This window comes from Pseudomonas sp. C9, from assembly GCF_002000165.1.
GTDB lineage: Bacteria > Pseudomonadota > Gammaproteobacteria > Pseudomonadales > Pseudomonadaceae > Aquipseudomonas.
On the sequence record NZ_MPAK01000001.1, the window covers coordinates 696,629 to 922,492 of the forward strand.

The 225,864-nt window shown below is 58.0% G+C and carries 232 protein-coding genes, 1 tRNA gene and 3 pseudogenes (1 of these 236 running past the window's edge); 87 read left to right on the top strand and 149 right to left on the bottom strand.

Going from position 1 to position 225,864, the window contains the following annotated elements; translation table 11 throughout:
* Window positions 1-380: 380 nt before the first annotated feature.
* A complete protein-coding gene (locus BMS17_RS03220; protein WP_046028005.1) occupies window positions 381-1,334 on the top strand; it encodes an alpha/beta hydrolase in 954 nt (317 codons plus the stop codon).
* Here BMS17_RS03220 and BMS17_RS03225 read toward each other — a convergent pair.
* Together BMS17_RS03225 and BMS17_RS03230 are read right to left on the bottom strand one after the other, a co-directional pair.
* Window positions 1,306-3,120: an ABC transporter ATP-binding protein gene (locus BMS17_RS03225; RefSeq protein ID WP_077430405.1), complete on the bottom strand. Its 1,815-nt coding sequence runs from the start codon at window positions 3,118-3,120 to the stop codon at window positions 1,306-1,308. The two genes, BMS17_RS03220 and BMS17_RS03225, sit on opposite strands and share 29 nt — an antisense overlap.
* A complete protein-coding gene (locus tag BMS17_RS03230; RefSeq protein ID WP_077430406.1) occupies window positions 3,117-4,136 on the bottom strand; it encodes an AraC family transcriptional regulator in 1,020 nt (339 codons plus the stop codon). The genes BMS17_RS03225 and BMS17_RS03230 overlap by 4 nt, the downstream gene beginning before the upstream one ends.
* A gap of 167 nt (window positions 4,137-4,303) precedes the next feature.
* Here BMS17_RS03230 and BMS17_RS03235 point away from each other — a divergent pair, with 167 nt between their 5' ends.
* The 4 genes from BMS17_RS03235 (at window position 4,304) to BMS17_RS03250 (ending at window position 6,885) form a co-directional block, all read left to right on the top strand.
* Window positions 4,304-5,155: a 3-hydroxybutyryl-CoA dehydrogenase gene (locus tag BMS17_RS03235; RefSeq protein WP_077430407.1), complete on the top strand. Its 852-nt coding sequence runs from the start codon at window positions 4,304-4,306 to the stop codon at window positions 5,153-5,155.
* Complete coding sequence (locus tag BMS17_RS03240; RefSeq protein WP_077430408.1) at window positions 5,142-5,744, top strand: TetR/AcrR family transcriptional regulator; 603 nt, start codon at window positions 5,142-5,144, stop codon at window positions 5,742-5,744. The genes BMS17_RS03235 and BMS17_RS03240 overlap by 14 nt, the downstream gene beginning before the upstream one ends.
* 183 nt (window positions 5,745-5,927) lie before the next feature.
* Window positions 5,928-6,341, top strand: coding sequence for a VOC family protein (locus BMS17_RS03245; RefSeq protein ID WP_046028011.1), 414 nt, complete (start codon window positions 5,928-5,930; stop codon window positions 6,339-6,341).
* Between the two features lie 115 nt (window positions 6,342-6,456).
* Window positions 6,457-6,885, top strand: a complete 429-nt coding sequence (locus BMS17_RS03250) for a hypothetical protein (RefSeq protein WP_046028012.1) — start codon at window positions 6,457-6,459, stop codon at window positions 6,883-6,885.
* Window positions 6,886-6,906: 21 nt separating this feature from the next.
* Here BMS17_RS03250 and BMS17_RS03255 read toward each other — a convergent pair whose 3' ends face one another.
* The 6 genes from BMS17_RS03255 to BMS17_RS03280 form a co-directional block, all read right to left on the bottom strand.
* Window positions 6,907-8,133, bottom strand: a complete 1,227-nt coding sequence (locus BMS17_RS03255) for an RtcB family protein (RefSeq protein WP_077432164.1) — start codon at window positions 8,131-8,133, stop codon at window positions 6,907-6,909.
* 16 nt (window positions 8,134-8,149) lie between these two features.
* Window positions 8,150-9,169 (bottom strand): ABC transporter substrate-binding protein, encoded by a 1,020-nt coding sequence (locus BMS17_RS03260; RefSeq protein ID WP_077430409.1) that lies wholly within the window; start codon window positions 9,167-9,169, stop codon window positions 8,150-8,152.
* 116 nt (window positions 9,170-9,285) lie between these two features.
* Window positions 9,286-9,501 (bottom strand): molybdopterin-binding protein, encoded by a 216-nt coding sequence (locus BMS17_RS03265; protein ID WP_046028014.1) that lies wholly within the window; start codon window positions 9,499-9,501, stop codon window positions 9,286-9,288.
* Window positions 9,502-9,636: 135 nt separating this feature from the next.
* Window positions 9,637-10,539 carry an SH3 domain-containing protein gene (locus BMS17_RS03270; protein WP_077430410.1) on the bottom strand — a complete coding sequence of 301 codons (903 nt, stop codon included), beginning with the start codon at window positions 10,537-10,539 and terminating at the stop codon, window positions 9,637-9,639.
* 50 nt (window positions 10,540-10,589) lie between these two features.
* Window positions 10,590-12,032, bottom strand: a complete 1,443-nt coding sequence (locus tag BMS17_RS03275; RefSeq protein ID WP_077430411.1) for an MBL fold metallo-hydrolase — start codon at window positions 12,030-12,032, stop codon at window positions 10,590-10,592.
* Between the two features lie 4 nt (window positions 12,033-12,036).
* Entirely contained in the window at window positions 12,037-13,989 is a 1,953-nt protein-coding gene (locus BMS17_RS03280) for a hypothetical protein (RefSeq protein ID WP_139348058.1), read from the bottom strand.
* 359 nt (window positions 13,990-14,348) lie between these two features.
* Here BMS17_RS03280 and BMS17_RS03285 point away from each other — a divergent pair, with 359 nt between their 5' ends.
* Window positions 14,349-15,452 (top strand): hypothetical protein, encoded by a 1,104-nt coding sequence (locus BMS17_RS03285; protein ID WP_077430412.1) that lies wholly within the window; start codon window positions 14,349-14,351, stop codon window positions 15,450-15,452.
* A 234-nt stretch (window positions 15,453-15,686) separates the two neighbouring features.
* On the top strand, window positions 15,687-15,893 hold the full coding sequence (locus BMS17_RS30565; protein ID WP_046028017.1) for a hypothetical protein: 207 nt from the start codon (window positions 15,687-15,689) through the stop codon (window positions 15,891-15,893).
* Window positions 15,894-15,986: 93 nt separating this feature from the next.
* Here the strand turns inward: BMS17_RS30565 and BMS17_RS03295 are convergent, their stop codons facing one another.
* From BMS17_RS03295 to BMS17_RS03310, 4 genes are all read right to left on the bottom strand, one after another.
* Entirely contained in the window at window positions 15,987-17,405 is a 1,419-nt protein-coding gene (locus BMS17_RS03295; RefSeq protein WP_046028018.1) for an efflux transporter outer membrane subunit, read from the bottom strand.
* Complete coding sequence (locus BMS17_RS03300) at window positions 17,405-20,596, bottom strand: efflux RND transporter permease subunit (RefSeq protein WP_077430413.1); 3,192 nt, start codon at window positions 20,594-20,596, stop codon at window positions 17,405-17,407. Before BMS17_RS03300 ends, BMS17_RS03295 begins: the two co-directional genes overlap by 1 nt.
* Before the next feature lie 12 nt (window positions 20,597-20,608).
* The gene (gene mexE / locus BMS17_RS03305; RefSeq protein ID WP_046028020.1) at window positions 20,609-21,868 is read right to left on the bottom strand and encodes a multidrug efflux RND transporter periplasmic adaptor subunit MexE; all 1,260 of its coding nucleotides are present in this window, start codon (window positions 21,866-21,868) and stop codon (window positions 20,609-20,611) included.
* A 142-nt stretch (window positions 21,869-22,010) separates the two neighbouring features.
* On the bottom strand, window positions 22,011-22,289 hold the full coding sequence (locus tag BMS17_RS03310) for a LysR family transcriptional regulator (protein WP_046028022.1): 279 nt from the start codon (window positions 22,287-22,289) through the stop codon (window positions 22,011-22,013).
* Window positions 22,290-22,459: 170 nt separating this feature from the next.
* Between BMS17_RS03310 and BMS17_RS03315 the strand changes: the two genes are divergently transcribed.
* Window positions 22,460-23,062: a TetR/AcrR family transcriptional regulator gene (locus tag BMS17_RS03315; RefSeq protein ID WP_046028023.1), complete on the top strand. Its 603-nt coding sequence runs from the start codon at window positions 22,460-22,462 to the stop codon at window positions 23,060-23,062.
* Window positions 23,063-23,182: 120 nt separating this feature from the next.
* Here the strand turns inward: BMS17_RS03315 and BMS17_RS03320 are convergent, their stop codons facing one another.
* The 7 genes from BMS17_RS03320 to BMS17_RS03350 form a co-directional block, all read right to left on the bottom strand.
* Entirely contained in the window at window positions 23,183-24,832 is a 1,650-nt protein-coding gene (locus BMS17_RS03320; RefSeq protein ID WP_046028024.1) for a fatty acid--CoA ligase, read from the bottom strand.
* Between the two features lie 104 nt (window positions 24,833-24,936).
* Window positions 24,937-26,715, bottom strand: coding sequence for an acyl-CoA dehydrogenase C-terminal domain-containing protein (locus tag BMS17_RS03325; RefSeq protein ID WP_046028025.1), 1,779 nt, complete (start codon window positions 26,713-26,715; stop codon window positions 24,937-24,939).
* Between the two features lie 7 nt (window positions 26,716-26,722).
* Window positions 26,723-29,257: an RND family transporter gene (locus BMS17_RS03330; RefSeq protein ID WP_046028026.1), complete on the bottom strand. Its 2,535-nt coding sequence runs from the start codon at window positions 29,255-29,257 to the stop codon at window positions 26,723-26,725.
* A gap of 31 nt (window positions 29,258-29,288) precedes the next feature.
* Window positions 29,289-30,359 carry a YCF48-related protein gene (locus BMS17_RS03335; RefSeq protein WP_077430414.1) on the bottom strand — a complete coding sequence of 357 codons (1,071 nt, stop codon included), beginning with the start codon at window positions 30,357-30,359 and terminating at the stop codon, window positions 29,289-29,291.
* A gap of 151 nt (window positions 30,360-30,510) precedes the next feature.
* A complete protein-coding gene (locus tag BMS17_RS03340; protein WP_046028028.1) occupies window positions 30,511-31,869 on the bottom strand; it encodes a DUF1329 domain-containing protein in 1,359 nt (452 codons plus the stop codon).
* A 41-nt stretch (window positions 31,870-31,910) separates the two neighbouring features.
* The gene (locus tag BMS17_RS03345) at window positions 31,911-33,914 is read right to left on the bottom strand and encodes a DUF1302 domain-containing protein (protein ID WP_077430415.1); all 2,004 of its coding nucleotides are present in this window, start codon (window positions 33,912-33,914) and stop codon (window positions 31,911-31,913) included.
* 130 nt (window positions 33,915-34,044) lie between these two features.
* Window positions 34,045-34,611, bottom strand: a complete 567-nt coding sequence (locus BMS17_RS03350; RefSeq protein ID WP_046028034.1) for an alpha/beta hydrolase — start codon at window positions 34,609-34,611, stop codon at window positions 34,045-34,047.
* Between the two features lie 355 nt (window positions 34,612-34,966).
* Here BMS17_RS03350 and BMS17_RS03355 point away from each other — a divergent pair, with 355 nt between their 5' ends.
* Both BMS17_RS03355 and BMS17_RS03360 read left to right on the top strand, forming a co-directional pair.
* On the top strand, window positions 34,967-36,001 hold the full coding sequence (locus BMS17_RS03355; protein WP_077430416.1) for an AraC family transcriptional regulator: 1,035 nt from the start codon (window positions 34,967-34,969) through the stop codon (window positions 35,999-36,001).
* A 389-nt stretch (window positions 36,002-36,390) separates the two neighbouring features.
* Entirely contained in the window at window positions 36,391-36,750 is a 360-nt protein-coding gene (locus BMS17_RS03360; RefSeq protein WP_077430417.1) for a DUF6124 family protein, read from the top strand.
* Window positions 36,751-36,955: 205 nt separating this feature from the next.
* Here BMS17_RS03360 and BMS17_RS03365 read toward each other — a convergent pair whose 3' ends face one another.
* The 8 genes from BMS17_RS03365 to BMS17_RS03400 form a co-directional block, all read right to left on the bottom strand.
* Window positions 36,956-37,966: a YeiH family protein gene (locus BMS17_RS03365; protein WP_046028040.1), complete on the bottom strand. Its 1,011-nt coding sequence runs from the start codon at window positions 37,964-37,966 to the stop codon at window positions 36,956-36,958.
* On the bottom strand, window positions 37,963-38,289 hold the full coding sequence (locus BMS17_RS03370) for a Rieske 2Fe-2S domain-containing protein (RefSeq protein WP_046028042.1): 327 nt from the start codon (window positions 38,287-38,289) through the stop codon (window positions 37,963-37,965). The genes BMS17_RS03365 and BMS17_RS03370 overlap by 4 nt, the downstream gene beginning before the upstream one ends.
* On the bottom strand, window positions 38,286-38,951 hold the full coding sequence (locus BMS17_RS03375; protein ID WP_046028044.1) for a DsbA family oxidoreductase: 666 nt from the start codon (window positions 38,949-38,951) through the stop codon (window positions 38,286-38,288). The genes BMS17_RS03370 and BMS17_RS03375 overlap by 4 nt, the downstream gene beginning before the upstream one ends.
* Window positions 38,948-40,282, bottom strand: a complete 1,335-nt coding sequence (locus BMS17_RS03380; protein WP_077430418.1) for an MFS transporter — start codon at window positions 40,280-40,282, stop codon at window positions 38,948-38,950. The genes BMS17_RS03375 and BMS17_RS03380 overlap by 4 nt, the downstream gene beginning before the upstream one ends.
* A gap of 91 nt (window positions 40,283-40,373) precedes the next feature.
* The gene (locus tag BMS17_RS03385) at window positions 40,374-41,426 is read right to left on the bottom strand and encodes a 3-keto-5-aminohexanoate cleavage protein (protein ID WP_046028046.1); all 1,053 of its coding nucleotides are present in this window, start codon (window positions 41,424-41,426) and stop codon (window positions 40,374-40,376) included.
* 81 nt (window positions 41,427-41,507) lie between these two features.
* Window positions 41,508-42,356, bottom strand: a complete 849-nt coding sequence (locus tag BMS17_RS03390; RefSeq protein WP_077430419.1) for a TauD/TfdA family dioxygenase — start codon at window positions 42,354-42,356, stop codon at window positions 41,508-41,510.
* Window positions 42,357-42,369: 13 nt separating this feature from the next.
* Complete coding sequence (locus BMS17_RS03395; protein ID WP_046028049.1) at window positions 42,370-43,350, bottom strand: quinone oxidoreductase; 981 nt, start codon at window positions 43,348-43,350, stop codon at window positions 42,370-42,372.
* Between the two features lie 141 nt (window positions 43,351-43,491).
* The gene (locus BMS17_RS03400) at window positions 43,492-43,725 is read right to left on the bottom strand and encodes a DUF3079 domain-containing protein (protein ID WP_046028050.1); all 234 of its coding nucleotides are present in this window, start codon (window positions 43,723-43,725) and stop codon (window positions 43,492-43,494) included.
* A gap of 221 nt (window positions 43,726-43,946) precedes the next feature.
* Here BMS17_RS03400 and BMS17_RS03405 point away from each other — a divergent pair, with 221 nt between their 5' ends.
* The 4 genes from BMS17_RS03405 to BMS17_RS03420 are packed head-to-tail and all read left to right on the top strand — an operon-like array spanning window position 43,947 to window position 47,099.
* Window positions 43,947-44,477, top strand: a complete 531-nt coding sequence (locus BMS17_RS03405) for an iron transporter (protein WP_046028051.1) — start codon at window positions 43,947-43,949, stop codon at window positions 44,475-44,477.
* Window positions 44,478-44,855: a cupredoxin domain-containing protein gene (locus BMS17_RS03410; protein WP_046028052.1), complete on the top strand. Its 378-nt coding sequence runs from the start codon at window positions 44,478-44,480 to the stop codon at window positions 44,853-44,855. It begins immediately after the preceding gene.
* Window positions 44,856-44,877: 22 nt separating this feature from the next.
* Entirely contained in the window at window positions 44,878-45,732 is an 855-nt protein-coding gene (locus BMS17_RS03415) for an FTR1 family protein (protein WP_077430420.1), read from the top strand.
* Window positions 45,720-47,099 carry a 4Fe-4S binding protein gene (locus BMS17_RS03420; protein ID WP_077430421.1) on the top strand — a complete coding sequence of 460 codons (1,380 nt, stop codon included), beginning with the start codon at window positions 45,720-45,722 and terminating at the stop codon, window positions 47,097-47,099. Before BMS17_RS03415 ends, BMS17_RS03420 begins: the two co-directional genes overlap by 13 nt.
* A gap of 113 nt (window positions 47,100-47,212) precedes the next feature.
* Here the strand turns inward: BMS17_RS03420 and BMS17_RS03425 are convergent, their stop codons facing one another.
* From BMS17_RS03425 to BMS17_RS03475, 11 genes are all read right to left on the bottom strand, one after another.
* On the bottom strand, window positions 47,213-47,908 hold the full coding sequence (locus BMS17_RS03425) for an anaerobic ribonucleoside-triphosphate reductase activating protein (protein WP_305879762.1): 696 nt from the start codon (window positions 47,906-47,908) through the stop codon (window positions 47,213-47,215).
* On the bottom strand, window positions 47,905-48,072 hold the full coding sequence (gene nrdD / locus BMS17_RS03430) for an anaerobic ribonucleoside-triphosphate reductase (protein WP_046028058.1): 168 nt from the start codon (window positions 48,070-48,072) through the stop codon (window positions 47,905-47,907). The genes BMS17_RS03425 and nrdD overlap by 4 nt, the downstream gene beginning before the upstream one ends.
* Window positions 48,073-48,104: 32 nt before the next feature.
* The gene (locus tag BMS17_RS03435; RefSeq protein ID WP_046028059.1) at window positions 48,105-50,117 is read right to left on the bottom strand and encodes a ribonucleoside triphosphate reductase; all 2,013 of its coding nucleotides are present in this window, start codon (window positions 50,115-50,117) and stop codon (window positions 48,105-48,107) included.
* 163 nt (window positions 50,118-50,280) lie between these two features.
* Complete coding sequence (moaA, locus tag BMS17_RS03440; protein ID WP_077430423.1) at window positions 50,281-51,273, bottom strand: GTP 3',8-cyclase MoaA; 993 nt, start codon at window positions 51,271-51,273, stop codon at window positions 50,281-50,283.
* 22 nt (window positions 51,274-51,295) lie between these two features.
* Window positions 51,296-52,258 carry a peptidylprolyl isomerase gene (locus BMS17_RS03445; RefSeq protein WP_046028061.1) on the bottom strand — a complete coding sequence of 321 codons (963 nt, stop codon included), beginning with the start codon at window positions 52,256-52,258 and terminating at the stop codon, window positions 51,296-51,298.
* Window positions 52,259-52,268: 10 nt separating this feature from the next.
* A complete protein-coding gene (gene narI / locus BMS17_RS03450; RefSeq protein ID WP_046028062.1) occupies window positions 52,269-52,949 on the bottom strand; it encodes a respiratory nitrate reductase subunit gamma in 681 nt (226 codons plus the stop codon).
* On the bottom strand, window positions 52,942-53,697 hold the full coding sequence (gene narJ, locus BMS17_RS03455) for a nitrate reductase molybdenum cofactor assembly chaperone (protein WP_046028063.1): 756 nt from the start codon (window positions 53,695-53,697) through the stop codon (window positions 52,942-52,944). Before narJ ends, narI begins: the two co-directional genes overlap by 8 nt.
* A 2-nt stretch (window positions 53,698-53,699) precedes the next feature.
* On the bottom strand, window positions 53,700-55,238 hold the full coding sequence (gene narH / locus BMS17_RS03460) for a nitrate reductase subunit beta (RefSeq protein WP_077430424.1): 1,539 nt from the start codon (window positions 55,236-55,238) through the stop codon (window positions 53,700-53,702).
* Window positions 55,239-55,247: 9 nt separating this feature from the next.
* Complete coding sequence (locus BMS17_RS03465; RefSeq protein WP_077430425.1) at window positions 55,248-59,015, bottom strand: nitrate reductase subunit alpha; 3,768 nt, start codon at window positions 59,013-59,015, stop codon at window positions 55,248-55,250.
* Between the two features lie 69 nt (window positions 59,016-59,084).
* Entirely contained in the window at window positions 59,085-60,482 is a 1,398-nt protein-coding gene (locus tag BMS17_RS03470) for a NarK family nitrate/nitrite MFS transporter (protein ID WP_046028069.1), read from the bottom strand.
* Window positions 60,460-61,764 (bottom strand): nitrate/nitrite transporter, encoded by a 1,305-nt coding sequence (locus tag BMS17_RS03475; protein WP_046028070.1) that lies wholly within the window; start codon window positions 61,762-61,764, stop codon window positions 60,460-60,462. The genes BMS17_RS03470 and BMS17_RS03475 overlap by 23 nt, the downstream gene beginning before the upstream one ends.
* A gap of 313 nt (window positions 61,765-62,077) precedes the next feature.
* Between BMS17_RS03475 and BMS17_RS03480 the strand changes: the two genes are divergently transcribed.
* From BMS17_RS03480 to BMS17_RS03495, 4 genes are all read left to right on the top strand, one after another.
* The gene (locus BMS17_RS03480) at window positions 62,078-63,880 is read left to right on the top strand and encodes a HAMP domain-containing protein (RefSeq protein WP_077430426.1); all 1,803 of its coding nucleotides are present in this window, start codon (window positions 62,078-62,080) and stop codon (window positions 63,878-63,880) included.
* Window positions 63,877-64,524, top strand: a complete 648-nt coding sequence (narL, locus tag BMS17_RS03485) for a two-component system response regulator NarL (RefSeq protein WP_046028073.1) — start codon at window positions 63,877-63,879, stop codon at window positions 64,522-64,524. The genes BMS17_RS03480 and narL overlap by 4 nt, the downstream gene beginning before the upstream one ends.
* Window positions 64,525-64,610: 86 nt before the next feature.
* Window positions 64,611-65,288, top strand: a complete 678-nt coding sequence (locus tag BMS17_RS03490; protein ID WP_046028074.1) for a Crp/Fnr family transcriptional regulator — start codon at window positions 64,611-64,613, stop codon at window positions 65,286-65,288.
* Between the two features lie 82 nt (window positions 65,289-65,370).
* Window positions 65,371-65,769, top strand: coding sequence for a putative zinc-binding protein (locus tag BMS17_RS03495; RefSeq protein ID WP_046028075.1), 399 nt, complete (start codon window positions 65,371-65,373; stop codon window positions 65,767-65,769).
* A gap of 67 nt (window positions 65,770-65,836) precedes the next feature.
* Here the strand turns inward: BMS17_RS03495 and BMS17_RS03500 are convergent, their stop codons facing one another.
* The 7 genes from BMS17_RS03500 to norR all read right to left on the bottom strand — a co-directional run bounded on the left by BMS17_RS03500 (window position 65,837) and on the right by norR (window position 72,512).
* Complete coding sequence (locus BMS17_RS03500; protein ID WP_046028076.1) at window positions 65,837-66,307, bottom strand: SCP2 domain-containing protein; 471 nt, start codon at window positions 66,305-66,307, stop codon at window positions 65,837-65,839.
* A complete protein-coding gene (locus BMS17_RS03505; RefSeq protein WP_046028078.1) occupies window positions 66,301-67,191 on the bottom strand; it encodes a U32 family peptidase in 891 nt (296 codons plus the stop codon). Before BMS17_RS03505 ends, BMS17_RS03500 begins: the two co-directional genes overlap by 7 nt.
* Before the next feature lie 10 nt (window positions 67,192-67,201).
* Window positions 67,202-68,197 carry a peptidase U32 family protein gene (locus tag BMS17_RS03510; RefSeq protein ID WP_077430427.1) on the bottom strand — a complete coding sequence of 332 codons (996 nt, stop codon included), beginning with the start codon at window positions 68,195-68,197 and terminating at the stop codon, window positions 67,202-67,204.
* A gap of 124 nt (window positions 68,198-68,321) precedes the next feature.
* Window positions 68,322-69,557, bottom strand: coding sequence for a gephyrin-like molybdotransferase Glp (gene glp, locus BMS17_RS03515; protein WP_077430428.1), 1,236 nt, complete (start codon window positions 69,555-69,557; stop codon window positions 68,322-68,324).
* Complete coding sequence (gene moaB / locus BMS17_RS03520; RefSeq protein WP_046028081.1) at window positions 69,554-70,108, bottom strand: molybdenum cofactor biosynthesis protein B; 555 nt, start codon at window positions 70,106-70,108, stop codon at window positions 69,554-69,556. Before moaB ends, glp begins: the two co-directional genes overlap by 4 nt.
* 127 nt (window positions 70,109-70,235) lie before the next feature.
* Window positions 70,236-70,883, bottom strand: coding sequence for a pyridoxamine 5'-phosphate oxidase (gene pdxH / locus BMS17_RS03525; RefSeq protein WP_077430429.1), 648 nt, complete (start codon window positions 70,881-70,883; stop codon window positions 70,236-70,238).
* A 99-nt stretch (window positions 70,884-70,982) separates the two neighbouring features.
* Entirely contained in the window at window positions 70,983-72,512 is a 1,530-nt protein-coding gene (norR, locus tag BMS17_RS03530; protein ID WP_046028272.1) for a nitric oxide reductase transcriptional regulator NorR, read from the bottom strand.
* 155 nt (window positions 72,513-72,667) lie between these two features.
* Here norR and ytfE point away from each other — a divergent pair, with 155 nt between their 5' ends.
* Window positions 72,668-73,342, top strand: coding sequence for an iron-sulfur cluster repair protein YtfE (gene ytfE, locus BMS17_RS03535; protein WP_046028084.1), 675 nt, complete (start codon window positions 72,668-72,670; stop codon window positions 73,340-73,342).
* A 77-nt stretch (window positions 73,343-73,419) separates the two neighbouring features.
* On the opposite strand, the gene BMS17_RS03540 is transcribed toward ytfE, so the two are convergent.
* Both BMS17_RS03540 and BMS17_RS03545 read right to left on the bottom strand, forming a co-directional pair.
* Window positions 73,420-73,854 carry a membrane protein gene (locus BMS17_RS03540; RefSeq protein ID WP_046028085.1) on the bottom strand — a complete coding sequence of 145 codons (435 nt, stop codon included), beginning with the start codon at window positions 73,852-73,854 and terminating at the stop codon, window positions 73,420-73,422.
* A gap of 28 nt (window positions 73,855-73,882) precedes the next feature.
* Entirely contained in the window at window positions 73,883-75,073 is a 1,191-nt protein-coding gene (locus tag BMS17_RS03545) for an NnrS family protein (RefSeq protein ID WP_046028086.1), read from the bottom strand.
* A 468-nt stretch (window positions 75,074-75,541) separates the two neighbouring features.
* Here BMS17_RS03545 and BMS17_RS03550 point away from each other — a divergent pair, with 468 nt between their 5' ends.
* Window positions 75,542-76,225 carry a Crp/Fnr family transcriptional regulator gene (locus BMS17_RS03550; RefSeq protein WP_046028087.1) on the top strand — a complete coding sequence of 228 codons (684 nt, stop codon included), beginning with the start codon at window positions 75,542-75,544 and terminating at the stop codon, window positions 76,223-76,225.
* A gap of 5 nt (window positions 76,226-76,230) precedes the next feature.
* On the top strand, window positions 76,231-76,422 hold the full coding sequence (locus BMS17_RS03555) for a protein DnrP (protein ID WP_077430430.1): 192 nt from the start codon (window positions 76,231-76,233) through the stop codon (window positions 76,420-76,422).
* 25 nt (window positions 76,423-76,447) lie between these two features.
* Here BMS17_RS03555 and BMS17_RS03560 read toward each other — a convergent pair whose 3' ends face one another.
* The 6 genes from BMS17_RS03560 to BMS17_RS03585 all read right to left on the bottom strand — a co-directional run bounded on the left by BMS17_RS03560 (window position 76,448) and on the right by BMS17_RS03585 (window position 82,139).
* Complete coding sequence (locus tag BMS17_RS03560; protein WP_046028090.1) at window positions 76,448-78,289, bottom strand: nitric oxide reductase activation protein NorD; 1,842 nt, start codon at window positions 78,287-78,289, stop codon at window positions 76,448-76,450.
* 78 nt (window positions 78,290-78,367) lie between these two features.
* Complete coding sequence (locus BMS17_RS03565) at window positions 78,368-79,795, bottom strand: cbb3-type cytochrome c oxidase subunit I (RefSeq protein WP_046028092.1); 1,428 nt, start codon at window positions 79,793-79,795, stop codon at window positions 78,368-78,370.
* Window positions 79,796-79,798: 3 nt separating this feature from the next.
* Window positions 79,799-80,239: a cytochrome c gene (locus BMS17_RS03570; RefSeq protein ID WP_046028094.1), complete on the bottom strand. Its 441-nt coding sequence runs from the start codon at window positions 80,237-80,239 to the stop codon at window positions 79,799-79,801.
* Between the two features lie 257 nt (window positions 80,240-80,496).
* Entirely contained in the window at window positions 80,497-80,754 is a 258-nt protein-coding gene (locus BMS17_RS03575; protein ID WP_046028096.1) for a cytochrome C oxidase subunit IV family protein, read from the bottom strand.
* A 10-nt stretch (window positions 80,755-80,764) separates the two neighbouring features.
* Complete coding sequence (locus tag BMS17_RS03580; protein WP_046028098.1) at window positions 80,765-81,352, bottom strand: cytochrome c oxidase subunit 3 family protein; 588 nt, start codon at window positions 81,350-81,352, stop codon at window positions 80,765-80,767.
* Window positions 81,336-82,139, bottom strand: a complete 804-nt coding sequence (locus tag BMS17_RS03585; protein WP_046028099.1) for a CbbQ/NirQ/NorQ/GpvN family protein — start codon at window positions 82,137-82,139, stop codon at window positions 81,336-81,338. Before BMS17_RS03585 ends, BMS17_RS03580 begins: the two co-directional genes overlap by 17 nt.
* A 199-nt stretch (window positions 82,140-82,338) precedes the next feature.
* On the opposite strand from BMS17_RS03585, the gene BMS17_RS03590 reads away from it, so the two are divergent.
* The 11 genes from BMS17_RS03590 to BMS17_RS03640 are packed head-to-tail and all read left to right on the top strand — an operon-like array spanning window position 82,339 to window position 91,372.
* Window positions 82,339-84,030 carry a nitrite reductase gene (locus BMS17_RS03590; RefSeq protein ID WP_077430431.1) on the top strand — a complete coding sequence of 564 codons (1,692 nt, stop codon included), beginning with the start codon at window positions 82,339-82,341 and terminating at the stop codon, window positions 84,028-84,030.
* A gap of 24 nt (window positions 84,031-84,054) precedes the next feature.
* Window positions 84,055-84,369, top strand: a complete 315-nt coding sequence (locus tag BMS17_RS03595) for a c-type cytochrome (protein ID WP_046028102.1) — start codon at window positions 84,055-84,057, stop codon at window positions 84,367-84,369.
* Window positions 84,370-84,385: 16 nt separating this feature from the next.
* Complete coding sequence (locus BMS17_RS03600) at window positions 84,386-84,712, top strand: cytochrome c (protein WP_046028104.1); 327 nt, start codon at window positions 84,386-84,388, stop codon at window positions 84,710-84,712.
* A complete protein-coding gene (locus tag BMS17_RS03605; protein ID WP_046028105.1) occupies window positions 84,709-85,887 on the top strand; it encodes a cytochrome D1 domain-containing protein in 1,179 nt (392 codons plus the stop codon). Before BMS17_RS03600 ends, BMS17_RS03605 begins: the two co-directional genes overlap by 4 nt.
* A gap of 1 nt (window position 85,888) precedes the next feature.
* Window positions 85,889-86,359 (top strand): Lrp/AsnC family transcriptional regulator, encoded by a 471-nt coding sequence (locus tag BMS17_RS03610; protein ID WP_077430432.1) that lies wholly within the window; start codon window positions 85,889-85,891, stop codon window positions 86,357-86,359.
* Window positions 86,344-86,859 (top strand): Lrp/AsnC family transcriptional regulator, encoded by a 516-nt coding sequence (locus BMS17_RS03615; RefSeq protein ID WP_046028107.1) that lies wholly within the window; start codon window positions 86,344-86,346, stop codon window positions 86,857-86,859. The genes BMS17_RS03610 and BMS17_RS03615 overlap by 16 nt, the downstream gene beginning before the upstream one ends.
* Window positions 86,852-87,295, top strand: coding sequence for an Lrp/AsnC family transcriptional regulator (locus BMS17_RS03620; protein WP_046028108.1), 444 nt, complete (start codon window positions 86,852-86,854; stop codon window positions 87,293-87,295). The genes BMS17_RS03615 and BMS17_RS03620 overlap by 8 nt, the downstream gene beginning before the upstream one ends.
* The gene (locus tag BMS17_RS03625) at window positions 87,270-87,773 is read left to right on the top strand and encodes an Lrp/AsnC family transcriptional regulator (protein ID WP_046028109.1); all 504 of its coding nucleotides are present in this window, start codon (window positions 87,270-87,272) and stop codon (window positions 87,771-87,773) included. Before BMS17_RS03620 ends, BMS17_RS03625 begins: the two co-directional genes overlap by 26 nt.
* 26 nt (window positions 87,774-87,799) lie before the next feature.
* Complete coding sequence (nirJ, locus tag BMS17_RS03630) at window positions 87,800-88,978, top strand: heme d1 biosynthesis radical SAM protein NirJ (RefSeq protein ID WP_077430433.1); 1,179 nt, start codon at window positions 87,800-87,802, stop codon at window positions 88,976-88,978.
* A 52-nt stretch (window positions 88,979-89,030) separates the two neighbouring features.
* A complete protein-coding gene (gene cobA / locus BMS17_RS03635; protein WP_046028111.1) occupies window positions 89,031-89,870 on the top strand; it encodes a uroporphyrinogen-III C-methyltransferase in 840 nt (279 codons plus the stop codon).
* A complete protein-coding gene (locus BMS17_RS03640) occupies window positions 89,867-91,372 on the top strand; it encodes a cytochrome D1 domain-containing protein (protein WP_077430434.1) in 1,506 nt (501 codons plus the stop codon). Before cobA ends, BMS17_RS03640 begins: the two co-directional genes overlap by 4 nt.
* 1,106 nt (window positions 91,373-92,478) lie before the next feature.
* On the opposite strand, the pseudogene BMS17_RS30570 reads toward BMS17_RS03640, so the two are convergent.
* From BMS17_RS30570 to BMS17_RS03730, 16 genes and pseudogenes are all read right to left on the bottom strand, one after another.
* A pseudogene (locus BMS17_RS30570) lies at window positions 92,479-92,580 on the bottom strand (short-chain dehydrogenase); the annotation flags it as partial.
* A gap of 465 nt (window positions 92,581-93,045) precedes the next feature.
* Window positions 93,046-93,141: pseudogene (locus BMS17_RS30575) on the bottom strand (short-chain dehydrogenase); the annotation flags it as partial.
* 671 nt (window positions 93,142-93,812) lie between these two features.
* A complete protein-coding gene (locus tag BMS17_RS03665) occupies window positions 93,813-94,556 on the bottom strand; it encodes an SDR family NAD(P)-dependent oxidoreductase (protein WP_046028274.1) in 744 nt (247 codons plus the stop codon).
* Window positions 94,557-94,684: 128 nt separating this feature from the next.
* Window positions 94,685-95,209, bottom strand: coding sequence for a nitrous oxide reductase accessory protein NosL (locus BMS17_RS03670; RefSeq protein ID WP_046028113.1), 525 nt, complete (start codon window positions 95,207-95,209; stop codon window positions 94,685-94,687).
* Between the two features lie 25 nt (window positions 95,210-95,234).
* Entirely contained in the window at window positions 95,235-96,065 is an 831-nt protein-coding gene (locus BMS17_RS03675) for an ABC transporter permease (RefSeq protein ID WP_046028114.1), read from the bottom strand.
* The gene (locus tag BMS17_RS03680; RefSeq protein ID WP_046028115.1) at window positions 96,062-96,985 is read right to left on the bottom strand and encodes an ABC transporter ATP-binding protein; all 924 of its coding nucleotides are present in this window, start codon (window positions 96,983-96,985) and stop codon (window positions 96,062-96,064) included. Before BMS17_RS03680 ends, BMS17_RS03675 begins: the two co-directional genes overlap by 4 nt.
* Window positions 96,982-98,289, bottom strand: a complete 1,308-nt coding sequence (locus BMS17_RS03685; protein WP_077430435.1) for a nitrous oxide reductase family maturation protein NosD — start codon at window positions 98,287-98,289, stop codon at window positions 96,982-96,984. The genes BMS17_RS03680 and BMS17_RS03685 overlap by 4 nt, the downstream gene beginning before the upstream one ends.
* A 27-nt stretch (window positions 98,290-98,316) precedes the next feature.
* Window positions 98,317-100,236: a TAT-dependent nitrous-oxide reductase gene (nosZ, locus tag BMS17_RS03690; protein WP_046028118.1), complete on the bottom strand. Its 1,920-nt coding sequence runs from the start codon at window positions 100,234-100,236 to the stop codon at window positions 98,317-98,319.
* 54 nt (window positions 100,237-100,290) lie between these two features.
* Window positions 100,291-102,471, bottom strand: a complete 2,181-nt coding sequence (gene nosR / locus BMS17_RS03695) for a transcriptional regulator NosR (protein WP_371916719.1) — start codon at window positions 102,469-102,471, stop codon at window positions 100,291-100,293.
* A gap of 110 nt (window positions 102,472-102,581) precedes the next feature.
* The gene (gene hemN, locus BMS17_RS03700; protein ID WP_077430437.1) at window positions 102,582-103,970 is read right to left on the bottom strand and encodes an oxygen-independent coproporphyrinogen III oxidase; all 1,389 of its coding nucleotides are present in this window, start codon (window positions 103,968-103,970) and stop codon (window positions 102,582-102,584) included.
* A gap of 21 nt (window positions 103,971-103,991) precedes the next feature.
* Window positions 103,992-105,332 (bottom strand): coproporphyrinogen III oxidase, encoded by a 1,341-nt coding sequence (locus tag BMS17_RS03705; RefSeq protein WP_046028122.1) that lies wholly within the window; start codon window positions 105,330-105,332, stop codon window positions 103,992-103,994.
* Window positions 105,333-105,446: 114 nt separating this feature from the next.
* Complete coding sequence (locus BMS17_RS03710; protein ID WP_077430438.1) at window positions 105,447-105,890, bottom strand: CopD family copper resistance protein; 444 nt, start codon at window positions 105,888-105,890, stop codon at window positions 105,447-105,449.
* A 33-nt stretch (window positions 105,891-105,923) separates the two neighbouring features.
* Window positions 105,924-106,385 carry a molybdopterin synthase catalytic subunit MoaE gene (moaE, locus tag BMS17_RS03715; RefSeq protein ID WP_077430439.1) on the bottom strand — a complete coding sequence of 154 codons (462 nt, stop codon included), beginning with the start codon at window positions 106,383-106,385 and terminating at the stop codon, window positions 105,924-105,926.
* A 4-nt stretch (window positions 106,386-106,389) separates the two neighbouring features.
* Window positions 106,390-106,635, bottom strand: a complete 246-nt coding sequence (locus BMS17_RS03720) for a MoaD/ThiS family protein (RefSeq protein WP_046028126.1) — start codon at window positions 106,633-106,635, stop codon at window positions 106,390-106,392.
* Entirely contained in the window at window positions 106,632-107,105 is a 474-nt protein-coding gene (gene moaC / locus BMS17_RS03725) for a cyclic pyranopterin monophosphate synthase MoaC (RefSeq protein ID WP_046028127.1), read from the bottom strand. The genes BMS17_RS03720 and moaC overlap by 4 nt, the downstream gene beginning before the upstream one ends.
* A gap of 345 nt (window positions 107,106-107,450) precedes the next feature.
* Window positions 107,451-108,098, bottom strand: coding sequence for a hypothetical protein (locus tag BMS17_RS03730; protein ID WP_077430440.1), 648 nt, complete (start codon window positions 108,096-108,098; stop codon window positions 107,451-107,453).
* A gap of 570 nt (window positions 108,099-108,668) precedes the next feature.
* Here BMS17_RS03730 and BMS17_RS03735 point away from each other — a divergent pair.
* The 11 genes from BMS17_RS03735 to BMS17_RS03790 all read left to right on the top strand — a co-directional run bounded on the left by BMS17_RS03735 (window position 108,669) and on the right by BMS17_RS03790 (window position 117,679).
* The gene (locus BMS17_RS03735; protein ID WP_046028130.1) at window positions 108,669-108,875 is read left to right on the top strand and encodes a hypothetical protein; all 207 of its coding nucleotides are present in this window, start codon (window positions 108,669-108,671) and stop codon (window positions 108,873-108,875) included.
* Window positions 108,876-109,025: 150 nt separating this feature from the next.
* Window positions 109,026-109,706: a DUF3313 domain-containing protein gene (locus tag BMS17_RS03740; protein WP_077430441.1), complete on the top strand. Its 681-nt coding sequence runs from the start codon at window positions 109,026-109,028 to the stop codon at window positions 109,704-109,706.
* 147 nt (window positions 109,707-109,853) lie between these two features.
* Window positions 109,854-110,315: a hypothetical protein gene (locus tag BMS17_RS03745; RefSeq protein WP_077430442.1), complete on the top strand. Its 462-nt coding sequence runs from the start codon at window positions 109,854-109,856 to the stop codon at window positions 110,313-110,315.
* A 17-nt stretch (window positions 110,316-110,332) separates the two neighbouring features.
* Complete coding sequence (locus tag BMS17_RS03750) at window positions 110,333-110,674, top strand: hypothetical protein (RefSeq protein WP_046028133.1); 342 nt, start codon at window positions 110,333-110,335, stop codon at window positions 110,672-110,674.
* An 874-nt stretch (window positions 110,675-111,548) separates the two neighbouring features.
* Entirely contained in the window at window positions 111,549-112,370 is an 822-nt protein-coding gene (locus BMS17_RS03760) for a winged helix-turn-helix domain-containing protein (RefSeq protein ID WP_077430443.1), read from the top strand.
* A complete protein-coding gene (locus tag BMS17_RS03765) occupies window positions 112,367-112,849 on the top strand; it encodes a hypothetical protein (RefSeq protein ID WP_077430444.1) in 483 nt (160 codons plus the stop codon). Before BMS17_RS03760 ends, BMS17_RS03765 begins: the two co-directional genes overlap by 4 nt.
* 297 nt (window positions 112,850-113,146) lie before the next feature.
* Window positions 113,147-113,395, top strand: a complete 249-nt coding sequence (locus BMS17_RS03770) for a hypothetical protein (RefSeq protein ID WP_077430445.1) — start codon at window positions 113,147-113,149, stop codon at window positions 113,393-113,395.
* Window positions 113,396-113,582: 187 nt separating this feature from the next.
* A complete protein-coding gene (locus BMS17_RS03775) occupies window positions 113,583-113,978 on the top strand; it encodes a hypothetical protein (RefSeq protein ID WP_077430446.1) in 396 nt (131 codons plus the stop codon).
* Window positions 113,979-114,177: 199 nt separating this feature from the next.
* The gene (locus BMS17_RS03780) at window positions 114,178-115,146 is read left to right on the top strand and encodes a helix-turn-helix domain-containing protein (RefSeq protein WP_046028140.1); all 969 of its coding nucleotides are present in this window, start codon (window positions 114,178-114,180) and stop codon (window positions 115,144-115,146) included.
* A gap of 355 nt (window positions 115,147-115,501) precedes the next feature.
* On the top strand, window positions 115,502-117,073 hold the full coding sequence (locus BMS17_RS03785) for an EAL domain-containing protein (protein WP_077430447.1): 1,572 nt from the start codon (window positions 115,502-115,504) through the stop codon (window positions 117,071-117,073).
* Window positions 117,074-117,178: 105 nt separating this feature from the next.
* Complete coding sequence (locus BMS17_RS03790) at window positions 117,179-117,679, top strand: outer membrane beta-barrel protein (protein WP_046028143.1); 501 nt, start codon at window positions 117,179-117,181, stop codon at window positions 117,677-117,679.
* A 53-nt stretch (window positions 117,680-117,732) separates the two neighbouring features.
* On the opposite strand, the gene BMS17_RS03795 is transcribed toward BMS17_RS03790, so the two are convergent.
* From BMS17_RS03795 to BMS17_RS03805, 3 genes are all read right to left on the bottom strand, one after another.
* Window positions 117,733-118,191: a MarR family winged helix-turn-helix transcriptional regulator gene (locus BMS17_RS03795; protein WP_046028153.1), complete on the bottom strand. Its 459-nt coding sequence runs from the start codon at window positions 118,189-118,191 to the stop codon at window positions 117,733-117,735.
* Window positions 118,192-118,336: 145 nt separating this feature from the next.
* Window positions 118,337-118,789, bottom strand: coding sequence for an Ohr family peroxiredoxin (locus BMS17_RS03800; RefSeq protein ID WP_077430448.1), 453 nt, complete (start codon window positions 118,787-118,789; stop codon window positions 118,337-118,339).
* A gap of 79 nt (window positions 118,790-118,868) precedes the next feature.
* Complete coding sequence (locus tag BMS17_RS03805; RefSeq protein ID WP_046028155.1) at window positions 118,869-119,309, bottom strand: Ohr family peroxiredoxin; 441 nt, start codon at window positions 119,307-119,309, stop codon at window positions 118,869-118,871.
* A gap of 264 nt (window positions 119,310-119,573) precedes the next feature.
* Between BMS17_RS03805 and BMS17_RS03810 the strand changes: the two genes are divergently transcribed.
* From BMS17_RS03810 to BMS17_RS03850, 9 genes are all read left to right on the top strand, one after another.
* Window positions 119,574-119,828, top strand: coding sequence for a hypothetical protein (locus tag BMS17_RS03810; protein ID WP_139348059.1), 255 nt, complete (start codon window positions 119,574-119,576; stop codon window positions 119,826-119,828).
* 72 nt (window positions 119,829-119,900) lie between these two features.
* Complete coding sequence (locus tag BMS17_RS03815) at window positions 119,901-121,184, top strand: epoxide hydrolase family protein (protein ID WP_046028157.1); 1,284 nt, start codon at window positions 119,901-119,903, stop codon at window positions 121,182-121,184.
* Between the two features lie 246 nt (window positions 121,185-121,430).
* Window positions 121,431-122,207, top strand: a complete 777-nt coding sequence (locus BMS17_RS03820) for an ABC transporter substrate-binding protein (RefSeq protein ID WP_077430450.1) — start codon at window positions 121,431-121,433, stop codon at window positions 122,205-122,207.
* A 91-nt stretch (window positions 122,208-122,298) separates the two neighbouring features.
* Window positions 122,299-122,988, top strand: a complete 690-nt coding sequence (locus BMS17_RS03825; protein WP_046028160.1) for an ABC transporter permease — start codon at window positions 122,299-122,301, stop codon at window positions 122,986-122,988.
* A 14-nt stretch (window positions 122,989-123,002) separates the two neighbouring features.
* Window positions 123,003-123,701 carry an ABC transporter permease gene (locus tag BMS17_RS03830; RefSeq protein ID WP_046028162.1) on the top strand — a complete coding sequence of 233 codons (699 nt, stop codon included), beginning with the start codon at window positions 123,003-123,005 and terminating at the stop codon, window positions 123,699-123,701.
* 8 nt (window positions 123,702-123,709) lie between these two features.
* On the top strand, window positions 123,710-124,822 hold the full coding sequence (locus BMS17_RS03835) for a succinylglutamate desuccinylase/aspartoacylase family protein (protein WP_077430451.1): 1,113 nt from the start codon (window positions 123,710-123,712) through the stop codon (window positions 124,820-124,822).
* An 18-nt stretch (window positions 124,823-124,840) separates the two neighbouring features.
* Entirely contained in the window at window positions 124,841-125,605 is a 765-nt protein-coding gene (locus tag BMS17_RS03840; RefSeq protein WP_046028165.1) for an ABC transporter ATP-binding protein, read from the top strand.
* 118 nt (window positions 125,606-125,723) lie between these two features.
* Complete coding sequence (locus BMS17_RS03845) at window positions 125,724-126,632, top strand: MurR/RpiR family transcriptional regulator (RefSeq protein WP_077430452.1); 909 nt, start codon at window positions 125,724-125,726, stop codon at window positions 126,630-126,632.
* 137 nt (window positions 126,633-126,769) lie between these two features.
* Window positions 126,770-127,477, top strand: a complete 708-nt coding sequence (locus tag BMS17_RS03850) for a CatB-related O-acetyltransferase (RefSeq protein WP_077430453.1) — start codon at window positions 126,770-126,772, stop codon at window positions 127,475-127,477.
* A gap of 749 nt (window positions 127,478-128,226) precedes the next feature.
* Here BMS17_RS03850 and BMS17_RS03860 read toward each other — a convergent pair.
* Complete coding sequence (locus tag BMS17_RS03860; protein WP_139348060.1) at window positions 128,227-128,823, bottom strand: hypothetical protein; 597 nt, start codon at window positions 128,821-128,823, stop codon at window positions 128,227-128,229.
* Between the two features lie 744 nt (window positions 128,824-129,567).
* Here BMS17_RS03860 and BMS17_RS03865 point away from each other — a divergent pair.
* From BMS17_RS03865 to BMS17_RS03910, 10 genes are all read left to right on the top strand, one after another.
* A complete protein-coding gene (locus BMS17_RS03865) occupies window positions 129,568-130,608 on the top strand; it encodes an AraC family transcriptional regulator (protein ID WP_052961869.1) in 1,041 nt (346 codons plus the stop codon).
* 276 nt (window positions 130,609-130,884) lie between these two features.
* A complete protein-coding gene (locus BMS17_RS03870; RefSeq protein WP_077430455.1) occupies window positions 130,885-132,162 on the top strand; it encodes an OmpP1/FadL family transporter in 1,278 nt (425 codons plus the stop codon).
* A 95-nt stretch (window positions 132,163-132,257) separates the two neighbouring features.
* Window positions 132,258-133,736: a DUF1254 domain-containing protein gene (locus BMS17_RS03875; protein ID WP_077432166.1), complete on the top strand. Its 1,479-nt coding sequence runs from the start codon at window positions 132,258-132,260 to the stop codon at window positions 133,734-133,736.
* A gap of 151 nt (window positions 133,737-133,887) precedes the next feature.
* Window positions 133,888-134,565, top strand: a complete 678-nt coding sequence (locus BMS17_RS03880) for a DUF3313 domain-containing protein (protein WP_046028172.1) — start codon at window positions 133,888-133,890, stop codon at window positions 134,563-134,565.
* 188 nt (window positions 134,566-134,753) lie between these two features.
* Window positions 134,754-135,212: a glycine zipper 2TM domain-containing protein gene (locus tag BMS17_RS03885; protein WP_046028173.1), complete on the top strand. Its 459-nt coding sequence runs from the start codon at window positions 134,754-134,756 to the stop codon at window positions 135,210-135,212.
* 494 nt (window positions 135,213-135,706) lie between these two features.
* Window positions 135,707-136,519: a hypothetical protein gene (locus tag BMS17_RS03890; RefSeq protein ID WP_046028175.1), complete on the top strand. Its 813-nt coding sequence runs from the start codon at window positions 135,707-135,709 to the stop codon at window positions 136,517-136,519.
* A gap of 329 nt (window positions 136,520-136,848) precedes the next feature.
* Entirely contained in the window at window positions 136,849-138,237 is a 1,389-nt protein-coding gene (locus BMS17_RS03895) for a DUF1254 domain-containing protein (protein WP_371916720.1), read from the top strand.
* A 291-nt stretch (window positions 138,238-138,528) separates the two neighbouring features.
* The gene (locus BMS17_RS03900) at window positions 138,529-139,005 is read left to right on the top strand and encodes a 2,4'-dihydroxyacetophenone dioxygenase family protein (protein ID WP_046028178.1); all 477 of its coding nucleotides are present in this window, start codon (window positions 138,529-138,531) and stop codon (window positions 139,003-139,005) included.
* Between the two features lie 79 nt (window positions 139,006-139,084).
* Window positions 139,085-141,448, top strand: coding sequence for an arylsulfatase (locus BMS17_RS03905; protein ID WP_077430457.1), 2,364 nt, complete (start codon window positions 139,085-139,087; stop codon window positions 141,446-141,448).
* A 58-nt stretch (window positions 141,449-141,506) separates the two neighbouring features.
* Window positions 141,507-142,775 (top strand): anaerobic sulfatase maturase, encoded by a 1,269-nt coding sequence (locus BMS17_RS03910; protein ID WP_046028181.1) that lies wholly within the window; start codon window positions 141,507-141,509, stop codon window positions 142,773-142,775.
* Window positions 142,776-142,780: 5 nt separating this feature from the next.
* Here BMS17_RS03910 and BMS17_RS03915 read toward each other — a convergent pair whose 3' ends face one another.
* From BMS17_RS03915 to BMS17_RS03955, 9 genes are all read right to left on the bottom strand, one after another.
* Window positions 142,781-144,415, bottom strand: a complete 1,635-nt coding sequence (locus BMS17_RS03915) for a 3-(methylthio)propionyl-CoA ligase (protein WP_046028182.1) — start codon at window positions 144,413-144,415, stop codon at window positions 142,781-142,783.
* 38 nt (window positions 144,416-144,453) lie between these two features.
* On the bottom strand, window positions 144,454-144,576 hold the full coding sequence (locus tag BMS17_RS29600; protein ID WP_256577132.1) for a hypothetical protein: 123 nt from the start codon (window positions 144,574-144,576) through the stop codon (window positions 144,454-144,456).
* A 14-nt stretch (window positions 144,577-144,590) separates the two neighbouring features.
* On the bottom strand, window positions 144,591-147,026 hold the full coding sequence (locus BMS17_RS03920; RefSeq protein WP_077430458.1) for an RND family transporter: 2,436 nt from the start codon (window positions 147,024-147,026) through the stop codon (window positions 144,591-144,593).
* Window positions 147,027-147,062: 36 nt separating this feature from the next.
* Window positions 147,063-148,127, bottom strand: a complete 1,065-nt coding sequence (locus tag BMS17_RS03925) for a YCF48-related protein (RefSeq protein ID WP_077430459.1) — start codon at window positions 148,125-148,127, stop codon at window positions 147,063-147,065.
* A gap of 76 nt (window positions 148,128-148,203) precedes the next feature.
* Complete coding sequence (locus BMS17_RS03930) at window positions 148,204-149,565, bottom strand: DUF1329 domain-containing protein (RefSeq protein WP_046028187.1); 1,362 nt, start codon at window positions 149,563-149,565, stop codon at window positions 148,204-148,206.
* Window positions 149,566-149,598: 33 nt separating this feature from the next.
* A complete protein-coding gene (locus BMS17_RS03935) occupies window positions 149,599-151,428 on the bottom strand; it encodes a DUF1302 domain-containing protein (RefSeq protein ID WP_046028189.1) in 1,830 nt (609 codons plus the stop codon).
* A 68-nt stretch (window positions 151,429-151,496) separates the two neighbouring features.
* Entirely contained in the window at window positions 151,497-152,660 is a 1,164-nt protein-coding gene (locus tag BMS17_RS03940) for an acetyl-CoA acetyltransferase (RefSeq protein WP_046028192.1), read from the bottom strand.
* Window positions 152,661-152,833: 173 nt separating this feature from the next.
* Window positions 152,834-155,434 carry a LuxR C-terminal-related transcriptional regulator gene (locus BMS17_RS03945; protein ID WP_256577133.1) on the bottom strand — a complete coding sequence of 867 codons (2,601 nt, stop codon included), beginning with the start codon at window positions 155,432-155,434 and terminating at the stop codon, window positions 152,834-152,836.
* Window positions 155,435-155,758: 324 nt separating this feature from the next.
* The gene (locus BMS17_RS03955; RefSeq protein WP_077430461.1) at window positions 155,759-156,613 is read right to left on the bottom strand and encodes an AraC family transcriptional regulator; all 855 of its coding nucleotides are present in this window, start codon (window positions 156,611-156,613) and stop codon (window positions 155,759-155,761) included.
* A gap of 161 nt (window positions 156,614-156,774) precedes the next feature.
* Between BMS17_RS03955 and BMS17_RS03960 the strand changes: the two genes are divergently transcribed.
* From BMS17_RS03960 to BMS17_RS04010, 11 genes are all read left to right on the top strand, one after another.
* Window positions 156,775-157,749 (top strand): NmrA family NAD(P)-binding protein, encoded by a 975-nt coding sequence (locus tag BMS17_RS03960; RefSeq protein ID WP_046028197.1) that lies wholly within the window; start codon window positions 156,775-156,777, stop codon window positions 157,747-157,749.
* A 44-nt stretch (window positions 157,750-157,793) separates the two neighbouring features.
* Window positions 157,794-159,074: an acyl-CoA dehydrogenase family protein gene (locus tag BMS17_RS03965; protein WP_139348062.1), complete on the top strand. Its 1,281-nt coding sequence runs from the start codon at window positions 157,794-157,796 to the stop codon at window positions 159,072-159,074.
* A gap of 40 nt (window positions 159,075-159,114) precedes the next feature.
* Window positions 159,115-160,245, top strand: a complete 1,131-nt coding sequence (locus BMS17_RS03970) for a trans-acting enoyl reductase family protein (protein WP_046028199.1) — start codon at window positions 159,115-159,117, stop codon at window positions 160,243-160,245.
* 21 nt (window positions 160,246-160,266) lie between these two features.
* Complete coding sequence (locus tag BMS17_RS03975) at window positions 160,267-161,823, top strand: class I adenylate-forming enzyme family protein (protein ID WP_046028201.1); 1,557 nt, start codon at window positions 160,267-160,269, stop codon at window positions 161,821-161,823.
* Between the two features lie 55 nt (window positions 161,824-161,878).
* On the top strand, window positions 161,879-163,117 hold the full coding sequence (locus tag BMS17_RS03980; RefSeq protein WP_046028202.1) for a thiolase family protein: 1,239 nt from the start codon (window positions 161,879-161,881) through the stop codon (window positions 163,115-163,117).
* A 57-nt stretch (window positions 163,118-163,174) separates the two neighbouring features.
* Entirely contained in the window at window positions 163,175-163,969 is a 795-nt protein-coding gene (locus BMS17_RS03985; protein WP_077430462.1) for an SDR family oxidoreductase, read from the top strand.
* A 64-nt stretch (window positions 163,970-164,033) separates the two neighbouring features.
* Window positions 164,034-164,411 (top strand): hypothetical protein, encoded by a 378-nt coding sequence (locus BMS17_RS03990; protein ID WP_046028203.1) that lies wholly within the window; start codon window positions 164,034-164,036, stop codon window positions 164,409-164,411.
* Between the two features lie 475 nt (window positions 164,412-164,886).
* A complete protein-coding gene (locus BMS17_RS03995) occupies window positions 164,887-165,264 on the top strand; it encodes a hypothetical protein (RefSeq protein ID WP_139348063.1) in 378 nt (125 codons plus the stop codon).
* A gap of 439 nt (window positions 165,265-165,703) precedes the next feature.
* Entirely contained in the window at window positions 165,704-165,913 is a 210-nt protein-coding gene (locus tag BMS17_RS04000; RefSeq protein ID WP_077430464.1) for a hypothetical protein, read from the top strand.
* A gap of 190 nt (window positions 165,914-166,103) precedes the next feature.
* On the top strand, window positions 166,104-166,910 hold the full coding sequence (locus BMS17_RS04005; protein ID WP_077430465.1) for a hypothetical protein: 807 nt from the start codon (window positions 166,104-166,106) through the stop codon (window positions 166,908-166,910).
* A 261-nt stretch (window positions 166,911-167,171) separates the two neighbouring features.
* Window positions 167,172-167,516, top strand: a complete 345-nt coding sequence (locus tag BMS17_RS04010; protein ID WP_175648948.1) for a hypothetical protein — start codon at window positions 167,172-167,174, stop codon at window positions 167,514-167,516.
* Here the strand turns inward: BMS17_RS04010 and BMS17_RS30580 are convergent.
* From BMS17_RS30580 to BMS17_RS04185, 39 genes and pseudogenes are all read right to left on the bottom strand, one after another.
* Window positions 167,485-167,702: pseudogene (locus BMS17_RS30580) on the bottom strand (lysis protein); the annotation flags it as partial. The gene BMS17_RS04010 and the pseudogene BMS17_RS30580 overlap by 32 nt on opposite strands.
* Window positions 167,703-167,716: 14 nt before the next feature.
* Window positions 167,717-168,064, bottom strand: a complete 348-nt coding sequence (locus BMS17_RS04020) for a hypothetical protein (protein WP_139348064.1) — start codon at window positions 168,062-168,064, stop codon at window positions 167,717-167,719.
* A 95-nt stretch (window positions 168,065-168,159) separates the two neighbouring features.
* Window positions 168,160-168,672, bottom strand: coding sequence for a DUF2514 family protein (locus tag BMS17_RS04025; RefSeq protein WP_077430467.1), 513 nt, complete (start codon window positions 168,670-168,672; stop codon window positions 168,160-168,162).
* Window positions 168,669-169,220 (bottom strand): glycoside hydrolase family 19 protein, encoded by a 552-nt coding sequence (locus BMS17_RS04030; protein ID WP_077430468.1) that lies wholly within the window; start codon window positions 169,218-169,220, stop codon window positions 168,669-168,671. Before BMS17_RS04030 ends, BMS17_RS04025 begins: the two co-directional genes overlap by 4 nt.
* 100 nt (window positions 169,221-169,320) lie before the next feature.
* Window positions 169,321-169,482 carry a hypothetical protein gene (locus BMS17_RS30305; RefSeq protein WP_175648949.1) on the bottom strand — a complete coding sequence of 54 codons (162 nt, stop codon included), beginning with the start codon at window positions 169,480-169,482 and terminating at the stop codon, window positions 169,321-169,323.
* Window positions 169,479-170,360, bottom strand: a complete 882-nt coding sequence (locus BMS17_RS04035) for a hypothetical protein (protein ID WP_077430469.1) — start codon at window positions 170,358-170,360, stop codon at window positions 169,479-169,481. The genes BMS17_RS30305 and BMS17_RS04035 overlap by 4 nt, the downstream gene beginning before the upstream one ends.
* Before the next feature lie 161 nt (window positions 170,361-170,521).
* A complete protein-coding gene (locus BMS17_RS04040) occupies window positions 170,522-172,639 on the bottom strand; it encodes a hypothetical protein (RefSeq protein WP_077430470.1) in 2,118 nt (705 codons plus the stop codon).
* The gene (locus BMS17_RS04045) at window positions 172,629-173,888 is read right to left on the bottom strand and encodes a hypothetical protein (RefSeq protein ID WP_077430471.1); all 1,260 of its coding nucleotides are present in this window, start codon (window positions 173,886-173,888) and stop codon (window positions 172,629-172,631) included. Before BMS17_RS04045 ends, BMS17_RS04040 begins: the two co-directional genes overlap by 11 nt.
* A gap of 1 nt (window position 173,889) precedes the next feature.
* The gene (locus tag BMS17_RS30310; protein WP_077430472.1) at window positions 173,890-174,606 is read right to left on the bottom strand and encodes a hypothetical protein; all 717 of its coding nucleotides are present in this window, start codon (window positions 174,604-174,606) and stop codon (window positions 173,890-173,892) included.
* Window positions 174,603-175,574: a hypothetical protein gene (locus BMS17_RS04055; RefSeq protein WP_077430473.1), complete on the bottom strand. Its 972-nt coding sequence runs from the start codon at window positions 175,572-175,574 to the stop codon at window positions 174,603-174,605. Before BMS17_RS04055 ends, BMS17_RS30310 begins: the two co-directional genes overlap by 4 nt.
* On the bottom strand, window positions 175,571-175,981 hold the full coding sequence (locus BMS17_RS04060) for a hypothetical protein (RefSeq protein ID WP_046026495.1): 411 nt from the start codon (window positions 175,979-175,981) through the stop codon (window positions 175,571-175,573). Before BMS17_RS04060 ends, BMS17_RS04055 begins: the two co-directional genes overlap by 4 nt.
* On the bottom strand, window positions 175,981-176,274 hold the full coding sequence (locus BMS17_RS04065; RefSeq protein ID WP_046026496.1) for a hypothetical protein: 294 nt from the start codon (window positions 176,272-176,274) through the stop codon (window positions 175,981-175,983). Before BMS17_RS04065 ends, BMS17_RS04060 begins: the two co-directional genes overlap by 1 nt.
* 1 nt (window position 176,275) lies before the next feature.
* On the bottom strand, window positions 176,276-177,721 hold the full coding sequence (locus BMS17_RS04070) for a hypothetical protein (protein WP_046026497.1): 1,446 nt from the start codon (window positions 177,719-177,721) through the stop codon (window positions 176,276-176,278).
* On the bottom strand, window positions 177,718-178,323 hold the full coding sequence (locus BMS17_RS04075; RefSeq protein ID WP_046026498.1) for a hypothetical protein: 606 nt from the start codon (window positions 178,321-178,323) through the stop codon (window positions 177,718-177,720). Before BMS17_RS04075 ends, BMS17_RS04070 begins: the two co-directional genes overlap by 4 nt.
* Window positions 178,320-178,607: a hypothetical protein gene (locus BMS17_RS04080; protein WP_046026499.1), complete on the bottom strand. Its 288-nt coding sequence runs from the start codon at window positions 178,605-178,607 to the stop codon at window positions 178,320-178,322. Before BMS17_RS04080 ends, BMS17_RS04075 begins: the two co-directional genes overlap by 4 nt.
* Window positions 178,607-178,939 carry a hypothetical protein gene (locus tag BMS17_RS04085; RefSeq protein ID WP_046026500.1) on the bottom strand — a complete coding sequence of 111 codons (333 nt, stop codon included), beginning with the start codon at window positions 178,937-178,939 and terminating at the stop codon, window positions 178,607-178,609. Before BMS17_RS04085 ends, BMS17_RS04080 begins: the two co-directional genes overlap by 1 nt.
* 41 nt (window positions 178,940-178,980) lie before the next feature.
* Window positions 178,981-179,403 carry a hypothetical protein gene (locus tag BMS17_RS04090; protein WP_046026501.1) on the bottom strand — a complete coding sequence of 141 codons (423 nt, stop codon included), beginning with the start codon at window positions 179,401-179,403 and terminating at the stop codon, window positions 178,981-178,983.
* 59 nt (window positions 179,404-179,462) lie between these two features.
* The gene (locus BMS17_RS04095) at window positions 179,463-180,386 is read right to left on the bottom strand and encodes a DUF5309 domain-containing protein (RefSeq protein ID WP_046026502.1); all 924 of its coding nucleotides are present in this window, start codon (window positions 180,384-180,386) and stop codon (window positions 179,463-179,465) included.
* A gap of 15 nt (window positions 180,387-180,401) precedes the next feature.
* Window positions 180,402-181,394 carry a hypothetical protein gene (locus BMS17_RS04100; protein WP_256577134.1) on the bottom strand — a complete coding sequence of 331 codons (993 nt, stop codon included), beginning with the start codon at window positions 181,392-181,394 and terminating at the stop codon, window positions 180,402-180,404.
* Window positions 181,391-181,705 carry a hypothetical protein gene (locus BMS17_RS29610; RefSeq protein WP_139348065.1) on the bottom strand — a complete coding sequence of 105 codons (315 nt, stop codon included), beginning with the start codon at window positions 181,703-181,705 and terminating at the stop codon, window positions 181,391-181,393. The genes BMS17_RS04100 and BMS17_RS29610 overlap by 4 nt, the downstream gene beginning before the upstream one ends.
* Window positions 181,706-181,764: 59 nt before the next feature.
* Entirely contained in the window at window positions 181,765-182,055 is a 291-nt protein-coding gene (locus BMS17_RS04105; protein WP_077430474.1) for a hypothetical protein, read from the bottom strand.
* Window positions 182,042-184,315 carry a hypothetical protein gene (locus tag BMS17_RS04110; RefSeq protein WP_077430475.1) on the bottom strand — a complete coding sequence of 758 codons (2,274 nt, stop codon included), beginning with the start codon at window positions 184,313-184,315 and terminating at the stop codon, window positions 182,042-182,044. The genes BMS17_RS04105 and BMS17_RS04110 overlap by 14 nt, the downstream gene beginning before the upstream one ends.
* A 9-nt stretch (window positions 184,316-184,324) precedes the next feature.
* Window positions 184,325-185,584 (bottom strand): PBSX family phage terminase large subunit, encoded by a 1,260-nt coding sequence (locus BMS17_RS04115; protein WP_077430476.1) that lies wholly within the window; start codon window positions 185,582-185,584, stop codon window positions 184,325-184,327.
* Window positions 185,574-186,098, bottom strand: coding sequence for a hypothetical protein (locus BMS17_RS04120; protein WP_077430477.1), 525 nt, complete (start codon window positions 186,096-186,098; stop codon window positions 185,574-185,576). The genes BMS17_RS04115 and BMS17_RS04120 overlap by 11 nt, the downstream gene beginning before the upstream one ends.
* 15 nt (window positions 186,099-186,113) lie before the next feature.
* A complete protein-coding gene (locus tag BMS17_RS30315; protein ID WP_175648950.1) occupies window positions 186,114-186,272 on the bottom strand; it encodes a hypothetical protein in 159 nt (52 codons plus the stop codon).
* Between the two features lie 56 nt (window positions 186,273-186,328).
* Window positions 186,329-186,535: a hypothetical protein gene (locus tag BMS17_RS04125; protein ID WP_077430478.1), complete on the bottom strand. Its 207-nt coding sequence runs from the start codon at window positions 186,533-186,535 to the stop codon at window positions 186,329-186,331.
* Entirely contained in the window at window positions 186,532-186,804 is a 273-nt protein-coding gene (locus tag BMS17_RS04130) for a hypothetical protein (RefSeq protein ID WP_077430479.1), read from the bottom strand. Before BMS17_RS04130 ends, BMS17_RS04125 begins: the two co-directional genes overlap by 4 nt.
* A 1-nt stretch (window position 186,805) precedes the next feature.
* Window positions 186,806-187,120 (bottom strand): peptidase M48, Ste24p, encoded by a 315-nt coding sequence (locus BMS17_RS04135; protein WP_077430480.1) that lies wholly within the window; start codon window positions 187,118-187,120, stop codon window positions 186,806-186,808.
* A gap of 119 nt (window positions 187,121-187,239) precedes the next feature.
* Window positions 187,240-187,512 (bottom strand): hypothetical protein, encoded by a 273-nt coding sequence (locus BMS17_RS04140; protein WP_077430481.1) that lies wholly within the window; start codon window positions 187,510-187,512, stop codon window positions 187,240-187,242.
* 177 nt (window positions 187,513-187,689) lie between these two features.
* Window positions 187,690-188,079 carry an antiterminator Q family protein gene (locus BMS17_RS04145; RefSeq protein ID WP_077430482.1) on the bottom strand — a complete coding sequence of 130 codons (390 nt, stop codon included), beginning with the start codon at window positions 188,077-188,079 and terminating at the stop codon, window positions 187,690-187,692.
* Entirely contained in the window at window positions 188,076-188,366 is a 291-nt protein-coding gene (locus tag BMS17_RS04150; protein ID WP_077430483.1) for a hypothetical protein, read from the bottom strand. The genes BMS17_RS04145 and BMS17_RS04150 overlap by 4 nt, the downstream gene beginning before the upstream one ends.
* A complete protein-coding gene (locus BMS17_RS04155; protein ID WP_077430484.1) occupies window positions 188,363-189,733 on the bottom strand; it encodes a DnaB-like helicase C-terminal domain-containing protein in 1,371 nt (456 codons plus the stop codon). Before BMS17_RS04155 ends, BMS17_RS04150 begins: the two co-directional genes overlap by 4 nt.
* Entirely contained in the window at window positions 189,730-190,227 is a 498-nt protein-coding gene (locus BMS17_RS04160) for an ATP-binding protein (RefSeq protein WP_256577135.1), read from the bottom strand. Before BMS17_RS04160 ends, BMS17_RS04155 begins: the two co-directional genes overlap by 4 nt.
* 289 nt (window positions 190,228-190,516) lie before the next feature.
* Window positions 190,517-191,248 (bottom strand): helix-turn-helix domain-containing protein, encoded by a 732-nt coding sequence (locus BMS17_RS04165; protein ID WP_077430486.1) that lies wholly within the window; start codon window positions 191,246-191,248, stop codon window positions 190,517-190,519.
* A 3-nt stretch (window positions 191,249-191,251) separates the two neighbouring features.
* Complete coding sequence (locus BMS17_RS04170) at window positions 191,252-191,473, bottom strand: hypothetical protein (RefSeq protein WP_077430487.1); 222 nt, start codon at window positions 191,471-191,473, stop codon at window positions 191,252-191,254.
* The gene (locus tag BMS17_RS30585; RefSeq protein WP_256577136.1) at window positions 191,470-191,601 is read right to left on the bottom strand and encodes a hypothetical protein; all 132 of its coding nucleotides are present in this window, start codon (window positions 191,599-191,601) and stop codon (window positions 191,470-191,472) included. The genes BMS17_RS04170 and BMS17_RS30585 overlap by 4 nt, the downstream gene beginning before the upstream one ends.
* On the bottom strand, window positions 191,598-192,161 hold the full coding sequence (locus tag BMS17_RS04175; protein WP_077430488.1) for a hypothetical protein: 564 nt from the start codon (window positions 192,159-192,161) through the stop codon (window positions 191,598-191,600). Before BMS17_RS04175 ends, BMS17_RS30585 begins: the two co-directional genes overlap by 4 nt.
* A 21-nt stretch (window positions 192,162-192,182) precedes the next feature.
* The gene (locus tag BMS17_RS04180) at window positions 192,183-192,605 is read right to left on the bottom strand and encodes a phage regulatory CII family protein (RefSeq protein WP_077430489.1); all 423 of its coding nucleotides are present in this window, start codon (window positions 192,603-192,605) and stop codon (window positions 192,183-192,185) included.
* A 67-nt stretch (window positions 192,606-192,672) separates the two neighbouring features.
* Window positions 192,673-192,918 (bottom strand): YdaS family helix-turn-helix protein, encoded by a 246-nt coding sequence (locus BMS17_RS04185; protein ID WP_077430490.1) that lies wholly within the window; start codon window positions 192,916-192,918, stop codon window positions 192,673-192,675.
* Window positions 192,919-193,016: 98 nt separating this feature from the next.
* Between BMS17_RS04185 and BMS17_RS04190 the strand changes: the two genes are divergently transcribed.
* Window positions 193,017-193,442 (top strand): hypothetical protein, encoded by a 426-nt coding sequence (locus tag BMS17_RS04190; RefSeq protein WP_077430491.1) that lies wholly within the window; start codon window positions 193,017-193,019, stop codon window positions 193,440-193,442.
* 46 nt (window positions 193,443-193,488) lie between these two features.
* Here the strand turns inward: BMS17_RS04190 and BMS17_RS04195 are convergent, their stop codons facing one another.
* The 3 genes from BMS17_RS04195 to BMS17_RS04205 form a co-directional block, all read right to left on the bottom strand.
* Window positions 193,489-194,292: a phage regulatory protein/antirepressor Ant gene (locus BMS17_RS04195; protein WP_077430492.1), complete on the bottom strand. Its 804-nt coding sequence runs from the start codon at window positions 194,290-194,292 to the stop codon at window positions 193,489-193,491.
* Window positions 194,289-194,600, bottom strand: a complete 312-nt coding sequence (locus BMS17_RS04200) for a DUF3077 domain-containing protein (protein ID WP_256577137.1) — start codon at window positions 194,598-194,600, stop codon at window positions 194,289-194,291. Before BMS17_RS04200 ends, BMS17_RS04195 begins: the two co-directional genes overlap by 4 nt.
* A gap of 66 nt (window positions 194,601-194,666) precedes the next feature.
* The gene (locus tag BMS17_RS04205) at window positions 194,667-194,831 is read right to left on the bottom strand and encodes an Arc family DNA-binding protein (protein WP_077430493.1); all 165 of its coding nucleotides are present in this window, start codon (window positions 194,829-194,831) and stop codon (window positions 194,667-194,669) included.
* A 143-nt stretch (window positions 194,832-194,974) separates the two neighbouring features.
* Here BMS17_RS04205 and BMS17_RS04210 point away from each other — a divergent pair, with 143 nt between their 5' ends.
* Entirely contained in the window at window positions 194,975-195,427 is a 453-nt protein-coding gene (locus BMS17_RS04210; protein ID WP_077430494.1) for a helix-turn-helix transcriptional regulator, read from the top strand.
* 311 nt (window positions 195,428-195,738) lie between these two features.
* Here the strand turns inward: BMS17_RS04210 and BMS17_RS04215 are convergent, their stop codons facing one another.
* Complete coding sequence (locus BMS17_RS04215) at window positions 195,739-196,383, bottom strand: hypothetical protein (protein WP_077430495.1); 645 nt, start codon at window positions 196,381-196,383, stop codon at window positions 195,739-195,741.
* Window positions 196,384-196,925: 542 nt separating this feature from the next.
* Here BMS17_RS04215 and BMS17_RS04220 point away from each other — a divergent pair.
* Window positions 196,926-197,915, top strand: a complete 990-nt coding sequence (locus BMS17_RS04220) for a restriction endonuclease (RefSeq protein WP_175648951.1) — start codon at window positions 196,926-196,928, stop codon at window positions 197,913-197,915.
* A gap of 185 nt (window positions 197,916-198,100) precedes the next feature.
* Here BMS17_RS04220 and BMS17_RS29615 read toward each other — a convergent pair whose 3' ends face one another.
* Entirely contained in the window at window positions 198,101-198,691 is a 591-nt protein-coding gene (locus BMS17_RS29615) for a hypothetical protein (RefSeq protein WP_139348066.1), read from the bottom strand.
* 138 nt (window positions 198,692-198,829) lie between these two features.
* On the opposite strand from BMS17_RS29615, the gene BMS17_RS04225 reads away from it, so the two are divergent.
* Window positions 198,830-199,096, top strand: a complete 267-nt coding sequence (locus tag BMS17_RS04225; RefSeq protein ID WP_077430497.1) for a hypothetical protein — start codon at window positions 198,830-198,832, stop codon at window positions 199,094-199,096.
* A gap of 381 nt (window positions 199,097-199,477) precedes the next feature.
* On the top strand, window positions 199,478-200,734 hold the full coding sequence (locus tag BMS17_RS04235; protein WP_077430499.1) for a hypothetical protein: 1,257 nt from the start codon (window positions 199,478-199,480) through the stop codon (window positions 200,732-200,734).
* 41 nt (window positions 200,735-200,775) lie between these two features.
* Here the strand turns inward: BMS17_RS04235 and BMS17_RS04240 are convergent, their stop codons facing one another.
* Together BMS17_RS04240 and BMS17_RS04245 are read right to left on the bottom strand one after the other, a co-directional pair.
* Window positions 200,776-201,297 carry a hypothetical protein gene (locus BMS17_RS04240; protein ID WP_077430500.1) on the bottom strand — a complete coding sequence of 174 codons (522 nt, stop codon included), beginning with the start codon at window positions 201,295-201,297 and terminating at the stop codon, window positions 200,776-200,778.
* 24 nt (window positions 201,298-201,321) lie between these two features.
* Window positions 201,322-201,663 (bottom strand): hypothetical protein, encoded by a 342-nt coding sequence (locus BMS17_RS04245; RefSeq protein WP_256577138.1) that lies wholly within the window; start codon window positions 201,661-201,663, stop codon window positions 201,322-201,324.
* A gap of 75 nt (window positions 201,664-201,738) precedes the next feature.
* Between BMS17_RS04245 and BMS17_RS04250 the strand changes: the two genes are divergently transcribed.
* Window positions 201,739-202,074, top strand: a complete 336-nt coding sequence (locus tag BMS17_RS04250; protein WP_077430501.1) for a hypothetical protein — start codon at window positions 201,739-201,741, stop codon at window positions 202,072-202,074.
* Window positions 202,075-202,207: 133 nt separating this feature from the next.
* Here BMS17_RS04250 and BMS17_RS04255 read toward each other — a convergent pair whose 3' ends face one another.
* Together BMS17_RS04255 and BMS17_RS04260 are read right to left on the bottom strand one after the other, a co-directional pair.
* Entirely contained in the window at window positions 202,208-202,597 is a 390-nt protein-coding gene (locus BMS17_RS04255) for a hypothetical protein (RefSeq protein WP_077430502.1), read from the bottom strand.
* Complete coding sequence (locus BMS17_RS04260) at window positions 202,594-203,220, bottom strand: type II toxin-antitoxin system MqsA family antitoxin (RefSeq protein WP_077430503.1); 627 nt, start codon at window positions 203,218-203,220, stop codon at window positions 202,594-202,596. The genes BMS17_RS04255 and BMS17_RS04260 overlap by 4 nt, the downstream gene beginning before the upstream one ends.
* A 1,363-nt stretch (window positions 203,221-204,583) precedes the next feature.
* Between BMS17_RS04260 and BMS17_RS04275 the strand changes: the two genes are divergently transcribed.
* Entirely contained in the window at window positions 204,584-204,796 is a 213-nt protein-coding gene (locus BMS17_RS04275; RefSeq protein ID WP_077430506.1) for a hypothetical protein, read from the top strand.
* Complete coding sequence (locus BMS17_RS04280) at window positions 204,796-205,908, top strand: phage integrase Arm DNA-binding domain-containing protein (RefSeq protein ID WP_077430507.1); 1,113 nt, start codon at window positions 204,796-204,798, stop codon at window positions 205,906-205,908. The genes BMS17_RS04275 and BMS17_RS04280 overlap by 1 nt, the downstream gene beginning before the upstream one ends.
* 89 nt (window positions 205,909-205,997) lie before the next feature.
* On the opposite strand, the gene BMS17_RS04285 is transcribed toward BMS17_RS04280, so the two are convergent.
* The 9 genes from BMS17_RS04285 to thrS form a co-directional block, all read right to left on the bottom strand.
* Window positions 205,998-206,074 (bottom strand) — tRNA-Pro (locus BMS17_RS04285).
* A gap of 89 nt (window positions 206,075-206,163) precedes the next feature.
* A complete protein-coding gene (locus tag BMS17_RS04290; RefSeq protein WP_003179985.1) occupies window positions 206,164-206,520 on the bottom strand; it encodes a MerR family transcriptional regulator in 357 nt (118 codons plus the stop codon).
* Entirely contained in the window at window positions 206,501-206,803 is a 303-nt protein-coding gene (gene ihfA / locus BMS17_RS04295; RefSeq protein WP_002553164.1) for an integration host factor subunit alpha, read from the bottom strand. Before ihfA ends, BMS17_RS04290 begins: the two co-directional genes overlap by 20 nt.
* Window positions 206,804-206,806: 3 nt before the next feature.
* Window positions 206,807-209,188: a phenylalanine--tRNA ligase subunit beta gene (gene pheT, locus BMS17_RS04300; protein WP_077430508.1), complete on the bottom strand. Its 2,382-nt coding sequence runs from the start codon at window positions 209,186-209,188 to the stop codon at window positions 206,807-206,809.
* A gap of 26 nt (window positions 209,189-209,214) precedes the next feature.
* A complete protein-coding gene (gene pheS / locus BMS17_RS04305) occupies window positions 209,215-210,231 on the bottom strand; it encodes a phenylalanine--tRNA ligase subunit alpha (protein WP_007905876.1) in 1,017 nt (338 codons plus the stop codon).
* Between the two features lie 109 nt (window positions 210,232-210,340).
* Window positions 210,341-210,697 carry a 50S ribosomal protein L20 gene (gene rplT, locus BMS17_RS04310; protein WP_007905879.1) on the bottom strand — a complete coding sequence of 119 codons (357 nt, stop codon included), beginning with the start codon at window positions 210,695-210,697 and terminating at the stop codon, window positions 210,341-210,343.
* A 28-nt stretch (window positions 210,698-210,725) separates the two neighbouring features.
* Window positions 210,726-210,920 carry a 50S ribosomal protein L35 gene (gene rpmI / locus BMS17_RS04315; RefSeq protein WP_002553160.1) on the bottom strand — a complete coding sequence of 65 codons (195 nt, stop codon included), beginning with the start codon at window positions 210,918-210,920 and terminating at the stop codon, window positions 210,726-210,728.
* Between the two features lie 60 nt (window positions 210,921-210,980).
* Window positions 210,981-211,532 (bottom strand): translation initiation factor IF-3, encoded by a 552-nt coding sequence (gene infC, locus BMS17_RS04320; RefSeq protein ID WP_172435341.1) that lies wholly within the window; start codon window positions 211,530-211,532, stop codon window positions 210,981-210,983.
* Entirely contained in the window at window positions 211,532-213,454 is a 1,923-nt protein-coding gene (gene thrS / locus BMS17_RS04325; protein WP_077430509.1) for a threonine--tRNA ligase, read from the bottom strand. Before thrS ends, infC begins: the two co-directional genes overlap by 1 nt.
* A 373-nt stretch (window positions 213,455-213,827) precedes the next feature.
* On the opposite strand from thrS, the gene BMS17_RS04330 reads away from it, so the two are divergent.
* Both BMS17_RS04330 and BMS17_RS04335 read left to right on the top strand, forming a co-directional pair.
* Window positions 213,828-214,130: a hypothetical protein gene (locus BMS17_RS04330; protein ID WP_046028231.1), complete on the top strand. Its 303-nt coding sequence runs from the start codon at window positions 213,828-213,830 to the stop codon at window positions 214,128-214,130.
* Between the two features lie 291 nt (window positions 214,131-214,421).
* The gene (locus tag BMS17_RS04335) at window positions 214,422-214,634 is read left to right on the top strand and encodes a cold-shock protein (RefSeq protein ID WP_007905882.1); all 213 of its coding nucleotides are present in this window, start codon (window positions 214,422-214,424) and stop codon (window positions 214,632-214,634) included.
* 72 nt (window positions 214,635-214,706) lie between these two features.
* Here the strand turns inward: BMS17_RS04335 and BMS17_RS04340 are convergent, their stop codons facing one another.
* Together BMS17_RS04340 and BMS17_RS04345 are read right to left on the bottom strand one after the other, a co-directional pair.
* On the bottom strand, window positions 214,707-215,027 hold the full coding sequence (locus BMS17_RS04340) for an I78 family peptidase inhibitor (RefSeq protein WP_077430510.1): 321 nt from the start codon (window positions 215,025-215,027) through the stop codon (window positions 214,707-214,709).
* 165 nt (window positions 215,028-215,192) lie between these two features.
* The gene (locus BMS17_RS04345; protein WP_019649602.1) at window positions 215,193-215,498 is read right to left on the bottom strand and encodes a hypothetical protein; all 306 of its coding nucleotides are present in this window, start codon (window positions 215,496-215,498) and stop codon (window positions 215,193-215,195) included.
* A gap of 133 nt (window positions 215,499-215,631) precedes the next feature.
* Here BMS17_RS04345 and BMS17_RS04350 point away from each other — a divergent pair, with 133 nt between their 5' ends.
* Window positions 215,632-215,844, top strand: a complete 213-nt coding sequence (locus BMS17_RS04350; protein ID WP_046028234.1) for a hypothetical protein — start codon at window positions 215,632-215,634, stop codon at window positions 215,842-215,844.
* Between the two features lie 33 nt (window positions 215,845-215,877).
* Here the strand turns inward: BMS17_RS04350 and BMS17_RS04355 are convergent, their stop codons facing one another.
* The 8 genes from BMS17_RS04355 to BMS17_RS04390 all read right to left on the bottom strand — a co-directional run bounded on the left by BMS17_RS04355 (window position 215,878) and on the right by BMS17_RS04390 (window position 223,520).
* Complete coding sequence (locus BMS17_RS04355) at window positions 215,878-216,906, bottom strand: nucleoside hydrolase (protein ID WP_077430511.1); 1,029 nt, start codon at window positions 216,904-216,906, stop codon at window positions 215,878-215,880.
* A gap of 41 nt (window positions 216,907-216,947) precedes the next feature.
* Complete coding sequence (rbsD, locus tag BMS17_RS04360) at window positions 216,948-217,352, bottom strand: D-ribose pyranase (RefSeq protein ID WP_077430512.1); 405 nt, start codon at window positions 217,350-217,352, stop codon at window positions 216,948-216,950.
* A complete protein-coding gene (rbsK, locus tag BMS17_RS04365) occupies window positions 217,349-218,266 on the bottom strand; it encodes a ribokinase (protein ID WP_077430513.1) in 918 nt (305 codons plus the stop codon). Before rbsK ends, rbsD begins: the two co-directional genes overlap by 4 nt.
* A gap of 52 nt (window positions 218,267-218,318) precedes the next feature.
* A complete protein-coding gene (locus BMS17_RS04370; RefSeq protein ID WP_046028241.1) occupies window positions 218,319-219,338 on the bottom strand; it encodes a LacI family DNA-binding transcriptional regulator in 1,020 nt (339 codons plus the stop codon).
* Window positions 219,339-219,341: 3 nt separating this feature from the next.
* Window positions 219,342-220,319, bottom strand: a complete 978-nt coding sequence (locus tag BMS17_RS04375; protein ID WP_046028242.1) for an ABC transporter permease — start codon at window positions 220,317-220,319, stop codon at window positions 219,342-219,344.
* Entirely contained in the window at window positions 220,316-221,869 is a 1,554-nt protein-coding gene (locus BMS17_RS04380; RefSeq protein WP_077430514.1) for a sugar ABC transporter ATP-binding protein, read from the bottom strand. The genes BMS17_RS04375 and BMS17_RS04380 overlap by 4 nt, the downstream gene beginning before the upstream one ends.
* Before the next feature lie 55 nt (window positions 221,870-221,924).
* Window positions 221,925-222,881 carry a sugar ABC transporter substrate-binding protein gene (locus BMS17_RS04385; protein ID WP_077430515.1) on the bottom strand — a complete coding sequence of 319 codons (957 nt, stop codon included), beginning with the start codon at window positions 222,879-222,881 and terminating at the stop codon, window positions 221,925-221,927.
* 189 nt (window positions 222,882-223,070) lie between these two features.
* Complete coding sequence (locus tag BMS17_RS04390; protein ID WP_046028245.1) at window positions 223,071-223,520, bottom strand: hypothetical protein; 450 nt, start codon at window positions 223,518-223,520, stop codon at window positions 223,071-223,073.
* Window positions 223,521-223,868: 348 nt separating this feature from the next.
* On the opposite strand from BMS17_RS04390, the gene BMS17_RS04395 reads away from it, so the two are divergent.
* The 3 genes from BMS17_RS04395 to BMS17_RS04405 all read left to right on the top strand — a co-directional run.
* Complete coding sequence (locus BMS17_RS04395) at window positions 223,869-224,957, top strand: asparaginase (protein ID WP_046028247.1); 1,089 nt, start codon at window positions 223,869-223,871, stop codon at window positions 224,955-224,957.
* Between the two features lie 169 nt (window positions 224,958-225,126).
* On the top strand, window positions 225,127-225,417 hold the full coding sequence (locus BMS17_RS04400) for a DUF1654 domain-containing protein (protein ID WP_046028250.1): 291 nt from the start codon (window positions 225,127-225,129) through the stop codon (window positions 225,415-225,417).
* A gap of 4 nt (window positions 225,418-225,421) precedes the next feature.
* A protein-coding gene (locus BMS17_RS04405; protein ID WP_046028251.1) for an endonuclease crosses the window boundary here: on the top strand, window positions 225,422-225,864 show its 5' portion. The gene runs 247 nt beyond the window's last position; only the first 443 of its 690 coding nucleotides appear in the window; its start codon is at window positions 225,422-225,424; its stop codon lies off the right edge, out of view.

The window sequence follows — 225,864 nt, forward strand, 5'->3', positions numbered from 1 at the left end:
CACGACGGTGCAGGGCTCCAGTTTCGCCAGATATTGGGTGAGCGCTGCCCGCGTAAACTTTTTGCGGTGAACCTCGTGGCCGCGATCATCTTGGGCATGCAGATGAAAGGAGTGTTTTCCGAGGTCGATGGCGGCAATAGCTACGTTGTTCATGGCAATGATCTCCGATGAGCCCCCTGTGAAAGCTTAGTGGGCGATCACAGGGGGCAGCGGGGGTAGCCATTTCATTAGTGGTTTTGTGAACACTGTAGGAGCCGGGCTTGCTCGCGATGGGGGCGCTATAATTCACCACCCAGTTTCCTACGACCGTCGAAATTGTTCCCACCCCCGGCATGCATCTGTTAAAAACCGTCCTTTCCTGCCCACTTTCCGGACGCCGCATGTTGTCGAGTTTGATGAATCGCTTTCGCCGACGCTGGCTGCCGCTGCTGTGCATGGCCCTAGTGATCGTTGGCCTGCCAGTGAGTTGCGGCGTGCTCAAGTACAAAGAGCGCGAGCTGTTGTTTCGCATCGAACCGGGCACGGCAGGCTGGTATCGCGGCTTGCCGAGCGATGTCCAGGAGTTCGACATCAAACCCGCCAGTTTCAAGGCCGGGCAAAACCTGCATGCGTGGTGGTGGCCGGCCGCACGCCGTGATGCACCGTCGATCCTCTACCTGCACGGAGTGCGCTGGAACCTTACGGGCCAGGCGTTTCGCATCGAGCAATTGCGCGCCATGGGCTATTCAGTGCTGGCCATCGATTACCGTGGATTTGGCCAGAGCAAAGGTGATTTGCCGTCCGAAGCCAGTGTCTACGAAGACGCCCGCGTTGCCTGGGAGCGCTTCACCCAGATGCAACCAGACGCCAATAAGCGCCTGATCTACGGCCACTCCCTGGGCGGCGCAGTGGCCATCGACCTCGCGGCAGACCTGGCCGCACAAGCAAAAAAACAACACGCCGAGGTGCCGGTGCGCGGCCTGGTGATCGAGTCCACGTTCACTTCGCTGGGCGATGCCGTGGCCCAAGTGGCCAACAGCAACCTGCCGGTGAACTGGCTGCCGGTGCGTTGGCTGGTGTCGCAGAAATTCGATTCCATCGACAAGATCGTCGACATCAACATGCCGCTGCTGGTGGTCCATGGCCTGGCCGATGCGTTCATGCCGTCGCGCTTCAGCCAGCAATTGTTCAACGCCGCCAATGAACCCAAGCGCCTGCTGCTGGTGCCCGGCGGGACGCACAACAACAGCATGAGTCTGGGCGGTACGCTGTATCGCCAGGCCATCGAGCGCTTGATGAAAACCAAACCAACGCAAGTGGCCGGGCCTAGCGGTAACCCCGGGCTTGCAGGTTGAATAGCTGCGCGTAGCGCCCACCGGCGTTCACCAGCGTGTCGTGATCGCCACGTTCGAGGATGGTCCCCTGGTCCAGCACGATGATGTGATCGGCGTTACGCACGCTGGAAAACCGGTGGGAAATCAGCAACGTCATCCGGTCTTCGGTGTGCTCGCTGAAATGCTCGAACACCGCCGCTTCCGCTGCCGGGTCGAGGGCTGATGTCGGCTCGTCGAGAATCAGGATGTCGGCGTCGCGACGCATGTAGGCGCGCGATAGCGCGATCTTTTGCCACTGCCCGCCGGACAGCTCCTGCCCACCGGCAAACCAGCGTCCCAACTGCGTGGCATACCCTCGATCCAGACGCTCGATGAACGGCGCGGCCATGCCCTGCGCCGCTGCGTCTTGCCAGCGCTGTTCATCGTTGAACGCCAGCGTGTCGCCGACGCCGATGTTTTCGCCGACCGAGAATTGGTAGCGGATGTAATCCTGAAAAATCACCCCGATGCGCTGGCGCAGCGCGTCCTCTTTCCATGCCTGCAAGTCACTGCCGTCGAGCAGGATTCGGCCCTGATCGGGCCGATACAGGCGGGTCAGCAATTTGATCAGCGTAGTCTTGCCCGACCCGTTCTCCCCCACCAGCGCCAGACTGCGCCCAGGAACCAGGTGCAGGTCGATGCCTTCCAGCGCCGCACGACTCGCCCCCGGATAACGGAAGCCGACGCTCTCGAAACGCAGACCATCGCCGGGCACGGCACCCTCGGTGAGATACCCGGAATCGGCAACCACCGGTTCGGCCAGGTATTCATAAAGGCTGGACAGGTACAGACCGTCTTCATACAGACCACTGATGGCGCTCAAACTGCTGCTGACCGCGGTTTGCCCCTGTTTGAACAACACCAGGTACATGGTCATTTGCCCCAGGCTGATGTTGCCGTGAACGGCATCGACCACCACCCACGCATAGGCCAGGTAAAACGCCGCTGTACCGAGCAGGCCGAGGACAAATCCCCAGCTATCACGACGCAACGTCAAGCGACGGTCTTCGGCGTAGAGACGGGCAAACGTGTCGCGGTAACGCTGCAACAACAGCGGCGCGAAGCCGAACAGTTTGACCTCTTTGATATAGCCCTCGTGGGAGAGCAGCGTCTCAATGTAAGTCTGCTGCCGACTCTCGGGCGCCCGACGCGTGAACAGCCGAAAAGCATCCCCGGAAAAATGCGCTTCGGCGAAGAACACCGGTAATGCACCCACCACCAACAGCACCAGCGCCCACGGTGAAAAGTGCACCAGCAACACGCCAAAGCTGATCAGCACAATCAGGTTCTGGATCAGCCCCAACGACTTCATCACCAGCGCCAGCGGCCGCGTCGAAGCCTCGCGCCGCACCCGTACCAGCTTGTCGTAAAACTCGGAGTTCTCGAACTGCACCAACGACAACGTCTGGGCTTTTTCCAGAATCATCGTGTTGACCTTCTGCCCCAACTGCACGCGTAACAGCGACTGCTGAACCGACAATGCCCGTTGAGTCGCCGACAACAACGCCAACACCCCCGCCTCCAACAACACATAACGCACCACCGGCCACAATGGCGCACTACCCTGCTGCGCATGCAACTGCATCGCGTGGACCACCGCGTCGACAATGCGCTGTCCCAGCCATGCGGCCAGCGCCGGGAGTACGCCGGCGATCAGGGTGGCGAGGACCAGGCCCAGGAATAGACCGCGAGAGGTGCCCCAGACCAGCAGCAGAGCGCGTCGGGCCTGGTCGAGTAAGGTGGTGAGGCGGTCAACAGCAAGGTTCAATCCGGACACTCCACCTGAAACCGCGCCCTATACCGCCCCGGACTCTCCCCCGTCCACTTCTTGAACGCCCGATGGAACGCGCTCGGTTCCTGGAAGCCCAGTTGTTCAGCGATGTCGCTGATGCTCGCGCGGCTCTCACGCAACTGCTCAAAGGCAACGCCGCGGCGCACTTCATCCTTGATCTCTTGATACGAGCATCCTTCGCGCTCCAGTTTGCGGCGAAAGGTGCTGGGGCTCAGGTGTTGTTCCAGGGCGAAATCCTGCAAGGTCGGCCACTCGCTGTAATCGCTGTTGCGCAAGCGCTGGTGGACTTGCGAGGCAAGGCCATGCTGGTTGCGGAAACGGATCACCAGCCATTGCGGGGCCGTGCGCAGGAAGACTTTGAGTGAAGCCAGGTCCTGCACCACCGGCAGGCGCAGGTAATGGCTGGCGAATTCGATTTCGGTGCGCTCGGCACCGAAGGTCAGGTTGGGGCCCCACAACAAACGGTCGTCGCTGAGGGAAACGCGCTCGTGACGAAAGTCCGCGCGGTCGATGGGGATGCGCCGCCCGCCCAGCCAGCACAACAGGCTGATCATCAGCACCAGGAACGTCTCTTCGCCAAAACGGCTGACGTCGTCGTTTTGCGCGTGGGTGTCGAGGCTGATGATCGCGCGCTTGCCGCGCACGGTCAGCGTGCCACGAAAGTCGCGCAGGAACAGGGCGAAATTGGCCAGGCACTGGCGCATGGCTTTGTGCAGGTCGGGTTCCTGAATCAAGGCGCGACAGATCAAGGCGAAACTGCCCGGCGGCATGCCATGGGAGTCGAGGCGGAAAAACTCGTCGTCCAACTCACGGATCTGAATCAGCCACAGCGCGGCAAACGCGCTGGCCGGCACCCGCGCCGTAGGCTGATCCATCAACGCCGGGTCGATACCGGCCTGTTCCAACGCTGCGTTCAGGCGCTGTGGATGCTGCGCCAGCGCATGGATCATTGCCTGCACGAAATAAACCGCGACCGAGTCCTTTTCCCGCATGTGAACGTTTCGCTCCCTATCACTTGAAATGGCAAAAAACACCAGCACCGTTGAACAGTTGCGGCATAGGACAACCGACCTGCCGGTTCTAGACTCGCGGCCAATAGTACGCCTTCGACCGTAGCAACGGCCAAGGTATCGCAAGGTTTGACCGTAAGGACGGGAACATGAATCTGCAAAACATTGGGGTGATCGGCGCGGGCACCATGGGCAACGGGATTGCGCAGGTCTGTGCGCTGGCCGGCTTCAACGTGACCCTGATCGATATTTCCGAGAGTGCCCTGCAAAAGGCCCTGGCGACCGTCGGCAAAAACCTTGATCGTCAGGTCGCCAAGGAAACGCTGAGCCAGGAGCAGAAACTCGCCGCCCTCGACAAGATTCGCACCAGCACCGATTACGCCAGCCTGCAGAACGCGCAACTGGTGATCGAAGCGGCCACCGAAAACCTCGACTTGAAATTGCGCGTGCTGCAACAAATTGCCGCGCAGGTCAGTGCCGAGTGCGTGATTGCCTCCAACACGTCGTCGCTGTCGATTACTCAACTGGCCGCCAGCGTCAGCCAACCTGAGCGCTTCATCGGCCTGCATTTCTTCAACCCGGTGCCGGTGATGGGCCTGATTGAAGTGATTCGCGGCCTGCAAACCAGCGATGCCACGCATGCGCTGGCCCTGGACATGGCGACCACCCTGGGCAAAACCGCGATCACCGCCGGCAACCGCCCGGGTTTCGTGGTTAACCGGATTCTGGTGCCGATGATCAACGAAGCCGTTCTGGTGCTTCAGGAAGGCCTGGCCAGTGCCGAGGATATCGACGCCGGCATGCGCCTGGGCTGCAACCAGCCAATCGGCCCGCTGGCCCTGGCGGACCTGATCGGTCTGGATACCCTGCTGGCCATCATGGAAGCCTTCTACGACGGCTTTAACGACAGCAAATACCGCCCTGCTCCGTTGCTCAAGGAAATGGTTGCCGCCGGCTATCTGGGGCGCAAGACAGGACGTGGCTTCCATGCCTATGCCTGAGCGTTGCTCGCGCTTTGCCGAATACCGGGACACCGTGCTGGAGTTGTTCGCCAGCAAGGGTTTCGGTCAGGTCGGCATGCGTGAGCTGGCGACGTGCCTGGGGCTCTCCCCGGGCTCGTTGTACCACCATTACCCGAGCAAGCAGCACTTGCTGCTCGACTTGATCGAAGAGTTCTACGAAGAGCTGCTGTCGACCCTGGACCGCCTCGATCAAAAGGGCTCGGCGAAACGCGACAAGCTGCAGCTGCTGATCCGCGCGCATTTGAATTTGCACCGGGAAATGCCCTGGCATTTTCGCCTGGCGGAACGCGACAGCGGTTGCCTCAATGACGAGCAACAGGCGCGAGTCCGGCAATTGCGCGAACAATACGAACACCGGTTGCTGCTGATGCTCGGCAGCAAAACCCGGGTCGGCGAACAGGCGCAACGTGCCACAGCGCACGCCATCGCCAACTTGCTCAACAGTGCCCCCGGTTGGCTGATGCAACATCCGCTGAATGACCATGAGCGCGATGAAATGCTGGAAAACCTGGTGAGCGGCGCCATCGAACGCTTGCTGCGGCCTTCGGCGCCACGCGCAGTGGCCTGAAAACCTGACGCAATGTCTGGTCGCGCATACCCGAAGCCATAAAACGCCGCGTTTCAATAGAAAAAACGTCTAAACGAATTTTGCCAAACCCGCCCTCTAACGCTTTGCTGTTTGTGTTCAATCACTGCGGAGCCGGCACTGAGTCCGCCACCCTCCGCCTCCTTCCGTGACCGGGAGTAAAACATGAAAATCAATCCTTACCTGATCTTCAATGGCAACTGCAAAGCAGCCTTTACTTTCTATGCGCAAAGCCTGCCCGGCGAAATCGAAGCCATGTTGACGTTCGGTGAAACACCGGCCGGCGAACACGTGCCGACAGACCTCCACGACCTGATCCTTCACACCCGCCTGGTGGTGGGCGATCAGGCGATCATGGGCTCGGACACCACCCCGGACCGGCCCACGGAGGACATGAGCGGGTGTTCCATCTCATTGAATGTAGACAGCATCGCTGAAGCGGAACGCGTCTTCGCTGCCTTGTCGGAAGACGGCAACGTGCAGATGCCGCTGGAAAAGACATTCTGGGCGGCGCGTTTCGGCATGCTGGTGGATCGCTTCGGTGTGTCGTGGATGGTCAATTGCGAGAAAGACCAGTGAGACGACAAGGCATCAGAAAGCGCGGCCGGTAGCGGTTGGGCTTTCTGGCATCTCCCGGACCGTCTGCTACCGTCAACTAGCCACGTGGCAACGGATTGTTCGGAGGAAAGCCGCTATGCCTGCCCCAGTCACCCCCTGGTCCACCCGCTGCAAAATGACGTTGCTGGCGGGCGGCCTTGTCGGCGCCCTGCTGGCGCTCAACGGTTGCGCCACGATTGATGCCCAAACCACCGCGTATGTCGGTGTGGAACATCCCGCGCCGACACTGGCCGCCGAAGTGGTGGTGCTGCGTGCTGCGCCCGCTCGCCCGTTTGTTCGATTGGGTGAAGTATTGATCGACGCCAGCATCGACCCTGCCCCGCCGATTACCCAAGTCGAAGAAAAACTGAAAGAAGAAACCGCCAAGCTCGGCGGTGATGCCGTGGTGGTGGTTTATGACCAAATCGGGACGGTCGGCGCTTATGTCAGCGGACCGCTGTGGAGCCGCGACATTGAAACGATTCAGGGACGCAAACTCAAAGGCATCGTGATCAAGTACAAGTGATCTGGCGATCAGTCGAAGTGCTCAGCCCTTGACGCAGACCACCTGACGCAAGGTGTGCAGCACTTCGACCAGTTCGCGCTGGGCATGCATCACGTCGTCGATGTTCTTGTAGGCCATCGGAATCTCATCGATGACCGCAGCATCCTTGCGGCATTCCACGTGGGCGGTGGCGCGAATCTGATCGTCGACGGTGAACCGGTTTTTCGCCTGGGTGCGGCTCATGGTGCGGCCGGCACCGTGGCTGCAGGAACAGAATGATTGCTCGTTGCCGAGGCCGCGAACGATGAAGCTTTTCGCGCCCATCGACCCGGGAATAATCCCCAGCTCGCCCTTCTTCGCCGACACCGCCCCTTTGCGGGTTACCAGGATGTCCTCGCCGAAGTGCCGCTCTTTTTGCACGTAGTTGTGGTGACAGTTCACCGCTTCCAGCGCAGCCTCGAAAGGTTTTTTGATCACTTGCCGGGTCGCCTGGATCACCGCGTGCATCATCAACGCGCGATTTTGCCTGGCGAAATCCTGTGCCCAGCCTACCGCTTCGACGTAGTCGTTGAAGTGCCGGCTGCCTTCCTTGAAGTACGCCAGGTCGCGGTCCGGCAGGTTGGCGAGGTGCTCGCGCATATCCGCCTGGGCCAGTTGAATGAACAGGTTGCCAATGGCGTTGCCGACACCTCGGGAACCACTGTGCAACATGAACCAGACGCGGTCGGTTTCATCCAGGCACACCTCGATGAAGTGATTGCCGCTGCCCAATGTGCCCAAATGCCCACGGTTGTTGGTCTGGGCGAGCTTCGGGTACTTGTCGGTGATCGCCTTGAAGCGCGAGGCCAGTGCTGACCACGCCTGATCGGCCTGTTTCGGCACGTTGTCCCAGGCGCCTTTGTCGCGAGCGCCACGGCCACCGGTGCGGCCATGGGGCACCGCTTTCTCGATGGCGCAACGCAAACCATGCAGGTTGTCGGGTAAATCCCTGGCGGTCAGCGTCGTGCACGCGGCGATCATGCCGCAACCGATGTCCACACCGACCGCGGCCGGAATGATCGCGCCTTGAGTTGGAATGACGCTGCCGATGGTCGAGCCTTTGCCCAAATGCACGTCAGGCATGACCGCCAGATGCTTGAAGATGAACGGCATCCTGGCGGTGTTGATCAATTGCTGTTTGGCGGCGTCTTCAACCGGGACGCCTTCGGTCCAGAGCTTGATCGGTTTGCCGTGGGCGACGTCCAGCCGTTGGTAGGTCTGTTCTTGCATGATGTCCGGTTTGCTCTCAACTGCCTGCACCGCCATGTGCTTCCTCGAAGAAGTAGTCTTTCCAGCTGCCAGCCTTGTTTTTCAGCACACCCAACGCCTGCAGTTTCTCGGCGTAGATATAGGTTCGCTGTGGCACCACGGTAAAGTCGATTTCCGGGTCGGCGACGATTTTCTCAACCAATGGCAAGGATAGTTTCGATTGCTCCACGCGGATATAGGTCTGCGCGGCTGCGGGCTTGTCAGCCTTGATAATCTGTTCGGCCTCGGCCAGTGCGGCGTAAAACGCCTTGTAGGTTTTCGGGTTCTCATCGTGGAATTTTTCAGTGGTGTACAGCACGTTAAACGTGGCCTGGCCACCCAATATGTCGTAGGAACTCAGCACTTTGTGCACGTTGGGGCTCTGCAATTCCTGGTACTGGAACGGCGGGCTGGAAAAATGCGCGTTGATTTCCGAACCGCCGGCGATCAGCGCCGCTGTCGCGTCCGGGTGGGCCAGGCTGATCGAAATGTCGTCAAATTTTTTGAAGTTGTCCGCGCCAAACTGTCTGGCCGTTTCAATCTGCAGGGTGCGCGACTGGAAACCGACACCCGCTGCCGGTACGGCGATGCGATCCTTTTCAGTGAAGTCTTCGAGCGTTTTAACCTGCGGATTGTTGGTCAGCAGGTAGTTGGGCATCGACCCCAGCGAAGCGATCGCCTTGACGTTTTGTTTGCCCATGGTCCGATCCCAGATCGTCAGCATCGGCGGGACACCCGCAGACACCACATCCAGCGCGCCAGCCAGCAGCGCCTCGTTCATCGCCGTGGCCCCGGAAATACTGCTCCAGTCGACCTTGATGTCGAGCCCCTGCTCCTTGCCCTGTTTCTCGATGAGTTGCTGGTCACGGACCACATCCAGAATCAGGTAACCGATACCAAATTGCTGGGCAATGCTGATGGTGCCTTCGGCCTGAACAACGGGGCTGAGTAACGCACTCACCGCCGCCACGGAAGTGGCCAATAAGGTCAACGTGGAGCGCTTGAAAAGTGTCGTCATGAAAACCTCGGGGTGACGGAAACGCCAATGCCGATAAGTTAAGGAATGACGCAATCCGTAGCAACTGGCGAAGCCTGCTGCTACGAAGTGCGTGATGGCTGAACTGGCTGACGAATTCAGAGCTTGGCGATCGAGACCTCGGTGGATTTAACGAAGGCAATCACTTCGCTGCCCACTTGCAATTCAAGATCGCGCACCGAGCGTGTCGTAATCACTGAGGTGACGATTCCGGAGGCGGTTTGCACGTCGATTTCGGACACCACTTCGCCTTGTACGATTTCCTTGATGACGCCTTTGAACTGGTTGCGGACGTTGATCGCTTTGATGGTCATGTTGAGGCTTCCTGTCTGATGTCGGGCACCTGCGTACGAAGGTGCAGGCCCTCAAAGTGCACCACCCGCACAAACAACAAAAGGAATAAATAATTATCTATTTATTCCTTTTTTGCATATAAATACTGAAAACGCTCAGGGATGAATCCAGAATGAAAAGCGCCTGAATTTGCTGGCCGTCCACCAGACCACCCCGCCATAGCTGAAATTGTTGCTGCCTGCCTGACTCTGCAAAGGGGTCACCACCACGCCGTTTTTTCTCTGCGCGCGATGATCATCCGTTTCTGGAACGACCGCACAGATATGGCCCGATTGGTTCAAGTCAACTCGCTGACCTGAAATGAAACAGACACTTCCAGCGTTTGCAGCTTCTTGAACCTCATTGATATCGAATGATCGCGTCCAGCCAAAATCACTGCCGAACTCCTCAAACCAATTGTTCAAGCTGTTTGCACTTAACTCGCTCACAGTCTTTTCGTACTGCACCGCGACAGGATTGCCTTTGGCGAGTTCGGCAATGGCTTTGCGGGTCCACCAGACACGAGGCAGATAAACCCCGGCAAGGCAGCAAAAGTCGTAAGCGTAGATATTGCAGTAAGTTTCACTTTTTGACTTCGTATAGCGCGGGTTACTGGCCACCCCCAACCACTCGATGATGCGATGCAAGTCCCGGACTTTTTCCGTTGCACTGCCCTGCGCACGAGATGGCATACCGTTTTCGTTCAAGGGGAACGCCCGCCCCTCGGCTGCTGAGCGCAGTATTGGGTGTTTGGGTGTCAGGTGAGCAGGACTGATAGATGTAGCGGCAGGGAGATTGTCGGGGGCGCCTTCGGGCGCAAGGTATTGACTGTTTACATACCCCGTAACCGACACACCATTGAGCATCGTGCTGACCTGCCACCAGTCAGTTTGGGTACTGTGCACTCCCAGCTTCTCGACCTTTTGCCCTTGGGGCAAAGTAGCCAGTCGATTTTTCGGTGCAACACTCGGTTCGCTGCGTAAGTTGAGGGTACTGGCCGTCACTGTATACGAAGACATCGCTACCTCCTGTACCTGTTGGTCATTGGTCGGGGTGAGGTGAGGTGAATTCAGTACGGGATCAATAACTCCACCCACAACTCATCGGGCGCATAACTTAACGTGACCGGGTTAGCCGGATCCGTCGGTGAGTTGGCGAAGGCCTTGATTTCGCTTGCAGGGTTTCCATCCCCGGAAACGATCCGCTGTCTGGTACGTTGCTGCAAGGCACTCAGGAGATCCGGGTAAGGCATATTCCAGTCATTGCCTTTCGCCACATCGGCGACCACCGGGATCATCGCCACCAACCTGGAATCATTCATCTTTTCCAATCCTGCGGCACGAGCAGTGGCGTTATGGCTGCAATGGTGGCCGACTTTGTAAAGCGTGGCCCGAGCGAGGATGTCGTCTCGGGTCAGCGGCAGAGGCTTCCCTGACATAGCGTCTTTGGGGTAAGTCTGGTCGCCCCAGGACAGCCAGTTGCCCACCTGGGCATCGCCTGGAAAGAGCAGGATCTGGCCGTCCGGCAACTCGAACGCCAGGACCAGACTGGTGTTGTTGGTGTCCGAATCCATTTTCAGGGCCAGGGTTTCCGCGCCGTCCAGCCATTCGTCCTCAATGCAGCGCCATTGGTCAACGCTGCCAAAATAGCGCTGCTCGACGCTGCTCGACTCTTCATCCCCCCCGCCATGGGTATCCGTTTCATCTGCGACCCTGGAGAAAGGTCGCTGATAAGGCGGCGCGAAGGGTGAGTCGACATTGTCCGGAACCTCGCCTTTGAGTCGCAGCGTGCGTTCCTCCAGCGCCATGGCCTCATCCAGGCTGGTCATGTACACCTCTTTCCCCGCCCCCTTGCTCGGCAAATCCTTGCGCAAGCGCTCTTCGGATCGCGGTGGCCCCATGACATACGCCTTGAGCGCGTCGATGGCGGCGGGTCGCACAACATCACCGGGTTCCAGGTACCGGGTCACTTTCGATCCGGCCTTGTCCTTGAGCTTCTCGATGGTCGTGCGCTTGTCTTTTTCTTTACTGGCCGGCGGGTCGATGAAGGCCGACAGACCGTGCACGGTCTGGATTCGTGCATCCTGGTGCAATGGGGTGCCACGCCCGCTAAGGCCGACGACACCCGCCAACGCCACTTTCGCCTTTTTGAATCGGGCGTGCAGTGCGACGGCCTGGGAATCATTCGAGTTCTCGGTCCAGGCCAGCCAGAGTTCACCGATGCGAAAATCATCACCAAAAAAGCGCGCTTGCTCATACAGGAAGCCGCTCGTGTGATCGTGATGCTCGTGGGTTACCACCACCAGGTCGAGCAAGCCGCCAGTGGTTTTTTGAAGGTCGTCGACAATACGCGTCATTGTCTGTTTGGCCCCCGTCACCCCTTGAAGCACACCGCAGTCGATCAAGATGTGGCGGGTGATCCCGGCGTCCAGATAGCGAAGCAGAAAGCAGTCGCCCAAAATCCCGCGGTACATGCGAATCGCCACCTTGCCCTGCAAATCTGCATTGGTCATGGCGTCAGACTCCACGGTGGGTCATGGCAAAGGGGTTATCGTCCGCGCGCGGTTCTCGATAAGTCATGGCCAGAGAGTCGTTGCCGGTTTGCAGGAAGCGCCTCTGGGCATCCAGACGTTCATCGTCATCGATGCGCTTGCGGATGACATAGCGCAGGGTGCCATCACGCAGGTCAATGATCAGTGTCGCGCCCCCTCGGAACGTGAAGTCATAGGAACGGCGATCATCCTTGCGCGGGGCTTGCTGGTCTTCCTTGAGTTGTTGCGCGCTGTCGAAGTAACCGCGACGGCGCTGGGTAATTTCCACGACCAGTTGCCGAAGGTCCTGCCCGTCCGGCCCGGCCCTGCGACACGTGCGGACCGAATGCACCTCCACGGCAGGTTGAACACCATCCCATCCTACAAACAACGCCCCTTGCTTCTTGGTTGCGTCGGGATGGGCCATGAAGAAAATCCCCAAGACCTTCTCCCATTCAGCGTCATGGTCTGACTCTTCCATCAGCCAGTTCCACACCACTTGACGATTGTGCTCGGACTGGAGAAATGCATTGCCCCGCAGGTACTGCGGCGTTAAATCAAGTGAGCCACCTGGCCAATTGGATTTGGGCGGTGCCTGAAAGGCCAGCAGGTCATCGGCGGTCAGGGAAAGCTCTTCTGTCTGATAACCCTTCAATGATTCCCAGAGCAAACTGTCCGGCGCCAGTGATAAGCATTTGTCCGGAAAAATGCCGCGCCGACGGAACGCCTGGATAACTGCCAGGCGATAGTGCATGCGGTCGTCCGGTACAAGGTCGTTATCGGCGGTGACAATGGCCCGCAGAAACTCGCCGAAGTGCACATCCACGGGTGGCAAATAGTCCAATGCACGAATGCACATCCTCAGGACATGATCGGCAGCCTTCACGGCTTCGCGGGTCAGGCGTGCGATCAATTCGGTCGACAGGTTGGCCGTCGATGCCTTGTCATGCCCTGCCAGCCGAAAAAGATCGGTCGTACGTTGCTCGTAAATGGTGATGAATGCGTCGAACACAGCGGCGACCAGTATCGCGCCGCGTTCATGGGGCTCGCTCAATTGTGCAAGCCGCGTAGGGTCAGGCAAGCCGTCCTTGCCCTTTTCGTCGATTGCATCGCGCAATGCCGAGTAGCGCCCCGACGCCTCGCCGAACTGACGGGCCAGGCCGCTCAACCAGGAACGCTCGGTCAGATCCCCACGGCGCGCGGCCAACTGACTGGACACCACTTCCGGCAACGTAAAATGCATCAACAGTGCAACGATGTCGGCGAAGGCTTCGTGAAACGCCAGGCTATCAACGCTGGTGGATTCGATGTAACGACGGTGCAAGCCATCCAGAATGGCGTGCGTGGTTTCATGCGCGACAATATCGTGGGACAACGCCGTGAATATCCAGCCACCCGGCAAGTTCACCCCGGCGTTGCTCAGTGATGCCTTGAAGTAACCGAACAACAACGCCTTTTTTGCCGGGCTGTAGTAGGCATTCGCTTCGCGTAAGGCGTGAGGATAAATACGTAACCGGCGGACATAGCCGTAGGTCAGCTTCTTTGTCCGCTTATCCTCGATAGCTCTGGGTGACCAGAACACTTTGCGCCCCAGTGCCCGCTCGAACAATTTGATGGTTTTCATCGCAACGGCGAAGACCATTTGCTGATGGAAACGCGGGTCGCCCTCCGAAGGCGCGATGCCATCCTGGGCCAACACATGCGGGTCATTCAAGTTAACCGGTTTGTAGAACTGGCCGCTGGTAGGATCGACATCAATGACCTCCAGGTACTCGTTCACCGGTCCCGGCAAGATATCGGGTTCCCAACGCTGCTCCCATGGCAATTCGATGGTGGCGTGGTTGATCCGCACCGTGTCCATTTGAGTCGAGGCTTGTGGGTCGAATGCATACACCCGCAGTTTGCGCATGGCCGGTGGTGCGTAGTCGGACTTGTCCACACTCGATCTCCTTGTCTGACTAACCGTTTAAATTCAACAACGCGAGAAACTGCCAACTGGGAACAGAGCCATAACTCGATATAAGTGGCCGGGCTTCGGATCAGCCATTGGCAATTGACTACCAGTCAAGAGCGCTTAGTGATTGATGTCAAAGAAAGGCATATGAAATTTCGCTATGCGTTCTATTACCAGCAAAATATTGAAAAGCAAGTGATAAGTTACCTTTACACCGGCGTTTATATCCCTGCGCATAATTTGCTAATTCACCACTTGCGATTATATTTTCATCAGCGTTCGCATGAACCGGGTCAGCGCTCGATGCTGCATGAGTCCCCCTCAACTAAGAAGGAGCAGTATCGATGTGGCCCACCCACTTAACAGCAGCGAACTTCAAGTATCACTGGCTGTCGGCATTCGTCTTGTCATTGCTCGCATGGCTGGCGATCGCCATGCCCGCAAAGGCTGAAGTCGCCCGCTTGTTTGTACAACCCGGCGCCACGATCATCGTGGCGCAAGGCAACGAAGAGATCAAAATTGAGGGCACAGCACCTGCAGGTGCACGGGTACTCACCACTGGCACACCCAGCAATTACTGGGTTCTGATCTATACCGCCGCGAACCCGCCTCCTTCAACAGGCGAAGTGCCCATCACTTTTAAGCAAGGCGAAACGTCAAAAACCAACCTGTTAGAAATTACCAATACTCCGACTGCGCAAGACCCCGCATTGATCGGCAAGACAACGCGGCTTCTTTTTGCAATGCTCATATTGGCAGTGATACTCGAATCGGCATTCGCCGTGGTGTTCAACTGGCGAGTCTTCCTGGAGTTCTTTGATGGACGCGGCGTTCGCACGGTCGTGATGTTTCTTGCTGCTTATCTCATCATTAAAAGTTTCAACATCGACTTCGTTGCCGACTTGATGAACATCTATATTTCGCAGGTAACATCCAGTTTTGAAACACGATTCCTGACGGCACTCGTACTTGCCGGTGGTAGTGCAAGCGTCAACTCACTGATGGTCGCCCTGAACTTGCGACAAAATCGCAAGGCTGAAAACATCGCGCCGAAGCCGCCAAAGACCAAGGCTTGGGTCGCCTTGAAAGTACACCGGAATCTTGCGGAAAGAATCGTGGAAATTACACAACAATCAACACCGGTGGTCGATGGCAGCACGCCTCAACGATTAATGGGTGTGATTCGTCCACAAAACGTCTTGCAACGTCTCGCGAAGTACTTTTGGCGTGATGTCGAGCGCGTGCCGATGACTGCCGGCATCGAGGTTGATCCGGGTTTTGAATACACATTCATCATTCGCGGCGTAAACGAGCACGATGAAGTCATTTATTGCGATGCTTCCGGGGTGTTGCTGAAGAAAAAGGAAGAGAAAGAGGAGTACACCCCCACTCCCCGCTCCTATGTATTTGCCGCAGGTGCCATCGTTGATTTTGAGGTCACTCTTTGATGGTGCGAGACAGGGTAGTAAGGCCTCGTTGGCAGCCGAGTAGGGGCAAGTTACCGAGTGTTTACAACCATTCGTCGCATAGGGAAACCTGGCGCTCAACGCGCCAGAGTTCTGGCTTGGGGTTTGCAAAGGCCGATCTGGCATCCCAGAAACGACGTAATTCTGACGCAACGGCCATCCAATTAACGCTTAAGGACCCCAGCGAAACGCTTGGTGAGTCACCGGAGATTTAACGTGTCAACCCTCAGTGAAATCGCAGCGAACCACGCGAGAATGGCAAAAGCACAGGCAGTAGAGTCGATCGCGGTGAGTGAGCGGCACGTTCAAATTGTGGGGAGCTTCGAAGTCCCCTCCCTGGAAGAACAACCTCACATTCCAATGCACTTGATTGCTGGCGCTCAGGACAATCATCTCGGACAGGCACCTGGTTACTCGCTCTGACAGTGATTGTTTGGCGAGGAGTGGCACCAACCGGTTGGTGACCACTCCGCGCGCCCTCACCTTTGCCTGCCACTGCCCAGGGAGTCGGGCCACTCAATCCAGTCGCGCGACCTTGTTTTCACCGCTGTCCCAACCACCGCCCAACGATTTGTAGATAGCGACGATCCCTCGATACTGTTCAGTCTCACCCAGCGCCTGAGCATCCTCGGCATTGAGTCGCTCGCGCTGTGCATCCAGCAAAACCAGGTAGTCCACCGTCCCTTCCTGGTACTGGATCGCCGCCAGGTCCGCCGCTGCACGGCTCGACTCGCTTTGCTTGATCAACGAGAGCAAGCGTTGTTGGCGTTTGCCATAGTCGCTGAACGCATTTTCAGATTCTTCCAGCGCCAGCAGCACTTGCTGCTCATAAGTGGCCAAGGCGCCTTCTGCGTTGGCATTGGCACCGCGAATGCGCGCTCGCACACTGCCCAGATCAAAGGCCGCCCAGGTAATGCTCGGGCCCAGTCCCCATGCCCGGGCGGCACTGGAACCTATTTGCGAACCGCGACTCGCGGTGAAACCGAGAAACCCGCTCAAGCTGACCCGAGGGAACAAATCGGCGGTGGCCACGCCGATATCCGCCGTGGCGGACGCCAGTCTGCGCTCGGCGGCAAGGACATCAGGACGCCGGCGCAGTAACTCGGCGGGATTGCCTATCGGCAGTGCTTTGGCGATCGCTGGCAAGTCGGCCGGCTCCAACGACACGCTCAATGTATCCGGGCGCTCGCCCAAGAGCGTAGCGATGCGGTTTTTCTGCCGTACCTGCTCCGCTTGCAGTTGCGGCACCGTCGCCTCGACAGCAGCCAACCGGGCATCGGCACGCACCACGTCGAGTTCATTGCCCACCCCGGCATCACGCAGGCTGACTGTCACAGTGCGCGAGTCTTGCTGATTTTTGAGGTTGGCCAAGGCTATTTTTTCCCGCAGTTGCGCGCCCCGTAACTGCCCATAGGCATCGACCAACTCGGCAATCATGGTCACGCGAAGTTGATACAGGTCGGCGGCCACGGCGTCTTCCTGAGCGTCGCTGGACTCCAGTTGACGCTGGATCCGGCCAAACAGATCGACTTCCCACGCCATGTCCAGGCCCAGGTCATAACGCTCGGTATTGACGCGGTTTTCGGTCTGCCCTGGCACTTGTGCCTTGCCCTGATGGCTGCTCACGCGGCTGGTGACGACCGGTAAGTTGTCGTTGCTGATGTCATCACGAATCGCACGGGCTGCTTTCCAGCGAGCGAAAGCGACCCGCAGATTGCGGTTGCCCTCAAGGGATTTGCTCACCAGTTGGTTGAGTGTGGGGTCGTCAAACTGCCGCCACCACACCGTCTCGAAATGAGTTTGATCATAGTTGCTGGTCTGTGCCGAGACGACATTCGCAGGTGCCGTGTCAGGTGTTTTGTAATCGGGGCCAACCGTGCAGGCGGCGAGCGCAGCGACCAGAAGACCGGGTAAAAAAAGCGTTGAAGCATTCATCAGTGTGCCTCCGAATTCGAAGCGTTTGCCGGGTGGACATGGGTGACTTGGCGCGCGTTTTTGCGCTCGATGTAGCGACGAATCAGGACAAAGAAAACCGGGGTCAACAGCAATCCGAAGAACGTCACACCGAGCATCCCGGAGAACACCGCCACCCCCATGGCCCGGCGCATTTCCGAACCGGCACCGGTGGACGTCACCAGCGGGATCACCCCCATGATGAACGCGAACGAGGTCATCAGGATCGGTCGCAGACGCATGCGGCAAGCATCCAGGACAGCCTCCAGCGGCGACATGCCTTGCTCTTGTCTGTCCTTGGCGAACTCGACTATCAGAATCGCGTTCTTGCAGGCCAGGCCTACCAGTACGATCAAGCCGATCTGGGTGAAGATGTTGTTGTCGCCCTTGGAAATGATCACCCCGGCAATCGCCGACAGCAGGGTCATCGGGACGATCAGGATCACCGCCAGCGGCAGGCTCCAGCTTTCATACAACGCAGCCAGTACCAGGAACGCCAACAGCACGCAGAGCGGGAACACCAGCAGCGCCGTATTGCCCGACAAAATCTGCTGGAAGGTCAGGTCGGTCCACTCGTAGGTCATGCCATTGGGCAGTTCTTCCTTGAGCAGCTTTTCAATCGCGGCCTGCGCCTGGCCGGAGCTGTAGCCAGGGGCTGCGCTGCCGTTGATTTCCGCGGTGACGAAACCGTTGTAGTGCGAGACCCGATCCGGCCCGGACGTCGGGCTGACGTTGACGAAAGTGGCCAACGGGATCATCTCGCCGCGGTCATTGCGCACCTTCAACTGACCGATTTGCTCGGGTTCCTGACGGAACTGTTGCTCGGCCTGAACATTGACCTGATAGGTACGACCGAAACGGTTGAAGTCATTGGCATACAGCGAGCCGAGATAGACCTGCAACGTGTCGAAAATTTCACTGATCGCGACGCCGTGGGTCTTGGCTTTTTCTCGGTCGATGGCCGCCTCGACTTGCGGCACATTGACCGTGTAGCTGGTGAACAGGTTGGCCAGCTCCGGCACGCTGCGACTCTTGGTGATGATGTTCATGGTTTCTTTGTACAGCTCGTCATAACCCAGGTTGCCCCGGTCTTCGATCTGCAGGCGGAACCCGCCAATAGTGCCCAGGCCTTGAACCGGTGGTGGCGGAAACACCGCAATGTAAGCGTCCTGGATGCTGCCGAACTTGCCGTTCAATGAAGCGGAAATCGCCCCGGCAGACAGGCTAGGATCCTTGCGTTCATCGAAGGGCCGCAAGCCGATGAACGCGATACCGGCGTTGGGGCTGTTGGTGAAACCGTTGATCGACAAACCCGGGAATGCCACGGCGCTGTCGAAACCCGGCTCGTTCATCGCGATGGTGCTCATGCGACGGATCACCGACTCGGTGCGATCAAGGCTGGCCGCATCTGGCAATTGCGCAAAGGTCACCAGGTATTTTTTATCCTGGGTCGGCACGAAACCGGTCGGGGTCGTGCTGAAGCCCAAGTACGTCATCGCGATCAGTCCGGCGTAAACCAGCAAGGCCACACTGCTGCCGCGGATGATTTTGGCCACGGCAACCACATAGCCGTGACTGGCCTTGTCGAAGAACCGGTTGAACGGTTTGAACAACCAGCCACCGAGCACACGATCCAGCACCCGGGAGAAACGGTCTTTTGGCGCGCCGTGGGCCTTGAGCAGGACCGCAGCCAATGCGGGCGACAAGGTCAGGGAGTTGAACGCCGAGATCACCGTCGAAATGGCAATGGTCAACGCGAACTGTTTATAGAACTGTCCGGTCAAGCCGGAAATAAACGCTGCCGGTACGAACACCGCGCACAACACCAAGGCCGTGGCGATGATCGGCCCCGTCACCTCGCCCATGGCTTTTTTGGTCGCCTCGATCGGTTCAAGCCCCGACTCGATGTTGCGCTCGACGTTCTCCACCACCACGATCGCATCGTCGACGACGATCCCGATGGCCAGTACCAGACCGAACAGCGACAGGGCGTTGAGCGAGAATCCGAGCAAGTGCATCACGGCGAATGTGCCGATCAACGACACCGGTACCGCGACCAGTGGAATGATCGAGGCGCGCCAGGTTTGCAGGAACAGAATCACCACCAGCACCACGAGGATCAGTGCTTCAAACAGGGTATGAACCACGGCTTCAATCGAGCTGCGCACGAAGATGGTCGGGTCGTAGACGATCTCGTAGTCCATGCCTTCCGGGAAGTTTCTCTTCAACTCGGCCATCTTCGCCCGCACCTGGTCGGAGATGTCGATGGCATTGGAGCCCGGGCGCTGGAAGATCGGCATCGCCACCGCTTCCTGGTTGTTGAGGAAGGCGCGCAACGCGTATTGGTTGGAACCAAGCTCGACCCGGGCGATGTCTTTGAGGCGGGTAATTTCACCGTTACTGCCCGCGCGGACGATGACGTTTTCGAACTCTTCTTCGGTGACCAACCGCCCCTGAGAGTTGATCGACATCTGGAAACTTGTGGCATTGGGCGCGGGCGGTGACCCCAGTTGCCCGGCCGCGACCTGACGGTTCTGCTCGCGTACCGCGTTGACCACATCGATAGCGGTGAGATTGCGCGACGAGGTTTTCTGAGGGTCAAGCCAGATTCGCAGCGAGTAGTCGCCGATACCGAACATCTTCACGTCACCAATACCGTCCAGGCGCGCCAGCTCATCCTTGACGTTGAGGATCGCGTAATTGGACAGGTAGAGCATGTCGTAGCGCTTGTCCGGCGAGACCAGATGCACCAGCAAAGTCAGCTCGGGAGAAGCTTTGTCGACCGTGATACCGATGCGCGTGACTTCCTCGGGCAGCTTGGGTTCGGTGCGGGTCACACGGTTTTGTACCTGGACCTGAGCGTTGTCCAGGTCAGTGCCCAATGCGAACGTCACGGTGAGCGTCAGTCTGCCGTCAGCGGTGGACTGCGAGGACATGTACAGCATGTTCTCGACGCCGGTGATGGCTTGTTCGAGCGGCGCCGCAACGGTTTCACCGATGACCTTGGGGTTGGCCCCCGGGTAGTTGGCATGCACGACCACCGTCGGCGGCACCACTTCGGGGTATTCGCTGATCGGTAGCTGGAACAGCGAGATCACCCCGGCGATCAGGATCAGCAGCGACAGCACCGCCGCGAAGATCGGCCGCGTGATAAAGAACTGAGAGAATTTCATGGCGGTGTTCTCTTATCCGCGAGGTGAAACGGACGCATCCGTTTTCACCAGCGCCGGTGATTTGTCTGAGATCGAGGACGGAGCGGCAGGTTGATTGCCCGCCTCGATGGCCTGACGTTGACGGTTCAGGGTCGCGACGGTTTCCGCATCGGCCATCGGCGCATCCTGCGGGGCGACCACAGCGCCAGGGCGAACCCGTTGCAGGCCGTTGATGACGATGCGGTCCTCTTTCTGCAAGCCGCTGCGCACGATGCGCAAACCTTCGAGCTTCGGCCCAAGATCGACGCTGCGGTACACGGCCTTGTTGTCCTGATCGATCACCAGCACGAACTTCTTGCCCAGGTCGGTGCCCACCGCTTCGTCCTTGATCAGCAGGCCGGCATAGGCTGCGCTGCCCACCAGCTTCAACCGGGCATACAAGCCCGGGGTGTATTGGCCGTCAGCATTGTCGAACACCGCGCGACCACGAATGGTGCCGGTCTTGGGATTGACCCGGTTGTCGACGAAGCTCATTTGTCCGAGGTGGCTGTTGCCCTCCTCGTTCGACAGGCCCATGTACACGGGGGTGGTTTGACTGCGTTGCCCTTGGCGCGAGAGCTGGCTGTATTTGAGGAACAAGCGTTCGTCTGCATCGAAATAGGCATAGACCTTGTCGGTGGAGACCACGCTGGTCAGGGGTGTGGTGTCGGCTGTCACGATGTTGCCGGCGGTGATTTCAGCACGGCTGACACGGCCGGAAATCGGGGCGGTGACGCGGGTGAAACTGAGGTTCAGGCGTGCAAGGTCCAACTGCGCCTGAATGGCATCGGCACCGGCCTTGGCTTCTTGCGCGGTGGTGGTGCGGGTGTCAGCCAGCTCGGCGGAAATGGCGTTGCTGCTCAACAGACGCTGACCACGCTGCGCTTCATTACCGGTGCGAACCAGCGTGGCGCGAGCCTGTTGCAGCTGCGCTTCGATACGATGGACTTCGTGTTCGAACGGACGCGGGTCAATCTGGAACAGCAAATCGCCTTTCTTCACCAGCACACCGTCGGTAAAGGCAACACGTTCGATCTGACCGGAAACCCGTGGGCGGACCTCAACGGTTTCCGGTGCTTCCAGACGGGCAGTCACTTCATCCCATTCAGTGATGGGTTGCTCAAGCACTTTGGCGACGGTGACGTGCGGCGCTCCCGGAGCCTGAGCGGCGTTGGGTGTTCGATCACACGCGGTGAGGACCGTCAGAGCCAACACAGCAAGGGGATAACGCAAAGGTTTCAGTGACTGTTCCATGGGGGGTGTCCGCCAGACGGTTTAGGAATTTCCGGATTCTCGACCTCGCGCGAGGTATCGACGAATTGAACGGAGTGAAGTTGGGTATCAACTTAAATGATTATCGTCATGTTTAAAGGCAAAAAAAGAGACTTACCCCGGTTCAAGCCTTGTTATTCGCCAGCGCATGACACACAGAATCCAGCGCTGGCCCCAGCGTCTGCGCCGCACACAACGCCCGCGCGGTGGGCACCATGGTGCGTCCGTGGCGCTCAAACAATGGGTCGTTGAACAGCCTTCGCAATCGCACCAGGGATCCGCTGACCGCCGGTTGTCCGAGCGACAGTTTCTTCGCGGCACGGCTGACACTGCGCTCCTGCATGAGCGCTTCGAAAACCACCAGCAGATTCAAATCGATACTGCGAAGATCATTACGTTGCATAGATCAGCCCACGTAGAGTGTTGTGGCATGAGCCAGCGGCTCGGGAGTCGCCAGACATTCGCCGACACCGACAAAGCCATTGCGGCGATCTTATATGACGAACATAATAAATAACAACATCTCAGCGACACGTGGCCTTGGCAAGGCCCGTTCGGCGACAGGAGCCGTTCATGAAAGTCACGAAAGACCAGGCAGCAGCCAACAAAGAGGCGATCCTCACTGCCGCGTCCCGCTTGTACCGGGAAAAAGGCATCGACGGGATCGGCATCGGCGAACTGTCGCGTTCAGTCGGCCTGACCCACGGCGGCTTCTACGGACAGTTTCCAGGGGGCAAGGAACAGCTGGCTTCAGAAGCCGTCAGCCGCACGTTCGAGTCCAACATCCAGGATTGGCAAAACGCTAAATCCATACCGGCGCTGATTGAGGGCTACCTGACGCAAAGCCACATGGATAACTGGACCGAAGGCTGCCCCATCCCCGCACTGGCCGCTGACGTCGCCCGAACCGGCGGCACGGTCAGCAGCTCGTTCACCAAAGGCGTCGAGCGCTTGATCGAAACGCTGATGGTGCTTGTCGAAGGCGAAAACCATGAGGAGAAGTACAAGGAGTCGCTGCGAATCCTGTCCGCAATCGCTGGCGCAATGCTCATTGCCAGGGCCCTGGACAAACCCGAGTTGTCACAGCAGGTCTTGCAGTCGGTCATCAGTGCCTGGCCTGCCAGCCCTCCTCCAAAAGAACGGGCGGTGAAACGTCGCTCAACGGATGAGGACTGAATGGGGTATCAAATTTGCCGGCAAATGGATGCGAGCAAAAAAAACGTGGCGTGAGGTTGCCCTCACGCCACGTTCATTTACTACCCCGGGAAGTCCGCGTCCAGCCAACTCCCGGTGGCCTCAACCTTCAGCCAACGCGTGTTCGCGAATGAGCTTCTTGTTGATTTTCCCCACACTGGTCTTGGGGATTTCAGCCACGAACTTGAACTGCTTGGGGATCGCCCATTTGTTGATGCGGCCACTCTCGACAAAGCCTTGAAGATGCGCTTCAAGGATTTTACGATCCAGATACTGCCCCGGTTCGCACACCACCAGCGCCATGGGCCGTTCGCCCCACTGTTCATCGACAATGCCGACGACCGCGACGGACATCACCGCCTCGTGCTCGCTGATCAGGCTCTCCAGCTCCAGGGAGCTGATCCACTCGCCCCCGGTCTTGATCACATCCTTGATTCGGTCTTTGATTTCCACCCCGCCCAACGGGTCGATGGAAGCCATGTCGCCGGTGTGCAGCCAACCGCCCTGCCACAGCTCGGCACCCTTTTCGGGCTCATGCAAATAGCCTTGGGTCAGCCAGGGCGCGCGGACCACGATTTCCCCAAGGGACTCACCGTCATGGACAACGTCATTGCCACTGGCATCGATGATTTTCAGGTCAACCATCGGCACCGGTGTCCCGGTCTTGATGCGGGTGGCCAGTTGCTCCTCGGTGGATTGCGCAAGGTCGTCTTCACGCAGGTAAGTCAGGCACAGCAGTGGGCAGGTTTCCGACATGCCGTAACCGCAGTGCACCGCAATCCCTTTGGCGCTCGCCTCGCTGGCAATCCCCAGGGTCAACGCGCTGCCGCCCAGGAGCATTTTCCAACCGTCGAAACGGGTCTGTTTGGCCGCCTCGCAGTTCAGGATCATTTGCAAAATGGTCGGTACGCAGTGGGAGAACGTGACCTTTTCTTCGCGGAAGAGTTTGACCAGGCTGTTGGGTTCGTAGCGGCCGGGATAGACCTGCTTGATGCCCATCAGTGTCGCGACATACGGCACACCCCACGCATGCACGTGAAACATCGGCGTGATGGGCATGTACACGTCATCGGAACGCAGCAGTGGCTGACCTTGATAAACGCCCAGCGTGGCGACGGCATTCAACGTGTGCAAGACCAATTGGCGATGGGTGAAATACACCCCTTTCGGGTCGCCGGTGGTACCGGTGGTGTAGAACAGCGTCGCCACCGAGTTCTCGTCGAAATCGGGGAAGTCGTACTGGTCTGAGGCCTGGGACAGCAGGTGCTCATACTCGCCCAACACCGGTAATGAGGTATCGGTCGCCGAATCGTCCGTCAATTGCACGTAGCGTTTGACGGTGGTGAGTTTGTCCTGGATCGGCTCCAGCAACGGCAGGAAATCATCATGCACCAGCACCACATCGTCTTCGGCGTGGTTCATGGTGAAGAGCACCTGGTCCGGCGAAAGACGGATGTTCACCGTGTGCAGCACCGCGCCGATCATCGGCACGGCGAAGAAGCACTCCAGGTAGCGATGGCTGTCCCAGTCGAGCAATGCCACGGTGTCGCCAGCCTTGACGCCGGCCGCCGTCAGGGCATTGGCCAGCCGGCGGATACGCTGGTTGAGCGTCTGGTAGCTGTAGCGCAGTTTGTCGGCATACACGATTTCCCGGCCCGGCTCGTAGCGCACACCGGACAGCAAGAGCTGTTTGATCAGCAAGGGATAGGCATAGGCGCCGTCGGCGGGCGGGATTATTTTTGTCGCCATCATGGTTGGGGGTTCCTGGTCCTTTTTAGCGTTGGCTCAATGCCCCGTGATGCACACGGTTGCATTCGACTTCCGGCGCTAGGCCGGAAGTCGCGGGGGCATGGCGATCAGAACTGCTCTGCATCCAGTTCGTAGAGGCATTCGCTGCCGGCCTGGGCCGACGCGCTCAACGAATGGATGCGCGGCAACAACCGGGCGAAGTAGAAACGCGCGGTGCCGAGCTTGCTCGCGTAGAAGTCGTCCTCGGAAGGCGCGCTCAGGGCGGCCTTGGCCATCAGCGCCCACATGTAGGCGTAGGCGGTGTAGCCGAACACATGCAGGTACTCGACCGAGGCTGCACCGATTTCGTTCGGGTTGTTTTTCGCCCGGTCCAGCAACCACTCGGTCAATTCGTCGAGGGTGTCCAGCGCGGCGTTCAACGGCTTGGTGAACTCGCCAAGGTCAGCACTGGCGTTGGCGGTGAAGTCGCGAATTTCCGAAGCGAACAGACGATAGAGCGCCCCGCCGCTGGCGACGATCTTGCGCCCGGCCAGGTCCAGCGACTGGATGCCGTTGGTGCCTTCGTAGATCTGCGTGATGCGTACGTCGCGCACCAGTTGCTCCTGGCCCCACTCGCGAATGTAGCCATGGCCGCCGAAGACTTGCTGACCGTGAATCGTGGTCTCCAGGCCCATGTCGGTGAGAAACGCCTTGGCCACCGGCGTCAGCAACGCCACCAATTCTTCAGCACGCTTGCGGGTCGTTTCGTCTTCGCTGTACTTGGCGGTGTCCAGTTGCATGGCCACGTACGTCGAGAATGCACGACCGCCTTCGTTCAAGGCTTTCATGGTCAGCAGCATGCGGCGCACGTCCGGGTGGACGATGATCGGGTCGGCGGATTTGTCTTTGCATTGCGCGCCGGTCGGCGCACGACTTTGCAGGCGGTCACGGGCATAGGCGACGGCGTTCTGATACGAGCGCTCACCCTGTGCCAGGCCCTGGATACCCACACCCAGGCGTTCGTAATTCATCATGGTGAACATCGCCGCCAGGCCTTTGTTCGGCGCGTCGACGATCCAGCCTTTCGCGCCGTCAAAGTTCATGACGCAGGTAGCGGAGGCCTTGATGCCCATCTTGTGCTCGATGGAGCCGCACGACAGGGCGTTTTTTTCGCCCAGTGAACCGTCGGCATTGACCAGTACTTTCGGCACCAGGAACAGGGAAATGCCTTTAGGCCCCGCCGGTGCATCCGGCAGGCGGGCCAGGACCAGATGGATGATGTTTTCCGTCAGGTCGTGGTCGCCACCGGTGATGAAAATCTTGCTGCCGCTGATCGCATAGCTGCCGTCGGCCTGAGGTTCGGCCTTGGTGCGGATCAAGCCCAGATCGGTGCCGGCATGGGCCTCGGTCAGGCACATCGAACCGGTCCAGGTGCCGGCGTACATGTTCGGCAGGTACGTCGCTTTCAGTTCTTCACTGGCGTGGGCCTTGATCGACAGGCACGCGCCGGCGGTCAACATCGGGTACAGGCCGAACGACAGGCTGGCCGCGTTGACCATCTCTTCGACCTGCGCGGAAATGGCCTTTGGCATGCCCATGCCACCGTAGTGCGGATCACCGCCGACACCGACCCAACCGCCCTCGGCGAATGCCTGGTACGCCTGCGCAAAACCGTCCGGTGCGCTGACCGAGCCGTTGTTCCAGGTACAACCTTGTTCGTCGCTGGCACGGTTCAAGGGTGCAATGACTTCGCCGCTGATTTTGCCGGCCTCTTCGAGGATCGCGGCAGCGGTTTCTTCATCGATCACTTCAGCCAGGCCAGGCAAACTGGCCCACAGCCGGGACACCTGAAAAACCTCGTTGAGTACGAAGCGCATGTCGCGCAGAGGAGCGTTGTAGTCAGACATCTTTAACTTACTCGGAAGTGGTCACGGCATGGGGCATGCCAGGACGTTGAGCGGTATCGCAGGTATCGGTTTGTGCTGGGGTTTCGTCGGTAACGTCACCCCGTTCCAGCGCCCGATTGCGCAACAGGAAGTACGACAGGGCCGGAATCAGGATCAGCGCGCCGAGCATGTTCCACAGGAACATGAAGGTCAGCAGGATGCCCATGTCAGCCTGGAACTTGATCGGCGACCAGACCCAGCACACCACGCCTGCCGCCAGGGTGATGCCGACCAGGCCGACCACCCGGCCCGTGAACGACACGGCGTTGCGGTAGGACTGGGACAGCGACAGACCCTGGCGCTGGAAATGCAACTGCACACTGAGCAGATACAACGCGTAGTCCACGCCGATCCCCACCCCCAACGCGATCACGGGCAAAGTCGCCACTTTCACGCCGATGCCCATGGCCACCATCAAGGCTTCACAAAGAATCGAAGTCAGGACCAGAGGCAACAGCGCCACCAGCGTCGCGCGCCAGCTGCGGAAGGTGATCAGGCAGAACAACGTCACCGCTGCGTAGACGTAAAGCAGCATGGTGTGGTTGGCCTCGCGCACCACGATGTTGGTCGCCGCTTCGATACCGGCGCTGCCGGCAGCCAGCAGGAACTGACGATCATCGGTGCTGTTTTCCTTGGCAAACTTGTCCGCAATGGCGACTACGGCGTCCAGGGTTTCGGCCTTGTGGTCCTTGAGGTAAGCAATCACCGGCATCAGCGAGCAATCGGTGTTGAACAACTCAGGAGAGTTGACCGAGGCTTGTTGCGCGGCGTAGTTCAGAACGTCCTGGTTACGCTGGATGTTGTTGAGCTTGGGGTTGCCCTCGTAGGTCCCGGCCGTGATTTGACGCACGGCGTTGACCAGCGACGTGGTCGCCTGCACGCCCGGATTCTGTTGCAGTTCCCAGGCCAGGCGATCGGCAAGCACCAGCGTCTTGTAGTTCAGGCAGCCTTCCGGTGCAGTCTTGATCATCACCGCAAACAGGTCGCTGGACAGTGCGTAGTGCTGGGTGATGTAAGCGTTGTCACGGTTATAACGCGAGTCGGCACGCAACTCCGGCGCACCACTTTCCAGGTCGCCGATCTTCAGGTGCTGGCTGACCATGAAACCGCCGACGCCCATCAGCAACGCGACCAGCACAGCACCTGTCGCCCACTTGGCGGTGGTGAAGCGGTCGAGCATATCCCACAAGCGACCGAAGCCTTTGTGGCGGTCGGCGCGGGTGTCGATTTTCAGGGCACGTTCGGCCGCCTTGGCGCCGACGCCGACATAGGACAGCGCAACCGGCATCAGCAGCAGCGAGGTAAAGATCAACACCGCAACACCAATACTCGCGGTAATGGCCAGGTCCTGGATCACCGGAATGTCGATCAGCATCAACACGGCAAAGCCCACGGCGTCGGCCAGCAGCGCGGTTACGCCGGCAATGAACAGACGGCGAAAGGTGTAGCGCGCGGCGATCAGCTTGTGGGTGCCGCGAGCGATGTCCTGCATGATGCCGTTCATCTTCTGCGCCGCGTGGGACACACCGATCGCAAAAATCAGGAACGGCACCAGCACCGAGTACGGGTCGATGGCGTAGCCCAGCCAGGCGACGATGCCCAGTTGCCAGACCACCGCGATCAACGAGCAGCCGACCACCAGCAGGGTGCTGCGTACGCAACGGGTGTAGGCGTAGATGATAATCAGCGAGGTCACGACAGCCAGGCCGAAGAACATCATCACCTGAATCAGGCCATCGATCAGGTCGCCCATCAACTTGGCGAAACCGATCACCCGAACCTTGTAGTGACCCTTGCCTTCAACGCCGGACTTGCGCGCTGCGCTGTCACCGGCGTATTCGATCTTGTCGCGCAACTGCTCTTCGAGCATCTGCGAGAACGCGTGATAGTTGATGCGCTGGCCGCCAGCCGCTGCCTTGTCCATCAGCGGCACAATCAGCATGCTCGATTTGAAGTCGCTGGCCACCAGGCTGCCGACGATACCGGCACGGGAAATGTTCTGGCGCAGTTGCTCGATTTCTTCAGGTTTGCCCTGGTAGGTATCGGGCATCACCGGGCCACCCTGGAAACCTTCCTCGGTGACTTCGGTCCAGCGTACCGCCGGGCTCCACAACGACTTCATCCAGGCCCGCTCGACGCCCTCGGTGAGGAACAATTGATCGTTGACCTGCTTGAGCACGTCCAGGTAACCGGGATCGAAAATATCGCCCTGGGTGTTTTCCACCACCACGCGCACCGAGTTACCCAGGCCACGCAGCGACTGGCGGTTTTCCAGGAAATTCTGGATGTACGGCTGGCTTTGCGGAATCATTTTTTCGAAGCTGGGACGCAGCTCCAGGCGTGTCGCGGCCATGTAGCCCAGCACCACGGTGGCCAGCGCCATCATCAGCATGAACAGCGGGCGGTAGTTGAACACCAGCCGTTCGAGCAGATTGCCGGATTTACGGTCGAAATCGCGCACGTCGCGGATCACCGGCATGGCGTCTTGTTTGATATTGCCCATGTCTGGGTTCTCGCTTTAAAGGTTCAAGGTCTTATTCGACGAACAGTGCCCGGGCACCACGGCTACCCGCGACCACCAGTGAGCCGTCGTTGGCCTGGGTGGCGCCGGCTATCGGCGTCGGTACGGGGCGCTGAACCAGATGCAATTGCGCGCCAGTGCCCTGGCTGACCAGCATCTGCCCGCCCAAGGTGAACAGGCGGTAATCGCCATGGAGATCGATGAGGCCGGCGGTGACGCTGATGTGCAGGCCGCTGTCCAGCGCGGTCCAACTCTGGCCGCCATCGGTGCTGCGCAACACGTTGCCGCGCAATCCGTAGACGACCACTTCCCCCGGCTTGCCAATCACGCCGAAGAAACTGCCTTGATAAGGGGTTTGTACGGCGGCGAAACGCTGGCCGACGTCATCCCATTTGAGCAACAGACCTTGCTCGCCGGCGATATACAAAGCGTCGCCAGTCGAAGCGATGGCATTGAGGTGAAAGCCTTGCGGGTTGTCGGTGCGATCCTGGAACGGGGTCCAGGTCTGGCCACCGTCTTCGGTACGCAGAATCAGGTTGAACACGCCGACCACATAGCCGACCTGTTCGTTGGCAAACCAGACGTCGAGCAAAGGTTTGTCGGCGCCCTGCTCTGCCAGTCGCTGGCCTTCGGCAGCCAGCCGCGACCATTCTTCGTTACCCGGTTCGGCGCTGGCCAATGCATCGTAATGCTTGACCAGCAACTCACCGATCTGGCGTCCATCCAGTTGTTTGGTCCAGGTCACGCCAGCATCACTGCTGTGCAACACCACGCCGTCATTTCCGACCGCCCAGCCTTCCCTGGCAGATGGAAAATTGACCGCACTGAGATCGGCACTCACTGGCACGGCTGCTTGCTGCCAGTGTTTACCGCTGTCATCGGAATAGAGAATGTGTCCACGCTGCCCGACGGCAACCAAACGGTCGCCCGCACGGGTCATGCCGGACAACGGACTGCTGACCGCCAAGGCACTGACTCTGGCAGGCAGGTCCAGCACATCGATATAGCCGGCCGCCTGGGTGGCGCCCTGTGACAAGACAAGCAGGGCGCCGAACGCCAGCTGCAGGTACTTTTTCGAACACATACCGCGTCCTCTTGGGAAAACCGCGTCAGGGCCTGCAACCATGCAGCCCGACGTTAAGAACTGGCGCCGCGCTGATCAGCGAGCACCAACCGTCGCGCGGTCACACGGCTTTGTGAGCCGTGGACCGCATGAACGTTTTGTCGCGGTTTGCTTAGCGAATGCCGGCGCCCGCCAGGGATTCCGACGACCACTGAGCCTTGGAGAGCGGTTCGATGTATTTGATGCCGCCGTAAGGGCCGACCACACCGTTGATGTTGTAGGAACCGCCCACCAGGTCATAGATCATGAACGGGGTGGAGTCTGGAACCTGCTTGTCATAGCTTTGGCTGAGGAAGGCAAACGAACCACGGTAGAGCTGACCACGGGCGTCATATTGGTCCGAGGCCAGAGCTGTCCAGCTGTCTTCGTCGAGGTAGAAGCGACGCTTCTGGTAGATGTGACGTGCGCCGGCCTTGAGGTTGCCTTCCACGACCCATACACGGTGTTTTTCCCAGCGCACAAAATCAGGTGCCAGGTGATTCGGGGTGGTCAGCGACTTCGGATCCTGGACGTAGGTCAGCTTGTAGGTGTTGTAAGGCACGATCATTTCCTGCTTGCCCACCAACTTCCAGTCGTAGCGGTCCAGCGCGCCGTTGAACACAAACACGTCGTCGTAGGTGCCTGCGCCTGCGGTGCCTGGGTTAGGCGTGTCGTAAGCCAGGTTCGGCGCGAGCTTGACCCGACGCTGGCCAGGCAAGTACTGCCAGGCGCGACGCGGTTGTTGCAACGGGTTGGCGGCGTCCTTGAGCATCACTGCTTCGCCGGCACGACGCGCCGGGCCGGTGTACTGCAGCTTCATCTGGTAGTACACGTCAGCGCTGCTGATCGGCTGCGAGAGGTTTTCATAGATCGGGTAGGAGATGTTCGCTTGCCCGGTGGTCGCCAGGCTCGCCACGCCAGCCGAGTCGACGTTCCAGGAGTCGTACTTGGAGCTGATGCTGACGCCTTGGTAGCGCAACAGGAAGTTCCACATCGCTTCGTTGCCCGACTGCGGAATCGGGAACGGAATGCCCGGCAACACGTTGTCGATGGCCAGGCCACCTTCAAGGGACTTGGCGCCAGTGGCGTTTTTCACGCCGTTGTCCAGGATGGCCTGAGGCAACGAGACGGTACGGTGAGTCGGGTACACGTCAACATGGAAGGTAGGGAAACGCTTGGCCAGTTCCGCCGTGGTTGCGGTGAGCATGCCCTTGTACTGATCGACGTTCTTGCCGTCGATGACCAGCAGCGGCTTTTCGCTGGCAAAAGGATCCGGACGCATGCTGTCACCGGATTTGAAGCTGGCCGGAGGCGTGGTCAGACCACCGTTGTAGGCGGGGATGGAACCATCGGCATTACCGGCTTTTTCAGCACCGACCAGGGTCAGGTTGCTGCCCAGTTTGGCGGCGTCCTGGGCCGATACGGCGGCGTGTGCCTGAGCAGCGATGACCATCGCCAGCGAGGCAGCCAATAGGGTTTGTACAAATTTCATATTGTTATTCTCCTGCTTGCATTGAGCAAATCAGTGGTGAATCAAAAGGTGGTTTTCATCGTCAGGTAAACAGCACCACGGTCTTCAGTCGTGGCACCGCCACCCGAGAAGGACGAATAGCCACCGGCGTAGCACGCATAGTTTTCGTTACCGCTAAAAGCGTTTGGAGTAGAGCCATCGCCCCCTGTCGGGCCGGTGCTCACGCCACTTTTATTGCACTTTTCGGTCTGGCCGAAGGAGTCCACGTATTTCAGGTCGACAAAGTATTTGTTGTACACAACGGCACCCACGCCGACGGCATAGTTGCCAGTGTCCTTGGCACCGCCACCGGACACCGGTGACACGCCGTCAAGACCCACGTTGACGGACATCGGAGCGTTGAGGTCGACGCCTGGGAACACTTGGTACCAGGTCGGGGTGAAGTTGACGGCCAGGCCCCAGTTGTCACGGGTCGGCGCGTCGATGCCGCGATAGGTGCCCTTGCCCTTGTAGAGTGCTTCGTTCTTGTCATCGAGGCTCAACAGGTTGCTGTAATACAGTTCAGCAAGCACTGTTGCCTGATCGAACACCGGTGTTTTCGGCAGGGTCATCAGACCGTTGAGCGTCCAGTGCAAGGTGTCGCCGGTGGCGCTCATGCTGTCGCCGCGGCTCGGGGTGTCATAGACCACACCCGTGGCATCCGTACGCGCCGGCAACAGGCCCAGGCCTTTGCCCAGACCCAGCGGGCTGGCGGTGCTGACAATCGCCGGGATACTGGCCAACGGCATGTTGTGACGGATGTTCAGGTCCGAACCCACGCTCACCCCGCCCACGTCCTTGGACAGGCTCAGGCCGGCGATCTTGATGTTGTCGGCATAGGCCAGTTGATAGGTGGCAGTGTTCAGCGAGTTGAGGGTGTTGACCACCGCAGGCACTTGCCCGGTCGGGCGGGTGCCGTTGGGGTTGGCCGAGGTAATACCTCTGGCATCCAGCCACGCTTGCGGCAGGATTTCCGACGTTTCGCGGTAGTAAACGCCGAGTGTGCCATCCAGCCAGGCTGGCGACCACTTGGCCATTACGCCCCAGTCGCCGCTGTCGTGCGGTGTCAGGTCATGACCGCGACGCACGTTGGTCAAGCCGTTGCACGGCGCCAGGCCGCAACCCAATGGGCTGCCAGGTACCACGGCGTTGGTGTTGCCGAGCAGGAACGACTGCGCACCGAAGCCGACCAAGTCGGAACCACCGTAATAGGTGCCCGCTTCCGGCAGACGCGCAGCATCCCAATTCAGGAAATACTGGGCGCCCACGGTCAACTCGGGATTGACGGTGAACGACATCGACAACTGGTTACGCGGCACGAACAGCTCTTTGGCTTCAGTACCCGGCGATGCGGCCAGCTTGGCCAGATCGAGGCCGGACTGGCCGTAGCTGACCGAATGCACCGGGTTGAGAATGGTCTCGCCCCAGAACACGTTGTGCTGGCCAGCCTTGGCGCTGAACATCGACTCCTCGCCCACTTCGGTGCTGTAGAACACGAAGGCATCGAGGATTTCGCCGGACGGACCGGTGTAGTAGCGCTGGGCGTAGTTGCTCAGGTGCGGGCTGCCATTACCGACGTTGTCGTTGGTGACACCGGCCAGGCGTGGATCGTTGGCGACCAGACCGGAGCGTGCATCATTGCCGTTGACGAACGGGTTGGAGTTGGAACCGGTGTTCTCATACGCCTTGTCGTACCAGCTGGCGGCGCTGACACGAAAGCCCATGGCGTTCTTGTACACCACGTCCATCTCGGTCAACAGATCGACACGGTTGGTGATGTTGGTACCCGCCTTGCGGAAATTGTAGTCACCGTCGTTGTTGTTCGGCGTCCCCAGCATGCGCTTGTCGGCGCTTTCGGTACGCACACCGTAGTTGTACTTCACGGTGTTATCCAAACGAGCGGCCCAGTCCGGATTACCTGTATCAAATTCAAACGCGTGGGCGGTCGGCATTGTCGCGGCCAGAATGGCCGAGGCCAGCAAGGTGTATCGCGAAACTGTGAACCCGTGACTCTTATTGTTGTGCATTGCGTTGTCTCCGCCATTTTTGTATTTGTTTTAAGCACACTCGCCCTCACGCACCCCCTTGTTCCAGGGAGTTGCGCTTTCCAGGAGTGAGGGCATTTGCCGGTTGGCTTAACGCCAGTCGGCTCCTGAACTAGCGATCCAGCTCGAGGACGAGTGCTTCGGCTTGTGGCCAGTGGCCAAATCCTGCGGCCGGATTAAGATGACCCACGGCACCGAGATTTCGCAGTTCGGCGCCCCAGCCCTGAGCCATATCACTAACGGCTTCCAGGCTGGCGAGGTAATCATTGGTGCTGCCGACCACCAGACTTGGGAACGGCAACGGACCTTTGGGCAGCGGATCCCAACCATGGGCCCGCAGTGATTCAGAGGAAGGATAGCCTTGCGGCCAGATTGCGTTGAGATCCGGAGGTGCAGCCAGCAGCGCACCCTTGATCGGGCGACTGTGCTTGGCGGCCCAGTGCGCGACCATCAGGACACCGGCACTGTGGGCGACCAGAATCACCGGCCCTTCGATTTGCTCCAGTTCGTGCTGGATTGCACGGACCCGTGCGGCACAGTCGAGCTTGTCGGTTTCAAGCGGAGGGACACTGCGTACTTTGCAGAGTTTGGCCTCAAGCAATGTTTGCCAATGCTCGGCTACGTGCTCACGCAGGCCAGGCACGATCAAAACGGTTGCGACAGTTTGCAGTTTGTCCACATCAGCACCTACGCTTTCTCGATGACTCGACTGACTCAGTGGTCAGAAGCTTTTTGTAGTGCTGACATTAAAGAGCGCCCACCCCCGGCGCTTTTCATTGGACGTCAGTCGCTTTTCTTTTCATGACAGATTTTGGGGGGTCGACGTGAGGTGCCCGCTGGTCGAAAACTGCAACGAGATTGCCCAAGACCACTGTAATCAATACGTGAGAAGGGTTTACCTCGATGTGATGAGGGCGATTAGAGGTGTCACCGGCTGTACATCAGCGCCAACACCACAACTTTTCATTTGATGATGTGCTGGATATAGTCGCCTCGCTCATTCCAACGCTACCGGCCCAGGGAAGACTTTTCGCATGACAAAGCTTGTTCGCGCTGCCGTCTTGACCAACTACCTGGAGGTCACTCAATACCTGGGGTTCAACCCCCGTGACGTACTGGCTGCCAATGGTTTGAGCAGGGCCCAACTGCTGGCGCCGGAGCATCGCATCCCCATCGATTCCGCCGTGGGTCTGCTGGAGGATTCGGCCGTCGCCAGTGGCTGCCAGAGCTTCGGCCTGAGCATGGCCGAGTCGCGTCAACTCTCGGACTTCGGGGTGGTCAGCTTGCTGCTCACACACCAGCGCACGCTGCGTGAAGCCTTGCAGGTCGTGGTGCATTACCGTCACTTGATGAACGACTCGCTGGCCATCTTCATTGAAGAGGCCGGCAAGTTGGTGATCATTCGCGAAGAGGTGGTCACCGACACACTCCGGCCGTCCCGGCAAGCCAACGAGCTGGCGATCGGCGTGATGTTCCGTTTGTGCTCGGCGCTGTTAGGCGCGCATTGGCACCCCTACAGTGTCAACTTCACGCACCAGCCTCCAGACAACCTGCAACTGCATCGCCGTCTGTTCGGCTGCACGCTGGAGTTCGGCAGTGAGTTCAACGGCATTGTCTGCCCCAATGCCAGCCTGGATGCGACCAACCCCCATGCCGACCCGGCCATGGCCCGTTACGCCCAGGGTTACCTCGACTCTTTGCTGAGCACTGAAGGGCAATCGTTGCTGTTCGAGGTGCGCAAGGCCATTTACCTGCTGCTGCCGATGGGGCGCGCCACCATCGAACAGATCGCCCAGACCCAGGGCATGAACGTACGCACGCTGCAACGTCGCCTCAAGGATGACGGCTGCGCCTTCAACGACCTGATCAACGACGTGCGCCGCGACCTGGTGCTGCGTTACCTGGAGAACCCGAACTATTCGCTGGGGCGCATCGCCGACATGCTCGGCTATTCCATGGCGAGTTCCTTCACACGCTGGTTCATCACCCAGTTCGGCATGCCCCCCGCCGCTTGGCGCGCACAAAAGCCAACCCCTTCAAAGCCTGTCTCGGGTCCCGACGAATCCTGAGCCAGCCGAACCTTCGATTTTTGAGGTATTAAACATCGCCCGAAAGGTCTTGTTTAAAACCCGTCCAGGTTACGTCCTGAAAGCCACAAGACCTTGCGCCGTTACCTACGGCTACGCCAGAATCCGCCGGCTTGTGCGCCTTGAGGCCGCTCGGTAACTTGATTCGTGTCACTGCCCATCAGTGATCGGGTTTAGTCGCCCGTTGATGTCAAGAACGCACAATGCCTCTATCAGCCAGGTCTCCCATGCCTGCACTCGATGGCGGCTGTGCGCAGGGCGCTTCGGCGCGCCGATTTCTTGGCTCATCGGTCGACTAACCTGTGCACAGCTGCCTCCCTTTCGTTTAGTCGCGAGCTGGTTGCAGCCTCTCTCATATGAGGTTCGAGCCAATGTTCAAAGTAACGCCAAACCCACCAGACACCGATCCGGTGTCCCCGTACGAACCCGATTCAAAAAAGCTCAACGAGGCCGCCGAACGCGCCCTCAACTTTCACTTCCCGTCGAATGCCGACATCAAAGCCACTGCGCGTAAACCCAGCAAACTGTTTGCCGTGGACCCAGAGGCCACAGCCGAAACCCTGGCAGTGTTTTTGGTCGAGACGCTGGCCTCGGTGGATGTGATGGTCCATCACTTGGTGGATCATCTGGAGGGCGAGTCGCGCCACGCCCTGCTGGGTATTTCCAACAGCATCATGGTGGCGGAGATCACGGCGAACCGGGTGCTGGATCACATTGATCCACCGGTGTAACCGCTGACTTGTCGCGAGGGGGCTTGCTCCCTCGCCACAGCATGTTCAGGCAGTGGATAAGAGGTTTTTTCCAGACAACGAAAAAAACGGCGACTGCTGTACAGTCGCCGCCAAAAGCCGATGTTTTTGACACCGACCGAGAACCGCACAGCGCTGAGGAGTCAAACGCAATGCGGCCCTGCCATAAAACGGATTCAGACCGGGCTCAGAACCCCCAGCGCAGCAACAGCAGCACCAGGACAACGAGGAACACCGTCTCCCCTATCATCAGGAGGATGGGCTTGATGCCGACGGCGGCCAGCTCCTTGAGCTGAGTCTTCATGCCCAGGGCACTGATGGACACCACCAGGCACCAGCGCGACAGTTCATTGACCGTGCCTTGCACGGCTGGGACCACCCAGCCTGTGCTGTTGATGCAAGCCAGCAGCAGAAAACCGACGGCGAACCACGGCAGCAGAGGCGGTCGCTTGCCTCCGGTTTCGACGCCCTGCATGCGCGTTACCATGGCCGCACAGACGATCACCGGCAGGAGCATCGCAACCCGCATCAGCTTGACCACCGTGGCCGTATCGCCCGTTTCGGTCGACATGCTGTAACCGGCACCAACCACCTGGGCCACATCGTGGATGGTGGCGCCGAGGAAAATACCCGCCATTTGCGGTGACAATGAAAACCAGTTGGCAATCATTGGATAAACAATCATTGCCATGGTCGACAGGGCCGACACACCAATGACGGTAAACAGTGTGGCGCGTTCCTTCTGCGGATGATTGGGCAAAGCCGCCGCCAGCGCCAACGCAGCCGAAGCGCCGCAAATCGCCGTCGCGCCACCGGTGAGCATGCCGAACAAACGCTGGAACCCCAGCAGCTTGGCCGCGATCACCGAAACGCCAATGGTCACCACCACCAGAGTCACCACCAGCGCTACAGGCTTCCAGCCCAGCCCGGCAATCTGCTCAAGGGTAATGCGCATACCCAGCAGGGCCACGCCGATGCGCAACACGGTGCGCGCGGTAAATTCGATACCCGCTTTGCACACGCCTTCACCGGCGAGGAAATTCAGCGCCATGCCTAGCAGCAAGGCAAACAGCATCACCGGTGCACCGTAGTGCTCGGACAAAAACGAAGCGGCTGCCGCCACGATCAGACTAACGATAAACCCCGGGGCCAGTTCGCGTGTTCGGCTATGGATACGGGTGAGAGCGATGGCGCTCATGGCGCGGACTCCTCAGAAACGATGACGATAAAAGCCTGGCCGTCGATGACTTCGACCGGGTAGTTGTTGACCTTGAGCGCGGTGGAATTAAGCAGGTAGCCACTGCGCAGATCGAAGCGCAGGCCATGGGCACAGCATTGGATCACCCGGCCATCCAGACGCCCGCCACACAGCGAGGCGCCCTGATGCGGGCAACTGTCATCGATGGCAAACAACTCGCCCTCGACGTTGAATAACGCCAGGCTTTTGCTATCGAATTCGAACAGCGCACGACCACCCGCCTGCGGCAGTTTTCCCGCAGGTACGGGGACACGAATGGTCATGACGGTGACCGCTCGCGCTGGCTTTCGTGCAAGGCGTCGATCATGGCGCCAAGCAGTGCTTCGGGCGGCTGCGCGCCGACCATGGTTATCCGGCGGTCGAACTGAAAGCTCGGCACACCGCTGGAGCCCCCCACTTCATTACCGACAAAGGGACCGGATTCGTCTTGCAGGTAATTCTTTACCGCGTCAGCGTCGTAACCACACGACTGGGCGATAGCGATCAAGGTCTCGCGGCAACCCAGGTCTTCGCCGTTCTGGAAGTACGCGGCGAACAGACGTTCAAGCAACAGATCGCGCTGGGCCCTGCTCCCCCGTGTGTTGGCATGCGCCAGCAGACGATGGGCATCTGCCGTGTTGGGCATCGTGGCAATGCGACCCAAATCGATCGCCACCCCTACCGAGTTCGCGGCCTGTTTCACCTGGGCCTGACGCATCGCTACGGCTTCGGCACTGCCCAGACGGTTGAGGTAGAACTGTGCGAACGGCTCACCCTGTACCGGCAGATGAGGCAGCAACTGCACCCCATGCCATACGGTGGTAATCAGCACGTCGGGGTGCTGCAAGCGCAGCAGCTCCTGTGCGCGTTCCAGTTGGCGCTTTCCGATCAAACACCATGGGCAGATGAAATCGAAAAACACATCTATACGTAAACGACCACTCACACCTTCACCTCTAACACCGCTTTGTTACTCACTGAATCGTTGACCTGTTCACCCGCCAACCGGGCAATGTCTTTTTGGTAATGGCACTTGGCAAAAAAGAACACGGCCGCTGCCGCGATGCTCACCAGCGGCACCAACTGGAACGCCCCCTGCAAGCCGATCATGTCGGACACCTTGCCGGTGATGAACGGCCCCGGCGCCAGGCCGAGCAAGTTGTTGGCCAGCGTCAGCGTGGCAAACGCCGTACCGTGGACCGAGTAATGGGTCAGGTTGGCTACCATCGCACCGGCAGGCCCGGTCGTACCGGCAGCAATCAACATGCCCAGGCAAATCAACAGCAGTTGCGCAGGCCCCGGCGGCAAGGCGAATGCCGCGGACAACAGCAGGCAACTGCCCAGGCAATAGGCGATGGCCAGCGCGACCTTGCGCTCCGCCGACTGGCGGCACATGCGATCGCTGAGCATGCCGCACAGGATCATCCCGGCGCCGCTGCACAGGACAATAATTGCCGCCATGCCGCCAGCCTTGTCGGTCGGCATGTCGTAGTAACGGTTGAGGTAGCTGGGCATCCATACGATTACGGTGCCGCCGACGAACAGCTGCAAGCCACTGCCGATGTAAGCCGCAATCACCGAAGGGCTGGAACACAACGTGCGCAGAGGACGCTTGACCACCGCGCTGACTTTTTTGCCGGCTTGTACGGCACGCTGGGGGGCGATGCGCGCTTCCTTGACGATGATCGGGTAAAGCACCGCCAGCAGCAGACCAAACAAGGCCATGCCGGCAAACGACCAGCGCCAGCCCAGCTTGGCCGCAATAGCGCCGCCCAAAGCCATGCCCAACACCGAACCGAACATACCGCCCGCCATAAAGGCACTGGCCAGCGTTGCGCGCATGTGTTTCGGAAACACCGAAATCACCACGGCAATACCGACGCTGCCATAGGCGGCCTCACCTACACCCACCATGAAGCGGGCGATAAACATTTGCTGGTAGTCCTGCGCCAACGCGCAACCCAGCGTGGCGATACTCCACAACAGCGCCATCAGCGCCAGACTTTTAACGCGTCCGAAGCGGTCAGCCATCAACGACAAAGGAAAGGTCAGCAGGCCGACCATCAAGGCAACAATGCCGCTGAGCAAACCGAGCTGGCCGTCAGTCAAGGCCCACTCGCCCTTGAGCATCGGGAATACTGCGTTCAGCACTTGGCGTGACATGTAATCGGAAATCAACAAGCCGAACGTCAGTGCGAAGACGATCCAGGCATATTTGCGCGCAACGCCGACACCACTGGTGTCGTCATCGCCATCGGCGATTGGGTGAAAGGCCATGCAGCCTCCTCGAAACTTTCTATTATTTTTGTTATCGAGCGTATTTCACTGCAGCGAGCGGGAGGCCAAGGCCCCCCGCTCCCGCTGTCGGTCAGCCGCGTTGCGGCACACCTTTTTGCCCAGCCTTGCGGTTGGGGGCCATGCCGTTGGCCAACAGGGTTTCTTCGATAGTGTCGTACTTCACGCCGATGCGATAAATCTCACGGGCTTCTTTGCCGGTAGCGATTTCGCGACCCAGCTCATGAGCGATGCGCACGGTTTGCTTGATCTGTGCGACCGAACCAAAACGCTCGCCCTTGTGATCAATGATAGTGTCTTCGTTGCCAACGCGCGGATGCATGCCCATGGCCATCGCCATGGTATTGAACGGCAGCACGTTCTTGAGCAGCGACTCGGATGTCAGGGTGCAGCCGTCCGGTACGCGGTGGATGAAGTTGAAGAAGTTGAACGGATTAGGACCGTCGAAACCGCCGCCGATGCCGATCCAGGTCAGGTTCAATGGACCTTTGTAAAGGCCCTTGCGCACCAGACGCTGCAGCGTTTCCAAAGCGTGCATGCCGGTCAGCTGGAAGTGCGGCTGGATGTCATTGTCCATCAGACGCTTAAGGTGCTCGATAACCCAGGCCGGGCCGGCCGGCACGGTCATTTCGCTGTAGGCAGCCTGATAGGCAGGGTTGGCCAGGGAAGTACCTTCCAGGTATTCCGGGTACAGCAATTCCATGATGTTCATCTGGGTGGTGTTGATCGCCACCGTGACCTGATCCGGTTTTGGCGTCAGCTCGGCCAGCATGTGACGGGTATCGTCAGACAGCCATTTGGCGGCTTCGCCATCACTTTCAGGGGCGAACGAAATCGAACCGCCGACCTGGATGATCATGTCCGGCACCGCTTCGCGTACGCCGGCAATCAATTCGTTGAACTTGGACAGACGCTTGGAGCCCTTGCCGTCCAGTTCACGCACGTGCAGGTGCAGAACCGTGGCACCGGCTTCGTAGCACTCGACCGCTTTCTGGACTTGTTCGTCCATGGTCAGCGGGATGTCTTCCGGGAAGTCTTCCGGCATCCACTCAGGGCCGTACGGGGCCACGGTGATGACCACTTTTTCCATGTTTTCCGGGTGCAGCGAATCGTCGAGAAATTGCATGAGTAACTCCAGTTTTTATGATTGTCCGCCTGCCGGTCATGCCTGGCAGGCGTATCTACAAATATGAATGTGGGTCTTCGATCAGAACGTCTTGTCACCGATAATCCCGGCGCGTTCCATCTTGCGATGGCACGGCGGGTAATCCATGACGGCGTAATGCTGGGTACTGCGGTTGTCCCAGATGGCGATGCTGTTCGGCTTCCAGCGCCAGCGCACTTGATACTCAGGGATGTACGCCTGGCTGATCAGGTAGCGCAGCAGCTCGCCGGCGCCAGGGTTGGCGTCCTGGCCAAAGCGCACCCTCTCAGGGGTGTGGTAGTTGCTGAAGTGAGTGGTGAAGGCGTTGACGAACAGCACCTTCTCCCCGGTTTCCGGGTGAGTGCGCACCACCGGGTGCTCGGCATCCGGGTACATCGCCTTGAGCGCCAGACGCTTTTCGATCGGCATGGCCGCACCAAAGCTCGCCTCGATGCTGTGCCGGGCACGCAGGTCGGCGATCTTCAGCTTCACGTCTTCCGGCAAGTTCTCATAGGCCACGACCATGTTGGCCCACATGGTGTCGCCGCCAACCGGCGGGCACTCCACGCAGCGCAGCACGCAACCCAGCGGCGGTGCCTCGCGCCAGGTGGCGTCGGTGTGCCAGGCGTTTTCGTAGCGGTCCATTGGCTGGTCCGGATTTTTGTAGATGCGCACCAGCCCCGGATGATCCGGGTCGCTGCCGGCCACCGGGTGATCTTCCAGCTCGCCGAAACGACGGGCGAAGGCCACGTGTTCGGCACGGCTGATGTCCTGATCGCGCAGGAACACCACCCGATGCTTCAGCAACTGGGCACGAATCTCGGCAAAAAGACCGTCGTCGTGCACCGCGTCAGCGAGGTTGACGCCGATCAGTTCGGCGCCGATGTTGCAGCTCAATTGTTCGACTTTCATGGCTGGCAACTCCTTAAATGACGAAAATCGAAGAGCCGGTGGTCTTGCGTGACTCCAGGTCGCGATGGGCCTGGACGGCATCTTGCAAGGCGTAGTGCTGGTTGATCTCGATCTTGATCCGACCGCTGCCAACGTGGTCGAACAATTCGCCGGCCAGCTCGGCTTTTTCCGCCGGGTCGGCGATGTAGTCGGCCAGGGCCGGGCGCGTCATGTACAGCGAGCCTTTCATCGCCAGCAGCGCTGGATTGAACGGCGGAATCGGACCGGATGCAGTCCCGACACACACCATCAGGCCACGACGTTTGAGCGAGTCGAGCGAGCCCTCGAAGGTGTTCTTGCCAACGCTGTCGAACACCACGTTGACGCCCACGCCGTCGGTCAATTCACGAACGCGTGCGGCGACGTCTTCATGGCTGTAATTGATCACATGGTCGCAACCGTGGGTCTTGGCGATTTCGCCTTTGACGTCGGTGGACACGGTGCCAATGACATTCAGGCCGAGCAGCTTGGCCCACTGCGAAACGATCAGGCCGACACCGCCAGCGGCGGCGTGCAGCAAAATGCTGTCACCGGGTTTGAAGTCGTAGATGCGGCGCATCAGGTACGACGACGTCAGGCCGCGCATGGTCATGGCGGCGGCTGTTTCGAAGCTGATGGTTTCCGGCAACTTGATCAGCGGTGCAGCCGCGATCAGGCGCTCGGTGCTGTAAGCCCCCAAGGTGTTGAGAAAACCGGTGTACGTGACACGATCCCCGACTTGAACATTGGTCACGCCTTCCCCGACGGCCTGGACCACACCGGAAGCTTCAACCCCCATGCCGTTGGGCATAGGAATCGGGTAGGTGCCATTGCGGAAGTAGGTGTCGGCATAGTTCAGGCCAACGGCTACATGACGGAGACGAACCTGGCCTGGACCAGGATCGCCGACTTCGACCTCTTCATAACGAAGGACTTCGGGACCACCGGTTTCGTAAAAGCGAACGGCTTTGGCCATGATTTCTTATTCTCCAATCTGCAATGTTGGCTTGTGCGTCGAATTGCGCTGATTGGACTGTAGGATGACGCCTGATGAACCGCTTCTCATCAGACGACAATGGCTTTTCATTTCATGACAGAGGGGTCGGTGGGGGTTCGCCTATTGCGGCTCTTCGGGCGCGATGGGCTCTGGGTCCACCGCCTTGTCGGTGACGATGGGCAGCTCAATGCCCCAATCGCCATGCAGGTACCAATCGTCACCGATCATCTCGGCCGGATGCATCGTGCGGTCAGCACCATTGCCGCAGGCCAGAGCGGTCGCCGCACAATAACGGTCGCACCCCCAGCAAATACGTTCGGGATGTTTTGGGCTGATGGGAAAGGGCTTGGCCATGGCGGTACCCGCATGATCGAAGGGTAGGTATGTAACCTACCGCGCCCGGCCTCAACCGCCCTTGATGCAGGTCAATTACGCTCGGTCACCCTGCCCTTTTTACTCGTGCGTGCGCTGGCATCGCCCGGACTATTGCTACGAAAATTGACCATAATCATTATTATTCTCACTCAGGTTTTCTAGACTCGGGCTCTCACTTCTCAGCCCTTCTGGAAACCCTCATGCGTACCTCCCTCGCGCTGTCCTTTTCCCTGCTGTTGCTCGCCCCCCAAGCCCACGCCAAGGAATACCCGATTGGCGAACCCCAGCTGTGCCCGGGGCTGGAAGTCGGCGCGGTGTACTTGCAACCGATCGAAATGGCGCCTGCCGGCATGATGCGCGCGACCGCTGATTCCGACATCCACCTGGAAGCCGATATCCGCGCCACGGCCGACAATCGCCAGGGCTTTCAGGAAGGCAGTTTCGTGCCCTACCTGAACGTGGCTTTCAGTCTGCAAAAACAGGGCAGCGAGCCACCGATCACTGGCGATTTTCACGCCATGGTCGCCAACGACGGCCCGCACTATGGTGACAATGTGAAGTTGCAAGGCCCTGGCAAATACCGGCTGACCTTTACCCTTCTGCCTCCCGGCGGACATGGCTCCCTGGGTCGTCATACCGACAAGGAAACCGGCGTCGAACCCTGGTTCGAACAGTGTGCGCTGCACTACGAATTCATCTATGCCGGGATCGGAAAAAAAGGTGGTTATTGAATGAGCCGCCACACACACCAGAAGCCTGAACCGAGGCGCCCGGGCCCGGTTCATCGACGCCTGGCCGGGTTGATTCTGGCCTGCTCGGTCATGCCGCTCATGGCTCAGGCCCAACTACCCAGCATCGAGTTGAGCCTGCGTGACGGGCACTTCATCCCCGCCCTGCTGGAAGTGCCGGCCGGACAACGTTTCAAGATCATCCTGAAGAACATCGGTGAAGGGCCGGCGGAGTTCGAAAGCACGCCACTGCGGGTCGAGAAGGTGCTGTCACCGGGAGTGACGACGTTCGTTGTCATTCACCCCCTCAAGCCCGGCAGTTACCCGTTCTTCGACGACTTCAATCCGCAGTTGCCCGAAGGCGCCATTCTCGCGAAATAGTTGGCTCAGCCACGGAGTGTCCATGAATCAATCAATGTTCATCGTCTGGCGTGAAAGTGTCGAAGCGCTACTGGTGATCGGCATCCTCCAGGCCTGGGCCAGCCAGCAAATACAAGCCCGTCGCCTGACCCGCTACGTGTGGGCGGGCGTCACCCTGGGGTTGATGCTCTCGGGCCTGCTGGCATTGCTGATTCTGTTTGCCGGTGACGCCATGAGCGGTTCTGCCAACGAGTGGTTCCAGGCTTCCCTGGCGCTGGTGGCCAGTGCGCTGATGGTGCAAATGGTCGGCTGGATGCACCGCAATGCACGCACGCTCAAGGCAGACCTGCACCATCGGGCCGACAGCCAACTGGCCCGTCAGGGAGGCGTGGGGCTGATGCTCCTGGCCATGCTCGCCGTCAGCCGCGAAGGCAGCGAAACCGTGGTTTTTCTGTACGGTGCCGGTGCCCGCCTGCAAGGTCCGGCGCTGGGTCTGTTTGCCGTCGGCGCAGGCGCCGGGCTGGCGCTGTCGGGGCTCACCATCGGGTTGCTGCACAGCACGCGTCGACTCATTTCGTGGCGACGGTTCTTTGCCGTCAGCGAAGTCGTTTTGCTGCTGCTCGGTGCAGCGTTACTGGTCAGCGGCACCGAGCGAATCGGCGGCCAGTTGCAGGCCATGGATTTGCCGGACTGGGCCTATGGGCTGATCGGCGAAGCGCTGTGGGACAGTCGCTCAGTGCTCAATGACAGCCGTGGCCTGGGCAGTTTCCTGGCCAGCCTGACCGGTTACCGCGCAGCCCCCAGCGGCCTGACGGTGCTGGTGTTGAGCGGTTATTGGCTGGCGGTCGGCAGCTGGTTGCACCAACGCACCGCGAAGGCCGTCCCATGCCCGGGCTGAGTCGGCACAATCGCTGGTTGCAGCGCCTGGGCGATGGCATGCGGCGCCACGCCAAGGTGATTCGCGCGGTGCAGTGGCTGGTTGTTCTGTTCTATGCGGTACTGCTGGTGCTGCCGGCGCTATTGCCGACACCGGACAGCCACGCCCGGATCATCAACAACCTGACCCTGCTCGCACAGTTTTTGTTCTGGGGTCTCTGGTGGCCGTTCGTGCTGCTGTCGATGGTGCTGTTCGGCCGGGTTTGGTGCGGTGTGTTGTGCCCGGAAGGTTCATTGAGCGAGTGGGCCAGCCAGTACGGCAAAGGCTTGGGCGTGCCGCGCTGGGTGCGCTGGGGCGGCTGGCCAACCCTGGCGTTCTGCCTGACCACCCTCTACGGGCAACTGATCAGCGTGTATGACTACGCCCAGGCCGCCCTGCTGATTTTGGGTGGTTCAACGGTCGCCGCCGTCGGTGTCGGCCTGCTGTTTGCCAGGGGCAAACGAGTCTGGTGTCGTTACCTGTGCCCGGTCAGCGGCGTCTTTTCCCTGCTTGCACGCCTGGCCCCGGTGCACTTTCAAGTCGATGAACAGCGCTGGAAAGACAACGCCGGCCCTCGCCTTCCCCCACCCAATTGCGCGCCCTTGCTGGACATCCGTCGCCTGCAGGGCGCCAGCGACTGTCATGCCTGCGGACGTTGCAGCGGGCAACGTGACGCAGTGCAATTGATCGCCCGTTCCAGCCATCATGAAATCCTCCACGCGACCGCACGCACCCTGTCGCCGTGGGATGCGCGTTTGTTGCTGTTCGGCGTGATCGGGCTGGCGATGGGGGCGTTTCAATGGACCGTCAGCCCCTGGTTCATCGCCCTCAAGCAGTCCCTCGCGCAATGGCTGATCGGGCACGACCTGCTCTGGCCCTTGCAGGACAACGCACCCTGGTGGCTGTTGACCCACTACCCCACACTCAATGACAGTTTCAGCTGGCTCGACGGTTTCAGCATCGTCCTGTACCTGACGGCCAGCGCCCTGGTGTTGGGGGGTGGTTTGCTGATCCTGCTGCGGGCGGCGGCTCGTCTGGCCGGTGACCCGGCGCTGTACTTGCCCTTGAGCCTGACACTCACGCCCTTGGGCGCGGCCGGACTGTTTCTCGGGTTGTCGGCAACCACCGTGAAGTTGTTGCGCTATGAAGGCTTGCTGCTGGAATGGGTACAACCGGCCAGGGCCTGTTTACTGCTGGGCGCCATCGGTTGGAGTCTGTTCCTGGGCTGGAAACGCATGGCCCGCCAGGGCATTACCCTGCCTCGACGCGGCGGCGCAGGTGTTTGCCTGCTGCTGGCAAACGCATGGGTGGGGTTTGGCTGGTGGTTGCAATTCTGGGGCTGGAACTGAGGCCCCTCCAGATCGTTCCCACGCTCTGCGTGGGAATGCCTCAAGGGACGCTCTGCGTCCAGTGACGCGGAGCGTCACGGGCTGCATTCCCACGCAGAGCGTGGGAACGATCACTAACCGCGCAACACGAACTCCGGAAACAGCTCACGCAGGGCCGCCCACAATTCAACCTGATCAAACTGCAATGAAACACTCGACAGGCGCGGATCGAGCATTCGTTCGGTCCGGACCAATTGCACGGCAAAACGCTTGACCCCGCGCTCGCTCAAACGTCGGGCGAGGGTCAACAGCCGGGTGGGAGAGAGCAAGTGCCAATGCACCGTGGTGCGACACTCATAGTCGACGCCACTGGCCAGCAGATGCTCCAGGCTTTTCCAGTTGGCCACGCCACTGCCCCGGACACCGGTGACCGCCAGGCAATCCTCGGCCAGCGCCTTGACGTCAAAACCGACCCAATCAGCACCGGCCACAGCCCTGGCAAACGCGTCCGGCTTGATCCCGGCACTGTGCAGGCCGATACGAAACCCCATCGCGCGCACGGTATCCATGGCCGCCAGCAATCCATCCTGCAACGTGGGTTCGCCACCGCTGAACACCACGGCATCGAGCAGGTCCTCACGGCGCTGCAGGAACGCCAACACCCGGCTCCACTCCACCTCTTCGCTGCCGCGAGGCGGGATCAATTGCGGGTTATGGCAGTAACGACAACGCCAGGCACAACCCTGGCAGAACAATACGCAGGCCAGCATGCCCGGATAGTCGAGCGTGGTCAGGGGCACCATGCCCCCGACCCTGAGCGTTCGACTCATTGGCGATCGGCCGAGGCCGCGCATTCGGTGAAGTGGACTCGCTCGCGGTGCTCGGACTGTTTACCCGGATTGAACGCCGAGACCGGGCGGTGATAGCCCATCACACGGGTCCAGACTTCACAACGTTGACGTTGGGCTTGGGGCAATGTGTGCAGTGCATTCATGGTGTAGCTCCTTGCGGTTGAGTGAAACGAAATCAATGGGTCGTGCTCAAGTGTTGCTTGCGCAACAAGGCTTCGTCGCATTTGGGGCAGAACTCGTGTTCGCCATCGAGGTAGCCGTGGACCGGGCAAATGGAGAACGTCGGGGTCACCGTCAGGTACGGCAGGCGGAAGCGCCCGAGCGCTTTACGCACCAATTGCTTACAGGCCTTGGCCGAGGAAATCCGCTCGGCCATGTACAAGTGCAACACCGTGCCGCCGGTGTATTTGCATTGCAGTTCATCCTGCAACTCCAGGGCTTCGAAGGGGTCGTCGGTAAAGCCCGCCGGCAGTTGCGAGGAGTTGGTGTAATACGGCGCCTCGCGGCTGCCGGCCTGGAGAATGTCGGGGTAACGCTTGAGGTCTTCCTTGGCAAACCGGTAAGTGGTGCCTTCGGCCGGGGTCGCTTCGAGGTTGTAGAGATGGCCGGTTTCTTCCTGGAAACGCACCAGGGTCGCGCGCACATGGTCCAGCAGCTGCAAGGCAAACGTGCGCCCCTGCTCGGTGTGCATGCCCTGCTCGTCACCGCTGAAGTTGCGCAGCATTTCATGCAGGCCATTAAGGCCGATGGTGGAAAAGTGATTGCGCAGGGTTCCCAGGTAGCGCTTGGTGTAAGGGTACAAACCGGCGTCCATATGGTGCTGGATCACCTTGCGCTTGACCTCCAGGCTCTCCATCGCCAGCTCCATCAACCTGTCCAGCCGCTGCAGCAAGGCGCTGGCGTTGCCTTTGAACAGGTAACCCAGGCGTGCGCAATTGATGGTCACCACGCCCAGCGATCCGGTTTGCTCGGCCGAGCCGAACAGGCCACCGCCGCGCTTGAGCAATTCGCGGACATCCAGTTGCAAACGACAACACATCGATCGTACTTGATTGGGCTGCATGTCCGAATTGAGGAAGTTCTGGAAATACGGCAGCCCGTAACGGGCGGTCATCTCGAACAGTCGGTCAGCGTTTTCGCTGTCCCAGGGAAAATCATGGGTGATGTTGTAGGTCGGGATCGGAAAGGTGAACACCCTTCCCTTGGCGTCACCCGCCTGCATCACCTCGATGTAGGCGCGGTTGAGCAAGTCCATTTCCACCTGCAGGTCACCGTAGGCAAAGGGCATTTCTTCACCGCCGATCACCGGGATCTGCTCGCGCAAATCTTCCGGGCACACCCAGTCAAACGTCAGGTTGGTAAAGGGCGTCTGGGTGCCCCAGCGCGAGGGCACGTTCAGGTTGTAGATGAACTCCTGAATCGCCTGTCTCACTTGTTGAAAGCTCAACCCGTCCTTGCGCACGTAGGGCGCCAGGTAGGTGTCGAACGAACTGAACGCCTGGGCGCCGGCCCATTCGTTTTGCAGGGTGCCCAGGAAATTCACCATCTGCCCCAAGGCACTGCTCAAGTGCTTCGGCGGACCGGCTTCGACCCGCCCGGGCACGCCATTAAGGCCTTCGTGCAACAGCGTGCGCAGCGACCAGCCCGCGCAGTAACCGGCCAACATATCGAGGTCGTGCACATGCAGATCCGCCTCGCGGTGGGCCTGGCCGATGGCCTCGTTGTACACCTCGTCCAGCCAGTAATTGGCGGTGACCTTGCCCGACACATTGAGCACCAGCCCACCCAGTGAATACCCCTGGTTGGCGTTGGCTTGCACCCGCCAATCCTCACGGTCCAGGTACTCGTTCATCGAAGTTGCCACCTCGACCATCGTCTTGCGATCACGGCGCAGACGGCCGTGCTGCTCGCGATAGACGATGTAGGCGCGCATGGCGAAGAAAAAACCGGCGTCCATCAACACCCGTTCAACCCGATCCTGGATCTGCTCGACATGCAGTCGAGCCTGTCCTTCCAGCTGGGCCAGTACCGCCTTGAGCAGCCCCTCGGCTTCGACCTCGGTGTATTCGCCCGTGGCCTTGCCCGCGGCAATCAACGCCTGGCGGATCTTGTCCGCATCGAAGGCAACCAGACTGCCATCGCGTTTGTGCAGCCGGTTGCGTCCTACACTGATCAGCGTGCTATGCATTGGAACTCCAGACACTACATATAGGTTTTAATTGGCTTGAAAACACAATATGCAGTGCAGGCTACGGACAATGGACGTTCCTGCAATTGACCGACATCAAGAATCACCGGCAAAAAAAATCGCCCGAAGGCGATTGATTAAAACCGTTGCCTGGCGGTTCGTTTCACCCTCCGCTCATGTTCATGAATCGCACCAACTGCACCGTCCCTTCGGGGTTGAAATCGTGACGCAGCGGCTTGTGGCGCAAGGCCTGTTGCACCGCGTTGATCAAGGGCTGATCGTCCAGCGGATAGCGGCGCAACAAGCCGCGCAAATCCAGCGCATCGTCCTGTCCCAGGCACAGCAGCAGCCGCCCTTCAACGGTCATTCGCACCCGGTTGCAGGTGCCACAGAAGTTGTGGCTGTTGGGCGAGATAAAACCGATCCGGGTGTCGGGATGCTGTGCCAGGCGCACATACCGCGCCGGGCCACCGCTGTTTTCCGTGCTGTCGAGCAACGGATGACGGCTGGCGATCAGCGCCCGGACCTCGTCGCTGGAACAGAACGACTCGCCCCGGGCACGGCCGACATCGCCCAACGGCATTTCCTCGATGAAACTGATATCGATGCGCTGATCAATGGCGTATTGCACCAGTGGCAGCACTTCATCGAAGTTGCGTCCTTTCATCACCACGCAGTTGAGCTTGACCCGCTCGAACCCCGCACCACAGGCCGCCTCAATGCCAGCAAGGACCTGATCGAGATCGCCGTTGCGGGTGATCGCGAGAAACTTTTGCGGGTCCAGGCTATCGAGGCTGATGTTCATCCGTTTGACGCCGGCCTCTACCAGCGGCCGGGCCAAACGTTGCAGTTGTGAACCATTGCTGGTCATCACCAGCTCGCGCAAACCCGGCAAGGCGGCAATGTGGCGGCAGAGGTCGACGATGCCGGGGCGAATCAACGGTTCGCCCCCTGTCAGGCGGATCTTGCGCACACCCAGGCCGACGAACAGCGTCGCCAGGCGCTGCAACTCCTCCAGGGTGAGCACCTGCTGGCGCGGCAGAAACGTCATGTTTTTAGCCATGCAATACACACAGCGAAAATCACAACGGTCCGTCACCGACATCCGCAAATAGTCGATCTGCCGTCCAAACCCATCCTGCATCAGCGTGCCCATCACATTCCCCTTGATCACACACTCACTGCACCAGCGGCGAGTCGGCGCCCTGTAAGTGAATACCGCGAATATCTGCCGCACCGATCAGGGTTTGCAGGTACTGCACCAGCGCCTTTTGCCAGACACCCTGTTGCAACTGGGTGCGGATCGCCGTCGAGACCACTTCATAGGGCAAGGCCTTGCCTTCGATCCGCTGATCGACGCTGACGACGTGCCAGCCAAACCGGCTTTCCAATGGCTTGCTGGCCAAACCCGGGGCCAGGGTGAACAACTGCCGCTCCAGTTCCGGCACCGTCTGGCCTTTGCTGATCTGCCCCAGCGACCCGCCCTGGGCTTTCGACGGGCAGGCCGAGTATTTCTGCGCCAGCTCGGCGAAACTGCCCGGCAAATCCGCCAGGCGTTGCAGCAGGAGTTCAGCCTGAACGTGCGCCAGGCTGCGCGCCTCGGCATCGTCCGGCGCGCATTCGAGCAGGATGTGCCGCACCGCCAGCAACGGTGCACTGTGAAAGCGGGCACGGTTGCTGTCGTAGTAACGCTGACAGGTGGCCTCGTCACACTCGGGCACCTGCACCTCGCGCTCAAGCAACAAACGCGTGGCGGCCTCCTCTTCGTTTTCGCCAGCACCCAACTCCAGTGACAAGTCGAGCTCGGCGATGCGCTGCTGCAGCAATTCGCGGATCACCAGTGCCCGGGCGGCGTGGTACACCGCCTCTTCACGGCTGGGCGCCGGATGATATTGCAGCTCCCGGGCCATGGCCTCCGGGGTAATCGACACCTCGTTGACGCTGATGATCGGCCATTCCTGCTCACTGCTGGCGATCAGTTGCGCAGGGGCTTCGTCAGCCTGCGCGGGTTCTGGGTGTGGTGGTTCAAACATCACCGCCCCACCCTCCTCGATTTCGGGCATCACCGGTTCCGCGGGGCGTGAAGAACCACAACCGCCGCTGCCACCGTTACCGCCGCCACATCCACATCCACCTGACATGATTGCCTCCTCAGATTTTCTGCCGAACGATTTGATAGCGACGTCCCAGGTACCAGACCGGCGCACTGATGATGTGTACCAGACGGGTGAACGGGAACAGCACGAACAGGGTCAGGCCGAGCAGCACGTGCAGCTTGTAGACCAGGCCAACCGGTGCCATCGCCGTCGCGGCTTCCACCGGACGCAAGAGCACGGTGTTCTGTGCCCAGTCCGCGAGCATCACCATCACCGAGCCGTCCATGTGTTCAGTGGACGCCACGATGGTCAGCAAGCCGAGCACCAACTGCGCCAGCAGCACCAGCAACACCAGGATGTCCGAGGTGCTGGACGTGGCGCGCACGCGCGGGTCGCTCAGGCGCCGTTTCACCAGCATCAGCAAACCGACCAGGCACAACAGGCCGAAAAAGCCGCCGGAGACCATCGCCAGCAATTGCTTGTGCTCGGTGCTGATCACATGGTGATAGACCGACGCCGGGGTCAGCAGGCCGACGAAGTGTCCGGCCAGCACAAACAGCACACCGATGTGGAAAAAATTGCTCGCCACGCGCATCCCGCGATTGTTCAGCATCTGGCTGGAACCAGCCTTCCAGGTGTACTGCGAGAGATCGAAGCGTGCCCAACTGCCCAGCAGACAGATCGCCAGCGCGACATAGGGATAAACCCCGAACAACAACAGGTTCCACTTAGACATTGCGTACCTCCGCGGCGGGCACGCTGGCCACGCCTTCATGCTGAAAATCGACCCAGTGCAGCGGTACCGCGCTTTCTTCCCGGGCCTTGCCCGGCGCACTTGGCTGCGAGCCACAACGGTCCTGCTGTTCGGCCTGGAGGAAGTCCACCGCCTCCTCTTCCCACACCTTGTCCAGCGCCTCCAGCGAGTCATCCCTGGATTCGGCGGCGACCTGCGCACGCAATTGCGCGACCGCCTCCTGCGGTTCGGCGCCGGCAATTTGCAGCAGTGCCCGGAAGCAACTGGCGTACGCGCTTTCGCGCTCCTCCAGACGGGCCGCCAGCAACGCTAACAGGTGTGAAACATCGGCCAACCCTTCGCGGGCTTCGAGGTCGTCACGGGTGGACAGGAACTCCAGGTACAGCGGGATGTAGTCCGGCAGCTCTTTGACGCCGATGGCAAAACCGGCGGCTTCGTACTGCGCCATCATGTCGACCATCGCCTGGCCACGGTCGCGGGACTCACCGTGGACATGCTCGAACAGCAGCAGTGACAGCGAGCGACCGCGACCGAACAAGGCACCGTAGTGCTCCTGTCCGTCCATGAGGTCGTTGCCGCAAATCAGCTCCAGCAACTCGAACAACGCCCCCCGTTGCCGAGGGCTGATTTCCCGTGACTGGTGGATGGCCTGCTCCAGTTCATCGCGACCGAAAACCAGGCTTTGGGTCGGGTAATCGAGCAGCAACGAAATAACCTTGAGAATGCGCATGCTCATTCCTCCCACAACTGCACGGTTTTCAGGATGTCGCGGCGGTTGGCCTTCTTCGCCCCGAACATGTTGGTGTCGGAACTGCCGCTGCAACCGCTGCCGAAACTGAAGCCGCAACCGGAACGCTCGGCGAACGCGTCGCTCATGGCGTCTTCCCGGTGTGCGCTAGGCACCACAAAACGGTCTTCATAGTTGGCGATCGCCAGGTAGCGGTACATCTCCTCGACCTGATTCACGCTCAGCCCGACATCCTTGAGCACTTGCAGGTCCTGAACCCCGTCCACCTGTTCGGAGCGCTTGTAGGCACGCATCGCCAGCATGCGTTTGAGCGCACGCTTGACCGGTCTGACATCACCGGCAGTCAGCATGTTGGCCAGGTAACGCAGGGGAATGCGCAGGCTGTCGACATCCGGGATGACGCCGTTCATGCCCACGGTGCCGGCGGCCGCCGCGTTCTGGATCGGCGACAGTGGCGGTACATACCAGACCATTGGCAGGGTGCGGTATTCAGGGTGCAATGGCAGCGCGAGCTTCCAGTCCACGGCCATTTTGTAGACCGGCGAACGCTGCGCCGAGTCGATCACCGACTGCGGCACACCGTCGGCCAGTGCCTGGCGAATCACGGCCGGGTCGTTAGGGTCGAGGAAGATCTCCAGCTGCTTCTCGTAGAGGTCCTGCTCATTGGCGGTGCTGGCCACTTCGCTGATGCGGTCGGCGTCATACAACAGCACACCGAGGTAACGGATGCGCCCGACACAGGTTTCCGCGCAGACCGTCGGCATCCCGGCTTCAATACGCGGGTAGCAGAAAATGCACTTCTCGGACTTGCCGCTTTTCCAGTTGAAATAGATCTTCTTGTACGGGCAGCCACTGATGCACATCCGCCAGCCGCGGCACTTCTCCTGGTCGATCAGGACAATCCCGTCTTCCTCACGCTTGTAGATCGCCCCGCTCGGGCAGGACGCCGCGCACGCCGGGTTCAGGCAGTGCTCACACAGGCGCGGCAAATACATCATGAAAGTGTTTTCGTATTCGCCGTAAATGTCCGCCTGGATCTTGTCGAAGTTCTTGTCCTTGCGCCGCTTGGCAAACTCGGTGCCGAGGATTTCCTCCCAGTTCGGGCCCCATTCGATTTTCTCCATGCGCTTGCCGGAAACCAGCGAACGCGGGCGTGCGGTGGGCTGGTGCTCACCCAGCGGCGCGGTGTGCAAGTGCTGATAATCGAAGTCGAAGGGTTCGTAATAGTCGTCGAGACTCGGCAGGTCCGGGTTGGCAAAAATATTCGCCAACACGCGGAATTTGCCGCCGATGCGCGGGTTTATCGTGCCGTTGGCATTACGAACCCAGCCGCCCTTCCACTTGTCCTGGTTTTCCCATTCTTTCGGGTAGCCGATGCCGGGTTTGCTTTCAACGTTGTTGAACCAGGCGTATTCCATGCCTTCACGGCTGGTCCAGACGTTCTTGCAGGTGATCGAGCACGTGTGGCACCCGATGCATTTGTCGAGGTTCAGCACCATGCCGATTTGTGAACGAATTTTCATGACAACTCCTCAATCCATCTCGGTCGGCAGGGGACGCGGCAGATCATCGCCGGTCGAACCATCGAGCCAGTCGACTTTGGCCATCTTGCGCACCACGACGAACTCGTCGCGGTTGCAACCGACCGTGCCGTAATAGTTGAAACCGTAGGCTTGCTGGGCATAGCCGCCGATCATGTGGGTCGGCTTGAGCACCACCCGGGTGACCGAGTTGTGATGGCCGCCACGGGTCTTGGTGGTTTCCGAACCCGGCACGTTCACGATCCGTTCCTGGGCGTGGTACATCATCACCATGCCTTCCTTGACCCGCTGACTGACCACCGCCCGGGCCGTCAGGGCACCGTTGACGTTGAAGCATTCGATCCAGTCGTTGTCCTCGATACCGGCACGTTTTGCGTCGATTTCCGAGAGCCAGACAATCGGTCCGCCACGGCTCAGCGTGAGCATCAGCAGGTTGTCGCTGTAGGTGCTGTGGATGCCCCATTTCTGGTGCGGCGTGATCCAGTTCAGGACGATTTCGGTTTCGCCATTGCTGCGCTTGCCCTTCACCCCTTCGATGGTCCGCGTGTTGACGGGTGGGCGGTAACTCATCAGTTGCTCGCCGAACGCCTGCATCCACGGGTGATCCTGGTAGAACTGCTGGCGGCCGGTGATGGTGCGCCATGGAATCGCTTCATGAACGTTGGTGTAGCCGGCGTTATAGCTGACGTGATCGTCTTCCAGGCCTGACCAGGTCGGGCTGGAAATGATCTTGCGTGGCTGCGCCTGAATATCGCGGAAGCGAATCGCCTCGTGCGCCTTGGGCAGTGCCAGGTGGCTGTGGTCGATGCCGGTGAATTCCGACAGTGCGGCCCACGCCTTGACGGCAACATGGCCATTGGTTTCAGGGGCCAGGGACAGAATCACCTCGGCCGCATCGATGGCCGTTTCAATTTTCGGCCGCCCTTGGCTGATCCCGGGCTCGCGCTCGCGGTAATTGAGTTCGCCCAGGAATTTCACTTCTTCCTCGGTGTTCCAGTTGATGCCCTTGCCGCCGTTGCCATGCTTCTCCAGCAAAGGCCCCAAGGAGGTGAACTGCTTGTAGATGTTCGGGTAGTCGCGCTCCACCACTTGCAGGTTCGGTGCGTTTTTGCCGGGTTGCGGCGCCACGCCCTCACTTTTCCAGTCCGTACCGCCGAAAGGCTGGGCCAGTTCGCCGACGCTGTCATGCATCAACGGCACGGTGACCAGGTCCTGCTCGACACCCAGGTGACCGACCGCCATTTCGGAGAACGACTTGGCGATGCCCTTGTAGATTTCCCAGTCGGAGCGCGATTCCCAGGCCGGGTCAATGGCTGCCGACAACGGGTGAATGAAGGGGTGCATGTCCGAGGTGTTCATGTCGTCTTTTTCGTACCATGTGGCCGTCGGCAACACGATGTCGGAATAGACGCAGGTCGAAGACATGCGGAAGTCCAGCGTGGTGACCAGGTCGAGCTTGCCGATGGCGCCCTCGTCTACCCACTCGGCTTCGGTCGGTTTGCAGTCGCCGACCTTGCCGATGTCCTCGTTCATCACCCCGTTCTTGGTGCCCAGCAAGTACTTGAGCATGTACTCGTGGCCCTTGCCCGACGACCCCAACAGGTTGGAGCGCCAGATGAACATGTTGCGCGGGAAGTTGACCGGGCTGTCGGGCTGTTCGCAGGAAAAACGCAGCGAACCTTCGTGTAACGACTTGACCACGTAGTCTTTGGGCGCCATGCCGGCCGCAGCAGCGTCACGGCAAATGTGCAGCGGGTTGGTGTTCAACTGTGGCGCGCTAGGCAACCAGCCAGCACGTTCGGCGCGGATGTTGTAGTCCAGCGCATGCTCGGGGAACTGGCTCTTGTCTGCCAGCGGCGAGAGCACGTCGTGCATGCTCATCTTCTCGTGGCGCCACTGGGAACTGTGGGCGTAGAAGAAGCTGGTGCCGTTCATCTGGCGTGGCGGACGGCTCCAGTCCAGGCCGAACGCCAGGGGCAGCCAGCCGCATTGCGGACGGAGTTTTTCCTGGCCCACGTAGTGTGCCCAGCCGCCACCGGTCTGGCCGACGCAACCGCAGAGCATGAGCATGTTGATCAGCCCGCGGTAGTTCATGTCCATGTGGTACCAGTGGTTCATCGCCGCACCGACGATGATCATCGAACGACCACGGGTCTTGTCGGCGTTGTCGGCAAACTCACGGGCAATCTGGATCGCCTTCTCACGGCTCACGCCAGTGATCTGCTCTTGCCAGGCCGGGGTGCCGGGCACATTGGCGTCGTTGTAGTCCTTGGCCACGTTGGCGCCGCCCAGGCCGCGATCGATGGCCAGGTTGGCGGCCGACAGGTCGAACACGGTGGCCACTTTGGCCTGGCTGCCATCCGCCAGGGTCAGGCTGCGTACCGGCACACGACGGTACTGCACGGCATCGCCGGCGACGTGCTGGAAGTATTCCTGGGATTCACCGGCGAAGTACGGGAACGCCACTTCCGTGACCTCACCACCGATCAGGCTCAGGGTCAGATCGACTTCACGGCCCTCGCCGCCTTCACGGGCCTGGATGTTCCACTTGCCCTGCTCGCCCCAGCGATAACCGATCGAGCCTAGCGGCGAGACCAGTTCGCCGCTGGCGTCGAGGGCGATGGTTTTCCATTCCGGGTTGTTTTCCTGGCCGAGGTTGTCGGTCAGGTCCGAGGCCCGCAAGAAGCGATCCGGTTGATACCCGGCACCCGGCGCAACACCGAGCATCGGTTTGAGCAGCACCAGCACCGGCAGGTCGGTGAAGCGTTTGGCGTAGTCGGTGAAATAGGCGCTCGGCTTGTCCAGGTGGAATTCTTTGAAGATCACATGGTTGAACGCTTGAGCCAGTGCCGCGTCGGTGCCCTGCTTGGGGTTGAGCCACAAGTCGGTGAGCTTGGCCACTTCCGAATAGTCGGGGGTGATGGCCACGGTCTTGGTGCCCTTGTAGCGAACTTCGGTGAAGAAATGCGCGTCGGGGGTACGGGTCTGCGGAACGTTGGAACCCCAGGCAATGATGTAGTTGGAGTTGTACCAGTCGGCCGATTCCGGCACGTCGGTCTGCTCGCCCCAGACCATCGGCGAGGCCGGTGGCAAGTCGCAGTACCAGTCGTAGAAACTCAGGCAGGCGCCGCCGATCAGCGACAGGTAACGGGCGCCTGCGGCGTAGCTGACCATCGACATGGCCGGAATCGGCGAGAAGCCCACCACACGGTCAGGACCGTATTGCTTGATGGTGTAGACGTTGGCCGCGGCAATGATCTCGTTGACTTCCTCCCAGTTGGAACGGATGAAGCCGCCCATGCCGCGTTTGCTCTTGTAGGAGTCGGCCTTGGCTTTGTTCTCGACAATGCTGGCCCAGGCTTCGACCGGCGCCAGCTTCAGACGCGCCTCGCGCCACAACTTGAGCAATGGCTTGCGAATTTTCGGGTACTTGAGCCGGTTGGCGCTGTAGATGTACCAGCTGTAACTGGCCCCGCGCGGACAGCCGCGTGGCTCATGATTCGGCAGGTCGTTGCGGGTACGCGGGTAATCGGTCTGCTGGGTTTCCCAAGTGATCAGGCCGTTCTTCACGTAAATCTTCCACGAGCACGAACCGGTGCAGTTCACCCCGTGGGTGGAGCGCACGATCTTGTCGTACTGCCAGCGCGAGCGGTAGACATTCTCCCAGTCGCGGGACTCCTTGCGGGTCTCCCCGTGCCCCTCGGAAAACTCGCTTTGCTTGCGATTAAAAAACCGCAGTTGATCCAACAAATGACTCATGGTGCTTTCCTCTCAGGCTTGCTGCGGGGTTCTATGCCCCGCCCGTGCAAGGTTTGGATTCGGTTTCTGTCAGCAGGGCGTCGCAGCACCTTTTCGGGCGTACCACCACCAGGTCACCACAATGCAACTCAGGTAAAAGCCGACGAACATGTAGAAGGCCATCTCCGGGCCGCCGGTCTGGGCCATGGATGTGCCGAAGGATTTGGGAATGAAGAACGCCCCGAAGGCGCCCATGGCCGAGCTGAAGCCCAGGACGGCGGCCGACTCTTTGCCAGCATTTTTCAGGGCCTGTTCACGGACCTCCGGCGCCTTCCCGGCAGCCGCTTTTTCATGCAGGGTGCGGAAGATCACCGGGATCATGCGGAACGTGGAGCCGTTGCCCACGCCAGTGGTGATGAACAGCAGCATGAACATGCCGAGGTAGCCGTAGAAGTTGCCGCCGGTGCCGTTCTGCGGCAGGAAGTGCAGGACGCCGAAGACCATCACAATCATCAGCACGAAGTTCCACAGGGTGACCCGCGCACCGCCGAGCTTGTCCGCCAGCCAACCGCCCAATGGCCGCACCAGCGCGCCTACCAACGGGCCGAGGAAGGCAAATTTCAGCGCAACGACTTCGGGAAACGCGGTCTTGATCAGCAACGGAAAGGCTGCGGAGAAACCAATGAACGAACCGAAAGTGGCCAGGTACAACCAGCACATCAGCCAGTTGTGCTTGCGCTTGAAAATCACTGCCTGCTCGCTGAACGAGGCCCGTGCGCTGGACAAATCGTTCATGCAGAACCAGGCCAGCAAGGTCACCGCAATGATGAAGGGCACCCAGATGAAGCCGGCGTTCTGCAGCCACAGCTGACTGCCGTCTTCGAGTGTTTGCGGCTGGCCGCCGAGGACGCCGAACACCCCGAAGGTGATCACCAGCGGCACACTGAACTGCATGACCGAAACCCCCAGGTTGCCCAAGCCGGCGTTCAGGCCCAGGGCCGTGCCCTGCTGGGATTTAGGGTAGAAAAAGCTGATGTTGGACATGCTCGACGCGAAGTTGCCGCCGCCGAAACCGCACAGCAATGCAATCCACACAAACACGCTGTAAGACGTGCTCGGGTCCTGCACGGCAAACCCCATCCACAACGCCGGCAGCACCAGCGAAGCCGTGCTCAGGGCGGTCCAGCGGCGGCCGCCGAAAATCGGCACCATGAACGAGTAGAAAATCCGCAGGGTCGCACCGGACAACCCCGGCAACGCGGCCAGCCAGAACAACTGGTCAGTGGTGAAACTGAAACCGATGGCGTTCAGGCGCACGATCACCGTGCTCCAGACCATCCACACGGCAAACGCCAGCAGCAGTGCGGGAATGGAAATCCACAGGTTGCGCGTCGCCGTCTGTTTACCGCTACGTCCCCAGAACTCGGGATCTTCCGGGCGCCAGTCATGAATGACCGGCCCCTTGTCAGGCTTTTGCAGTACGGACATGGTTGTCTCCTTGAGCAATGCTGGAAATCTGAGTCGCGTTTGCCACGAGCGGCTTGCCGAGCAGCGGGCGGCGGCGTATTTCGCTGAAGTACATCCAGGCCAGGGACACCCAGACCACGCCGTACAACAACATGAAGCAGGAGGAGCGCACGCCGGTCAGGTCCATCAGCGCGCCGAACAGAATGGGCAGGACAAAGCCGCCCAAACCACCGGCCAGGCCGACGATGCCGGACACCGCGCCCATGTTTTTCGGGTAGTCGTTGGCGATGTATTTGAAGACCGAGGCCTTGCCGAACGCGAAGGCGATGCCCATGACGAACAGCAGCACGGTGAACAGCGCGGGATTGAGGCCGATGTGGAAATCCAGCGGGCCGTTGACGGTTTGCACTTGCAGTTGGGTCTGCGGATAGGACAGCAGGAACAGGCAGATCCAGCTCACCCACAACACCCACCAGGTCACGCTTTGCGCGCCCCAGCGATCGGACATCCAGCCACCGACGGCGCGCAGCACGCCGCCCGGCAAGGAGAAGCAGGCGGCCAACAGCGCAGCGCTTTGCAGGCTGAAACCGTATTCCTGCACGTAGTAGCGCGTCATCCACAGCGCCAGGGCGACATAGCCACCGAAGACGATCGAGTAGTACTGGCAATAGCGCCACACCGCCGGGTCTTTCAGTGCGCCAAGCTGCTGGCGAAGACTCGCGCCCGAGGCACTGCGATGCTGCTTGTTGTCTGAACTGAGAAACCAGAACAGCAGCGCAGTGATAAACAGAATTGCGCTGAAGACTTTCGGCACCAGTTGCCAGCTACCGGCGGCAATCAGCGCCGGGGCGAGAAACTTGGTGACGGCGGCCCCGGCATTTCCCGCGCCGAAGATGCCCATGGCAAAGCCCTGGTTGTCCTGGTCGAACCACTTGGCGACGTAGGCAATACCGACGGAAAACGAGCCCCCGGCCAGGCCGACGAACAGGCCCAGGACCAGGAACTGCCAGTACGCCGTGGCATGGCTGATCAGGTACAGCGGCAACACGCAGGACAGCATCAGCAGGAAAAACACGATGCGCCCGCCGAAGCGGTCGGTCAAAAGGCCCAGTGGCAAGCGTGCCAGCGAGCCGGTCAGCACCGGGGTGGCGGCCAACAGGCCGAACTGGGTTTCGTTGAGCTGGAGCAACTCCTTGATGGGCACGCCGAGCACGGCAAACATCATCCACACCATGAAGCACACGGTGAAAGCCAGCGTGCTCATGCCCAGCACCAGGCCTTGTCGTACACGCGGTTGAGTCATCTCGCTCTCCAGTCAATTAGCCATGACGGCAGACTAGAGAGGCCAACCCCGCAAAAACTTGATCCGGATCAACGAAGCCCCGAGGCCCACAAGCCTATGCTTGCGCAGCCTACCTCCAAGGAGGTAGTGCGCAAAAACCTGTAAACCCTTTGTTTATCAGCATCTTGCTGTTTCGTTTCAACGGCGTTGCTGACACCGATCGGTCGACAACTCTTTAGAGGTAGTGCGCCGGGTTCGGCGGCAAAACCATCACCGGTTGTTCCCTGGAGCTCTGCATGGCCGATTTTCACGTGTTTACCCAAGGCCTGCGCGAATGATCCGCTGGTTGCGCAGCTCCCTGCCCGCGCGCGCAGGTCTCGCGGTGATCCTGATTGCCGTGCTCGCCCTCGCCAGTTCGCTGAGCGCTGGCCTGATTGCCTGGTTCAGCCAGGGCGACGCGGCGGCGATCAACACCGCAGGCTCGGTGCGCATGGAGACCTATCACCTGAGCTGGAAACTGACCGCGGGGGCCGACACCAAAGAACTCGCCCGCGTTGCACAGAGCCTGCAACAGCGCCTCACCAGCCAGTCCCTCAAGACCGTGCTGGACGACGGCGCCAATCCCGACTTGCAACGCAGCTACCAGCAGCTCCAGCAAACCTGGAACGAAGACTTGCATCCGGCGTTGATCCGCGGCGATGCGACGACATTTCAGGCCGGCGCCCAGTCCTTCGTTGAACAACTGAACCGGTTCGTCAGCCTGTTGCAGCGCCAAAGCGAGCAAAAGCAAACCTGGCAGCAGGTGATTCAGGGGGCGGCCCTGTTTACCACCATGATCGTCCTGCTGATTGGCCTGTACGAACTGCAATGCAGCGTGGTGACCCCGCTGGGCGAATTGGTCGAGGCCACCCAACGCTTTCGCCGAGGCGACTTCAAGGCCCGGGTCAATCATCAGTCTCAAGACGAGCTGGGACAGTTGGCCATGAGCTTCAATGCCATGGCCGAAACCATCGAGGAGTCTCATCGCACCCTGGAAACACAGGTCCTGCAAAAGACCCTGAACCTGCAACAGGCCAACGCCGCCCTGGAATTGCTGTATCAAAGCAGTCGCAGCCTGGCCACACGCCTGGCCAACGCCGAGGGCCTGGACGAATTGATCCGGCGCTTCCAGACGCGCCTGCCCGGGTTGCGCCTGTCGCTGTGCCTGCAAGGCCAATTGCAGGCCCCGGCCCAGCAATTGCTCGCCCTGCATGGCGCCAGCAACCGGGAGGTCTGCGCCAGCAGCAATTGCGCCACCTGCCAGAAGCATCTTCAACCCCACCCGATCACGTTGAGCATCAGCAACCAGGGCAACGAACTGGGCGAACTCAAGGCTCACTTCATCGATGGACACGCCCCACAAGCCTGGGAAACCCAACTGATCCAGGCCCTGGCCAACCTCATCGGCACCTCGCTCTCGCTCAAGCGTCAGCGCGAGCAGGACCATCGCCTGTTGTTGCTCGAAGAGCGCACCATCATTGCCCGCGAGTTGCACGATTCTCTGGCCCAGGCCCTGTCGTACATGAAGCTGCAAGTCAGCCGCATGCAGACCCTGATGCGTCGGGGTGAGCCCGTGCAGACCTTGGAAAACGTCACCGCGGAACTGCGCGAAGGGCTGAACAATGCCTACCGCCAGTTACGCGAATTGCTGACCACCTTCCGCTTGCAGATTCACGACGCCGGCCTGATTCCGGAACTCAAGGAAACCGCCGAGGAGTTTTCCCGCCGGGGCGAGTTCCAGGTACACCTGCAGGTCGACAGCCTGGCGTTCGAAATGTCCGCCAGTGAGCAGATCCACATCCTCCAGATCACACGCGAGGCACTCTCCAATTGCCTGCGCCATGCCCACGCGCAAAACGCCTGGCTGCAACTGCGCCAGGACGGCGAGATCGTGCGGCTGTCGATCGAGGACGATGGCCGGGGCTTCAGCGACAGTTGCGATCAGCGCGAGCACCACGGCCTGACCATCATGAATGAACGTGCCCGCAGCTTGCACGGGCAGTTGCAGATCGTTTCCAGGGAGCCTCAGGGCACCCTCGTCCAGATGGAATTCCGACCGGAGTTTCTCGGACAACCCACAAAAGGTAGCGTCACATGAACCCGTCCCCGCAATACCGGATCCTGTTGGTCGACGATCACCCCATGATGCGTCGCGGCATCCGCCAGATGCTCGAACTTGAAGATGATTTCCTGATTGTCGGCGAAGCCAGCCACGGCGAGGAAGCCCTGGCCATGATCGAGCCGCTGCAACCTGACCTGTTGCTGCTCGATAACAACATGCCGCAAATGAATGGCATTGAAACCCTGCGACGCTTGCGGGCCATGCACTGCACCGCCAAGGTGCTGCTGTTTACGGTCTCCGATGCCGAAGACGATATTCGCGATGCATTGCGCCTGGACGCCGATGGCTACCTGCTCAAGGACATGGAGCCCGAACTGCTGATTCAGTACATCCGCGATGCCCTGGACGGCGCGCTGGTCGTCAGCCCAGGCCTGACCCGGGTCATGGCCCAGGCGCTGCGCTCACCTCCGCGCCAGGCCGAGGTCGAGCTGACCGAACGCGAGCGTCAGGTGCTCAAGACCATCGCCAGCGGCTTGAGCAACAAAGTGATCGGCCACAAGCTGGGCATCACCGAAGGCACGGTCAAGGTTCATGTGAAGAACCTGCTGCACAAACTGGGGCTGCGCTCGCGCGTCGAGGCCGCCGTGTGGGCGATGGAGCATCTGCGCAACACAGGCTGAGCACCATTCCCCTTTGGAGGTAGTCCGGTGGAGGCATAGGCCATGGGGCCAGCACGCTTTACCATGACCGGTAGCGGAGGTACGCCATGCTGACTCACCCTTCCACCGTTTTAATGTTGCGTCGTCATCACCTGTTCAAGCAATTGCCGGACAAGGTGTTTGAAGAAGTCTGTGGCCTGGCCACGCTCAAACGCCTGAGTTGTCACAGCACGCTCCTGCACCAAGGGGATCCGGCCAAGCGCTTTTTCCTGCTGATCAGCGGCCAGATCAAGCTCTATCGGATCACCGGCGAAGGCCAGGAAAACCTGGTGGAAATCATCCAGCCCGGGCAAACCTTTGCCGAGGCCCTGCTGTTCAGCCAGATCCGTTTTTACCCGGTGAGCGCCACGGCCCTGAAGGACTGCGTGCTGGTCAGCATCGAGGGCAGCCATTATCGCAACGCCCTGGAAGATCAGCCGAAAGTCTGCCTGGCGATCCTGGCGAGCATGAGCATTCACTTGCATCAGCGCCTCAAGGACATCGACACCCTGACCCTGACCAACGCCAGCCGGCGGGTGATCAATTTTCTGTTCCAGGAGCGCGACCCGGTCAACGGCCAGATCGTGCTGCAAGTCTCCAAACGCCTGGTGGCCTCGAAGCTGGGCATCCAGCCGGAAACCTTCTCGCGCATTTTGCATCGACTGGTGGAGAGCGGCCTGATCGCCATGGAGCGCCGCAACATCCGCATCCTCGCGGAAGACGAACTGGCGACTTATCACCCGTAACTGAACCGGTGGACTTGACCCTCATCAAGGCGCAAGGCGTACAGCCTTGCACACTGACCGGGTCCACCTGCGGAGAACCTTCATGCCCTCACCCACCTTGCCTCTGGTTTACTCCTGCTCAGGCTGCTCCAACGTTGCCCAACTGGCCAACACCCTGGCGGTGCGCCTGGATCGCCAGGGGCTTGCCGAAATGTCCTGCATTGCCGGGGTCGGCGGGCATGTCAGCGCGCTGGTCAACAAGGCACGCTCGGGACGCCGGATCCTGGCACTGGACGGCTGCCCCTTGCAGTGCGTCGAAAACTGTTTGAAACAGCATGGACTGCACGCCGACGTGCACCTGATTCTCAGCCACTACGGGCTGCGCAAACGCTATGCCGAGGACTGCACCGAAGCGCAGTGTGATGAGTTGTTTGAAGGGATCAAACAGTTGATAGCCAGTGATGCCCGGCCGCTTGAAAACCGGCAAACCGAAACCCACTGAAAAGGCCTGCCGGGCAAAACAAAACCCGTGTCGGAGCGAGCAGGCTCGCTCCGTTGATGGGTGTCGGTCAGCCTGCCGCCAACCCCTTCCCCGCCCGCTCCAGATTGCGCCACAGCCAGACAGGCAATACGTCCGGGTCGAGGCTGTCGATCAGGTTCTTCAGGGTCAATCCCAATTCGGTATCCCCCTCGATGACCAGGCGTCGACGGAAAAACAGGGTGTCCGGGTCCTCCTGCCGACTGGCCAGCAACAGAAACTCACGCCAGTTGCCACTGATGGTCACATCAGCCTCGGCCCGCTCGGCAATCTGTAGCCCGTCACGCGATCGACTCAAGTACCAGCAAAGCCCGAGGTCCGGGATGCGCAAGCACAGCCAGCGACCGCGCAACAGGTCGAACTCACCGTCACGCAACGGCTCGGCGAGACAGCGGTTGAGCGCCTGCTGCAACGCCAGGCGCTGCACCACAAAGGGCACCCGACGAACCAGTGGAAGCACCCGATCGGCACCGTACAACAGCCATTTTTTTCGCTTCAGCACAGGCCAGCCTCCTCAACACGCAACATCCCGGCCTGGCCATGCCAATAGCCATTGCAGCCATCGACAAACAGCGGTGGCGCCTCGCCCTGACGCACCCGTTGCCAGGCCTCAATCACCTCGACCATGCCCTGGGCCCGAGGGCTCAAGCGCACGATGTCCGCGCCGCTGGCCACCAGCCCCGGGTAATCGGCCAGCAGATTAGTCACCTCGGCCGACATCGTCTGAATACCGTTGAGGGTGAACAGCGCCTGCCCGGCCTGACTGCTCAGCGCCAGTCCATCGGGGTAGTTGATGCAACAGAACTGGCAGTCATCCTTGGGCCGGTTTTCTGCCCGGGCGGTAAAGCAGCGAGCGGAATAGGCCAGGGGTAAATGCCCATAGGCGAAGACTTCCACTTGCGGCACTTCACGGCCCAGCTCGCGCACCTGTTCAAGCACTGCGCGAATCAGCGCTGCCGAACACTCCACCGGCGGCACCCAACGGACCATGCCGCTGTCTTGCAGTTGCGTCAGGGCATGACCGTTGTACAGATTCAGCGCCGGCCCGCCCACAAACGGCAACTTGCGTTCGGCCAGCAGTTGCACTGCGCCCATGTCATTGGCTTCCACCAGCAACTCGCCGTTGTCGCACAGGCGACGCAGGCTGGAGAGTTCTGACGCGGCTTCGATCAGGGTCAGGCTGGACAGCACCAGTTGCGCCTGGCTACACGCCTGCAACTCGCGACCCAGGCCCAGCCATTGATCCAGGGAGAATGCCCGGCGCTTCGAGCACACGGTTTCTCCCAGGTAAATCACATCCAGGGGCAGGCTCGACATCTCGGCGTAAAATTGCCCCAATTGTTCCTTGTCCCAGTAATACAGGACCGGTCCCAGGCTCAGCTTCATGTTCAGCCCCTTATTGCCATGATCGATGGTAGGCACCCAGTGTGGTCTGGCTGCCTTCGGACAAACCGGCCAGCACCTGGCGCCACTGGTCTTTGACCTTGAAGCTCTTGGGCGACGCGCGATGGGTATCGAGGGCCGCGCGCCAGACCCGGGTGACTTGCTCGACATACGCCGGGCTACGCTGGCGGCCTTCGATCTTGACCGCTTCAACCCCGATGGCCGCGAGCTCCGGAAGCAGGTCCAGGGTGTCGAGACTGGTGGGTTCCTCCAGCGCATGGAAGCGCTTGCCGTTGACCAGAAAACGTCCCTTGCACAAGGTCGGATAACCGGCGGATTCGTCAGGGGTGTAGCGGTCGATCAGCACGTCATTGAGCCGTGCGCTCAGGCCTTCGGCATCTTCGCTCCAGCGTACGGCCTTGGCCGGCGAACAGACGCCGCACAAATTGGGAGACTCACCGGTAATGTAGGAAGACAGGTGGCAGCGCCCCTCGGCCATGATGCACAAACTACCGAAGCCGAAGACTTCGATGGGCACCGGGCTGTTGGCCGCGACCTGACGCACCTGGGCCAACGACAGCACCCGTGGCAGCACCGCACGACGAATGTTGTAGCGCTGCGCATAAAACGCCAGCGCCGCGGCATGGGTCGCGGAGCCCTGAACCGACAGGTGCAAGGTCAGTTGCGGGTGGCGCTCGCAGGCATACGCCAGAACCCCGGGGTCAGCAGCGATCAGCGCATCCACGCCAAAATCGGCGGCGCGATCCACCGCGCGCTGCCAGCGCTCCCAGCCCTTGGGCTGCGGGTAAGTATTGACCGCGACATAGAGTTTGCGTTGATGCTGGCGGATGTGTTCGACCGCCGCATCGAACTGCTTGTCATCCATGTTCAATCCGGCGAAATGGCGGGCATTGGTGTCATCACGAAAACCGACATAGACGGCGTCGGCGCCTTGGCGCACCGCCGCTTTGAGCGCAGGCAGGTTGCCTGCCGGGCAGACCAGTTGCATGGGGAATCCTCATCTAGGAACACGTCCGGACCCGCGCCCTGTCTTTCGGACAGGCCCGCAGTGTCGAGTGCGCCGCCAGTCTAGCGAGACCGGCGGCGACGGCCTTGACGGCAATCAATTGCCCTCAATGCATCAGGTCGGCGAAAGACAGGAACGCCACGTTGTCGTGCTTGTGCACCCGATGCTCGCGCTCCACGACGGCCAGGCCATCGGCCCAGCAGGCCGCCGTCAACATGGCCGAGCTCTGCTGCGGATGCAGTTCCACGCGCAATTGCCCGTCGGCATCGGGAACCAGTTTGGCTCGCAGGTATTGTCGGCGTTTGTTGCTTTGCAGCCAGTCGAAACCGGCCGGCAGCGCCATCGGGCGCGGCATCACCTGACTCACGCCCTGAGCCCTGAGCAGGAACGGACGCACCACCACCAACGCGGTGATCAACGCGGCCGAAGGATTGCCCGGCATGCCAATCCACGGCTTGCCGGCCACTTCGCCGAACGCTAGCGGTTTGCCCGGTTGTATCGCCAGCCGCCAGAAATCCACGCTGCCCAATTCATCGATGGCCCGCTTGAGATGGTCCTCCTCGCCGACCGACACGCCGCCCGAGGTCAGCAGCAGATCGCACTCCGACGACGCCAGGCTCAAGGCATGCCGACTGGCCGCCAACTCATCGGCCATGACCCCGTAGTCATGCACTTCGACGCCCCAGCCGCGCAACAGGGCGGACAGGCAATACCGATTGCTGTTGTAAATCTGCCCCGGCGCCAGTGATTCACCCGGTTCGCGCAACTCGTCACCGCTGCTCAACAGGCACACGCGCAACGGCCGATACACCTCGACCCGGGCAATCCCGGCACCGGCCAGCAGCCCCAATTCCTGGGCGCGCAAGCGCTTGCCGGCCATGAGCAACAGATGCCCCTGGCGGACTTCCTCGCCTTCCTTGCGCACGTGATCGCCCACCGTTGCCGGCGGCAACCAGACCTTGTCGCCCTCGACCTGACAACTCTCCTGCGGCACCACGGTGTCAGCACCCGGCGGCAGCGGCGCCCCGGTGAAAATCCGCACCGCTGTTTTCGCCGCCAAGGGCGAGAACGCCTGTTGTCCGGCGGCGATGCGTCCAGTCAACGGTAGCCAGCCCCCCGCCGCAGGCAGGTCGGCGGCCCTGAAGGCAAAACCGTCCATGGCGCTGTTGTCCCAGGCGGGCAGGTTCAGCGCAGAGTGAATGTCCACCGCCAGCACTCGCCCCAAAGCGTGTTCCAGGGGGATCGTCTGCACCGAGGGTGGCGGTGGTGCCTGGTCGAGCAGATGACTGATGGCCTCGTCCACCGGCATCAACTGACCGCTGTCGCAGACCCGCCCCGTCATGAGCGCACCTCACAGGCCTCAAGTACCTGCTGCGCCTGAGGCTTGAGGTGAGGGGCGAAATTGCACGGGCCGGTGCGGCTGTCCAGTTGCTCCAGCAGGATCTGGTTCCAGGCGGTGCGGCAGGCGCCCGGCGAGCCGGGAACACAGCACACCAACACCCCGTTGCTCATCCCGGCCAGGGCGCGCGACTGCAGACTGGACATGCCGATTTCCGCCAGGGACACCTGACGGAACAGCTCGCCGAAACCTTCCACATGCTTGTCCAGCAGCGGCAGCACCGCTTGCGGCGTGTTGTCCCGAGCGGTGAAACCGGTGCCTCCGGTCATCAACACCACTTGCACCTCGGGGTCGGCGATCCAGTGCGAGACCTTGGCGCGGATCTGATAGATATCGTCCGGCACCAGGCCTCGGTCGATCAGCACATGACCGGCCGCTTGCAGCAAATCGGCCAGGGTCTGCCCGGAGGTGTCGGTGGCAAAAGTTCGTGTGTCGCTGATGGTCAGCACGGCAATGTTCAAGGGTTGAAACGTGCGTTGCGTCAGATGGGCCATGTTCAAGCCTTCCCGTAGATGAGGGTATGACCAAGCCTGAACCGGAATGGCCAACGAGCCTATTCCTCCAAGGAGGTACCTCGTCAGGATCAAGACGTGCGTCGCCACACGTCCAGTTCAATGCACATCAGGGCGCCAGGCGATTGCGCTGCCACAGACCGTCGACCAGGCGGTAATCCAGACGGTCGTGCAAACGATCGGCGCGCCCCTGCCAGAACTCCATGCGATCAGGGTGCAGACTGTAGCCGCCCCAATGCTCGGGCCTGGGGACGGTCTGGCCGACAAAACGTTTGATGGTGTCCGCCAGCAAGCTTTCAAGCGCTGCCCGATCGGCCAGAGGACGGCTTTGCGGCGAGGCCCAGGCCCCCAGGCGACTGCCGATGGAACGGGAATCGAAGTACGCATCCGACAGTGAGGGGTCAAGCCTGGACACCCGGCCTTCGATACGCACCTGCCGCTCCAGTCCAGGCCAGAAAAATGTCATCGCGGCAAAGGGGTTGGCCGCCAGTTGCTGCCCCTTGTCGCTGTGGTAATTGCCGAAAAAAGTGAACCCTTCATCGCTCAAGCCCTTGAGCAGCAAGACCCGGCAGTGCGGGCGCCCATCACTGTCGACCGTCGACAGCATCATGCTATTGGCTTCGACAGGAGCACACTCGGTGTCGCGGGCCTGTTGCATCCATTGCCGAAACATCACCAGCGGGTCGTCCATCGTCGCGTCGTCTTGCAGACCATGGTGGGTGTATTGCCGGCGCATTTGTGCCAGGGAAAGAGGCATGACCGTGATCTCCTTAGGGTTTTGTCCAGTGTGCGAGGCACTGCACACGCCCACCTTGACCACCATCAACACTCAGCGTCGAAGCCACGTCGCCCTTGCCTACTTGAGCCCCAGACGCCGTGCCAGTTTGTGCAGGTTGCTGGGGTCGACTTCCAGCAGTCGCGCGGCACTGGCCCAGTTTTCCCCGGACAGGCTCAGGGCCTGGCGTATTTTTTGTCGCTGGTAATCGTCGACCGCTTCGCCCAGCGGCTGAAAAGGCAGGTCCGACGTCACATCCGGGCCAGGCTCGACAGCCGCCCCGAGGGCACCGGTCGCACTGTCGAGGTCGAGGATTTCGGGCTCCAGCGTCATGATCAGTGTGCGACTGGTGCCGCGACTGAGTTGCTTCAACGCGGCTCGACTGATGACATGTTCCAGCTCTCGCACATTGCCCGGCCAGGTATAAGCCAGCAACGCCCGCTCGGCCGATGGCGACAATCGCAAGCCGCGCAAGCCAAGCCGCGCCCGATTGAGTTCAAGGAAATGCCCGGCCAGCATCAGCACGTCGTTACCGCGTTCGCGCAGGGCCGGAATCGGCACCGGGTACACCGAGAGCCGGTGGTACAGGTCCGCGCGAAACAAGCCATCGCGGATGCTGTCGGGCAGGTGCCGGTTGGTGGCGGCGATGATTCGCACATCGACGTGCAATGGCTTGTCCGCGCCCAGGCGCTGGATCTCACCGTTCTGCAGGGTGCGCAGCAGTTTCGCTTGCACGCTCAAAGGCAACTCACCGACCTCATCGAGAAACAGCGTGCCCCCGTTGGCGGCATCGAAGCGCCCGGCGCGGTCACTGGTGGCGCCGGAGAAAGCGCCTTTGACATGACCGAACAATTCGCTCTCTGCCAGCGACTCGGGCAATGCCGCGCAATTGACCTGAATCAGCGGCTTGTGGCTACGCCGTGACAGTCGATGCAAGCGCCGGGCGAACAGTTCTTTGCCAACGCCGGTCTCGCCCAGCAACAGCACCGGCAAATCGGAGTCGCCCAGGACATCCAGTTCGTTGAGCAATTGGTGCAAGGCTTCGCTCTGCCCAAGAATCTCGCCTTCCTCGACGGGCACTCGCAGGTCCTGGAGATCGCTGCGCGACAAACGCAGACTGCGGATCTCCTGCTCCAGTCGAGTCACCCGCACGGCCGCTTCGATCTGCAAGGTACAACGCTTGAGTTCCTCGTGCGCATGGCTGTCGAAGGTGCCAGCGTGCAATGCATCCAGGGTGATCGCCCCCCAGATTCGACCTTCGACATAGAGGCTCACCCCCATGCAGTCGTGCACCGGCAGTGGTTCGCCGACGTGGTTGTCGAGCAAGCCGTCGTAGGGGTCCGGCAGGCGGCTGTCAGGCTCGAACCAGACCGGCTCGCGCGACGCCATGATCGCCGCCAGTCGAGGGTGCTGAGCGATGACAAAACGACGCCCCAACGCTTCGTGAACCAGCCCCACGGTCGCCACCGGCCTGAGGCTGTCATCGTCCAGACGCAGCAACCCCACGGCACCGCTGTTGAAGTATTCACGCAAGGTCTGGACCAGTCGTTGCAACCGTACCGCATTGGGCAACTCGACGATCAAGTCGGCTGCCAGGCTTTCACGCAACATGGTAGTCATTACCCTCTATGGTTGGATTCACCCTAAGGCGTCAGGGTACTTTTCACCACTGCTAAAAATTAATCCATGGTTATCAATCAGTTAAATATGGCATGCCGGATGCAACGAGCCTGGGGAACCGTTGAAACTCAAATAAAGGAACCCTGATGAGCCAGACCCTACTGGAACAAAGCCTCGGCCAACTGGCCTGCGACATTCCCGGTGCCACCCGGATTTTTCATACCTTCAATCTGGACTTCTGCTGCGGCGGGCATAAAAGCCTGCGCGAGGCGACCCTTGGCAAGGGCCTCGATCCACTGCTGATTGCTGACGCCCTGCAGGACCTGCAAGACGCCGGCGAAACCCAGCACGATTGGCGCAACGAGCCTTCGCATGTGTTGATCGCTCACCTCCTGACCCGCTACCACGCCCGCCACCGCGAGCAACTGCCGGAACTGATCCGCCTGGCCCGCCGTGTAGAACAGGTGCACGGCGCCCGCACCAGTTGCCCCAACGGCCTGGCTGATCTGCTGGCCGACATGCAGCAGGAACTCGAAGGCCACATGCTCAAGGAAGAACAAGTACTCTTCCCGATGCTGCAACAAGGCATCGGCGCTCAAGCCGCGCCACCGATTCAGGTACTGCGCTTCGAACATGATCAACATGGCCAGGCCCTTGAGCAGATGCTCACCCTGACCCACCACATCACCCCGCCCGCCGATGCCTGCAACACCTGGCGCGCACTCTATCGCGGGCTGCTGGAATTCAAGGACGACCTGATGCAGCACATCCATCTGGAAAACAACGTGTTGTTCATTAACGCCCTGAACCCACACCACTGATCGATTGACCCGTCACACCCAACCCCGCGCCAACCCATCGGTTGACGCGGGGTTTGTCTGTGAACGACTGCGTGCAATCAACCCCAATAAAACATCGCCTTGGCCAGGATCACGATCACCACCATGTGCGCGAGAATGCTGCGACGAATCCAGCTGGCGCGGAGCGTGGTCAGCCGCGCGCTTTTGAGCCAGTACGCCAGCAACAAGTAATGACCAATGATGCTCAGGGCCAGCAGAATCTTCAGGCTCAGCAACGTGCCAAAGCGGCTGTCCAGCGGGTGGCTCAACACTTCTCGGTAACGCCACGCCAGGCTGATGCCGGCGCCATACAACAGCACCACCACGCCATGCAGGACTTTGCGCGAACGCACGGCAATGGCTTGATCCGCCGTTACTTGTGCGGTGTCCGCCAACTGCTGGCGCGCGCGGTGCCAGATGACCACTTCGAAAAACAGCGTGCCGATGAAGGCGATGGCCGCCAACAGGTGGATCACCAATAGAAAGGGATACATCACCGATTACCTCCCTGCGTTTGCCTGATTATCCCGGATGACCATCCACCCGGGCTCGCAGCAACATCGGCCCATAGCGCCAGGCGTACAGTGCGAACGCCAGCGTCCAGCACAGCCCCGCCAGCCACAACGCGGTCAGGGGCAGAAACACAATCAACACCACCCGACTCAGGCACGCCAGGTTGAGCAAAATGAACGCCAGGGTCATGCCCGACGGCGGTTCCAGTGCACGACCGGTATGCCCCAGACTCACTCGCGCAATCATCGCCAACACCAGGCCGCCCATCGCCCCTATCGTCAGGCAATGCACCGCCAGGCTCGGGCTCAACGGCGCGCCGAAATGCCACAGCGCCATTCCCAGGCACGCCACCGCCAACCAGCCATACGCCAGGTGCAACGACCACAACAAGGGCACGCGCCACAGTGCCCGGTCATGCCAGCGAACCAGGCGCACCAGATGCCCCGCCCCCAGCACCGCGAACAACAGGCCGACCCAGACATTGGGGTTGAGCGCCGGCCCTGCGGCATACAACAACGCCACGAGGGGCGAACCGATCAGCAGCAGCCAATCAAGCCACGGCCAGGCAACAACGCCTTCGACCCGACCCAACCCGCGCTGAGTGAAGAACGGAATGACGCGCCCGCCAATCAAACCCATCATCGCCGCCACCAGCCAGATCCCGGTCAGCACGCCTTGGCGCTGCCAGCCTTCATGGCCTTCGAGCAGTCCGAGCAGGGACAATCCGTCAGCCACGGCCAGCAACAACAGGACCACGACAATCGGGTAATTGCGCTTCTGCCGCACCTTCCACAGGGTGAACCCCATGAGTGCCGCCACTGCTAACGGAAACGCCATTTCCAGTACGGCCAGTAATGGCCACGGCGCATTGGCCAACCAGGCCACGCGCGCCAGCAACCACAACAACGCCAGAGCCGCCAGCGGTTTGCCGCTGATACCGGGGCGACTGGTCCAGGTCTGCACGGCGGTCAGCAAAAAGCCCGCGATAATCGCCAGCCCAAACCCGAACAGCAACTCATGGCGATGCCAGCCCAACCACCCACCGGCCGGCTGCCAATCAGCAATCGAACCGCTAAAGGCTGCCAGCCAGAGCGGTATGACCAGCACTGCCAAGCCGCAACCGGCGAGGAAAAATGGCCGAAAGGCCAGACGTAACAGCGGCGCGATTGCCATCGCTTTACGGCGGTCAAGCACTTGCATAAAGCCACTCCTCTACCTTGTTGCTGGCCCGCGAGGTCAATCCTGGGGGCCATCATCGGGTATCACTGATCAATTGCCTTTGTCGCAGATCAAGTGTGCAAGGGGCGTACCGTTCAAGGTCCGAACGCCGCTCCTGCGGGGACGGAGCAAGCGCCCTCACCACAAAAGGATCAGCAATAGGGTAAAAATAACCCTTAAATGGTTTTTATAACCCTAACGCACAGGGTCATTTATACCCCGACTCATAAAAACCCCTCTAAATCAGGGCCCGCAGAGATGGCCCGCGTCTTGCTCTAGCCCCAGCAAGTCCAAGAAACCTCGATCCCCGGGAGCCCTCATGAAAAAGATCCTCCAGCCACTGGCCTGGTTCGTGGTGTTGACCTCCGTCGTGGCCGTCGCCAGTGGCGTGTCTTTGGGTCTCGTCTGATTTTTTCGCCAACCCCTGCACAACCTTCAGGATGAATTTTTATGGTGCTTCATCGCGTCCACCACCAGATTTTGCGCAGTCATCATTTGTTCGAGCCGTTGAATGAAGAACAGCTGGATGAATTGATGAGTACCAGCCAATTGCTGAGCATCGACAAAGGCGAGCCGTTGTTTCGTCAGGGCGAGCCGGCCGACTCGTTCTATTTCGTGATTGCAGGGGCGGTGAAGATCTACCGCCTGACACCTGACGGGCAGGAAAAAGTGTTTGAGGTCCTCGGCGATCGGCAGACCTTCGCCGAGGCGATGATGCTAATGGACACGCCGAATTATGTGGCCTCGGCCGAAGCGGTTTGCCCCACCCAGCTCTACCGGTTATCCAACAGCACCTACATGCGCCTGCTTCAGAGCAACAGCCGGCTGACGTTTGCGCTGCTCGGCAAGCTCTGCGTGCGCCTGCATCAACGGGTCAATGAAATCGAAACCCTGTCACTGAAGAATGCCACCCACCGGGTCGTGCGCTATCTGCTGACACAACTGGTGCGCCAGCAAACCGTTGACAGTCAATTCGAGCTGCCGATGGCCAAGCAACTGATTGCCGGTCATCTCTCGATCCAGCCAGAAACGTTTTCGCGGATTATCCGCCGCTTGATTGATGAAAACATCATCGCTCAGGACGGCCGCCATATCGCCATTCTTGATCGCCTGCGCCTGGAACAGTTCGAGTAAACGCCATGCCCACCTGCCTGTATTGCCAACATGGCAACCCACCCCACCAGAGTGATTGCCGCCAATGCGGCATGCCTCTGCCTGCACTGGCCGAGCGTGCCGGGGAGCGGCGTCAGCGTCGATTCCTGTGGTTCTGCATCACCCTGACACTCTTTTGCGTGACGATGTTTTTCTGGCTGCCGCGCAGCATCGTTTGATGCTGCGCTGTGCCGGCCCCCCCTTTCAACCCTGAGTCAGTTGGCGATACAACTGCGGTAACCGCAGCGGCAGCTGTTCGGGCTGGCGGATCAGAGTGTAGCCATTGGCACCAAACATGTACGGCAGGTAATCCCCGGCCTCACGGTCAATCGTGATGCAGAACGGCGTCAACCCTTGGCGCCGCGCCTCCAGCACGGCCTCACGGGTGTCTTCGACACCGTACCGCCCCTCATACAGATCCAGATCATTGGGCTTGCCATCCGTCAGCAGCAGCAACAGTTTGCTGCGCCGTTTGCTGCTGCCGAGCAAGTGCGTGGCCTGGCGAATAGCCGCGCCCATGCGCGTGTAGTAACCCGGTTTGAGCCCTTGAATGCGCCCCCGGCTGGTGTCGTCATAGCGTTGTGTGAAGGACTTGAGTTCCTGCATGCGCACCTGCTGACGACGCAGCGAGGAAAACCCGTACAGGGCAAAGTCATCACCCAACGCCGACAAGGTTTCGCCGAACAACAGCAGGCTGTCGCGGATCACGTCGATGACGCGATGTTCATCGTTCAAATGAGCGTCGGTCGACATCGACACATCGGCCAGTAACAGACACGCCAGGTCGCGACGGGTTTGACGGTGCTCCATGAACAGCCCCCGTTCGGCGCACTGGCCATGGGCGCGCTCAACGTGAAAATCCAGCCAGGCCTGCATGTCCAGTTCCGAGCCCTGGGGTTGCTGGCGCAACCATTGGCGATCGTTGCGCAAATGCTCGAACTGGCGCCGCAAACGATGCGCCGAGGCCTTGAGCCGTGGCGGCAGCGGTTGAGCTTCGCAGTCGCGGGGGATCATCATTTGCAGGCTGACGAAGTCGTCCTGCAGGCGTTTTTTTCGATAGTCCCACTCCGGCAACCGGATCCCCTCGCCCAGGGGAATATCGTCGACATCGGCCGGCGGCAAATCCAGGTGCAGCTTGAGACCACCGCCCTTGCGCAGGCGTGTGCGCGACAGGGTCAATTCGTCTAGATCGTCCGCCACTCGGGCCGCATCCGGGTCTTCGCTGTCGTCCGACCAGCGATCCAGGTCAACGTGTTCGGTCCAGCTGAACAGGTTCTCCAGACGGACGATCAACAGCCCGCCATCACGGGTGTTTTCATCGATTCGTGTGGCGCGCTTGCGTCCGCTTTTCTGCTCACCGGGAGGGGTCGCCAGGAACTCTTCGGATTCATCGCCCAGCTCGGCAGTCTGTGGACTGGCGAGATGCTGTGGCGGGTACAACCACAGGGGCAGCGGCCACGCGGCCCGTTCGCTGCGAGGAAAATGCTCGACACTGCCCGGTTCGCGTAGCGCCTGGCATAACGCCCGTTCCAGCGCCGCTTCGCTGCGGTTCAAGGACGCCGGATCGGGGCGCAATTGCAGGTGCGCATCGACCAGTCGCTTATACCGGGCGCGCAACGCCGGGTAGCGCTGCAACAGCAATCGCGTCCAGCGTTGATTGTCCCGCCCCCAATGCCGCATGCGGCCGGCCTGCGCCGCCAGCAACGTGAGCCAACGATAGAGTTCCTCGTTCAGTGCGGCATCCGGGAAGACAGCGAGGCTCGACGGCAGGCGAAGGTGAGTCTCATCGCACCACGCCAACGGCACTTGCTTGCAGGTGCCGGCGATCTGTTGCAGCAAGTTGCGCCGCAGCAGCAAGTCGCGGTCGCTGGCGGCTTCGACCCCCATGCCACTGGCGCCGCCCATGGCGCGAAACAACAGCGCCAACGGGCGTTGCCGGGTGTCCAGTTCGACGCGCGCCTCAGGGAAATCCGGGCTGGCGTGCCGGGTGATGAAACGGTGCCAGACACTGCCGGCCCACTCTTCCAGTTCGACGGTAAAGGCCATGATTGCTGCCCTTCTTGAACACAAAAAAAACGGCCCGCTGTATCAGCCGGGCCGACCTTTTCTAGCGATTGCCCCGGCTCATGAAGGCACGACCGCTGCTGGAGCGCGCAAAGCGGCACGGCCCCGTTGCTTGAAGCTGAGCAAGTAGCAGAGCAACCCGGCGAAGAACCCCAGACCGGCACCCAGACGTGCCCAGAACAGCACTTGCAGATGTTCGACCGTGGCCATGAATGGCAAGGCAATCCCGTCGGCCTGCCAGCGTTGCAGGTAGACCTGTACGACACCCGCTGCGGTGAGGAACAGCGTGATCATCACCATCGACAGGGTCATCAACCAGAAACCCCAGATTTCAAGTGTCTGCGAACGCTCGTCGCCCGCTTCACCCAACCCGCGCAAGCGCGGCATGGCGTAGCTGATCAAGGTCATCACGATCATGGCGTAAGCACCGTAGAAGGCCAGGTGACCGTGAGCGGCCGTCAGTTGCGAACCGTGGGTGTAGAAGTTGACCGGTGCCAGGGTGTGCAGAAAACCCCAGACGCCCGCACCGAAGAACGCCGTGACCGTGGTGCCCTTGGCCCACAGTGTGGCCGCGCGATTCGGGTGTTGCCGGCGACGGTTCTTCACCATGCTGAAGGCGAAGACCACCATGGCCAGGAACGGCAGCGGTTCCATGGCGGAGAAGATTGAACCGACCCACAGCCAGACCTCGGGCGCACCAATCCAGAAGAAGTGGTGACCGGTGCCGATGATCCCGGTAATCAGCGCCATGGCGATGATCACATAGAGCCATTTCTCCACGACTTCGCGGTCGACCCCGGTGATCTTGATCAGGACAAACGCGAGCATCGATCCCATGATCAGTTCCCACACGCCTTCCACCCACAGATGCACCACCCACCACCAGTAGAACTTGTCGCGGGCCAGGTTACCGGGGTTGTAGAAGGAGAACAGGAAGAACACCGCGAGCCCGATCAACCCCGTCATCATGACCATGCTGACGGTGGTCTTGCGACCTTTGAGCAGGGTCATGCCGATGTTGTAGAGGAACCCCAGGCACACCACCACAATGCCCATCTTGGTGATGGTCGGTTGCTCCAGGAACTCCCGGCCCATGGTGGGCAGCAGTTCGTTGTGGGTCAGCCGGGCCAGGCCGGCATAGGGCACCAGCAGGTAGCCGAGAATCGTCAGCACACCCGCCGCCGCGAAGACCCAGAACAGAATGATCGCCAGCTTCGGACTGTGCAGCTCGCGGTCGGCCTCCTCCGGTATCAGGTAGTACGCCGCGCCCATGAAACCGAACAGCAGCCAGACGATCAGCAGGTTGGTGTGCACCATCCGCGCCACGTTGAAGGGAATGATCGGGAACAGAAAGTCCCCTACCACGTATTGCAGGCCCATGATCAAACCGAACAGCACCTGACCGAGAAACAGCATCAGGGCAAACACGAAGTACGGTTTGGCCACGGCTTGCGAGGCGAATTTCAGATGTGGATTAGCAATGCTCATCGCTTAGCCCTCCTTGTTTGGCGGCCAGCCATTGGTGTTGATTTTCGAGCTCCATTTGAGGAACTCGGCGATGTCATCCACCTCCTGCTCACTCAACTTGAACTGCGGCATCGCTCGCCGGCCCGGCACATTCAGCGGCTGCATTTTCATCCAGGCATGCAGGAAGGGTTTGAAGCCCTCCTCCCCGCCGCGTCGCTGGAACACATTGCCCAGCTCAGGCGCAAAGTAGGCGCCCTCGCCCAGCAGCGTGTGGCAGCCGATGCAGTTGTTTTGCTCCCAGACTGTCTTGCCGCGGATCACTGATTCAGTGAGTTGCGCTTCATTGCTGCGCGCTGGAAAGGTTTGTTCCGTGTGGTAGGTCAAGGCCAGGAATATCAGGAAGAAGAAAACGCTTCCCCCGAAGTAGATATTCCTGGCCATGCCTTTGGTGAAGGTCTCTGACATGGTCGCTTCCTCTTTGCTTGGCCCGTCCATTTTAGGAAGCGAGGGGTCGAAATCTGCTTGATGCCGATCAAGAAACTCCGATGGTTTTGCTCAGGTATTACACCTGGAAGTACTTGACCCTGTAGCAGCTGGCGCAGCCTGCGTTCGGCTGCGCAGCAGTCGTGAGAGGTGACACTGCAGTGATTCAGGTTAAAGGCGGGGGCAGGATTTACGACTGCTGCGCAGCCGAACGCAGGCTGCGCGAGCTGCTACATGAGTTACACGATGGCCAGCAAGGTCAATCCCACCAACAACGCCAGCACCAACGCCCAGCTCATCATCAATCGCCGCCACAATCGCGGCGCGTGGCGCATCTCCATGAAGCCATTCGTAATCAGCCACGCCTTGGCGACAGCCACCAGCAAAATCGCAAGGGACAGCCACCACGCCGCCGCGGACTGCGCCAGCAACACCGTGCACAGGCTTAACGCGGTCAGTGCGGCCCAGCAGACAAACAACCACCTGGAAGCAGACATTGGCACCTCATCAACCCAGCACGTAGACCAGCGGAAACAGCACGACCCAGATCAGGTCGACCATGTGCCAATACAACACGCCGGATTCGAATCCGCTGCGGTTGCTGGCGTCATAGCGGCCACGACGGCACCGCTCGGCCAGCCATCCAAGGATCAACATGCCGAGCAGGACATGGAGAAAATGAAAACCGGTGAGAATCCAGTAGAGGGTAAAAAACGTGTTGTGCTCAAGGCCCAGCCCCGAGGCCAGCAAGTGCCGGTACTCGGTGACTTTCAACACCACATAGACACTGGCGGCAAGCAACGCGGCCAGCAGATAGATCGCGCCACGGCGTGACCGCGAGTGCCGGACCTGCTCCTGTGCCAGGGCGGCGAACAGCCCGGCAGTGAGCAGGCTCAGGGTCATCGCCAGACCGGTTGAGGTGTTGAGCAACAGTCGGCTTTCGCCAAACATCTGCGGCTTGATGGCTTGGGTGACGGCGAACACCAGTATCAGAATGGCGAACACCGAGAGCTCGGCGAGGATAAAAAACCACATCGCCAGATCGCCCGGCAAGTGGCCAGGCGAAGCGTTTGCGGACTCAGCCGAAGTGGACATCAACCACGCCCATCAACGCGGCCACGGTCATCGGATCATCGCTCAACGGTTCGGCCAGGCACGCCATGCAGGCCTCACGCGGGCTCATCCCGGAGCGGATCATTCGCGCGGTAAAAATCAGCAGCCGCGTCGAGGCCACCTCCTCCAGATCATGCTGATCGAGCCGGCGCAGGGCCTGCCCCAATCTGACCACTTGCGCCGCCAGCGCACTGTCCACCTGCGCTTCCCGGGCGACAATGCGCTCTTCCTCAGCCACGGGCGGATAGCCGAAACGCATCGCCACAAAGCGCTGACGGGTGCTCGGCTTCATGCCTTTGAGCAGGTTCTGGTAACCGGGGTTGTACGACACCACCAACATGAATGATGGTGGCGCCTGCAACACTTCGCCGGTGCGTTCCAGAAACAACTCCCGACGATCATCGGCCAACGGGTGCAGGACCACCACCGTGTCCTGGCGCGCCTCGACCACTTCGTCGAGGTAACAGATGCCGCCTTCGCGCACTGCGCGGGTCAGCGGTCCATCCTGCCACCAGGTGCCCTGCGCACCAATCAAATGACGGCCGATCAAGTCGGCGGCACTCAGGTCGTCATGGCACGCCACGGTGTGCAGCGGCAGGTTCAATCGATGGGCCATGTGCTGAACGAAACGGGTCTTGCCACAGCCCGTGGGGCCTTTGATCAGCACCGGCATGCCGTGTCGCCAGGCTTGTTCGAACAGCGCCTCCTCATTATTGAGCGGTTGGTAGAAGGGTTCGACCTTGTTTTCGCGAGACGGGATATGGTCCATGGGGCACCTGATTCAACAGCGGATTCATGGAACACGCTAAGGGTCCCTGCGACAACCTGGCAAGCGAGATGACCGGCAAACTTGATCGCCGTCAAGCAAGCATTGGCCTGCTCGGGCATAGCCTTGCAGCGCACTTAGAACCTGCGTCCTGCGCTGCGGTTTCAGCGCATCGCAAAGGTCTTGCCTGAGGAGAAATGGAATGCTGATCAGCAATAGAAAAACGTTTGCTCTGACTGTCGCCGCACTGTATTCGGCACTGGCCGCCGCGGGGACTCTCGCGACCAGTGCCGAGGCACCCGCCGCCACGGCGGCCAATCCGTCCATGGTCAAAACGGCCGGCGCTCCCGACATGAGCCAGGCCGACTTCGACGCGTCCAAGGAAATTTACTTCCAGCGCTGCGCCGGTTGCCACGGTGTGTTGCGCAAAGGTGCCACCGGCAAACCGCTGACGCCGGACATCACCCAGTCTCGCGGGCAACCGTACCTGGAAGCGTTGATCACCTACGGCTCGCCAGCGGGGATGCCGAACTGGGGGACGTCCAATGCGTTGACCAAGGATCAGATCACGACCATGGCCAGGTTTATCCAGCACACACCGCCAACGCCGCCGGAATGGGGCATGGCCGAGACGCTGAAAACCTGGAAAGTGCTGGTCAAACCCGAGGATCGGCCGAAGAAACAGCTGAGCAAACTCAACCTGCCGAACCTGTTTTCGGTGACGTTGCGCGACGACGGCAAGATCGCCCTGATCGACGGTGACAGCAAGAAAATCGTCAAGCTGATCGAGACCGGTTATGCGGTGCACATCTCGCGTATCTCCGCCTCGGGCCGGTACTTGCTGGTGATTGGCCGAGACGCGCGGATCGACATGATCGACCTGTGGCCGGTGGAGCCCACCAAGGTTGCTGAAGTCAAAGTGGGGATCGAAGCGCGCTCGGTGGAGACCTCCAAGTTCAAGGGCTACGAAGACAAATACACCATCGCCGGCTCCTACTGGCCGCCACAGTTCACCCTCATGGATGGCGAAACCCTGGAGCCCAAACAGATCGTTTCGACCCGTGGCATGACCGTCGACAAACAGGAATATCACCCCGAGCCCCGCGTCGCGGCCATCATCGCTTCCCACGAATGGCCGGAGTTCATCGTCAACGTCAAGGAAACCGGCAAAGTCATGCTGGTCAATTACCAGGACATCAAAAACCTCTCCATCACTTATATCGATGCCGCTCCGTTCCTGCACGACGGTGGCTGGGACAGCTCCCACCGTTACTTCATGACCGCCGCCAACAACTCCAACAAAGTCGCCGTGATCGACTCCAAAGAGCGCAAATTGACCGCGCTGGTGGACGTCGGCAAAACCCCTCACCCAGGTCGCGGCGCCAACTTTGACCACCCCACCTACGGACCGGTCTGGGCCACCAGCCACCTGGGCGACGAGGGGATTTCGCTGATCGGCACCGACCCGGTCAATCACCCGCAATACGCCTGGAAACAGGTCACCTCGATCAAGGGCCAGGGCGGCGGTTCTCTGTTCATCAAAACCCACCCCAATTCCCGTCATTTGTATGTCGACACCACCCTCAACCCCGACGCGAAACTCAGTCAGTCAGTGGCGGTGTTCAACATCGACAAGCTCGACGCCGGCTACACCGTGTTGCCCATTGCCGAGTACGCGGGAATCAAGCAAGGGGCGATGCGCGTCGTGCAGCCGGAATACAACAAGGCGGGCGATGAAGTCTGGTTCTCCGTGTGGAGCGGCCAGGCAGACGAATCGGCGCTGGTGGTGATCGACGACAAAACCCTGAAGCTCAAATCGGTCATCAAGGACAAACGACTGATCACACCCACCGGAAAATTCAACGTCTACAACACCCAACACGACATTTATTGAGCGCCATCAATGCAAGGAAACACCATGAAAAATACGCTGCTTTCACTGTTTGCCCTGACCGCTGCACTGAGCGTGCAACCGGCCATGGCCCAAGACGCGCTGGAACTGTTCAAAAGCAAACCTTGCGCTGCCTGCCACTCCATCGACGCCAAGATTGTCGGCCCGGCACTCAAGGATGTGGCGGCCAAGAACGCGGGAGTGGCCGGGGCGGTGGACACCCTGGCCAGTCACATCAAAAACGGTACGCAAGGTAACTGGGGCCCGATGCCGATGCCGGCCAACCCGGTGACCGATGAAGAAGCCAAGACACTCGCGACCTGGGTCCTGAGTCTGAAATAGCCAATCGGAGGGCGTCATGATGGTGTATGGACACGCTGCAGTTCTGACGGCCCTCCTCCTCATTTGCGCAACGGCAGTTGCCACCCCTGACGCCAAGCGTCAGGCACAACTCGAACACCTGCTGGCCCAGGACTGTGGCGCCTGCCATGGGCTGCACATGACCGGCGGGCTGGGTCCCGAACTGACTCGCACCGCACTGGCCGGCAAGTCCCGGGACAGCCTGATTGCCACCGTCTCCCAAGGCCGACCCGGCACCGCGATGCCCGGCTGGGCCCCGCTGCTTGGCCCGGATGATATCCGTTGGCTAGTCGACCTTCTTCTCAAGGGATACCCCGCACCATGATCCGTTCAATCCTGCTGTCAGCGGCGACCGGGCTGTTGTTGTCCGCGTGTACTCAACCGCCGTTGCGCGGCACCGGTGATCTGGGCGTGGTCGTGGAGCGCGCCAGCGGCAGTGTGCAAATCATTGAAAGCGATACCCGCTCGGCACTGGCCCGACTCGATGGCCTGGGTGACCTGTCCCACGCCTCGGTGGTGTTCTCCCGCGACCAGCGTTATGCCTATGTATTCGGTCGCGACGGCGGCCTGAGCAAGATCGACTTGCTGACCCGGCGCATCGACCATCGACTGATACAAGGCGGCAACAGCATCGGCGGCGCCATCAGCCAGGACGGCAAATTGATCGCCGTGTCCAACTATGTGCCCGGCGGGGTCAAGGTCTTCGATGCCGCCACCCTGCAACTGGTGGCTGACATCCCTGCCACCCCATTGGCCGATGGCAGCAAGCGCTCGCGGGTGGTCGGCCTGGTCGACGCACCCGGCCAGCGCTTTGTGTTCAGCCTGTTCGATACCGGCGAGATCTGGACGGCCGACTTCAGCCAGGGAACGTCGCCGAAGATCAGCCGCTTCACCGCCATCGGCCAGCAACCCTACGACGCGCTGATTACCCCGGACGGTCGCTACTACATGGCCGGGCTGTTCGGCGAAGACGGCATGGCCCAACTCGACCTTTGGCACCCCGAACGCGGAGTGCGGCGAGTGCTCGGCGATTATGGACGCGGCCAGGCGAAACTGCCGGTCTACAAGATGCCGCACCTGGAGGGCTGGGCCGTCGCCGACAACCAGGCCTTCGTGCCTGCGGTTGGCCGGCACCAGGTGCTGGTGATGGATTCGCGCACCTGGGAGCAAACCGCCGTCATTCCCGTTGCCGGCCAACCGGTGTTCGTCACCTCGCGCCCGGACGGTCGGCAACTGTGGGTCAATTTCGCCTACCCGGACAATGACCGGGTTCAGGTCATCGACACCGAAACCCACGCCGTGGTCGCCGATTTGCGACCGGGGCCAGCGGTGCTGCACATGGAGTTCACCGCGCGCGGAGATCAGTTATGGCTGTCATTACGCGATGGCGATCAGGTTCAAGTCTGGGACCCGTACAGCCTGAAGCAACTGAGCACCCTTCCCGCTGCCGCGCCAAGCGGCATCTTCTTCAGCAGCCGCGCGCAAAAAATGGGCTATTGAAATGAACCTCGACCTGCTCAGCCGCCAGTTGATCGACCGCTTCCAGCACGGCATGCCGCTGTGCGCGGAACCCTATCAAGAGATGGCCCGGATCCTGGGTTGCACCGAGCCGCAAGTGATGGCGTGTCTGCATCGCCTGCAATTGGCCGGCGCCTTGTCGCGCGTTGGCCCGGTGTTTGAACACAGCCGCGCCGGGGCCAGCACCCTCGCCGCCCTCGCCGTGCCTCCCGAGCGCCTGCATCAGGTCGCCGAACGCGTCAGCCAATACCCCGAGGTCAATCACAACTACGCGCGCGAGCATCACTACAACCTGTGGTTTGTGTTGACCGGTCCCGATCGCCAGCACATTGAGCGAGTGCTCGAAGCGTTGGAGAACGATACGGGTCTCACACCACTGGACCTGCCGATGTTGACGGCCTACCGCATTGACCTCGGTTTTGCCCTGGGAGAAAGCCTATGCAACCCGGATTGAACGCCAAACAGGCACTGGCCCTGCGTCGACACCTGGAAGGCGGCCTGCCGCGAGTACCGCGCCCCTATCAGTCCCTCGCCGAACGGATAAACGCCGACGAAAACCAGGTGCTCGCGCAAATGCATCAGTGGCACGAACAAGGGCTGTTCCGGCGCATCGGCCTGGTGCTCAACCACCGCGCACTGGGTTTTACCGCCAACGCCATGCTGGTGCTGGATGTTCCGGACGCGTTGATCGACGAAGTCGGCCAGCGCCTGGGCCGGGCGCCCGGCATCACCCTCTGCTATCAGCGACCACGACGCTTGCCGCAATGGCACTACAACCTGTTCTGCATGATTCACGGGCGTCAACGGGATCAGGTCGAGGCGCAGATTCAGGCGCTGCTGAAGGAGCATTTGCTGGACGACCTGCCCCACGAATTGCTGTTCAGCACCCACGCCTTCAAACAATGCGGCGGGCGCTTTGCCCCACTGCCAACAGGAGCTCCCCCCCGTGGATGACCTCGACCGTCGACTGATCAATCGCTTGCAACTGGGCCTGCCGCTGGTGCGCCAACCCTGGAAAGTACTGGCCGAGGAACTGGAGAGCAGCAGCGACGAATTGCTCGATCGCCTCCACCTTTTGCTGGAAGACGGCGTGCTCACGCGCTTCGGCCCGATGTTCGACATCGAGCGCTTGGGCGGCGCGTTCACCCTCGCGGCGCTGACGGTGCCGGAAGATCGTTTCGAAGACGTCGCGGAACAACTACAGGCCCTGCCTGAAGTGGCGCACAACTATCGACGCGAACACCCCTGGAACATGTGGTTTGTGCTCGGTTGCGCCACGCAACAACGCCTGAGCGACACCCTGCATCACATCGAAACCCTGACCGGCCTGCCGCTGCTCAACCTGCCCAAAGAGGAGACGTACCATGTCGGTCTGTATTTCCCGGTCTGAAGATACCTTGGCCCACCGTTTGATCGAGCTGACCCAGGCCGGCTTGCCGCTGCTGGATGACCCTTGGGCCTGGCTCGCCGAACAGCTCGACCTCAGCATCGAGTCCACCCTGGACTTGCTCAAGCGATTACAGGCAGAGGGTGCCATCCGCCGCATCGCCGCCGTCCCCAATCACTATCGCCTGGGCTACCGCCACAACGGCATGACGGTGTGGGATGTGCGTGATGCAGACATGCCCCGCCTCGGCGCGCTGATCGGTGCGCAACCCTTCGTCAGCCATTGTTATCGACGCCCGCGCCGCACCACGTGGCGCTACAACCTGTTTGCCATGGTGCACGGTCGCAGCAGTGAGGAAATCGACAGCTACCGCGAGCACCTGCGCTACTTGCTGGGTGATGCCTGCGCCGCCGACGAGATGTTGGTGAGCAGCCGAATCCTGAAAAAAACCGGTCTGCGCCTGCCACCCGCTTCGCACTGAACACGCGCCGACTCAAGGAGAGTTGCATGTTAAGGATCAGCCAATACCTGCGCGCACTGGCCGGCCAGGCGCCCGCCCCCAAAACCGGCGCATCGGGCAGCCAACGGCCACCCGTGGTGATCTGGAACCTGCTCAGGCGTTGCAACCTGACCTGCAAACACTGTTACGCCACGTCCGCTGACAGTGTCTTTCGCGATGAACTGGATACCCCGGCCGCACTCACGGTGATCGACGACCTGCACGACGCCGGCGTGAAGGTGCTGATTCTGTCTGGCGGTGAGCCCCTGTTGCGCGACGACCTGTTTGTGCTCAGCGCCTACGCCCGCGCCAAGGGGTTCTTTGTGGCGTTGTCCACCAACGGCACGCTGATTACTGAGCACAACATCGCGCAGATCCACGCGGCGCAGTTCGACTATGTCGGTATCAGCATCGATGGCCTGCAAGCCACCCATGACGCCTTCCGCCAACTCAAGGGCAGTTTTGCCCGTTCCATGCACGCGATCCGGCTCTGTCGCGAACAGGGTATTCGTGTTGGCTTGCGCACCACGCTCACCCAGGAAAACCATGGGCAACTGCCTCAACTGCTGACGCTGATGCGTGAGTACGACGTGCAGAAGTTTTACCTGTCGCACCTCAACTACAGCGGTCGCGGCAAACGCAGTCGCACGCTCGACGCCCGGCAACAGATGAGCCGTGAGGCGATGACGTTGATCTTCGAACAGGCCTGGGACGATATCGCGCAGGGCCGCGACAGTGACTTTGTCAGCGGCAACAACGACGCCGACGCGATTCTGCTGCTGCAGTGGGTGAGCCTTCACCTGCCCGAGCACGCCTCGCGCCTGGAACGCATGCTCCGCGCCTGGGGCGGCAACGCTTCGGGCAGCGGCATCGCCAATATCGACAACACCGGCGACGTCCACCCGGACACTTATTGGTGGCAGCACTCGGTAGGCAACGTGCGGCACACGCCATTTCGCACCCTCTGGCTGGACCGCCCGGACGCCTTATTGCAGCAACTGCGCGAGCATCCGCGCGCCGTCGGTGGCCGCTGCGGCCAATGCCGCTGGCTGGACATCTGCAACGGCAACACCCGCACACGCGCCTGGGCCGAAGGCGATCTCTGGGGCCAGGACCCCGGTTGCCACCTCAGCGACGAAGAAATCGGTGTGCCGCCCTTACCGACAATCCCTTGCGTCATGCACTGAAGCATCCGCCTGGCCAGCCCCGGCCAACCTGATGAAGAACCAAGGACGTCCCATGCACCCCTCGATTGTTTTACCGGCTGCACTTGAGTCCACCTTCAGACCGGGCGAAGTGGCCCTGGTCGGCGCGGGTCCCGGCGATCCCCGCCTGCTGACCCTGCGTGCCTGGAGCCTGTTGATGCAGGCCGACGCCGTCGTTTATGACCGCCTGATCAGCCCCGAACTGCTGACGCTGATCCCTCTCGACTGCGCCCGGCATTACGTCGGCAAGGCCAGCGGTTGCCACAGCCTGCCCCAGGACCAGATCAACGAACTGCTCGCCGAGCTCGCCGATCAAGGGCTGCGCGTGGCACGGCTGAAGGGAGGTGACCCGTTCATTTTTGGTCGCGGCGCCGAGGAGCTGGAGTATCTGTTGCAACGCAACATTGATTGCCAGGTGGTGCCGGGCATTACCGCCGCGTCCGGGTGCAGCGCTTACGCCGGCATCCCACTGACCCACCGCAACCTGGTCAACTCCTGTCGGTTCATCACCGGCCACCTGCAACACGACGGCGAGTTGATACTGCCCTGGCACGACCTGGCCGATACCAGCCAGACCCTGGTGTTTTACATGGGGTTATCGAACCTCGGGATTATCGCCGAGCGCTTGATTAATGCCGGGATGGCAGCCGACACACCGGCGGCGCTGATCAGCAATGGCACGCGGCCCGACCAGCATGTCGCGCGAGGCGTGCTGAAACACTTGCCGACGCTGGCACTGGACTGCCCGCCGGGTGTTCCGACATTGACCGTCATTGGCCAGGTCGTCGACTTGTTCGCCACCCAACGACGGGACTATCCGGCGCGTTTTTACCCCGTTCAAGCGCTGAAACGCCATGCCAGGGTGACGGTATGAGGCGCGCGGTGTTCGTCCCGTTGTTGTGGGCAGGCGCCGCTTACGCAGGCGCTACGGTGGCGCCCGTCGAGGGGACACTGGAACAGGCCGCCGACCACTACCAACAGCATTGCCAAGGCTGTCATGGCGCCAACCGTTTCGGCGCGACGGGGCCGGCGTTGCTACCGGAGAGTCTGAGCCGGATCAAACCCGACGAAATCCGCAACGTGATCCGCAACGGTCGCCCCGCAAGCCAGATGGCCGGGTTTGCCAACGTGCTCAACCCGGCGCAGATCGATGCGCTGGCGAACTACCTTCAGCAACCGCCCGCCACCGCGCCCACCTGGAGCAACGACGACATTCGCGGCAGCCACACGGTACTCGCTGACATCAGCACACTGCCCGACAGGCCCCAACATCACGCCGACCCACTGAACCTGTTTGTGGTGGTGGAAGCCGGCGATCACCACATCAATATCCTCGACGGCGATCGCTTTGAAGTACTGGCGCGGTTTGCTTCACACTTTGCCGTGCACGGCGGGCCGAAATTTTCGCCGGATGGGCGTTTTGTCTACGTCGCGTCGCGTGATGGCTGGGTCAGCCTGTACGACCTGCATAACCTGAAACTGATTGCCGAGGTCCGCGTCGGGCTCAACACCCGCAACCTGGCGGTGAGCAAGGACGGTCGATGGGTGCTGGTCGGCAATTATCTGCCGGGCAACCTGGTGGTGCTCGATGCCCGCGATCTGTCGCTGGTCAAAACCCTGCCGGCCATCGGCCAGGACGGCAGCGCATCACGGGTCAGTGCGGTCTATACCGCCCCGCCACGGGACAGTTTTATCGTGGCGCTCAAGGACGTGAAGGAGGTGTGGGAGTTGTCTTGCGCCGGCACACCAGACTTCGAACCACGGCGAATCCCGGCCGAGGATGTACTGGATGACTTTTCCTTTTCGCCGGACTACAAGCAATTGCTGGCCACGTCGCGCAAGGCGGGGGGCGGTCAAGTGATCGACCTCGACACTGGCAGGATCGTCACCGACATCGCACTGCCGGGCATGCCCCACCTGGGGTCCGGGACCTACTGGAAACGCAACGGTCAGTGGGTATTTGCCACGCCGAACATCAGCAAAGGGCTGATCTCGGTCATCGACTTCAAGACCTGGAAACTGATCAAGGAAATTCCGACCCTGGGACCGGGTTTCTTCATGCGCAGTCATGTCAACTCACGCTATGCCTGGTCCGACGTGTTCTTCGGGCCCGACAACGATGCCATTCACCTGATCGACAAGCAGACCCTGGAAATTGCCCATACCTTGCGCCCGATGCCCGGCAAGACTGCCGCCCACGTCGAGTTCACCCGTGATGGCCGCTACTTGCTGCTGAGCATCTGGGCCACCGATGGCGCGCTGATCGTTTACGACAGCAATACCCTCGAGGAGATCAAACGCCTGCCGATGAACAAGCCGTCCGGCAAGTACAACGTCGGCAATAAAATCGAGTTTGCCGAGGGGACTTCGCATTAGGGTTTGGGTTTGGGTTTGGGTGTATATCCGTTTTTGCGGTAACGGCCACTAATGGTTCCGCCCTTACGGCGGGTCACTTTGGAAGAGCGCCAAAGTAACCAAAGCGCATTTGCCCCTTTCGTTCGGTGCCTCGCTTAGGCTCGGCATGCCCTCGCTCCGGTCCTGCTCCGTGGGCCCGCCGCCATCGGCCATCCATGGCCGGGGGCGGCTAACCCGGCATCCATGCCGGGTTGCCCACTGCGCAGAACCTCCACTCGGCCTCTCGAGGGGGCGGTGCGTCAACATCAAAAGCTGCAGGCGAGCTAACGCTCGGCCTGTTGAGTGGTGAAAAGCAAAGTCGTGCGCGGATACATTGTTGGGCGAACCTGCTTGCAAAGCTGTTGATTGATGATTCCCACACTCTCTGCGTAGCAGCTGTCGAGCCTTGGCGAGGCTGCGTGCTTTTGCTTTTGCTTTTGCTTTTGATCTTGATCTTGATCTGTTGCCCCTTTCCCAGAGGCCGAACGCAGGCGTTGCGTAGGGGGCACCGCGGCAAGGATGCCGCGGTAGCCGCCCCCGGCCATGGATGGCCGATGGCGGCGGGCCCCCGGAGCAATGCCGGAGTGAGGGCATGCCGAGCCTGGGCGAGGCACCGAATGGAGGGGCAAAGCCTTTTGGTTCCTTTTCGGCGTTTGGAAAAGGGACTCGCTGTAAGAGCGAAACCGCCAGCAGCCGTTACACCTCTGGATGTGCATAAAAGAAAGGCCTTGGCGCTGCTACGCGCTTTTGCTTTTGATCGTGATCTGCTGCCCCTTTCCCAGAGGCCGAACGCAGGCGTTGCGTAGGGGGCACCGCGGCAAGGATGCCGCGGTAGCCGCCCCCGGCCATGGATGGCCGATGGCGGCGGGCCCCCGGAGCAATGCCGGAGTGAGGGCATGCCGAGCCTGGGCGAGGCACCGAATGGAGGGGCAAAGCCTTTTGGTTCCTTTTCGGCGTTTGGAAAAGGGACTCGCTGTAAGAGCGAAACCGCCAGCAGCCGTTACCGCAACAACGGATATGTACACCATCAAAAAACCACTCCAGCGATCTTGAGTGACCAGCACCAAGCCCAAGTATGTGTTCACCCTTCAGCCCAAGGTGTACCCGTTGTCGACCGTCCAGTCCTGACCGTAAACACCCCGGGCACCTTGGGACAGCTGAAAGATAATCACGTTGGCCACCGCTGACGCAGAGTGGTGAAAAGCAAAGTCGTGCGCCGATACATTGTTGGGCGAACCTGCTTGCAAAGCTGTTGATTGTTCCCACCCTCCGTAGCAGCTGTCGAGCCTTGGCGAGGCTGCGTGCTTTTGCTTTTGATCGTGATCTGCTGCCCCTTTCCCAGAGGCCGAACGCAGGCGTTGCGTAGGGGGCACCGCGGCAAGGATGCCGCGGTAGCCGCCCCCGGCCATGGATGGCCGATGGCGGCGGGCCCCCGGAGCAATGCCGGAGTGAGGGCATGCCGAGCCTGGGCGAGGCGCCGAATGGAGGGGCAAAGCCTTTTGGTTCCTTTTCGGCGTTTGGAAAAGGGACTCGCTGTAAGAGCGAAACCGCCAGCAGCCGTTACCGCAACAACGGATATGTACACCATCAAAAAACCGCTCCAGCGATCTTGAGTGACCAGCACCAAGCCCAAGTATATGTTCGACGTTCTCGCCCAACGTGTACCCGTTGTCGACCGTCCAGTCCTGACCGTAAACACCCCGGGCACCTTGGGACAGCTGAAAGATAATCACGTTGGCCACCGCTGACGCAGAGTGGTGAAAAGCAAAGTCGTGCGCCGATACATTGCTGGGCGAACCTGCTTGCAAAGCTGTTGATTGTTCCCACCCTCCGTAGCAGCTGTCGAGCCTTGGCGAGGCTGCGTGCTTTTGCTTTTGATCTTGATCTGCTGCCCCTTTCCCAGAGGCCGAACGCAGGCGTTGCGTAGGGGGCACCGCGGCAAGGATGCCGCGGTAGCCGCCCCCGGCCATGGATGGCCGATGGCGGCGGGCCCCCGGAGCAATGCCGGAGTGAGGGCATGCCGAGCCTGGGCGAGGCACCGAATGGAGGGGCAAAGCCTTTTGGTTCCTTTTCGGCGTTTGGAAAAGGGACTCGCTGTAAGAGCGAAACCGCCAGCAGCCGTTAGCAGGCGTTGCGTAGGGGGCACCGCGGCAAGGATGCCGCGGTAGCCGCCCCCGGCCATGGATGGCCGATGGCGGCGGGCCCCCGGAGCAATGCCGGAGTGAGGGCATGCCGAGCCTGGGCGAGGCACCGAATGGAGGGGCAAAGCCTTTTGGTTCCTTTTCGGCGTTTGGAAAAGGGACTCGCTGTAAGAGCGAAACCGCCAGCAGCCGTTACCACAACAACGGATATGTACACCATCAAAAAACCGCTCCAGCGATCTTGAGTGACCAGCACCAAGCCCAAGTATATGTTCGACGTTCTAGCCCAACGTGTACCCGTTGTCGACCGTCCAGTCCTGACCGTAGACACCCCGGGCGCCTTGGGACAGCTGAAAGATAATCACGTTGGCCACCGCTGACGCATCGAGAAAGTGCCCGGGCAACATACGTTTGCCGAGGGTGTCCGCGACTTCGTCGAGTTCATCGTCGCTCAAGCCCAGGTTGTCCCACATCGGCGTGGCGGTCGGCCCCGGGGAGACCAGATTGATGCGCACATCAAAACGGGCAAACTCCACCGCCAGTGTGCGAGCCTGTGCCGCCAAGGCAGCCTTGCTGGCAATGCAGGCAGCCAGGCCGGGAAAGCTCGAACCGGTCAGGAAGCTGCCGACAAACACCACCGAAGCCGGGCTCGCCAGCTCCCCGCGCAACGCCGCCAGGGTGTTCAACGCCCCGGCACCGTTGACGGCCCACTGGCGCTGGAAGGCCGGCATGTCCAGGCCATCGGCCATTTCGGCGATCCCCGCGTTGGGCACCAGATAATCGATCCGGCCCAGCGTCGCAGCGTGCTCGGCCAGATTGCGCAAGTCGTCCTTGCACGTGACGTCCCCGGCGCTCCATTGCAAACGTTCGCCGTAGATCTGCTGCAAGGCCGGCAGATCACCGGCCGTACGTGACATCGCCAGCACCTTGACGCCACGCGGCAACAGCGCAGCGCACAGGGCCAGACCAATCCCGGAGCTGGCGCCGGTGATCACAGCCAAACGATCCTGAAACTCGGTTTGCATCATGTTCTCCTGGGCATCGTCGATGCCAAGCACTGGGGACATTGCGGGCCCCCATCATTGAACAAGCGCAAACAGACCGACTTGACGGCGATCAGATTTCATAAAAGATCGGACAGGTAATCGAGCGATCAGTGAGTCGCGTGCGACATGGCCGGTTGCTGAAGCACCGACTGATCGATATCGCCGAACCGCAGCACACGACCACCCTGCTCGGTGGCCAGTTTCTGTGCCGCCTGCTCACTGGAGAAAGACGCCAGTACGATGCCCATCGCCCCCTTGAGCCCGGTGCCGACCACATAGAAGGCATCCTTGGCATCGATCAGTTGGGAATCATCCGGTGCGTTCCACGGACTGCGGCCCATGTCGTGGACATACAACCGGGCATCGCCATGATGATTTTCCGGCTGCAACCACCAACCGATCATCTCCGCCGTGGAGCAGAATTTCTTGATGCCGCCAGGCTCGACCACTTCCCCCTTCGGCCCCGGGAAGCCGTTGATGATCATGCCGCAGACATGGCATTCATCACTGGGATGGAAGGCGCTGGGAAGGTCGCTGTACGCGGCTTGCGCGGGTTTGTCACACGCTGTCAGCAGCAGACAGACCATCAGGCCCGCCATAGCGCGTAACGTCGTGTAGTAACGGTTTTTCATTGTCAGGTGCTCCAAAGGTATGAATTCAGGTCGCCCGTCGACGGAACAGCAGCCAGGCCGAACCCAACGGCGCCGCTACCCACAACAACAGACACAGCCAGAGCATCGCGCCCGGCATCGGCAGATCACTGCCGAGCGTCAGTACGCCGGCCGTACTGACGCCGGTTTCAAAACCGGAAAGATTGATCAAGCGATAGACGTCGGCAGGATTGAGCAGCAGCAACCAGGGCAATACCTGCGGGTTGAAATGCCCTTCGCTGAGCACCAGCAAGGCCAGCAGCGCCAGGTCAAACACCAGCACGAAGAAAAACCATACCCCCAGCGCGAGTCCGGCCGCCGTGGATTTTTCGGCCGACACGCTGCTCAGCACATACGCCAACCCCAGAAAGCCCCAGCCCAATAGCGTCGACGACAGCATGAAGCGTGCGAACGCCCAGAACAGCAACTGCAGTTCGACATCCTCCACGCAGACAGCGATCGCCAGCATCGCGCAGCCGAAACCGATCAGCGTGGCCAGCGCCAGGATCATCCCGTGGCCAATAAACTTGCCCAGCAGGATGTGCCCGCGCCCCAGCGGGTAGGTCAGCAATAGCAGCAACGTGCCGCTTTCGTCCTCACCGACGATGGCGTCATAGGCCAGCAGCAAAGCAATCAGCGGCATCAGGAACGTCGCGAGGCTGGCCAGGCTGGCGATGGTCGCCGGCACCGAGGTAAAGCCCAACTGACCGGAAGCCGCGGCGCCCAGCCAGGCGATGCCGGTGGCCAACACTGCGAACAACAGGCTGATCGCCAACAACCAGCGGTTACGCAAACCGTCGTTGAACTCTTTGCGGGCCATGTTCCAGATCGGATTCATGCGATCTCTCCAGTGGGGCGCGTGCCGGCCCGCCCTATGTAAAAGCGGTAGATGTCTTCCAGGGAGGGTGGGTCGATTTCCACGTCCGCCGGCTCGTCGTCATTGAGCAATTGGCGCAACAGATCGAGTTTGTTGCCATTGAGCGCCGCCACTTCCAGGCCTTCCACGCCCCAGCGCTGAGTGACGTGCCCGGCATTGTTCCAGGACGCCTGCAAAGGCCCGGCGTGCTTGAGCCCGTTGGCGCGAATCAGCGTCGGCAACCCGGCTTCCTCGCGCAGGCTGCGCAGACTGCCCAGCGCCAGCAGACGCCCCTGGGTCAAAATCGCCGCACGGTTGATGTGCGCCTCGACGCCCGGCAACACGTGGGAACAGAGAATGATGCTGGTGCCCTGGTTGCGCAGGCGGTCGAGCAACCGGTACAGGTCTTGAGTGGCAATGGGATCGAGGCCGACCGTCGGCTCGTCGAGCAGCAACAAACGCGGTGCGCCGAGCAAGGCTTGCGCCAGCCCCAGGCGTTGGCGCATGCCCTTGGAGTAAGTCTTGACCCGGCGATGCGCCGCGCCCGCCAGGCCGACTTCCTCCAGCAGCACGTCCACCTGAGCAGGCGCGGCGCCTTTGAGTCGGGCGAAATGGCGCAAGGTCTCCAGGCCACTCATCTGCGGATAAAAGGTCACGTTCTCCGGCAAATACCCCAGCAGCCGTCGAACGTGCGGGTCACTGGGCAAGCGGCCAAACACCCGGACTTGCCCTTCGCTGGCGGTCAGCAGGCCCAGCACCAATTTCATGCTGGTGGTCTTGCCGGCACCGTTGTGCCCGAACAAACCCAGCACTTCACCTTCGGCCAGGCTCAGGTTCAGCTGATGCAACACCGTGGTGTGCCCATAGCGTTGGCTGACGCCTTCCATGTCGATGACATTCATGCAACGGGCTCCTTGGTCAGGGGTTCAGTGGTGGGTTTCATCAGCGGATGGCTGTCGAGTACGCCCGGCGACTTGATCACCGGAAACGCCCGTTGCACCCAGCGCAACAACTCGATCCCGGGACTGTTCATCAACAGCCGCACTTGTGGGTACAGCCACAGCAGGCGGTCGACATTGTCGTTGGGTTCGTAGGCGATATCGCCCAGGCCATCGTTGTTGCGGTCCCAGCCCAGGTAGTCGCTCCAGAAATTGCCCCGGCCATCCACCGACCATTCCTGCAAGCGGGTGGCAACGTATTTGACCTGCCGTTGGTTGCCGACAAACGCGTTGTCGGCGATGCGGTTGTCTTCGGAGCCGGCGGTGAGGTGAATGCCCACGGCGCTGTGCTCGAAATGGTTGTGTTCGATGCTGTTGAACAGCGAGTTGTAGATGAACAACGCCTTGCCCTCGGCACCGCTGATCATGCTGTCGCCGGTCGAGCCGTCGCGCACGTCGGTGACGAAATTGTCGCGCAAGGTGGAGTAAGTGATGTAGTTCATCAGGATGCCGTAGTTCTGATCCTGTTCGGAGCGGTTGCCGATCACCGTGAGCTTGCGGCTTTGCATCAAGGCATAGCCGGTGCGGGTGCGGCGGGTGATGTTGCCGATCAGCCGGTTGTCGTTGGCGAACATGTAATGCACGCCGTAACGCAGGTCCTCCAGGGTATTGCCCTGCAGCAGGTTGCCGTTGGACGTGTCGATGTAGATGCCATCGCGGGTGTCGCGCACCTGGTTGCCAATGACATTGGCACCATGCACCGCATACAGATGAATGCCATTGCCACGATCCTGCGATCGCAGCGTCGGGTCGCCCTGGATGCGGTTGTCGATCAGGCTGGCATCCTGCGTACCGTCGACCCAGATTCCAAAGCCCTGGCCTTGCATGCGATTGCCCTTGATCACCACGCCACGGGCCTTGGGCTGGATGAACACCGCTGCATTCATGGCGGTGAGATCGTGCCCCCAATCCAAAAACGTGCAGCCCTCGATCACGACATCGGGCGCACTGATGATGATCCCGTTCCCCTGCCCTTGCGCCTGAAAGACGGCACCGGGCTCGCAAACAATCTGCATCGGTTGATCGACACTGAACGTGCCACGGTACTCGCCTGCCGGCAGGTGCCAGCGTTGTTCAGCGTCAACCCGCAACGGTAGCGTGGTGACGGGTTGAACTGCCGCCAGCGCACTGCCTGACATCAACAGGAGCAACAACGCAAAGACGTTTATCCCGCAACCACGCACTGGGGTGTCCTTGATGTCGGCCATGGGTTCGCTCCTGTCGATTGGCAACGGTCAGGCCCGCTCGACTTTCATGCGGCCGACCATTTCCATGTGCAGCGCATGGCAGAACCAGCTGCAGTAGTACCAATGCAAGCCGGCCTTGTCGGCCGTAAACGTAATCGACGATGTTTGCTGCGGACTGATCTCCATGCTGGCGCCATGGTTGGTCATGACGAAGCCGTGGGACACGTCCTCGATCTGGTCGATGTTGGTGATGGTCACCGTGACTTCGTTGCCCTGTTTGACGGTGAACTCGGGCAGGCCATAGGCCGGCGCCATGGACGTCATATAGACCCGCACCTGATTGCCATCGCGGATGACCTTGTTGTCGGTCTCCAGATTGATCCCGTCTTTCTTGGCCAGTTCTACGGTGGCGGCGAAGAACGGGTCGTTACGGTCCCAGATCTTTTTGGTCTTGATCTGGTCCCGGCGCGCCAGGATGCAATCGTGAGGTTCGGCAAATGCGGGACCGTCGTGCACCAGCTTCATTTCTTCGCCGGAAATATCGATCAGTTGATCGTTTTCCGGGTGCAGCGGTCCGGTCGGCAGGAAGCGGTCCTTGGAGAATTTGCACAACACCACCAGCCACTTGCCATCGGCGTCACTGGTTTCAGTCAGCGAGGCATGGTTATGGCCAGGCTGGTACTGCACGTCGAGCTTCTGCTTGATGTAATTGACCTTCTCGCCTTTGTAGGCGCGTACCGCTTCGGCCATGTTCCACTTCACCACCTGACTGTCGATGAACAGCGTGGTGTAGGCGTTGCCGCGACCGTCGAACGTGGTGTGCAAAGGCCCCAGGCCCAGTTCCGGCTCGGCAATGATCACCTCGCGCGGGTCGCTGAACTTGTCGGCGAACAGGTCGTCCAGACGGTCAATGGCAATCATCGAGACGGTGGGCGAAAGCTTGCCGTTGGCAATGAAGTACTTGCCATCGGGAGATGTATTCAGGCCGTGCGGGTTCTTCGGAACCGGGATGTAGCGGGTGAACTCGGAGTCTTTTCCATCGGTTTTTCGACCGTCGACCACGGGCACTTTCGAGCCTTCCAGGGTGATGAACTTGCCGGCCTTGATCGCGGCTTCGATGCGCGGAATGTTGTACACCACGACCCAGTCGCGCTCATTACGCATCATGCCGCCCAAGTCGTAGGCTTTTTCCGAGTTGTAGCAGGTGGAAGCGGCGTACTTGCCGGTGAAATCGGCGTCGGTGTTGTCCAGGTTGCCGTCGACGATCACCTGGAAAGCCATCTCCATCTTCTCGGCGTCAATGGCGTTGAACATCGTGAAGCTGTTCTTGTCTTGCAGATCGAAGGTGTGGCCGTCATTAGGGTGCGGAATGACAAATTCGGCATTGGCGAACACGTACTTGGTGTAAGGCACTTTTTGCAGTCGCAGGCCATGGATGGCTTGCACATTCGGCACGGTGAGCATCTTGTCGCACTTCATGATGTCCAGGCGGATGCGCGCGACACGGGAGTTGGCCTTGTCGTTGATGAACAGGTACTTGCCGTCGTACTTTCCGTCCGTCATGGAGATGTGCGGGTGATGGCAATCGCCGTTCTGGAACTTGGCGCTGTCGCCCAGGATCCGCTTGCTTTCGTTGGTCAGGCCCCAGCCGGTGGCGGAGTCGACGTTGAACACCGGGATGCGCATCAACTCGCGCATCGACGGCACGCCCAACACGCGCACTTCGCCTTGATGACCGCCACTCCAGAAGCCGTAGTACTCGTCCAGTTCACCGGGGCCGACATGGATTTTCGCTTGCGCATCCTTCACCGCCGCCGCCCAGGACTCGCGGCTGAACACCGTGCCGCCGAGGGTCGCGGCCCCCGCCAGCACCGCGCCGGTGACCGCACTGCTGCCAAGAAAACCGCGACGGCTGAGCCCCGCCTGCTCTACTTCTTCACCAGGCTTTGTGGATTCTGAGTCAGTCATTTTGTCTACTCCTTGAAGGGAAAAACGGTCTCCGCGGACGTGCGCTCGCCAGGTTCATTCAGCAGCCGTCACTTCCACGACAGGGATCAATTGCGCCGACACGGGCGCCGATTTTTCGCGTTTCCTGCGCTTGTTGATCAGCGGCGGGCATTTGTTTTCGTTGTGATAGGTCATCTGGCAATCGAGGCAGTAATGGCACTCGTTGGCATTGATCCGGCCATCCGGGTGAATCGCCTGGATCTCACATTCCTTGGCGCACAACTGGCATGGGTTGCCGCAGTCCTTGCGGCGCTTGAGCCAGTCGAACAGACGCAATTTCGTCGGTATGGCCAACGCCGCGCCCAATGGGCAGATGTAGCGGCAATAGACTTTTCGGGTGAAGAGATTGATGACCAGCAATGCCACCGCGTACAGCACGAACCACCACTGGCGGTCGAATCGCAGGGTGATGGCGGTCTTGAAGGGCTCTACCTCGGCGAACAGTTCGGCGCTGGACATCGACTCCAGGGACAGGCCGAAGAGCAGCAGTAAAATGATGTACTTGATCGCCCACAGCCGTTCATGGACCGCGAAGGGCAATTCGTATTGAGGGATCTTCAGCTTGCGCGCGGCTTCGTTGATCAGCTCTTGCAGCGCGCCAAACGGGCACAACCAGCCGCAGAACACCCCACGGCCCCACAGCAAAATGCTCGCCGCAGTGAACACCCACAGCATGAAGATCAGCGGATCGGTGAGAAACAGCTCCCAACGGAAGTGCTCGAACAAAGCATGGACAAACGTCAGGACATTGACCACCGACAGCTGCCCCAGGGCATACCAGCCCAGAAACACCACGGTAAAAAGCAAATAACCGCGACGCAGCCAGTGCATTAAACGCGGCCGGCGAGTGAGTTTGTCCTGCAGGAACAGGATCGCTGTCAGCAGCAGCAACGCGCTGGCCAGTACGCCAATCTGAAAGTACTTCTGGTACCAGATGGTCAACCACATCGGCCGTTTGGCTTCTTCGATGGCGGCCAGTTCTTCGGCGCTGGGGGCTGGTCGCTCAAGGTAGAGTTCGGGCAATTGGTAGGCCAGTTCGAAACTGCTGAAGGTGCCGCTGACCGGACCGGTCTGACGCCGCACCAGCAACTCCAGGGACCAGGGCGATCCAGGATCGAAACCCGCCTGCTTGCGCACAATGAACACCGACATTTCAGTGAATTCGGGCATGCCCTGGGCAAACACGTCGGACAGCCGCTGATGATCCATGTCGCGAAAACTGATGACATTGCCGAACTGGCGCAATTGCACCCGATCGAAAATCCCACCGCGCACATAACCCGAGCCTTTATAGGAATACAGCCCGCGCCCGAGCACCGCGATGGCCTGCTCGCCGGGTTTGAGGTCCTGCATGAGGAAGCGATATTGATTGTCGCCCAACAGCGCGCGGCCAATGGTCGGCGGGTTCAAGTCGGCGGTGTACAGCTCGATAAAGGTGTCATCGAGGTGCTCCGGGGTGGCGTTCTCGACGCCTTCGGCATCGGTGCCCTTGAAGGCGGCATCGACTTGCCCGCGGGTCAGGCTCAATCGGCGAATGGCCCCGTTGCCGGTCAATTGCTCCCAGGTGGCGGGTTCGAAAAAATCCTGGCGCACGATGGCGGGCTTGTTCACCCGGGCGCCCTTGTCCTCAATCAACTTGAGCGAGACGGCGACTTCATGGGCGGCCCGCATGATGACTTCGTTGACCACCATGGCGGTGACGGTTGCACCGGCGATGGCATCCACGGTGACCGCACTCGGGTCGCTGGAATGGCCGACGACCACGCGCTGATTGACGCTGATCCCTGTGTACCTGGCGCTGAAGTCATGCAGTTTTACTTCGGGAATGCCGATCAGCAGAATCGGCTCGTGGTGCTCCAGCACATAGGCATCCTTGATCACGCCGGCCGTGTCGAGGATCACCTGGGTATTGATCGGCTTGCCCGAGTAAGCCGGAATATCCACCACATCCAGGCTCTGGAAAACGTAACCGATGACCTTGCCGGCCGCCGACAACGTGCGCACTTTGAAGGTGCCTTGCGGGTCGGAGACCGAATCGGTTTGAGGGAAGACCTTCTCGATGCGTTGCTGCTCGATGTCACCGTATGATTTAGCCTGCACCACCGCGAACGTCGCGACCATCAGCAACAGCATCACCGCCAGCCCGACGCTCCAGACGCGCAGGTTGCCAGGTTTCGAAGGCGGGTGGGTTGTCATGGCTTCGCTGATTTCAAGGGGCCTGACGGTCATGGTAGGGAGCGTTTCGTGCCCTGCCCTTGATTGAGATCAACTTGCCGGCATTCCTTGTGCCAGAGCGTCCCGCTGCTTCAAACGGTGCGGGAAAACTGACCTTTTTGTTCGCCTCCCAGGTAAGCGTCAAATGCCATCGCGGCACTGCGCATCATCAAATGCCCTTGCGGCAACAGCACCAATTCGTCGCTGTGAATCTGCAAGAGTCCATCACTTACAAGCTCGTCCAGTTGCGCCAGCGCCTCGGCAAAATACTCGGTGAAGCAAATACCATGGCGCGCTTCGAACTTGCCGAAATCGATCCGGCCATGGCACATCAGGTCGCTGATCACTTCGCGGCGCAACAGGTCATCGGCGCTCAAGCGGTAACCCCGATGCACCGGCAACAAGCCTTGATCGATACGGGCGTAGTACTGCGAAAGCTCTTTGACGCTCTGGCTGTAGCTGTCGCCGACCTTGCCGATCGAAGACACGCCGAGGCCGATCAAGTCGCAGTCGGCATGGGTTGAGTAGCCCTGGAAATTACGTTGCAGGGTGCCATGGGTGCGGGCCAGCGCCAGTTCATCCTCCGGCAGGGCGAAGTGATCCATGCCGATGTAAACATAACCGGCCTCGGTCAGACGGCGGATGGTCAGTTCGAGTAACTCCAGCTTGCGCTCCGGTGGCGGCATGTCCGCCGGACGAATCAACCGTTGCGCCCGCACCAGTTCAGGCAAATGGGCGTAGCTGTAGGCCGCAATCCGGTCAGGGCGCAGGGCGATGATCTTGCCCAGGGTGGTGTCGAAACTCTGCACCGTTTGCAGGGGCAAGCCGTAAATCAGATCAACGCTGATCGACTTGAATTGCGCCTCACGCGCCGCCGCGACCAGCGCATAGATCTGCGCCTCACTTTGCTGGCGATTGACCGCTGCCTGCACATCGGGATCGAAATCCTGCACGCCGAAACTCAGGCGATTGAAGCCCAGTTGACGCAATGACTGGATCTGCTCCGTGCTGATGGTGCGTGGATCGACCTCGATGGAAAACTCGTGATTATCGCTGTCGTCCATATCGAATGCCTGATGCAGGCAGTCCATCAGGTCGGCCAGTTGCTCGCTGGTCAGGTACGTCGGCGTGCCCCCGCCCAGGTGCAGCTGCGTGAGCTTGCGCGTGCCGTCGAACAAGGCCGCCTGCATGGCAATTTCGCGCTTGAGGTAGGTCAGGTATTCGACCGCACGATGGGTTTTCTGGGTGATGATTTTGTTGCAGGCGCAGTAGTAGCAAAGGCTTTTGCAGAACGGAATATGGATGTACGCCGACAGCGGTTTGGGCGACGCCGCCTGGTTGCTGTCGTGGACTGCGCGCTGGTAGTCGTCGACGGCAAATGCCTGATGAAACTGCGGCGCCGTCGGATAAGAGGTGTAGCGCGGCCCCGGACGGTCATACTTTTCGACCAGGGCTCGATTGAAATCGAATGAAGGCTTCATGATCAATCAACTCGCAAAGGGTTAATGCCTTGCACTGCCCGAATCCTTTTCAAACAGACTGCAGATGGCATCCACTTCCGGCCGGCCGGCGGGAAGAATGCTGATGAAACGGTCTGACAATTCAATCAACCCATCACGATTCAATTGCTCCAGCAACGGCCAGACCGAGGAGAAGTACTGGGGGAAACTCAATCCGTAGCGCTTCTCGATGGCACGAATATCCAGTTCCTGATCACACGACAGTCGCTCCATGACCGTGTGCCTGATCTGGTCCCCCGCCTCGAAACGCCAGCCTCGGCAGGTCGGCAATTGCTCACTGTCGAGTTGTTGCTGATACTGTTCAATTGAATCAGTGTTTTGCGTATACACCTCGTCGATCTGACTGATGGCCCCCAGACCAAACCCGACGTGGTCGCAATAACCGTGACGGGTAAACCCCTCGCAGGTACGACGTAACCGGCCTCGCTCCTGGGCAATCGCCAGGTCATCATCGGGCCGGACAAATTGCCCCATGCCAATGTAGTGATACCCCGCGCCAAGCAATCGCTCGAAGCAGATCTGCCGCATCGCGCTCTTGTCGTCCTGGCTGCACGGGGTCCTGGTCGTATCCCCCCGCCCGGACCGATAGCGCCGAGGTGGCCGGGCGTAGTCGAACACCATGAGCCGGTCCGGCTCCAGCTCGATGATCGTCGCCAGTTTCAGCGCGAAACTGTCTGGCGTTTGCCAGGCATGACCAAAACCCAGGTCAACATTGATGGAGCGAAAGCCGAAGGTGCGCGCAGCGTCGATCAATGAATGGATGGGGGCCGGGTTCTGGTAACAGTCCACCGACAGCTCACTGTCGGCACCGATATCCGGAACACCGATGCTGACATGGCTGAACCCCTGGTCGCGCAACACCCCCATGGTCGCCCAATCAGTATGGTGCAGATCAACGTCGACGCTGTAGTCGCCACTCTCTTGCCTGAGAAAATTGAACCGACCACTTAGATGGCTCATCAAGCGCACGACATGGGACGTCGCAGGTGTTCCGCCCCCCAGGTGAAACCGCTCGACCCGCTGCCCAGCCCCCAAATGGCAACCCACCAGGTCAATCTCATGCTCCAGACGCTTGAGGTACTGCTCGATACCGCGTTCACAGGTAGCATCGTGCACACAGGACGATGGCCTGAGGGTGCAAGGCAGCCAGACACTCAAGGCCAGGGGGCGCTGCTTCTGACGACTGCCGCGCAAGGCTCGCAGCAAATCCAGTGAACCGATGCCGTCATGAAATTTTTGCGTGTCGGTGGGGTAACCGGGGTCGAGAACGCCTTGGTCGCTGCGAACATTCAACTCGCCGGGGGTGTGAAATAAGTCGAGCATGCCGGTTCTCCGTGGCTGGCTGCGAACCGCTAGTGTCGGAGTTTGACGATCGACGCACCTTGATTTGCATCAAGCCCGATCGAAGCGTTCAAACCGCCCGCCGGACAACACCGGTCACCACGCCACGTAAAACATTGCCTTGGCCAGCAAGACAATGGCGACCATATGGCAGAACAGGCTGCCATGGATCAATTGCACGTATCGAGCCTTCATGCGGTCGCTGTGAAACAAGAACATGGCCACCAGAAAATGCAGCAATACACTGACGGCGAGCACTATTTTCAGCATCAGCAATGTGCCGAATGCAGAGGCCAAGGGTGCGGCCAGGACCGGCAGATAGCGCAGCCACACCATGCCCAGTCCCGCACCGAACAACACCAGCAGAACCCAGGGCATCAGGGTCCGGGCCCGGCGGCCAATACCCTGCTCGACCAGCAGCATGACCCTGGCGGGCAAGTGTTTGCGGATACTTTCTAAAAACAGGACTTCGAAGAACACCGTGCCGATAAAGATCAGCGCAGCGAATAGATGCAAGATTAAAAATGGCAGGTAGAGCATAGGATTCTCGCTCTCTTTTCAGCTGGATATGATTCAGTCAGGAATGCCGCGATCCCATCGTTGTGCCGCCTCGCGATCACTGTCACGGGCCTCGACCCACTGCGAACGATCGGCCACCTGTTCTTTTTTCCAGAACGGTGCGCGGGTTTTCAAGTAATCCATCACGAACGCACAGGCATCGAAGGCCGCCTGCCGATGAGCACTGCTGACACCGACAAAGACGATCGGCTCGCCCGGTAGCAGTTCGCCCACCCGATGAATGAGCACCAGTCCAAGCAGCGACCAACGCTGCCGGGCTTCATCGGCAATCTTGCCAAGCGCTTTTTCGGTCATGCCGGGGTAATGCTCAAGAAACATTCCATCGACTTCGTTCCCGGCATTTAAGTCCCGCACATAGCCGACAAAGCTCACCACGGCGCCCACACTCATACTCGACGCCTGCAGCGCGTTGATTTCGGCACCGGGGTCGAAGCCCGCGGTCTGAACTCGAATCACCGCCTCACCCCCCTGTCACGGTGGGGAAAAAAGCCACTTCATCACCGTCGCTCAACGGCTCGTCAAGCCCACACATGTCCTGGTTGCGAGCGCACATGAGATTGTGTTCGGCCAGTACTTGCCAGACTCCGCCACGATGAGCCAAATGTTCACGCAGCTGGTTAAACGACGCGAATGCACCTTCAATGGTTTCGCCATCGACGCCCAGCGTTTCGCGATAACGCGAAAAATACAAAATAGTCAGTTTCATTGGTCCGGCGCCTGATACCGACCGCTCTTTCCGCCCTGCTTCTCCAGCAAGCGCACAGATTCGATCGTCATGCCCCGGTCCACCGCTTTGCACATGTCATACAGTGTCAGGGCCGCCACACTGACCGCCGTCAATGCTTCCATCTCGACCCCTGTTTGCCCGGCCACTTTGCACCGCGAAACAATGCGCACACGATGTTCGCCTTGAACACTCAGTTCGACGGTGACGCTACTCAAGAACAGTGGATGGCACAGCGGGATCAACTCGCTCGTGCGCTTGGACGCTTGAATACCGGCAATGCGTGCGACCGCGAAGACATCGCCTTTAGGGTGACCACCCCGGACAATCAACTGCCGTGTTTCGGTTTGCATCCGTACCCAGGCTTCGGCCACCGCCTCTCGGCAGGTCACGCTTTTATCGGTGACATCAACCATCCTCGCGTGCCCCTGCGAGTCGAGATGGGTCAGCATTCCTTCATTCATGAGCGTTAGCCTTGTACTGGGCCCCAGAGGTGCCGGACGGATTCGGGAAGCCGTCCGGTCCCTTGGATATCGGCTTATGAGCAGAATACAGAGCAGGCGAATACACGCGGTTGACACCAATCAAGAAACCCGAGAATCGGTGATGACGCAACGGCGTGCCATTGAGGGGGGACTGCTGAACGTTTTGCCCGACCGCTGAGGTGGGTCCGGCGTTCAGGTTTTCGGGGCTCAAACGACAGAACCTCCGGGTGCAGGCCTGATTCAGACTTGCACCCGGAGGTTCAGTGGCTTTCGGACGGGGGCTCGTGCGCAAGACTTACGCGCAGAACCGACTTAGCATGCGTTTGCTACTGTCCGCAGAGGCGCAACGGCGTAGTCCTGTTGTCTTGCTCGCTGAGTCAACACCAGCATTGCCAGGAAGCCGAGTGCAATCAGTACCGGATAGGCCATCAACAGTTCGGAAAGCGAATATTTCCAGGCCAATGGGCGACCGACGCCCAACATGGCGGCATACATCCAGGACACGGCTGACAGCGAGCCGCAGAACAGCGCCATCATGCGTGCGCTGAATCCGAGATGGAGCAAGGAACCGGCCTTTTGCAGCGCTGGCAGCACCAGGCGATGCAACAAGACGCCGTTGTAAGTCAGCAATGTGACGATAATCACTTTGGCCTGCAGCTTTGGATTCATGAAGTAATTGGCACCTTTTTCCAGGTAGTCAATACCGACGATAGCGGCACCGGTTACCCACAAAAATATCAATGCGACGACGACAGACTTCTGAAGACTTTCCATGTGAGCATTATCATGCTCGCTGAATACCTTTCGTTTTAACAGGTCTTTCACCATCGCAATATCACTGGTCAACACCAAACCAATAGCGACACAACAGGCCACCAAATGGACGTAAACAACACCTAGACGCAACAGCTCCATAAATTCTTTATTTTCGAGCAGGCTCATGATTGTATTTATCGCCACGGTATTCTCTCCAACTTATTCAGCAGTAAAGATCAACTATCCGCGGGTTATCATTTATTAATAACCCTGCACAACCTTACTGATACAAGACAAGCCAAATCATAAACTTGGCAATGTTAACCTCATTGATTCGCCTGGCAAATCAACGATCGGTTTGTGTGCTGCCTCCTGATTTTCGGATAAAAAAATCCCCATCTGCATTCAATGCATATGAGGTTCAATTTCCACTTCTTTTTTGCGGCTACACGGGCAGGTCATGGCTGACGTGCTGAAGAATCAGAGGCCAAAGACGCGGCAATGTTCATTTTTTAGGCAAAAGCCCGACAAACGGTGTGGAAAACGGAAACGCAGACATCGACATTATTGGATCAACTTTCCCGTCAGCCCGTATGACAACTGGGCTGCTTGTTTACATGAACTTAAAATATTGTCTCATTGGATCCATTAGTTGCTACTTCACTCACAACACCCGCAAGAGAGAGCGACTCTCATCTAGAGCCACTCTCAACTAAACAGTCATACTTTTTACATCAAAAAAACGCACTTGATAATCGACGCGAGCAGTAATGGGTGAACACCATCAGTCCGGGCACCCTTTTCACCCATCAGGCGCGGGAGAAATTGAGCGGCCCACGTGGCGAAGACACGCGGCTCATGGGCTCCGAAGGCACATTCATTACCGGCAGCGACATTTTGATGGCGCGGGGCTTCACGGCTCGCGCAGCCCCATGGCATGAGGTCGGTCACGCTTTCTCGGTGAAACTTAATAGTTTTTAAGGGTTATTGATTCGGATTATCCAGCGGCCGCAGGCAGCATCCGCCCCGCATTGACCGACGTGCAAGCATCAGTTTTGTTTCGCTCAGGTCGGTATCGGGGGGCCAGGTTGGAACCTGAATGAAAACTTTCATCACATGAGAAAAAAATACATGACCATGTCGAACAAATGGATTGCGGGTATTGCCCTGAGTTGCGTGTTTCAGGTCGGCTGTGTCTCGAAGGTCGCAGAGCAAGAACAATTTTCGGGCTTCCTGGCCAATTATCAGGGTCTGGAAGAGCAAACGACACCGAGCGAAAAGAAAGTGCTGCGCTGGATAAAGCCTGGGTTTGATCCTCACGCCTATTCCACTGTCGTGTTCAAGAAGGTAGAGCTGTACCCGGCACCGAAACCGACCGATCGCATCAATCTGCAAACCCTGCAAGACGTACAGACTATGGCCAGCAACAGCGTCCGGAACGCCTTCGCGCCCTCGTACACGATTGTTTCGGATGCACGACAAGCACCGGCCGGTTCACGAACTTTGATCTTGCAGGCGGCGATCACCGAAGTCGGCGCCAAGAACGAGGGCATGCATTGGTATGAGGCTGTACCGATCTCGGCAATCGTCGGGGCAACACAAGCCGCCACCGGGCATCGCGACCAGACTGCCGAGCTGTTTATCGAAGCCGACCTGATCGATGCCAAAACCGGTTTGCCGGTCGCCAAGGTGGTACGCAAAGTGTTCGGCGAGACCTTGGATAATGAGAGCCAACCCATTGCCTCCAAGGACTTCAAAGCCGCGCTCAAAGACATGACGAGCGACATGCAGGCACTGCTTTCCAAGCAGTAACAACCGTGGGATACCCCATCGCACACGCTGAATCGCGGCCATTCATTGTCATGAATTGCATTGCGAGCAGACATGCATGGGGTTTTTTGCGTCTGGCCTGATCAAACCGTCAGGCCATGTAACGACGACTAACGAGAGTCCGACTTGATGAAAATACTGACCTCAACCTTATCGGCCTTTGTACTGCTCGCCAGTTCTGCTGCATCGGCGGTGACGGTGGTGCCACTCAAAAGCCAGACGTCCCAGACAATCCAGCAAGACACCAGCGCCTGCCAATCACAGGCCAATGCTCAATTCCCGATACAAAACACAGTGCCATCCGGTGGCCGGGTAAAAGGCGCTGCCACCGCCGCTGTCGCCGGAGCCACCGCAGCGCAGGTTCGGGGCAACCAACATGACAATGTCTACGACCAGATCGACGACGATACCAAGCAAGACTATCGCCAGAACCGTGCCGGAAGCGCCGCAGCTGCCGGCGTGGTGATCGGGGGATCAAGACAACGTCAGGAACGCAGACAAAACGCTGGAACCACCGACCAAAGCATCGCCGCCAACAACTCCGTGTACAGCAGTTGCCTGCAACAGCGTGGCTACAACGTTTTGCCTTGAACTTGAGGACCCTGTCGATGCGTCTTTTATTTATCCCAGTAATGACCTTTAGCGCCCTGCTATTGGGCGGTTGTACTAACGCTCCGAATGACCCGACCTCAACGTTGCTAACAGACAAGTCGCCCGAACAATATGTCGATTGCGTCGTCCCGAAGCTGGAGAACCATGAACTCGATCCTGCCGTGTCCCACAGCGAGCGCAGTTCCAGGGTCGTGGTGTCGAGTAAAGTAGCCGTAGACAAAGTGCTTGAGACTTACAAGACACAAAAGGGTGGCAAGGTTTATCTGTACGAGCGTCAACTGCTCGTCTCAACCTTCATGCCCTCCAGCTTCGAGCGCGCCGCACTGGAATGCCTGTAGTCCTGAAAGACACCTTGGTGTCCTGGGTGCACACGCAAAGTGGCAGGTTAACGCTACAGCGTCACAGATGAGTCGATGTAATTACCCGGTCATGAGCGCCCCCCACGTTTCCCCCTCCCTCTGAAATCGTTTTCTCCCTTCCCTACACCTGCCCTGCCCTCACCTGCACTCACTCAACTATCCGCCTCCAATGGCCTGGAGGCGTGTCTTCAACCTCCCGGGCCTGGGGGCGCTGGTTCAGGCTCCGTCACCCTCATGGGGCTCTATACGCGGCGCAACAAGACATAAAAAAACCCCACGTCCGCAATGAAGGGACGTGGGGCAAAGGGATATGAAACGAGAGGTGAGGATCGTTTGCGCCACGACAAACAAACCACGAAAGCAGTTTGCGTCCACGCTCCTCAAAAACCATTTAAAACTGCCGTGAACCTGATGCAAAGTTAATAAGTATCAAAAATGATTGTTAGCCATTTGAGGCGCGCCAATCCGTTGTCATTGATAATTTACAAGCGCAATCAAGCGCGTAAAGTGACAATCAAAGCCTGTCGCGCAAATGGGAATCAGTTCAGCCGAAGTGTAACATTAGGTTAAAATTGTAGGCCGTCCCGCCCCCGGCCTCGCACTTTTCGGATAGCGCGAATGACGCGTACCCAGCATCATCATTGCCCCCGATTGAAACCCCGTGGATTACCCTTGCTTGATTCCAGTGATATTTTTGATGGGCTTTTCCAGCACTGTCTAGTGGCTCACTCTGCACCTTCTGCGCTTGCCCGCTCATAGCCTTTCATCTCTCCGGCAAGACTGTAACGCGTCAAATCCAGCCTATCAAAACCGTCTCTATACTCAGCCAGAACCACCTGAACGGAGGACCCCCATGCACTACGCCTTCAAGTTGAAAAATGGTGCCATGGCTCTTTTCGACCCAGACACCGCCTTGCTTTCCATCACGACACCCTATGGAGATGTACAAAACTCCACGATAGGTAGAGCTGAATCCCGTCTACTGGACCTGCTGCTCAAGGAACCCGGTCAGACCAAAAGCCGTGAAGAGATCATCGACTACACCTGGAATGACCGCGTCGTTGCATCGGGCAGTTTGAATCAGGCTGTTTTCTCCCTTAGAAACATTCTCAACGACAGTCGGGACCATGAGATTTTGATGACGGTTCCTCGAAGAGGATATTGCTTCAACCGTCACTATGTCGTCGATGCACAGGCAGACTTGCCGACGCCCGCAGAAGAAGCCGGGCAACCTGTTGCGCCTGCCATTGAAGAGCCTGCGCCAACAAAAACCGATGAAATTCTGGTGCGCCCAGCGGAAACTAAAAAATCAACTTACATTACAAAAATCCAGTCAGTCGGCTATGTATTGACCTTGGGGGTATGCGCCTTCACCGGTTTCCACTCTGGATTCGACACACCCAAAATAGAAATCTCCAGCGTTAAACAGAACGAATTAGTCATCCATGCCGTTGGCCACAGTGTCGCGGAAGCTGAAACACTGAGGGATCTGTCAGCTAAGCAGGTACAACAGTTTTCACCTGATTTGAAAGGGCAGGTCTGGTTGAATTTGTTTAAATCAAACTATTCAGTTTCATGTGTTCGCCCGGACCTAAGCACTGCAAACTTACAATTGAACAGCAACCAAAAAGACCTCGCATTGATTATCCAGCAATGTTTGGAGGCAACCCTATGAAGCCAAAAATACCTGCAATTTCACACTGGATAGTGCTTGGCATCATCAACGCCGCCTGTATTTTTTCGTTGAACTATTCGCCGTCCTACTACATGGAAAATATCAGTTATCAAACCATTACCCGTCAATGGCTTGAAGATTCCAACCAACTCAACACTGAAGAATACCTAACCATTGGCCACGGTCGGCTGACACAAACCACTCTGGAAAGCCTGAACGGAAAAATTCGTAATGCAACTATCTCCGCGGATGTCATCCGGGAAAGCAATCATCACGTTCAGATAAGAATCAGCAGCGTCAAACTTAGCCAGGACAACGAACTGTTCGCCATTGAGAAGACGCCGGATCTTTTTTTCAGACGCCAATATGTTTTACAGGAAGGGGCCGTTTTAAATTACGAGCTTATCCCTACCACCGAAAAAAACGCCGTCTGTTTCTATGTGCATGAACTTGGTCGCTTGCGTTGCATGAACCACTAATCCATCTCCAGAAAGGCCTTCACGTTAATTTGACCTGACACAGACATTGATACACCTGAGTCCAATGAAGTTGATTCAAACAAAAAATAATAATTACTAATTTGAATCAAACGCCCTCCCCCGTCAAAGTCGCCCCTCTAAAATTCCAAGCGCCGTGCCTTCTGCCACTCAGCAGATAGCCGGCTCTGCACTTCTCCAAATAAGCCTCATGACATTCGGTCAAGTTATGTTTCGTTTAAAACACCTTTCCCTGAGATACCAGGGGAAAACATACACTTTTTGCGAGCCGTCAATTCGATGATAACCAAGATCCTGGCAGCTCTGTCTCTGGCTGCAATACCCCTGCATTCGCTGGCTCACGATGAGTACTCTACCGGCAGCACGGAAATTGAATTCTATGAAATAGAAGTCAGTCCGAACGAGAAGCTGAAACTGTCGCACTTGAAAATCCACGCCGAGAATGAATTCCATGGCGACGAGGGAGAAGCTGATAATCCACTCCCTCCTCCCACACAAAACTTTACCAATGAGCGACAAGCGTTTTAGCTCACCCCGCTTTGATAAGTGCTCGGGCCGTCATCTGCGAATAGAGCGGCTACTTGAGCATCCCAAATATGAGTTTTTGACTTTGATAAGTCGCCTGGGAGCACGACTATCCACAGGCCAAGCCGTGGCGGTGATGCGGCTGACACTCTGCTCTGCCTGAAAAATCATTAATAAGGAAAGCACGTCAATGCAGCTAAAAAACTTCGCAACCGCATCGTTCGGTGTACTGCTTTCTCTCAAGGCCATGGCCTATGACGAGGAACCTTGCAGCGCCGACCAGACACGCATCGAAAGCAATCAAAAAATGCTGAATGATGAAAAATCTCGTTACAAGATTTGCACAGACTATCGTGCTGATGATTTTTTTGCCTTTGATGCAGCTGCCCTCGGCCCAACAAGTGAAAAAACGGCCATCTTTGGTTCGAAAATAGCGCCGGGCAAACTTCAAAGCCTGCTGGATTTACCCATAAGCGATGCGTACGTATTTTCAGCTGCACTGGAGCTCATACCCGAGTCATTGACATCGATGCCTAAAACAAATGATAACGACATCGAAATCGATTCAAGTGTCGTTGCCTCATAGCCCATACCCCGAATGAGAGGATTTGGGAGTAACAAGATTGTTAAATCTCAGCGTCTGGTTTTCCGGGCGTCGCTGTCAAGGAGCGGTCAAATGGATCACTCGTCAAACTCTCTCGATCGGGTTTCTTTAGCTACTGACACCGCCGCCCCTGACAGCCATTGCCTGGCACAATCCATTTAGTTGAAGAGCGTTAAATTCCATGAGCATCCCTGATGAAGTCTTTCATATAACCTCTACTCCTGCGGACAACTCCAATAGAACGATTGGTCGCTGGGAGATGAGCCTCACCCCATCAGAGCATCAAGCAAGCATTCGGCAGCATAAGCTCATTCATAGCCCGAGACTCCAATGCAGCAGACTGGAATTTGATTCAGCGATCACGCTCATTAGCTCTGTTCCTGATGGCTTTGTAACCTTTGCCATTTCACAGGCTTCTGTAGGTCGGCCAACTGTAAACAATCATGAATTGCGCCCTAACGAAATCATCGTGCTGTATAGCGGTGAACCCGTGCATTACACCTGCGAACCGAATGAAACTCTTTTTACCCTGACCACGACGTTGGAACATTACGAGCAGTGCCTCGAAAATCACTCAACTATCGACGTTCTTGCCTATCGAAAGGAACACCGCTTTCAGGCTGCCAATTTCAAATTAATGCAATCTGCCATTCAGGCCATCAACGCCTACTGCGTGAACGTCAATGACCCGCCTTTAAAACAACGTGGCTGCTCAGAAATTTCAGCCATTGAAAGTGCGCTATTGATTTCGCTACTTCAGGCGCTGACACCTGTTGGTACCTTGGCGCTTAAAGTTCCGACGAGAAGAACGGTCGCAATAAAAGCAATAGAATACATTCACAAAAACACGAAAAAGGCGCTTAGCATGAAGGCGCTGGTAAAACAGCTTGAAACGACAACTCGCACTTTGCATCATGGCTTCGTCGAAACATTCGGTATTTCGCCGATCGCCTACGTAAGAAATTTAAGACTCGCCAATGTCCGCCGAGACTTGATCCGTAAAACCTGGCCAACGGTTACCGAAACCGCAATGTATTGGAACTTCCACCATTTAAGCCGTTTTTCCAAGGCGTATCATGACGCTTACGGTGAAACCCCTTCAGTAACGGCCAGGCGCAACTCTGCAAAACTGGCATCCTCCAGCCGCTGAATATTTAAAGCCACGGCTGCACAACTCTTGATCGAGAAAAATCTGACTCATGCGGATCGCTGCAGGACTTTTCATGCCCTGCAGCTGACGCACCTTTGAGCAGCAGAAACATCAAAAATAACGATCAATAATTTTCATTCATCCCTCTTAATTGCCACTATTTCTTATTTCTAACTCAAGGGGATAAGTATGCGCTATCGATTAAACTCACTGCCGCTCAAACAGAAAATCATCTTTTGTCTTGCTGCCTACTTGTGTGGTGTCGCGTTAGCCTGGTTGATTGACGGTTAATCTCCCCCGCTGTTACTTCCCAAGCCAGGTCTCGCCAAGTCAAATAATGTTTTCCGGAGTTTTTATGATCGCAGCGTATAAAGCCTCGTTTAGAAAATACACCTTAGCTTTATGCGCAATGGCTGCAGCGGGTTCAATCGCATGGTTTTGTTCCGGGCAGCTTGCAGAGAATACTTTTGAGCAGCGCTTGAATAACGTTCACGACGATTTCAGTGCCGCTCAAGTCGAACCCAACACGCAAATCGATAAAGCACTGGAAGCCCTCGGCCGTTTTGATCGTTCAAGCCAGGAATGCTCCAGTGAGCAGTACTCACAAATAGCGGACACGGTGAAGAACTTTCGATTTATTTATCAAGCGGCAGTCCAACTTGAGAATGGCAGGATCTGCTCATCCTACGGGCAAAAAATCACATCGGTGTCAGCGGGAAACGAAAGCAACCGGATCCTGGTTAAAGGGCGAACCTATGAGATCAGTTCCGACCAGGCCACCTCAGCGGATACAGACTTCATCATTATTTCGCAGCAATCAGCATACGTTTGGGTCAACAAGGAAATACTTCTGGACAATATGAACCTTCCGGAAGAGGTGCAATTGGACCTGCGCGGTCCAGGCGGTATGGCGTCCATTACCTCTATGAACCGCCAGCCCCTGAAGTTGCAAGAGCCGTTTCCCCTTGAAGAACTTGTCACCACGACAGACAAAGCCTATGTCGCCTTTCCCAACAACCGTAACGAACTGATCTCAGTCCTCTCAGTTGCGCTGAGTGACCTGACAGCGCTCAGATGGAAGTTGTTCGTTGTTCTGGCGTTCATGCTGGAAGCGTTGGTCTACATCGCATGGCGGATTCACAGCTATTACACCTCCACCGTCGTTCAGTTACGCAAGGCCACAAGAGCGAACAAACTGAACGTTCACTACCAGCCTATTGTTAATTTGAGGACAGGACATCTGGTCGGCGCCGAGGCGCTGTCTCGCTGGAGCCTCAAAGGAGCCGCTATTCCGGAGGTTGTATTCATCGCGGCGGCAGAGAAGTCCGATTTGATTTGCGAGCTTACGCGCTCGGTCATGCGCCAGGTCGCGGAGGATTACAGCACCTATTTTTGGGCATGCAAGGATTTCTACATTGCGGTGAATCTTTCCGCTCAAGACATTCTCGATCAAACCTTTCCAGACTTTGTGGCCAGCATCATGGCTACGTACAACCTACCGGCGTCTGCCATCGTCTTTGAAGTCACGGAAAGAGCCTTGTTAGACCATGAAAGTGCATCCATTCAATTGCACCGACTTCGGGCGTGCGGGCATCGGATTGCCATTGATGACTTTGGCACGGGCTATTCCAGCCTCTCGTTCATCGAGTCAGTGCCTGTCGACATGCTGAAGATAGATCGCTCATTCATCACGAAGGACAAAATCGCCGCCAAGGACGCCTTGTGGCGACACATCACCCACATTGCCAAAGCGCTAAAGCTCGAGGTCGTCGCCGAGGGTGTCGAAACTCAACAACAACTACCGCACCTCGCTTCAGAAGGCATGTTGTTGGCTCAAGGTTGGTTATTTTCTAAAGAACTCCCCGCACATGCGTTGGCAAGACGTTTCTTTCAATGCCCTGCGAGCCTCAATCCTCAGACTGATTGAAGTAACCCAGAAATATAAATCAATGACTTCTATCAATCTGCGCAGTCACCCAAATTCTTGGCGAACACCTCACAATCGACAACCTGTAGAAGGACTCCACCTCACATGCTATTTCGCAACCTTGCCTGCGCTACTCTGCTTTCGTTGCTGTCTTTTCAGGCACTCGCGGACGACAAAGGTTTGTATCTTGGAGCTGGCGTAACCAACATTGAAACCGACAAATCTCACCTGAGCGATGAAGACAACAGCTATAAGGTTTTTGCAGGCTATCGTCTCAACGGATATCTGGCCTTCGAGGGCGCCTTCGTTGATCTCGGCCAATTCGAGGACAAGGATCTTGATTTCGATGGCAAATCTGTTCAGGCCGCCGCCCATATCGGTTTTCCGCTGGGAGACCGGCTGCGAGTTTTCGGTAGCGTCGGTGCTCACGCCTGGGATGCTGACGGCAATGCCAGCGATGATGACACTGGCGTGGATCTGACTTACGGTGCGGGCATTGAATTTGATGTATTCCGCAACATCGGCATCCGCGCGGAATATGAAGTACTGGAGGTCGGCGATATCGACCTGAATCAAACAACGGCATCTGCCTACGTTCTTTTTTAACGCCAACTTGAATTTGAGCGACCCTGCTGGTCGCTCAATGCACTCCCTGCCACTTACTCCCTGTCTTTCGTCGTGCGGATGAGATTGTTCCGCAGTTTCACAATAGCCTTCTGCATTTGTACGAAGTCTTCGGGATCAAGTCCGGTTTGCGGAAAGCCATCTTCGGTCAGGCCTTCACGCAGTTGTCGCCCCTCTTTTGTGAGTCTGATCCGCACTTGCCGCTCATCTTCCGGGTCGCGCTGGCGCAGCAAATAACCCATCGCCTCCAACTTCTTCAGGATTGGCGTGAGGGTATTGGATTCCAGGAACAGCTTTTCGCCAAGGCTGCCAACGGTCTGGTTGTCTTCCTCCCACAGCGCAACAAGAGTGATGTATTGCGTGTAAGTCAGGCCGAGCCGTTCGAGCATAGGCTTGTAAGCCTTGCCAAAGGCGAGGTTGGAGGAATAGACCGCAAAACAGAGGAAGTCAGAAAGCTTGAGATCGAGGGCGGAAGTCTTCTTAGCGGGTTTCATGATCATTCTCTGTGGCCAAAGACGTTTGGGGTTGTATGGCTCGACTATACATCGCATGCGATGGTATCGGAAGTGCCAACCCTTCTGCCGTTGTTATCTGGCCCGCTCACCAGGGATGCCCCTGGTGAGCCGGCTGTTTGGTGCTTCAAGCGGTAAGGACGTTAATGGCAACATCAATGTTGCCGCGTGTTGCCTTGGAGTAAGGGCAGATTGCATCGGCGTTGTGCGCCAGTTCGGTCGCTACCCCCTCTTCCAGACCCGGCACACGCAGAGTCAGTCGGGCCTGGAGGAAGTAGGCCGCGCCGGTCTGACCCAGATCGACTTCGATGTCGACGGCCGTATCGGCCGGCAATGTCACCTTCATCTGCTGGGCCGCCAGCCCCACTGCTGCGATGTAGCAGGCCGACCACGCTCCGGCGAACAGTTGCTCGGCTTTCGGGTGCGGCTGAACGCCCGTAAACGCGTGTGCCAGTGCGCCGCCGCCGGGCGATGACAGTTCGATGTCCACGTTGCCGTTATGCCCGCGCGAGGTGCTGCCTGCACTGCTCAGGGTTGTGTGGGTTTTACCGCTGGCGAGTACTTTTTCGATCTTGCTCATGATGATTTCCTTCAGGTTTATAGTTTGCGATGTTCGCATGCGCTTGTATCGCACGCGATATTAGTGACACGTCCAGGATTCACGCCGTAATAACGTTCAGGGCAACGTCGATATTGCCGCGTGTTGCTTTGGAGTAAGGGCAGATGGAATCGGCGATGTGCGCCAGTTCGGTCGCAACATCGTGTGCCAGCCCAGGCACGCGCAGGGTCAGTCGGGCCTGAAGGAAATAGGCCGTCCCAGTCTGGCCCAGGTCGACTTCGATGTCGACGGACAGATCCGCTGGCAACACGATATTTCGCTCCTGGGCCACTAGTCCTACTGCCGCGGTGTAGCAGGCCGACCACGCACCGGCGAACAGTTGTTCGGCTTTCGGGTGCGGCTGGGTGGCGGTAAACAGGTGGGTCGGTTGGGCGGAACCGGGGGACGACAATACGATATCAAGGTTGCCGTTATGGCCACCGACACCGCTGTGGGTGGTGTGGGTTTTGCCGGTAGCCAGTACTTTTTCGATTTTGCTCATGGATGTTTCCTCGGGACTTCATATTTGCGCGATAAAATCGCATGCGATACGTATAAGTAAAAAAAATGCCTTTTATCAATCAGCGGAGGCAGTGATCCAGTTGTTGCCGTTGTGACCATGGGAAGCGTGATCGCTGAAGTGAGAGATTGTGTAGCGGCTTCCGGTGTTCATGGCTGAATCTCCAACGGCAAAGGTTGTGGTCGATTGTTATCGCTTTCGATCTGATCGCATGCGATGTATTAATACTCAGCCAAAGCCCCAATCATGTCAAAGATTATTTTACGACTCGGCGATGAGCGGTACATGCGGCTCATCGCCGGGGCCGAACCGCTGGTAGCGCGATTCGGATCGCTTTCACGATCGCGGCTGGAAATCCTGCACATCATTTCCGAGACGGATTACCTGACCATCGAGCCCGGCATGCTTCCCGGCATGAACCCGGGAGTGCATGAGAAAGTGTTTGGGTCATTCCATAAAAACACTGTTGCGCGACCTCAAGATCAAGAGCAGCCTCAGTGACAGGTTCTACCTCGATACGCCTCTCATGATGAAGGTTGTCGGACACATTCATCATGGCCCTCAAGTGAGGAAATGATGATCAAGCATTCATCCGTACTCGCCGCCATTGCGACGGCTATCGTACTTGCTGTTTCGCCCTTCATCAGCGCCGCTGACGCCGACAGCAGCAAATCCATCCGCGCCTTCCACGTCGATGTTCCGCAACAGGAGCTTGTCGATCTGCGCAATCGAATTGCAGCGACACGTTGGCCGGACAAAGAAACGGTGACCGATCGCTCTCAAGGCGCACAACTGGCCAAGCTACAAGAGCTGGTTCGCTATTGGGGCACAGACTACGACTGGCGCAAGGTCGAAGCGCAGCTCAATGCCTTGCCGCAGTACACAACCACCCTCAATGGCGTAGACATCCACTTCATCTGGGTTCGCTCGCCAAACCCGAACGCGATGCCGCTGCTCATGACCCACGGTTGGCCAGGTTCTGTGCTCGAGTTCCTCAAAGTCATCGGGCCGCTCACTGATCCGACAGCGCACGGGGGCAATGCCACCGATGCATTCGACGTCGTGATTCCGTCGATTCCAGGCTACGGTTTCTCCGGCAAGCCGAATGGCACCGGTTGGGACCCGGACGCTATCGCGCAGGTTTGGGCGCAACTGATGCAACGTCTTGAGTACACCCATTACGTCGCCCAGGGTGGCGACTGGGGTGCTCCGATTACCAGCGCAATGGCGCGCCAGGCTCCGCCCGGCTTGCTTGGCATTCACCTTAACTTGCCAGCCACAGTACCGCCGGAAGCGGTCGCGGCGCTCGCCGCCGGAGGTCCCGCGCCAGCGGAATTTTCCGAGAAGGAGCGCGCGACCTTCGACGCCCTTGCCACGCTCGTCAAACAGGGCAATCTGGCTTACAGCGCGATGATGGCCGCGCGGCCACAAATGATGGGCTACGGCGTATCCGACTCCCCGGTATTCCTGGCGGCGCTTATGCTCGTGCACCCAGGTTTCGCCCAGTGGACATACGGCGCCGACCCTCAACAGTCACCGACGAAAGATGAGGTGTTGGACGACATCACACTGTACTGGCTCACGAACAGCGCTGCCTCCGCAGGACGGCTCTACTGGGAAAACATGGGACGCAGCCCGCTTTTTTCGGCGGCCCAGAAGACTGCTGACATTTCATTGCCGGTGGCCGTCACGGTGTTTCCACAGGACGTCTACTGCCCTCCCGAGTCGTGGGCCCGGCGCGCCTATCGCAACTTGATCTACTTCCACCAAGCCGCCAAGGGCGGTCATTTCGCGGCCTGGGAACAGCCGCAGCTGTTCACCGAAGAACTTCGTGCGGCGTTCCGAACGTTACGCTAGCCGACCTGAAGAACCTGAAAAAACGGGCGCCTTATCGGCGCCCGTTTTCGTTCAAGGGGTCGGTGATACATCGCTGTAATTACCCTCTCCCCGGACTGCCACTTGTCGCCCATATTGATATGTTTTTTTTCACTATATTGATTTATGAAATATTGTGTGCCAATCATAGTCTCGCAAACCGGCCCACCTCGCCAGATCGGTCGGCCGTTCGTATCACCCAAACGCCCCCTCCAAGGAGTCAACAATATGAACAAGACAGAACTTCTAGGTGCTCTGGCACTGTGCGCCGCAAGCTTGCTGGCACACGCCGACGAAAGCAGCTTGCGTATCGGTATCGAAGCCGCCTACCCACCCTTCTCCTTCAAGACGCCAGAGGGCAACGTCAGTGGTTTCGACTACGACATTGGCAACGCGCTGTGCGAAGAGATGAAGGTCAAATGCGAGTGGGTCATCCAGGAATTCGACGGCATGATCCCGTCGCTCAAAGTGCGCAAGATCGATGCGGTGCTGTCGTCGATGTCGATCACTGAAGACCGCATGAAGTCGGTCGACTTCAGCAAAAAGTACTACCACACGCCGGGCAAGTTCGCGATGAAGGCCGGCAACGTGATCAACGACCCGCTGGTCGATCTCAAAGGCAAGAAGCTCGGCGTGCAACGCTCCTCGACCTATGACCGTTTCGCCACCGAGCAGCTTGAGAAAGTCGGCGTCGAGGTGGTGCGCTACTCCTCACAAAATGAAGCCTTCCTCGATCTGGCTGCAGGTCGCCTGGACGCCACGCTGGCAGACATCGTCAACACCGATGAGAGCTTTATCAAAACACCATTGGGTAAAGATTTCGCACTGGTAGGGCCGGACATCAACGACCCGAAATACTTCGGCAGAGGCGCCGGGATTGCAGTGCGTAAGGGCGACAGTGCAAACGTTGCACGCCTGAGTGCGGCGATTGACGCGATCCGCGCCAATGGCAAGTACCAGCAAGTGATGGGCAAGTACTTCGCCTTCGATATCTACGGCGAATAAGCCCTACCCGAAACCCCGGCGCCGGCCCCTTGCGGGCGCCGCTTTTGGCTTGTCTCGTGCGCCTCCCGGCGCTCGCTTGAGGAACTTCATCATGCTTCACGGCTACGGATCGAGCATTCTCGATGGCGCCTGGCTGACCATTAATCTGGCCCTGACTTCCATGACCCTGGCCATTTCCCTGGGACTGATCGGCGCGGCCTTTCGTTTGTCGCCGTTTAAATGGCTGGCGGTGTTGGGCGAAGGCTATACAACCCTGATTCGCGGCATTCCTGACCTGGTGTTGATCCTGCTGATCTTCTACGGCGGCCAGGATCTGATGAACCGCATTGCCCTCGCACTCGGTTACACCCAGTACATCGACATCAACCCCTTCATCGCCGGTGTCTGCACCATGGGCTTCATTTTCGGCGCCTATCTTTCGGAAACCTTTCGCGGCGCCTTTATGGCGATCCCCAAAGGTCAAGGCGAGGCCGGCGCGGCTTATGGCATGAGTGGCGCTCAGGTGTTCTGGCGGATTCTGGTGCCGCAGATGATTCGTTTCGCCATTCCCGGGTTCACCAACAACTGGTTGGTGCTGACCAAATCCACCGCGCTGATCTCGGTGATCGGTTTGCAGGACATGATGTTCAAAGCCAAAAACGCAGCGGACGCCACTCATGAGCCGTTCACGTTTTTCCTCGCGGTTGCCGCGCTCTATTTGATGCTGACCAGCGTGTCATTGCTGGTGCTGCGCTATCTGGAAAAACACTACTCGGTCGGCATCAAAGCCGCCGAACTGTGATTGGGAGCACACCCATGATTCTCGACTACAACCTGATTTGGGAAAACCTGCCGCTGTATTTCAATGGCGTGTTGGTGACCCTGAAAGTGCTGCTGATTTCCCTGGCCGTTGGCCTGCTGCTTGCGGTTCCTTTGGCGCTGATGCGCGTCTCCCGTTCACCGCTGATCAACTTCCCGGCCTGGCTCTACACCTACGTGATTCGCGGCACCCCAATGCTGGTGCAATTGTTCCTGATCTATTACGGGCTGGCGCAGTTCGAAGCGGTGCGTCAAAGCGCGCTCTGGCCTTACCTGTCCAGCGCGACCTTTTGTGCGTGCCTGGCCTTCGCGATCAATACCAGCGCCTATAGCGCGGAACTCCTGGCCGGCAGTTTGAAGGCCACGGCCCACGGCGAGATCGAAGCCGCCAAAGCCATGGGCATGTCGCGCCTGACTTTGTACCGCCGCATCCTCCTGCCATCGGCCTTGCGCCGGGCGCTGCCGCAGTACAGCAACGAGGTATTGATGATGCTGCAAACCACCAGCCTGGCGTCCATTGTCACGCTGGTGGATATCACTGGCGCCGCGCGAACCGTCAGTTCGCGCTTCTATCTGCCGTTCGAGGCGTTCATCACGGCCGGCCTCCTCTACCTGGCCCTGACCTTCATCCTGGTTCGTCTGTTCAAACTGGCCGAGCGCCGCTGGCTGGCCTATCTGGCACCGCGCAAGCACTAAGGAGCGTTATGAAGCACATTCAATACCTTTTGCCGTGGAGTGCCTCGGGCACAGAGCGAAAGTTGTCGCTGTTTCGTTTTGGCAGCGGACCGCGCAAGGCCTACATCCAGGCCTCCTTGCATGCCGACGAGCTACCGGGGATGCGTGTCGCTGTTGAGCTCAAGCGCCGTCTGCAGGAACTGGAAGAGCAAGGTCGCCTGAACGGGATAATCGAGTTGGTGCCGATGGCAAATCCGATTGGTATTGCCCAGATGTTTCAGGCCACCCATCAGGGGCGCTTTGAGTTCTCCAGCGGGAAGAATTTCAATCGCGACTTCCCGGAACTGACCGAGTCCGTAGCGCAGCAAGTGGAAGGTCAGTTGGGCGAGGATGCCAACGCCAACATCGCACTGATCCGTAGCGCCATGCGCGACGCACTCACCCACCTGCCGGCAGCGACATCGGAGCTCGATGGTTTGCGGCGACTGTTGATGCAGCATGCTTGTGATGCCGATGTGGTGCTGGACCTGCACTGCGACTTCGAGTCGATCATGCTGCTGTATGCAATGCCGCAAAACTGGCCGCGCTTGAGTTCATTGGCCGCCCGCCTGGACGCTGAGGTGGCCCTGCTGGCCGAGGCGGCGGGAGGTAACGCTTTCGATGAAGCCTGCGCGATTCCCTGGCTGCACCTGGCCGAGCGCTTTGCGCACGCCAATATTCCACTGGCATGCGTGGCCACCACCATCGAATTGCGCGGCATGGCTGACACCGAACGAGAGCAATGCGTCGACAGTGCGCAGGCCATTCTTGGCTATCTCGCCGACCAAGGCCTGATTAGCGGAGTCTGGCCCGCCGCGCCACCGAGTCGTTGTGAAGCGACACCGTTCGCCGGTGCGCAGTACGCCTATGCGCCGCATCCGGGGGTGGTGAGTTATCTGCAACCGTTGGGCGCCCACGTCAAGGTCGGCGATCCGCTGTTCGAAGTGCTAGATCCGCTGACCGATCAACACAGCGTGGTGCACGCCAGCACCGACGGCATCCTGTATGCCCGCGAACGCCTGCGCTTTGCCCAGCCCGGTTTGTGGCTGGCCAAAGTGGCCGGCAAGTCCCCTATTCGCCAAGGCCGTTTGCTCAGCGATTGATTCCAGAGAGTTGAAACCATGTACAAACTTGAAATTCAGGATCTTCACAAAAGCTACGGCGCCCATGAAGTGCTCAAGGGTGTTTCCCTGGAAGCGAAGGCCGGTGATGTCATCAGCATCATTGGCTCCAGCGGTTCCGGCAAAAGCACCTTCCTGCGTTGCATCAACCTGCTGGAGCAGCCCAACGCCGGCAACATCGTGCTCAATGGCGAACAGCTCAAACTGGTGACCAATAAACTCGGCGGGCTCAAGGCTGCTGAACCCAAGCAGCTGCAACGCATGCGTTCGCGACTATCGATGGTGTTTCAGCACTTCAACCTCTGGTCGCACATGAGCGCCCTAGAAAACGTCATGGAAGCCCCGGTACATGTGCTGGGCATGAACAAGAAAGAGGCCCGGGAAAAAGCCGAGCACTACTTGAACAAAGTCGGCGTGGCGCACCGCATGGACGCCTGGCCCGCGCATATGTCGGGGGGTGAGCAGCAGCGCGTGGCGATTGCCCGTGCACTGGCCATGGAACCTGAAGTAATGCTGTTCGATGAACCGACGTCGGCACTCGACCCGGAGCTGGTCGGCGAAGTGCTTAAAGTCATGCAGGATCTGGCACTCGAAGGACGCACCATGGTGGTCGTGACCCACGAAATGGGCTTTGCCCGCGAGGTCTCCAATCAACTGGTGTTCTTGCACAAGGGCCAGGCCGAAGAGCGTGGCAACCCGCGCGAAGTGCTGGTCAATCCTCAGTCCGAGCGTCTCCAGCAGTTTCTGGCCGGCAGCCTGAAATAATCACCGGCTCGCTCACCACTCCTTGGCCTGGCGATGCACAACGAGGTTCGGCTTCGGATACACTCCAGCCAACCTTGTGCCAGGCCTTCCCTAACCCTTTGGAATTGTTGAGCCGGATATGCCGACCCCTTCGAAAAACACCACGGTCTATGCCGCGCCGGTGATGCGCAAACTGGCGGAAATCGTTTCCGATTTACCGCCGTCACTGCGCAAGGTGGCGGATTTTATCCTGCGTCACCCGCTGAGGGCCGCGACGCTGACCATCGAAGAAATGGCCCATGAAACGTCCACCTCACCCGCAGCGGTCAACCGTTTGGCCAAGGCGCTGAACCTGGGTGGCTATACCGGCATGAAGTCCGAACTGGTCGCGACGTTGCAGCAGATGGTGTCGCCGGTCGACAAACTGCGCAACGAACTGGCGCATCGTCCTGGCGGCGCGTTTGGCCTGCATGAACAAATTCAGAGCGCCACCAGCAACCTTGCCGCGGCGGCGGCCAACAACCATGCAGACACCTTTGAGGCGTTCGTCACTCGCCTGACCAAAGCCCGCAAAATTTACATCCTGGGTTTTGGCAACAGTGTCTACTTCGCCGGTCTCGCGGCCTCAACCCTGATGCCCTTCTGTGCGGACGCCACCGCCATCAGCATGGAGGGCGGCAACGAAAACGCCGCTTACCGCCTGGCTGCAATTACCGATCAGGACGTGCTGCTGGCTATTTCCCTGCCGCGTTATTCCCTCGACACCTTGCAACTTGCCCGCTTTGCCCATGAGCGCGGGGCCTCGGTGCTGGCAATCACCGACTCCCCCGCGTCACCTCTCACGGGCGTTGCCGAACACGTGTTGTTTGCCCCTGCCGACCATCCGGTAATGACCAGCTCCAACATCGCTGTGCTCGCTTTAATCGAAGGGTTGGTGGCGGGTGTAATGGCGCGCAACAAAGAAGCCGTCAAGCTGGCGACCGAACTGACTGAAAGCGTCATGTCTTACCTGCATATCCCTTCCAGCAGCAAATCACCGAAAAAGTGATATCGCTAGGGGACAGTCATCATGAGCGCCTGGAGTAGCGTCAAAACATTTCATCTCCTCTGCCGATTCATTTAGACTTTGCGATTGGCTCATAGGGCCATGCCATGCCCTATAACGGATATCCAAGTTAAATCCTTATGAAAAAAATAATTGATGCCGTTCGAAATCATTATTGGAAAAAATGGATTCGCAAGCATAAATGCAAAGTGGCAGGCGGCCTATTGTCATTGCACAAGAGGTCGACACTGACACTAGAAGAGGAAGTATCTCTAGGGCATGTTGTTATAGAAGCGAAAAATTTAAAGATCGGCGCTCATACCTATATCAGAAGTGATTGCGTGCTTTCGGCGGTATCCTCTATCGGCAGGTTCTGCTCTATCGGAAGCGGCTGTTTTATCGGACAGCAAAAAAGCTCACATCCGTCAGACTGGCTCAGTTCACATCCTTTTCAATACACCGATACGCACCTGTCTTTCGACCCCGATGTTGCTGATATAACAATTGGGCATGACGTTTGGGTTGGGCACAGTGCGATGATCCTTGAAGGCGTTACCGTAGGCACAGGTGCGATTATCGCAACCCGCGCCCTGGTTGCCCACGACGTGCCGCCCTACGCGATAGTTGCTGGGGTCCCTGCAAAAATCATCAAGTATCGACACGCGCCCGAGGTCATTGACGAGTTGCTCGCCAGTCAGTGGTGGGAGTGTGATGTCGGGTTCCTCCAGACGTTACCGTTGAACGACCCTAAAACCACTTTGCCTCTATTGGCTGTCCAGCATAAAGAAAAACATGCTGACTATAAGTCCATCCAGATAACACGCAAAAAGTGCAGCGTTCTGTCCTGAACAAACCGCCTGGAAAAACCGGGCGGTATCAGACGTATCTCTGACAAGCCCCCCTCGCCAAATCACCCACCGGACATCGACAGCAAGCCATTATCCAGTCAAACGATCGTGCTTCTGATTCCGCCAGGGTTTGGCGGTCAGCATGACAAGGCGGGCTGGCGTAGCGTCTGATCGCGTCTTGCGCCGTCATAAATCTATTTTTGATAATTATTAATTTCCCATCCCCTTCCCATCAGTTTGAAATGCGCTTCGATGAGGTTAGCCATACCTGTCACGTGTTGGTTTTGATGGATGCCTCGAATGCAGTCAAACCTGCATTTTGGAGAGATTGTCCTCATCACAATTTGTGTTGTTTCTCCCTGCGTCTTCACCCAAGACACGCAGACGAAAGAACACATGCAGCACTTCGATTGTTCCAGATTCGAGACTGCGCCAAGCCACCACACGGAGGGATTCCAGAATGCTGATAAAAATCGAGAAAGCGAGCACGCCGGAAGGCTGGAATGTATGGATGAACGAGTGGTGCGTTAAGTTTCGCAGCTATGCACAAGCGTTGGCGTTCGTGAACAGATTGGAAGGCAGGATAAATGCATCACACACCTTGCCTGTTAGCGTAGACGCCCTTGAATTGGAACCGTCTTAACCTGAGGCCACCCTGACTTCGGTGAACTTGAAGCATAAAAAAGCCCCGCTCTCTGGCGGGGCTCTCAATATGCACGCATTAGCGGGCATCCGACGCTAGCTTACACTCAGGCGCAATCCGTAGCCGCAATCGAAACCGACGAACCTTGGAAAACGGCGAGCTCGCCCCGCATAACTTCGTAAAGATGTTGCGAAATAGGGGTGAAATCGTCGCCAGTGAAGACAGCGGGACCACTTGCAGCTGAGTGACTGATTACCGTTAACTCGCCATTCTGCTCATTAACCGTAAAGCTGAAATGGATGTGAGCCTTGGGAAACTGATCTACTGCTTCGTCAATAACGACGTTGATTGAAAAATTCATCCCATTTAAACCGACAACCAAGTCCTCGACCGTCCCTAGCCTGAACTCACCTCCCTCTAGCCGGCCAACCGAAATGTAAGGCATTTGCTGGCCATCGAGGTCCGTGAAAGACCAGGTCGGAATTTCCAGAAAAAGAACGAGATTTTCGTAGATCCCCTGTACTGCAGAGCGTAAAGCCTCAGCTCTCCCCTGTTCTACATTGGAAGGCAGCGTGTATTTCTCGCGCAAAGCTCCAAATCTAGACATCTCTTCCGCACATCCATTCGGCTGATTGAGGAGCCTGATACTCACACAAATGTGCGTAACAAAAAACCCGGTGCGACGACCGGTTTTTGGGGCCACGTCTCGCTGCGTTTACAGCAATACATGCGCCTATAAAAACAAATTTGTTCCGTGCGAAAAAACTTTTTTATCAAATGACACGCGCTGACTGTTTAGAGGTGGAAACAGGCGTGAATGGGGAGAAACCACCGTCTATGGCCGGGCATCGACGTTTTGAGGCTGAAATAGGTGTAAACCTATTTCAGGACTCGACATTTTTGATCAAGTGCATGTTCGCGTCGCCCGACCAGGCTACTGTATTTACACACCGTCCGAGTGGGAGGCAGCCGGTCACCAATGCATTGCATGTATACAATTAAAACCAACAACTTTCATGAGTGAATACAAGCATACTTTTTAGCAAATGAGATTCAATGAAGCTTCGAGCACCTCACGCGGCAATGGCGCGTCACTAGTCAAGACCTGTTTATCCTGAGTATATCGGAACGAAAACACCAGAAGAATGCCCTCTAACCTAGCTTCGTCGATGTATGGAAGCGGCTATTAGGGTGGCGCATAGTCTCTATGGACCATTTGAAAAAAAGCGCATCCGTGCTAAAACCAATGTATTCAATATTATGTATTTTCGGATTCAATTAATGCGCACGACTCGTGTAATCGATGATTCGGCCCAAGGACTGGCGGCGCAGAACGGCCGCGAGGTGCCAGGCGCTGGCTCATGGGCGCTACGCTCTTTTGCTCGTCATGTGTCAGATGTTCGCCAGCGTAGCCATGCGCCAGCTTCAGGAACGATAGCGAGCTAATATGCCCTCCAAAAAATCATCGTTAAGAATGGGCGGGCCTGGAGAAATTAGCACAAGCCCATTCCGTCGATTTCCGGAAGTAGTTGACGCGATAGGGGGTTCCTCGCGAGGCGTTTTCAAAGACGCGGGTATCAGCCTTGAGCAATTTGCATATGAAGACAACCATCTCGCCTACATGGACGTTGCTCGCTTGTTCAACACGGCATTCGAACACACTCAGTGCCCCCATATTGGCCTGTTGATCGGTGAGCGCTTTTCGCTGGATCATTTGGGTCCGGTGGGTCAGCTTATGCGTCTTGCGACTACACCAGGCGATGCATTGAACGACCTGGTCGGGCATGCCAATCTCTATGATCGTGGCGCGACCCCACTCCTTCTTCCCTTGGCGGGCCAACACAGTTTGTTGGGATATGTCATTTATCGCCACGACCTGCCCAATCAATCATTACTTGTTGACACTGCCGTCATGGTTGGCCTCCAAATGCTGCGGGCCTTATTAGGCGCTAACTGGACGCCCGCTCGCGTGCAGTTTTCATATCGCAAGCCATCAGACATCACCCCGTACGTCAGAAAATTTCGCTGTAACATTCAGTTCAATGCAAGCATTTCCGGACTTGTAATAAACAATCAGAAACTCCGACAAATTCAATGTACGGCGAATCCACGCTTACACCATCTGCTTAAACTGGCTATTTCGACCGCCACGTCACATTTGACGATTTCAGAACAAATAAAGAGCCAGACATACGCTTTATTATTGAAAGGCCAGGCGAATTCCAAGCACATCGCCAGTCAATTCTCATTGAATGAACGAACGCTGCGACGCCGGCTGGATGCGGAAGGTTCTCACCTCAAAGAACTGATCACCGACTCCAGAAGCAACTTCGCGCGGCAGCTCTTGAAAGATACCGATTTGCCGATATCCACAATCTCTCAGACCCTTCAATACCAGGATCCAAACGCCTTCTCCCGTGCCTTCAAAACGTGGACAAATACGTCACCACAGCATTGGAGAGATGGACTGGAGGTCGCCTCCATTTAAGGGTGATCCCACTGTTTCCACACACCCGTGATACCACGCGTCGGTGTCCGAAAATGCAAGATGCCTTTCTGATGATTGCCGTAAAGTGAACGCGACAACAGGCTAACTGCAAAGCTGATCTTCGGCTTTTTGTGCTGTTCATGAGGCTGGCGATTAGTTGCACCTGCGGTTGGAGTTCCGCGCAGACACTCAAAAAAGCCGCACGAGTAAAAGACGGCGCCCTGGACTTGGGGCGATCTAAAGATATCGATTGAGTCATCTGCTGAGAGGGATTTCATGCCATTAAATAAAAGTGTGTTGTCGATTACTGTCCTTGGTGCGCTGACACTCTTTACCAGTGGCCGCAGTGTTGCCGGTGGCCTGATGTTGTACGAAATCGCCACCGACAACGTCGGGCTGGCCAATGCCGGTGCAGCGGCTCGGGCACAAGGCCCTTCAACCATCGCCAGCAACCCCGCTGGCTTGAGTTACCTCAGCGGAACACAGATCTCCGCTGGTGCTCAGGTTCTTTTTGGGGACTTATCGTTCGATAGGAACAGTGAAACCAATACGCCGGGCGCTGGCAGCGGTAACGCGCTCGACCCCATACCGGGCGGCAGTTTCTTCATCAGCCATCAACTGGATGATCGGTGGTCCGTCGGTTTCGGCTCCTATGGCGATTTCGGCCTCACTGAAAACTACGACAACGACTGGTCCGGCCGTTATTTCGTGCAGAACGCGAGCATTGCGGGACTGTCACTGGTACCCAGTGTCGCCTACCGCTTCAACGATCAATGGTCCGTCGGCGTCGGACTGAAAGCCATGTACGGGATGCTGAAGAGCGAAGCCGCCATCGATCAGGCGCCGCTCGGACTGACACAAAAGGTCGACGGCCAATACAAATACCGGGACAGCACATGGGGTTACGGCGCCAACGCAGGCGTCATTTACGCACCAAAACCAGGTACCCGGATTGGCCTGGCCTACACCAGTCAGGTTGACCTCGACTTCGAGGATCGCCTGGATGTGGAGAGCAGTGCTCCGCTGGTGAGCCGCCTCAACAGCGTCAACACCAAGATCGACCTGAAAGTACCGCAAACGGCGACCCTCAGCCTGTACCAGCAACTGGACACGCAATGGGCTGTCCTGGCCTCGGTCAATTGGCAGGACTGGTCGAAATTCGGTGACATCGGCATTGACGTAGACACGTCCCGAACCGGTTCCCGGTCTACCTCGATCGATGCGCATTACAAGGACACGTATCAATTGGCGCTTGGCGCTCAATACCAGATGAACCGGGACTGGCTCTGGGACTTCGGCGTTGCCTATGACACGTCCGCCGTGTCCGACGCAAATCGTACGCCCACCGTGCCCATGGGCGCCGCCTGGCGCTTCGCCACAGGCTTTACTTACTCACTGAATAAAGAGACAGACGTGAATTTCAGTTGGGTCACGGTGTGGATGGGGGACATGTCCGTCGATCAGCAAAAAACGCTGTCAGGCAATCGTGTCTCAGGCGAGTTCGACAACGCCTGGATTCAAGCCCTGACGGCCAACATGACTTGGCGCTACTGAGAAAAATCCAGGATCGTTTCAGGTGTCACGCCTAGTATCTAACCGTGGGCATGAACGCTCACGACACCGGTTTGTACAAAACTAACGAGGTGAAAATGAACAGGAAGTCTCACAGTGGCTGGACATTGGCTGCGGCGGTCGTCGTAGGTTCAACGCTTTTCACCGGGTGCACGAGCAAGCTCGATCCGATCACACAGGCCGACAAGGCGGATGTGGCCAAGGGCGTTCTCGCGCCGAGCCTGGAGCAAACCAAGGCGATCGCCGAGGAAGGCTTTATCTACGGCTTGCCGCTGGTCATGAACTACGCCGTGATGAACGAATTCGCAGTGAATTCCAAGTCCAGCCAGTTCAAGGCGCCCTTCAACCAACTGCACAACGATCATCAGGTCGCGACACCGGCTGACACGGCCATCATTACACCCAACAGCGACACGCCGTACTCCTTCCTCTGGGCCGACCTGCGCGCCGAGCCGCTCGTGATCACCGTGCCGGCCGTTTCCAAAAAACGCTACTACGCGGTTCAAATGATCGACGGCAACACCTATAACTACGGCTACATTGGGAGTCGGGCAACTGCCAGCGCGCCCGGGAACTATCTGATTGCAGGTCCTGACTGGAAGGGGGTGACACCTCCAGGCATCGAGAAGGTGTTCAGCTCCACGACCCCCTTCGCGCTGACACTGATCCGGACCCAGTTGTTCAATCCGGCCGACATGCCAAATGTCGAGAAAGTGCAGGTGGGCTACAAGATCCAGCCGCTGTCCGCCTTCCTCCATCAACCTGCGCCGCCCGCCTCGCCGAAGATTGCTTTCGTGCCGGCCACGACGGGGGGCATCAAGGCCAACTTCTTCGAGTACCTGTCAGCCGCGTTGGAGTATGTGCCGCCATCGGCAGACGACAAGGAGATCCGGTCCAAGCTGGCCAGCATCGGCGTAGGCCCCGGCCGTAGCTTCGAATTCAAGGACCTCTCGCTCGAGCACAAGGCCGTGGTCCTGCTCGGGATGAAGGCCGGCGATGAGCAGGTCGACAAGTTCCTCTCGAGCGGCATGAAAAACATCAACGGCTGGAGCGTCGGCGCGTTTTTCGGCGACCAGGCGTTCTACAAAGGCGACTGGCTGATGCGGGCTAGCGCCGCGAAGGCGGGTCTGTACGGCAATGACGCTGCAGAGGCGATGTACCCCATTACGCGTACCGATGACAACGGCCAGACGTTGAATACCGGCAAGCACAACTACACGCTGACGTTCCCTGCCGGAAAACTGCCACCCGTAAATGCCTTCTGGTCGGTGACCATGTACGACGGCAAGAGCCAGTTGCTGATCAAGAATCCGATCAACCGCTACCTGATCAATTCGCCGATGTTGTCGGCGATGAAGAAGAACGCGGATGGTTCACTGACCCTGTACATCCAGAAGCATTCGCCGGGCAAGACCAAGGAGTCCAACTGGTTGCCGGCGCCTGACGATACAGCCTATCTGGTGATGCGCCTCTATTGGCCGAAGACCACGCCACCGTCAATTCTTCCCGCTGGTGCGGGCAACTGGCAGCCGCCGGCAGTGGTGGCATCGAAGTAACGCGACGCTTGCGACTGCTTGCAGTTGGCAAGCAGTCGTTCGATTGCTCAGGCTGAGATCCAGTGGGCCCTATTCCGAAAGGGCTGAGGCCACAGGGTCTGACCTTGAATAAAAGACATTCAGGAACACATCCCTCAAGGAGTACCGTTATATGAACTTCGCGCACAAATGGATAACGGGTGCCGCACTGAGCAGTTTGTTATTGACCGGCTGCGTATCGAAAGTCACTGAAGCCGAGCAATACTCGGGCTATCTGTCCAACTACAACAACTTGCAGGAAGTCAAAACGGCAAGCGGCGGCACAACAATGCGTTGGGTCAGTCCGTCGTGGAACCCGAATGCCTATGACACGGTGGTGTTCAACAAGCTGGAGCTCTATCCCGCGCCCAAGCCCGATGAGCGGGTCAACCAGCAAACGCTGACCGACATCCAGAACTACATGACCAGTAAGGTCAAAGGCACCCTGGGTCAGAAATACCGTGTGGTTTCCAATACCAGCGCCGCGCCGGTGGGTTCCAACACCCTGCTGATGCGTGCGGCGATCACCGGGGTGAATGCCGAAAACGAAGGGATGAAATGGTACGAAGTGGTGCCGATCGCCGCCGTGGTCGGAGCAACACAGGCCGCCACCGGCCACCGTGATCAGGACAGCACTTTGTTCATCGAGGCCGAGATTATCGATGCGAGAACCAACCAGACGGTAGCCAAGATTGTACGCAAGGTGTTTGGTACAACGCTGGAAAACGAGAGCCAGAAGATCACCGCCCAAGACTTCAAAGCGGCGATAGACAAGTTGAACGTCGATCTCTGGGCGTTCATTCGCAGTTAAGCCTTGATTGAACTGCCTACAGACGTTGGCTCCATACACGTCCAGCAGAGGATGCTGACATGTCTTCCTCTTCATCGCTTCCGTCGCGGCCTATGTCACAGGTCCTCTGTGAAGCCGGGACATAGAAACGATTCAAGGACGCAGCTGAAAGGCATTGCAATCAAATACCAATAACGAGGTGCACCGCAATGAAAGTAATCCTGTCCTGGCTGTCAGTCACATTGATGACGGTGCTGATAAGTGCCTGCTCCGCCGTCGGGTCAACCGATGGCGGCGCCGGTGAAATCGAGATTCGCTCAGGGAAGATCGAGCAGATATCGCTGACGCAGATGCAAACCAGCCACGACAGTGGTGTCGGCGCCGTACTCGGTGGTCTTGGCGGCCTGGCGGTTGGCAGCTTGATCGGGGGCGGCACCGGGCGTGACGTCGCCATGGTTGCCGGCGCGCTCGCCGGTGCTGCTGGCGGTAACTACGCCGAGAAGAAAAAGTATGACCAACCGGTCGAGGCGCAACAGATCATCGTGCGGGTCAACAGTGGCGTGCTGGTATCGGTGACTCAACCGATCAATCCGTCCCTGACTAAAGGCTCGAAGGTGTATATCCAGGGCTCAGGCAATGATGCCCGCGTTGTGTCGCAAGGCAGTTAAGGCTGACTGTTCGGATTCGTAAAACACCGTACCTGCCTTCTTAACAAATTTTGTAGGAGCGAGCTTGCTCGTGATGGACTCAAGAGCGCTGCGTTTATTCTGTAAACACGCGATTTCGTTAACGACCATCGCGAGCAAGCTCGCTCCTGCAAAACCTCCCACCGGCATAAAAAGAAAAATGGCCAAATGATTATTAGAGGCATGACCAGCGAGAAGCAGAGGCTACTTATGCAGTAGTCACTGCAACGGTAAACTTTACGCCCCTCTTGACTGGACCCGACAAACACTTGACTGATTGGAGAAGTTAAACTTGTAACGCAAGTAACCTCAGCATGAAACAAGACGTATCAACAACAGAATGGGGGGCTGTTCGCTGCGCTTCAGTTAATTACGACCCATTGAGATTGAGGTATTCAAGTAACTTCTGCTAGTCGTTAGCAGGCTCCCGTTGATAATCGAGGGGCCCGCGGCGATCGGTACCCAGGGAATTCGACATGAACAAGTACATTGAACGACTTTTGCTATCGTCTTTGGTTTTCGGTATTTCCGTTTCCAGTCGGGCCGACGATCAGGCGGAGCTGGCTAAACAGTCATTAAATCCAGTCGCGGCGCTGTACAGCTTGCCCATCCAATACAACTGGAATCAGAAAATGGGGCCCTCCGGCGATGGAATCCAGAGTGTCACCAATATCCAGCCGGTTTTACCCTTCACACTTAATGACGATTGGAATCTGATCTCTCGCACGATCCTCCCGATCATTGATCAGCATGGGCTGGCACCGAGGGGTATCGCCGATAAAAGCGGAGTGGGCGACACCTCGCAAAGCTTCTTTTTCTCTCCCAAAAAGCCGACCGAGGACGGCTGGATCTGGGGTGTAGGCCCCGCGTTGTTGTTACCGACCGGTAGTGATGAGCTACTGAGTAGCGAACAATGGGGGATTGGACCGACAGCGGTGGCGTTGAAGCAGGCCAACGGTTGGACGAACGGTATTCTGGCGAACCACATCTGGTCGCTGGACAACAACCCGGCCAATGACAAGGAGAAGGTCAATCAGACATATCTGCAACCCTTTCTGGTCTATACCACAGCGTCGTACACCAGTTTTGGCATTAATACAGAATCCACTTACGACTGGGAAGCCAGGGAGTGGAATGTGCCGATCAACCTGTTCGTGACGCAATTGTTCAAAGTCGGCAAGCAGCCCATGAGCCTTCAGGTAGGGCCGCGATACTGGGCGGACAGTCCTGAAGATGGTGCGCACGGCTGGGGCTTTCGGGTGGCGTACACGCTACTCTTTCCTAAGTGAAACTGTCCGTAAGATTTACTTCAGCATCGGAGGACACGTTGCTGTCATGTCAGCAGCGTTGTTTGATTTGCTGCTTATACTGACCGAGCAGTCTGAGCTTGCCATCCGTCGTGTTTCTCCTTGATCAGTGTTGCGCTCGCGCCCACCCATATCATGTAAAACAAAGACTTACAGCAAGACAAGGAGCGTTATGAGATATCAAGTCGTGAGCAAACGCGACATTGAATATCGCCTGATTAGTAGTTAGCTGGCCGACTCAATCATCTAATGAAAAAAAATGGAGTTTCAGGTTCATGATAACCACACTACCGAGAACATTTGGCTGCGCGATGGCATTGCTCGCATCCTTAGGATTTACGCTCGCCCAAGCAGCGGACATCACTCCCGCCGAAACGAAAGCCATCGCCGAGGAAGGCTACATCTACGGTCTGCCGATCGTAATGAACTACGCGACCCTGTACGACTATGCCGTGGACAAGAACTCCGGCCAATACAAGGCGCCGTTCAACCAGATCCACAGCATGCACAATGTCTTTAGCTACAAGGACACGGCCATCGTCTCGCCGAACAGTGACACGCCGTATTCCATGATGTTCACGGACCTGCGTAGCGAACCGATCGTACTCTCGGTACCGACGGTGGAGAAACCGCGGTACTACTCGGTGCAGCTTGTCGATAACAACACCAACAACTTCGGTTACATCGGCAGCCGTACCACCGGCAGCGAAGCTGGCGATTACATGCTGGTCGGTCCAGACTGGAAAGGCGTGACCCCGCCTGGCATCAAGAAGGTGTTTCATTCCCAAACACAACTCCTCTTCGCGATCTTTCGCACCCAGCTCTACAATCCGGCGGACATGCCAAACGTCGAAAAGATCCAGTCCGGTTATGCGGCCCAGCCGTTATCGGCTTATCTCAAGCAACCCGCGCCGCCTGCCGCGCCGGCGATCAACTTTCCGAAGTTCGACAAGGCCCTGGCCAAGATCGACTTCTTCAAGTATCTGGGCTTTGCCTTGCAGTTTGCCCCGGCCACACCGGATGAAGTTGCGATCCGCGCGAAGCTGGCCCGTATGGGCATTGGCGCCGGCAAGGACTTCAACTTCCAGGATCTCTCCGCCGAGCAAAAGGCCGCCGTGGTTGAAGGCATGCAGGCTGGGCATACGAAGGTCCAGAATGCAGTCAATCATCTCGGCACGCAGGTCAATGGCTGGAACATCGTGAGTTCCGGCGGTAATGCCGCGTTCTACAAGGGTGATTGGCTAAAGCGCGCCGCCATCGCACAAGCAGGCATCTATGCCAACGACGCCGAAGAGGCCACGTATCCGATGGCCAAGATCCTGTCCGATGGGACGCTGCTTGACGGCAGCAAACACAACTACAGCCTCACCTTCCCCGCTGGACAGCTCCCGCCGGTCAATGCCTTCTGGTCGGTGACGATGTACGACGGCAAGTCGCAACTGCTGATCAAGAATCCGATCAATCGCTACCTCATCAATTCGCCGATGCTGCCTGACATGAAGAAAAATGCAGACGGCTCGCTGACGCTCTACATCCAGAAGGACTCGCCCGGCGCGGACAAGGAAAGCAACTGGCTGCCTGCACCGAATGATCTGATCTACATGGTGATGCGCCTGTATTGGCCGAAGACGGAAAACCCTTCCGTCCTGCCTCCTGGCAAAGGAACGTGGAGTCCGCCCCAGATCGTTAAAATCAATTGAGCACCTAACGACCGGTTGCAGCGGACGGCGCTGATGCGCCGCTGCTGAACCGGGGCGTCAGGGTTTCGCAGAGGCCTTGACCGTCCGCTGTCATTACCCAAAGACCAGAGGTGGCCGCAAACCGTATACGTTGTTGTTTGGGCGTTATTTGCACGGCACTCCGTATGCCGCGATTCAACGCAATTGGGTGGATACCCCTCCTCAAGAGGGGGGCGGTGTGAGCACAGCCTGTTCACGATGCTCTCAACGCACCGTGTAAATCCTTCCACCGTCCAACAGAGAACAACAAGCATGTTTTATGAAAACATCGACACCTCCTCCATCAACGACGAGGACCTACCGTGGGTTCCGTTCGCACCTTACAGCGATGAAGTCTTCATCAAATACATCAAATGCGACCCGGTTCGCGGGGAAACCATCACCCTGCTCAAGGCCCCGGCCGGGTCTGCTCTGCCCAAGCACTATCACTCCGGCACGGTCATCGTTTACACCATCAAGGGTGGCTGGAAATACCTGGAGCACGACTGGATCTCGACACAGGGCGGCGTGGTGTTCGAAACCGCAGGTTCCAGCCATACGCCTATCGCGCTGACTGAATACGGCGATGAGCTGATCACCTTGAACATCACCCAGGGCGACCTGCTGTATTACGACGATAACAACAACGTCGTTGCCATCGAGAACTGGAAATCCAGCGTGGATCGTTACCTGGCATTCTGCAAAGCCAATGATATCGAGCCCAAAGACATCACCAGCTTTGCGGTCTGACCAGCCCTCCAATCTCTCAGCCGTCCGGTGTTCGACCGGGCGGCTGCGCCGTTGTAATGAATAAAAAACGGAGACACCCATGTCCCAGAAGCTGCAACCCGCCGGGCGTTTCACCCTGAAACTCTGCGCACTGTTGGCCAGCTCGGTCGCATCCGCACAAGACTCGCTGCCCTTCCCGCCGACGCCTTCGGCCAGTGACGCCAAACCGACGCTGCAAGAATCGAAGCACCAGAAACGTCAGCCTCAATCTCACCTTCCTGCCGAGGCCCCCAATATTCTGGTGATCATGCTTGATGACGCCGGCTTCGCGCAGTCCGACACCGTCGGCGGCGCAGTCCATACGCCGACCCTGAGTCGAGTCGCCGACAGCGGTGTGCGCTACAACGCTTTTCATACCGCGGCCATCAGCTCCGCAACTCGCGCCGCTTTGCTTACCGGACGCAACCATCACCGAGTTGGCAACGGCGTCATCGCAGAACTGGCCACTGACTGGGATGGCTACACCGGCAAGATACCCAAAAGCTCGGCGACCATGGCCGAGGTGCTCAAGCAATATGGCTACAGCACCGCCGCGTTCGGCAAATGGCATAACACACCCCCCATGGACACCACGGCGGCCGGTCCTTTCGATACTTGGCCGACGGCCTACGGCTTCGAACATTTCTACGGATTCCTGGCCGGCGAAACCTCTCAGTACGAACCGCGTCTGTACCGCGACACGACGCCAATCGAACCGGCGCGAGATCCGAAATATCACCTCAGCGAAGATCTCGCCAATCAGGCCGTAAACTGGCTGCAAGACCATCAGACCTACGCGCCAGCAAAACCATTTTTCATGTATTGGACACCGGGTGCCGTACATGGCCCGCACCAAGTGAATGCGCAATGGGCCGATAAATACAAAGGCAAGTTCGACGGTGGTTGGGACACCTATCGTGAGCAGACGTTTGCTCGCCAAAAAGCTCTGGGCTTTATCCCGCAGGACGCCGTCCTCACCCCACGCCCGGCGGAACTTCCAGCCTGGGACAGCTTGTCTTCCGAGCAGAAACAGTATCAGGCACGGTTGATGGAGGTGTATGCCGGCTTCCTGGAACATGCCGACACACAGGCCGGCAAGATTCTCGACGAACTGGAGCGTGAAGGTAAGCGCGACAACACGCTGATATTTTATGTCTTCAGCGACAACGGCGCTTCTTCCGAGGGGATGGAGGGCACGATTAATGAGTTGCTGGCCCAAAACGGGATTCCAGTTCCCAAAGAGCAGCAGTTGAAAGTCCTCGACGAGATGTATGGCGGCTTGTCCGCGCTCGGCGGCCCTAAACTTGAAAGCATGTACAACGCCGCGTGGGCCTGGGCAGGTTCAGGGCCATTCGTAGGCACTAAACTTGTCGCCGGCTACTTCGGCGGTACGCGCACGCCGCTGGCTGTTTCCTGGCCGAAACAGATCAAGGCCGACGCCAGAGTTCGCACACAATTCCACCATGTCAACGACATTGCTCCGACAGTCTACGACGTGCTGTCGATCACGCCACCCAAAGAGGTCAACGGTATCGCTCAGGACCCAATGGATGGAGTCAGCATGCGCTACACCTTCAACGACGCTCTGGTGAAGTCGAAAAAACCGACGCAATACTTTGAAGTCTTCGGCAGTCGCGGCGTCTACAAGGATGGCTGGATGGCCTCGGTTTTTGGCCCGCGCAAACCCTGGGTGCAAGGCTTTGCGCAGTTCATGGGCTGGAATCCGGCGAATGATCAATGGTCGCTCTACAACCTGCAAAACGACTACTCCCAGGCCAACGATGTAGCCGCGAGTCATCCGGAAAAACTTGCGGAGCTGAAGGCCGAGTTTGACGTGCAGGCCAAGGCTAACCATGTCTATCCGATTGGTGCCGGTCTCTACCCCTTCCTCGATCCGACTGCACGAATCTCTAGCAGCCAACGCGAATGGCATTTCAGTGATCGCGTCCATCGCTTTCCGGAGTTTGCTGCCCCCAACCTGCGCAATCAGAACAGCAAAGTTGTCGTCGACGCCGACGTTCCAGCTAACGCCACCGGCGTGTTGTATGCCTTGGGCGGTATCGGTGGCGGGGTCAGCCTGTACATGGATGACGGTTTCCTGATCTACGAGTACAACGCGCTGGCTATCTCTCGAGTCAAACTGCGTTCGGCCGAACGAGTACCCGCAGGCAAAGTCAGTATCGAAGTGCTGACGACCCTGTCGTCAGCCAAGCTCGGAGGACCGGCCAGCCTGAGCTTGCGACTTGACGGGCAGGAAGCCGCCAAAGGGGTGACGCCGTTCACTCCGGCACTGACGTTCACCGCCAGCGAAACCTTCGACGTGGCTGAAGACCTCGGTTCCCCCGTCACCCTGGACTATTTCGAGCGTGCGCCCTTCGCATTCAATGGCAAGGTCAAGGATGTACACGTGACGTATTTGCCTTGACCCTCTATGCCGCCCGGATAACCGGGCGGCAGACTGATGACTCCCGGACCCTGCCCCCATGCCTACCCACGAAACCCCGCCCCAGGGCTTGCATCTCATGGCCAAACCCGTCGGGCCGATCTGCAACCTCGATTGCAGTTACTGTTTCTACCTCGAAAAAGAACAGCTTTTCCCCCCTCGGGAACGCTTCAGCATGACCGACGATGTGCTGCGTCAGTATGTGCAGCGCTACATCGAGGCCCAGCCCACGCCTGAAGTCGAATTTACCTGGCAAGGCGGCGAACCGACGTTACTGGGGTTGGATTTTTTTCAACGCGCGGTCCTGTATCAACGCCAGTTCGCAGGGAACAAAGTCATTCGCAACACGCTGCAGACCAATGGCACGTTACTCAATGACGACTGGTGCGCGTTCCTCGCCCGTGAACGCTTCATGGTGGGGATCAGCCTCGATGGCCCGCGATTCGTTCACGACCTCTATCGCCCCGACAAGCGCGGACACTCCAGTTTCGATGATGTGATGCACGGTCTCGAACTGCTCAAGCACCATGGCGTCGACTTCAATGTGTTGGTTACCGTGGCGCGCGATGTCGCCAGATTCCCCTTGGAAATCTATCGTTTCCTCAAGTCTGAGGGCGTTCGTCATATTCAGTTCAACCCCGTGGTGGAACGCGAGCCAAGCGCCTCACAGGTCAGTCTGGGTCTGCATTTCGCTATCCCGCCGGAATTGCGCTTGCACGTGGTGCCGGAGCCCGCGATGGTGACGGAGCAAACGGTTGCACCCGAGGCCTATGGCGATTTTCTCATCACGATTTTTGACGAGTGGGTGCGTGAGGATGTCGGGGAGGTTCATGTCATGAACTTCGAATGGGCACTGGCCTCATGGTGTCAGCTGCCGGCCTCGGTGTGCCTGTTCAGCCCTCGCTGCGGCAAAGCGGCGATCGTGGAACACGACGGCAATGTCTACTCCTGCGATCACTACATGTATCCCGAGTATCTGCTGGGCAACCTGAAGACCGATGATCCTGCCGTGCTACTCGCCTCTGCTGCGCAACAAGCCTTTGGTGCCGCCAAAGAAGAGACACTGCCGACGTATTGCCAGCAGTGCGATTACCGCTTCGCCTGCCATGGCGAATGCCCGAAAAACCGCTTCATGAATGCGCCCAACGGCGAGCCGGGCCTGAACTACCTGTGTCCGAGCTACAAGAAATACTTTCGTCACCTGACGCCCTACATGAACGCCATGGCCCAACTGGTCAGCCACCAGCAACCCGTGGCGTTGATCATGCAGGCCTTCGCCGGCCCGCTGATCGTGCCCCTGGATAAATAGCCTTTTTAGCTCTGAAATCTGAAGTCGCGAAACTGTTCGCGAAGCTTCATCTTTTGCAATTTTCCGGTGGCGGTATGCGGCAGCGCTTCGACGAAGGCCACATCGTCCGGCAGCCACCACTTCGCCACTCGGCTTTGCAACACCGTCAGCAGATCGTCTTTGCTCGCGGTTCTACCAGGTTTGAGTACCACCACCAACAACGGCCGTTCCTGCCATTTGGGATGAGGGATGCCAATCACCGCCGCTTCAGCGACGGCCGGATGACTGACGGCAGCGTTTTCCAGATCAATCGAGGAAATCCACTCGCCACCCGACTTGATAACGTCCTTGGCGCGGTCGGTGATCTGCATGTAGCCGTCAGTGTCGATCGTTGCGATGTCACCGGTATCGAGCCAGCCCTCGCTATCAAGAATCTGCCCTCCCTCGCCGCCGTAATACTGGCTGGCGATCCACGGTCCCTTGACCAGTAGAAGACCGCTGGCCTTGCCGTCTCGCGGTAGTTCAGCGCCTTGCTCATCGACAATCTTCATCGACACCCCAAACAACGCCCGCCCTTGTTTGGCCTGCAAGTCGAGCACTGCTTCCAGCGGAGCATCACGGTGTTTGGGCAACGGATTGCAGATGGTGCCCAGCGGGGACATCTCGGTCATCCCCCAGGCATGCAAAACACGCGCATTGAAACGGGTTTCAAACGTATCGACCTGGCTGCGCGGCGCGGCGGCTCCGCCGATCACCACCCGGTTCAGGCACAGCTCTGTCGCCGGTTGCAAAGCCTGCGCCTCAACATGCTGTTGCAGCATCATCCACACCGTCGGCACACCCAGCGCCAGGGTCACCTGTTCATCCCGCATCAGCGTGTAGAGGCTCTCGCCGTCAAGTGCGGCGCCCGGCAACACCAATTTGGCGCCACACATTGCGGCGGCATACGGCATCCCCCAGGCATTGACGTGGAACATCGGCACGACCAACAACGCTGAATCCGCCACCGATAGACCGAAGCCATCCGAGGTACACAGCGCCAGCGAATGCAGGATCGAAGAACGGTGCGAATACAGCACACCCTTTGGATTGCCAGTGGTACCCGAGGTGTAGCACATTGACGACGCCGTGCGTTCATCGAACTCAGGCCAGATGAAGTCGTTGCTGTGCTCGGCGATCAGGTCTTCGTAGCACATCAAACCAGGCACATTGATTGCCGGCATTTGCTCCCGGTCACACAGAGCGATGAACGCTTTGACTGTCTTCAGGCGCGGCGCGATCTGCTCGACCAGATCAGCGAACGACAGGTCGAAAAGCAGGTACTGATCCTCGGCGTGGTTGGCGATGAATTCGATCTGCTCGGCGAACAGCCGTGGGTTGATCGTATGCAGTACCGCGCCCATGCCCGAGACACCGAAATACAATTCCATGTGCCGGTAACCGTTCCAGGCCAGGGTGCCGATTCGGTCGCCAGGTTGCACGCCCAATGCAACCAGCGCATTGGCCACTTGTTTAGCGCGTTCGCCGATGTCGGCGTAAGTGCAGTGATGCACCGATCCATCTGCCGTGCGTGAGGCAATTTCAGTGTGCGGATGCGACTTCAGCGCATGTTCCAGAACGGAAGAAATCAACAGTGGTTGATCTTGCATCAAGCCCAGCATGGTTTGTGTTCCTTTTATTCTTGTTTGATGTCGATGTTTCAGAAATGGCAAAGGCTCACAGGTCGCCGACTTTCGACAAATGCCAGCGCGGCCGCGCGACCGATGCCCGAGGCGGCACCGGTGATCAGCACGTTCTTGTCTTTGAGTTCGGGGATGGCCATGAGGGTTTCTGGTTTCAAGGAGCACGACGGAGCAAGAAATGCGACAGTGCAGGGATCAGCACCAGGGCGCCGACCATGTTCCAGATGAACATGAAGGTCAGCAGGATGCCCATGTCGGCCTGGAACTTGATCGGCGACCACGCCCAGGTGATCACGCCCGCCGCCAGGGTGATGCCGACCAGCGCCACCACTTTGCCGGTGAACGCCACGGAGTTTTTGTAGGCTTCGGTCAACGACAGACCGGCACGCTGCTGAGCCAACTGAACGCTGAGCAGGTACAGCGCGTAATCGACACCGATGCCGACACCCAAGGCAATCACCGGCAAGGTCGCGACCTTCACGCCCATGCCCAGCCAGACCATCAACGCCTCGCAGAGAATCGACGTCAGCATCAACGGCACGACCGCCACCACCACCGCTCGCCAGCTGCGGAAGGTGATGAAGCACAGCACGATCACCGCGCCATACACGTAGAACAACATGGTGCGATTGGCGTCGCGCACGACGATATTGGTCGCCGCTTCGATCCCGGCGCTACCGGCGGCGAGCATGAACTGCCGATCATCGTTGCTGTGTTCACGGGCGAACTGATCGGCCACTTTCACCACGTGATCGAGGGTTTCGGCCTTGTGGTCGGAGAGATAAGCGATCACCGGCATCATCGAACAATCACTGTCGAACAGTTCCGGGTTGTTCACCGAGGCCTGCTGCGCGCCGTAGTTCAGCACGTTCTGGTTGCGCGCGACGGTCAGCATTTTCGGGTTGCCTTCATAGGAACCCGCCGTGATCTGGCGCACAGCGTTGACCAGCGACACGGTAGTCTGCACGCCCGGTTGCTGTTGCAGCAACCAGCCCAGACGGTCCGCTTCCACCAGGGTTTCGTATCTCAGGCAGCCTTCGCTGGCGGTTTTGACCATCACCGCGAACTGGTCGCTGGAGAGCGAATAGTTGGCCGTGATGTAGGCGTTGTCGCGGTTGTAACGCGAATCCGCACGCAGCTCAGGTGCACCCGGATCGAGGTCACCGATCTTCAAATGCGTGCTGACCACGAAACCACCCACCGCCATCAACCCCGCCACCACCACCGCTACCGTCGCCCAGCGACGTTCGGTGAAACGGTCGAGCAGGTTCCACAGACTGCCGAGCCCCTTGCCTTTAAGCTCCTTGTTTTCCTGACGCAAGCTGCGCGCCGCCGCTTTCGGGCTGACACCCCAATAGGACAGCAGTACCGGCAACAGCACAAGGTTGGTGAAGATCAATACTGCCACGCCAATGCTCGCGGTGACGGCCAGATCCTGGATGACGGGAATGTCGATCAGCATCAACACCGCAAAGCCCACGGCATCAGCCAGCAGTGCGGTCAGTCCGGCCAGGAACAATCGGCGGAAGGTATAGCGCGCGGCGATCAATTGGTGAGTGCCACGACCGACGTCCTGCATGATCCCGTTCATTTTCTGCGCACCGTGGGACACGCCAATGGCGAACACCAGGAACGGCACCAGAATCGAAAACGGGTCGAGCGCGTAACCGAACAACGTGATCAAACCCAGTTGCCAGACGACCGCGACCACTGAGCACAAAATCACCAGTGCGGTGCTGCGCACGCAACGGGTGAACGCATAGATGATGACGGTGGCGATCAGCGCTGCCGCGCCGAAGTACATCATGATCAGCATCAGGCCATCGATCAGATCGCCCACCAATTTGGCGAAACCGATCACGCGGATCTTGATCGGGCCTTTGCCCTCTTCACCGGCGAGGTGTACCGCGCTGCTGCCGGCAAACTCAAACTTGTTGCGTAGCTGCTCTTCAAGCATCCGCGAAAAATGGTGATAGTCGATGGCGGCGCCCGTGACCGGATCCTTCTCCAGCAGCGGCACCACAATCATGCTCGATTTGAAATTATTGCCGACAAGACTGCCGATGATGCCGGAACGGGCGATGTTCAAGCGCAGTTGCTCGACCCCATTGGTCGAGCCGTCGTATGAGTCCGGCATGACCGGGCCACCACGGAAGCCCTCCTCCGTGACCTCGGTCCAGCGCACGGCAGGCGTCCACAATGACTTTATCCAGGCCCGGTCCACGCCCGGGGTCAGGAACAAGGTGTCATTAACCTGCTTGAGCACCTCCAGGTATTTCGGGTCGTAGATGTCGCCGCCGGTGTTTTCCACCACCACCCGAACCGTATTGCCCAGTCCGCGTAACGACTGGCGATTCTCAAGGTAGTTTTTGATGTACGGCTGACTCTGCGGAATCATCTTTTCGAAGCTGGCATTGAGCGTCAGCCCAGTGGCCGCGAAATAGCTCAGCACTACCGTCACGATCAGGCAGGTCAGCACCACCAGCAGGCGATTGTTAAAAATCAGGCGTTCAAGGACATTGCCGGAGCGTGCATCGAAGCCCTTCAGCTCTCGGATCACCGGCATCGTATCGAGGTTGTAGTTACCCATGAAGTGGCTCGTCTCTTTTTATTATGTGGGGTGGGCTCATTCGAAGGGCAACTGGCGCAAGCCCCGTGCGCCTGCGACCACCACGGCGCCTGATGCGATGGCCTGCGCCGCAGCGGCAGGCCCCAGGCGCTCTTGTGGCTTTAGCGTGAAACTTGCTCCGTCGTCGGTGCTGACAAGCACATGCCCGGCCTGGCTGACCAGGATGATTCGGCCGTCGGCGGTGATCGTGCTCGCGGTGATGCTTGAGGACAGACCCAGTTCAACCTTGTCCCAGTTCACGCCGTGATCGACGCTGCGATAAACATTGCCCCGCAGGCCATAAACGAGCACCGAGCCCGGCTTGCCGGTGATGCCGAAATAGCTGCCGCTGTAGGGCGTCGGGATGTTGATGAAGCGTTGCGTTGCCGGGTCCAGTTTCAATACCAGGCCTTGCTCGCCGACAATGAACAGGTCATCACCGATTGCACGCATCCCGTAGAAATTCAGCGCCCCCGGATTGTCGGTGCGATCCATCAACGGAACCCAGTTCCGGCCGCCGTCTTCGGTGCGGAAAATCAGATTGAACGCGCCGACGATGTATCCGGTTCTATCATTGGCGAACCAAACGTCCAGAAAAGGTTTGTCAGCCCCTTCATCGACCATTCGTTGAGCCTCAGCCAATAACGCATCATTGGGCTGTTGCCCTTCTTGCCTCTGAAAATGTTCGAGCATGATCTGCCCCACCTGACGGCCATCGAGCTGGCGCGTCCAGGTTTCACCCCTGTTGTCGCTGTGCAACACAATGCCGTCGTGCCCGACCGCCCACCCCTGCGTCGGGCTCGGAAACTGCACGGCCACCAGATCGGAACTCACCGGCACTTCTGCCTGGTGCCAGCGGACGCCGTTATCATCGGAGTAAAAAATATGGCCGCGTTGGCCCACGGCGACCAGGCGCTGACCTGCACGGGTCAACCCGGTGAACACCCCGCTAATCGCCTTGTCACTCTGAATCGCGGGACTCGACAGCACGTCGACAAAATCGGCGGCGACTACGGCTCTGGTAAATGGCACAGCCAACGCCACCATTAGCGCAGTGAACGTAATCCATCTAAATGTATTCATGAGGTTTACTCGGCAAAAAAGCCGCCGAACAGTGCGATACACACTGTCGGCGACAAAAAAACACCTGCGTTATGGCTCAGCGAATACCCGTGCCGGCCAATGACTCAGGTGCCCACTGCGCTTTCGAAAGCGGGTCGATGTACTTGACACCGCCATACGGCCCGTAGATGCCGGTGATGTTGTAGCTGCCAGAGACCAAGTCATAAATCATGTGGTTATCGGAATTCGGCGCCTGCACGTCATAGCTGTATGCCATGTGTGCAAAAGACCCGCGGTACAGCTTGCCGCTGGCGTCATATTCATCCGAAGCCAGGGCGATCCAACTGTCTTCGTCGAGGTAGAAGGTGCGCTTACTGTAGATGTGGCGTTTGCCCGGTTTCAGCGTGGCTTCGACCACCCACACGCGGTGCAACTCCCAGCGCATCAGGTCCGGATTGACGTGATGCGGCGTGGTGATATCCGCCGCTTGCTTGTGATAGTTCAACTTGTACGTGTTGTAAGGAATGATCATTTCCTTCTTGCCGACGAGTTTGAAGTCGTAACGGTCCATTGCGCCGTTGAATACCCAGGCATCGTCATAGGTCGAAGCACCGGCCGAGCCAGGGTTTGGCGTGTCGTAGGCGATATCCGGTGCGAGTTTCACGCGGCGCTGACCTGGCAGGTATTGCCAGCCACGACGCTCCATTTTCAGAGGGTTGACGGCATCCTGCACCAGGATGGCTTCGCCTGCGCGACGGGCCGGGGCCTGGTAGTAGAGTTTGGTCTTGAAGAACAGATCCGTTTCTTTCGCCGGTTCCATACGCTTGGGATCGTACAGCGGGTATTCCAGATAGGCATTACCGGACGTGGCCAGAATTGCCCTCCCGGAACTGTCGACGTTCCAGGAGTCATATTTCAGATTGGTGGCATACCCCTGATAACGCAGCAAGTGGTTCCACATGGCCTCATAGCCATCTTTCGGGATCGGGAACGGAACGCCCGGCAATGCGTTTTCCAGCGCTACCCCGCCTTCGAGTGTTTTGGTGCCGACGGCGTTTTTTTTGGTGTTATCCAGCAACCGTTGAGGCAGCGCAACGCTGCGATGGGTCGGAAACACATCGACCCGGAACGTCGGGTAACGCTTGAGCAGTTCTTGCGTGGTCGCGGTCAGTTTGTCGGTGTATTGACTGACGTTTTTGCCATCGACGACAACGCGTGGCTTGTCGGCCTCATAAGGGTCCGGACGGAACGAACTGCCCGGTTGAAAACTGGCCGGCGCCGTGGTGAGACCGCCGGTGTAGGACGGAATGGTGTTGTCGGCATTGCCGGCCTTTTCAGCGCCGACGCCTGTCAGGCTGTTGCCGAGTTTGGCCGCTTCATCGGGGGACACGGCTGCGTGTGCCGCACCAGCGATGGCAACGGTCAATGCAGTGAACAAAAGCGTGTTGACGAATTTCATGGAGTGACTCCTGCTAACAAGCAAAGACTTCGATCAAATGGTCGTTTTGAAGGTAAAAGTGACCATGCCCCGATCCTTGAGCTGAGGCTGAGTACCGCCGAAAGCAGTGGTCTGCCCCGGTACGCAGTTGTATTGGCCGTTGGCCCCTGGTGCGGCGCCCTGGCCCTGTGCACCTGCACCACCGGCTGAGCCGCAGGTGTCGAACGGACCAAAGTTGTCCACGTACTTCAGGTCAAACCGGTACTGGTTGTGCACGTCCATGCCTACGCCCACCGAGTAACTTCCGGAGTCCTTGTTACCCCCGAGCTGGACCGACGAGTTGCCCGCAAGGCCGACGCTGTAGTTGGCCGGCAGGTACATATCGATGCCGGGGAACACCTGATACCAGGTCGGGTTGAAGTTGACGCCCAGGACGTAGTTGTCCTTGGTGACGTTGTCGACACCGCGATACCAGTCTTCGCCTTTGAACAGCTGCTTGTTCTCGGTGACGTCCAGCCAGCGGCTGTAGGCGAGTTCAACCAACAAGGTCGAGCTGTCCCAGACCGGTGTCGCACCGAAAGTGGTCAAGCCGTTGAGCACCGCGTGCACGGTGTTGCCTCGGGCCACACCGTTGTCACCATCAAAGCTGCTGATGAAGCCAGGCAAACCGGCAGCACCGGCTGCCGGATTGACCGTTGCCGGCACGCTGGCCAGCGGCATGTTGTGGCGATAGTTCAGGTCGAGACCGACGCTGACACCTTCGATGCTTTTCGACAGGCTGATGCCGTAGATATCGATGTCGTCGACATAGAACTGGTTGTAGCTGCCAGCATTGCCGGAGATCAGTTGCGCAGGGCCGACCGCCGTTGGCTGCAACACCAGGTTCGGCAGAATGTCGGAGGTTTTGCGGTAGTAGAAACCCAGCGTACCCTGCAGCCATTCCGGGCTCCACTTGGCCATCAGGCCGAAGTCACCTTGGTTGTCCGGGGTAAACGTATGCCCGTTGGTCAGCCGTAAAAACTGGTTGGCACCCAGTGGACCGGGTGTGCCAAACCGAGGGTTTTGGCCGCCGATCAACGACAGGTTGTGCCCGCCATTTTGAATGCCGTCGTTGAACCCCAGATAAGTACCCGACTCCGGCAACCGCGCGGCGTCCCAGTCCAGGAAGTACTGCGCGGCGAGGGTCAGTTCCGGGTTAATCGTTAAACTGGTGGACAACTGATTACGCGGAATGAAAAGTTCTTTGGCTTCTGTTCCCGGGACCGCCAGCGACTTGGAAATATCCAGGCCGGACTGGCCATAACTGTTGCCATGGGCAAAGGCGAGGATGCTTTCGCCCCAGTAAACGGTGTGCTTGCCGAGCTTGCCGCTGAGCAGTGATTCATCGCCGACATCAATGCTGCCAAACACGAAGGCATCAAGGATTTCCGAAGAAGGACCGTTGTAATACCGATCGGCGTAACCACTCTGGTGCCGGGAATCCGGCCGGCCGCTGTTGAGCTGATTGGTCGAGGCATTGTCGCTGCCTATATCGTCGTAGGCGTGGTCGTACCAGGTGTTGGCGCTTACGCGGAAACCGACTTTTTCTTTGTAGACCACGTCCAGTTCGGACAGCACATCCATTCGTTGAGCCACCGCACTGCCGGAGGAAAAGTTGCGATCCCCGTCATTGTTGTTCCACGAATTGGCCAACTTACTGTTGGGGGCCTCCACGCGCTGGGCGTAGTTGAACTTCAGCGTGTTGTCGAAACGAACCGCAAAGTCTTCATTCCCCGTGTTGATCTCCACAGCCCCCACGGGCGCGATGCCCAGGCCGGTGAGAATGGCGGAGGCCAACAACCCTTTGCGAAGGTTTGCATGGCAGATCTTATTATTTTTGTTCATCTAGCTTGCCACCTGCTCTATGGTTTACGAAAAGTCATGGGTTGATTCACGGCGTAATGAGCCTCCTCTCAGGTGCGCTGCAAAAGGGTGACCGACACCGCCCGGCCCAGGGCGGTGCTATGTTGTAAAGCCGTGCGGGCACCAGCAATTTGCCTGCCGTCGGCCATGTCGCGCAGTTGCCAGACCAACTCGACCAGTTGCGCCAACCCGGTGGCACCCGGGGCGTGACCACGTCCCAGCAAGCCACCCGATGGGCACACCGCATTCATCTGTCCTTTCAGGCGGTGTCCTTGCTGCACGAATCGATCGATCTCGTCCTCCCGGCAAAAGCCCAGCGCGGCGCTATTGATCATGAAGTCGCCGACGCTTTGGTCGTGCAGTTCAACCACGTCGATGTCTTCCGCACCGAGGCCCGCCTGCTGATAGGCCAGCTGCGCGACTCGCCGGGTGGTCGCCTGTCCGAGCACATCCAGCACGCAACCCGATTCCTGCTCTGAAGCGCTGTCACTGCCCCTGGCACTGGCCAGCACGGTGACGTCCGCCCGAGCGCCGAAGCGCAGGGCGAAGGCCGGGGTACAGAGCAGGATGGCCGCCGCACCACAGGCGGGCGGGCACACATAAGGCGAGAGCCAGCCGTCGCGATCCGGTAGGCGGTTCAACACGGCGTAGGGATTGAGCCCGGCCTGGGCCCGTGCCCGCTCAAGCACTTGATCGAAGCTGCTTTGAGCAATGCCCATGTGTGTCAATAACCAGCTGGTTTGGGCAGCGAACAGCAGCGCCGGTTGTTGTCGACGCTCGATAAAGCCGATGGGGTTCTCACCCTGCCTGACCTCTGACGACTCATCGCGAGCGAGATCTTTCAATCCGAAAAATCCACGATTGGAAATGCGTGCCGGCATGCACTCGACGCCAACCAACAGGACACATTCAGCCTGGCCGCACAGCAGGCTATTGCGGGCCAACTGGAAAGCACTACTGGCCGAGGCGCAGCCATCGCCGAGGCTGAAAATCGGCACGCCCAAGTAGCCAATCTGCGACAACATCTGCTCGGCGATACCGGTTTCACCGTGTACGCAGGAAGTAAACACCTGGTCGACCAGGTCATAATCGATCCGCGCATCGGCCAGCGCCGCACGAATGGCTTGCCCCGCCAACGCCGCATGACTGTCGGAGCCACCCAGCGGTAGAAACGGCACCATTCCTGCACCGGCGATCAGCACTTTTTCAGACATGAACCTGCTCCCACTCGCCGATACGTTGGCGCTTTTGTGAGGTCAGACTATTGCGAAGTCGAAAAGCGAACCCCCCCATTGACTGGGGGGGCGGCTGGAAATCGATTTCTTTTGGGGGGCGGGGGGGGGATTGAAGGATGATCCGAACGGATCACCTCGGGTGGCGGACCGCATTAGCTCGCTGTTTCGAGAATTCCCAGCATGTATGCACGCGCGACAACATGCTGTCTTGTGCCGGCCTGGAATTTTCCAAACAGGTTTTTGAGGTGCCACTTCACGGTTTCCTCGCCGACATTCAGCGCCAGGGCGATTTGCTTGTTGGACAGATTGCGAGCCAATAACTGCAACACCTCGCGTTCCTTGGGCGTCAAAAGACGACTTGGGGACACGCTCAACGGGGTGGATTCCGGTCGCGGAACAGGTGCGGGGGTAGAGGTCGCTGCGAGCAAATCGACGGTATCACGCTGGAGCGTCTGCTCCCATTTGATCAGGTCGGGATGGGTGTCCCGCACCACGCGTAACATACCGTTTTCTTGCGCGAGGCTGACAGCCTCCAGCAAATAGTCAGTGCCACCCTGTCCGGTCGCACGAAGTGCCAGTGCCCTGAGCAGCTTGATCTGCACGATGTCTCGTCCACGCCGCAGGTATTCGGCCGTTTCGCCAACGTTGTCCAGCACCGCCAGCATAGCCTCCCAGTCACGTTGGGCCAGTAAGGCATAAGCGGTGGCTACCCCGACCAGCAAGTCCAGCTCCGGACCCAGCAACCCGGCTCGCTCACGGGCAATAACCGGCGTGAAACTGTCCAGCCGTCGCCATAGTGCCTGACAGGTATCGCTGCGTCCCTGCAAGGCATGCAGGCGTATTTGTTCTCCCAGGGAGGCAATGCAAAATCGTGGAATATTTCGCTCTTCTCCAAGGGCGAATAACGCCTCAAGCAGATCCTGCCCGCGATGCCCCTGCCCCTGGATTGAAGCCAGTCGAGCGGCGGCGAGAAACCCCTGCACAATGGCATCGGGGGACGCCAGGCGTTCAACGATATCCAGCCTGTTCGCCAGCACCGTAGCGGATTCCTGAATTTCCCCCTGTTCCAGCAACACCGTCGCCAGAGCGCTCGCTAAAATGACCGCCACCGGACTGCGCCGACCGATGTCCCGTTCGGCATGCAACAGGCTGTCGTGCAACGCCGTGCGCGCCGACACCATTCGCCCCTCGTATAGATAAGCAAGACCGACCACCCACTCGCCATACCCGCGAATGGCATCAAGGCCAGGACTACCCGCGTAACGCGGTGCTCGCTGAAGGATTCGTCGGGCTTTCTCCGGTTGTCCCTGCAACAGCGTCAGCCGGGCGATCTGGCTCGCGACAATGGCTTGCACCTTGATTGATAATGAAGGCAATCGATCGACCCAAGGCATGATGAGTTCATGCGATTGATCCGGATGGTCCGCAAAATAGGCGGCGGCGGCGGCGATGGCGGCCGCTTCACAACGTGTCGCCTCGTCGGCGGACGGATGCTGTTCAATAGCAGCAATCAATTGCGCTGCCTCTGCCTGACGCTCTCCCAATGCGAATGTCCAGGCCGCCGCCAGGCAGATGCGCGGATGCGACAACACGTCAGCGGGGCCAAGCTCCTCGACCCACTCCAGCACCCGGCTGAACTGCCCTTGCAACATGACTTCGTACAGGCATTTGCCGATCAACGTATAGGCCGATTGGGGCATGTCCGCCAACAGATATTGCCGGGCGGCCAGCTCCAGGAAACCATGGTGTTCCAGCCACACAGCGCCGCGCCGGTGATAACCCTGACGCTCCTCCAACGGCAAGTCGGCAAAACGGCCGAGCAGAAATTCCCGCGCCAATGGATGGATGCGCACCCAGTCACTGTCGATACTTTCAACAAAAATCGGTGTCGAGGCACACAACTCCTTCAGCAATTCACCCGAGCGAGGGTTACCCGTCAGTGCCTCACATAACAAGGGCTGGACCATTTCCAACAATGCAACGCCGGTCAGAAAGCGAACCTGCTCCTCCCGAAGATGTGCGACCAGACTGTCGACGAAATATCGCTGGATATCACCCGAACAAGTCGACAACTCTTCGACTGTCGCACTTCGATTCGGACTCTTCTCCAACGCCGAAATCGCTAATTGCAGGCCAAGCGGCCAGCCTTCGGTTATCTCGTGCAGCCGCACGCAGAGGTCGGCATCAACCCTTGTGCCGAAACGGTCATTGAGAATGGCGATCGCCTCTTCCACATTCAGCCGTAAAGCCGCAGTCATGATCGTCGTGAAAAGCCCTCTTGCCGCGAGGTCCGTCACTTGCAGATTCAACCGTGTACGAGAGGCCATGATGATGCGCAAATTGGCCGGCGCGTTGTGCAACAGGTACGTCAGGGAGTGACGGATCGTCAGCTCGGGCAGGGTATCCACTTCATCCAGAATCAATACGGTTTCGCTACCCAGATCAGCCACTTCCGCCAACCACTGCGTCAGCCCTTCCTGTTCGTCACGCCCCAATCCCGCAATAGGCTCGAATGCGCGGGCAAACAACGACCGACCGCTGCCAATTGCCATGGCAGCTCCCAGCCCCTGGACAAAACGAGCACTATCATCCTGTGCATCCAGCGTCATCCAGGCCACCACTGCGCCGTGAGACAAACATTCACGGCGCCATTGGGTCAGCAGAAAGGTTTTGCCGAAGCCTGCCGGCGCTTGAACGGCGATCACCACTTTGTCTGTCAATTCCTGGGTATGGATACCCAGGCGGTTTCGCATCCGTGCTGATTTCTGACTACGCGGCGGTGTCGTTTTGAGGATGAGTTGGGGCTCTGTGCAATCCATTTTTCAGACCTTGGTGGTTGGGAGACGCTTACCTAAGGAGCGTCTGAAGGTCGCTGGTCGTGGCCTTTGATGACAACTTTGAAGCCAGTGATTTTCTGACTTGAGTTCTGCAGGTTCTCGCCACACACCGCTGGATGCAGGTCCTCATGGCCGAACACTACCATGGAATAGTCCGAGGGCTTGAACCCCGGTGCAATCCAACGCAAGCCGCTTGTGTACTTTCGGTGGAGCGACTTGCTCGCCACGCCAAAGAATCCGCTACCTTCCATTCAGGGCTCTGTATTCGGCCGGTGTACTGGCGTGCGCAACTTTGAACGCTGCAGTCAGGTGACTCTGAGAGCTGAAGCCACACTCAAGTGCCACATGCAAAATAGGTAGATCGGTCTGCATGAGCAGATCACGCGCATGTTCCAGTCGAACATTCATCACATAGCGATGGGGCGGCATCCCCATGGCGCGCTGAAACAGCCGTCGGAAATGAGCCGGGCTGACACCCGACTGGCCAGCCAGCGTGCTGATCGACAGATCCTGCCCCAGGTGCTCGCGAATGAAGACCAGTACTGCATGTAGGCGCGCCAGATGAATATGCGGCGGATAAATACCTCGGCCCGCGTCAACTCGTAACGCACGATACACCTGCTCAAGCATGACCATGGCCAATCTTGCCATGAACCCCTGATCAGCCCCTTTCCCAAGACTTAGCTCATCCATCAATTGCCGGGCCGCTGCGCTCACCAAACCATCACTGAAGGGCAATGGTGCCTGCGCTTCAGCGCATATCTCACGCAATTGTTGAAACACGCCATCAGAGCGCTCGGGCAGATAAAAAACCGCGAAATCAATGCTGCCGGAATAGTGCCAATGAGTGGCACAGCGCGCAGGCACCAATATTGACAAACGAGGCATTGATGTAGAGCGCAACTCGCCCCCTATCCCCTCCTTCACCCGTGAGCCACCGAATTGAGTCAACAGAACCATGCTGTCAATCGGCGGTGCTGAGCGATCAGTTGCATGTAGAAAATAGCGCTCTGCATACAAGGGCATTTCACTGCATACCATGCCGCCAAGCATGGGTAGTCCCAGTGTTTCATGTACTTGCAGCTGCGGATTCATGGGTATCTCAGGATGAGCATATTTTGACAAATATGACCGCTTTTCAGGTGAGTTGTCGATGCTGGGAAGAACAATAATCGGCCAAATATTCCGCCACTCGCCTTAATGCGAGCCAGGCACAACCGCTCGCCCCCATGACCGATTACAGCCAGGAGAACAGCATGAGCAAGAAGACCGTCACGGTATTCGGCGCCACCGGGACTGCCGGCGTCGCCTGCGTCAATGAGTTCATTCGCCAGGGCCTGGTCAATATCAATGTGCTGGCGCGCCGCTCCGGCCAGGTGGAACGCTCATCGTCGGGTATCAGCAAGAGCGAGTCGCAAAAACAGCTGCAGTACGCCGAATGGGCGCGCCAGGGCGTGACCATCAAGGAGGTCGACGTCACCATTGCCCAAGCGCTGGTCCCGGCGCTGCGCGGCACCGACTACCTGGTGTCCTGCGTGCCGCTCTACGCCACCGAATCGCAGATGCCGCTGATTTTTGCCGCCAAGGAAGCCGGGGTCGAACGCTTCGTGCCATCCGAGTACGGCGCTATCTACGAGTTCGAGCAGTTCTGGCAAACCGACACCATGCACCGCTTGATGGCCCGGCAGAAGGCGTTCATCCGGCGCATGATCGAATTGGCCGGCATGGACTACACCATCATTCCGGCGGGTGCATGGATCGAGTACTACATGCAGGAGCCAGTGATGGTGATGGGCGATCCCGACGCCAAGCTGGCCTGGTCGACCGGCGCGGATGTCGGTCGCATCATTCCGCATGTGCTGGCCCACCCGGCCTCGCGCAATGCGATCTGCCCAGTCGCGGCCACGGCCTGGTGTTCGTGGAACGAGCTGCTGGCCGCGCGCGAACAAGCCATGGGACGCCCGATCGAGCGTAACGAGTTGACGCCCGAGCAGTGGCGCGCAGCCTACGCGGCTTCCCATCCCGGTGCCATCCAGACTCTGCTGGCGATCGGCGTCGCCATGGTCGATACACCAGCGGGCATGTCGCTGTTCGGCAACTGGAACAAGACCTTCCTCCCCGAGTTCAAGGGGACGCCGCTGCAAGCGCTGTTCGTCGACACCGTAGAGCCTTTCGTCGAGGCCACGCGCGCCACGCTGATCGCCGCCGGTGAACTCCCGGCCGACGCCTAGCGTGCAGGCCATAAGAAAAACCGAGTGATATGACGAGGCCCATCATGAAACTAAGTAACCGGATCAACCTGCCTGACATTTCAATAACCGGCTTTGAAACGCCCCTGAACGAGGTCGAGCGCGGCATCCAGGACAGCGTGCATCGCTTTGCCAAGGATTTCATGCGCCCCCTCGGCCAGGAACTCGACAAGATGACCGCAGAGCAGGTGGTCGCCCCCGGCTCGCCGTACTACAGCATGTTCAGCGAAGCCGCCAAGTTGGGCCTGAGTTCCGATCTGCTGGCCGAACTGCCGCCGGAAACGGCCGTACGCGTCGAGTCTATGATCGGCGAGGAAATGGGCTGGGGCGATGCCGGCCTGGCGGTTTCCCTGGGCGTCAGCACCTTCCCGAACGAGATGGCCAAAGCCGTAGGGAACCAGGAGCTGATCGATCTAAGTGCCGGAAAAATCGGCTGCTGGATGATTACCCATCCGGACAAGGGCACTGACGTCAGCGCCTTCGACTTGCAGCGCGACTGGGTCCCGGGGCAGTTGGGCAACAAGGGCAATCTCTTCGCCAAGGTCGGCGAGCACGAGATCGTCATTAACGGCCAGTGCTCGGCCTGGGTGTCCAACGGCGCGGTGGCCCAGGTAGCTCTGGCCTACATGACCGCCGACTATGGCAACGGCTTCTACGATGCCAATGGCTTGCCTTATGGCATCTCCGTAATCGTGCCCCTGGACTTGCCCGGTGTCAGCAAGGGCAAGCCGCTGGAGAAGATCGGTCAGCGCGCCCTGCCGCAGGGCGAGGTGTATTTCGACAACGTGCGGATTCCCAAGCGCTTCGCCGTGGCCCTGCAGGACGAGTACTACGGCAACGTCGTTTCGACCTGGTCGTTCGCTGGCACCCACATGGCGCAATGGTTCACTGGCGTGGCACGTTCCGCGTTCGAGCTGGCCCTGGCCTACTGTCATGAGCGCAAGCAGGGTGGCCAACTGCTGATCAACCACCAGCTTACCCGCTACCGCATCGGCGACATGATGCGTCGTGTCGAGCTTTGCCGGGCTGTCGCCCGCCGCTCCCTGGCCTATGCGCGCCTGTCCCCGCAGGGGCACCCCTGTGCCACGGCTTCCAGCAAGGTCACCGTGACCGAAGAGGCCATGCGCGTGGTCAGCGATGCCATGCAGCTGTTCGGCGGCAATGGCCTGACCCGCGAGTACCCCATGGAGAAGTTGTTCCGCGATGCCCGCGCCGCGCTGATCGAGGATGGCGAAAACATGATGCTCACCACCCGCCTTGGCTTCCTTGTCCAGGAGCTCTACGAAGACGGCTGGCCCCGGTACTGATCCCAAACCCGACTAACAATAAACTTTGGAGACAATAGAAATGGCTAAGTATCCCGTAGTTGTTTATGGCGCCAGTGGCTACACCGGCATGCTGACCATGGATTGGCTGATCGACCAGAACATCCCGTTCACCGCCGTGGCGCGCAATGCCAAGCGCGCGCAGGAAATGATGGCGCAACGGGTGGTACGGCTGGAGTCCGCGACCTATGAAATCATTGAGGCCGAGCACAACGTCGAGTCGCTGAGCGCCGCCTTCAAGGGGGCCAAGGTGGTCTGCAACACCGTTGGCCCCTTCGTCAACTTCGGTCTGACCACCGTCGAGGCCGCGCTCAAGGCCGGCTGCCACCACATAGATACCACCGGCGAGCAAAGCTATGTTCGTCAGGTTCGCGAGCAATTTGGTGAACTCTATCGTCAGGCTGGCTTACTGGTTTCGCCATCGCTGTCCTACATGTTCAGCTTCTCCGAGATCGCCGCCGAACTGGCGCTGGAAACCCCCGGCATCGACGTGCTGGAAACCGCCGCCCTGTGCCGCGGCCCGCGTGATGTCGCCGGGGTCAGCCTGGGCTCGGCGGCCTCGATTTTCGAATTGTTCCACAGGGAGCAGTTCTACCTGTGGGAAAACAAGCTGGTGCAGCACCCCGCCACCGCTTCGTTCAACATTGTCGACCCCAACTTCATGGAGCCGGTTTTCTCCCTGCCTTGGGGGGGAACCTCGCTGCCGATTTACTTCGAGCATGATCCGCGCGTGCGCGGCTGCACCTCCACGGTAGGTTTCTACGACAACAATGTGATGCCGATGGTGCATGGCCTGAGCCAGAAGTGGGAAGCGGAATACAAGCACTTGTCCAAGGAGCAGCAGGACGCGGTGGTGAGGAGCCTGGTAGAGGCCACCACGCCGAGCATGCCGCCCCGCGAACGCACCACCTTGCAACGCAGCGTCGACATCGCTATCGGCCGCGGTCACCTGGCCGCCGTGCGCGCTACCGTGCATGGCGTCACACCCTATATTTCCACCGGTGCCCTACAGGCCGCGGCGGCGGTCAAGCTGCTCGACGGCGACACCAACAAGGTCGGCTTCGCTTCCGGCTCCAAGGCTTTTGGACACCGCTATCTGCTCGGCTTCCTGGAAGAGCGCGGCCTGGCCCGTGCCACCGTTACCAAACTCTGATTACCGGCACAGGAACCACTTATGGCCATCATCGACTTTTACGATCGCGGCTGGGGCATCAACCCTGCCGGGGTCGCCTACATCCAAGGCGAGCGCTCTTACACCTTCAACGAAATCGGCGAGCTCTCGTGTCGCATCGCCAACAAGTTGCTCGCACTGGGCTTGCCGAAGGAAACCAAGGGTGCCGTCTGGTCAGGTAACGACGTCACCGCCTGGGCCTGCACACTGGGTCTATGGCGCGCCAACATGACCTGGATTCCAGTCAACGCGCGCAACTCAAGCGAAGAGAATCACTACATCCTCGACGCATTCGACTGCGAGGTGATGTTCTACCAAAACGATTTCGCGCAAATCATCACCGAGCTACGGCCCAAGCTGCCGAAGATCAAGCACTGGATCTGTATCGATGCCGACGCTGTCGATGCACCTTCGTTGGAGCTATGGAGTGCCGGCCAGCCGGCGAGCCGTCCCGAAGTCGCCCATGACATGGACGATGTGGTGGCGGTCTCACCCACTGGTGGCACTACGGGCACGCCAAAAGGAGTGATGAACACCCACCGCAGCCTGCAGACGTTCATCGCCCACTTCATGCTGACCTGTGCTTATCGCAGTGGTGAAAAGCTGGTGAATATGGCCGCTGCACCGATGACCCACACTGCCGGCCTGTTGGCCGTACCCTGCACGGCGCAAGGTGGCACTGTAGTGGTTATTACCAAACCTGATCCGGCATTGATGTTGAACGCCATTGCGCAGCACAAGGTCAGCGAGCTCTTTCTGCCGCCAACGGTGATCTACAGGCTGTTGGAAACTCCCGGTATCGAGAAGCTGGACTTCTCCTCGGTGAAGTACCTGATGTACGGCGCTGCTCCGATGTCGGTAGACAAGCTAAAGAAAGCTATCGAGATTTTCGGTCCGGTCATGACCGGCGGCTATGGCCAGACCGAAGCACCGGCCAGTATCGCCAACTTTCGTCCCGACGAACATCTGGTGGGCGAGCAATTCGCCGACGACGAACGTCTGTCCTCGGTCGGCCGCCCCAACCCGCTGGTCCGCGTCGAAGTGATGAGCGACACCAACCAGATCCTGTCGCGCGGTGAAACCGGTGAAATATGCGTGCGCGGCGACCTGATCATGAAGGGTTACTACAAGCAACCGGAGAAGACCGCCGAGACCATCGTCGACGGTTGGCTGCATACCGGCGACATCGGCCATATCGATGCCGAAGGCTATCTGCACCTCACCGATCGCAAAAAGGACATGATCATTACCGGTGGTTTCAACGTCTATCCCAGTCAAGTCGAGCAAGTGCTGTGGGGACATCCGGCCGTTCAGGACTGCGCCGTGATTGGCGTGCCCGATGAGAAATGGGGCGAGGCCGTCAAGGCCGTGGTCGAGCTCAACCCAGGCCAGGAAACCACAGAGCAGGAGCTTATCGAGCTGTGCAAAGCCAGGCTGGGCAGCGTGATGGCACCGAAGTCTGTCGACTTCACTACCAGTCTGCCACGCAGTCCGGTGGGCAAGGTGCTGAAAAAAGAACTGCGTCAGCCGTATTGGGAAAACGCAGCTCGCAAGATCTGACACAACCGGAGGGGTGCGAACTGGACACCGACCAACTGAACATAAGGAATTTTCAATGAGCAATATCTATATCGCCGGCATCGCCATGACCGTCTTCGGTCGCCACAACGAACGCAGCCTCGACGACTTGGCACGCGAGGCTTTCCAGGGCGCTTTGAAGGACGCCCACTGTAGCGCCGCCGATCTCGATATCGCATTTTATGCCGGCATGACCAATGGCCCGTTGCAAGGCCAGCTCTCGATCCCCGGTCAGGTCGTGTTCAGCAAGATCGGTATTCAAGGCATTCCTATCTATAACGTCGAGAATGCCTGCGCTTCGGGTAGCTCAGCCTTCAATCTGGCCGTGCAAAGTCTCAAGGCCGGTACGGCCAGTATCGCGCTGGCGTTGGGTGCGGAAAAGATGAACATCCCGGATAAACTCAAGGCCCTCTCGCTGTTCGAGGCTGGTTGGGACGTATCTTGCGCCGAAGAGAATTATCAGACGCTGGTGAAAATGGGCGAAGGCGTGGTGCCGCCCGCCGGGTCGGAATCGGACAAGCCTTACAGTAAGTTCATGGCCATCTATGCCGCATTGTGCCGCCACCATATGAAAACCTACGGCACCACGCAGCGGCAGATCGCAGCGGTGTCGGCAAAAAACCACACTCACTCGGTCCATAACCCCTACTCGCAATTTCGCAAAGCCTTCGGTATCGACGAAATCCTTGCCGCCCCTCCGATCACCTACCCGCTCACCCTGCCAATGTGCGCGCCGCTGTCGGACGGTGCAGCAGCCGCCATCCTGTGCACCGAGGAAGGACTCACACGCATCGGTGCCGACAGGAGCCGCTGCATCAAGGTAGCGGCCAGTGTCATCCGTAGCTTCAGCCATCGCCGGCTCGATCAGCCGGAACTGAACGTCGGTCACCTGGCCGCTAACCTGGCCTATGACCTGGCGGGCCTGGGGCCGCAAGACATGCATGTCGCCGAAGTCCATGACGCCTCGGCGATGGGTGAAATCATTCAGGTCGAAAACCTGGGCCTGGTCCCGTTCGGTCAGGGCGGTCCTGCGGCTGAACGTGGCGAATTCACCCTGGGCGGACGCATCCCGGTCAATACCTCAGGCGGCCTGGAATCGAAAGGTCATCCGCTCGGTGCTACCGGGATTGGCCAGCTCTACGAACTGGTGACGCAACTGCGCGGGGAGGCTGGCGCACGCCAGGTACATGGCGCACGCCATGCAATCCAGGAGAACGGCGGCGGCTTGCAGGGTATTGAGGAGGCAGCAGTCGCGATCCACATTCTCAGCAGATAGTACTTGTCAGAAAAATTTGTAGTGGCGAAACCAATCAAAACAAGAAGGATAAAAAACATGTTCCAAAACAAAGTAGTCGTCATCACCGGTGCAGGATCCGGCATTGGTCGGGAGTTGGCTATCCAACTAGTGGAAGCTGGCGCACATGTCGCCCTGTCGGACATCAACCAGGTGGGTCTCGACAAAACCATGAAGCTATTGCCTGACGCCAGCAAAGCGAAAGGTTACATCCTGGACGTATCGTCCTGGGATGCCTTCCAGGCTCATGCCGACGAGGTGAAACGAGATTTTGGCACGGCGCACTTCGTCATCAATAACGCAGGTGCCGCAGTCATCGGGACAGTTGCCAACACCTCCATCGATGAGTACGAGTGGCAACTCGGTATCAACATGTGGGGCGTGCTGTACGGTACCAAAGCGTTCCTGCCGATGATGCAGGCCCAGCGAGAAGGCTGCATCGTCAACATTTCCAGCGTATTTGGCCTGGTGGGTTTCCCGATGCAAAGCGCTTACAACATGTCGAAGTTCGCCGTACGTGGTCTGACCGAAGCATTATGGTCTGAACTCGATGGTAGCGGTGTACGCGCTGTGTGTGTGCACCCCGGAGGAATTCGAACCAATATTGAAAAGGCCGGACGACGTTGTAAAGCCGCCGGTAAAACAGAAGAAAGGTTCACCGCTCTGGCAGAAAAAATGCTACTGACGCCAGCGGCAGATTGTGCCGGCGACATCATCAAGGGGCTCCGCAACGGAACCAAACGCATTATCACAGGGAACAAGTCGAGCACCTTGTTCTGGATAAGCAGGCTATTTCCGAATAGTTATCCGGCATTACTCAAGTTGCTTGGCTGAGACCCAAAAATTACAAGATGTCTCTGTGTGATGCGAGGCATCACCTCCTCTCAGGAACAATCCCATGACCGACAGTTATACCCGCAAGCTTTTTATTTCTGCCGCTTGTTTCAACGTACTCGCGGGTCTTCCATTACTCGTAGCTCTGCGACCCGTAGCTGCACTGTTGGGGCTGCAAATTACCCCTACCTCAACCCTCTTCATTCAACTCACCACGTGCCTGGTTATCATATTCGGTTGGGCCTATTGGATGATCGCTCGCGATCCGCTGCAGTATCGTCCCTATATCCTGCTCGGGATAATCCTGAAAGTACTGTTTGTTGTGGTGGTTTATGGTCACTGGCTGGCGGGCAGCATCCCTTGGCCATTGCCAGTAGCGGCATCGGGTGACATCGTCTATGCACTACTGTTCTGGCGTTATTTCCAGCGTGCTGAGCGTTGAACTGCGTAGTGAAAAGAACACACCGATAAGCAAGTGACCGAAAAGCAGCTTCCTTTTGTGGAGGTAGCTGCGAGACTTGCCCCGTGATCCACATCGACGCCATCTGGCGGTCACCGTGCCGATGGATATGCGATCCGGAACCGAGAAAGCTTTCGCCCATCTCTTCCGAAAGAGGTGAGGATTCCACCGAGAGCCAGTCGGTCTGTAGGGGTAAAAACGCCTAAAAATAAAAAGGGGTCGCGAGATAAAATCTCGCAACCCCTTGAATTATATGGTCGGGACGGAGTGATTCGAACACTCGACCCCTAGCACCCCATGCTGGGGGCTGTTGCGACCCAAGCTATTGTTTTTAAAGGATAACAACTCTTTCTGAGCAAGGCAAAACATCCGATTTTTTGTGCTTATGCAAACGGTAAACCGCGGCTTCCAGCGGTGGTTTTGCGCGCAAATCTTGTGTATCGCGTGGAAATTTCTTTTGGCTGGTTTAACCATCTTCATATTGTTCAAGACAAGCTATTGTCAAATAGAGGCGATATTCACAAACCATGTCTTTGCGAGGTCGTTTATGACGCAGGCTCCAGAAATAGCCGCCGCGAAAATCACAGCATTCCAGGCGATCCTGGTTGCTGTAATTACTGCGGTGGGGCTCGTGGCGGCAGGGTATGTTGGTCGCTCAACAGTAGAACCACAACGCTGGCTCACTATTGAAGGCGTCGAATCAAACGAATTTCAGGTTGGACGTATTGTCGTTGAGGTCAACGGACACCACTTCTCCTATCCCTCGACCGCTGTATGGGCAGAATTTGGGGTTGGCATGTCGCGGGAACGCTTTTCTTTGCCACGATCAAGCTAAGGCTATCGCATCTCATTTCGAGCATTCCTTTCTAAGCCTGGCGCCTTTCCAACCATTCCTGCGGAATCGCAGGTAGTAGAAACCATCGTAAATTTCCCAACAAACGGACTCGCATATAGCCTCTACCCGTCAGAAGGCAGCTACAAATCGGCAAATCCGGTAGCAAGGCTTCTTTATCGTGTCGAGTGATAAAACTGTTCTAAAGGCGAAACCATAAGGAACCACCATGTCAAGGTGACCCCGAAACCAACGCAAGCATATGATCTATAAAGAAAAATTGGCGTTTTACAGCAGGTACAAAACCGCGACATCCCCCTATAAGAATCAATAACTTAGCGTTGTATATTCCTACAGTAGTTCCCCCCTCTTGGCGTCCTGCCAAAGTTCTCCCCCCACTCATTTCCACTGCTACGCTGTCCCCTTCCACGGAGGATTCGCGATGCCAAACTCAGATCTACTCCCTTCCCTGCTCTTCAAAATCAACGAAAACCAACTCGCCCTTGAGGCAGCCATCTTGGAGCTGACGCTTTGGGTAGAGCAGCGCGGTGCGACCGAGGTCGGTGGTAATGTGCGCGGCGCCTTGGAAACGATCGACAAGAACGAAGAGTTCATCAAAATGACTCTCGCGGTACTGATGACGCCGGAGTGATTTCTCATGGGCAGTAATCGGCCAAAAGCGGACTTTCAACGAGCACGTCCGCTAGAGTCTGCGACTTCTGCTCCCTAGATAAAGAGGTAATGCTCAGTGTTTATTGCCATCCTTCGATGGACAACTGAACCCGTCTACAATTTCAGAACATGTAGGTCTCACGTGAGCAATTTCCGCTAGGAGTAAAAATATGGAGACGCCCCCCGGCTCTGAAACTGAACGCCTAAAACTACGCATCGAAGTCCTGGAGTTAGAACTTCGCAAGCAATCCGCCACTCCACCTTTAGACTCTTGGTGGGCCAAGTGGATCAATTTTTTAATATTACCCGCTGCGATTTTGGGCATAGTTCTGCAGTTGACCCAAGCAAGTGGGGACATTAAGACTCAAACAAAAACAGATGCAGAGACTATCAAAACAAAGGCGGAAACGACCAAGTCTCTCCTAGAGACGGAAAAGTTACAGATAGAGCTCGCTGAACTGAGACAAAAGGGAACCGCGGTACCGCGCGAGGAATTCGAAAAGCTTGTGCCACGCCTTGAGGCTTCTGTAGGACAGCTTCGGACATTTCAATCTCAGGTTCAGGCGATCGCATTTATTCAAACACTAGGAAAATTCATAATTCTGTGGATTTTGTTTCATGCTATAGGGTTGATTTTTGACATTTTCAATCAATTTTGGGGCCCCATGGTGGTTGGCTCCTACATGTTTGCGATACGTGATCGCGACAATTTAACCGCTCGCCAAAGACAATATCAAAAGATTGTGCGAAAAGCCGGCCAATGGTTGGTAATGGCTCTAAATGCAATTCCCGAGGTATTACGTTGGTCGCTGCAATTATCGATTTTTGTAGCTCTAATGATTCCACTCTTCAACGAGGTAATTCGCGGTTTTGGGTCGTCACTCACATTTGACACCGTTATTGTCCAAGCTCAGGATTTAGGAATTGGGCAAGCGCTGGCCGAACTGAAGGCTATTCTGTTCGCAGGTGCTAAATGAGGCATATCTCATTCTAGAGCTGATCACTCGCGGCGCTACTTTGGTGCAAATGTATCATTCGATCCGAAGTGCCTAGAACACACTGACTGCCGCATCCAGTATCAATTGCCTGCGGTCGTGACAGGCTGCTTTGGGTTGAAAATGGACACTCCATTTCGGTGTTCCACCGACCTCAAATCTCACATGCCTGCGATTCGTCGCTTCATCCTCGCCCGAGTCTTGCGCATCGATTACTGTATATCCAAACAGTACAGATAAGGCATGACCGTGGAACCCCTCGAAATCGAAGACACCAGCGACTGGCTTGGCTGCCCGACTGAACTTGAGACCTGCCGTTCCTTCCTGCGCCTAACCGAGAACGAGGTGCAGGAACTGACCATGCAATTGCGTAAAGCCCGCGAAGACATCTTCGGCCTGGTGCAGATGCATGCCGACGTGTCCCAGGATCGGGATCAGCTACGAGCTGAGTTGAACCGCCTTAAAGGAGAGCATTCTGAACTATCCAGTAAGGCTTACAGCCTCCAGCTGATAGCCGACCAGCGAGATCACCTGTTTAGAGAAAACCAGAAGTTGCTCATGGAAAAGCGGGAGCGGAAATCTCTCTGACGTATGCCTGGCAAGCCTTCAGCGCAATCAGTCCCTGATCGCCGGCGTCGGTGATGGCGACAATTCGTTGAGCATGCGCAGGGTCGAGTCGGACGCGCGCTCCTCCATGAACCATACCGCGGGCTGCGGTACTGGCAGGCCTTCACAGCCACTGGCTGGATCCGTTAGGTTGAACGGGACTGACAACCATCCAAACAGTATCAAGTCTTGGGCACACATGAAAATTGAATGTACCAATAATGTGACTGCGTCCAGAAACTGCCGGTACCCGAGTTTATGATTGCCCCGCCCTCTGTGTTCGATCCTTCAGCATCAATTCGGTATTGACCACCACAGGCATCATGCATCTGTTTGTAAGCGTCCTCGCGGCGCTGTTTGCGAACAACAGTCGCGCCATCGTTCAGATACTTCACAATCCCAGATCTGGAGCTCTCGTTCACAGGCGCGTAGGCGGAGCCAGAGTTTGGAGAGGAAACCATTTCAGCGGACATGCAGCCAGACAAAATTGCAATGCTGATGACGACAAACAATGATTTTTCGAACTTCATGTACTGGACCTCTCCCACCTGAAAACTAATAAGCCCCGATATCCCCTTTGTGCTACGGACATGGTGCATTGCAACTGTGTCTGCAATGCTAGTTCTCATTTCGTCATTGCTCCATACGCAGATTCGCAGGTCAGTCCCCGGGCTCTGGCTTGGTCAGCAACTTCAGCCAAATCGCCCGCTCGTTGATCAACCCGCTTGAGCACGTCGGCGAGCATAGCGGCGTAACGGGCAGCTGCCTTGCTTGCGGCGGCAGTGCAGGAATTGCCGCTGGCTTCACTGGCTGCGAGTCGAGCGGCAATGGCATCGGCCGCCCCGCGCAGGCCGACAGCAGAAGCGCGAGCAGTGACAGCATCAGCAGTCGCTTGGTCGATGATTCGTTGGCCATCTTGCACCGCCTTGTTGATTGACTGTTGGTAGGCCTGTTCCTTGGTGCGCTCGACTGCCTCGTTGGCAGCACGGGCGTCGGCATCCCGTGTGTCGCGTGCGGCCCATTGGGCTTGCCATGTTGCGTCTGTGACACTCACGCCATGGTGGTATGCACCAAACAGCGCGCCGGCCACCAACGCCAGCGCAGCTATATAGGGAAGGATTCGCAGCCAGATGCTCATGCCAGCACCTTCAGCGCAGTGTTGTAGAAGGCTTGGCGCTCAGCCATGCCGTTGGTGCCGCCGTTGATGCGGCGAGTGATGCTGACGAAGTCGCCGGAGTCGGCCAGCGCATTCAGGTTGCGCGAGTTCCAGAACCACGCCGCCGACTTGCACGCCCACTCGGCCTGCTCCAGCAGTTCAGGCGTACGCAGCAGGCGATCGTCCCCGAACAACGCCTTGCTGCACGCGAGGTAGTTGTCGTGCCCCGTAATTTGAATCAGTCCTCTACCCTTGTACTTCTGCCCGTCGCCGTCAGCCTCAGGTGTATTGCCCAGCCGTTTCGCGAGCGTGCCGGTGTCGTACTTGCTCAGGTACTGGTCACCGCCTAGTTCCTTCACGTACTGGAACTGGCCTGACTCATGACCCACCTGGGCGACGAAGGCCGCCATGCGCAGGCGCGTGTTGATCTGGGAGCGATCCATGGCCAAGTTCAGCGCAGACGCAAAAACTCCGGCCTGCTTGCCAGCCTTCGGGAGGATCTGCAGCAGTTGCTGCTGAGTAATGGACATACTTTTCTCCAAGCAAAAAAATCCCGCTCAATGGCGGGTGGTCAGCAGCGATCGGGGTTGGCGCCGGCGCTTGGGAATTTTGCGGCAATCGCCTTGAGGCTTAGTCTTCAATTAAACCTTTAATCTGCCGCTCTTCAACAAAAGCCACCACCCGCGGATCATCACTTTGAAGTTCTTGAACACCGGGACAGTTTTCCTCTAACTGCGGAGAGGAAAACAAGGTAACGATCTCGCCATCCTTCAATTGCGCATAAATATTCATATGGAGTACCCAGAGAAATACACGGTAAAGGTTGGTGATCCGCCTGTACTTGAGGATGTGGCGACAAACTGTTGCTTTGTAGTAATCATCAGCCCGGAAAAATTTGAAGCGACTGATTGGCCTGTCCCTACCGAAATCGAGAGAATCTGTTGATTGATATTGGCAGTGTCGGAAAACACGGCCAGAGTAAGGGCGGAGGCGCCGGTACTTCCGACTTGTAATTCCCCAAATGCCTCAATAGCATTCGCGGGAATTACAGTTATCGGCGTCACAACCTGGTTCGAAACACTGCCTGTGACGGTATAGGCTTGTGCTAGCTGAATCCCTATTTTTCGACCGCGCACCGAACATATTTTAAATTGCGAACTCGCATTGGTCGGGACCACGGTGAGCAGGGCCGAAGTCGTATACCCGGAGGGCATGTTGGCCCCGCCATAAATCGTCGGCATGAAGGTGTTCGGAGAGGCCACCCCGAGCAATGCCGAAACGCTGGTCGTCGGGTTGTAGATGGCATAAACCGCCACCCAGCCGCTCACCGGCGCCGTGCCGGTATCCATCGCATTGATGCCGGTCGTGGCCAAGTTTATCGTCTTGCTGAAGTTGGCCAGGCGGTAGGTCGTAGCGCCCAAGGTGGTGCCGACTATAATTTCATCTGCCGCCACAGCAGCGGACGCCGAAGCTGCCGACACCGTCATATACAGGTTGGTCACGGTACCGACAACGGGAGAGGATTTGATCAGCGCTCCGTCGCGCAACTGCGCGATGTATGATGCATACGTGCGCAGATAGTCATCGATCAACGAAGGCGATTCGGAGCCTGCGGGGCTGTTGCTGCCCGCAGTGGTCGATAGATCATTGATTGAAGAAGGGATCGGCATGTTTGTTTATCCCAATAAAAAAGCCCGCGGTTGGCGGGCTTTAGTTGAGTGAGGGCGTTACACCCTGGAGGTCATAGTGGAGTTCACTATTACTGACTTCATGATCTGGAAAGGCGTTGCCGTCGTCATAGGGTTTGGAATCTATGGCTTCTGGCTAGGGATCACTGGTCGTTGATCAGATGAGGCGCCAGCAGCGGGAGAACCTTATTCGCTTTCTCGGCGCCCAGCGACAGTAGCCCGCCGCCCTGACTTGGAGCCCGCAACAGCAGGCTGCGCAAGGCATTGCTGTTCAGGGCGGCATTCGCCCCTCTACCCGCCGCCACGGCCCCACCAAACAGCAGTGGCGACACCATCCCCGACCCAGCGCCAGCAGCCCCAAGGCCGCCGAGCATCAGCCGCTGCATAGCGCCGTGCGGGCTTTCGCGAGACTTCAGGAATTGCGCGCTGATATCGGCGATGTCCTGCAGTTCCGGGTTGCCGATGTTCTTCATGTTGGCCAGTCGGGCAATGGAGATATCCCCATCTGCTCCGTTCTGCGCCAACTTCTTCAGGTCGAGCATCGTCCCGTACTGTTGACGCACTTTGGCGAATGCTGCGGCCTCATCAGGCTTGAGTGAGCGATTCAGCGCACCCATCAGTGACTTTTTCAGGTCGCCCGCGTACCAGGCTTCAGGGCTGTTGCGCTGGCCGATCCGGTCCAAGGTTTTCTTGATGTTATAGGCGGCCTGACCGTCGATTTCGCCGTTCTGCGCCTTGCTCATGATCTCTTCGATCTGCTTCTGGATGATGCTCGCCTGACCGCTTTCAAGCTCGCTAGATGCGCGCTGTGCGTGGTCGGCCAGTTCCTGCGTAAAGGTCGGGTCGATCTTCACCTTATTGCTTTGCAGGACAGTGTCGAACTTGCTGCCCAAGTCACCCTGCGCCTTGCGCAAGGCCATGGTCACGTTGTCCGAGTCTTGCCCGAAGGTGCGCGATACGGCGCGGTTCAGCTGGCCTTGCATTTTATCGATGGTCGCAGTGCGGCCACTGAACGGCATGTACTCCAGCGAAGCCGCGAGGGCATTCATGGGCTTGCTATTGACGACGCGGTCGGCAGGGATATCAATGTCAAGATTTTTGGCTTTTTGCACGAGCCCGGCTACTTCCGGGCTGATTTCTCCGCCTCGAATGGCGCGACCGACTGCACGAGTCGTATTACCGACAACAGCCGCGGCGCCAGGCACTGCGCCGCCAATCATCACGCCGGTACTGGCATCCTCCGGATTCACAAGTCCCGCTGATGCGCCGCCAGTGATTCCCCCGCCTACCATACGAGTCGCCAGCGCAGGCAAACCGGTCATGCCGCCAACCTTGAAGCCGCCCGAGCCGATTGATTCGATCAGAGGGCTTATCTTGGCCGCACCAGGCAATGCACGCGCACCGTTCGCGAGAAGACCGCCCATTCCAGCCGTACCGGCGATTTCCGTTCCAAGCTTACCTGCTTGATAGGGCAACGAATTTTGATTTGCCCCAAGGGTTTGCATCATTTCATCTACATCGGCGCGGCGATGACGGTTCCTCTCTAGGGATAGTCCTTTCCCCGCCAGGGCATCATTCACGACGTCATACGGCGCAAGCATAGTGGCACCAATTGATGCTGCTCCCCTGCCTGCGCCAGCCAGCACGTTCCCGGCATCCTGCATCAGCTCTTGGCCGGCATTCGGCGGCAGCATAGGCAAGCTGCCGAAGCGGCCAGCCTGATGCGTACCCGAAGGCGCGGCAGCCTGAACTGGAACATTGGCAGGCATGGCCTGAGCGGTGGCAGGTTCGTCCCATGTCACACCGGCAGGGTCTGGCATGCCCGCTCGCTCATCAAACACAACCCGGCCATCTGGCGTTACCAGTTGGTCTTTTTCATTCCACCGTGGCGCGTCCTTGTTGGCAAACTGCGATTCACTTGAAAACGACTTGTGGTAGGGAGTCTTGTAGTAATCACCGAAATGCATCTTGCCGTCGTTGGCGTTCATGCCTGTGCGGGCATTGGGATCGCCTTTTTGCAGCCCGGAATAGAAGCCGCGCATGTCGTAATCAGCCGTCGGCGACGGATCGAACGGCACGTTGTTTTGCTTTACCCACGACTGAAACTTAGCCTCTTGGTCAGGTGGAAGCTGGGTCAGGTAAGACGATTGCTGCTTGCCAATGAATGGCATGTTCTTTTGCAGAATGGCTGCAGGGCCTGATGCAGCAGCGGCCTGAGCCGGCGCGTCATCCCATTGAATAGAGCTTGGATCAATTGCCATATTCAAGTCTCCCATCAGAATATTGGATTACCTTCCGCCCTGACGCATCCTTGCCAGTACGCACAACACTTGCTGCGCCTGCAGGAGAATTCTGGGCTGGCTTCAGTGGTTGTAATGGATTGCGCGGCGTGGCTTTTTCCGCCCCACGACCAGCAGGCACCTCCATATCTTTTGTCGCTTGAGCGCGGGCGAGGGCTTTTTGCTTGATCACGGCCTCGCTATCGCCAACCACTGGAAAAAAGGTGCGGATGTTGTTATCGACCTCGCCAGGCTGCGCAGCGGCGCCCGTCTTAGCGCGCAAGAAGCCTTCTGCCCACTGTCTTTGCGCCTGCGCTACTTGCTGCGCCGCCGGTCCTGCTAAAGCGTTCGTATACGGGGTATTGGTGAGCGCCACGCGTGCGGGCGAAACCGTGCCACCGATTTTGTCAAAGGTATTTAAGGCATCCCGCATTTGGCTGAGGTATAGGGTGTTTTTGCCTTCAGACTCTGTGAGTTTGGTGGAGGCGCCGTCCTGAAACGGTGTGCCCGCCTCAGTAACAATGGGTGACACTTGGCCAGTCCCCTTGTCGACCCGATAACTGTTGCCGTCGGGGCCGCTAATGATCTGGATACGACCAGCCTCTCGCTGGACGTTATTGGCTTCTTGCATGGTGGCATTCTTCTGGCGTTCATTCGCTACGCCGGCCCAGCCCCGCGCATCAGCCGCTCGCTCGCCCGGCGTCATGCTCACAGCGAAGGTCTGGCCGGCAGTCGGCACTGCGAATTGCTTGGAGCCGCCCATGTCCACCAGTGTCGGCGCGACGTAGGAATTGATGGCCTGACCTACAGGCTGGCCATATTCGTCGTATTGCATGGTCTGTTTGCCGCCGTCGGCGCCGGGCACGTCCATGGTGCGCGCGACCTTGCTTCTCCCTGCATTGGGCAGTTGGGCATATTTGGCGATGTTTTCCGGGTCAACGCCGAGCGCAGCAGCGGACTTCCAGTCGAAAGTAGCGTTCCCGTCGGCGTCCTGACCGTACAAAGTCGGGATCATCTGCGCCTGCTTTTGGAGCATGTCCGCCTTCTGCCGCTTCAGCGCATTGGCGCCGGCAGCCGAATAGCCGGCGATACCGGACAGGCCCGCCGCGCCCAGCGTGTTGATCGGACCTCCACGCCCAGCGGTGGCCAGCCCGCCGAATGCCGCCGACAACAGCCCCATCCCCATCGGGGTTTGAGCAAAATCTAACAGCCCACCAAGACCTTCAGCCATTTCAGACTCTCCCGCGACGCTGCGCAGCGTACTGCTGACGCTGAGCAATCAATGGATTGGGCTGACCTTGGGCGATCTGCGCAAGGGTCTGCGGGCCGTTGTTGGCCTGCTGCATGGCTTGAGCGCCGCCCATGGGTTGTTGCTGCTGGCCCTGAGAGAGCAGGCCGTAGGCTTTCTGCCCGTAGCTTGCCGCGTCCATGTAGGGCTTGGCCGCCGTGTTGAAGTTTGAAAGGCTGCTGCCCATCGAACTGAGCAGGCCTGGGGACGAACTGCCGCCTGCATACGCTGCGTTGCCCATGGTGCCGGACACTGCCGGTTGGCCCAGACCGAAGCCTGCACCGCCCGTAGAGGCTCCCGCAGTGCCTGCTGTCCCGGCACTACCTGCCGCACCACTCGCTGCGCCCGAGCCACCACTCAGCAATCCACCTGCCGCGCCGCCTGCATAGATCGAGGCGATGGTTTTGGCAATGGTGTGCATGGTCTGGCCGGGGCCGGTATTAATCCCCGCCTCCTGAGCCTCGCCATAGCGCTGCGGTGCTGCGCCGCCCCATTGGTCCACCAGAGGCTTGTCGTTGGTACCGAGGACCTTGTTCCACATGCCGGTAGAGAACGGGTCAGCCGAGCCGTAGAGCAGCCGAGCAGGGTTATCCTTGACCTGATTGCCCATCGCGCCCAGGTTGAACAGCTCAAAGCTGCCCACATCGCCGAGAAAGCTCATTTACCACCCCCGCCCGAGGACTTGGTCGTCGCGGTATTGCCCAGACCAGAGCCAAACACGCCCGACATGGCCGCCAGTTTCTTGTACGGGTCGTTCTGTTGGTCGGTCCAGTTCTGATACAGGGCGTCAAGCTGCTGCTGGTAGTTGTCCTGATACATGTTGGCCTGCTGGCCGAAATTGTTGGCCACATTCATGGCCTCGTTCTCGTAACCAGGCGCCAAACCCAGCATCTGGCTGCGCAGTTGGTCGTTGCGGCTCGCGTAGTCCTGACCAAGCCCGGCGTTGAACTGGCTGTTCTGCATGTTGCGATTGATCTGATTCTCGGCCAGACCCTGCTGCGCGGTGTAGTCCTGCATGCGCATGCCCGAGGCGGTGTTGCCGAGGTTCTTGGTCAGGTCGTTGAGTGAGTTCTGGGTTGCGGCCTGATTACCGGTGTTGCCGAACGAGCCGGAGCTGACCATTTGCGTACTGAGGCCGGGCGCGACGGCATCGTTGTAATTGCGGGTGATGTCACCCAGCGCCGCATCGATGTTCTGCTGCAGGTAAGGGTTGGAGCCGGCGTATTGGTTCGTGCCGCCGTTGCTCGCGTACCCGTATGGGTTGTCGGTCGCGGCCTTGCCGGAGTTCAGCGAGTTGGTGACGGTGCTGCGCGCGGCATTCATCGACGGATCGCCGTAGTTGAAGATCTGCCCGAGGCGCGCCGTGGTAGAGTTCTGGAAGTCGTTCATCCCGGCGACTTGCTGGCCGCCATAGCTCTGATACGGCGAGTTGGCCAGGCCCATGGCCTTGTCGCTGTAGGCCGAGGCCAGCGGTTTCAATTCGGTCGGGATGGACTGCGTGGTCGAACTGGTCTGTCCACCACCGCCCTTGTGCGGGCGAATCTTGTCGCCACGGAACGCCGGCAGCGCGCCAATCGCAGGGCCGCCGAACTCAGCGCCGAGCTGTTCGTGCAAGGCATCTATTTTCACAGTTCAACCTCCAAGACTTGGTAGACCGGCGTAAAGCCGCAACGCATCCGGTAAAGACGGGCCTGAGCAGGCGCAGCTGCACATCTCAGGCGCGAGCACCCGAGCGACTTGGCCATGCTTTCCAGTTCGTCAAAGAATTCTTCAAAGTGCCCGTGCGGGGCGTACATCTCGTAGATGTAGAGGACGCGGAAGTTTGGCAACTGCTCGACGCCGACGACGCCCCAGCCTGCGATGGCTTCGTCTCGATCAAGGCGTACTAAGGTCCGTTCACCGCGGCTCAGCATCATCTTCAGCTGGTCACCAGTGATCTCCCCGCCTGAGGTGGCGCAGGCCAATCCTAGGTTCTGCGCGCCCTGCTTCCAGGCCACGTCGATATGTGATGTCGGCACAACGATGAGTGTGTTCATCAGTTACCTGTCAGGTAGCGGTTCTGCACCCAAGTGCCGGGCGTGCCAGAGGCAACACAGGTCCAGCCCTCGATGAAGTACTTGGAGCCGGCCGTGCCGAGTTCAGCCGGCGCGGTGTTCTTCACGGTGTCGCCCTGCAGCCATGTGCCGCTGGATGGAACGGCCGCGAGCGCTGTGTAGAAGCCGGAGATCCGCCCCTCGGAGATCAGGTTGATCTGCGTGGCGTGCTCGCGCAGTTCGCGCTGCAAGAGTGGGTCGTCCGTGCCGACGCGGGGCGTGGTGTTCGCTTTCATGTCAGCGGCCCCCTGCCGGTGCCGAATCGGCATCCATGTGAGTGACGCGCACCGGGCCAGCAAAGGTGAACGTCGCCTTGTGCCAGCGTGCGGACTGGCGCAGGTCAAACTTGCCATCGAGCACGGCGCCGGTAGCCCCAGCGGTAAAGCCGGTGCCGGAGTTCATCTGGATGAAGGTCTGCGCCGATGCCGACGTGGGCGCCAGGGCGTAACGCAGCTTGATCGGCCCGAGGCAGGTCACGGCGTAGTCATCCCCCACTTCCCCAGTCGTCATCGAACTGGCCACCGACGTGCCGGTCATCGACTGCAACTGGTGTGAGGTGTTGAAAATGGACATCGATTTGCCGCCAGCCAGCCAGAACTGCGAGTCGAACGAGTAGGACGACAGGCCGTCAATGGTGGCGGAGATGGCCGACAGCCCATCAATGGTCACGCCGCTCGTGACGTAGTTGAGCGCCGCTTCGATGCTGCGATTGGCCACGCCCCACTTCTTGGCGACGATGTGATAAACCAGTGCCGAATCTGGCGTGGTTGATCCAAGTGACGGGTAGAACACCCAGACCAGATTCTTCTGCCGATCGAACACGCAGACTGTCCGGTAGCGGTACGCCGGGTTCGAGTTGTCGTAGAAGTATTGGCGCACGTACCCGTCAGCCACCGACACAGGCCGGGTGCCGTCGAATACCCACATGTTGTCGTCACCGACGAAGAAGTGAGCGCCGCCAAGGTCGCAGATTGCCTCTTTGCCGACGCAGCCCGCTTCACCGCCGGGAACCTGAATCCAGTTCCACACGGTCGGGGCGCCAACGTACTGGCCGAGGTAGAGCGATTTAGCCTTGTAAGCGATGGCGTACTCACCCAGGCGCATTCCGGCAGTGAGCCGGCCAGCGGTGGCAACCAAGCGCCCTGCCGTGGCCTGGGTCGCGATGCTCGGCGTCCACGACGTATCGTCGAAGGCCGCACTGCACTGCCAGCCATCCGGCTTTTCTGCCCCGTCATTGACGTTCAGCGCCATGACGAACGCGCCGACCGTGAACAGGATTTCAGCCTTGGGCGCGGTGGCTACATCAGCAAACGCTGCCCCAGTGGAGCGCTGGATCACGTCCGCACGGTTCGCGCATAGCGTGGCATCGCCGAACTGGGTGATGGACCAGCGGGTGTCGACGCCGCCCGTGTAGGCTGCCGCTCGACCGATATCAGTCCATGCGCCGGCCAGCAACTCATAGAGCTTGGTGGTGGTGCCGGCGATGATCCGGCGCGTGTCGTCCAGCTTGGACACCACGGCCGCACCGATGCAGGCTGCTGCGAGTACAGGTGTAGAGTCGGGTGTTGCGGGCTCAGGCGCACCCTCCATACCGTTCTTGTACGGGATCAGGTTCGAGCAACTGGTGATGAGCCCTGGCGTGGTCACGTCGGCATCAGGCGCAAAGCCGATCAGCGGAATCATCTGGCGCGCACCTTCATGGTGGAACCGCTGTACCAGTCAGCATCGTTGATGCCATCGACAGCAATCTTGTACAGCGCCTGCCAGACCGTCAGACGGGCGTCATTCATGATGAACGGCGTGGCGGCCAACAAAGCGCCGTACAGGTAGGCATTCGGCCAGCTGGTCAACAGCCAGTTGGTCGGGCTGGAGACGGACAGCGCTGGGATCTTCTGTTGGTAGGTCAGCTCCAGCGAGTACACGGCATCCGGGATCGGCGCCAGTTCCACGTTAGAGCCGACAACAGTGAACACGGCCGGCATGCCTGAGGTGTTGGCTGAGAAATCAGCGCTCAACTCATCCGGGGAGCGGTAGGACAGCGGCTGGTTGTAGCTACCCAGCACCTGGATACGGCGCATCCCGAGCATGTCGGTCGGCAGCGCCACGGTACTGGTGCCAATCACCGTGGGCAGCGTGACCTTGCTATCCATCGCCCGCGCTTTCAGGTCGATGTTGAGCTGACATTCGGCCAAGGTGATGAAGTCCGGCACGCTGGTCGTCAGGTCGCCACGGTTGAGCCAGGATGCAACAGACGCCTGCAATTCGGCGTAGTTGGTGATGCTCATACCTTGCCCTTCCAGATACGAAACACGGACAGGTCAGGGTCATTGAGCATCCGGCGCATGTGCTCTTTGTTGGCCATGCACTCGTGGAAGGTGATTTCGTGCTTGTTGCAGTAGTCCTCGATGATCACGAACGGGATCTTGGCCGCGTGCTTCATTTCCGACCCGCCATGCATCCCGGCGTTGTGCAGGGCCTTGGTGTGCTCAGCGATCGGGGTGCAGTCTTGCGTGCGCTCGACTGTCATATTCCCATCGTGGAAATGAAACTTCGTATCGAGGTCGAGCATTATGCATTCTCCATCGGTGAAACCTGGACGCGGCCGGCGCCGGAGAACACGCCGCTGCCGGCAGCATCAGCCCAGATCGCGGCAATCTTGGTGAGCCCGCCAGTAGCGAGGATGACCGGGTCACCTGGCCCAATTAGCAGGTCGGTGTTGACCGCGACAGGCGTGCCGGTGCCGAGGCGAATACACGCGGCGCCAGTGCACGCGACGCGAATGTACTTGGGCACATTGCCCGCCGAATCGAGCGGCAGCGTGGCGCTGGCCGAGGCAACCGAAGTCGTGAAGGAGATGCCCGTCACCGTCACAGTGATGGGATTTGCGAGGGTATTGCTCATGGGTGAACTCCAAAGAAAAACGCCCCGTGAAGGGCGTTAGATCAGGCCGGGTTCAGAAACACGCTGATCGCGCCGACGGCAGACGTTGCGGTGCCGGTAAGGTCGAAGCAGATGGAGTCACCAGCAGCCAGCAACAGGTCGCTTGCCGTGGTAGAGAGCGTCAACGCTTGCTGGGCGTTGGCAGTACCGACCAGGTTGAAGCTGGCCGAATGCAGCGCAGTACCGGCTGTGATGGCGGTAGCGCTGGGCACCTTGCGAATGACGGCAGTGCAGGCACCACCAGTCCCCGCCACATCGACACGACCACGGATGGCCTTGACGGTGTACGGACGGTCGGCAGTGAACAGCGTGCAGTCAACGATTGAAGCGGTGTAGTTCAGCGTCAGCGGGATAAACCCACCGTCACCGCCAGCCGCGCCCTCGATGCCGAGCGAACTGTCGGCATTCTGTTTGATCATGGGCATGTCAAATTCTCCTCAAAGAAAAGGGGAGCCGAAGCTCCCCTTGGGTCATGACCTCAGGATCACAACACGTCGTAGATAGCTCCAGAGCTCTTCGGAGCGCGGGCCTCTACAGTCCACTCAACCACCAGTTCGCGCTGCTCAGCGTCACCGGTCTTCGCGAGCTCGATGGTGCTGAATGGGCGCAGGTAGTTGATCGACCACTTGTCTGCCTGCAACACGAACACGTCGTTCGCATCCTGGAAGCGCGAAGGGATCGCCTTCAGCTCACCGAAGTCCGACACGTATACGTCGACCGAGGCGAACAGCTTGGCGTCTTCGCTCTTGTCGAAACGGGTAGCGTTACCGGTGAAGGTGGAGAAGGTCTGCTTGGCGCCCGGTGGCAGCAGGATCGAATCCGGATCACCGCCAGCCGTGAAGCACTTCTGCAGCACGTCCTTCAGGCGCGCCTCGGTGAAGGCAATCGCAGTGCCCTTGGTACGGCCGGTGTTGCCGGTGTACGAAGCCAGGGTGCCGCCGTTGCGGTTCACGTTGTCCACAACCCAGCCAACCAGACCGCGAGATTGGCGCGGCGCGGTAGCGGTGACGTCCAGCTGGGTAGCCGAGCTTTCCATGTCGCGGCGCAGCTCCAGCGCGGCCAGGCTGAGCTGGTAGGCCAACTCATTCTTGCGGCCGGCTGGGTTCATCGCCTGCTGGGTGCCAGACACAACCACAGTCTTGGTAGAGATCTGGGTGCGGTTGTTCAAGCGCACGCTTGGAGTCACTACCTTGGCGGAGGCGTTGTCGCCTTCTGCCTGGGCGTTGTTGCTCACCGCGGCAGCCAGGTCCTGGGTCTGCCATTCGTGCAGGGTGTTGGACGCGGTGCCCTTGGACGCCAGCGAGATGAACGGCGTGGCAGTCGGGGAGATGCGGTAGATGGTATCGGTCAAGTCCTCACGGTTACCGATTGCGGCAGTCGTGAGGAAGGTATTGGTAGGTGCGGCCATGATGGTGCTCCGGGATTAATCAAGGAATTGGAGAAAGACCTCGGCGCCAGATTCAACAGTCCCTGACTTCGCGTGCCGCTTTGCAGCGGTAGTGCGACCGTCAGCGTTACCGTTTACTGTCACGCCTGGCTTGACCACCCGCTGCGGAGCTTCTTGGACCTTCTTGGCTTGCACGTTGGCTTTGGCCATCAGTTGGTCGTAGAGCATCGCTTTGCGGGCCACGATGACGTGGCGGTGGTCGGCAATGGACGAAATGTCCTCAGCCTCGAACCCCTGCTCTTGCAGGAACTTCGAGATAGCGGTTTTTTCGGCTGCAGCCTTGGCATCGTCTTTCCAGTCCGGGAGCTTGGCGAGGAGGTTGTCCTGCTGCTCGGCCAGGTAACTTTGGTGGGCTTGTGCCTGTTCGTGCTGGAATTGCTGGGCGAGTTGTTGCTGTTCCGACATGTTTTTCTGATACAGCGCCTGTCTCTGTTGAAAGAGATGCTGCTGTTTCAGAAACTCCATCGGATCGGTCTCGCGGAGCTCGTTCCAGTCGATTTGACTTTGTTGCTCTAACACGCCTTCGAGCTGAACGGCCATTCGCTGGAGTTCGCCGGCGTATTGCTGGCGCTCTTGCTGGGCCTGCTGGACGACGGCATCTGCGGTCTTGCGTTGCTCGGCGGCCTCCATCGTCTTCTTGGTGTAGTCAGACTGACGCTGGTAGCCATTCAACAGCTCGCTCAGGGGAACCTGAACCTCCTTGCCATCAATCTTGACGGTGAAGGTTTGCGGTTCTTCCTCGGACTCGCCGGGTTTTGCTTCTTCCTCCAGCTCAGCCTCGACTTTAGGCTCAACCGGTTGTTCTGGGTGTTCTTCGGTGCCTTCTGGCTGCTCGGCAGCAATAGGCGGGTCAAGCAATGCAGCAAACGCCATCGCGCCGCCATTGACGTCAAGCGCGCCGCCGCCACTGTCGCCGCCGGCTTCGTTCATGAGGAAATGGCCGAGTGCGCGGTGAATGAAGAGGCTCATGCTTCACCTCCTGCATACTTGCAAGGGGTCCACCCCTTTCGGATGCCTGGAGGAGTGCCGCAGTTCTTGCAGATTTGGCCGCCAAACTTGGAGTCATCGACCATTTGATGGCTTTCATGGGCAATGAGCGGCCCACCGGTGCGGCTCACTTTGACGATGTATTCAACACCATCAACCACGACTGGGAATGTCCCGGCGTTTGCGCCAAGGCGGAGCACATCGCGGACTAGCGCCTCGGCAGAGCTACCAACTTTTTCGTCGGCAGCATTAAGCGCCGCGCAAATTGCACGTTCAACGGATTCCAAAGACATGGATTGTCCCTCGGGGATTTACTTACGAATGATTACGGATTGGCCAGTCATGTAGGCCTTCAGAACCGCAAGATCTCTTTGGCGCGGTCCGCGAGTGTTTTCCTGTGCTGCAACTCCAGATCCGCCAACTTGCCCGTCTCCAGGCTGTGCGTGATCGTGGCCTTCAACTTGGCCAGCAACAGGAGCGTCAGGTAGATCTTTTCTCGCCCCTCCTCGTCCCTTACCGGTGAGGTTCGCCATGCGTTGGTGTACTCCTGCTCGATGCTTTCAAATGCCCAGATGAACGCCTCGTTTTCGAGGCACTCCTTGGCCCGGTTGCCCTCGTAGATCCGCTCTTCAAGCGTTGCCATTCGGCGCCCCTTTGGTGTCCGCACTGGTCTGCGCGTTGCTCATGCTGGTGTGGGCCTGGATCTGCGCCACCAGCACCTTGGTTTCGTTGTCAGCCACAGTCTTCCACTGGTCGAACTCAAGCTGCATGCGCAGTTGCTCGGTCTTCTGCTGCTCTCTGAGCGCATCAAGCTGAGCCTGCTGCTGGCTTTCCAGCGTCTTCTGATCGGCTTCAACCTGCTGACGGTTGGCGTCGACTTGGGCCTGCATGTTCATCTTGGCCGTCTCAAGCTGAAGCTCATGCTCGCGATTGGCCTGATCCAGCTTGGCGTTGTTCTCCAGCTCCATCTGTTTAAGCTGAGTGCTCGCCTGGAGCTTCATCTGCTCAACCTGCATCTGCGCCTGAGCCTTGGCCTGTTCAGGGTCTGGCTTCTGCTGAGGAGGCGTCTTCGATGGATCGGTAAAGAACTTGTCGGCATTCTTGAACCCGAGCTGCTTGGAGAGCTCGGTAGCCGCGTGATAGATGTTGTCCGGGGTCGCAATGCCAATCTCCAGGCCTTGCGCCTGTACTTGCCCCAACATGGTCAGGTGCTGAATCTTCTGGTCCTTGTTGCCCATGCCAATGCCGACGTTGATGGTCACGTCGAACTGGTTGCTCCATTCGCGCGGGTCGATTGGCACCCAGCCACCGGTGAGCTTGACGATCTGTTCTTTCTGCTGGTACTGGCAGACAAGCTTCAGGATCAGCTTGAACAGGTCGACGTAGCCCTCGGAGAAGTTGCGGGCGATCAGGTCGAGGCGCATGTCGGCGCGGTTGGTGATGACGTTCACGCCGGTAGCGGTATCGTTCAGTGAGCCGCTGTCATTGCCTTGGCTGTAACGCGTCCAGCCGGTCTTGTTCTCCAAGTCCTGCTGCATGTACTCCATCATCTGCATGGAGTTGCCAATGTCTGGTGCGCCCTGATCGAGACGGCCAACAGCGCCGGCTGTCTTGACCCTCACGACTCCACCCGGGCGCGAGGTCAACAGGTCATCGAGATTGACCTGATTTTCCACGGCGAAGTAGCGGCCATTCACGGCCAGATACATGTTGTCGAGCTGGGAGCGCAGGATGCTGGTCTTGGTCTTCTGGCTCTCCATCGCCAGATCAGCCACCGACAGCCCGAAGAACTGGTGAGGCAGTGGCACAGGGGTGATCGACACAAACGGAATGGCGTCGATTGCCTCATTGTCCAACAGCGTATTGCCCGCCATCGTGACCTTGCGCAGCTCGGCAATGCCGTCACCGTCGAAGTCGCAGCGGATGTAGCTCTCAAGCACCCAAATCAGGTCTTGGCTCTTGTCGCCATCACCGTTGTCGTCGGCGTAGGCGTTCTCGTCGTTGTAGCTCAGGCGCTGGACGCGCTCGGAGTTGACCGCCTGATCGCCGTCCTGCGAGGTCAGATCATCCACGTTCTTGTAGCCCATGGATTTCAGCTCGGACCGCGAGCGCTGTACCCTGTGAGCTACAAAAGAGGCGGTCTCGATGTCCTTGGCATTACGCGCAATCATGAACTCTTCGGGCGGCACGTTCTCGATGCACACCTTGCCATCGGTCTTGGTGCGCTTGCAGACGACGTCGTAGACCAGCTTTGGCGGCATCGACTCAATCTGTTGTATCTGCTGCATGACCTGAGGCGCGGACTGCGGTTGAGCCTGAGCCTGCTGTGTCAGTTGGGCTATCGCCTGCTGACGCTGTTCTTGATCATCCTCGTCTACAGACGTGGAGTGTTCGGTGATCTTGACCTCGTCGTCTTCCATCAGCTGAGTCAGCTCGACTTCAGACAGGCCGCGATACTCCTCGCGAGTCTCCTCGTTGCGAGTGTCCCACCAGACCTTGACGATGCCGTTCTTCTGAAGCAACGCATCCTTCATCCACGTGTAAGCGATGCGATGACCGTTGTTCTTCTTGTAGAAGAGGTAGTTGACGTATTCAGTCGCCTGCTCAGCCTTCTGCTCGTCGCCGGGCTTGGTCGCCTCGAACTCGGCCACAGTGTCAGAGCCCACGAACGTGACCATCAGCTGAGGCAGCATCGACTCAATGGTGTCGCGCACGTCGGTAGAGACCACAGACGAGCGCCCATCGACCTCAGGCGGCGCCAAGTCACCCACCGCCATGCCGAGGTAGTAGTACATCGACTTCTGGCGCTGCTGGCTCAGCTTGGACGATGAATACCCAAGCGACTGGCGCATCTCGGCCCCGACCAGGGCTTTGAGTTCGTCCTCGGTCAGACCCTTAGTCATTTCGTGCCCTTATGCGTTGTTGAGCTTGCGATAGTTGAGCTGGCCGCCCCACTCATCGTTGCTGAGTTGGTCGGTCACAATGGCGAGGTAGCGCATGACGTCAGCACCGTGGCTGAACTCGTCGTGACGCGGATCACCTGGCTCGTTGGTCTGCTGATTGATCTGCCGGCGGTAGCGCTTGAGGCACTCCACCAGTCTTGCCGTGCGGTCACGGTTGAAATAGGTGCGAGGGAACACTTCGCGAACACGGTTGATACCCTGCTCGACGTGCATGTTCGGCACTGGCAGCACGGACCAGCCCAGCTGACCCATCACCTCGGCGTCTGACTTGCCGCTTTGGTGGCGCTTGGCGTAGCCGTCATGAGGCAGATAGACATGACCCCAGTTGATCGGCTGGCCATCCAGCTGCAAGCCCTTGAGCTCGGCGCTGTACTCGGCCAGCGTGCGCTGATGCCCTTCGATGTAGTGGATGATGCGGATCTCGCCGGCCACCTTCTGCGCCAGGATGATCGTCATTGCGTCATTCCAGCCAAGGTCGAAGATGACGTGTGTCTTCAGCAGCCCGTCGTGCGGAACGTTGCCAATGCGCGACTCGGCCTGACTCATCTGCTCGAAGTAGATGGCGCCTTCAACTGCCGGCATGCACTTACCTTCCCAGATGTGAGCATATTGCTCGGGCTTCATGGTCGCTTTGGCGTGCAACCGCTCCTGCTCCAAGACTTCAGGGAACCAAGGGTTGTCGCTGTAGTTCATCAGCACTGACACGCAGTCAGGCGGCGGCGTAATGACGAAGCGCTGGTGCGTCTCGTCAGACTCAAGCTGTGGGTTGTAGCCAGCCCAAATCTCAGACCCAGGCTTACGAATGGTTGGCAGTAGAACGTCCCAACTCTTCTTGACCACCGCGTGGGCTTCTTCAACCCAGACGATGTCGACGCCTTCATACGACTTGATCGAGTCGATGGTGTGCTGTTGCAGGCCGGCAAAGCTGAACTCTGTGCCGTTCCTGCCCTTGATATAGGCCTGCTGGACGTCGTAGAACGATCCCAGCCCTAAGCCAGCGATCTGGTCAGCAAGCAGCTTGTGGACCGAATCAGCGATGCTCTTCTGGATCTCACGAGTACAGAGAATGCGCAGCGGCTTCTGAGCGCCATGCAGCAACAAGGCCCGGGCAAAGCTCCACGACTTGCCACTCCCCCGTCCGCCGTACGCCACCTTGTACCGGTGCGGCTCGAACAGGAAAGCGAGCTTGTAGGGGAACTCAATTGCCATTGGGCTTGACGAAGCTGATGGTCAGGCTCTGATCAGCTGAGTTGCCGCCTTCGCCATTGTCGTCGGCAAGGTTGAAGGCTTGGCGCTGGCCCTTGATGACCTTGAGCTGGGCGTCAACACCGGCGTTCAGAGACCTGGCGAAGTCGCCGTGGTTCTTATCTGTCACGTCAGCCTCAATGAGGAACGTGCTCAGCTTGTCAGCAATGCCATGCCAAACCGCCAAACTGGCGCGATGTGACAACACAAGCGCAAGTGCTTGGTCCGAAGCTTCAGCGACAATCTCAGCCTCGGTAACCAATGGGTCCTTATTGGCGCCACTGGTTACCGAAGTGGTTACCTTGCGTTGAGTCGCAGCTCTGACTTGCTCAGTCAGGTCTCGCTCCCAGCCGTTCTTCTTGGCCCGCTTCAGGATCGTTGCGTGGTTTGCACCATGCAGCTCACCAATGGCGCGGATCGAAAGAGAACCAGCCCGGTAGGCACGTTCAATGGCCTCCCAATCGGGCTTGGCTGTCATGTTGGAGTCCTTCAGTTATTCGATCTCTCGATAACGCGTAAGCTGCTTGACCTGAGCGCGAATGACCTCTTCGTCAACCTCAAGCCCTGCCATGTAGGCGAATGCGTAGACGGCCCGGACGTAGGCTCTGAACCACCAGGGCAGATAGGCGCGAACCTTGATGGTCTTGACCATGGGTCACCTGCAATGAAGTGCTGATATTCCGTGTGTTCTGGGGTGATTCGCGCAATCTATTGCGGTGCTGGCTCTTGCTTGATGATGCGACCGAGGATCACGGCAGCACCAAGGAATGCGTTAACAGTGGCGAACACACCCGGGGACACGACACCTTGCAGCGCTGGCCAGTAGGTAGCTGCAGCGTTCAACGCGACCAGGATCGCGGCAATCTGCACGCTGTACATCTTCCAGAGCTGCTGCCATTGGGGAATGAGGTTCATGTGCGCTCCGAGCTACTGGATTGGCAGATATGCCCGCGCCGGGAAATGGCGTAGAGCACGATTGCTCCATGCAGGGCCATGGTGAACGGGCTGGCCGTGTGACCCTTGATGTTGAAGATGAAGCTGCCGAACGCTGCAATGGCGACCACGTACAGGACTATCGCAAGGACTGGATCGTCCATCGGCCTGATGCGGCGCAGGTACTCAGCCGCAGCAATCACCACCAGCACACAGAGGAACGCGTCGAGCACCTGCAGGATCGTTTGCATTTCATGCACCTCCTGTGGCGCCGAACTTCCCAGCCAGGGTTTTTAGACCCGGGATGATGTTCATGGCCAGCAGGCCGATCAGGAAGGCAACGCCGTATTGCGTTTCACCGCCTGGCTCAAGATGGAAGAACCCAACTGCCAGAGGTGTGCAGAAAATAGCTGCGGCTAAGCCAGTAAAGACGGCCATGAGAGCCTGTTTGCGGGTCAGGCCTTGCAGGAACATCAGCGAGGCCAATGCTCCAGCAAACCCGCCGATGACTACGCCGTACTTGGCAAGCAGAACTCCAACAGCAGTGGTGCTTGCGGGTTCGGCCATGGTGTGACTCCAAGGAGTAAAAAGGGCCGTGGTGAGCGGCCAAGCGCTGGAGGGGCAGCGATGAATTCTGGGCATAAAAAAACCCAGCGCGATGGCTGGGCTCGAAATACTTGTTCTGCCTAGATCTTGAATAATTCTTTCTGGAGCTGTTCGAGCAAATTGTGCCCGGTCCACGTCATTCTAAAAGTCGATACGCCAGTCAGCTCTTGCTCCTCTCGAGCGAGAAACCCACCGCTGACAAGTAACTGCAGGTGGTAAATGTCGGAATCTTCAAAGTTAAGGTTCTCCCCGTAAAGGGCCCCCTCAAGATTCCGCTCATCAACACCGTGAAGCCTTTCCAAGTCCTGGATGCTGGTCAGCAACCCAAGGGCAACGTGTTTATCTCGTTCCATTTTTCAGTCTCGGCATAGAGCAAGGACCTTTTCCCTGATCGCGCACCGAGAGTACCACCACATCAACCGCCCACAAAAAAGCCCGACTCGGTGGTCGGGCTCTGTCTGTGGTGTCGCGCTGAAACAGCTGAACACCGTGCCATGAAAGCAGTTCGTTATCCGCGAGGAAAGAACTTTTTACGCTGCCTCACGAATCGTCTCCAGAGCGGAGTCAATCCAGGCGACTCCGGCCTTAATGACCTCCCGCGACTTCGCCTCACCTATGCCGTGTTCCCTTGCGATGCGCAATGCCGGCCATTTAGCACCGAAGTAAAGCCAGATAAAATTTCCCATCTGCTGATCCCGCTTCGTCAGTCGAGCAACTGCCCCATCCAGCACCAACGCCAGATCATCGGTCACTGAATATTCCTTCACTCCTCCATGGCACTGTGTGTTGTCGCGCATCAAGGCATAGAGCGGGGAAACGTAGCGAGGCACCCCCATGCCGTCCATCCGCCAATAGCCCCACTGCTCCAGCATCCACTCGGTATCCCCCAAAGCTTTACCGATGTACGTTCGCTTTTTCATGCGGCCTTCCTCGGATCTGGATCACTCAAACCGAACAGGTCGCGCAGCAAACGATCGGCAGGTTTGCTCTTCGCATTACCCTCAATCAACCAACGCTGGCCGAAGTCGTGGAACCCGATCTCTGCTCGGCTCCCGTGCCAGCTGGCAACCATGTCCAGCAGACACGCCAAAGCTGCAGCGCCGCCGATCTTGATCTTGGCAAATTCTTCACCGGCGACTGTCAAAAACATCCGCTCCAGTTCACTCATGCTTTTACGCGGGAGCGGTGCAGCGCTTTGATCGTTCATTGTGCTTTCCCCCTGTACTTGCTGACGAAGGGACGATTCATTTCGACCTCCTCATCGGATGGATTCGAATTGCCGCAGAAGTCGACGAAGCGCCCATATTCCCCTTGCTGCTGGACAAGGCAGCTTCCGACCTTCGCGTGTCGGCATTTGGGCATGATCAACTCGGTTACGCCGTTCTGGCCCTCCTCGCTGTCCATATCCCGGTGAACCAGGATGATGCAACTGGCATCAGCCTCGATCTCGCCAGAGTCGCGCAGATCGCTCGCCTGAGGCCTTTTGCCCACACGCTTTGTGGAGTCACGGTTCAGCTGTGAAAGCTCGATGACAGGAACGTTGAGTTCTTTCGCCAGGCGGAGGATCGCCTTGCTGATTGCGCCGACTTCCTCGCTGCGCGTCCGCCCTCTTCGCTCCGACTGAACCAAACCGAGATAGTCGACCATGATTCCGGCCAAGCCATGTTCACGCTGACATTGCCTTGCGGTTGATCGAATGCTCGCCGGGGTTTGATGCGGATCATCACAAATGAACAGCGGGGCTCCGTGCGCCTTGGCTACAGCTCCGACCATTCGAGCCCAGTCGTCATCCTGCATCTTCTCCGGATTGTCGAGCCGCCGCAGGTCCACACCGCCAAGGGACGCGATAGCACGCACTCCCAACTCTTCACCCGGCATTTCGATCGAGAACACCAACCACGGCAACTTCGCAACGCAGGCGTTGTGTTGCGCAATTTGCAGCGCCAGGGTGGTTTTCCCACTACCGGGAAGGCCGGCGATGATGGTCACCTTCTTCGGGCGAATCCCCTGTATCAACTCGTCAAGCTTTTGGAGCCCGGTCGAAGGCCAATCCGATCTCAGACCAAGATGTTTGTCATTGACGCCTTCAGCGGCCAGACCCATGACGTGATCCAGGCGGTGGTACTTCGGGTGGTCGTCATCAAGGTCGCGTAGATCTGCAGTCGCCTGCTGAGCCAACGCGATGATCTCAGCCACCGACCTGTCCTCACCGACTTGCTCTCTGATCACGTCGGCAGCCTGGACAACCTGGCGCAATACGGCGCGTTCCCGAACGTGACGCGCGTAAGCCTTCCAGTTGGCTGCACTAGGGATGTTTTTGGCGATCTCGACGGCGAATGCCAGCGTGCTATCACCGCTTGGCAACCGAGGACGAAACAGTCCAACGGTTACCGCGTCGATGGGATCCCCCGTTGCTTGGCAATCGACAATCGCCTGGTACAGCGCGGCGTTCTCCAGGTCATGAAAGTCCGAGCTTTTTACCTTGCTCGTAATTTCGTCGAACAGCGTCGGGTCCAACATGATTGCACCTAGGACGCCGTGCTCCGCCTCGATGCTGAACAGTTCGCGGCTCATACTGCACCTCGTGCAGATGCCCAGTTGAAACCGATAGCTTGCCCACCCGCTTGCCGTAAGCGATCCAACGCGCGATCCCCGATGTAACGAGCGAGATCCGCGGTTACAAGATTGGAAACTAATACCGTCGGCAGGACGAGTTGGTAGCGCCGATCGATCACCTCGTGAAGAACGCCAAGCTCATACGCGCTGCCACTTTGAGCACCGACCTCATCAATCACCAGCAAGTCGAAGCTCGCCAGTTCGTCGAGGACATTTCTGTCCGAATACTCGGCGCTTCGATCCATGGCTCCCTTGAAGACGCGGATGATCTCAGCTGCTGTGGCGATTACTGCTTGAGCCCCGTGCTCACGGATGACCGCCTGGACCATCGCGCACGCAAGATGGGTTTTGCCGTTACCGACGTTGCCGGAAAGGACAAGTGAGCGGCCGGCAGCGTAGTTATCGGTAAATTGGCCAACATAACCCTTGCAGGCATCCAGAGCCTTGGCCATAGCCGCGCCCCCTTCGACGGTCCTGTAGGTGTCGAATGTGCACCCGCTGAAACGTGGGGAGATACCAGAGCCTACGAGCAGCCTGTTCAGGTCTTCAGCCTTCTTCCTACCCTTCGCCAGGATGTGAGCCTCCGCGGACTTCGGAGTTGTGTGCAAAGCCTCCCAGTGGCAATGCTTGCAACCACGAGTCATCACAGAGCCGTCGAATTGCTCAATCTCGGAACTGCTCACCGAGCCATGCAACGGACATTCGAGGTCAAAGAAGCGGACTCGAGGCGATCTGCAAAAATTAGAAATTTGCGCCACTCTTCACCTCCGGATACATCTCTTGCGTATGGTTTGGCAGGCCGTGAAAGGCCGAGCTTGAGCTGACACCGGCCGGCTTAAGTACGTCGTGCCACCGCTCACCGTTCAGCCAGGTGGCGGCGTTCGGGATGTACCGTCCGTCGTCCTTGGTCCAGTCCTCGGAAATGCAGTGACTGCCCAGGGCGGTGATCAGAGTCTGGTGTAGCTCGTCGTTCGGCTTCAGCTTCGCCCAAGCTTTGGCAGCGTCCTTGCGCCCCTTCTTTTTCGGGTACAACTTCCAAAATTGCTCAAACCCTACCAACAGGTCCGGAGTGACCATAGGTTTAGGTTCATTGACTGGTTCATAAGGGTGACTGGTTCTGGGGGCAGCTGCTGCCCCACCCCCTGGGTTATCTCCTGCCCCAGGTGGGTTATCTCCTGCCCCACCCCCTAGGTCAGATGCCGCCCCACCATCAAGCGACAAGTGAAATACGTTCGACTGATTCAACTCACCTTTCCGGCGAAACTCACGACGGAGAAAGCCGGCCTTTTCCAGTTCGCGGATATGCAGTTTCACCGTAGAACGGCCGATCTCACATTGGTCGGCAATGTGCTGATAGGACGGCCAGCACTCACCTTGGTCATTGGCGTTGTCCGCAAGCTTGATCAGCACCAGTTTGCGCAGAGGATTTCCTACCTTCGTTTTCATGGCCTTGACCATCAATTCCATGCTCATAGGTCAGAGCTCCATCTCGTCTGTCACACGCTTGATGAAAGCGTCGTAGGATTCAGCCATGACGAACCCCTGCTCCTCCAGAGCCTGCCGATAGGCCTTGGCACTGCCGTAGAGCACCCAGCGCTCGCGCTCAGGGAGATGGCGGAAGCTGGCATAGGTGGGCCAAGGTCCGGCGATTTTGCAGGCTGTGGACGGCTCAATGTGTGCCACGGGGAGAGTTATCATTGAAGCGCCTCCCAAGCCGGCAGTTGCGCTGTTGATGGCGCATCACCATCGAGCCGCATGACATGCTCCCTGTAAGCCTCGTCAATGACCGTCGTTGCATCGAGTATTTCGACGACATCGCTAGTCATTGGTCAGCACTCCAAACCAACATCCAACTCGGTTTAGCAGCGGCCTTCGCAGCTTCGCCATGCCAACCAATCGCCTCCAAGATAAATCTCCCGGGCCGCGCTTCGTATTTCGAAGCCTTGACGATTGCATGCATCACCGCGGCTTTTCTTTCGAACTCAGGTACTTCCCGACTGGAAAAACCTTTTGCTGAAAGTGACAATTCGGCCTCTGGCACCTCCGATTTAAGGAGCTGTAACGCGCGCTTCGCGTCTGCGAGGCCCATTTCATAAGTCATGAAACGCTTAATGCCGCGCTCACGATGAGTGCCTTGTACGCAGTAGCCAATGCAGCCGATATCGAAGCCCAGTTCTTTGGCCGGATCGCGAAGCATTTGCGGCATACCCCGAGGGGCCAAATTCAAACGAGCTTGTTCACTACCGATTGCGTGTGCCATGATAAATACCTCTACGAGATGTGTTGTCCTGGTTGCACAGGACAATTTGATAAGCCCGGTTCCCGCCGGGTTTGTTGCTTTCTGCACCGGGTGAATTTCATCATCCACCCGTTTGAAATAATGCAAGTCCTGTCCTGGCTGACGTTTTCACGCCGCCTTCACCGATTCTTCAAGCACCAGCAAGCTCTGCCGCACATGGCCGATTTCTTTCTGGATGCCCGCCTTCTCAATCTGCGAAACATGACCATCCGCTATGGCGTCATGAACGGCGCGGGACACATCCCCGGACTCGGCCGCCAGGTGAACCAGCGCTTGAATCAGGCTGACCCCTTCAGGCTTCACTTGAGGCACCAACTCGTATCCCAAGGCGCTCGCCAGTAACTGCAATGGTTCTGGGTTTTTGCTGTGCACCAGAATCTGTAGGAACTGCTCCAGGTTCAGCCGATGCGAGTCGTCATTTGGATTGCTGCGGTTGAGCAGCGCGGTGTGGCTCATGCCCATCAGGTGAGCCAACTGCTTTGGCCCCGCATCAAGCACTGCCTCATGAATTGCGCGATGTACTTGTTCCATTCGGGAAACCTCTTGGCGGTTGTCGTGGCAGCACGTCGTACCGATGAGCGAAACTTTGCTCATCGGATCAGGCGGCAGATTGCTCGGAGCTGGTGGATGAATTACGCAGATAAGCCCAGTCGATATCAGGACGCAGTTCTTCACACGTCACCGCCCTCCCCGACTCGCGATCAAGATTGATGGCGAGCCCAGGACCAGCCAGGCGATACCCGTAGGCAATCTGTTTGAGGTTGCCGACGCTGGTGCCACTTCGCTCGGCTAGAGCATCCAGTTGGGCCGGCTCCAAGGAGCGGATGTGTTCAAGTAGCTTCATGGTGACCTCCGAAAGAGCTCAAGATTACTCTTTGCTAATTTACATAGCAATAGCAATTCATAATTTACTGTTTGCTAACGCAAGGTCACTATTCGCCTATGGATATGAAAACTCTTCGGGTCGAAGCGCTGCGGCGTGTCATCGGCCCACTCAGCCAGAAAGACTTCGCCGACCAGCACGATCTGGACGCGTCCTATTTGTCCCAGATCCTCAATGGACATCGAGGCCTGGGCGAGAAGGCTGCGCTCAACCTTGAGCAAAAGATCGGCTTGGCACCTGGTGTATTGGTTAACCCGGGTGGCCATGGGTCCAATATCATCGAAGGTGAGTTCGGTCGCTTTGAGGTCGTGCGCGAGCAGTCCCCTGCATACCAAGCCATGCTGGGGACCGCTTCACCCAAGTCGATCGCCATTATCGATAAGCTGGCCAGAGCTGCGGCTAAGGGTAAGCTTCAGGAGTCGGACCTTGTACTACTGGAGGGCATCGCCGGCCTCCTCGAAAAAGCCCACTCTGAAAAGCCTTGAACCCCAGATAGCAAAAGCCCGGCACTAGGCCGGGCTCTCTCCTCTACTATTTCAGCAAGTCCTCTTCCCTTCTCTGCCACATAGCCTGAAGCTTGGTCAGCCCCTTGCCAGTGATCAGCGTCGAGCAGGTCGGAACAGTGCCGTCGATTGGATGATCAAAGGTGCCAAGTTTCACATCGAGCAAACCTGCCTCAATCTTCGCCTGGTATGGCTCGTTAGTCCTGGTCACCCACCCCTTCTGGCGCATGAACTGCAACAACCGAGTGCGGCCGGTGCCGATGATCTTCGCAGCCTGGGCTGCGTTGTACGTCTTATGCGACACAGCGACCATGTCGTGGAAAGCCACCTTTGGCGCGTCTTGCTCAACCCTCACTTCCAGCTCGTGGTTCTCTTTCGAGAGTTCAATGTTGTCCGCCTCCAATGCGACGACCTTCGTCACGTTTTCGGTGAGCAGCGCCAGAAGTGTGCGAGGGTCGCTCAATGCAGTTGCGTAGTCGAAGGCTGGTTTCACATTGGCCTCTTCGAGTTCGTGCAAGCGGCGAACAACCTTGCGTCGAAGCGGGATGCTGTAGCCGGTCAGAAGCGTCTCTGTCAGCTCTCGATCCAAGTGGAAGTTTTCGGTGTAGCCCCGGGTGTCTTTGGTCTCCTGGACATGGCTCAAATCTGAGCCATCCTTTTCCAGCTCATCGAGCATCTCGCGGATGTCACGAAGCACGTTTTTATGCTGCTTCCCAGTTAGCTCTGCGATCTCAGAGCTGCTCATGGTTACAGCACGAGGTGAGCTCTCAGCAACTTGAAAGCTTGCCGTTGCGCGAGGAGCCTGCGCATGTTCGCCAAATGAGAGGTTCATTGCGCGCGCTCCAAGCCTGCGTGTACCGAGTCGACAATGACTTTCGCCGTATTAGCCGCCCGGAATAGGAGCCAAGCTTGATTAGGCGTGATTCCATCGCCCCCCATACCAGCTGCTTCAAGCGATGATTTCAACTCACTAAGAATGCAGGACGCCTCCTCAAGGGCATCGATTACTGAGATCCCTGGCCGGACAGCAAGAAGGTGTTCCTGGTCGGGGTTGCAAATCGTGAACGACAACTCCACCGTTACCGGCATACAGATAGCGCCAGCATTGAGTTTTTCGTTTACTGCGGTATGCTTATCCATGACGTTTTTCCTAGAAGATTGACGTTCTGCTTCATGGCCTCAAGCGTTGGCGCGCTTGGGGCTTTTTCATGCCTGTTGTTTTTCATGCACTAGCTCCTGCTCCATCATTTTCCTTAGCCGGAAAACCACCTCCCCGTTTGCTGACCTCCCGTTCTCCTCTGATTTCGCGCTCAACCAGTCTCTGACATGGGCGGGTAAACGAATCACCAGCGGCCTTTTCTCTTGCGTCATGCCAATCTCCAATTTTTTTGTCAGTGATCGTTTGTGATCATTTGATACCTCTTGTGATCACCTGTCAATAGCGATCATAGGAGATCATTTCTAGTCTGGTATAGTGATATTTAAACGTATATTGACAGGCTAAAAGGCTACCAATGACTGATGCAAAGCCATTCTCGGAGCGACTCCTATGGGCCAGATCTGAGGCAGGACTTACTCAAAAAGACTTGGCATCCAAGAGTGGAATAAGCCTTCCTCAGATCGTTAGGTATGAGGCGGGAAGATCAAAACCTCGATTGGGCGGAGCTCTTAAACTAGCTAGAGTGCTGGGCATGGACGCTTACGATCTCGCACCCGAATTGAAGAGGACTACTAAAGAGATAGAGATAGAGTTTTCTGATGCGGAGTACCAGTTTTTGCATGATCAGTCTGAGGTTTTTGGCATCACGGTCGAAGAGCTAATTCGAAAGCTCACCATGTACGGCATCAAGAACAACCTCAACGATCCCAATATCAGGCAGGCAATCGAAGAAGAAGAACCCGGGCTTATTCACCGAATCGAAACTCTTAACGATGACGACGACGATCCCCTTGAGTCAGAGTCTTGACGAAAAACTTTCTCTAAGGAACAGAGCGCACGCGACTCTCTCATAGCAATTTTCTGCCGACCCGCGCCTTTACTTCCACGTTCGGCTAGATCCGCTTGGGCACTACGCCTATTTATCGACCTCTACTTTAATTAGCCCGACCCGATGCCGCACCCTTCGCGTACTTGTGGATGCAATGACTCATAGGTTTATTAACACCTTAACTAGATCACCAGTAGCCAGCATTTGACGCTATAAAAGCGCAACATAAAACATCGTGTACGTTCCGTAACGGGGGTTTACACGAGCGTAAAACCCCTTGAGCGTAACGCTCAGGATGATTTAGGTGAGCGTCCAGGCTGCTTTGCGTAAGCGGGAGCCATCGGCCTAAGCCAACCTTTAATCGTTTCGATAGTTTTGGGCATATCCTCCGCCCAGCCCTCACTTTCTAACCGCGTCCTAACGTACACAGCCATATCCGACAGACGGGGATACTCCTTCTTTTGTGCATCTGATTTCCATTTTTCATCCGCGATAGTCCTCGCCCTTTCTCTAATTGCGTCTTTTATCTCATTGACAACCGCGAGCGATGAATTGAATGCCGCACTTTCCGACCTATAACGCCTCTTTAAATTTTGAGATGGTATAAAAAACAATTGCGCAATACTAAAAACAAATTCTGAAAAGTCTTGCAAAGCTTCAGGGCGTCTAACTGAAGCATCAGCCAGATGCTCTTGCACTTTAATCAATGGAGCGAGAACAACGCCAGCAAGATCTAAAGACAGATCAAAAAGCTCCTTTTCCGATTTAAACTTCCGCGACAAACCCACGGCCGATATCATCGCAAGCAACCCTACAACCTCATTTTGGACTTTTAGCAAGTCATCACTCAAAAAGTTATAATCTTCAGAGGCGTCGGTAAACTCCTGTGCTGCTTGAATAAATAAATCTCGAACTTTTTCAAAATTCTCGCTCATGCCACTCCCTCAACAAATCATCCATCGTTCTTTCAAGAAACAGCCACAATAGCATTAAGTCTATCGCCAGTTAGCAAAATGTAATAGGTAGCAGAGCACGTTCAGGGCAACGATTTGTCAGCCTGGGACGCTACTGACTCTCAGCTAACGATTTCCGCTTCAACCGTAGCCAGAGGTTGAAGCGGGTGGTGTGGAAGACTCACCCGTTTGGTCCGTCTGCTCCTCATCGAACCGTGCTCCGAAAACTTCTCATTCTTCGCAGGCGTTCACGAAAGCCGGGAAGGCAAATAGCGGAAAACTCCCTCGCCCGGCCTCCTCCAACGCGACCAACAAACGGGTGGAAAACACTTTCGTATACCCGCTTGGGCTAAAGGTCCGTAAGGGAAGGCCGATATGCTGAAAATGTTTCTTCGGCTGCTCCCTGTGGCTAAGACATCTAAAAGTCAGTCGGGCTCAGCCACCATCCAGCTACAGCTAAAAGCCAAAGCACTGCTCATAGAAAACCAAAAATCGTTCAACATTACCAAAACAGGACGCTAGCCTTGGCAAGATTCAATTTTAAAGAAATCGCGTCAGCAAAAGATGGTGGTGGAGACATTGACCAGTTTGAAAAATTCAGCAAACAGTTTTTCGAGTCAGTTCTCGGCCACGATATCGTCAAAGACCCGGGCCGCGGTGCTGATGGCGGCATCGACATTTGTGTAAGAGTAAAAAGCAATAGTGGTTATGAGCACTGGCTGGTCAGCTGCAAGCATTATGCTCACTCGGGAAACTCCGTGGGGCGAGGTGATGAAGAGGATATCCTCGACAGGCTGGCAGAACATGGCTGTGATGTTTTCGTAGGGTTCTACTCTACGATCGCATCAGAAGGGCTATTTCAAAAACTCGAACGACTGCGTATAAACAAAGACATAAAATATAAAATCTACAATTCCGAGGACATTGAAAAACTACTACTTGATAGCATTCAAGGATTCCGCGTAGCGAAACAGTTTTTCTCAAAATCGCTAGTGAATATGTGGCCGCAAATTATTTCTTTAAATCCAACCTACTCTACAAGCGACGCTGTAGAAGCGGCCCCTAATAAGTGGATTGTAGAAGCAGCCTTTCCAGAAGGGTCATGGAGGGCATATTCAAACTCAGCAGAACACGCAGCTCTGATTGCAAATGAGTTAGTTATGCAAGAAATTCATGCACCAATGTTTCTAGCTGCCTGGAAAGATGCTGTACGCTTATTCCAAGATTTTTTTGAAATTCCATGCACTGGAATTGATGCCGCATTGAGCTGGAAAGAACTTCCGCCCAAATGGTCCGCAGAGATCTCGTTGACAACATTGTCACCGAATCCACGCTGGTCACTACTCGCCATTTGGAGTCTCGTGGATGCCAGTAAAGTTCGCTCCATCCTTAAAAAAATGGATCGTGATGCCTCACAGCGGCCTGTAGATTTGATGAGTTTTGAGTTTTTATCGGGCGACACAGGTACTGATCGCCGAGACATCCTGACAAGGCTATTTGCGTATCGCTGCTGATACCGCCCTCAGTATGCCTTGTCTCTCGGACAGAAGACGTAAGGGGCATTGGCTGATCCCCCTAGGTTGCGCATCAACAGGGTGTGCAACCTAGGGTCGACAATCGACGAATATTCAAGAAATTATGTTTCGGTGCCGCAGGTTATAGCGCTCGAAAAAATTTACCTGCGCAAATAATTCAGTGTTCAGCATGGGCCACACGACCCCGAACCTGAAACTAATGTCTCAGCACCAATGCCCGGTCGATATGTCGATAACCATTTTTCTAACCGGTCAATGACCTCAGGGGAATCAGTGCACCTGTAACCCCGCCCCTTCTGTACAATCTGTTGCAAATCTTCAGGGAGATCACAAGCCTGGCTTCCGAAATACCAGAATTTTTTAGCTACAAGGACATTTTTCCCACTCAGATCATGATCCATGTGAGAGCAGTCATGATTATCACTTTCTCGCTGAAACCAATCACCCTCCTCATCCTTGAAGTAAATATTGTCCCCTTGGCGATTAGCGTCATCTCCGTTTCGTGACGGTTGCTTCGGCAAAAAGCGCGAATCTCGCCCGTAGTCCTCAAGCGAGACCACTTCATCGATCTTGGCAGCGTATATGAGCTTTCCTCGAAGGCCGTGGACAGCTGATCCAGTCCCCACCAACCAACTCCCAGCTTTCGCGTTACGTCGAATCACAGGCATACAAGTGGCCAGCGTTAAAAACTCGCCGAAGGGATTTGGAGCAAAGCCAGTGTCATGAGTGATGACATAGCCATAAATTCGATTCATGTGTATTACTCGCTGCAGATAGCTAAGACGACCACTACTAACTGTATCAGTTGCTAATGGTGATTTAGCCGCACGAAATGCTACGGTCAATACGTATTCGGACCTGTTGTTTTTCACTCAGCCTGCGAGACGAGAAAAATGGATTTTGATTATCGCTACCTCATTGCTCTTATCTTTGCGGCCGCGGCTTTCTTCGAGGCCGTAACCATCCGAAAGCTACTGCACAAGCTGAACGACAAAATAGACACGTTGGATGCCATTGTCGTTAACCTGGAGAGCCAGGTGGCGGACGCAGCGCACGAAACGGCATCAGCTAAACAGGTCGCGCTGAATGCCTGGGACGATGCGAAGAGTCGACATTTCGAGATCATCTCAGCAGTAAACAATGCGCAGGAGAGCAGATGAAACTCTTGAATCTGGCTCTGATTCTTATAATTGGAATAGCCATCGGCAGGTTCACGGCGCCGGGCGACCCTAACGCAGTGCCCACCTATGGAGAAACCGGTTACCCCAAAAATTGCCGGGCTGTGATCCAAGCCAATCTCGATGCATGGACAGCCAAGCAATACTCCGCTAACGACATTTTCTTATCTATTGCTAGGAACTGCGGCAGAGCCGGTCAATCTTGGGGTCAATAGCATGTCCTCCCTTCAGACTCCTTTGAGACCCACTCCGTGCGGGCTTTATTTGAGATGAAGTAAATCTATCTGTACCTGTTGCTAATGGTGGTTTAGCTGCCCAGGGTGATACGGTCAATCTCCTCACTCCGCGTGAAGAGATAAGAGCATGGCCGCACTCGAAAAGCGCTATCCCCGCGAGTCGTTCACCAAGAAGCTGGAGCGGATTTGCCAGAGGCTGGACGAGGCATCCATCCGCACCATCGCTCACAAAGACTTCTTCAATAAAGCAGCGACGTCCCGGGTTGAGATCACCTCACTGTGGGTCGTGGGCTCATACGCCCGCGGCGCACTGTTGTGTGGCGACCTGGATCTCGTCATTGAGTATCGACTCGTTGAGGGGCACCACCCTATGCCTCAGACGATAACGAAGACATTCTTCGGCGCCCTTCCGTACGTTAGCTATTACTTTGGCAAGCCAGAGAGCAGCACGTCGGGCGTAGTATTCCTGAATCCAATTCCGATCTGGACCGAGCCAGGCTGCGACTGGAGAGCGGCGATCGATTCAATTCAGCCTGTCTCTAGCGCCGGCCGCGCAGCGCGCGAGACGGACTCGATAGCATTACGGCCGGAACAGCTCTACATGGAGCCCGAACGCTTGCAGCAGCTAGCGGCCCAGGAGAAAGAAGGCCTGCTTGAGTGGGAGTTTGCTGAGTTCACTGCAGCCGACCTTGAGCCGGTACTGCTAGAAGCAATCAGCCACCGAGATAAAAAGCTTCTCCGGATTGCCTCCATGATGGGGAAGAAATCCCAGGTACTGATTCCCGCAATAATTCGACTGATGACAAAGCACGAACGCTTTGGAGTCTGGAACTCCTCAGATAGCTATCGAGCAAAGCTTAGCTGCGGGGCCACTGTTCTACTCCTAGGGCGCCCTGCCTTGCCGTACTACCCGTTCGAAGATGAACCAACCATCAAGCAGTACGTACTCATTCCTCATATCAGCCAGAAGGGCCCTAACGGCGCTTGGATAATCCGGCGCGGCCCGAACCATCCAGACTCTCAAGCACTCGCAAACAGGCATGCCTATTATCTCGGGAGCCAAGGATCCCCAGATACGGTTGCATATCGCGATCGCAGCAAAGCTTGGTCAACTGAACTGCTGGAGCTTTTCAACACACGAGAAGAGGCAGAAGAGTTCGCTAGCTTGTGGGATGACGGTGACGGGGCGCTGGAGACAAGGGTTGATAGGGCTGAAGGGGCAGACCTGATCTCGCTACTTGCTTTGGTGGACATCGTCGAGATTGGAGAACAACAGTTCGCGATGACACGTACTGGGGCTGCTTACATAGATCGAGAAAAAGCGACGATGGAGGAGATCACGGCTGCCCTCCCCCATACAGTCCAGATCAACGCTGAAGTTTGAGTGAACGACTGAGACGCAAAATGGCCCGCTATCAGAGTCGGTTAATGCTCTTCTTTAGCTAGCGACCAACCAGCAACGTAGAGCGCGTGATGGCGATCGATCTCCTCGCGCGGAGCTGTCTGCGCATCGTAGGTTACTTGGTCCCTTCGAATTTTTTTTGGCGGTGGAAGGATGCTGTCCATTCCAAGTCCTATAGCTGGAGTTGAATTTCTCTTTCTGGCAATTTCTTGCGGTGAGTCAGAGAAGGTCACTGCGGGTTTAAACGTTCCGCGACGCTTAGCTCCACGACGCTGTTTCCTGGTCAAAGCCAGAGATACGAAAGGCACTGCTCCGTTTCGGATTACCCTTTGATAGTGACTGAGATGAGCAAACAATCTTTCTGCCAAGCGCTCAAACTCCGGTCCTTCTCCAAGGTCCTTCATGACCTTGTACAGAAGTGCGAGCTGTTGCCACTCCCAACTATCAACATCTGCGGGCCTTTGAATCTCAAGAGCCTTCAGAAATTTTGAGAGTTTCGACGGCAATGTCATGTTCGCCAACTCCTTCGGCGAGGGTAGTGTCATGATCAGCCTCCTTCGAAATCTAGGCTAGGCATTGGCCTTGTTGCATTCATAGTATGGTCGTCCGTCTTCCAGCTCCACCTTTTCTTCCGGCTTGCACCTGGCCACCAAGTCAGCCATCAATCCAATAATGGCATCAGTGCTGGCCTTCGGTACTTGTAGGTGCGAGATGACTCGGTCAGACGTATTCGTGGAACCACGCTGATCGATCCAGATACCGATCACCTCAATTCCAGACCCGGGAGCCATGATGTCGGATTCATGCGGTAAAGCAGTGCGGGGGAAGGATCGTTCGGCATGGCTATCGCTCCAGTTCATGGTGGAGGCGTAGAAGCGGAGGGGGAAACGAATAGCCAAGAACTGGGCCACTATCCATCGATGACGAGAGAAATCCTCAACCACTGCTATAGCTGATTGTTTGATCAATATGCGGAGTGCGTGGCAATGACTTTAAATCGATTTGGCGCTTGGGTCTGGGGCACAGGTACTGCAGTCACGGCTATTTTAGCGCTCGCCGTGGTCGTTTATTGGGGAGGACACCTGGTTCCTGATGGGTGCCTTCTAACGGCGGACAAGGAATGGAAAATAGCGGGCCTCTACCAACCCCTCAAGGATTGCGGGAGTTTGGTTGCTGGGATCTTAGGATTTAGTGGTCTAGCGTGGTCCCATTTTTATGCAGAGGCAAATAAGACAGCCGAGGTGAAAAAAAAGGTGGCTGAAGCACAAAAAAGGGCCGAAGCACAAAAAGTAGCTACCCAGCCGCAGCAGGAAACAAGTTGAGTTTAGAATGAAAAAGCCCGGCGCTTGGCCGGGCTTATAAGCCTGCTATTACAAAGAGTGAACCGACGCCAAAGTTCGGCCAGCTTTAGCTAAACCACATCAGTACTTATCGCAAGCGAATCATGTCTTTCAGTTAGTTAATTATTATTTCGAACGACTTGGAAAATTCATACCCATCAATGGTCATGCTCAAGTTATGCATGCCTGTGTTTTTGAACTTCACATTTACAAATTTTCCGGCGACCACCAAAAGCTTTGTTTTTTGATCCTTAGGGATTGGAACAACTCCCTCGGTAAGAAGCTCGCCGTTCGGAGCTATTACTTTTATTTCTACCGATTCTGAATCAGAAAGCCCTTCAAACTCACCGTAGGCCGACAAGGTATGGATCGCATGATCCTGTCCCGGGATTAAATCAAGGGAGATAGGTTGATGCGTAATCCCCATGACCGAGAACCGTTCATTTATTTCTGCTCTGACATCTTCTGCGATCAGTAGCGTGTAGTTGGGTAGTTTTTTTTTCATGCTGGCCTGCCGCCACAAAATTCGAAATTAATAGCGTTTGAGCTGATCGGATTATTCGCAGGCTGCTCCACCACCGTTGGAAGAAATGCAGTCTGGGCGGCCACTACAACCTCTTTGAAAAAAGAGAATAATGGACCATCAGCAGGTTTTTGCGGAACAGTGGAAGGAATATAAATTTCCGTCTGAACAGAAGCCAGTGCCCGTCGCTGCTCGTCGGCCTTCATCAATGTTTCTATTAATGCAGGCTTTATATCAAGAACCCTAAGCATATTATCAACGGCAATTGATTGTTTCACTACACCTGATTCATATTTGGAGAAAGCGTTTCCTCCACCACCAATAATTGCAGACGCCATTCGCTGTGACAGTTTTAGCTTTTTTCTAATTCTATAAACTTCATGAGTTGCTAGAAGACCATCGACCGCACGCTGGAAGTTTATACTTAAAAGTTTGTTGTGTTTCGTTTGCGCATGCGTTGCAACAGACGATCCGCAGACGTTGCATTTAGATGACTCAAATGCGTCAGCTTTGCATGTCACATTTTTATAGTTTATTTCTCTTGAGAAATAATAACTATGCAGGTGCCCTTCACAGCACACTGGGCAAATCTCTAAATTGTTCATAATTTATCTCTATGAACTGAAAAAAATAGTATCATCGAACCTAGTTTGTTTATTGAAAACTTCAAATAATAACTACATTGACGAATATCTCTTTCTGAGGGAAGCTTCTCAGCTTTCCGAATTCGGTACGAATCTGCTTCGAACCATGGGCTAGCCGGTGAAAATTTGCACCACTCGGACCCGTTGTAATGCCTGTCTCGAAGAGACATAACCAGATCCGCCAAATCTTGCTCATCCATGCAATAGTCAATCATTTCTCCAGATCCATCCTCTGTAGCGACGTAAATGCCTTTGTATCCTTTCTCTCGGATGAGGGCATGAACGGTCGCCAATTCGTGGCATGGTCCATCTGCAATTTTTCGCTCTGCATCGGTCGGATGCGGCCTGGATGGTGGCAGGCGTTTGTTAGTATTAACCATAATGGGTACAAACGCTAGACATCGCCAACATCTTCCTTGTTCCCTTCCCATAGCAAACCAGGCGAAATTCCTCGGCCTGCCCCGTCGTCATCGACGAATTATCTAAAATGTAAATTGTATGATGGCGCGATGATGCCTGTCGACAAACACTTAGGTGGGAGCAGTGGCCAAATGTGAAATATGCGGGCCAAGAACCAGCAACACCTTGTCACATCTGCCGCTCTCTCAACACATTAGCAAAATATTATTTAGCATTTTGTATTGACGCATGATTTAGCTCTTGCTAATTTTACATCACTTCTCCTTTGCCTAATGGCAAACCTAAGCCTCCACCAATTTTGCGAACGCCAACAGCGCGGCGGGCCTTTGCTCGCCCAGGAGAAAGTGAGTCGTTGGCGAGTATTAACCCGAGAGGATACGCAGTGAGTACTCAAGCACAGAGCCCAGTAAGCGAATTCGCGGAGTTCGGCCAGCGCCTTATAGACCTGGGCATGGCAATGAAACGCGACCAGACAACGGTGCGAGATCTCCAGAAGCTAGCAGAAGCCTGCGGTATCAAATTGCTAAACCTTCGCTCTGTGCCTGGCGCAGAGGTGCGCAATGGCTAAAACAATCCTGCAGGCACGCCAAGATGGCGTTCACTTTTACCTGAACACTGAAACCTCATCACCCAATACCGGGCATAGGAACCGATACCGGCTGTTCAAGACGGAAAACTATGGCCGCGATAAGTCGGGTTGGATCCAGGTTGGCTCGATGGCAGGGCAAGCGCTGCTAGCCACTAAGGGGGAAAAGGCTTTGTTTATTGCTTGCGAGAGACTCTTCACCAGCAAGAAACCACATCCTTACGAGCACCATGGAGCTATACGCGGAAAACCAGGACGGTGGGAAGGAGAGGCATTCCCCAGTCGTCAAAGCCAACCATCTACTGTCAGGGTTAGCAAATGAAGCAAGAACTGATAAAGATCAGCGAGTTTCAGCGCCGTCGCTGGGGCGAGAACGGGACCCCGCAGTGCCCTCAGGCAATTCGCAACCACATTCGCAACGGCATGATCCCCGGCGAGCAGATCGGGAAACTCTGGTACGTTGACTGGACCGCCTTCTCGCGCTCGGACGGCAACGACCTGGTCGCAATGGTATTGAAAGGAGCTGCATGATGGTGCCACGGCCGCGTAACCCTGCGAATAAGGGACTTCCGCAGAACCTGTACTACGATGCGCGGCGCTCGACATACCGCTACCGGCGGCCTACCGACGGTAAGTGGTTTCCGTTCGGCACCGACCGCCTCAAAGCGATTGATGCCGCGAAGCAGTTGAATCTCGAGTTCATGCGTGGTGCCGACCTGGTCGGCGCCGTGATGAACAACGCCTCTGAAACGTTCGCCGGATTCCTCGACACCTACGAACGAGACGTCCTTCCGCCCCGCGAGCTGGCCAAAGGAACGCTGGGCCTTTACGCCGTTCACTTCCGACGTTTCCGTAAGCAGTTCGATGGAAAAGCCGTCGATCAAATCACCATTCGCATGGTCGCGGAGATGCTGGACGCGCTCACCCCGCGCACGGCGAACCAGTGCCGGGCGCTGCTGATCGACATTTTCAATCACGCAGCGTCCAAAGGACTGTGCCCGGACAACCCGGCGGCCAGCACCATCAACCGGATCGAGAAGAAGCAGCGCAAACGCCATACGGTTGAAGGACTGAAAGCCATCCGGGAGAAGTCGCCGGCCTGGCTGCAGAACGCAATCGACCTGGCGTTGATCACCGCCCAGCGCCGGACAGACATCCTTGATATGCGTTTTGATGGCAGTCGGGAGGGTTACCTGTACGTGGTGCAGAAGAAGACGGCCAAGGCCAGTGACGCGGCATGGATACGATTTCTGATAACGCCGGAGTTACAGGCGGTCATCAGCCGATGCCGCGACGATGTCGTATCGCCCTACCTGGTGCACCGGAAGCCCGAGCGCCGGAAACAGAAACAAGCGCAAACCAAAGATCATTGGACAAAGGTTGAGGAAAGGTATTTGACGCGAGCATTCAAGGAGGCCAGGGAGGCTGCGAACTGCTACGCGGGATGGAAGGAAGAAGAGATGCCGGGCTTCCACGAAGTGCGAGCGCTGTCGCTGCACCTGTACAAGAAAGCCGGAAAGGATGGTCAGAAAATTGCTGGCCATGCGAGCGAGGGCATGACCAGAAACTACCAGCGGGACCACGAGGAAATCGTCTGGTCCGAAGCAATACCGGACCTGAATATCAGCGAAATCACCGGGTAGTTTTGCGCCAGTTTTGCGCGGGTTTTGCGCAGACACAAAAAAGCCGATCTTTCTGATCGGCCCAAGTGCCTGATTTTACTCAGTAAATATGGTCGGGACGGAGTGATTCGAACACTCGACCCCTAGCACCCCATGCTAGTGCGCTACCGGACTGCGCTACGCCCCGACTAGGCGTGAAGCTCGTCCCTCTTCTCGAGGGACGCTCAAGAATATATCGCAAGCGTTTGAAAACTGGAAGTATTCAAACTCAGGAAATTATTTCTTGAGTACTACCAACACGTCTTCCAACTCGGCAATCATCTGTCGAATCATCTGCTTGTATTGGGTGGTGTCGTCTTTGGCTTCATCGCCGGACAAGCGTAAACGCGCGCCGCCGATGGTGAAACCTTGATCGTAAAGGAGCGCGCGGATCTGCCGGATCATCAGCACGTCTTGTCGCTGATAATACCGGCGATTCCCGCGGCGTTTGACGGGGTTGAGTTGAGGAAACTCCTGCTCCCAATAGCGCAGCACGTGCGGTTTTACCGCACACAGCTCGCTAACTTCACCGATGGTGAAGTAGCGTTTGCCTGGGATGACGGGTAGCTCGTCGTTATGACTTGGTTCCAGCATAAGCCTCAACTCGGGCCTTCAACTTCTGCCCTGGACGAAAGGTGACCACACGGCGAGCCGTGATCGGGATTTCTTCACCCGTTTTCGGATTGCGGCCAGGCCGCTGGCGTTTGTCTCGAAGGTCGAAATTTCCGAAACCGGACAATTTGACTTGTTCGTTGTCTTCAAGAGCGTGCCTGATTTCTTCAAAAAACAGTTCGACCAATTCCTTGGCCTCCCGTTTATTCAGGCCCAGCTCTTCATACAGACGTTCCGCCATCTCAGCTTTCGTCAGAGCCCCCATACGTCACTTCCTTAACGTGGCGTTCAACCTTTGTTCGAGCGAGGTGAGGATGTTTTGCGTAGTGTTATTCACCTCATCGTCATTAAGAGTGCGCGATGGATGCTGCCAGGTCAAGCCAACTGCAAGGCTTTTTCTATCAGGATCAATGCCTTTACCCTGATACACGTCAAATAGCCTGAGGTCTGTCAGCCATTCGCCTGCATTTTCACGGATTACGTCTAGAACAGCGCTGGCTGCGACGTCTTTTTCGGCGATCAGCGCAAGATCACGTCGTACTTCAGGGAAGCGCGACAACTCGCTGAATTTAGGCATTTTGCCCAACGCCACTTCAGCCAGAACCAGCTCAAAAACGAAGACTGGACGATCGAGCCCGAGGGTTTTCGACAATTCAGGGTGAATGGCACCTACAAAACCTACCAAACGGCCTTCACGTTCGATGCGCGCGGTTTGACCCGGGTGCAACGCTGGGTGTTTACCCGGCACGAAAGTGAACGAATCCAACGCGCCGGCAAAACCAAGCACCGCTTCCACGTCAGCCTTGACGTCGAAGAAGTCCACGACATCGCGACCCTGCGCCCAGCCTTCCGGCAGACGGCTACCACATACAACACCGGCCAACATCGGCTCTTGCTTCAGGCCTTCCAGTTGACCGACGAAACGCAGGCCACTTTCGAACAGACGGACGCGGTCCTGTTGACGGTTCAGGTTGTGCTGAAGCGCCTTGACCAGACCCGGCCACAAGGACGAGCGCATGGCAGCCATGTCGTTGGAAATCGGGTTGGCCAGCAGCAGCGGCTCCACACCCGGATTAAACAGTTCGAATTGTTTCGGATCGATGAAGCTGTAAGTAATCGCTTCCTGATAACCACGCGCCACCAGCAGACGACGCAGTTCAGGCAAATCGCTACGAGCTTCCGCTTTGGCTTGCGGCGCCAGGCGAGCTTGCGGGTAACGAACCGGCAGACGGTTGTAGCCGTACAGGCGGGCCAGCTCTTCGATCAAATCGACTTCCAGGCTGATATCGAAGCGATGGCTTGGCACTTCAACGCGCCATTGCCCTGCCCCATCGGCCGAAACGGACAAGCCCAAAGCGTTGAGCAGACGCTCAACTTCGGCCGAATCCATTTCCATGCCCAGCATTTGAGTAATGCGTTGCGCGCGCAAGGTAACCGGAGCGATCTTCGGCAGATGTTGCTCGCTGACGGTTTCGATGATTGGGCCGGCTTCGCCACCGGTGATTTCCAGCAGCAGGCCAGTAGCGCGCTCCATGGCTTCACGGGCCAATTGCCAGTCCACGCCACGCTCGTAGCGGTGCGAAGCGTCAGTGTGCAGGCCGTAGGAACGAGCCTTGCCAGCGACTGCAATCTGATCGAAGAATGCGCTCTCCAGGAAAATATCGCGTGTAGTCGCGGTGTTGACGCCGCTGTGCTCTCCGCCCATGACGCCAGCAATTGCCAGAGCGCGGGTGTGGTCGGCAATCACCAGCGTATCGCTACGCAGGGTGACTTCCTGACCGTCGAGCAGTACCAGCTTCTCGCCCTCTTCGGCCATCCGCACGCGGATGCCACCGTTGATTTCGGCAAGATCGAAGGCGTGCAGCGGTTGACCCAGCTCCAGCATCACGTAGTTGGTGATGTCGACGGCTGCGTCGATACTGCGCACGTCAGCACGACGCAGACGCTCGACCATCCACAGCGGTGTAGGCTTGGACAGATCGACGTTACGGATCACACGCCCCAGATAACGCGGGCACGCCGCCGGAGCCAGCACTTCAACCGAACGCACTTCGTCGTGCACGGCTGGAACGGAAGCAACAACCGGGCGAGTGACCTGGGCGGCGTACAGTGCGCCAACTTCACGGGCCAGACCGGCCAGGGACAGGCAGTCACCGCGGTTCGGGGTCAGGTCGACCTCGATGCTGGCATCTTCCAGGTTCAGGTACTCACGAATGTCCTGGCCCACCGGCGCATCGGCCGGCAGCTCCATCAGGCCATCGTTGCCTTCGCCCACTTGCAGTTCGGCTTGCGAACACAGCATGCCGTTGGACTCAACGCCACGCAGCTTGGCTTTCTTGATCTTGAAGTCGCCTGGCAGCTCGGCACCGATGGTGGCGAACGGGATCTTCAGGCCCGGGCGCACGTTTGGCGCACCGCATACGACCTGAAAAGTCTCCGTGCCATTGCTGACCTGGCAAACGCGCAGCTTGTCGGCGTCCGGGTGCTGTTCGGTGCTCAGCACCTCGCCCACTATCACGCCGCTGAATACGCCGGCGGCCGGAGTAACGCTATCGACCTCAAGACCGGCCATCGACAAACGAGCAACCAGCTCGTCACGACTTACCTGCGGGCTTACCCAGCCACGCAGCCATTGTTCACTGAATTTCATCCTGCTCTCCTAAGAATTCGTTACGACTAGCGAAATTGCGCGAGGAACCGCAAGTCGTTGTCGAAGAACAGACGCAAGTCGTTCACGCCGTAACGCAGCATGGCTAGACGCTCAACGCCCATGCCGAAGGCAAAGCCCGAAAACTCTTCCGGGTCGATCCCGGACATACGCAACACGTTCGGGTGAACCATGCCGCAGCCCATCACTTCCAGCCAGCCCGTCTGCTTGCAGACACGGCAGCCTTTACCGCTGCACATCACGCATTCCATGTCGACTTCTGCGGATGGCTCGGTGAACGGGAAGTAGGATGGGCGGAAACGCACGGCCAGTTCTTTTTCGAAGAACACGCGCAGGAATTCTTCGATAGTCCCTTTCAGGTCGGCGAAGTTGATATCGCGATCGACCAGCAGGCCTTCGACCTGGTGGAACATCGGCGAGTGGGTGATATCCGAGTCGCTACGGTACACACGGCCTGGGCAGACGATGCGGATCGGCGGCTGTTTTGATTCCATGGTGCGGACCTGTACCGGCGAGGTATGGGTGCGCAGCAACATGTTTGCATTGAAATAGAAGGTGTCATGCATCGACCGGGCCGGGTGATGGCCTGGGATGTTGAGTGCTTCGAAGTTGTGATAATCGTCTTCGACCTCAGGGCCTTCGGCGATGCCGTAGCCTATATGGGTGAAGAACTGTTCGATACGTTCCAGAGTGCGGGTAACCGGATGCAGACCACCGGAGGTCTGGCCGCGGCCAGGCAGGGTCACGTCAATCGACTCGGCGGACAGTTTGGCGGCTAGATCAGCCTCTTCAAACAGTGCCTTGCGCGCATTGAGAACCTCTGTGACACGCTCCTTGGCAACGTTGATCAGCGCACCGACTTGCGGACGCTCTTCTGCCGGCAAATTCCCCAGGGTCTTCATCACCTGAGTCAATTCACCCTTTTTGCCAAGGTAGTGAACCCGGATTTGCTCCAGGGCATTGATATCTTCAGCGCTTTGCACAGCCTCTAGTGCTTGAGAGACGAGCGCGTCCAGGTTTTCCATGTACAGACTCCAGATACAAAATAGGGGAAGAGCTTGAAGGCTCTTCCCCTATTTATGACGTTTAACACCTGGCCCCACAGAGGTGAGGCCGGGTGACTGTCGGGGGTACTTAAGCCAAGGTGGCTTTAGCTTTCTCGACAATCGCAGCAAACGCCGCTTTTTCGTTCACTGCCAGATCAGCCAGAACCTTACGGTCGATCTCGATGGACGCTTTTTTCAGGCCGGCGATGAAACGGCTGTAGGACAGACCGTTGATACGTGCACCAGCGTTGATACGAGCGATCCACAGAGCGCGGAACTGACGTTTTTTCTGACGACGGTCACGGTAGGCGTATTGGCCTGCCTTGATTACCGCTTGCTTGGCAACACGGAATACGCGCGAGCGAGCGCCGTAGTAGCCTTTAGCAAGTTTCAGAATTTTTTTGTGACGTTTACGGGCAATGACGCCACGCTTTACACGAGCCATGAGTTACTTCCTCTATTCTTGACTAAAATTAACGAAGGCGCAGCATGCGCTCGACTTTTGCCACGTCAGACGGATGCAGCAAGCTGCTACCGCGCAGTTGACGCTTACGCTTGGTCGACATTTTAGTCAGGATGTGGCTCTTGAAAGCGTGCTTGTGCTTGATACCGTTAGCAGTTTTCAGAAACCGCTTAGCAGCACCACTTTTGGTCTTCATTTTTGGCATGTTCGGATACTCCGCATTCAGTTGATAAACATAATCAGAAGGCCTGCCGTGCCCTGTTGATTACTTCTTCTTTTTCGGGGCGATGACCATGATCAGCTGGCGTCCTTCCATCTTAGGATGCTGTTCGACCGAACCGTACTCGAGCAAGTCACCTTCAACTCGCTTGAGGAGTTCCATCCCCAGCTCCTGGTGGGCCATCTCACGGCCGCGGAATCGCAAGGATACCTTGGCCCTGTCCCCATCACTCAGGAAACGTACCAGGTTGCGCAGTTTTACCTGGTAATCCCCTTCCTCCGTCCCTGGACGAAACTTGATTTCTTTAACCTGAATCTGCTTCTGGTTTTTCTTGGCCGCAGCAATCTGCTTCTTCTTCTCGAAGATCGACTTGCCGTAGTCCATCAGCTTGCAAACAGGGGGTACTGCATCGGCGGAAATCTCCACCAAATCCAGCTTGGCCTCTTCAGCCTTAAGAAGCGCGTCTTCAATTGACACAATCCCAAGCTGCTCACCCTCAGCCCCAATTAACCGAACCTCGCGTGCCGAGATATTCTCGTTGATCGGGGCTTTCGGTGCAGCTCGTTTATCTTGTCTCATTTCACGCTTAATAATAATTACTCCGAATCTGGGCGACCACGCCGGGAAACCGCTTGCGCGAGAAACTCAGCGAACTGGGCGACGGGCATCGAGCCCAGGTCAGCACCTTCACGAGTACGCACAGCGACAGTCTGCATCTCGACTTCCCGATCTCCGATAACCAAGAGATAGGGAACCTTGAGCAAAGTATGCTCGCGGATTTTAAAGCCGATCTTTTCATTTCTCAAGTCAGACTTGGCACGAAACCCGCTTTCGTTGAGAGTTTTTTCAACTTCGGCGGCGAAATCAGCCTGTTTATCAGTGATATTCATGATCACTGCCTGGGTCGGCGCCAGCCACGCGGGGAATGCCCCTTCGTAGTGCTCGATCAGAATTCCGACGAAACGTTCGAAGGAACCCAGGATCGCCCGGTGCAACATTACCGGGTGCTTGCGACTGTTGTCTTCGGAGACGTATTCGGCTCCCAGACGGACAGGCAGGTTAAAATCGAGCTGAAGGGTACCACACTGCCAGACGCGACCGAGGCAATCTTTCAGCGAGAACTCGATCTTCGGACCGTAGAACGCACCTTCGCCCGGCTGCAAATCGTACGGCAGGCCAGCGCTATCAAGGGCTGCAGCCAACGCAGCTTCGGCGCGATCCCACAATTCGTCGGAACCAACGCGTTTTTCCGGACGAGTGGACAGCTTCATCTCGACGTCTTTAAAGCCGAAATCGGCGTAAACGCCCATGGTCAGCTTGATGAACGCAGCCGACTCAGCCTGCATTTGCTCTTCTGTACAGAAAATATGAGCGTCGTCCTGAGTGAATGCACGTACGCGCATGATGCCGTGCAATGCACCCGATGGCTCGTTACGGTGGCAGGCACCGAATTCGGCCAGGCGCATCGGCAACTCGCGGTAGCTTTTCAGGCCCTGATTGAACACTTGCACGTGGCAAGGGCAATTCATCGGCTTGATGGCGTAGTCGCGGTTTTCCGACTGGGTGGTGAACATGTTGTCGGCGTAGTTGGCCCAATGCCCGGATTTCTCCCACAGGCTACGGTCAACGACTTGTGGAGTCTTGATCTCCAGATAACCGTGATCGCGCTGAACCTTGCGCATGTACTGCTCAAGCACTTGATACAGCGTCCAGCCGTTCGGGTGCCAGAACACCATGCCCGGTGACTCTTCCTGGGTGTGGAACAGGCCCAGGCGCTTGCCGATCTTGCGGTGATCACGCTTTTCAGCTTCTTCGATGCGCTGGATGTAAGCCGCCAGTTGCTTCTTGTCTGCCCACGCGGTGCCGTAAACGCGCTGCAATTGCTCGTTCTTGGCATCTCCACGCCAGTAGGCGCCGGACAGCTTGGTCAGCTTGAAGGACTTCAGGAAGCGCGTGTTCGGCACGTGCGGACCGCGGCACATGTCGACGTATTCTTCGTGATAGTACAGACCCATGGCCTGTTCGTTCGGCATGTCCTCGACCAGGCGCAGTTTGTAGTCTTCACCGCGGGCCTTGAACACTTCGATCACTTCGGCGCGCGGAGTGACTTTCTTGATCACGTCGTAATCTTTTTCGATCAGCTGTTGCATGCGCTGTTCGATGGCGGCCAGGTCGTCCGGAGTAAAAGGACGCTCGAAGGCGATGTCGTAATAGAAGCCTTCGTCAATGACCGGCCCGATCACCATTTTGGCGGTCGGGTACAACTGCTTGACCGCGTGGCCAACCAGGTGGGCGCAAGAGTGGCGAATGATCTCCAGCCCCTCTTCATCCTTTGGCGTAATGATTTGCAGCGTGGAATCGCTGTCGATGATGTCGCTGGCGTCGACCAGCTTGCCATTGACCTTGCCGGCCACGGTGGCCTTGGCCAGACCTGCACCAATGGATGCGGCGACCTCGGCTACGGAAACTGGGTGATCGAATGAACGTTGACTGCCGTCGGGAAGAGTAATAGTTGGCATGGCGCCTCCTCTCCTAGTGGTGACCCCTACCAAAGGTCACGTGGGTTGGGATGAGCCAGTACAAGATCCGATCCAGGCCATTCAATGACGAACGCCTGCCTTACAGCGGCAGGAGCCTTGCGGCCAACCGGAAAACCGAACCAGAGTGACTGGGATTCAAATCAGGGTTATTCGCGCAGTTGCCGCCACCGGGACTGAAGGTCATCCGGAGCTTGCAAACGCCCGAGCGTGGCATGCTAGCACAGATGAACGGTCGTCGATGCAAGCAGACTTTGTGCGCAGGCACATTGGGCATTTTTATGCCAGAGTGCTGAACTGAACACCGCTTTGCCCCTCAGATAACAAGTCATTGACTCACAAGGAGCATCCCAGCATGCGTCTGAACCGTTTGTTCGCCGTAGCCGCCCCCTTCATTCTGCTGTTGCCATTGGCCGCCCATGCCGACTGGCCAAAGGGCGAGCGCGAGAAATACATGGCGCAATGCGTCCCTGCAGCGGCGCAAAAAATCGGTGATGCGAAGGCCAAAGCCGTCTGTGCTTGCGGCGCCGATCAGCTCAAATCCTATCCAGCCAAAGACCTTCAGGCGTTGATGGATGGCAAAGCAAGTCAAGAACTGGGGAATGAGGCCATGCATAAAATCGCCACCTGCAGGGTCGATACCGGCGCGAAAAAATAGGCCTCACGCATTCATTTTTTCAGCTGCAATGACCAAAAAATGAGCCTAAATGCCGCTTTGTCAGACATTTTTCAAGGTTTTACAGCTTTTTTTATCGTCTTTACTTTCGGCTGAAAGCCTTTTAAATCGGGGCTTTCAGCCACATGAAGCACCAAAGAACACTCGACAGCAAGGCAAACAGCACGTCCGGGGGGCTCCCAAAGCGAACATTTCGACTATGATACTCGGGTGTGCCCAGTTGGCCTGAGCAGCACAGCACTACTGAAAATATATGTTTCTTGGAGATACACCATGTCTAATCGCCAAACCGGCACCGTTAAATGGTTCAACGATGAAAAAGGCTTCGGCTTCATCACTCCTCAAGGTGGCGGTGACGACCTGTTCGTACACTTCAAAGCTATCGAAAGCGACGGTTTCAAAAGCCTGAAAGAAGGCCAGACCGTTTCCTTCGTGGCTGAGAAAGGCCAAAAGGGTATGCAAGCTGCACAAGTCCGCGCTGAGTAATTTTCAGCCGCACTAAAAAAACCCCGTCCATGTGGCGGGGKTTTTTATGGGCGAAACAAAAGCCTGGTGCGATCAGCCGCAGTTGACGCGAGTGACCACCCGATTGGCATCGGTGTTCAGGTTCAAGCGGTCAGAGCGGTACTCCAGAGTGACCATATCGGTCGGCATCAGGAACCGCGCGTTCTGTGCGCCTGCGCGAGTGCGCGCCTGTTCCAGCAGTTGCGGTGAGGCTGGTTTGCCAAAGGTGAATTCGGCAGCCTTTGCTTCACAGCGGCTATGACCCGTGTCAGTCGTCGTTACAGGGTCCGTTGCCGACTCAGGCGACGTGCTGCTGCAACCTGCCAGCAGAGTAGCGGCCAACAAGGCACCCAATGACGCGAGCTTCCAAGGCATGAAACCTCCTTTTTTAATAGTTAAGCTGAGATCGTGCGACCGCCGTTCTGGCGATTGGTTTCAAGGTGAATGCCATCACCCCGCCCCCATTTCAGACGAGCGCTGAGTTTGCCTGAGCATTGCCCTGCCCTTTAGCACTCAATCGTGACTGAATATTAATAGCGCTTAATAAACGTCGATGTAGTCATACGGTGGGTTCGGCCAGTTGTCTTTCAGCGCATTGAAGATCTGCATGACCCAGACCTCGTCACTGGCTGCGACCAAGCCTACATATCCCGAGCCTTTAGCCCACGTCTCCAGCCGAAATCTCAGCCCGTCGATATCAGTGCCGCCGACAACGCCGGAAGAAATGTAGGCGATACCGCCCTTGGTAACCCGCAACTGAGTGTGCTCGTCGTCACTGGCGGATGCCAATAACTGGCGTACCGCCTCAAGGGTTAAACCGTCAGGAGTGTTCAAATCGATCTGCACAGCGCGGTCCTTGAAAATTCGCCAAAAACCAAGTGTCGCATAGCCCTCCCCTCATGCCTAAGTCGGAGTGCCAAACACCGCGCAAAAATGGTTAACTCGACATTCAGACTTTCCCGACTTAACGAGTGCCATCATGACCACCGTAAGCATCGACGCCGACATCAAAGCCAAGTGGCAAGACGGGCACAGCTCTTACAGCCCAAGCAGTACGGAAGAACTCGCCATTATCGGCATCGACCTGCTCGTCAGGGACTTGGGGACTGAGGCCGCACAGTCTTTCATCGAACAGATTTTCGAAAAACACCTGGCGGACCAAAAGGCCGCGGCAGAGGCAGGACGGGCGTAAAACCCGCAGGCTGGCACCTGCGGGCGGGTGGTTTTACTTCAGACGAGCCAGGCGCTGAGTCAGCAAGTCGAAGAAACCCTGAGCGTCGCCACTTTCGACCCAAAAAGCATTCTTCGGCGCTTTCAGTCCGTCATACCAGTCGACAATGGTTTGGCCAAAGGTCGGGCCGTCGCGACTATCAACAACCACGTTGACTGAGCGACCGCTAAACAGTTCGGGCTTGAGCAGGTAGGCGATGACGGTCGCGTCGTGCACTGGGCCACCCGCAATGCCGTAGTGCTCCATATCGCCTTTGATGTATTCGTTGAGAATATCGCCCACCAGCTTGCTGGCATTATTGTTCAGCGCGGCAATTTGCTTCAGGCGCGATTCGCTGGTGAGGATTTTATGGGTCACGTCCAGCGATAGATAGGTCAGCTTCACGCCACTTTTCAATACGACTTCGGCGGCCTGCGGGTCGGCGAACAAGTTGAACTCGGCCACCGGCGTAATGTTGCCACCGTTGAAATGCGCACCACCCATGACCACCACCTCCTTGATGCCCTGAACGATTCCAGGTTCCTGGATCAGCGCCAGGGCCAGATTAGTCTGTGGACCGAGCATCGCGATGGTGATGCTGTGGGGCTTGGCAGCCCTCAAGGTATCAATCAGGTAATTGACTGCATTGCCATCAGCCAGGCCTTTCTTCGGCTCATGAACGGTGATACCCGACAGCCCTTCCTTGCCATGAATGTCCTCGGCATAGATCGGGGCACGTATCAGGGGCCTCGGCGCTCCTGCATACACCGGCACATCTTCGCGCCCCGCCCATTCACGTGCCAGTCGCGCGTTACGCGATGTCTTGTCCAGTCGCACATTGCCGGCCACGGTGGTCAGCGCACGAATGTTCAGTTCTTCGGGTGATGCCAGGGCGAACAGCAAAGCGACCACATCGTCGGCGCCCGGATCGGTGTCGATGATCAAGTCGATCTTGTCCGCCGCCTGGGCGCTCGTTGCAGTAATCAGGGACAAAAGCAGCAGACTCCGGAGCAGATGGTGCAGTTTCTCAGCATAGCGGTTCATGTCGCACTCCTTGTGCTTGGGGGAAACGAATGTAGGCAGCGTTAGAATGTCACTCCCGACACCAACACGATGTTGCAGTACGGCGCACATTCTCCTGTACGAACAATCGCCCGTGCCTGTCGGCTGAGGACCTTGAACTGGTCATGACTGAGCAACTCGCGCGAACCCAGCTGACCTTCGGCATTCAGTTCGTCCAGCACACTCAATGCTGGCGGCTGCTCGCTCAGGATCTCTTGGGCCAGCACATGCCTTTCGACCTGCATTTCGCTCAGCACAACCTTCAAGGTACTGATGAAATCCGGAATCCCTTGAGTCAGCGCCAAATCAATCAGTTCGACGCCTGATGGCACCGGCAGACCGGCATCGCCGATGACGACCATGTCGCCGTGCCCCAGGGAGGCGATCAACCGAGACAGCGCGATATTGAGCAGCGGTGTTTTTTTCATGGTGCTTTGAACGCCTGTACGTCAGACAACGTGGGAATCGAAGGTTGTGCGCCAGCCCGGGTGACCGACAAGGCCGCTGCGACCTGACCGAACCGGATCGCTTCGGCTTCGCTGCTTCCAGCGGCCAATGCGGCGGCAAAACCACCGACGAAGGTGTCCCCGGCGGCTGTGGTATCGACTGCCTTCACCTTCGGTGCGGGAAAATGCTCCAGGCGCGAGCCATCGGCGAACAGCGAGCCCTGGGCGCCCAAAGTGATAATCACCTTACCGGCCCCCATGGCAACCAATCGGGTCGCAGCGGCTTCAGCCGACGCCAGGGAATCCACCGGCATACCACTCAGGACGCAAGCTTCGCTTTCGTTGGGGATCAGGTAATCGATGGCGGCAAACCAGTCAGCCGGCAATGGGCGGCTGGCGGGCGCAGGGTTGAGAATGACGGTCTTGCCCAGCTCACGGCCCCGCTTGAGGGCATGGCCCACCGTTGCATCCGGTACTTCCAGCTGACAAATAATCACATCCGCCGCCTGCAACACGGCGTCAAAACGGTCGATGACTTGCGGCGTCAGCGATCCGTTGGCACCCGCGACAATGACAATAGCGTTTTGACTGTTGTCATCGACCACGATCAATGCGACGCCGCTGGAATCTTCGACCGTGCTGACGGCCTGACAATCGATGCCCTCGGCCAACAGCGCTCCGCGCAGTTCTGCGCCATAGGCATCGTTGCCCACGCAACCGACCATCGACACCTCGGCGCCCAACCGGGCTGCTGCGACGGCCTGATTGGCGCCCTTGCCACCGGATACAGTGGCAAACGACTGACCGATCAGCGTTTCACCGCCACGCGGCAACCTTGGCGCCCGGGTTACCAGGTCCATGTTCAGGCTGCCTATCACCACTACTTTTGCTGGCATACATTGCTACTCACTGTATCGGCGGTGCTTTTGGTTTAGCGGCTTTTCTATTTCAACGGTACTGGACGAACACACCGGCGAGCGGCGCAGTCGACTCTCTCAAGACAATACTCGGCGTCACAATTCGTTGATCAGTGGCCATATCCGGGGTGGCGATCCTGCGCAAAAGCACTTCCGCCGCCATCTCACCGAGCTGCAGGATCGACTGCCCCACCGTGGTCAACGCCGGGTAAACGTAACGGCTCATCTGGATATCGTCGAAGCCGATCACCGACAATTCAGTGGGTACGCGAATGTTGCGCTCGGCAGCCGCTCGCAACACACCGATGCCGATCATGTCGTTGCCGGCGAAGATCGCACTGGGAGCATTGCGCTCCAGCAAAATCGCGGCCGCGCTGTATCCCCCGGTGCTGGTGAAATCGCTTTCCAGCATGCGCTCGGGATTCACTTCGACGCCCGCCTCGTGCAAGGCACGGCAATAACCGGCCAGACGCATTTGCGCCACACTGGTGCCCGAAGGGCCGCCGATGGTGGCGATGTCCCGATGCCCCAGTTCCAGCAAATGTCGCGTGGCCAGATAGGCGCCGTATTCGTGGTCGATGCGTACCAGATCGACATTCACACCCTCCAGCCCGCGGTCGACGATGACCATCGGCGTACGCACGCCGGCCAGGCCTTGCGCCAACCCCGCATCGCCACCCGCCGACGCCACGATCAAACCGTCAATACGCTTTTCCAGCAACACACGCAGGTAGCTGCGTTGCTTGTCCGGGTTGTCATCGGAGTTGCACAGGATTACGCAATAACCCTTGCGCTCGCAGTAGTCTTCGATGCCTCGCGCCAACTCGGCGAAGTACGGGTTGAGGCTGTTAGGAACCAACAAACCGATGGTGGCGGTGGTCTTGGCTTTCAGCGAGCGGGCGACGGCACTCGGCACGTAATCCAGGGTTTTGATTGCCGCCTCGACCTTGACCCGCACTTCTTCGCTGACCGGTCGGGTCTTGTTCACCACATGGGACACCGTGGTGTAGGAAATGCCCGCCAGTGCGGCTACATCCTTGATCGTTGCCATGATTCAGGTCCGCCGGCTTGCGCGTTGACTGCGATAAGTATCCAGCACCACCGCCACAACAATGACTGCGCCGGTGATGATGCGCTTGGTAGGCTCGGTCGCACCGATCTGCGCCAGACCGGCCGCCAATACGGATATGATCAGGACCCCGAAGAACGTGCTGATCACAGAGCCACGTCCTCCCATCAAACTGGTGCCGCCGATAACAACGGCAGCGATAACCTGTAACTCCAACCCGGAGCCGGCATTCGGATCTGCCGCTTCCAGCCGGGAGATCTGAAACAGCGCAGCAATACCGGCCAATAGCCCCATCAGGCTGAACACCAGCACCTTGTAAGGTTTTGGATTGATCCCGGCCAGACGCACCGCTTCTTCATTGGTGCCAATGCCGATCAGGTAACGACCGAACACCGTACGGGTCAACACGGCTTGGGCAACGAAGATAATCAGCAAGGCGATGATGAACGACGGCGAGATGCCGAAGGCAATCGGGTTGGACAGCCAGGCGAAGGCATCTCCGATGTAGGCCGTGCGTGAACCGGTCATCTGATAGGCCACGCCCCGGGCCATTTCCAGCACACCCAAAGACACAATGAACGAAGGTATCCGCCAGGCCACGGTGATCGAACCGGTGATGGTCCCGGCCAATGCTGCCGCCGCCATTCCAAGCAGTGCCGCCGGCAGAACGCTCCAGCCCCAGCCGAGAATCGCCACACTGACGGTTGAAGCCGCCAGTGCCAACACCGAGCCGACCGACAGGTCGATGCCACCGATAATCAACACGAAAGTCATGCCGACCGCCAGCACCATCAAATCGGGAATCTGGTTGGCCAGCGTGCTGAAAGTGTCATAAGACAGAAAGTGGCTGCTCAATACCGAGAACAGCGCAATCATCGCCAGCAAGGCACCGGCCAGGCCCAGATAGGTGCCCAGACCGTAGAAATTGCCACTACGTTTGCTGGCAGAAGATGCAGTTTTCATGGAAGGTCCCTAGGCGCCGCTTCATTGAGCAGCGCATCACGTTTTTGGTAGCCGGCAAAAGCGGCGGCAAGCAAGTCATCCTGGGTCCAGCGGTCACGCTCGAACGTGTCGATCAGGCGCCCCGCCGACAGCACGCCGATCCGGTCGCAAATCAGCATCAGCTCGCGCAGGTCGCTGGACACCACCACCAGCGCCTTGCCCTGTCGAGTCAACTCGCCAAGCAAACTGTATATGTCGAACTTGGCGCCGACATCGATGCCACGGGTTGGCTCATCGAACAACATCACCGAGCAGTCACGCTCCAGCCAACGGCCGATCACGACCTTTTGCTGGTTGCCACCGGACAGCTCGGAGACAAGTTGCGTCGGGCTCGAGCTGCGAATACGCATGGCGTCGATCTGACGCTGGGCCAAAGACATCTCGTCTGCGTTGTTGACGAAACCAGCACTGGAAATCACCGGCATGTTGCCCATGGCAATGTTGGCGCTGATCGACTGGGTCAGCAGCAAGCCTTCGCCCTTGCGGTCTTCGGTGATCAGAGCGATGCCGTGACTCACCGCATCGGCCGGCGAACGGATACTCACCACTTGGGCCGGTGACCCCAACGCGATCGTGCCACTGTCGGCGGTATCGGCACCGAAGATCAGACGCAGCAACTCGGTGCGCCCTGCCCCGATCAATCCGGAGATACCGTAGATTTCGCCAGCGCGAACTTCGAAGGACACATCGCGAACCTTATCGGAGCGGGTCAGGCCCTTGACCGTCAACGCGGGAGCGCCGATCTTGCGTGGCCCCATGTCCATGTGTTCGCCGAGCTCGCGACCGACCATCAGGGTGACCAATTGCTCGCTGTTGTAATTGGCCATCGGCTCGACGCAGACCAGGTTGCCGTCGCGCAAAACCGCAATGCGCTGGGCGACCCGCGCCAACTCTTCGAGGCGGTGAGAGATATAGATGATCGACACGCCTCGCGATTGAAGGCGGGTGATTTGCTCGAACAGCATCTCGACTTCGCGCGCCGTCAGCATGGCCGTCGGCTCGTCGAGGATCAGTACATGGCAGTCGCCAATCAGGTTGCGGGCAATCTCGACCATTTGCTGGTGACCAATACCGAGGTCGCCGACCAGAGTGTCCGGATCGATCGCATCGAGGCCGACCTGGGCCATGGCCTCGATCGCCGCCTTGCGCAGTTGCTTGCGACTGATCCAGCCACCGGTACTGGGCAAATTATCGAGAAACAGGTTTTCCGCCACCGACAGTGTCGGCAACAGATTGAGTTCCTGCATGACCATGCGGATGCCCAGGTCTTCGGCCTGGGTCCGACTGCCGGGGCGGTAATCCTGCCCCTGAAACTGCATCTGGCCAGTGGTCGGCGTCACCAGCCCGCCAATGATCTTCGACAGCGTGCTTTTACCCGCGCCATTCTCGCCGGTCAGCGCCAGCACTTCGCCGCGTATCAGCGTCAGGTCAATGCCGGTCAGGACAGGTTGAGCGTAGGTCTTGCCGATACCGCTGACCGAGAGGACAGCGTTCGGGGCGCAAACGGACATAAAACTCTCCATGTGCCCGCCCCGACGGGCGAGCACCGTTGTGTCGCCAGAAGGCCTACTTGGTAACCAGTTCTACCGGGGTTTCAATCACGCCGTTGGTGCCGCTGTCAACCGTCTCGCCCTTGATGATCTTCAGCGCAGTCTCGATACCGAACACCGCTTGCCTGGCTGCAAACTGGTCGGCGGTCGCCAGAACGCGACCGTCCTTGAGCATCGGCTTGATGGCGTTGATGTTGTCGTAACCGACCACTTGCACCTTGCCGGCCTTGCCCGCTGCACGCACGGCGGAAACGGCACCGACGGCCATGCTGTCGTTACCGGCCAGCAGGGCTTTGACATCCGGGTACTCGCTGAGGATCGAGGCGGCAACCTTGTTGCCCTTGTCGATCTCCCAGTCGCCAGACTGCAGTGAAACGACTTTGATCTGCGCCGCTTCCATCGCATCTTTGAAACCAGCGGTACGGGCCTGGGCGTTGGTGGTGGTGGACACGCCTTCGATGATGCCGACTTCGTCACCGGCCTTCAGTTGCTTGGCCAGGTACTCGCCGACCAGACGCGCGCCTTTGCGGTTATCCGGGCCCACGAACGGCACTGTCATGCTCTTGCTTTTGAGGACAGCAGGATCCAGTTGGTTGTCGATGTTGATCACGGTAATGCCGGCATCGATGGCTTTCTTGATCACCGGAACCATGGCTTTGGAATCCGCCGGAGCGATGACCAGCGCATTGACTTTAGCCAGGATCATTTGCTCGACGATGCGTGTCTGGCCAGCGGTATCCGTTTCGTCTTTGATGCCGTTGGAGATCAACTCGAATTCGCCGGAATGGTCTTTCTGGTAGGCCTTGGCGCCATCTTCCATGGTCAGGAAGAATTCGTTGGCCAGGGACTTCATGACCAGCGCGACTTTGGGTTTTTCAGGAGACTCGGCGAATGCCGATGAGACAGGCAGTGCAGCGGATGCGACAGCCAGCATAGCGACAGCAAGAAGACGTCCAGCGAATGGCAGCTTCATGGGTTCACTCCGATCTTATGATTATTGTGAGCAGTGCTTGCGCTGGAGTAACGCCTGGACCCCAATCGTCAGGAGTCAGACTGCGAACAGGGTCGCGCAAACGTTTGCGTAGACCGAACTATGCGAATCCTGCCAGGATTTGTCAACGAGCTGTTTGGCGTCTTCGCAAACAAAACCTCCCCCTCCACGTTACGCAGTGGTGCTGATCAGGCCACCCGTACTGGAGTCCTTGGCCAGCTCTTTCACCAGATTACCCGTCACTTGTGACAGCGCTCCGGTGGTGTCGGCGATCTGTCCCTGGATCGACATGACCGCTGTGGCCTTGGCTTCCGGCGTCGGATAAGTCGCTGCCTGAGCGGCGGCCAATTGCTGCTGTTGTTCGCGCAGTTGCTGTTGCAGTTCCTGCATACGCTTGAGCAGCGTTTGCACCGCAATACTTTGGGTGCTGCCGCCTTCGGACCTGGCTTCGGCGCCCTGCGCTCCGCCACCGGTTCGAACCTGGTTGTCGCGGCCCTCGTCCTTATCCAGAACCGCTGTCGAGGCATCTGCCGTCGCTTCGCTCAAGGCATTGATCGTTGACGGGGATTTGCCACCGATGGTGATCGCGCCTGCATTTGGAAAACCGATAGAGAAGGACACGTTAACTCCTGTAAGAAAAATAACCTTTCAGGGCCATCGACCTGCACAAGGTTTTCTTTAGCACTGATTGCAGATCTGGCAAGGCGAACTTGCCAGCAAAAGTCGTAGGCATTTTCGGAGAGCCGAACGCAAACGCACACCACATTCGGAAACCCGGACAACATGACGTTTAACATGCATCAGACTAAAAACAATTACCTATATAAATCATAAGGTTAGATATTTTTTTCTATCGACGTTTGACTGGTACAGATCCTGCTCTTCACCCATACCCCCGGCGTTCAGATCTGCCGGGGGCGCATCTAGATGAACTTGCATCAGCACCGTCTCACTACTAGAGAGAAAATAATGAAATCTGCTTTCAATACTTTTATTCCGGGCGCTTTGGCCCTCTTGCTCCTCCTGCCTGCTGCCCTTCAAGCAAAAGAAGTCGAAACCAAACAGAAGTTGGCGAACGTGGTCATCCTGGCCACCGGCGGCACCATTGCCGGCGCAGGCGCGAGCGCCGCGAACAGCGCAACTTACCAAGCGGCAAAAGTTGGCATCGAACAGTTGATTGCCGGCGTTCCGGAACTGAGCCAATTGGCTAATGTTCGTGGCGAGCAAGTCATGCAGATCGCCTCGGAAAGCATCACCAATGACAACCTGCTTCAGTTGGGCCGTCGCGTGGCCGAACTGGCCGACAGCAAAGACGTCGATGGCATCGTGATCACCCACGGCACCGACACCCTGGAAGAAACCGCTTACTTCCTGAACCTGGTGGAAAAAACCGACAAGCCGATCATCGTCGTCGGCTCCATGCGTCCAGGCACTGCGATGTCGGCCGACGGCATGTTGAACCTGTATAACGCCGTCGCCGTCGCCAGCAGCAAAGAAGCGCGCGGCAAAGGCGTCCTGGTGACCATGAACGACGAGATCCAGTCGGGTCGCGACGTCAGCAAGATGATCAACATCAAGACGGAAGCGTTTAAAAGTGCCTGGGGTCCGTTGGGCATGGTGGTTGAAGGCAAGTCCTACTGGTTCCGCCTGCCGGCCAAGCGTCACACCATGGATTCGGAATTCGACATCAAAACCATCAAGAGCCTGCCTGACGTAGAAATCGCCTATTCCTACGGCAACGTCAGCGACACGGCCTACAAGGCACTGGCACAGTCCGGCGCCAAAGCAATCATCCATGCCGGTACTGGCAATGGTTCGGTTTCCTCTCGCGTGGTTCCAGCCCTGCAAGCCCTGCGCAAGGACGGCGTTCAAATCATTCGTTCGTCTCACGTGAACGCTGGCGGTTTCGTCCTGCGTAACGCCGAACAGCCTGACGACAAATACGACTGGGTTGTCGCGCACGATTTGAACCCGCAAAAAGCCCGCATCCTGGCCATGGTTGCACTGACCAAGACCAACGACAGCAAAGAGCTGCAACGGATGTTCTGGGAATATTGATTCGCCCTCGCCCGACCGGTTCTGGTCGGGCACTTTATTCACCACTCGTCAGCGTTGACGAGTGGTTAACGCCCTCCGCAAAACGCCGACAAAAAAATTTCCCTCTTCCTACACCAAATGGAAAAAACCACTGTCAGAGGATTTTCTTGAATTTTAAGCAGTTGCGAAAATGCTTACAGTTAAATACTGTATGCACGTACAGCTTAATAAGGATAATCCCGTGGCTACCACCTCCACCTCTCCTGGCACCTATGAACGCATGGGCATGCGCGTTCAGAAAATCATCAATTCCCCCACCGCTCAAAAAGCCAAAGCCGCACTGATCTTCCGCCTGCCGGATGAACCCGTGGATGAGTGGGAGCAATTGCTCGAAGAAATCGACGAGAACGACAACGTCACCCTCGCCTATCGCGACGATGGCGGTGTGCAGATTTTCTGGGTTGTACCGAAGGAAGATTGAGTCAATGAGCGTCCGCTGGTTTGCTTTGCTGTTTTTGTTCATCACCTTCGGCGCCCAGGCCGCCGCCCCACGCACTTTCAATGAAGCCAAAAAAGTCGCCTGGAAGCTGTACGCACCGCAATCCACCGAGTTTTATTGCGGTTGCAAATACACCGGCAACAAGGTGAACCTGGCGGCCTGTGGTTATGTGCCACGCAAAAATGCCAAACGCGCGGCTCGCATCGAGTGGGAGCACATTGTCCCGGCGTGGCAGATCGGCCATCAGCGCCAGTGCTGGCAGGAAGGCGGACGCAAGAACTGCACCCGTTACGATCCGGCTTACCAGAAGGCCGAAGCCGATTTGCACAACCTGGTGCCGAGCATTGGCGAAGTGAATGGCGATCGCAATAACTTCAGTTTTGGTTGGTTGCCGGTGCAGACCGGTCAATATGGCTCGTGCTTGACCCA

Bases quoted from the DNA above. Each gene is read 5' to 3' on its own strand.
- BMS17_RS04120 (WP_077430477.1), bottom strand. From the start codon at position 186,098: ATGACAGCCAAGCCCGATTGGGAGGCCATTGAACGTGCCTACCGGGCT.
- BMS17_RS03570 (WP_046028094.1), bottom strand. From the start codon at position 80,239: ATGTCAGAGACCTTCACCAAAGGCATGGCCAGGAATATCTACTTCGGG.
- BMS17_RS03795 (WP_046028153.1), bottom strand. From the start codon at position 118,191: ATGAAACCCGCTAAGAAGACTTCCGCCCTCGATCTCAAGCTTTCTGAC.
- narH (WP_077430424.1), bottom strand. From the start codon at position 55,238: ATGAAAATTCGTTCACAAATCGGCATGGTGCTGAACCTCGACAAATGC.
- BMS17_RS03610 (WP_077430432.1), top strand. From the start codon at position 85,889: ATGAACCTCGACCTGCTCAGCCGCCAGTTGATCGACCGCTTCCAGCAC.
- BMS17_RS04065 (WP_046026496.1), bottom strand. From the start codon at position 176,274: ATGAAAGCGAACACCACGCCCCGCGTCGGCACGGACGACCCACTCTTG.
- BMS17_RS03410 (WP_046028052.1), top strand. From the start codon at position 44,478: ATGAGCCGCCACACACACCAGAAGCCTGAACCGAGGCGCCCGGGCCCG.
- BMS17_RS03705 (WP_046028122.1), bottom strand. From the start codon at position 105,332: ATGCTCGACTTATTTCACACCCCCGGCGAGTTGAATGTTCGCAGCGAC.
- BMS17_RS03420 (WP_077430421.1), top strand. From the start codon at position 45,720: ATGCCCGGGCTGAGTCGGCACAATCGCTGGTTGCAGCGCCTGGGCGAT.
- BMS17_RS04140 (WP_077430481.1), bottom strand. From the start codon at position 187,512: ATGGAACGAGATAAACACGTTGCCCTTGGGTTGCTGACCAGCATCCAG.
- BMS17_RS03890 (WP_046028175.1), top strand. From the start codon at position 135,707: ATGAACAAGTACATTGAACGACTTTTGCTATCGTCTTTGGTTTTCGGT.
- BMS17_RS30585 (WP_256577136.1), bottom strand. From the start codon at position 191,601: ATGACTAGCGATGTCGTCGAAATACTCGATGCAACGACGGTCATTGAC.
- BMS17_RS03365 (WP_046028040.1), bottom strand. From the start codon at position 37,966: ATGAGCGCCATCGCTCTCACCCGTATCCATAGCCGAACACGCGAACTG.
- BMS17_RS03920 (WP_077430458.1), bottom strand. From the start codon at position 147,026: ATGGGTAACTACAACCTCGATACGATGCCGGTGATCCGAGAGCTGAAG.
- BMS17_RS03495 (WP_046028075.1), top strand. From the start codon at position 65,371: ATGCCCTCACCCACCTTGCCTCTGGTTTACTCCTGCTCAGGCTGCTCC.
- BMS17_RS03925 (WP_077430459.1), bottom strand. From the start codon at position 148,127: ATGAATACATTTAGATGGATTACGTTCACTGCGCTAATGGTGGCGTTG.
- BMS17_RS04195 (WP_077430492.1), bottom strand. From the start codon at position 194,292: ATGAACCTCTCATTTGGCGAACATGCGCAGGCTCCTCGCGCAACGGCA.
- BMS17_RS03340 (WP_046028028.1), bottom strand. From the start codon at position 31,869: ATGAAATTTGTACAAACCCTATTGGCTGCCTCGCTGGCGATGGTCATC.
- BMS17_RS03640 (WP_077430434.1), top strand. From the start codon at position 89,867: ATGAGGCGCGCGGTGTTCGTCCCGTTGTTGTGGGCAGGCGCCGCTTAC.
- BMS17_RS03765 (WP_077430444.1), top strand. From the start codon at position 112,367: ATGAAGCCAAAAATACCTGCAATTTCACACTGGATAGTGCTTGGCATC.
- BMS17_RS03335 (WP_077430414.1), bottom strand. From the start codon at position 30,359: ATGTGTTCGAAAAAGTACCTGCAGCTGGCGTTCGGCGCCCTGCTTGTC.
- BMS17_RS03905 (WP_077430457.1), top strand. From the start codon at position 139,085: ATGTCCCAGAAGCTGCAACCCGCCGGGCGTTTCACCCTGAAACTCTGC.
- BMS17_RS04075 (WP_046026498.1), bottom strand. From the start codon at position 178,323: ATGAGCATCACCAACTACGCCGAATTGCAGGCGTCTGTTGCATCCTGG.
- BMS17_RS04235 (WP_077430499.1), top strand. From the start codon at position 199,478: ATGGCCGCACTCGAAAAGCGCTATCCCCGCGAGTCGTTCACCAAGAAG.
- BMS17_RS29615 (WP_139348066.1), bottom strand. From the start codon at position 198,691: ATGAATCGAATTTATGGCTATGTCATCACTCATGACACTGGCTTTGCT.
- BMS17_RS03435 (WP_046028059.1), bottom strand. From the start codon at position 50,117: ATGCATAGCACGCTGATCAGTGTAGGACGCAACCGGCTGCACAAACGC.
- BMS17_RS04180 (WP_077430489.1), bottom strand. From the start codon at position 192,605: ATGGAACAAGTACATCGCGCAATTCATGAGGCAGTGCTTGATGCGGGG.
- BMS17_RS03360 (WP_077430417.1), top strand. From the start codon at position 36,391: ATGTTCAAAGTAACGCCAAACCCACCAGACACCGATCCGGTGTCCCCG.
- BMS17_RS03970 (WP_046028199.1), top strand. From the start codon at position 159,115: ATGGCTAAGTATCCCGTAGTTGTTTATGGCGCCAGTGGCTACACCGGC.
- pdxH (WP_077430429.1), bottom strand. From the start codon at position 70,883: ATGCCTCTTTCCCTGGCACAAATGCGCCGGCAATACACCCACCATGGT.
- BMS17_RS03980 (WP_046028202.1), top strand. From the start codon at position 161,879: ATGAGCAATATCTATATCGCCGGCATCGCCATGACCGTCTTCGGTCGC.
- BMS17_RS04035 (WP_077430469.1), bottom strand. From the start codon at position 170,360: ATGCCGATCCCTTCTTCAATCAATGATCTATCGACCACTGCGGGCAGC.
- BMS17_RS04225 (WP_077430497.1), top strand. From the start codon at position 198,830: ATGGATTTTGATTATCGCTACCTCATTGCTCTTATCTTTGCGGCCGCG.
- BMS17_RS04250 (WP_077430501.1), top strand. From the start codon at position 201,739: ATGACTTTAAATCGATTTGGCGCTTGGGTCTGGGGCACAGGTACTGCA.
- BMS17_RS30305 (WP_175648949.1), bottom strand. From the start codon at position 169,482: ATGAATATTTATGCGCAATTGAAGGATGGCGAGATCGTTACCTTGTTT.
- BMS17_RS30310 (WP_077430472.1), bottom strand. From the start codon at position 174,606: ATGAGCTTTCTCGGCGATGTGGGCAGCTTTGAGCTGTTCAACCTGGGC.
- BMS17_RS04255 (WP_077430502.1), bottom strand. From the start codon at position 202,597: ATGAAAAAAAAACTACCCAACTACACGCTACTGATCGCAGAAGATGTC.
- BMS17_RS03870 (WP_077430455.1), top strand. From the start codon at position 130,885: ATGCCATTAAATAAAAGTGTGTTGTCGATTACTGTCCTTGGTGCGCTG.
- BMS17_RS04170 (WP_077430487.1), bottom strand. From the start codon at position 191,473: ATGATAACTCTCCCCGTGGCACACATTGAGCCGTCCACAGCCTGCAAA.
- BMS17_RS03595 (WP_046028102.1), top strand. From the start codon at position 84,055: ATGAAAAATACGCTGCTTTCACTGTTTGCCCTGACCGCTGCACTGAGC.
- BMS17_RS03220 (WP_046028005.1), top strand. From the start codon at position 381: ATGTTGTCGAGTTTGATGAATCGCTTTCGCCGACGCTGGCTGCCGCTG.
- BMS17_RS04155 (WP_077430484.1), bottom strand. From the start codon at position 189,733: ATGAGCCGCGAACTGTTCAGCATCGAGGCGGAGCACGGCGTCCTAGGT.
- BMS17_RS03820 (WP_077430450.1), top strand. From the start codon at position 121,431: ATGAACAAGACAGAACTTCTAGGTGCTCTGGCACTGTGCGCCGCAAGC.
- BMS17_RS03405 (WP_046028051.1), top strand. From the start codon at position 43,947: ATGCGTACCTCCCTCGCGCTGTCCTTTTCCCTGCTGTTGCTCGCCCCC.
- BMS17_RS03965 (WP_139348062.1), top strand. From the start codon at position 157,794: ATGAAACTAAGTAACCGGATCAACCTGCCTGACATTTCAATAACCGGC.
- moaC (WP_046028127.1), bottom strand. From the start codon at position 107,105: ATGCTGACCCATCTCGACTCGCAGGGGCACGCGAGGATGGTTGATGTC.
- BMS17_RS04080 (WP_046026499.1), bottom strand. From the start codon at position 178,607: ATGCTCGACCTCGATACGAAGTTTCATTTCCACGATGGGAATATGACA.
- BMS17_RS03545 (WP_046028086.1), bottom strand. From the start codon at position 75,073: ATGCAAGTGCTTGACCGCCGTAAAGCGATGGCAATCGCGCCGCTGTTA.
- BMS17_RS03300 (WP_077430413.1), bottom strand. From the start codon at position 20,596: ATGAAATTCTCTCAGTTCTTTATCACGCGGCCGATCTTCGCGGCGGTG.
- BMS17_RS03505 (WP_046028078.1), bottom strand. From the start codon at position 67,191: ATGAAGCTGAGCCTGGGACCGGTCCTGTATTACTGGGACAAGGAACAA.
- BMS17_RS03740 (WP_077430441.1), top strand. From the start codon at position 109,026: ATGACCATGTCGAACAAATGGATTGCGGGTATTGCCCTGAGTTGCGTG.
- BMS17_RS03345 (WP_077430415.1), bottom strand. From the start codon at position 33,914: ATGCACAACAATAAGAGTCACGGGTTCACAGTTTCGCGATACACCTTG.
- BMS17_RS03415 (WP_077430420.1), top strand. From the start codon at position 44,878: ATGAATCAATCAATGTTCATCGTCTGGCGTGAAAGTGTCGAAGCGCTA.
- BMS17_RS04150 (WP_077430483.1), bottom strand. From the start codon at position 188,366: ATGAACGATCAAAGCGCTGCACCGCTCCCGCGTAAAAGCATGAGTGAA.
- BMS17_RS03510 (WP_077430427.1), bottom strand. From the start codon at position 68,197: ATGCAACTGGTCTGCCCGGCAGGCAACCTGCCTGCGCTCAAAGCGGCG.
- BMS17_RS03880 (WP_046028172.1), top strand. From the start codon at position 133,888: ATGAACTTCGCGCACAAATGGATAACGGGTGCCGCACTGAGCAGTTTG.
- BMS17_RS03480 (WP_077430426.1), top strand. From the start codon at position 62,078: ATGATCCGCTGGTTGCGCAGCTCCCTGCCCGCGCGCGCAGGTCTCGCG.
- BMS17_RS04025 (WP_077430467.1), bottom strand. From the start codon at position 168,672: ATGAGCATCTGGCTGCGAATCCTTCCCTATATAGCTGCGCTGGCGTTG.
- BMS17_RS03245 (WP_046028011.1), top strand. From the start codon at position 5,928: ATGAAAATCAATCCTTACCTGATCTTCAATGGCAACTGCAAAGCAGCC.
- BMS17_RS04085 (WP_046026500.1), bottom strand. From the start codon at position 178,939: ATGAGCAATACCCTCGCAAATCCCATCACTGTGACGGTGACGGGCATC.
- BMS17_RS03585 (WP_046028099.1), bottom strand. From the start codon at position 82,139: ATGGACCATATCCCGTCTCGCGAAAACAAGGTCGAACCCTTCTACCAA.
- BMS17_RS03240 (WP_077430408.1), top strand. From the start codon at position 5,142: ATGCCTATGCCTGAGCGTTGCTCGCGCTTTGCCGAATACCGGGACACC.
- BMS17_RS03710 (WP_077430438.1), bottom strand. From the start codon at position 105,890: ATGCTCTACCTGCCATTTTTAATCTTGCATCTATTCGCTGCGCTGATC.
- BMS17_RS03260 (WP_077430409.1), bottom strand. From the start codon at position 9,169: ATGACGACACTTTTCAAGCGCTCCACGTTGACCTTATTGGCCACTTCC.
- rplT (WP_007905879.1), bottom strand. From the start codon at position 210,697: ATGGCTCGTGTAAAGCGTGGCGTCATTGCCCGTAAACGTCACAAAAAA.
- narL (WP_046028073.1), top strand. From the start codon at position 63,877: ATGAACCCGTCCCCGCAATACCGGATCCTGTTGGTCGACGATCACCCC.
- ytfE (WP_046028084.1), top strand. From the start codon at position 72,668: ATGAGCCAGACCCTACTGGAACAAAGCCTCGGCCAACTGGCCTGCGAC.
- BMS17_RS03885 (WP_046028173.1), top strand. From the start codon at position 134,754: ATGAAAGTAATCCTGTCCTGGCTGTCAGTCACATTGATGACGGTGCTG.
- BMS17_RS03465 (WP_077430425.1), bottom strand. From the start codon at position 59,015: ATGAGTCATTTGTTGGATCAACTGCGGTTTTTTAATCGCAAGCAAAGC.
- BMS17_RS03685 (WP_077430435.1), bottom strand. From the start codon at position 98,289: ATGGCCGACATCAAGGACACCCCAGTGCGTGGTTGCGGGATAAACGTC.
- thrS (WP_077430509.1), bottom strand. From the start codon at position 213,454: ATGCCAACTATTACTCTTCCCGACGGCAGTCAACGTTCATTCGATCAC.
- BMS17_RS03295 (WP_046028018.1), bottom strand. From the start codon at position 17,405: ATGAATGCTTCAACGCTTTTTTTACCCGGTCTTCTGGTCGCTGCGCTC.
- BMS17_RS04340 (WP_077430510.1), bottom strand. From the start codon at position 215,027: ATGCCTTGGAAGCTCGCGTCATTGGGTGCCTTGTTGGCCGCTACTCTG.
- BMS17_RS03810 (WP_139348059.1), top strand. From the start codon at position 119,574: ATGTCAAAGATTATTTTACGACTCGGCGATGAGCGGTACATGCGGCTC.
- BMS17_RS03750 (WP_046028133.1), top strand. From the start codon at position 110,333: ATGCGTCTTTTATTTATCCCAGTAATGACCTTTAGCGCCCTGCTATTG.
- BMS17_RS04375 (WP_046028242.1), bottom strand. From the start codon at position 220,319: ATGAAAACTGCATCTTCTGCCAGCAAACGTAGTGGCAATTTCTACGGT.
- BMS17_RS03330 (WP_046028026.1), bottom strand. From the start codon at position 29,257: ATGGGCAATATCAAACAAGACGCCATGCCGGTGATCCGCGACGTGCGC.
- BMS17_RS03935 (WP_046028189.1), bottom strand. From the start codon at position 151,428: ATGAACAAAAATAATAAGATCTGCCATGCAAACCTTCGCAAAGGGTTG.
- BMS17_RS04335 (WP_007905882.1), top strand. From the start codon at position 214,422: ATGTCTAATCGCCAAACCGGCACCGTTAAATGGTTCAACGATGAAAAA.
- nrdD (WP_046028058.1), bottom strand. From the start codon at position 48,072: ATGAATGCACTGCACACATTGCCCCAAGCCCAACGTCAACGTTGTGAA.
- hemN (WP_077430437.1), bottom strand. From the start codon at position 103,970: ATGAAGCCTTCATTCGATTTCAATCGAGCCCTGGTCGAAAAGTATGAC.
- BMS17_RS03385 (WP_046028046.1), bottom strand. From the start codon at position 41,426: ATGCAATTTCTCGACGATTCGCTGCACCCGGAAAACATGGAAAAAGTG.
- BMS17_RS03355 (WP_077430416.1), top strand. From the start codon at position 34,967: ATGACAAAGCTTGTTCGCGCTGCCGTCTTGACCAACTACCTGGAGGTC.
- BMS17_RS04005 (WP_077430465.1), top strand. From the start codon at position 166,104: ATGGAGACGCCCCCCGGCTCTGAAACTGAACGCCTAAAACTACGCATC.
- BMS17_RS03320 (WP_046028024.1), bottom strand. From the start codon at position 24,832: ATGATGGCGACAAAAATAATCCCGCCCGCCGACGGCGCCTATGCCTAT.
- BMS17_RS03255 (WP_077432164.1), bottom strand. From the start codon at position 8,133: ATGCAAGAACAGACCTACCAACGGCTGGACGTCGCCCACGGCAAACCG.
- BMS17_RS04145 (WP_077430482.1), bottom strand. From the start codon at position 188,079: ATGAAAAAGCGAACGTACATCGGTAAAGCTTTGGGGGATACCGAGTGG.
- narI (WP_046028062.1), bottom strand. From the start codon at position 52,949: ATGTCTAAGTGGAACCTGTTGTTGTTCGGGGTTTATCCCTATGTCGCG.
- cobA (WP_046028111.1), top strand. From the start codon at position 89,031: ATGCACCCCTCGATTGTTTTACCGGCTGCACTTGAGTCCACCTTCAGA.
- BMS17_RS03910 (WP_046028181.1), top strand. From the start codon at position 141,507: ATGCCTACCCACGAAACCCCGCCCCAGGGCTTGCATCTCATGGCCAAA.
- BMS17_RS03840 (WP_046028165.1), top strand. From the start codon at position 124,841: ATGTACAAACTTGAAATTCAGGATCTTCACAAAAGCTACGGCGCCCAT.
- BMS17_RS03760 (WP_077430443.1), top strand. From the start codon at position 111,549: ATGCACTACGCCTTCAAGTTGAAAAATGGTGCCATGGCTCTTTTCGAC.
- BMS17_RS03265 (WP_046028014.1), bottom strand. From the start codon at position 9,501: ATGACCATCAAAGCGATCAACGTCCGCAACCAGTTCAAAGGCGTCATC.
- BMS17_RS03325 (WP_046028025.1), bottom strand. From the start codon at position 26,715: ATGTCTGACTACAACGCTCCTCTGCGCGACATGCGCTTCGTACTCAAC.
- BMS17_RS04010 (WP_175648948.1), top strand. From the start codon at position 167,172: ATGACCGTGGAACCCCTCGAAATCGAAGACACCAGCGACTGGCTTGGC.
- BMS17_RS03955 (WP_077430461.1), bottom strand. From the start codon at position 156,613: ATGAATCCGCAGCTGCAAGTACATGAAACACTGGGACTACCCATGCTT.
- rbsK (WP_077430513.1), bottom strand. From the start codon at position 218,266: ATGCCAGCAAAAGTAGTGGTGATAGGCAGCCTGAACATGGACCTGGTA.
- BMS17_RS04190 (WP_077430491.1), top strand. From the start codon at position 193,017: ATGGATATGAAAACTCTTCGGGTCGAAGCGCTGCGGCGTGTCATCGGC.
- BMS17_RS03615 (WP_046028107.1), top strand. From the start codon at position 86,344: ATGCAACCCGGATTGAACGCCAAACAGGCACTGGCCCTGCGTCGACAC.
- BMS17_RS04350 (WP_046028234.1), top strand. From the start codon at position 215,632: ATGACCACCGTAAGCATCGACGCCGACATCAAAGCCAAGTGGCAAGAC.
- BMS17_RS03675 (WP_046028114.1), bottom strand. From the start codon at position 96,065: ATGAATCCGATCTGGAACATGGCCCGCAAAGAGTTCAACGACGGTTTG.
- moaB (WP_046028081.1), bottom strand. From the start codon at position 70,108: ATGGCCCATCTGACGCAACGCACGTTTCAACCCTTGAACATTGCCGTG.
- BMS17_RS04095 (WP_046026502.1), bottom strand. From the start codon at position 180,386: ATGGCCGCACCTACCAATACCTTCCTCACGACTGCCGCAATCGGTAAC.
- BMS17_RS03370 (WP_046028042.1), bottom strand. From the start codon at position 38,289: ATGACCATTCGTGTCCCCGTACCTGCGGGAAAACTGCCGCAGGCGGGT.
- BMS17_RS04070 (WP_046026497.1), bottom strand. From the start codon at position 177,721: ATGATTCCGCTGATCGGCTTTGCGCCTGATGCCGACGTGACCACGCCA.
- BMS17_RS04135 (WP_077430480.1), bottom strand. From the start codon at position 187,120: ATGGCCGAACCCGCAAGCACCACTGCTGTTGGAGTTCTGCTTGCCAAG.
- BMS17_RS29610 (WP_139348065.1), bottom strand. From the start codon at position 181,705: ATGTCTTTGGAATCCGTTGAACGTGCAATTTGCGCGGCGCTTAATGCT.
- BMS17_RS03580 (WP_046028098.1), bottom strand. From the start codon at position 81,352: ATGTCCACTTCGGCTGAGTCCGCAAACGCTTCGCCTGGCCACTTGCCG.
- BMS17_RS03470 (WP_046028069.1), bottom strand. From the start codon at position 60,482: ATGTCCGTACTGCAAAAGCCTGACAAGGGGCCGGTCATTCATGACTGG.
- BMS17_RS04130 (WP_077430479.1), bottom strand. From the start codon at position 186,804: ATGCAAACGATCCTGCAGGTGCTCGACGCGTTCCTCTGTGTGCTGGTG.
- BMS17_RS03830 (WP_046028162.1), top strand. From the start codon at position 123,003: ATGATTCTCGACTACAACCTGATTTGGGAAAACCTGCCGCTGTATTTC.
- BMS17_RS04395 (WP_046028247.1), top strand. From the start codon at position 223,869: ATGAAATCTGCTTTCAATACTTTTATTCCGGGCGCTTTGGCCCTCTTG.
- BMS17_RS03940 (WP_046028192.1), bottom strand. From the start codon at position 152,660: ATGTCTGAAAAAGTGCTGATCGCCGGTGCAGGAATGGTGCCGTTTCTA.
- BMS17_RS03230 (WP_077430406.1), bottom strand. From the start codon at position 4,136: ATGCGGGAAAAGGACTCGGTCGCGGTTTATTTCGTGCAGGCAATGATC.
- BMS17_RS03775 (WP_077430446.1), top strand. From the start codon at position 113,583: ATGCAGCTAAAAAACTTCGCAACCGCATCGTTCGGTGTACTGCTTTCT.
- BMS17_RS03665 (WP_046028274.1), bottom strand. From the start codon at position 94,556: ATGCAAACCGAGTTTCAGGATCGTTTGGCTGTGATCACCGGCGCCAGC.
- BMS17_RS03445 (WP_046028061.1), bottom strand. From the start codon at position 52,258: ATGTCAGGTGGATGTGGATGTGGCGGCGGTAACGGTGGCAGCGGCGGT.
- nirJ (WP_077430433.1), top strand. From the start codon at position 87,800: ATGTTAAGGATCAGCCAATACCTGCGCGCACTGGCCGGCCAGGCGCCC.
- glp (WP_077430428.1), bottom strand. From the start codon at position 69,557: ATGACGGGGCGGGTCTGCGACAGCGGTCAGTTGATGCCGGTGGACGAG.
- BMS17_RS04385 (WP_077430515.1), bottom strand. From the start codon at position 222,881: ATGAAGCTGCCATTCGCTGGACGTCTTCTTGCTGTCGCTATGCTGGCT.
- BMS17_RS03235 (WP_077430407.1), top strand. From the start codon at position 4,304: ATGAATCTGCAAAACATTGGGGTGATCGGCGCGGGCACCATGGGCAAC.
- BMS17_RS04200 (WP_256577137.1), bottom strand. From the start codon at position 194,600: ATGGATAAGCATACCGCAGTAAACGAAAAACTCAATGCTGGCGCTATC.
- BMS17_RS04240 (WP_077430500.1), bottom strand. From the start codon at position 201,297: ATGACACTACCCTCGCCGAAGGAGTTGGCGAACATGACATTGCCGTCG.
- BMS17_RS03895 (WP_371916720.1), top strand. From the start codon at position 136,849: ATGGCATTGCTCGCATCCTTAGGATTTACGCTCGCCCAAGCAGCGGAC.
- BMS17_RS04370 (WP_046028241.1), bottom strand. From the start codon at position 219,338: ATGGCAACGATCAAGGATGTAGCCGCACTGGCGGGCATTTCCTACACC.
- BMS17_RS04105 (WP_077430474.1), bottom strand. From the start codon at position 182,055: ATGGCAACGCTTGAAGAGCGGATCTACGAGGGCAACCGGGCCAAGGAG.
- BMS17_RS30315 (WP_175648950.1), bottom strand. From the start codon at position 186,272: ATGGTCAAGACCATCAAGGTTCGCGCCTATCTGCCCTGGTGGTTCAGA.
- BMS17_RS03785 (WP_077430447.1), top strand. From the start codon at position 115,502: ATGATCGCAGCGTATAAAGCCTCGTTTAGAAAATACACCTTAGCTTTA.
- BMS17_RS03605 (WP_046028105.1), top strand. From the start codon at position 84,709: ATGATCCGTTCAATCCTGCTGTCAGCGGCGACCGGGCTGTTGTTGTCC.
- BMS17_RS03680 (WP_046028115.1), bottom strand. From the start codon at position 96,985: ATGAATGTCATCGACATGGAAGGCGTCAGCCAACGCTATGGGCACACC.
- BMS17_RS04205 (WP_077430493.1), bottom strand. From the start codon at position 194,831: ATGACGCAAGAGAAAAGGCCGCTGGTGATTCGTTTACCCGCCCATGTC.
- BMS17_RS03600 (WP_046028104.1), top strand. From the start codon at position 84,386: ATGATGGTGTATGGACACGCTGCAGTTCTGACGGCCCTCCTCCTCATT.
- pheS (WP_007905876.1), bottom strand. From the start codon at position 210,231: ATGGAAAACCTGGACGCGCTCGTCTCTCAAGCACTAGAGGCTGTGCAA.
- BMS17_RS03825 (WP_046028160.1), top strand. From the start codon at position 122,299: ATGCTTCACGGCTACGGATCGAGCATTCTCGATGGCGCCTGGCTGACC.
- BMS17_RS03670 (WP_046028113.1), bottom strand. From the start codon at position 95,209: ATGAAAAACCGTTACTACACGACGTTACGCGCTATGGCGGGCCTGATG.
- BMS17_RS03985 (WP_077430462.1), top strand. From the start codon at position 163,175: ATGTTCCAAAACAAAGTAGTCGTCATCACCGGTGCAGGATCCGGCATT.
- BMS17_RS04260 (WP_077430503.1), bottom strand. From the start codon at position 203,220: ATGAACAATTTAGAGATTTGCCCAGTGTGCTGTGAAGGGCACCTGCAT.
- BMS17_RS03315 (WP_046028023.1), top strand. From the start codon at position 22,460: ATGAAAGTCACGAAAGACCAGGCAGCAGCCAACAAAGAGGCGATCCTC.
- BMS17_RS04210 (WP_077430494.1), top strand. From the start codon at position 194,975: ATGACTGATGCAAAGCCATTCTCGGAGCGACTCCTATGGGCCAGATCT.
- BMS17_RS04045 (WP_077430471.1), bottom strand. From the start codon at position 173,888: ATGGCTGAAGGTCTTGGTGGGCTGTTAGATTTTGCTCAAACCCCGATG.
- BMS17_RS04110 (WP_077430475.1), bottom strand. From the start codon at position 184,315: ATGACTAAGGGTCTGACCGAGGACGAACTCAAAGCCCTGGTCGGGGCC.
- BMS17_RS03770 (WP_077430445.1), top strand. From the start codon at position 113,147: ATGATAACCAAGATCCTGGCAGCTCTGTCTCTGGCTGCAATACCCCTG.
- BMS17_RS04330 (WP_046028231.1), top strand. From the start codon at position 213,828: ATGCGTCTGAACCGTTTGTTCGCCGTAGCCGCCCCCTTCATTCTGCTG.
- BMS17_RS04215 (WP_077430495.1), bottom strand. From the start codon at position 196,383: ATGAGCGAGAATTTTGAAAAAGTTCGAGATTTATTTATTCAAGCAGCA.
- BMS17_RS04290 (WP_003179985.1), bottom strand. From the start codon at position 206,520: ATGCTGGAACCAAGTCATAACGACGAGCTACCCGTCATCCCAGGCAAA.
- BMS17_RS03625 (WP_046028109.1), top strand. From the start codon at position 87,270: ATGTCGGTCTGTATTTCCCGGTCTGAAGATACCTTGGCCCACCGTTTG.
- BMS17_RS03270 (WP_077430410.1), bottom strand. From the start codon at position 10,539: ATGTCTTCGTATACAGTGACGGCCAGTACCCTCAACTTACGCAGCGAA.
- BMS17_RS04160 (WP_256577135.1), bottom strand. From the start codon at position 190,227: ATGGCCAAGGCTCTGGATGCCTGCAAGGGTTATGTTGGCCAATTTACC.
- BMS17_RS03975 (WP_046028201.1), top strand. From the start codon at position 160,267: ATGGCCATCATCGACTTTTACGATCGCGGCTGGGGCATCAACCCTGCC.
- BMS17_RS03590 (WP_077430431.1), top strand. From the start codon at position 82,339: ATGCTGATCAGCAATAGAAAAACGTTTGCTCTGACTGTCGCCGCACTG.
- BMS17_RS04090 (WP_046026501.1), bottom strand. From the start codon at position 179,403: ATGCCCATGATCAAACAGAATGCCGACAGTTCGCTCGGCATCGAGGGC.
- BMS17_RS03400 (WP_046028050.1), bottom strand. From the start codon at position 43,725: ATGGCCAAGCCCTTTCCCATCAGCCCAAAACATCCCGAACGTATTTGC.
- BMS17_RS03930 (WP_046028187.1), bottom strand. From the start codon at position 149,565: ATGAAATTCGTCAACACGCTTTTGTTCACTGCATTGACCGTTGCCATC.
- BMS17_RS03425 (WP_305879762.1), bottom strand. From the start codon at position 47,908: ATGAGTCGAACGCTCAGGGTCGGGGGCATGGTGCCCCTGACCACGCTC.
- norR (WP_046028272.1), bottom strand. From the start codon at position 72,512: ATGTTGCGTGAAAGCCTGGCAGCCGACTTGATCGTCGAGTTGCCCAAT.
- BMS17_RS03805 (WP_046028155.1), bottom strand. From the start codon at position 119,309: ATGAGCAAAATCGAAAAAGTACTGGCTACCGGCAAAACCCACACCACC.
- BMS17_RS04000 (WP_077430464.1), top strand. From the start codon at position 165,704: ATGCCAAACTCAGATCTACTCCCTTCCCTGCTCTTCAAAATCAACGAA.
- BMS17_RS03275 (WP_077430411.1), bottom strand. From the start codon at position 12,032: ATGACCAATGCAGATTTGCAGGGCAAGGTGGCGATTCGCATGTACCGC.
- BMS17_RS03780 (WP_046028140.1), top strand. From the start codon at position 114,178: ATGAGCATCCCTGATGAAGTCTTTCATATAACCTCTACTCCTGCGGAC.
- BMS17_RS03815 (WP_046028157.1), top strand. From the start codon at position 119,901: ATGATGATCAAGCATTCATCCGTACTCGCCGCCATTGCGACGGCTATC.
- BMS17_RS03565 (WP_046028092.1), bottom strand. From the start codon at position 79,795: ATGAGCATTGCTAATCCACATCTGAAATTCGCCTCGCAAGCCGTGGCC.
- nosR (WP_371916719.1), bottom strand. From the start codon at position 102,471: ATGACAACCCACCCGCCTTCGAAACCTGGCAACCTGCGCGTCTGGAGC.
- BMS17_RS03560 (WP_046028090.1), bottom strand. From the start codon at position 78,289: ATGGCCTTTACCGTCGAACTGGAAGAGTGGGCCGGCAGTGTCTGGCAC.
- pheT (WP_077430508.1), bottom strand. From the start codon at position 209,188: ATGAAATTCAGTGAACAATGGCTGCGTGGCTGGGTAAGCCCGCAGGTA.
- BMS17_RS03555 (WP_077430430.1), top strand. From the start codon at position 76,231: ATGCCCACCTGCCTGTATTGCCAACATGGCAACCCACCCCACCAGAGT.
- BMS17_RS29600 (WP_256577132.1), bottom strand. From the start codon at position 144,576: ATGGCCATCCCCGAACTCAAAGACAAGAACGTGCTGATCACCGGTGCC.
- BMS17_RS03285 (WP_077430412.1), top strand. From the start codon at position 14,349: ATGTGGCCCACCCACTTAACAGCAGCGAACTTCAAGTATCACTGGCTG.
- BMS17_RS04400 (WP_046028250.1), top strand. From the start codon at position 225,127: ATGCTTACAGTTAAATACTGTATGCACGTACAGCTTAATAAGGATAAT.
- nosZ (WP_046028118.1), bottom strand. From the start codon at position 100,236: ATGACTGACTCAGAATCCACAAAGCCTGGTGAAGAAGTAGAGCAGGCG.
- BMS17_RS03790 (WP_046028143.1), top strand. From the start codon at position 117,179: ATGCTATTTCGCAACCTTGCCTGCGCTACTCTGCTTTCGTTGCTGTCT.
- BMS17_RS03990 (WP_046028203.1), top strand. From the start codon at position 164,034: ATGACCGACAGTTATACCCGCAAGCTTTTTATTTCTGCCGCTTGTTTC.
- BMS17_RS03915 (WP_046028182.1), bottom strand. From the start codon at position 144,415: ATGCTGGGCTTGATGCAAGATCAACCACTGTTGATTTCTTCCGTTCTG.
- BMS17_RS04040 (WP_077430470.1), bottom strand. From the start codon at position 172,639: ATGGCAATTGATCCAAGCTCTATTCAATGGGATGACGCGCCGGCTCAG.
- ihfA (WP_002553164.1), bottom strand. From the start codon at position 206,803: ATGGGGGCTCTGACGAAAGCTGAGATGGCGGAACGTCTGTATGAAGAG.
- BMS17_RS04125 (WP_077430478.1), bottom strand. From the start codon at position 186,535: ATGAACCTCATTCCCCAATGGCAGCAGCTCTGGAAGATGTACAGCGTG.
- BMS17_RS04280 (WP_077430507.1), top strand. From the start codon at position 204,796: ATGGTGCCACGGCCGCGTAACCCTGCGAATAAGGGACTTCCGCAGAAC.
- BMS17_RS04165 (WP_077430486.1), bottom strand. From the start codon at position 191,248: ATGAGCATGGAATTGATGGTCAAGGCCATGAAAACGAAGGTAGGAAAT.
- BMS17_RS03720 (WP_046028126.1), bottom strand. From the start codon at position 106,635: ATGAAACTGACTATTTTGTATTTTTCGCGTTATCGCGAAACGCTGGGC.
- BMS17_RS04115 (WP_077430476.1), bottom strand. From the start codon at position 185,584: ATGGCAATTGAGTTCCCCTACAAGCTCGCTTTCCTGTTCGAGCCGCAC.
- BMS17_RS03835 (WP_077430451.1), top strand. From the start codon at position 123,710: ATGAAGCACATTCAATACCTTTTGCCGTGGAGTGCCTCGGGCACAGAG.
- BMS17_RS04355 (WP_077430511.1), bottom strand. From the start codon at position 216,906: ATGAACCGCTATGCTGAGAAACTGCACCATCTGCTCCGGAGTCTGCTG.
- BMS17_RS03845 (WP_077430452.1), top strand. From the start codon at position 125,724: ATGCCGACCCCTTCGAAAAACACCACGGTCTATGCCGCGCCGGTGATG.
- BMS17_RS03745 (WP_077430442.1), top strand. From the start codon at position 109,854: ATGAAAATACTGACCTCAACCTTATCGGCCTTTGTACTGCTCGCCAGT.
- BMS17_RS03575 (WP_046028096.1), bottom strand. From the start codon at position 80,754: ATGTCTGCTTCCAGGTGGTTGTTTGTCTGCTGGGCCGCACTGACCGCG.
- BMS17_RS04030 (WP_077430468.1), bottom strand. From the start codon at position 169,220: ATGTCCATTACTCAGCAGCAACTGCTGCAGATCCTCCCGAAGGCTGGC.
- mexE (WP_046028020.1), bottom strand. From the start codon at position 21,868: ATGGAACAGTCACTGAAACCTTTGCGTTATCCCCTTGCTGTGTTGGCT.
- BMS17_RS03540 (WP_046028085.1), bottom strand. From the start codon at position 73,854: ATGTATCCCTTTCTATTGGTGATCCACCTGTTGGCGGCCATCGCCTTC.
- BMS17_RS03945 (WP_256577133.1), bottom strand. From the start codon at position 155,434: ATGCGAAACCGCCTGGGTATCCATACCCAGGAATTGACAGACAAAGTG.
- BMS17_RS04060 (WP_046026495.1), bottom strand. From the start codon at position 175,981: ATGAACACACTCATCGTTGTGCCGACATCACATATCGACGTGGCCTGG.
- rpmI (WP_002553160.1), bottom strand. From the start codon at position 210,920: ATGCCAAAAATGAAGACCAAAAGTGGTGCTGCTAAGCGGTTTCTGAAA.
- moaA (WP_077430423.1), bottom strand. From the start codon at position 51,273: ATGGGCACGCTGATGCAGGATGGGTTTGGACGGCAGATCGACTATTTG.
- BMS17_RS04100 (WP_256577134.1), bottom strand. From the start codon at position 181,394: ATGAGCCTCTTCATTCACCGCGCACTCGGCCATTTCCTCATGAACGAA.
- BMS17_RS03490 (WP_046028074.1), top strand. From the start codon at position 64,611: ATGCTGACTCACCCTTCCACCGTTTTAATGTTGCGTCGTCATCACCTG.
- BMS17_RS03550 (WP_046028087.1), top strand. From the start codon at position 75,542: ATGGTGCTTCATCGCGTCCACCACCAGATTTTGCGCAGTCATCATTTG.
- narJ (WP_046028063.1), bottom strand. From the start codon at position 53,697: ATGCGCATTCTCAAGGTTATTTCGTTGCTGCTCGATTACCCGACCCAA.
- BMS17_RS03310 (WP_046028022.1), bottom strand. From the start codon at position 22,289: ATGCAACGTAATGATCTTCGCAGTATCGATTTGAATCTGCTGGTGGTT.
- BMS17_RS04275 (WP_077430506.1), top strand. From the start codon at position 204,584: ATGAAGCAAGAACTGATAAAGATCAGCGAGTTTCAGCGCCGTCGCTGG.
- BMS17_RS03250 (WP_046028012.1), top strand. From the start codon at position 6,457: ATGCCTGCCCCAGTCACCCCCTGGTCCACCCGCTGCAAAATGACGTTG.
- BMS17_RS04185 (WP_077430490.1), bottom strand. From the start codon at position 192,918: ATGAAGCTACTTGAACACATCCGCTCCTTGGAGCCGGCCCAACTGGAT.
- BMS17_RS03800 (WP_077430448.1), bottom strand. From the start codon at position 118,789: ATGAGCAAGATCGAAAAAGTACTCGCCAGCGGTAAAACCCACACAACC.
- BMS17_RS03875 (WP_077432166.1), top strand. From the start codon at position 132,258: ATGAACAGGAAGTCTCACAGTGGCTGGACATTGGCTGCGGCGGTCGTC.
- BMS17_RS03960 (WP_046028197.1), top strand. From the start codon at position 156,775: ATGAGCAAGAAGACCGTCACGGTATTCGGCGCCACCGGGACTGCCGGC.
- BMS17_RS03900 (WP_046028178.1), top strand. From the start codon at position 138,529: ATGTTTTATGAAAACATCGACACCTCCTCCATCAACGACGAGGACCTA.
- BMS17_RS04020 (WP_139348064.1), bottom strand. From the start codon at position 168,064: ATGAAGTTCGAAAAATCATTGTTTGTCGTCATCAGCATTGCAATTTTG.
- rbsD (WP_077430512.1), bottom strand. From the start codon at position 217,352: ATGAAAAAAACACCGCTGCTCAATATCGCGCTGTCTCGGTTGATCGCC.
- BMS17_RS03380 (WP_077430418.1), bottom strand. From the start codon at position 40,282: ATGGCCTTTCACCCAATCGCCGATGGCGATGACGACACCAGTGGTGTC.
- BMS17_RS03390 (WP_077430419.1), bottom strand. From the start codon at position 42,356: ATGAAAGTCGAACAATTGAGCTGCAACATCGGCGCCGAACTGATCGGC.
- BMS17_RS03475 (WP_046028070.1), bottom strand. From the start codon at position 61,764: ATGACTCAACCGCGTGTACGACAAGGCCTGGTGCTGGGCATGAGCACG.
- BMS17_RS03850 (WP_077430453.1), top strand. From the start codon at position 126,770: ATGAAAAAAATAATTGATGCCGTTCGAAATCATTATTGGAAAAAATGG.
- BMS17_RS03865 (WP_052961869.1), top strand. From the start codon at position 129,568: ATGCCCTCCAAAAAATCATCGTTAAGAATGGGCGGGCCTGGAGAAATT.
- BMS17_RS04380 (WP_077430514.1), bottom strand. From the start codon at position 221,869: ATGTCCGTTTGCGCCCCGAACGCTGTCCTCTCGGTCAGCGGTATCGGC.
- BMS17_RS03395 (WP_046028049.1), bottom strand. From the start codon at position 43,350: ATGGCCAAAGCCGTTCGCTTTTACGAAACCGGTGGTCCCGAAGTCCTT.